The 230,686-nt window shown below is 33.5% G+C and carries 202 protein-coding genes, 2 tRNA genes and 1 pseudogene (1 of these 205 cut by a window edge); 107 read left to right on the top strand and 98 right to left on the bottom strand.

Annotated features, from left to right (window positions below; all coding sequences use genetic code 11):
• Positions 1-536 precede the first annotated feature (536 nt).
• Positions 537-899, top strand: coding sequence for a CoA-binding protein (locus F0460_RS07630; protein WP_150011890.1), 363 nt, complete (start codon positions 537-539; stop codon positions 897-899).
• An 11-nt stretch (positions 900-910) separates the two neighbouring features.
• Here the strand turns inward: F0460_RS07630 and F0460_RS07635 are convergent, their stop codons facing one another.
• Positions 911-2,416 (bottom strand): sodium:solute symporter, encoded by a 1,506-nt coding sequence (locus tag F0460_RS07635; RefSeq protein WP_150011892.1) that lies wholly within the window; start codon positions 2,414-2,416, stop codon positions 911-913.
• A 91-nt stretch (positions 2,417-2,507) separates the two neighbouring features.
• Between F0460_RS07635 and recR the strand changes: the two genes are divergently transcribed.
• Positions 2,508-3,125 (top strand): recombination mediator RecR, encoded by a 618-nt coding sequence (gene recR, locus F0460_RS07640; RefSeq protein ID WP_150011894.1) that lies wholly within the window; start codon positions 2,508-2,510, stop codon positions 3,123-3,125.
• Between the two features lie 23 nt (positions 3,126-3,148).
• Here the strand turns inward: recR and F0460_RS07645 are convergent, their stop codons facing one another.
• Complete coding sequence (locus tag F0460_RS07645; protein WP_150011896.1) at positions 3,149-3,568, bottom strand: CHY zinc finger protein; 420 nt, start codon at positions 3,566-3,568, stop codon at positions 3,149-3,151.
• An 83-nt stretch (positions 3,569-3,651) separates the two neighbouring features.
• Here F0460_RS07645 and F0460_RS07650 point away from each other — a divergent pair, with 83 nt between their 5' ends.
• Together F0460_RS07650 and F0460_RS07655 are read left to right on the top strand one after the other, a co-directional pair.
• Positions 3,652-4,467 (top strand): DUF4349 domain-containing protein, encoded by an 816-nt coding sequence (locus tag F0460_RS07650; protein WP_150011898.1) that lies wholly within the window; start codon positions 3,652-3,654, stop codon positions 4,465-4,467.
• A gap of 6 nt (positions 4,468-4,473) precedes the next feature.
• Positions 4,474-4,935, top strand: coding sequence for a hypothetical protein (locus F0460_RS07655; protein ID WP_150011900.1), 462 nt, complete (start codon positions 4,474-4,476; stop codon positions 4,933-4,935).
• A gap of 100 nt (positions 4,936-5,035) precedes the next feature.
• Here F0460_RS07655 and F0460_RS07660 read toward each other — a convergent pair whose 3' ends face one another.
• A complete protein-coding gene (locus F0460_RS07660; protein ID WP_150011902.1) occupies positions 5,036-6,628 on the bottom strand; it encodes a peptide chain release factor 3 in 1,593 nt (530 codons plus the stop codon).
• 109 nt (positions 6,629-6,737) lie between these two features.
• On the opposite strand from F0460_RS07660, the gene F0460_RS07665 reads away from it, so the two are divergent.
• From F0460_RS07665 to F0460_RS07715, 11 genes are all read left to right on the top strand, one after another.
• Positions 6,738-8,705 (top strand): peptidylprolyl isomerase, encoded by a 1,968-nt coding sequence (locus tag F0460_RS07665; protein WP_150011904.1) that lies wholly within the window; start codon positions 6,738-6,740, stop codon positions 8,703-8,705.
• Between the two features lie 71 nt (positions 8,706-8,776).
• Positions 8,777-10,138: a peptidylprolyl isomerase gene (locus F0460_RS07670; RefSeq protein ID WP_150011906.1), complete on the top strand. Its 1,362-nt coding sequence runs from the start codon at positions 8,777-8,779 to the stop codon at positions 10,136-10,138.
• 323 nt (positions 10,139-10,461) lie between these two features.
• Positions 10,462-13,227, top strand: coding sequence for a bifunctional aconitate hydratase 2/2-methylisocitrate dehydratase (locus tag F0460_RS07675; RefSeq protein WP_150011908.1), 2,766 nt, complete (start codon positions 10,462-10,464; stop codon positions 13,225-13,227).
• A gap of 357 nt (positions 13,228-13,584) precedes the next feature.
• Positions 13,585-15,846, top strand: coding sequence for an aconitate hydratase (locus tag F0460_RS07680; protein WP_150011910.1), 2,262 nt, complete (start codon positions 13,585-13,587; stop codon positions 15,844-15,846).
• 94 nt (positions 15,847-15,940) lie between these two features.
• Positions 15,941-16,279, top strand: coding sequence for a hypothetical protein (locus tag F0460_RS07685; RefSeq protein ID WP_150011912.1), 339 nt, complete (start codon positions 15,941-15,943; stop codon positions 16,277-16,279).
• Positions 16,280-16,363: 84 nt separating this feature from the next.
• The gene (gene kynU, locus F0460_RS07690; RefSeq protein WP_150011914.1) at positions 16,364-17,641 is read left to right on the top strand and encodes a kynureninase; all 1,278 of its coding nucleotides are present in this window, start codon (positions 16,364-16,366) and stop codon (positions 17,639-17,641) included.
• A 65-nt stretch (positions 17,642-17,706) separates the two neighbouring features.
• Positions 17,707-18,783, top strand: a complete 1,077-nt coding sequence (locus F0460_RS07695) for an agmatinase family protein (protein ID WP_150012328.1) — start codon at positions 17,707-17,709, stop codon at positions 18,781-18,783.
• A gap of 23 nt (positions 18,784-18,806) precedes the next feature.
• Positions 18,807-19,376, top strand: coding sequence for an L-threonylcarbamoyladenylate synthase (locus F0460_RS07700; RefSeq protein WP_150011916.1), 570 nt, complete (start codon positions 18,807-18,809; stop codon positions 19,374-19,376).
• The gene (locus F0460_RS07705) at positions 19,376-20,815 is read left to right on the top strand and encodes a CCA tRNA nucleotidyltransferase (protein ID WP_150011918.1); all 1,440 of its coding nucleotides are present in this window, start codon (positions 19,376-19,378) and stop codon (positions 20,813-20,815) included. The genes F0460_RS07700 and F0460_RS07705 overlap by 1 nt, the downstream gene beginning before the upstream one ends.
• Positions 20,816-20,817: 2 nt before the next feature.
• Entirely contained in the window at positions 20,818-21,864 is a 1,047-nt protein-coding gene (locus F0460_RS07710; RefSeq protein WP_150011920.1) for a COX15/CtaA family protein, read from the top strand.
• Between the two features lie 32 nt (positions 21,865-21,896).
• Entirely contained in the window at positions 21,897-22,586 is a 690-nt protein-coding gene (locus tag F0460_RS07715) for a DUF2490 domain-containing protein (protein ID WP_150011922.1), read from the top strand.
• A gap of 17 nt (positions 22,587-22,603) precedes the next feature.
• Here F0460_RS07715 and F0460_RS07720 read toward each other — a convergent pair whose 3' ends face one another.
• A complete protein-coding gene (locus F0460_RS07720) occupies positions 22,604-23,260 on the bottom strand; it encodes a DedA family protein (protein WP_150011924.1) in 657 nt (218 codons plus the stop codon).
• A gap of 45 nt (positions 23,261-23,305) precedes the next feature.
• Positions 23,306-23,611: a rhodanese-like domain-containing protein gene (locus tag F0460_RS07725; RefSeq protein WP_150011926.1), complete on the bottom strand. Its 306-nt coding sequence runs from the start codon at positions 23,609-23,611 to the stop codon at positions 23,306-23,308.
• A gap of 91 nt (positions 23,612-23,702) precedes the next feature.
• Between F0460_RS07725 and F0460_RS07730 the strand changes: the two genes are divergently transcribed.
• Positions 23,703-24,365, top strand: a complete 663-nt coding sequence (locus F0460_RS07730) for a thiamine diphosphokinase (protein ID WP_150011928.1) — start codon at positions 23,703-23,705, stop codon at positions 24,363-24,365.
• On the opposite strand, the gene aroC is transcribed toward F0460_RS07730, so the two are convergent.
• Positions 24,362-25,405, bottom strand: a complete 1,044-nt coding sequence (gene aroC / locus F0460_RS07735; protein ID WP_150011930.1) for a chorismate synthase — start codon at positions 25,403-25,405, stop codon at positions 24,362-24,364. The genes F0460_RS07730 and aroC overlap by 4 nt on opposite strands.
• 201 nt (positions 25,406-25,606) lie before the next feature.
• Positions 25,607-26,269 carry a uracil-DNA glycosylase gene (gene ung / locus F0460_RS07740; protein ID WP_150011932.1) on the bottom strand — a complete coding sequence of 221 codons (663 nt, stop codon included), beginning with the start codon at positions 26,267-26,269 and terminating at the stop codon, positions 25,607-25,609.
• A gap of 87 nt (positions 26,270-26,356) precedes the next feature.
• Between ung and F0460_RS07745 the strand changes: the two genes are divergently transcribed.
• The 4 genes from F0460_RS07745 (at position 26,357) to pheT (ending at position 32,343) form a co-directional block, all read left to right on the top strand.
• Positions 26,357-27,154 carry a hypothetical protein gene (locus tag F0460_RS07745; protein ID WP_150011934.1) on the top strand — a complete coding sequence of 266 codons (798 nt, stop codon included), beginning with the start codon at positions 26,357-26,359 and terminating at the stop codon, positions 27,152-27,154.
• Positions 27,155-27,241: 87 nt separating this feature from the next.
• Positions 27,242-29,416, top strand: a complete 2,175-nt coding sequence (locus tag F0460_RS07750; protein WP_150011936.1) for an endonuclease MutS2 — start codon at positions 27,242-27,244, stop codon at positions 29,414-29,416.
• A gap of 10 nt (positions 29,417-29,426) precedes the next feature.
• Entirely contained in the window at positions 29,427-29,843 is a 417-nt protein-coding gene (locus tag F0460_RS07755; protein WP_150012330.1) for a thiol-disulfide oxidoreductase DCC family protein, read from the top strand.
• A 64-nt stretch (positions 29,844-29,907) separates the two neighbouring features.
• Positions 29,908-32,343 (top strand): phenylalanine--tRNA ligase subunit beta, encoded by a 2,436-nt coding sequence (pheT, locus tag F0460_RS07760; RefSeq protein ID WP_150011938.1) that lies wholly within the window; start codon positions 29,908-29,910, stop codon positions 32,341-32,343.
• A gap of 35 nt (positions 32,344-32,378) precedes the next feature.
• Here pheT and F0460_RS07765 read toward each other — a convergent pair whose 3' ends face one another.
• The 3 genes from F0460_RS07765 to F0460_RS07775 form a co-directional block, all read right to left on the bottom strand.
• Positions 32,379-33,206 (bottom strand): hypothetical protein, encoded by an 828-nt coding sequence (locus tag F0460_RS07765; protein WP_150011940.1) that lies wholly within the window; start codon positions 33,204-33,206, stop codon positions 32,379-32,381.
• A 93-nt stretch (positions 33,207-33,299) separates the two neighbouring features.
• Positions 33,300-33,662: a KTSC domain-containing protein gene (locus F0460_RS07770; RefSeq protein ID WP_150011942.1), complete on the bottom strand. Its 363-nt coding sequence runs from the start codon at positions 33,660-33,662 to the stop codon at positions 33,300-33,302.
• A gap of 67 nt (positions 33,663-33,729) precedes the next feature.
• Complete coding sequence (locus tag F0460_RS07775) at positions 33,730-34,557, bottom strand: CvfB family protein (RefSeq protein WP_150011944.1); 828 nt, start codon at positions 34,555-34,557, stop codon at positions 33,730-33,732.
• A 109-nt stretch (positions 34,558-34,666) separates the two neighbouring features.
• On the opposite strand from F0460_RS07775, the gene F0460_RS07780 reads away from it, so the two are divergent.
• Positions 34,667-34,978, top strand: a complete 312-nt coding sequence (locus F0460_RS07780; RefSeq protein ID WP_150011946.1) for a hypothetical protein — start codon at positions 34,667-34,669, stop codon at positions 34,976-34,978.
• Positions 34,979-34,989: 11 nt separating this feature from the next.
• Here F0460_RS07780 and F0460_RS07785 read toward each other — a convergent pair whose 3' ends face one another.
• The 3 genes from F0460_RS07785 to F0460_RS07795 are packed head-to-tail and all read right to left on the bottom strand — an operon-like array spanning position 34,990 to position 37,442.
• Positions 34,990-35,577, bottom strand: a complete 588-nt coding sequence (locus F0460_RS07785) for a hypothetical protein (protein WP_150011948.1) — start codon at positions 35,575-35,577, stop codon at positions 34,990-34,992.
• A 50-nt stretch (positions 35,578-35,627) separates the two neighbouring features.
• A complete protein-coding gene (gene dnaX / locus F0460_RS07790) occupies positions 35,628-36,710 on the bottom strand; it encodes a DNA polymerase III subunit gamma/tau (RefSeq protein ID WP_150011950.1) in 1,083 nt (360 codons plus the stop codon).
• A 39-nt stretch (positions 36,711-36,749) separates the two neighbouring features.
• Entirely contained in the window at positions 36,750-37,442 is a 693-nt protein-coding gene (locus F0460_RS07795) for a DUF4294 domain-containing protein (RefSeq protein ID WP_150011952.1), read from the bottom strand.
• A 74-nt stretch (positions 37,443-37,516) separates the two neighbouring features.
• Between F0460_RS07795 and F0460_RS07800 the strand changes: the two genes are divergently transcribed.
• On the top strand, positions 37,517-38,611 hold the full coding sequence (locus F0460_RS07800) for a M42 family metallopeptidase (protein ID WP_150011954.1): 1,095 nt from the start codon (positions 37,517-37,519) through the stop codon (positions 38,609-38,611).
• 118 nt (positions 38,612-38,729) lie between these two features.
• On the opposite strand, the gene F0460_RS07805 is transcribed toward F0460_RS07800, so the two are convergent.
• The 4 genes from F0460_RS07805 to F0460_RS07820 form a co-directional block, all read right to left on the bottom strand.
• Complete coding sequence (locus tag F0460_RS07805; RefSeq protein WP_150011956.1) at positions 38,730-39,443, bottom strand: response regulator transcription factor; 714 nt, start codon at positions 39,441-39,443, stop codon at positions 38,730-38,732.
• Between the two features lie 30 nt (positions 39,444-39,473).
• Positions 39,474-41,093 carry a sensor histidine kinase gene (locus F0460_RS07810; RefSeq protein ID WP_150011958.1) on the bottom strand — a complete coding sequence of 540 codons (1,620 nt, stop codon included), beginning with the start codon at positions 41,091-41,093 and terminating at the stop codon, positions 39,474-39,476.
• Between the two features lie 77 nt (positions 41,094-41,170).
• A complete protein-coding gene (gene coaE, locus F0460_RS07815; RefSeq protein ID WP_150011960.1) occupies positions 41,171-41,758 on the bottom strand; it encodes a dephospho-CoA kinase in 588 nt (195 codons plus the stop codon).
• Positions 41,758-42,753 carry a glycosyltransferase gene (locus tag F0460_RS07820; RefSeq protein WP_150011962.1) on the bottom strand — a complete coding sequence of 332 codons (996 nt, stop codon included), beginning with the start codon at positions 42,751-42,753 and terminating at the stop codon, positions 41,758-41,760. The genes coaE and F0460_RS07820 overlap by 1 nt, the downstream gene beginning before the upstream one ends.
• A 208-nt stretch (positions 42,754-42,961) precedes the next feature.
• Between F0460_RS07820 and porX the strand changes: the two genes are divergently transcribed.
• The 7 genes from porX to pepT all read left to right on the top strand — a co-directional run bounded on the left by porX (position 42,962) and on the right by pepT (position 48,232).
• Positions 42,962-44,515: a T9SS response regulator signal transducer PorX gene (porX, locus tag F0460_RS07825; protein WP_150011964.1), complete on the top strand. Its 1,554-nt coding sequence runs from the start codon at positions 42,962-42,964 to the stop codon at positions 44,513-44,515.
• A gap of 1 nt (position 44,516) precedes the next feature.
• Complete coding sequence (gene tsaE, locus F0460_RS07830; protein ID WP_150011966.1) at positions 44,517-44,921, top strand: tRNA (adenosine(37)-N6)-threonylcarbamoyltransferase complex ATPase subunit type 1 TsaE; 405 nt, start codon at positions 44,517-44,519, stop codon at positions 44,919-44,921.
• A gap of 2 nt (positions 44,922-44,923) precedes the next feature.
• Entirely contained in the window at positions 44,924-46,120 is a 1,197-nt protein-coding gene (locus F0460_RS07835) for an alanine dehydrogenase (protein ID WP_150011968.1), read from the top strand.
• Positions 46,121-46,157: 37 nt separating this feature from the next.
• Positions 46,158-46,538: a DUF4258 domain-containing protein gene (locus tag F0460_RS07840; protein ID WP_150011970.1), complete on the top strand. Its 381-nt coding sequence runs from the start codon at positions 46,158-46,160 to the stop codon at positions 46,536-46,538.
• A 138-nt stretch (positions 46,539-46,676) separates the two neighbouring features.
• Positions 46,677-46,761 (top strand) — tRNA-Ser (locus F0460_RS07845).
• 12 nt (positions 46,762-46,773) lie between these two features.
• A tRNA-Tyr gene (locus F0460_RS07850) sits at positions 46,774-46,854 on the top strand.
• A 124-nt stretch (positions 46,855-46,978) separates the two neighbouring features.
• Positions 46,979-48,232, top strand: a complete 1,254-nt coding sequence (gene pepT / locus F0460_RS07855) for a peptidase T (RefSeq protein ID WP_150011972.1) — start codon at positions 46,979-46,981, stop codon at positions 48,230-48,232.
• A 35-nt stretch (positions 48,233-48,267) separates the two neighbouring features.
• Here pepT and F0460_RS07860 read toward each other — a convergent pair whose 3' ends face one another.
• The 4 genes from F0460_RS07860 to F0460_RS07875 are packed head-to-tail and all read right to left on the bottom strand — an operon-like array spanning position 48,268 to position 51,605.
• Positions 48,268-48,921 carry a DUF2461 domain-containing protein gene (locus F0460_RS07860; RefSeq protein ID WP_150011974.1) on the bottom strand — a complete coding sequence of 218 codons (654 nt, stop codon included), beginning with the start codon at positions 48,919-48,921 and terminating at the stop codon, positions 48,268-48,270.
• Between the two features lie 21 nt (positions 48,922-48,942).
• Entirely contained in the window at positions 48,943-49,833 is an 891-nt protein-coding gene (locus tag F0460_RS07865; protein WP_150011976.1) for a bestrophin family protein, read from the bottom strand.
• Positions 49,834-49,836: 3 nt separating this feature from the next.
• Positions 49,837-50,331: a metallophosphoesterase family protein gene (locus tag F0460_RS07870; RefSeq protein ID WP_150011978.1), complete on the bottom strand. Its 495-nt coding sequence runs from the start codon at positions 50,329-50,331 to the stop codon at positions 49,837-49,839.
• Positions 50,331-51,605, bottom strand: a complete 1,275-nt coding sequence (locus tag F0460_RS07875; protein WP_150011980.1) for a M64 family metallopeptidase — start codon at positions 51,603-51,605, stop codon at positions 50,331-50,333. The genes F0460_RS07870 and F0460_RS07875 overlap by 1 nt, the downstream gene beginning before the upstream one ends.
• 293 nt (positions 51,606-51,898) lie before the next feature.
• Between F0460_RS07875 and truA the strand changes: the two genes are divergently transcribed.
• From truA to F0460_RS07900, 5 genes are all read left to right on the top strand, one after another.
• Positions 51,899-52,645: a tRNA pseudouridine(38-40) synthase TruA gene (gene truA / locus F0460_RS07880; protein WP_150011982.1), complete on the top strand. Its 747-nt coding sequence runs from the start codon at positions 51,899-51,901 to the stop codon at positions 52,643-52,645.
• Positions 52,632-54,386 carry an ABC transporter ATP-binding protein gene (locus F0460_RS07885; RefSeq protein ID WP_150011984.1) on the top strand — a complete coding sequence of 585 codons (1,755 nt, stop codon included), beginning with the start codon at positions 52,632-52,634 and terminating at the stop codon, positions 54,384-54,386. Before truA ends, F0460_RS07885 begins: the two co-directional genes overlap by 14 nt.
• 209 nt (positions 54,387-54,595) lie before the next feature.
• On the top strand, positions 54,596-55,987 hold the full coding sequence (lpdA, locus tag F0460_RS07890) for a dihydrolipoyl dehydrogenase (protein WP_150011986.1): 1,392 nt from the start codon (positions 54,596-54,598) through the stop codon (positions 55,985-55,987).
• A gap of 85 nt (positions 55,988-56,072) precedes the next feature.
• Complete coding sequence (locus F0460_RS07895) at positions 56,073-56,690, top strand: hypothetical protein (protein WP_150011988.1); 618 nt, start codon at positions 56,073-56,075, stop codon at positions 56,688-56,690.
• 26 nt (positions 56,691-56,716) lie between these two features.
• A complete protein-coding gene (locus tag F0460_RS07900; protein ID WP_150011990.1) occupies positions 56,717-57,325 on the top strand; it encodes a hypothetical protein in 609 nt (202 codons plus the stop codon).
• A gap of 36 nt (positions 57,326-57,361) precedes the next feature.
• Here F0460_RS07900 and F0460_RS07905 read toward each other — a convergent pair whose 3' ends face one another.
• The 3 genes from F0460_RS07905 to F0460_RS07915 are packed head-to-tail and all read right to left on the bottom strand — an operon-like array spanning position 57,362 to position 60,592.
• Positions 57,362-58,783 (bottom strand): RtcB family protein, encoded by a 1,422-nt coding sequence (locus F0460_RS07905; protein ID WP_150011992.1) that lies wholly within the window; start codon positions 58,781-58,783, stop codon positions 57,362-57,364.
• A gap of 2 nt (positions 58,784-58,785) precedes the next feature.
• Positions 58,786-59,841 carry a DNA polymerase beta superfamily protein gene (locus F0460_RS07910; RefSeq protein WP_150012332.1) on the bottom strand — a complete coding sequence of 352 codons (1,056 nt, stop codon included), beginning with the start codon at positions 59,839-59,841 and terminating at the stop codon, positions 58,786-58,788.
• A complete protein-coding gene (locus tag F0460_RS07915; protein ID WP_190304122.1) occupies positions 59,813-60,592 on the bottom strand; it encodes a nucleotidyltransferase domain-containing protein in 780 nt (259 codons plus the stop codon). Before F0460_RS07915 ends, F0460_RS07910 begins: the two co-directional genes overlap by 29 nt.
• 225 nt (positions 60,593-60,817) lie before the next feature.
• On the opposite strand from F0460_RS07915, the gene F0460_RS07920 reads away from it, so the two are divergent.
• On the top strand, positions 60,818-61,843 hold the full coding sequence (locus F0460_RS07920) for a helix-turn-helix transcriptional regulator (protein ID WP_150011996.1): 1,026 nt from the start codon (positions 60,818-60,820) through the stop codon (positions 61,841-61,843).
• A gap of 35 nt (positions 61,844-61,878) precedes the next feature.
• Here the strand turns inward: F0460_RS07920 and dnaB are convergent, their stop codons facing one another.
• The 8 genes from dnaB to fahA all read right to left on the bottom strand — a co-directional run bounded on the left by dnaB (position 61,879) and on the right by fahA (position 70,687).
• Positions 61,879-63,405 (bottom strand): replicative DNA helicase, encoded by a 1,527-nt coding sequence (gene dnaB / locus F0460_RS07925; RefSeq protein ID WP_150011998.1) that lies wholly within the window; start codon positions 63,403-63,405, stop codon positions 61,879-61,881.
• Positions 63,406-63,556: 151 nt separating this feature from the next.
• Positions 63,557-64,510, bottom strand: a complete 954-nt coding sequence (locus F0460_RS07930; protein ID WP_150012000.1) for an acetyl-CoA carboxylase carboxyltransferase subunit alpha — start codon at positions 64,508-64,510, stop codon at positions 63,557-63,559.
• A gap of 53 nt (positions 64,511-64,563) precedes the next feature.
• On the bottom strand, positions 64,564-65,448 hold the full coding sequence (locus F0460_RS07935) for a DMT family transporter (protein WP_150012002.1): 885 nt from the start codon (positions 65,446-65,448) through the stop codon (positions 64,564-64,566).
• Positions 65,435-66,508, bottom strand: a complete 1,074-nt coding sequence (locus F0460_RS07940) for an LptF/LptG family permease (RefSeq protein WP_150012004.1) — start codon at positions 66,506-66,508, stop codon at positions 65,435-65,437. Before F0460_RS07940 ends, F0460_RS07935 begins: the two co-directional genes overlap by 14 nt.
• 9 nt (positions 66,509-66,517) lie before the next feature.
• Positions 66,518-67,648 carry a tRNA guanosine(34) transglycosylase Tgt gene (gene tgt / locus F0460_RS07945; RefSeq protein ID WP_150012006.1) on the bottom strand — a complete coding sequence of 377 codons (1,131 nt, stop codon included), beginning with the start codon at positions 67,646-67,648 and terminating at the stop codon, positions 66,518-66,520.
• A gap of 297 nt (positions 67,649-67,945) precedes the next feature.
• Positions 67,946-68,512 (bottom strand): hypothetical protein, encoded by a 567-nt coding sequence (locus F0460_RS07950; protein ID WP_150012008.1) that lies wholly within the window; start codon positions 68,510-68,512, stop codon positions 67,946-67,948.
• Between the two features lie 77 nt (positions 68,513-68,589).
• Entirely contained in the window at positions 68,590-69,150 is a 561-nt protein-coding gene (locus F0460_RS07955) for a DUF6646 family protein (RefSeq protein ID WP_150012010.1), read from the bottom strand.
• Between the two features lie 247 nt (positions 69,151-69,397).
• Positions 69,398-70,687: a fumarylacetoacetase gene (gene fahA, locus F0460_RS07960; RefSeq protein WP_150012012.1), complete on the bottom strand. Its 1,290-nt coding sequence runs from the start codon at positions 70,685-70,687 to the stop codon at positions 69,398-69,400.
• 93 nt (positions 70,688-70,780) lie between these two features.
• Here fahA and glyA point away from each other — a divergent pair, with 93 nt between their 5' ends.
• Positions 70,781-72,055: a serine hydroxymethyltransferase gene (glyA, locus tag F0460_RS07965; RefSeq protein WP_150012014.1), complete on the top strand. Its 1,275-nt coding sequence runs from the start codon at positions 70,781-70,783 to the stop codon at positions 72,053-72,055.
• A gap of 104 nt (positions 72,056-72,159) precedes the next feature.
• A complete protein-coding gene (locus F0460_RS07970) occupies positions 72,160-73,329 on the top strand; it encodes a carboxypeptidase-like regulatory domain-containing protein (protein ID WP_150012016.1) in 1,170 nt (389 codons plus the stop codon).
• Positions 73,330-73,344: 15 nt separating this feature from the next.
• Here the strand turns inward: F0460_RS07970 and F0460_RS07975 are convergent, their stop codons facing one another.
• The gene (locus F0460_RS07975; protein WP_150012018.1) at positions 73,345-74,802 is read right to left on the bottom strand and encodes a TonB-dependent receptor; all 1,458 of its coding nucleotides are present in this window, start codon (positions 74,800-74,802) and stop codon (positions 73,345-73,347) included.
• Between the two features lie 74 nt (positions 74,803-74,876).
• Between F0460_RS07975 and F0460_RS07980 the strand changes: the two genes are divergently transcribed.
• Positions 74,877-75,644, top strand: coding sequence for an MBL fold metallo-hydrolase (locus tag F0460_RS07980; protein ID WP_150012020.1), 768 nt, complete (start codon positions 74,877-74,879; stop codon positions 75,642-75,644).
• Positions 75,645-75,830: 186 nt separating this feature from the next.
• On the top strand, positions 75,831-76,277 hold the full coding sequence (locus tag F0460_RS07985) for a hydrolase (protein WP_150012022.1): 447 nt from the start codon (positions 75,831-75,833) through the stop codon (positions 76,275-76,277).
• 25 nt (positions 76,278-76,302) lie between these two features.
• Here the strand turns inward: F0460_RS07985 and F0460_RS07990 are convergent, their stop codons facing one another.
• From F0460_RS07990 to F0460_RS08000, 3 genes are read right to left on the bottom strand one after another with little or no spacing between them, the layout of a single operon-like run.
• The gene (locus F0460_RS07990) at positions 76,303-76,950 is read right to left on the bottom strand and encodes an alpha/beta hydrolase (RefSeq protein ID WP_150012024.1); all 648 of its coding nucleotides are present in this window, start codon (positions 76,948-76,950) and stop codon (positions 76,303-76,305) included.
• 2 nt (positions 76,951-76,952) lie between these two features.
• A complete protein-coding gene (locus F0460_RS07995; RefSeq protein WP_150012026.1) occupies positions 76,953-77,294 on the bottom strand; it encodes a hypothetical protein in 342 nt (113 codons plus the stop codon).
• A complete protein-coding gene (locus F0460_RS08000; RefSeq protein WP_150012028.1) occupies positions 77,294-78,544 on the bottom strand; it encodes a dihydroorotase in 1,251 nt (416 codons plus the stop codon). Before F0460_RS08000 ends, F0460_RS07995 begins: the two co-directional genes overlap by 1 nt.
• Before the next feature lie 235 nt (positions 78,545-78,779).
• Here F0460_RS08000 and gyrA point away from each other — a divergent pair, with 235 nt between their 5' ends.
• Together gyrA and F0460_RS08010 are read left to right on the top strand one after the other, a co-directional pair.
• The gene (gene gyrA, locus F0460_RS08005) at positions 78,780-81,365 is read left to right on the top strand and encodes a DNA gyrase subunit A (RefSeq protein ID WP_150012334.1); all 2,586 of its coding nucleotides are present in this window, start codon (positions 78,780-78,782) and stop codon (positions 81,363-81,365) included.
• Positions 81,355-82,596 carry a tetratricopeptide repeat protein gene (locus tag F0460_RS08010; protein ID WP_150012030.1) on the top strand — a complete coding sequence of 414 codons (1,242 nt, stop codon included), beginning with the start codon at positions 81,355-81,357 and terminating at the stop codon, positions 82,594-82,596. Before gyrA ends, F0460_RS08010 begins: the two co-directional genes overlap by 11 nt.
• A gap of 30 nt (positions 82,597-82,626) precedes the next feature.
• On the opposite strand, the gene serC is transcribed toward F0460_RS08010, so the two are convergent.
• Genes serC through holA form a run of 3 tightly spaced genes read right to left on the bottom strand, consistent with a single transcriptional unit; the run spans position 82,627 to position 84,961 of the window.
• The gene (gene serC / locus F0460_RS08015) at positions 82,627-83,700 is read right to left on the bottom strand and encodes a 3-phosphoserine/phosphohydroxythreonine transaminase (RefSeq protein ID WP_150012032.1); all 1,074 of its coding nucleotides are present in this window, start codon (positions 83,698-83,700) and stop codon (positions 82,627-82,629) included.
• 42 nt (positions 83,701-83,742) lie between these two features.
• On the bottom strand, positions 83,743-83,925 hold the full coding sequence (locus tag F0460_RS08020; RefSeq protein ID WP_150012034.1) for a CAL67264 family membrane protein: 183 nt from the start codon (positions 83,923-83,925) through the stop codon (positions 83,743-83,745).
• Between the two features lie 16 nt (positions 83,926-83,941).
• Positions 83,942-84,961, bottom strand: a complete 1,020-nt coding sequence (gene holA / locus F0460_RS08025) for a DNA polymerase III subunit delta (protein ID WP_150012036.1) — start codon at positions 84,959-84,961, stop codon at positions 83,942-83,944.
• A gap of 53 nt (positions 84,962-85,014) precedes the next feature.
• On the opposite strand from holA, the gene F0460_RS08030 reads away from it, so the two are divergent.
• Genes F0460_RS08030 through F0460_RS08040 form a run of 3 tightly spaced genes read left to right on the top strand, consistent with a single transcriptional unit; the run spans position 85,015 to position 87,359 of the window.
• Positions 85,015-85,449 carry a type I restriction enzyme HsdR N-terminal domain-containing protein gene (locus tag F0460_RS08030; RefSeq protein WP_150012038.1) on the top strand — a complete coding sequence of 145 codons (435 nt, stop codon included), beginning with the start codon at positions 85,015-85,017 and terminating at the stop codon, positions 85,447-85,449.
• Positions 85,450-85,458: 9 nt separating this feature from the next.
• Positions 85,459-86,367 carry a hypothetical protein gene (locus F0460_RS08035; protein WP_150012040.1) on the top strand — a complete coding sequence of 303 codons (909 nt, stop codon included), beginning with the start codon at positions 85,459-85,461 and terminating at the stop codon, positions 86,365-86,367.
• Complete coding sequence (locus F0460_RS08040; RefSeq protein WP_150012042.1) at positions 86,367-87,359, top strand: glycosyltransferase family 2 protein; 993 nt, start codon at positions 86,367-86,369, stop codon at positions 87,357-87,359. Before F0460_RS08035 ends, F0460_RS08040 begins: the two co-directional genes overlap by 1 nt.
• A 2-nt stretch (positions 87,360-87,361) precedes the next feature.
• On the opposite strand, the gene F0460_RS08045 is transcribed toward F0460_RS08040, so the two are convergent.
• From F0460_RS08045 to F0460_RS08060, 4 genes are read right to left on the bottom strand one after another with little or no spacing between them, the layout of a single operon-like run.
• Complete coding sequence (locus tag F0460_RS08045) at positions 87,362-88,126, bottom strand: TIGR02757 family protein (RefSeq protein WP_150012044.1); 765 nt, start codon at positions 88,124-88,126, stop codon at positions 87,362-87,364.
• Between the two features lie 54 nt (positions 88,127-88,180).
• On the bottom strand, positions 88,181-89,095 hold the full coding sequence (locus F0460_RS08050; RefSeq protein ID WP_150012046.1) for a Ppx/GppA phosphatase family protein: 915 nt from the start codon (positions 89,093-89,095) through the stop codon (positions 88,181-88,183).
• The gene (ppk1, locus tag F0460_RS08055) at positions 89,095-91,185 is read right to left on the bottom strand and encodes a polyphosphate kinase 1 (RefSeq protein WP_150012048.1); all 2,091 of its coding nucleotides are present in this window, start codon (positions 91,183-91,185) and stop codon (positions 89,095-89,097) included. Before ppk1 ends, F0460_RS08050 begins: the two co-directional genes overlap by 1 nt.
• Positions 91,175-91,669, bottom strand: coding sequence for a SixA phosphatase family protein (locus F0460_RS08060; protein ID WP_150012050.1), 495 nt, complete (start codon positions 91,667-91,669; stop codon positions 91,175-91,177). Before F0460_RS08060 ends, ppk1 begins: the two co-directional genes overlap by 11 nt.
• Before the next feature lie 131 nt (positions 91,670-91,800).
• On the opposite strand from F0460_RS08060, the gene F0460_RS08065 reads away from it, so the two are divergent.
• The 4 genes from F0460_RS08065 to F0460_RS08080 all read left to right on the top strand — a co-directional run bounded on the left by F0460_RS08065 (position 91,801) and on the right by F0460_RS08080 (position 94,951).
• Complete coding sequence (locus F0460_RS08065) at positions 91,801-92,322, top strand: DUF4199 domain-containing protein (RefSeq protein ID WP_150012052.1); 522 nt, start codon at positions 91,801-91,803, stop codon at positions 92,320-92,322.
• A gap of 1 nt (position 92,323) precedes the next feature.
• Positions 92,324-93,142 (top strand): 3-deoxy-8-phosphooctulonate synthase, encoded by an 819-nt coding sequence (kdsA, locus tag F0460_RS08070; RefSeq protein WP_150012054.1) that lies wholly within the window; start codon positions 92,324-92,326, stop codon positions 93,140-93,142.
• A 12-nt stretch (positions 93,143-93,154) separates the two neighbouring features.
• Positions 93,155-93,961 carry an NAD(P)H-binding protein gene (locus F0460_RS08075; protein ID WP_150012056.1) on the top strand — a complete coding sequence of 269 codons (807 nt, stop codon included), beginning with the start codon at positions 93,155-93,157 and terminating at the stop codon, positions 93,959-93,961.
• Positions 93,962-94,177: 216 nt separating this feature from the next.
• Positions 94,178-94,951, top strand: a complete 774-nt coding sequence (locus tag F0460_RS08080) for a hypothetical protein (protein ID WP_150012058.1) — start codon at positions 94,178-94,180, stop codon at positions 94,949-94,951.
• Positions 94,952-95,004: 53 nt separating this feature from the next.
• Here F0460_RS08080 and F0460_RS08085 read toward each other — a convergent pair whose 3' ends face one another.
• From F0460_RS08085 to F0460_RS08100, 4 genes are read right to left on the bottom strand one after another with little or no spacing between them, the layout of a single operon-like run.
• On the bottom strand, positions 95,005-95,322 hold the full coding sequence (locus F0460_RS08085; protein ID WP_150012060.1) for a hypothetical protein: 318 nt from the start codon (positions 95,320-95,322) through the stop codon (positions 95,005-95,007).
• A 3-nt stretch (positions 95,323-95,325) separates the two neighbouring features.
• Positions 95,326-95,682 carry an MmcQ/YjbR family DNA-binding protein gene (locus tag F0460_RS08090; RefSeq protein WP_150012062.1) on the bottom strand — a complete coding sequence of 119 codons (357 nt, stop codon included), beginning with the start codon at positions 95,680-95,682 and terminating at the stop codon, positions 95,326-95,328.
• Positions 95,679-96,407: a DUF3307 domain-containing protein gene (locus F0460_RS08095; protein WP_150012064.1), complete on the bottom strand. Its 729-nt coding sequence runs from the start codon at positions 96,405-96,407 to the stop codon at positions 95,679-95,681. The genes F0460_RS08090 and F0460_RS08095 overlap by 4 nt, the downstream gene beginning before the upstream one ends.
• Positions 96,388-97,002, bottom strand: a complete 615-nt coding sequence (locus F0460_RS08100; RefSeq protein WP_223810790.1) for a helix-turn-helix domain-containing protein — start codon at positions 97,000-97,002, stop codon at positions 96,388-96,390. Before F0460_RS08100 ends, F0460_RS08095 begins: the two co-directional genes overlap by 20 nt.
• Before the next feature lie 410 nt (positions 97,003-97,412).
• Between F0460_RS08100 and F0460_RS08105 the strand changes: the two genes are divergently transcribed.
• The 11 genes from F0460_RS08105 (at position 97,413) to F0460_RS16170 (ending at position 108,998) form a co-directional block, all read left to right on the top strand.
• Complete coding sequence (locus F0460_RS08105) at positions 97,413-97,838, top strand: NUDIX domain-containing protein (protein ID WP_150012068.1); 426 nt, start codon at positions 97,413-97,415, stop codon at positions 97,836-97,838.
• Between the two features lie 39 nt (positions 97,839-97,877).
• On the top strand, positions 97,878-98,267 hold the full coding sequence (locus tag F0460_RS08110) for a hypothetical protein (protein WP_150012070.1): 390 nt from the start codon (positions 97,878-97,880) through the stop codon (positions 98,265-98,267).
• A gap of 19 nt (positions 98,268-98,286) precedes the next feature.
• Complete coding sequence (locus tag F0460_RS08115; protein WP_150012072.1) at positions 98,287-99,351, top strand: glycosyltransferase family 9 protein; 1,065 nt, start codon at positions 98,287-98,289, stop codon at positions 99,349-99,351.
• Positions 99,352-99,407: 56 nt separating this feature from the next.
• Entirely contained in the window at positions 99,408-100,799 is a 1,392-nt protein-coding gene (locus F0460_RS08120) for an AAA family ATPase (RefSeq protein ID WP_150012074.1), read from the top strand.
• Between the two features lie 127 nt (positions 100,800-100,926).
• Positions 100,927-102,120, top strand: coding sequence for an ADP-forming succinate--CoA ligase subunit beta (sucC, locus tag F0460_RS08125; RefSeq protein WP_150012076.1), 1,194 nt, complete (start codon positions 100,927-100,929; stop codon positions 102,118-102,120).
• 133 nt (positions 102,121-102,253) lie between these two features.
• A complete protein-coding gene (locus tag F0460_RS08130; RefSeq protein ID WP_150012078.1) occupies positions 102,254-103,024 on the top strand; it encodes a hypothetical protein in 771 nt (256 codons plus the stop codon).
• 136 nt (positions 103,025-103,160) lie between these two features.
• Positions 103,161-105,704, top strand: a complete 2,544-nt coding sequence (locus F0460_RS08135; RefSeq protein WP_150012080.1) for an ATP-dependent Clp protease ATP-binding subunit — start codon at positions 103,161-103,163, stop codon at positions 105,702-105,704.
• 172 nt (positions 105,705-105,876) lie between these two features.
• Complete coding sequence (locus tag F0460_RS08140; RefSeq protein ID WP_150012082.1) at positions 105,877-107,532, top strand: ABC1 kinase family protein; 1,656 nt, start codon at positions 105,877-105,879, stop codon at positions 107,530-107,532.
• 35 nt (positions 107,533-107,567) lie between these two features.
• Positions 107,568-108,020, top strand: coding sequence for an SsrA-binding protein SmpB (gene smpB / locus F0460_RS08145; RefSeq protein ID WP_091519086.1), 453 nt, complete (start codon positions 107,568-107,570; stop codon positions 108,018-108,020).
• 31 nt (positions 108,021-108,051) lie between these two features.
• Positions 108,052-108,612 (top strand): leucine-rich repeat domain-containing protein, encoded by a 561-nt coding sequence (locus F0460_RS08150; protein ID WP_150012084.1) that lies wholly within the window; start codon positions 108,052-108,054, stop codon positions 108,610-108,612.
• A gap of 236 nt (positions 108,613-108,848) precedes the next feature.
• Positions 108,849-108,998, top strand: coding sequence for a hypothetical protein (locus F0460_RS16170; RefSeq protein ID WP_190304123.1), 150 nt, complete (start codon positions 108,849-108,851; stop codon positions 108,996-108,998).
• Between the two features lie 5 nt (positions 108,999-109,003).
• Here F0460_RS16170 and F0460_RS08155 read toward each other — a convergent pair whose 3' ends face one another.
• A complete protein-coding gene (locus F0460_RS08155) occupies positions 109,004-109,648 on the bottom strand; it encodes a protein-L-isoaspartate(D-aspartate) O-methyltransferase (protein ID WP_150012086.1) in 645 nt (214 codons plus the stop codon).
• A 153-nt stretch (positions 109,649-109,801) separates the two neighbouring features.
• Between F0460_RS08155 and F0460_RS08160 the strand changes: the two genes are divergently transcribed.
• From F0460_RS08160 to F0460_RS08235, 16 genes are all read left to right on the top strand, one after another.
• Positions 109,802-110,767, top strand: a complete 966-nt coding sequence (locus F0460_RS08160) for a Gfo/Idh/MocA family protein (protein ID WP_150012088.1) — start codon at positions 109,802-109,804, stop codon at positions 110,765-110,767.
• A 44-nt stretch (positions 110,768-110,811) separates the two neighbouring features.
• Positions 110,812-111,699, top strand: coding sequence for a 3-hydroxyacyl-CoA dehydrogenase family protein (locus F0460_RS08165; protein ID WP_150012090.1), 888 nt, complete (start codon positions 110,812-110,814; stop codon positions 111,697-111,699).
• A gap of 206 nt (positions 111,700-111,905) precedes the next feature.
• A complete protein-coding gene (locus F0460_RS08170) occupies positions 111,906-113,123 on the top strand; it encodes a DUF1015 domain-containing protein (RefSeq protein WP_150012092.1) in 1,218 nt (405 codons plus the stop codon).
• Positions 113,124-113,129: 6 nt separating this feature from the next.
• Positions 113,130-113,789 carry a YggS family pyridoxal phosphate-dependent enzyme gene (locus F0460_RS08175; protein ID WP_150012094.1) on the top strand — a complete coding sequence of 220 codons (660 nt, stop codon included), beginning with the start codon at positions 113,130-113,132 and terminating at the stop codon, positions 113,787-113,789.
• 58 nt (positions 113,790-113,847) lie between these two features.
• Positions 113,848-114,081 carry a hypothetical protein gene (locus F0460_RS08180; RefSeq protein ID WP_150012096.1) on the top strand — a complete coding sequence of 78 codons (234 nt, stop codon included), beginning with the start codon at positions 113,848-113,850 and terminating at the stop codon, positions 114,079-114,081.
• Complete coding sequence (locus F0460_RS08185) at positions 114,066-114,350, top strand: type II toxin-antitoxin system RelE/ParE family toxin (protein ID WP_150012098.1); 285 nt, start codon at positions 114,066-114,068, stop codon at positions 114,348-114,350. Before F0460_RS08180 ends, F0460_RS08185 begins: the two co-directional genes overlap by 16 nt.
• Positions 114,351-114,455: 105 nt before the next feature.
• Complete coding sequence (locus F0460_RS08190) at positions 114,456-115,775, top strand: exonuclease domain-containing protein (RefSeq protein WP_150012100.1); 1,320 nt, start codon at positions 114,456-114,458, stop codon at positions 115,773-115,775.
• Positions 115,776-115,777: 2 nt separating this feature from the next.
• Entirely contained in the window at positions 115,778-116,626 is an 849-nt protein-coding gene (locus F0460_RS08195) for an ion transporter (protein ID WP_150012102.1), read from the top strand.
• Complete coding sequence (gene miaA / locus F0460_RS08200) at positions 116,601-117,542, top strand: tRNA (adenosine(37)-N6)-dimethylallyltransferase MiaA (RefSeq protein WP_150012104.1); 942 nt, start codon at positions 116,601-116,603, stop codon at positions 117,540-117,542. The genes F0460_RS08195 and miaA overlap by 26 nt, the downstream gene beginning before the upstream one ends.
• On the top strand, positions 117,526-118,275 hold the full coding sequence (locus F0460_RS08205) for an acyl-[acyl-carrier-protein] thioesterase (RefSeq protein WP_150012106.1): 750 nt from the start codon (positions 117,526-117,528) through the stop codon (positions 118,273-118,275). The genes miaA and F0460_RS08205 overlap by 17 nt, the downstream gene beginning before the upstream one ends.
• Positions 118,272-118,685 (top strand): DUF4198 domain-containing protein, encoded by a 414-nt coding sequence (locus F0460_RS08210; RefSeq protein WP_150012108.1) that lies wholly within the window; start codon positions 118,272-118,274, stop codon positions 118,683-118,685. The genes F0460_RS08205 and F0460_RS08210 overlap by 4 nt, the downstream gene beginning before the upstream one ends.
• A 2-nt stretch (positions 118,686-118,687) precedes the next feature.
• On the top strand, positions 118,688-119,299 hold the full coding sequence (locus tag F0460_RS08215; protein WP_150012110.1) for a hypothetical protein: 612 nt from the start codon (positions 118,688-118,690) through the stop codon (positions 119,297-119,299).
• Between the two features lie 76 nt (positions 119,300-119,375).
• Positions 119,376-120,059, top strand: coding sequence for a cell division ATP-binding protein FtsE (locus F0460_RS08220; RefSeq protein WP_150012112.1), 684 nt, complete (start codon positions 119,376-119,378; stop codon positions 120,057-120,059).
• Position 120,060: 1 nt separating this feature from the next.
• Positions 120,061-121,038 (top strand): class I SAM-dependent methyltransferase, encoded by a 978-nt coding sequence (locus F0460_RS08225; protein ID WP_150012114.1) that lies wholly within the window; start codon positions 120,061-120,063, stop codon positions 121,036-121,038.
• Between the two features lies 1 nt (position 121,039).
• Complete coding sequence (locus F0460_RS08230) at positions 121,040-121,924, top strand: glycosyltransferase family 2 protein (RefSeq protein ID WP_150012116.1); 885 nt, start codon at positions 121,040-121,042, stop codon at positions 121,922-121,924.
• Entirely contained in the window at positions 121,925-122,866 is a 942-nt protein-coding gene (locus F0460_RS08235) for a glycosyltransferase family 2 protein (protein ID WP_150012118.1), read from the top strand.
• Here F0460_RS08235 and F0460_RS08240 read toward each other — a convergent pair.
• Positions 122,850-123,923, bottom strand: coding sequence for a glycosyltransferase (locus F0460_RS08240; protein WP_150012120.1), 1,074 nt, complete (start codon positions 123,921-123,923; stop codon positions 122,850-122,852). The genes F0460_RS08235 and F0460_RS08240 overlap by 17 nt on opposite strands.
• Positions 123,924-123,946: 23 nt before the next feature.
• Between F0460_RS08240 and F0460_RS08245 the strand changes: the two genes are divergently transcribed.
• Positions 123,947-124,831: a glycosyltransferase family 2 protein gene (locus tag F0460_RS08245; protein WP_150012122.1), complete on the top strand. Its 885-nt coding sequence runs from the start codon at positions 123,947-123,949 to the stop codon at positions 124,829-124,831.
• Here F0460_RS08245 and F0460_RS08250 read toward each other — a convergent pair.
• The 7 genes from F0460_RS08250 to F0460_RS08280 all read right to left on the bottom strand — a co-directional run bounded on the left by F0460_RS08250 (position 124,823) and on the right by F0460_RS08280 (position 132,589).
• Positions 124,823-125,212, bottom strand: a complete 390-nt coding sequence (locus tag F0460_RS08250; RefSeq protein WP_150012124.1) for a sugar 3,4-ketoisomerase — start codon at positions 125,210-125,212, stop codon at positions 124,823-124,825. The genes F0460_RS08245 and F0460_RS08250 overlap by 9 nt on opposite strands.
• A gap of 11 nt (positions 125,213-125,223) precedes the next feature.
• Positions 125,224-126,702 (bottom strand): oligosaccharide flippase family protein, encoded by a 1,479-nt coding sequence (locus F0460_RS08255; protein ID WP_150012126.1) that lies wholly within the window; start codon positions 126,700-126,702, stop codon positions 125,224-125,226.
• Complete coding sequence (locus F0460_RS08260; protein WP_150012128.1) at positions 126,702-127,697, bottom strand: hypothetical protein; 996 nt, start codon at positions 127,695-127,697, stop codon at positions 126,702-126,704. The genes F0460_RS08255 and F0460_RS08260 overlap by 1 nt, the downstream gene beginning before the upstream one ends.
• A gap of 116 nt (positions 127,698-127,813) precedes the next feature.
• A complete protein-coding gene (locus tag F0460_RS08265; protein ID WP_150012130.1) occupies positions 127,814-129,559 on the bottom strand; it encodes a T9SS type A sorting domain-containing protein in 1,746 nt (581 codons plus the stop codon).
• 9 nt (positions 129,560-129,568) lie between these two features.
• Entirely contained in the window at positions 129,569-130,459 is an 891-nt protein-coding gene (locus F0460_RS08270) for a hypothetical protein (protein WP_150012132.1), read from the bottom strand.
• A 55-nt stretch (positions 130,460-130,514) separates the two neighbouring features.
• On the bottom strand, positions 130,515-131,612 hold the full coding sequence (locus F0460_RS08275) for a DegT/DnrJ/EryC1/StrS family aminotransferase (RefSeq protein WP_150012134.1): 1,098 nt from the start codon (positions 131,610-131,612) through the stop codon (positions 130,515-130,517).
• The gene (locus F0460_RS08280) at positions 131,609-132,589 is read right to left on the bottom strand and encodes a GNAT family N-acetyltransferase (protein WP_190304124.1); all 981 of its coding nucleotides are present in this window, start codon (positions 132,587-132,589) and stop codon (positions 131,609-131,611) included. Before F0460_RS08280 ends, F0460_RS08275 begins: the two co-directional genes overlap by 4 nt.
• Before the next feature lie 91 nt (positions 132,590-132,680).
• On the opposite strand from F0460_RS08280, the gene thrS reads away from it, so the two are divergent.
• The 6 genes from thrS (at position 132,681) to F0460_RS08310 (ending at position 137,568) form a co-directional block, all read left to right on the top strand.
• Positions 132,681-134,621: a threonine--tRNA ligase gene (thrS, locus tag F0460_RS08285; RefSeq protein WP_150012138.1), complete on the top strand. Its 1,941-nt coding sequence runs from the start codon at positions 132,681-132,683 to the stop codon at positions 134,619-134,621.
• Positions 134,622-134,656: 35 nt separating this feature from the next.
• Complete coding sequence (gene infC / locus F0460_RS08290) at positions 134,657-135,211, top strand: translation initiation factor IF-3 (protein WP_150012140.1); 555 nt, start codon at positions 134,657-134,659, stop codon at positions 135,209-135,211.
• Between the two features lie 50 nt (positions 135,212-135,261).
• Complete coding sequence (rpmI, locus tag F0460_RS08295) at positions 135,262-135,459, top strand: 50S ribosomal protein L35 (RefSeq protein WP_091518998.1); 198 nt, start codon at positions 135,262-135,264, stop codon at positions 135,457-135,459.
• Positions 135,460-135,572: 113 nt separating this feature from the next.
• Positions 135,573-135,917: a 50S ribosomal protein L20 gene (rplT, locus tag F0460_RS08300; RefSeq protein WP_150012142.1), complete on the top strand. Its 345-nt coding sequence runs from the start codon at positions 135,573-135,575 to the stop codon at positions 135,915-135,917.
• A gap of 136 nt (positions 135,918-136,053) precedes the next feature.
• A complete protein-coding gene (locus F0460_RS08305) occupies positions 136,054-136,869 on the top strand; it encodes a 2,3,4,5-tetrahydropyridine-2,6-dicarboxylate N-succinyltransferase (RefSeq protein WP_150012144.1) in 816 nt (271 codons plus the stop codon).
• A 192-nt stretch (positions 136,870-137,061) separates the two neighbouring features.
• Positions 137,062-137,568: a hypothetical protein gene (locus tag F0460_RS08310; protein ID WP_150012146.1), complete on the top strand. Its 507-nt coding sequence runs from the start codon at positions 137,062-137,064 to the stop codon at positions 137,566-137,568.
• A gap of 76 nt (positions 137,569-137,644) precedes the next feature.
• Here the strand turns inward: F0460_RS08310 and acs are convergent, their stop codons facing one another.
• The 5 genes from acs to F0460_RS08335 form a co-directional block, all read right to left on the bottom strand.
• Positions 137,645-139,552 (bottom strand): acetate--CoA ligase, encoded by a 1,908-nt coding sequence (gene acs / locus F0460_RS08315; RefSeq protein WP_150012148.1) that lies wholly within the window; start codon positions 139,550-139,552, stop codon positions 137,645-137,647.
• 88 nt (positions 139,553-139,640) lie between these two features.
• On the bottom strand, positions 139,641-140,579 hold the full coding sequence (locus F0460_RS08320) for an NAD(P)H-dependent flavin oxidoreductase (RefSeq protein WP_150012150.1): 939 nt from the start codon (positions 140,577-140,579) through the stop codon (positions 139,641-139,643).
• A gap of 7 nt (positions 140,580-140,586) precedes the next feature.
• Positions 140,587-141,012 carry a hypothetical protein gene (locus F0460_RS08325; protein WP_150012152.1) on the bottom strand — a complete coding sequence of 142 codons (426 nt, stop codon included), beginning with the start codon at positions 141,010-141,012 and terminating at the stop codon, positions 140,587-140,589.
• Positions 141,013-141,077: 65 nt separating this feature from the next.
• A complete protein-coding gene (gene mnmA / locus F0460_RS08330; RefSeq protein ID WP_150012154.1) occupies positions 141,078-142,274 on the bottom strand; it encodes a tRNA 2-thiouridine(34) synthase MnmA in 1,197 nt (398 codons plus the stop codon).
• Between the two features lie 48 nt (positions 142,275-142,322).
• Positions 142,323-142,955 carry a toxin-antitoxin system YwqK family antitoxin gene (locus tag F0460_RS08335; RefSeq protein WP_150012156.1) on the bottom strand — a complete coding sequence of 211 codons (633 nt, stop codon included), beginning with the start codon at positions 142,953-142,955 and terminating at the stop codon, positions 142,323-142,325.
• A 193-nt stretch (positions 142,956-143,148) separates the two neighbouring features.
• Here F0460_RS08335 and F0460_RS08340 point away from each other — a divergent pair.
• Together F0460_RS08340 and F0460_RS16380 are read left to right on the top strand one after the other, a co-directional pair.
• Positions 143,149-144,099 (top strand): annotated as a pseudogene (locus F0460_RS08340) (NAD(P)/FAD-dependent oxidoreductase).
• A gap of 36 nt (positions 144,100-144,135) precedes the next feature.
• Positions 144,136-144,264, top strand: a complete 129-nt coding sequence (locus F0460_RS16380) for a hypothetical protein (protein WP_317132141.1) — start codon at positions 144,136-144,138, stop codon at positions 144,262-144,264.
• Between the two features lie 72 nt (positions 144,265-144,336).
• On the opposite strand, the gene F0460_RS08345 is transcribed toward F0460_RS16380, so the two are convergent.
• From F0460_RS08345 to F0460_RS08370, 6 genes are all read right to left on the bottom strand, one after another.
• Positions 144,337-145,044, bottom strand: a complete 708-nt coding sequence (locus F0460_RS08345) for a Cthe_2314 family HEPN domain-containing protein (RefSeq protein ID WP_150012158.1) — start codon at positions 145,042-145,044, stop codon at positions 144,337-144,339.
• Between the two features lie 120 nt (positions 145,045-145,164).
• A complete protein-coding gene (yidC, locus tag F0460_RS08350; RefSeq protein ID WP_150012160.1) occupies positions 145,165-147,045 on the bottom strand; it encodes a membrane protein insertase YidC in 1,881 nt (626 codons plus the stop codon).
• An 86-nt stretch (positions 147,046-147,131) separates the two neighbouring features.
• Complete coding sequence (locus F0460_RS08355; RefSeq protein ID WP_150012162.1) at positions 147,132-148,751, bottom strand: CTP synthase; 1,620 nt, start codon at positions 148,749-148,751, stop codon at positions 147,132-147,134.
• A gap of 101 nt (positions 148,752-148,852) precedes the next feature.
• A complete protein-coding gene (locus F0460_RS08360) occupies positions 148,853-149,086 on the bottom strand; it encodes a DUF3820 family protein (RefSeq protein WP_397361845.1) in 234 nt (77 codons plus the stop codon).
• A complete protein-coding gene (locus F0460_RS08365) occupies positions 149,086-149,490 on the bottom strand; it encodes an OsmC family protein (protein WP_150012164.1) in 405 nt (134 codons plus the stop codon). The genes F0460_RS08360 and F0460_RS08365 overlap by 1 nt, the downstream gene beginning before the upstream one ends.
• Entirely contained in the window at positions 149,490-151,394 is a 1,905-nt protein-coding gene (locus F0460_RS08370; RefSeq protein WP_150012166.1) for a LysM peptidoglycan-binding domain-containing protein, read from the bottom strand. The genes F0460_RS08365 and F0460_RS08370 overlap by 1 nt, the downstream gene beginning before the upstream one ends.
• Before the next feature lie 156 nt (positions 151,395-151,550).
• Between F0460_RS08370 and F0460_RS08375 the strand changes: the two genes are divergently transcribed.
• Entirely contained in the window at positions 151,551-152,132 is a 582-nt protein-coding gene (locus F0460_RS08375) for a pentapeptide repeat-containing protein (RefSeq protein WP_150012168.1), read from the top strand.
• Here the strand turns inward: F0460_RS08375 and rlmF are convergent.
• The 3 genes from rlmF to guaA are packed head-to-tail and all read right to left on the bottom strand — an operon-like array spanning position 152,129 to position 155,019.
• Positions 152,129-153,007: a 23S rRNA (adenine(1618)-N(6))-methyltransferase RlmF gene (gene rlmF, locus F0460_RS08380; protein WP_150012170.1), complete on the bottom strand. Its 879-nt coding sequence runs from the start codon at positions 153,005-153,007 to the stop codon at positions 152,129-152,131. The two genes, F0460_RS08375 and rlmF, sit on opposite strands and share 4 nt — an antisense overlap.
• 11 nt (positions 153,008-153,018) lie before the next feature.
• Positions 153,019-153,426, bottom strand: coding sequence for a hypothetical protein (locus F0460_RS08385; protein WP_150012172.1), 408 nt, complete (start codon positions 153,424-153,426; stop codon positions 153,019-153,021).
• Positions 153,427-153,486: 60 nt separating this feature from the next.
• Positions 153,487-155,019 carry a glutamine-hydrolyzing GMP synthase gene (gene guaA / locus F0460_RS08390; RefSeq protein WP_150012174.1) on the bottom strand — a complete coding sequence of 511 codons (1,533 nt, stop codon included), beginning with the start codon at positions 155,017-155,019 and terminating at the stop codon, positions 153,487-153,489.
• Between the two features lie 148 nt (positions 155,020-155,167).
• Between guaA and F0460_RS08395 the strand changes: the two genes are divergently transcribed.
• Entirely contained in the window at positions 155,168-155,935 is a 768-nt protein-coding gene (locus tag F0460_RS08395) for a copper resistance protein NlpE N-terminal domain-containing protein (protein WP_150012176.1), read from the top strand.
• Positions 155,936-155,967: 32 nt separating this feature from the next.
• Here the strand turns inward: F0460_RS08395 and F0460_RS08400 are convergent, their stop codons facing one another.
• Positions 155,968-161,040 carry a DUF4011 domain-containing protein gene (locus tag F0460_RS08400; RefSeq protein WP_150012178.1) on the bottom strand — a complete coding sequence of 1,691 codons (5,073 nt, stop codon included), beginning with the start codon at positions 161,038-161,040 and terminating at the stop codon, positions 155,968-155,970.
• A gap of 213 nt (positions 161,041-161,253) precedes the next feature.
• Between F0460_RS08400 and F0460_RS08405 the strand changes: the two genes are divergently transcribed.
• Positions 161,254-161,904 (top strand): hypothetical protein, encoded by a 651-nt coding sequence (locus F0460_RS08405; RefSeq protein ID WP_150012180.1) that lies wholly within the window; start codon positions 161,254-161,256, stop codon positions 161,902-161,904.
• A 48-nt stretch (positions 161,905-161,952) separates the two neighbouring features.
• Here F0460_RS08405 and F0460_RS08410 read toward each other — a convergent pair whose 3' ends face one another.
• The 9 genes from F0460_RS08410 to def all read right to left on the bottom strand — a co-directional run bounded on the left by F0460_RS08410 (position 161,953) and on the right by def (position 174,711).
• On the bottom strand, positions 161,953-163,218 hold the full coding sequence (locus tag F0460_RS08410) for an aminotransferase class I/II-fold pyridoxal phosphate-dependent enzyme (protein ID WP_150012182.1): 1,266 nt from the start codon (positions 163,216-163,218) through the stop codon (positions 161,953-161,955).
• A gap of 77 nt (positions 163,219-163,295) precedes the next feature.
• Positions 163,296-164,093, bottom strand: a complete 798-nt coding sequence (locus tag F0460_RS08415) for a hypothetical protein (protein WP_150012184.1) — start codon at positions 164,091-164,093, stop codon at positions 163,296-163,298.
• A 138-nt stretch (positions 164,094-164,231) separates the two neighbouring features.
• Complete coding sequence (locus F0460_RS08420; protein ID WP_150012186.1) at positions 164,232-166,637, bottom strand: alpha-ketoacid dehydrogenase subunit alpha/beta; 2,406 nt, start codon at positions 166,635-166,637, stop codon at positions 164,232-164,234.
• Positions 166,638-166,814: 177 nt separating this feature from the next.
• Entirely contained in the window at positions 166,815-169,799 is a 2,985-nt protein-coding gene (secDF, locus tag F0460_RS08425; RefSeq protein ID WP_150012188.1) for a protein translocase subunit SecDF, read from the bottom strand.
• A gap of 205 nt (positions 169,800-170,004) precedes the next feature.
• Positions 170,005-171,945 (bottom strand): DNA topoisomerase (ATP-hydrolyzing) subunit B, encoded by a 1,941-nt coding sequence (gene gyrB, locus F0460_RS08430; RefSeq protein WP_150012190.1) that lies wholly within the window; start codon positions 171,943-171,945, stop codon positions 170,005-170,007.
• Between the two features lie 116 nt (positions 171,946-172,061).
• Entirely contained in the window at positions 172,062-172,508 is a 447-nt protein-coding gene (locus F0460_RS08435) for a hypothetical protein (RefSeq protein WP_150012192.1), read from the bottom strand.
• A gap of 209 nt (positions 172,509-172,717) precedes the next feature.
• The gene (gene mazG, locus F0460_RS08445) at positions 172,718-173,500 is read right to left on the bottom strand and encodes a nucleoside triphosphate pyrophosphohydrolase (RefSeq protein ID WP_150012194.1); all 783 of its coding nucleotides are present in this window, start codon (positions 173,498-173,500) and stop codon (positions 172,718-172,720) included.
• Positions 173,501-173,544: 44 nt separating this feature from the next.
• Complete coding sequence (locus tag F0460_RS08450; RefSeq protein ID WP_150012196.1) at positions 173,545-174,069, bottom strand: DUF5606 family protein; 525 nt, start codon at positions 174,067-174,069, stop codon at positions 173,545-173,547.
• 54 nt (positions 174,070-174,123) lie between these two features.
• On the bottom strand, positions 174,124-174,711 hold the full coding sequence (gene def, locus F0460_RS08455) for a peptide deformylase (protein ID WP_150012198.1): 588 nt from the start codon (positions 174,709-174,711) through the stop codon (positions 174,124-174,126).
• Positions 174,712-174,824: 113 nt separating this feature from the next.
• Between def and F0460_RS08460 the strand changes: the two genes are divergently transcribed.
• Positions 174,825-177,023, top strand: coding sequence for an FUSC family protein (locus F0460_RS08460; RefSeq protein ID WP_150012200.1), 2,199 nt, complete (start codon positions 174,825-174,827; stop codon positions 177,021-177,023).
• An 18-nt stretch (positions 177,024-177,041) separates the two neighbouring features.
• Here the strand turns inward: F0460_RS08460 and F0460_RS16300 are convergent, their stop codons facing one another.
• The 3 genes from F0460_RS16300 to F0460_RS08475 all read right to left on the bottom strand — a co-directional run bounded on the left by F0460_RS16300 (position 177,042) and on the right by F0460_RS08475 (position 179,175).
• Entirely contained in the window at positions 177,042-177,206 is a 165-nt protein-coding gene (locus F0460_RS16300) for a CDGSH iron-sulfur domain-containing protein (RefSeq protein WP_223810791.1), read from the bottom strand.
• A gap of 33 nt (positions 177,207-177,239) precedes the next feature.
• A complete protein-coding gene (locus F0460_RS16385; protein ID WP_317132143.1) occupies positions 177,240-177,374 on the bottom strand; it encodes a (4Fe-4S)-binding protein in 135 nt (44 codons plus the stop codon).
• Between the two features lie 184 nt (positions 177,375-177,558).
• Positions 177,559-179,175 carry an ABC-F family ATP-binding cassette domain-containing protein gene (locus tag F0460_RS08475; RefSeq protein WP_150012204.1) on the bottom strand — a complete coding sequence of 539 codons (1,617 nt, stop codon included), beginning with the start codon at positions 179,173-179,175 and terminating at the stop codon, positions 177,559-177,561.
• A gap of 199 nt (positions 179,176-179,374) precedes the next feature.
• On the opposite strand from F0460_RS08475, the gene F0460_RS08480 reads away from it, so the two are divergent.
• The 7 genes from F0460_RS08480 (at position 179,375) to F0460_RS08510 (ending at position 186,993) form a co-directional block, all read left to right on the top strand.
• Positions 179,375-180,127: a Rossmann-like and DUF2520 domain-containing protein gene (locus F0460_RS08480; RefSeq protein ID WP_150012206.1), complete on the top strand. Its 753-nt coding sequence runs from the start codon at positions 179,375-179,377 to the stop codon at positions 180,125-180,127.
• The gene (locus F0460_RS08485) at positions 180,120-180,647 is read left to right on the top strand and encodes a KdsC family phosphatase (protein ID WP_150012208.1); all 528 of its coding nucleotides are present in this window, start codon (positions 180,120-180,122) and stop codon (positions 180,645-180,647) included. The genes F0460_RS08480 and F0460_RS08485 overlap by 8 nt, the downstream gene beginning before the upstream one ends.
• A 19-nt stretch (positions 180,648-180,666) precedes the next feature.
• The gene (locus F0460_RS08490) at positions 180,667-181,560 is read left to right on the top strand and encodes a UbiA prenyltransferase family protein (protein ID WP_150012210.1); all 894 of its coding nucleotides are present in this window, start codon (positions 180,667-180,669) and stop codon (positions 181,558-181,560) included.
• 1 nt (position 181,561) lies between these two features.
• Positions 181,562-182,143: a Maf-like protein gene (locus F0460_RS08495; protein ID WP_150012212.1), complete on the top strand. Its 582-nt coding sequence runs from the start codon at positions 181,562-181,564 to the stop codon at positions 182,141-182,143.
• Positions 182,143-182,649 (top strand): mechanosensitive ion channel domain-containing protein, encoded by a 507-nt coding sequence (locus F0460_RS08500; RefSeq protein ID WP_150012214.1) that lies wholly within the window; start codon positions 182,143-182,145, stop codon positions 182,647-182,649. The genes F0460_RS08495 and F0460_RS08500 overlap by 1 nt, the downstream gene beginning before the upstream one ends.
• Positions 182,650-182,755: 106 nt before the next feature.
• Positions 182,756-185,191 (top strand): PIG-L family deacetylase, encoded by a 2,436-nt coding sequence (locus F0460_RS08505; protein ID WP_150012216.1) that lies wholly within the window; start codon positions 182,756-182,758, stop codon positions 185,189-185,191.
• A 101-nt stretch (positions 185,192-185,292) separates the two neighbouring features.
• Positions 185,293-186,993, top strand: a complete 1,701-nt coding sequence (locus F0460_RS08510; protein ID WP_150012218.1) for a sodium:solute symporter — start codon at positions 185,293-185,295, stop codon at positions 186,991-186,993.
• A gap of 30 nt (positions 186,994-187,023) precedes the next feature.
• Here F0460_RS08510 and F0460_RS08515 read toward each other — a convergent pair whose 3' ends face one another.
• The gene (locus F0460_RS08515) at positions 187,024-188,247 is read right to left on the bottom strand and encodes a porin (RefSeq protein ID WP_150012220.1); all 1,224 of its coding nucleotides are present in this window, start codon (positions 188,245-188,247) and stop codon (positions 187,024-187,026) included.
• A gap of 86 nt (positions 188,248-188,333) precedes the next feature.
• Here F0460_RS08515 and prmA point away from each other — a divergent pair, with 86 nt between their 5' ends.
• Together prmA and F0460_RS08525 are read left to right on the top strand one after the other, a co-directional pair.
• A complete protein-coding gene (gene prmA, locus F0460_RS08520; RefSeq protein ID WP_150012222.1) occupies positions 188,334-189,176 on the top strand; it encodes a 50S ribosomal protein L11 methyltransferase in 843 nt (280 codons plus the stop codon).
• 3 nt (positions 189,177-189,179) lie between these two features.
• Positions 189,180-189,455, top strand: coding sequence for an ATP-dependent Clp protease adaptor ClpS (locus F0460_RS08525; RefSeq protein WP_150012224.1), 276 nt, complete (start codon positions 189,180-189,182; stop codon positions 189,453-189,455).
• A 31-nt stretch (positions 189,456-189,486) separates the two neighbouring features.
• Here F0460_RS08525 and F0460_RS08530 read toward each other — a convergent pair whose 3' ends face one another.
• On the bottom strand, positions 189,487-189,768 hold the full coding sequence (locus F0460_RS08530; RefSeq protein WP_150012226.1) for a GNAT family N-acetyltransferase: 282 nt from the start codon (positions 189,766-189,768) through the stop codon (positions 189,487-189,489).
• A gap of 177 nt (positions 189,769-189,945) precedes the next feature.
• Between F0460_RS08530 and F0460_RS08535 the strand changes: the two genes are divergently transcribed.
• Both F0460_RS08535 and F0460_RS08540 read left to right on the top strand, forming a co-directional pair.
• Positions 189,946-190,599 carry an alpha/beta hydrolase gene (locus tag F0460_RS08535; RefSeq protein WP_150012228.1) on the top strand — a complete coding sequence of 218 codons (654 nt, stop codon included), beginning with the start codon at positions 189,946-189,948 and terminating at the stop codon, positions 190,597-190,599.
• Between the two features lie 2 nt (positions 190,600-190,601).
• On the top strand, positions 190,602-191,492 hold the full coding sequence (locus F0460_RS08540) for a lytic transglycosylase domain-containing protein (protein WP_150012230.1): 891 nt from the start codon (positions 190,602-190,604) through the stop codon (positions 191,490-191,492).
• A 41-nt stretch (positions 191,493-191,533) separates the two neighbouring features.
• Here the strand turns inward: F0460_RS08540 and F0460_RS08545 are convergent, their stop codons facing one another.
• Both F0460_RS08545 and F0460_RS08550 read right to left on the bottom strand, forming a co-directional pair.
• Positions 191,534-192,967, bottom strand: a complete 1,434-nt coding sequence (locus F0460_RS08545) for a WG repeat-containing protein (RefSeq protein ID WP_150012232.1) — start codon at positions 192,965-192,967, stop codon at positions 191,534-191,536.
• A gap of 75 nt (positions 192,968-193,042) precedes the next feature.
• The gene (locus F0460_RS08550) at positions 193,043-193,606 is read right to left on the bottom strand and encodes a DUF2892 domain-containing protein (protein ID WP_150012234.1); all 564 of its coding nucleotides are present in this window, start codon (positions 193,604-193,606) and stop codon (positions 193,043-193,045) included.
• Positions 193,607-193,822: 216 nt separating this feature from the next.
• On the opposite strand from F0460_RS08550, the gene rpmH reads away from it, so the two are divergent.
• Complete coding sequence (gene rpmH / locus F0460_RS08555) at positions 193,823-193,984, top strand: 50S ribosomal protein L34 (RefSeq protein WP_008464848.1); 162 nt, start codon at positions 193,823-193,825, stop codon at positions 193,982-193,984.
• 137 nt (positions 193,985-194,121) lie between these two features.
• The gene (carB, locus tag F0460_RS08560) at positions 194,122-196,971 is read left to right on the top strand and encodes a carbamoyl-phosphate synthase large subunit (protein ID WP_150012236.1); all 2,850 of its coding nucleotides are present in this window, start codon (positions 194,122-194,124) and stop codon (positions 196,969-196,971) included.
• 70 nt (positions 196,972-197,041) lie between these two features.
• Here carB and F0460_RS08565 read toward each other — a convergent pair whose 3' ends face one another.
• Positions 197,042-201,850, bottom strand: a complete 4,809-nt coding sequence (locus F0460_RS08565) for an Ig-like domain-containing protein (protein ID WP_150012238.1) — start codon at positions 201,848-201,850, stop codon at positions 197,042-197,044.
• 288 nt (positions 201,851-202,138) lie between these two features.
• Complete coding sequence (locus tag F0460_RS08570) at positions 202,139-204,691, bottom strand: T9SS type B sorting domain-containing protein (RefSeq protein WP_150012240.1); 2,553 nt, start codon at positions 204,689-204,691, stop codon at positions 202,139-202,141.
• Positions 204,692-205,295: 604 nt separating this feature from the next.
• Between F0460_RS08570 and F0460_RS08575 the strand changes: the two genes are divergently transcribed.
• Complete coding sequence (locus tag F0460_RS08575; protein ID WP_150012242.1) at positions 205,296-212,177, top strand: fibronectin type III domain-containing protein; 6,882 nt, start codon at positions 205,296-205,298, stop codon at positions 212,175-212,177.
• A gap of 718 nt (positions 212,178-212,895) precedes the next feature.
• Positions 212,896-213,114, top strand: a complete 219-nt coding sequence (locus F0460_RS08580; protein WP_150012244.1) for a hypothetical protein — start codon at positions 212,896-212,898, stop codon at positions 213,112-213,114.
• A 695-nt stretch (positions 213,115-213,809) separates the two neighbouring features.
• On the opposite strand, the gene F0460_RS08585 is transcribed toward F0460_RS08580, so the two are convergent.
• From F0460_RS08585 to F0460_RS08610, 6 genes are all read right to left on the bottom strand, one after another.
• Positions 213,810-216,605: a hypothetical protein gene (locus tag F0460_RS08585; RefSeq protein ID WP_150012246.1), complete on the bottom strand. Its 2,796-nt coding sequence runs from the start codon at positions 216,603-216,605 to the stop codon at positions 213,810-213,812.
• Positions 216,606-216,618: 13 nt separating this feature from the next.
• On the bottom strand, positions 216,619-217,608 hold the full coding sequence (locus F0460_RS08590) for a hypothetical protein (RefSeq protein WP_190304125.1): 990 nt from the start codon (positions 217,606-217,608) through the stop codon (positions 216,619-216,621).
• Positions 217,609-217,633: 25 nt separating this feature from the next.
• Entirely contained in the window at positions 217,634-218,431 is a 798-nt protein-coding gene (locus F0460_RS08595; RefSeq protein ID WP_150012250.1) for a fimbrial biogenesis chaperone, read from the bottom strand.
• Positions 218,432-218,506: 75 nt separating this feature from the next.
• Complete coding sequence (locus F0460_RS08600) at positions 218,507-219,052, bottom strand: hypothetical protein (RefSeq protein WP_150012252.1); 546 nt, start codon at positions 219,050-219,052, stop codon at positions 218,507-218,509.
• Between the two features lie 433 nt (positions 219,053-219,485).
• Positions 219,486-219,986 carry a hypothetical protein gene (locus tag F0460_RS08605; protein ID WP_150012254.1) on the bottom strand — a complete coding sequence of 167 codons (501 nt, stop codon included), beginning with the start codon at positions 219,984-219,986 and terminating at the stop codon, positions 219,486-219,488.
• A 164-nt stretch (positions 219,987-220,150) separates the two neighbouring features.
• On the bottom strand, positions 220,151-221,011 hold the full coding sequence (locus F0460_RS08610) for a helix-turn-helix domain-containing protein (RefSeq protein ID WP_150012256.1): 861 nt from the start codon (positions 221,009-221,011) through the stop codon (positions 220,151-220,153).
• Positions 221,012-221,535: 524 nt separating this feature from the next.
• On the opposite strand from F0460_RS08610, the gene F0460_RS08615 reads away from it, so the two are divergent.
• The 4 genes from F0460_RS08615 to F0460_RS08630 all read left to right on the top strand — a co-directional run bounded on the left by F0460_RS08615 (position 221,536) and on the right by F0460_RS08630 (position 226,557).
• The gene (locus F0460_RS08615) at positions 221,536-223,206 is read left to right on the top strand and encodes a peptidase domain-containing ABC transporter (protein ID WP_150012258.1); all 1,671 of its coding nucleotides are present in this window, start codon (positions 221,536-221,538) and stop codon (positions 223,204-223,206) included.
• Between the two features lie 18 nt (positions 223,207-223,224).
• Positions 223,225-224,529, top strand: coding sequence for an HlyD family secretion protein (locus tag F0460_RS08620; protein WP_150012260.1), 1,305 nt, complete (start codon positions 223,225-223,227; stop codon positions 224,527-224,529).
• Positions 224,526-225,932 carry a TolC family protein gene (locus tag F0460_RS08625; RefSeq protein WP_150012262.1) on the top strand — a complete coding sequence of 469 codons (1,407 nt, stop codon included), beginning with the start codon at positions 224,526-224,528 and terminating at the stop codon, positions 225,930-225,932. The genes F0460_RS08620 and F0460_RS08625 overlap by 4 nt, the downstream gene beginning before the upstream one ends.
• Before the next feature lie 316 nt (positions 225,933-226,248).
• Positions 226,249-226,557, top strand: coding sequence for a hypothetical protein (locus F0460_RS08630; protein ID WP_150012264.1), 309 nt, complete (start codon positions 226,249-226,251; stop codon positions 226,555-226,557).
• Positions 226,558-227,466: 909 nt separating this feature from the next.
• On the opposite strand, the gene F0460_RS08635 is transcribed toward F0460_RS08630, so the two are convergent.
• The 3 genes from F0460_RS08635 to F0460_RS08645 all read right to left on the bottom strand — a co-directional run.
• The gene (locus F0460_RS08635) at positions 227,467-228,564 is read right to left on the bottom strand and encodes an IS200/IS605 family element transposase accessory protein TnpB (RefSeq protein ID WP_150012266.1); all 1,098 of its coding nucleotides are present in this window, start codon (positions 228,562-228,564) and stop codon (positions 227,467-227,469) included.
• A gap of 10 nt (positions 228,565-228,574) precedes the next feature.
• Positions 228,575-229,342, bottom strand: a complete 768-nt coding sequence (locus F0460_RS08640) for an RNA polymerase sigma factor (RefSeq protein ID WP_150012268.1) — start codon at positions 229,340-229,342, stop codon at positions 228,575-228,577.
• Between the two features lie 1,229 nt (positions 229,343-230,571).
• Positions 230,572-230,686 carry the final stretch of an IS110 family RNA-guided transposase gene (locus F0460_RS08645; protein ID WP_150012270.1) on the bottom strand. The gene runs 863 nt beyond the window's last position, so 115 of the gene's 978 nt are visible here — the last part of the coding sequence; its start codon lies beyond the right edge, outside the window — the gene reads right to left on this strand; it ends in the stop codon at positions 230,572-230,574.

Consider the following 230,686-nt stretch of genomic DNA (forward strand, 5'->3'; position numbering starts at 1 on the left):
TGTTTTTTATATTTTTGATGTTGCGTTTAAGACCTTTTAGTTTCCTAAAAGCTCTTACTCTTTATTTTTCTGTTAATCCAATATGTCTATGAACTTGTCTTCTTTTCTTCACTTGTATCTCAATGCGGTTGCAAAAGTAAAACTTCTTTTTAATTCTCACAAATTTATTATTTATAAATTTAAACCTGATTTTTAAAGAACTTTCGCCGCCTGTTTCGTTTCTGAAACGGATTGCAAAGCTACAACCTTTTTTATATCAATTCCAAATTTATTTTTTATAAATTTATCTGTGTTTTCAAATCTTTTTAAGAACGTTTCTGTTTTTCAACGGTGCAAATATACCACCCCTTTTTTATGCTATCCTAATTATTCCTAACCTTTTTTTTAAGTTATTTTTTAGTTACTTTATTGTTAAGTGGTTATAAAATAATTTTAACAGTTAAAAACAGTTGTATCACTTGAAATATATCATTTATCGTAGAAAACACATTGCGAATTCATTTTAAAAATCGTAACTTGTAAAGAAAAAAAAGAAGATGGAAGATTATACATTAGTTATGGGAGCATCGGAAAATGTGCAACGTTATTCTAACATGGCTGTAAGAAAATTATTAAATTACAATCATAAAGTTAAGGCTTTTGGAAACCGTGAGGGTGAAATTAACGGCATACCTATTACAAAAGATCTAAAACCTTATACGGATATTGACACAATTACACTTTATTTGAATCCGACAAACCAAAAGCCTTTTTACGATTATATTTTGGGTCTGAATCCAAGACGTGTAATTTTTAATCCCGGAACCGAAAACAGAGAACTTCAAGAAAAACTTAAAAATGCAGGTATTGAATATGAAGAGGCCTGCACTTTGGTACTTTTAAGTATTAATAAATATTAAAAAAACCGAACTTAATTAAGTTCGGTTTTTTGTTTAAAGCTTATAGACAGTAGTAATATCACAGTAATTAATCCATTTACGATTATTAATTCGTTATCGAAAACGTATCCGCTGAATAAAGTTTTAGAATTGTTACTTATATATAATGTTATAAATGGCGAAACTAAACAGATAAAAGGCACTAATTTATCGTGAACTTTTCGAGATTTAAAAAACATTCCGAAAGTGAATAATCCCAATAGTGGTCCGTAAGTATATGAAGCTATTTTGAAAATCATACTTACTACAGATGCATCGTTTATTATATTAAAGATTACAATAACCGCGAACATAATCAGACAGAAAATTAAATGGACTATTTTTCGAACCATTACATTTTTAGGTTTGTGAACATTCTCGGGTTTATCCATCCCTAAAAAATCAATACAAAAAGAAGTTGTCAAAGCCGTTAAAGCAGAATCGGTTGTAGCAAAAGTAGCAGCGATCAAACCTAATAAAAAGACAATTGCAGGGACTAATGCCAAATGATGAAACGCAATTTCAGGAAAAAGTAAATCGGTTCTGGGCTTTCCGGTAATTAAATCTGTAGGAACTGAAACTCCGTTTGCATCGGCATAAATATAAAGTAACGCACCAACACCCAAGAAAAAGATATTAATCAAAACAAAAATCCCTGTAAAAGTGAACATGTTTTTCTGCGCATCTTTAATATTTGCACAACTTAAATTTTTCTGCATTAAATCTTGATCCAACCCCGTCATTGCAATAGTTACAAACATTCCGCCTAAAAACTGCTTAATAAAATGGAAACGACTATCAACAAAATCTTCCCAAAAGAAAATTTTACTGTAACTGCTGTTTTTCACGGTTTCAAAAGCTTCAATTGCATTTAGATCTAAACTGTAACAAATAAAAATAATAGTCAGAATAACCGAGCTTATCAAGAAAAAGGTCTGCAAGGTATCGGTAATAATAATCGCTTTTAATCCTGATTTATAGGTATATGCGTAAATTAATGCGAGTGAAATTAATCCGGTGACTGCAAATGGAATTCCGAAAGTATCGAACACAAATCGCTGAAAAACAATGACTACCAAATACAATCGAAAAGCCGAACCAATGGTTCTACTGATTAAAAATATGGCGGCGGCGGTTTTATAGCTGTAAAATCCCAATCGTTTTTCGAAATATTCGTAGATCGAAACCAAATTCAATCGATAATATAAAGGTAGCAAAACGGTTGCCGTGACAATGAACCCAACTGCATTTCCCAAAACAAACTGAAAATACTTAAATTGTTCACCACTTGGCGCACCGACTTCGCCCGGAACAGAAATGAACGTTACGCCCGAAAGTGCCGTACCAATCATTCCGAATGCTACCAAATACCATTTTGAGTTTTTATTTGCCGAGAAAAAAGCTGCATTACTACTGTCTTTACGGCTTACAAAATGCGAAATACCAATTAAGATTCCGAAATAAATGATTAATATGGTTAAAATTACAATGGGAGTCATTTCTTAAAATTTTCTCAAAAATAAATATTTTATTGTAGCTGTATTAAAAAGCAGCATTTAATTTTCAACTAAAATGTATTAATTTTGCAGAATGGATTTTCCTTCGAAATTATTAGAAAACGCAGTGAACGAAATGGCGCAGTTGCCCGGAATTGGTAAACGTACGGCATTACGCCTGGTTTTGCATTTACTACGCCAACCAATTGAGCAAACTACCGGATTAACGACTGCGTTGGATTTGTTGCGAAACGAAATTAAATACTGCAGGAGCTGTTACGCGATATCGGACACTAATTTGTGCGAAATCTGCGAGAAACCGTCGCGCGATCATTCGATAATTTGTGTGGTGGAAGATGTTCGCGATGTTATGGCATTAGAAAACACGCAGCTTTACAAAGGAATTTATCATGTTTTAGGTGGAAAGATTTCTCCGATTGATGGCGTTGGTCCTAGTCAGTTGAATATTTTACCTTTGATTGATAAAGTAAAAAATGGTGGAGTTACCGAAATTATTTTTGCGTTGAGTTCTACTATGGAAGGTGATACGACTAATTTTTATATTTACAAACAGATTAAAGATTACGAAATTATTACATCGACCATTGCGCGTGGAATTGCCGTTGGTGACGAACTGCAATATGCCGACGAAGTTACTTTAGGTAGAAGTTTGATTCACCGTGTTCCGTTTGAAAGTAGTTTGAAGGTATAAAAAATCAACCTAATAGGTTGATTTTATTCTTTTTCAAAATACAAATGATAGTGTAAACTACAACCTGGATTAAAATTAGATTTACAAGAAGTACATTTATTACCGCTGTTTAAATATTCTTTTATAGTTAATTCGTGTTTACAAACACCACAAAGAATTACTTTTTGATCTTGCTCGGCTACACTCCAAACTTGTGGTTTGTGTATTTCGGCTTCTTGATGACATTCGTAACAAGGATAATATTTTTTACAACACTTAAATTTTATAGCAATAATATCTAATTGCGAATGATAATGTATACAACGTGTTTCATTGTCAACGGTTTGTCCGTAAACTTTTATACTATCTTTAGACTTGTTAGTATCAACGGCTGTTTCTTGCTTTGACTTATTACAAGATAGTAGTGAAAATAGTATACAAATGGCAAATATAATTTTATACATTGTTTTTTATCATCAAAGATAATTGAAATTTTAAGTGTTAATAATTAAGAAAAATAATATATTTAAAATCTAAAATTCTACTTATGAAAAAATATATTTTATTTGCTTGTTTAGCGTTTACATTGACTTCTTGCAAAAAAGCAGAAAAATCAGAGGCTAATGTGTCAGTAACTGAAGTTGAGTTACCCGCAACAGAATCAGACAAAGCCGTTTCTTCTGCCAATTCATCAGAATCATCAACTACTTCGGAACAAAAAATAGTTAAAAATGCTAAGCTTAGATTTGAAACTACTGATTTTGAAAAAACTGCCGATAAAATTTACACTGCTGTAAAGAAATACAAAGCACAGATTCAGACTGATAATGAAGGAAAAGATTATAATTCCATAACCCGAAATATTGTTGTTCGAGTTTCAAATGAAAATTTCGAAAATATTTTAAAAGAGATAACTACCGGAGTGCCGTATTTCGATCAAAAAGAAATTTCTTCTGAAGATGTAACGGAACAGTATATTGATTTGGAAGCGCGATTAAAAGCGAAAAAGGAATTAGAAAGTCGTTATTTGGAACTATTGAAAAAGGCTAATAAAATTTCTGAAATTTTAGAAATTGAAAAAGAATTAGTTCTTATCAGAGAAGAAATAGAATCGAAACAAGGTCAGCTGAATTACTTACAAAACAGAGTGTCTATGAGTACACTTGAAATAACTTTTTACAAACAGACAACCGAAACTGGCGTAACAGTATCCTATGGCTCTAAAATGTGGAATTCGGTAAAAGGTGGTGTAAGCTGGATGCCTGGTTTCTTTTTAGGATTGCTATATATTTGGCCATTATTGCTGATTGCAGCTTTAGTGTTTTACTATCTTCGTAAAAGAAAAAAGAATTTGAAAAACTAAATTCTTATGAAAGAAAAATCGGGGCTAAAATATATATTAGTCTTACCATTTATATTAATAATTGGAATATTTATTTATTGGTATTTAAATCCATCAATTGATAATGAAGATTTTCATCTGCAATATTTATTATCTGATCCTAATACGAATTTTTATCAAATTAGAAATCAGAACATAAGTACGAGAAAGTTTACATATAATAATGAGATATATAGTAATAATACTGAAGGGTATAAACTAACTATACATTCGATAGATTTTACAAAACTTGGAGAAAAAATATTGATAGTTACTGATTATTTTGATAAGAAAACAAAAATTACGAATTTAACATATAAAAGTAAAAACAGAACATATAAACCTGTTGAAATATTTAGGAGTAATGACTCTATATTTATTTATCAATTATCCGAAGATCCCAAGATTGACAAACATTTAATGTTTAAGGGGAACAGAATTAAGAAATAGCACATTAGTTTTTGATAATTTTTAAACCTACAAAGTACAACTTGTAAGATTAAATTAGAAATAAAAAAGCGAATGATTCTAAACTCATTCGCTTTTGCTATTATAAAATTCGTTCTGAAACGTAGTCTAATTTTACGGTAGGATATTTACTTTGCGTCATTTGAATTGAAAAATCAGAATCTGCCAAGAAAACCAATTGTCCCGATTTATCCTTTGCTAAAAAGCGTTGTTTTACTCGTTTAAATTCTGCAAATTCTTCGTTTTTAGAATCTTCAGGTCGCACCCAACATGCTTTAAAGGCTGCAAAAGGTTCGTAAGTACATTTTGCTCCGTATTCGTGTTCTAAACGGTACTGAATAACTTCGTACTGTAATGCACCAACCGTTCCAATAACTTTTCTTCCGTTTAATTCTAAGGTAAATAACTGCGCAACACCTTCGTCCATTAACTGATCAATTCCTTTTTCCAATTGTTTCGATTTCATTGGATCGGCATTGTTAATGTAACGGAAATGTTCTGGAGAAAACGATGGTATCCCACGGAAATTCATCAATTCACCTTCTGTTAGCGTATCGCCAATTTTAAAATTTCCGGTATCGTGCAAACCAACAATATCACCTGCATACGAAATATCAACAATTTCTTTCTTTTCTGCAAAAAACGCATTCGGACTAGAAAATTTCAAATTCTTACCTAAACGTACATGCGTATAAGGTTTGTTTCGTTCAAAAGTTCCCGAAACTATCTTAATAAACGCCAAACGATCACGATGTTTAGGATCCATATTTGCGTGGATTTTAAACACGAAACCTGCAAATTTATTTTCATCGGGCTGTACTGTTCTGGTGTCAGAATCTTTTGCACGTGGCGAAGGAGCAATTTCAATAAAACAATCTAACAATTCGCGAACTCCAAAATTATTTAATGCTGATCCAAAGAAAACCGGCTGTAAATCGCCATTAATATAATCTTCACGGTTAAATTCAGGATACACTTCTGCAACCAGTTCCAATTCTTCACGTAATTTATTGGCAGGTTTATCGCCAACCAATTTATCCAATGCCTCGTCTTCTAAATTATCAATCGTAATTACATCGTCGATATTTTTACGGCTGTCTTCAGAAAACAGGTTTATATTCTTTTCCCAAATATTGTAAATCCCCTGAAAATCATACCCCATACCAATTGGGAACGACAAAGGCGTAACTTTTAACCCTAATTTTTGTTCAACTTCATCTAACAAATCGAAAGCATCTTTACCTTCACGGTCTAACTTGTTTATAAACACAATCATAGGTATGTTGCGCATTCTACAAACTTCAACCAGCTTTTCGGTTTGCTCCTCTACCCCTTTTGCAACGTCGATTACCACAATAACAGAATCAACCGCAGTAAGTGTTCTAAAGGTATCTTCGGCAAAATCTTTATGTCCGGGTGTATCTAAAATATTAACTTTTTTCTCTTTATAATTAAAAGCCAGAACCGAAGTTGCCACCGAAATTCCACGCTGACGTTCAATTTCCATAAAATCGGATGTTGCTCCTTTCTTAATTTTATTGCTTTTTACAGCACCGGCTTCCTGAATTGCACCACCAAATAAAAGCAGTTTTTCTGTTAAGGTTGTTTTACCGGCATCGGGATGCGCAATAACCGCAAAGGTTCTTCTTTTTAATATTTCGTCTTTAAAACTCATTACTCTGTAATTAGGTTTGCAAAAATAGTATATTAAAGTGTATTTTAAAACAAATAGGGCGGTGGTTTTTCTAATCGTTTTATGATCTCTCGCAAAAAAGTTTAACTTTGTGAAATCAACCAAAATTGTAATGAAACTTATAAAAGTAACTTTAAATTTTTTACTGCTTAATTTATCAATCACAGCTTTTGCGCAAAAACCAACCGATGTTCTGGTTACCATAAACGACAGTATTTATAATGTTGCCGATTTTGAGCGATTGTACAATAAGAATATTGATATCATTGCCGACGAATCGCAGAAAGATATTGATACTTATTTTAAACTTTACAAGATATACAAGCTTAAATTGCAGAATGCGTATGCTTTAGGCATTGATAAATCGCCGAAAATTGAACAGGAATTTAAGGTTTATAGAAGTGAATTGGCTGAAAAATACTTTATAAACGAAAAAGAATTAGATCGTTTGGTGAACGAGGCGTTGAATCGTGCAGATTACGAAGTAAAAGCATCGCATATTTTAATTAATGTTGATGAATTTGCACAGCCTGTCGATACCTTGAAAGCCTACAACAAAGCGATTGATGTTAGAAATGAAATTTTAAAAGGATTAGCATTTGAAAATGCTGCCGTTAAATATTCTGACGATTTAAGTGCCAAAACCAACAACGGAAATTTAGGATATTTCAGCGTTTTTAAAATGGTTTATCCGTTTGAAAGTGGTGCTTACAATACAAATATTGGAGAAATATCTATGCCGGTTCGATCTAATTTCGGATATCATTTGATAAAGGTGTATCATAAAAGACCAACATCGAAAATTAAAAACATTGCCCACATTTTAGTTGAAACCAAAGATAAAAACGATGCGGAAGCCAAAAAGAAAATCAGCGATATTTACAAACGTTTAGAAGTTGGCGATACTTTTTACGATGTTGCTTTTCATTTTTCCCAAGATATTCATACGCGTGATAAAGGCGGCGATTTGGGAATTTATAATGAAGGTTCGTTAAACATAAACGGTGCATCTGATGTTTTGTACGATCTTAATTTTAAAGACGCTTACTCAAAACCCTTTTTAAGTCAGTACGGATGGCACATTTTGGCGGTAACAAATATTAAAGACAAGCCTACAAAAGAGGAATTGAAAGATAATTTTCTTCGTAGAATAAAATCAGACAGCCGTTCAAAAATTTTAGAGAAAGATCTGATAGTTCATTTAAAAGAAATGTATCATTTTAAAACCAACGAAAAGAATATTGCAGAAACCGTTGCGTTGCTAAACCGTGAGGAATTAATGAATCAGCCGGCTGTTGAAAGCAATCCTAAAACCGAAATGGTTCTGGCAGAATATTCCGACAAAAAAATAACTGCAAAAAATGTTTTAGATCATGTTTATTCGTTTCCAAAACAATATGCTGCGGTAAAAACCGACGAACTTTTAATTAAAAAGGCTTTTGATTTTTATTCGTTAAGAAAATTAAAGGAAGCTTACAACAATGAATTGGAAACCAATTTTCCTGAATTTGCTCATAATTTACATGAATACAAAGAAGGTTTGATTTTGTTTGATTTATTGGAGCAAAACATTTGGAACGAAAGCGCAAAAGACACCATTGCACAACAAAATTATTACGAAAACAATAAGGCTAAATACCTGCAACATGCTAATTTTATTGGTGAAGTGTATGTTTTCAATAATAAATCTGATGCTAAAACGTATCATAAACTACTAAAAAACAATCACAAAGTAAAAGAATCCGATTTTCCGATGGTTTATAAATACCAAGGTCGATTTTATATGAATGATAAGCGTTTGCCTGAAAATTTAGATTTTAATTCGCTTGGTAAAAACGTGGTTAAGTACAACAACAATTATTACGTTTTTTACATTCGCGATAAAAAAGACGAGCATCAGCCAACTTATGATGAAGTTAAAAGTCAGGTTTTATCAGATTATCAAAATCAATTCGAAAATCAATACAATGAAGAACTGATCAACAAAGCCGAAATAAAGGTAAATCAACAGGTATTAGATCAGCTAAAAACCAAATACAACAAAAAAAGTCTTAATTAAAATTAAAAAAATATAAAAGTTTGCCGTAGCTATGTATCTTTGTTGCGATTTGTAAAATTTAATAAACAAATATGAAATTATTTCTTAAAAATACCTTGCTAACAGTTTTAGCTGTTATTGGTTTTGTGAACGTACACGCACAAGAATCAACAAAAAAACGTATCGACGGTATTGTTGGCGTTGTTGGTAATTATGTGGTGTTAGATTCTGATATCGATAATGCCTTTATTCAGGCTAAAGCAACCGGTTATGATACTTCTAAATATACTCGTTGCGAAATTTTAGGTACTTTATTGGAAAACAGATTATTCTCGCACCAGGCGATACAAGACAGTATCGTTATTTTAGACGAAGAAATAAATTCGAGAATGGATTCGCAAATCGACCGTATGGTTGAACAAGCAGGATCTGTTGATAATGTGGTGAAATACTACAACAAAAAAAGCTACGAAGAGTTCAGAGAATATTTCTTTGATATTATGAAAGAAAATGAACTGGCTTCGCGTATGCAGGAAAAATTGATTAAAGAAGTAAGTATTACACCAGAAGAAATTCGTCAGTTTTATAACAAAATTCCAAAAGATTCACTTCCAATAGTTGGCGATGAATTGGAGTTGGCAGAAATTGTAATGAAACCTCTTATTACAAAAGAAGAACGCCAGGCGGTTATTGACAAATTGAACGAAATTCGACAAGATGTTTTAGACGGATCTTCATTTGCAGGTAAAGTATATATGTATTCAGAAGACAAAGCATCTTTGCAAACCGGTGGTTTTTACAATGTAGATAAAAAAACACAGTTTGTAAAAGAGTTTAAAGATGTGGCGTTTTCATTAAAGGAAGGAGAAATTTCGAAACCTTTCGAAACCGAATATGGATACCACATTATACAGTTAGAAAAAATTGTAGGTAAAAATCTGGAACTCCGACATATTGTAATGTCGCCAAAACCATCGCAGGAAGCATTAGATAAAGCCAAAAAAGATTTAGACGATTTGCGAATCCGTATTTTAAATAAAGAAATTACTTTTAGCGATGCTGCTCGTCAATACTCACAACAAAAAGATACCAAACAAAGTGGTGGTATTTTAACAGACCGTACTGGAGAAACACGCTTTGAGTTAAATAAGATGGAAGACAGAGTTTTGTATTCAATGATATCAAACTTAAAAGTGGGCGAAATTTCTGCTACAACATTGGTTAACGATGCTTCAAACAAACAGCAATACCAAATTGTACAGGTTACAAATAAAATTCCACAACATGCTGCCGATTTTTCTAACGATTACATGAAAATACGTGGTGTAGCATTAAAATCTAAACAAAACGAAGTAATAGGAAAGTGGATTTCAGAAACAGTAGATGATACTTATATATACATCAACGAAGATTATCAGAAATGTACTTTTAAAAGCAATTGGTTAAAAAATTAAAACATAAAAAGCTCTTCAATTGAAGAGCTTTTTGCTTATTTATCAGTTTTATGGATATAAACATATCTAAATAATAAAAAAAAGATTATTTTTTCAACTATTCACAATACACTTTCATAATTTATTGAATTATAAAAGCCAAAATAGAATAATTATAAATAATAATTCCTTTAATTCATCATTTTATTAAAAATTTTTAAATATGAATTCCTTTTTGTAATTTTGCACCAATACTTTAAAGAAAGTTAAAATAACTAAACACAATTAAGCAAAACGGCAGTATTGATTTTTCAGTATTTGCCTGAAATATTCAAAATAATATTATGAACCTATATCAGGATTACCTAAACGAAATCGAAGAAAGAAAAAGTCAGGGGCTTCATCCAAAACCTATTGACGGCGCTGATTTATTAAGCGAAATCATCACACAAATTAAAGATGTAAACAACATTGAAAGAGAAAATTCTTTAAAAATGTTTATTTATAACACATTGCCTGGAACAACAAGTGCTGCCGGCGTTAAGTCTGAATTTTTAAAGGAAATTATTCTTGGCGAATCAGTAGTTGCAGAAATTACTCCTACGTATGCGTTTGAATTGTTATCGCACATGAAAGGCGGACCATCAATTAAAGTACTTCTTGATTTAGCTTTGGGTAACGATATTACAATCGCTAAAAATGCTGCCGAAGTTCTTAAAACGCAGGTTTATTTGTACGATGCAGATACAAAACGTTTAAAAGATGCTTATGACAGCGGTAACAACGTTGCAAAAGATATTTTGGAAAGTTATGCAAAAGCAGAATTTTTTACAAAATTACCAGAAGCACCAGAAGAAATTAAAATTGTAACATTTATTGCCGGCGAAGGTGATATTTCTACCGATTTACTTTCTCCGGGTAATCAGGCACACTCACGTTCAGACCGTGAATTGCATGGTAAATGTATGATTACTCCTGAAGCACAGGCAGAAATTCAGGCATTACAAGCACAGCACCCAGATAAAAGTGTGATGCTTATTGCAGAAAAAGGTACAATGGGTGTTGGTTCTTCTCGTATGTCAGGTGTAAACAACGTGGCATTATGGACAGGAAAACAAGCCAGCCCTTACATTCCTTTTGTAAACATTGCTCCAATTGTTGGTGGAACTAACGGCATCTCTCCTATCTTCTTAACTACGGTTGATGTTACTGGTGGAATTGGTATCGATTTACAAAACTGGAAGAAAAAAGTAGATGCGAACGGAAATGTTGTTCGTAACGAAAAAGACGAACCAATTTTAGAAGAAGTTTACTCTGTTGCAACAGGTACGGTTCTTACAATCAATACAAAAGAAAAGAAATTATATAACGGAGATCAACAGTTAATTGATATTTCTAAAGCTTTAACTCCACAAAAAATGGAATTTATTAAAGCGGGTGGATCTTACGCAATTGTTTTTGGTAAAAAAATCCAAACATTTGCTGCTCAAACTTTAGGAATTCAAGCTCCAACAGTATTTGCTCCGGCAAAAGAAATCACTAAAGAAGGACAAGGTTTAACTGCTGTTGAAAAAATCTTCAACAAAAATGCGGTTGGCGTTACTCCGGGCAAAGTTTTACACGCAGGATCAGACGTTCGTGTTAAAGTAAACATTGTTGGTTCGCAAGATACAACAGGTTTAATGACGGCTCAAGAGTTGGAAGCAATGGCTGCTACAGTTATTTCTCCAACGGTTGATGGTGCTTACCAATCGGGCTGTCACACGGCTTCTGTTTGGGATAAAAAAGCGCAGGCAAATATCCCGAAATTAATGAAATTCATGAACGATTTCGGATTAATTACTGCTCGTGATCCTAAAGGAGAATATCATTCAATGACCGATGTAATTCACAAAGTGTTAAATGATATTACAATCGACGAATGGGCGATTATTATTGGTGGTGACTCACACACACGTATGTCTAAAGGTGTTGCTTTCGGTGCCGATTCTGGTACGGTAGCATTGGCTTTGGCAACTGGTGAAGCTTCTATGCCAATTCCAGAATCTGTAAAAGTTACATTTAAAGGAAGTATGAAAGAACACATGGATTTCCGTGATGTGGTTCATGCAACACAATCGCAAATGTTACAGCAGTTTGGTGGCGAAAACGTTTTCCAAGGTAGAATTATCGAGGTTCATATCGGAACTTTATTAGCTGATCAAGCGTTTACATTTACCGATTGGACTGCAGAAATGAAAGCGAAAGCATCTATCTGTATTTCTCAAGACGAAACGTTGATTCAATCGTTAGAAATCGCTAAAAACCGTATCCAAATCATGATTGATAAGGGTATGGAAAACAAAAATCAGGTGCTTCAAGGATTAATCGATAAGGCTAACAAACGTATCGAAGAAATCAGATCAGGCGAAAAACCTGCTTTAACTCCGGATGCGACTGCTAAATACTATGCTGAAGTGGTTATTGATTTGGATATTATCGACGAACCAATGATTGCCGATCCAGATGTAAATAACGACGACGTTTCTAAACGATATACTCACGATACCATTAGAGAACTTTCTTTCTATGGTGGCGATAAAAAAGTAGATCTTGGTTTCGTAGGATCTTGTATGGTGCATAAAGACGATTTAAAAATTGTTTCGCAAATGTTGAAAAACATCGAAAAACAAAACGGAGAAGTAAAATTCAACGCGCCATTGGTTGTTGCTGCACCAACTTACAACATTATCGACGAGTTAAAAACCGAAGGCGATTGGGAACATTTACAAAAATACTCTGGTTTCGAATTTTCAGATGCTTTACCTAAAGCAAACGCACGTACAGAATACGAAAACATTATGTATTTAGAGCGTCCGGGCTGTAACTTGTGTATGGGTAACCAGGAAAAAGCAGAAAAAGGAGATACCGTTATGGCAACTTCAACGCGTTTATTCCAAGGTCGTGTGGTAGAAGACCGCGATGGCAAAAAAGGAGAATCTTTATTAGCTTCTACTCCGGTTGTGGTACTTTCTGCAATTTTAGGTCGCATTCCAAACATCGAAGAATACAAAATGGCGGTACAAGGCATAAACTTAACAAAGTTTGCGCCTGTATCAACTAAATTATAAGATAATTTTATAATAAAATTAAAACGAGGTAACCTTTAAAGATTACCTCGTTTTTTGTTTTATAATTTGGGCGGCTGCTAAAGCACCGTGCTGTTCGCTAATAGTCCTCGTTCGCCTTAAATTTCGTAAACCGTCAAAGGCTCACTGCGGGCTAACCGCTACCATCACTGCCGCAAACCGGTTTAAAAGTCAATTCTACGTTTCATTATAAATGATTTTCCAATCAGAAAATCCCCTTTGTTAGAATCATTTTAAATTAGGTGTTCTTAACATTTACTAAAAACAATTCAGTAAAAAAATCAGTAAATTGTATAATGTTTTTTGTTGAATTAAAAATGAAATAAATAAAACAGTATTATGGCTTTTGATATTGATATGATTAGAAAAGTGTACGATACCATGCCGGCTCGTGTTGATAAAGCACGTGAATTGGTTGGACGTCCGCTAACACTTTCAGAAAAAATTTTATATGCACATTTATGGGAAGGTACTCCTACCACTAAATTTCAACGTGCAAAAGATTATGTAGATTTTGCTCCAGACCGCGTGGCTTGCCAAGATGCAACTGCACAAATGGCATTATTACAGTTTATGCATGCCGGTAAAGAAAGCGTAGCCGTACCTACAACGGTACATTGCGATCACTTGATTCTTGCAAAAGTAGGTGCCGAAAAAGATTTGGCAGTTGCAAACACACAATCTAAAGAAGTTTTCGATTTCCTTTCATCTGTTTCTAACAGATATGGTATCGGATTTTGGAAACCGGGTTCAGGAATCATTCATCAAATTGTATTGGAAAATTATGCTTTTCCAGGAGGATTGATGATTGGTACCGATTCACACACCGTAAACGCAGGTGGGTTGGGTATGTTGGCAATTGGTGTTGGTGGTGCCGATGCGGTTGATGTAATGTCGGGAATGTCTTGGGAATTGAAGTTTCCAAAATTAATCGGAGTTAAATTAACAGGAAAATTAAACGGTTGGACAGCTCCAAAAGATGTTATTTTAAGAGTTGCAGATATTTTAACTGTTAAAGGCGGAACCGGCGCTATTGTTGAATATTTTGGCGAAGGTGCAACTTCAATTTCTTGTACAGGTAAAGGAACTATTTGTAACATGGGTGCCGAAATTGGTGCAACAACTTCAACTTTTGGGTACGATGATTCCATGAGAAGATATTTAACCGCTACCGGTCGTGCAGATGTGGTTGAAGCAGCCGATAAAGTTGCCGATTATTTAACTGCCGATGCTGAAGTTTACGCAAATCCTGAACAATATTTTGATGAATTGATCGAAATTAATTTAACGGAATTAGAACCATACATCAACGGTCCTTTTACGCCAGACAGAGGAACGCCGGTTTCTAAAATGAAAGAAGAAGTTGCTAAAAACGATTGGCCAATTAAAGTAGAATGGGGATTAATCGGATCTTGTACCAACTCTTCTTACGAAGATATGTCAAGAGCGGTATCAATCGTTAATCAGGCAGTAGAATTAGGTATCACACCAAAAGCAGAATTCGGAATCAATCCTGGTTCAGAACAAATTCGATACACTATTGAACGAGACGGAATTATTGCTGTTTTCGAAAAAATGGGAACAAAAGTATTCACAAATGCGTGCGGACCTTGTATTGGTCAATGGGATCGTGAAGGAGCAGATAAAGGTGAGAAAAATACCATTGTTCACTCATTCAACCGAAATTTCTCTAAACGTGCCGATGGAAATCCAAATACACATGCCTTTGTAACTTCACCGGAAATGGTAGCTGCATTGGCAATTTCAGGTCGATTGGACTTCAACCCCATCACCGATAAATTATTGAACGATAATGGCGAAGAAGTCATGTTCAAACCTCCGTTTGGAGATGAATTACCAACAAAAGGTTTCGAAGTTGAAGATCCTGGTTTCCAAGCTCCGGCTGAAAACGGATCAAGCGTACAGGTAATCGTATCGCCAGATTCTTCTCGTTTACAGTTGTTAGAACCTTTCCAACCTTGGGATGGTCAAAATATTACGGGTGCAAAATTGTTAATTAAAGCATTCGGTAAATGTACTACCGACCATATTTCTATGGCGGGACCATGGTTGCGTTTCCGCGGACATTTAGATAATATTTCAAACAATATGCTAATTGGTGCCGAAAATGCTTTTAACAATAAAACAAACAGCGTTAAAAACCAACTGACAGGAGAATATGCCGAAGTTCCAGCGGTTCAGCGTGCATATAAAGCAGCGAATATTCCTTCTATTGTAGTAGGTGATCAAAATTACGGTGAGGGATCTTCTCGTGAGCACGCTGCAATGGAACCACGTCATTTAGGTGTGAAAGCGGTATTGGTAAAATCGTTTGCCCGTATTCACGAAACAAACCTTAAAAAACAAGGTATGTTAGGATTGACTTTTGCCAACGAAGCAGATTACGATAAAATTCAAGAAGATGATACCATCAACTTTTTAGATTTAACCGAATTTGCTCCGGGTAAACAGTTAACATTGGAGTTTGTTCATAAAGATGGATCTAAAGATATCATTATGGCAAATCATACCTATAATGATAGCCAGATAGAATGGTTTAAAGCAGGTTCTGCATTAAATTTAATCGCTGCAGGAAAATAAATAACATATATTTTAAAACAAAATCCGACCAAATTTGGTCGGATTTTTGCTTTAGTTCTACAAAAATACCGATATTTACATTAGAATTTTTAATATGACATTTTTACAAGGAATATTAGTCGTTATTGCAATCTCTATGCTGTGTTTTTTGGTTACAATCATTGTGTTGTCTAACCGAAAAAAGTTTTTTCGTGTTATTACATTAAACACCCTGATTTTTGTAGGATATTGTTTTATTGCTTATCATTACGAAGCCATTTTTAACAACGATATTTTTGGTAAAGGACGAATTATTTTCCTGCTGACGTGTATTTTTCTGCATGCCGTTCTCTCTATGATTATTGTTATAAAAAGCGAACGAATTTATGTTCCTTTTCTAAATGAAGATATCGATAAAGACGGTCCCAAACCGGAAGATGACGATGAAGAATAATTTCCATAATCTATATTTTCTATCTAAAACTCTTTGTTCAACACATATTTTATAATTAAATTTAGCCTTCAAAAATAAAACTAAATGAACTTTCAAAATACAAGAGAATTTGCACAGTCACTAGATGCGCAAGATCAATTAAAAAAATACCAGTCAGAATTTGAATTTCCTAAAGTAAACGGTAAAAAAACAATCTATTTCACAGGAAATTCGTTGGGATTAATGCCAAAACGAGCTAAAAAGTATGTAGATGATGTAATGAACGATTGGGCAAATTTGGCAGTTGAAGGTCATTTTTACGCTGAAAAACCTTGGTGGGATTATCACGAACGTTTTTCAAATCCTTTGTCAAAAATTGTCGGTGCAAAACCAAGCGAAGTTTCGGTAATGAATACGTTAACCGTTAATTTGCACATGATGATGGTTTCTTTTTACAACCCTACTTCTAGCCGATTTAAAATTATCTGCGAAGAAAAAGCCTTTCCTAGTGATCAATATATGTTTCAAACGCAGGTTAAATTTCATGGTTTAGATCCAAAAGATGTAATTGTGGAAGTGAAACGCAGAGAAGGCGAACACAATTTACGTAACGAAGATATTATTGCAAAGATTAATGAAGTTGGCGATGAATTAGCGTTGGTTTTAATTGGCGGAATTAACTATTACACCGGTCAGGTTTTAGATATGGAAAATATCACAAAAGCCGGACACGCCGTTGGTGCACAAGTTGGTTGGGATTTGGCGCATGCTGCGGGAAATATCGAACTAAAATTACACGAGTGGAATGTTGATTTTGCATGTTGGTGCAGTTATAAATACATGAATGCTGGTCCGGGAAGTGTTGCCGGATATTTCGTTCATGAAAAACATCATACCAATAAAGATTTAAATCGTTTTGGCGGATGGTACGGTCACAATAAAGAGCGTCGCTTTTTAATGGAACCAGAATACACTCCAAACGAGGGTGCTTTAGGCTGGCAAAGTTCATGCACAGGCGTATTGGCAATGGCTCCGTATTTGGCTTCGGTTGAAATGTTCGATGAAATTGGTATGGAAGCTTTAATAAAAAAGCGCGATTTAATTACAGCGTATTTAGAGTTTATTGTTGAAGAAACTGCTAAAGAAACCGGTACAAATTTAGAAATCATTACTCCTAAAAATCAAGCAGAACGCGGATCGCAATTATCGGTTGTTTTACATGGCGAAGGCAAAGAATTGTTTCACTATTTAATGAAACAAGGTGTTGTTACCGATTGGCGCGAACCGGCGGTTATTCGTTTGGCTCCGGTGCCTTTGTACACCACTTTTGAAGAAATGTACGATTTTGGTCAGATTTTAAAAACAGGTATCCAAACAACTTAAGATATTTAGCCGGCTTTACGCTGGCTTTTTTTATATTTGCATTTTAAAAATCAGTGGAATTAAGTATGTTATCAAAACAACAAAAAATAGAGAATTTCGATCCATCGCAACCAGGTTTGGCAGATGCCACCATTTATGGATTACCTTTTAACGCAGAAGAAAGTGAAATCATTATTTTACCTGCTCCATGGGAAGTTACTGTAAGCTACGGAAGTGGTGCCAGCGAAGGTCCGGAAGCTATTTTCAACGCATCTTTTCAGGTAGATTTACTACATCAGGAATTTCCTGATTTATGGAAACTGGGAATTTATATGGACGAAGCTCCGGAACAATGGATCGCAAATAGCGAAAAATATAAAAATTTAGCGCAACCTATTATTGAAGCTTTAGAAAACGGAGAGAATATTGAAACATTTCCTCAACTTCAATCAGATTTAGATAAAATTAATAAAGCATCTGCTCAATTCAATCAAGAAGTTAAAGAGCGTACACTTTATTGGATGAATCAAGGCAAAAAAGTAATTCTTTTGGGAGGCGATCATTCAACACCAATGGGTTATTACGAAGCATTGGCAACTAAAAATGATAATTTTGGTATTTTACATTTTGATGCCCACATGGATCTGCGTGAAGTTTACGAAGGTTTTACTTATTCGCACGCATCAATCATGTACAATGCCATAAAATTACCACAGATCGAAAAAATTGTTCAGGTTGGTATTCGCGATTTCAGTGAAGGCGAAGTAAATGTAATCAAAGCTTCGAACAAAGTAAAAGTTTATACCGATACCGATTTAAAAGCGAACCAATTCAGCGGAAAAACATGGAAAGATCAATGTGATGAAATTCTAAATCAATTACCTGAAAATGTAGCTGTAAGTTTTGATATTGATGCGTTGTATCGTTGGTATTGTCCAAACACGGGAACTCCGGTTCCGGGCGGTTTATCATACGAACAAGCAACTTATTTATTAAGCAGATTGTCAAATTCTGACAAAAAAATTATTGGAATTGATTTAGTCGAAGTTGCTCCGGGATCCGATGATTGGGACGGAAATGTTGGTGCACGCTTATTATTCCATTTATGTGGTGTTTTCGCTAAAAATTCTGGTATGAATGTAGGCGAGAAAATTCAGTTTTAATCAAACTAATCAAATTCCTTTTTATGGAAGATATTAATAAAGAAGTTCACGAAGCTTTTGAAGTAATTAAAAATGGCGGAATTATTCTGTATCCTACCGATACCGTTTGGGGATTGGGTTGCGATGCTACAAATGAAGAAGCTGTTAAAAAAATATATGATCTAAAAAAACGTGCAGAAAGCAAAAGCATGATTGTTTTGGTAAATGGCGACCGTTTGCTTTACAATGTATTTAAAAATATACCTTCTGTTGCTTTTGATATTTTAGATTGTGCCGAAAAGCCAACAACATTAGTTTTAGATCAACCTACAAATGTGGCAAAAAACCTGATTGCCGAAGACAATTCATTGGGAATCCGTATTGTAAATGCTCCGTTTGTATATAAGTTGGTAGAACGAATGAAACGTCCGTTGGTATCAACATCAGCAAACATAAGCGGCGAGCCTACTCCTACCCAATTTTCTGAAATCTCACAGGAAATCATAAACGGCGTGGATTATGTTGTAAAATTAGATCAAACAAAAATCTGTAAAAAATCATCAACCGTAATTAAACTTACAAACGATGCACAAGTAAAAATTTTAAGAAAATAATGATTCAATCATCCAATTATAACGAAGCGCTACAAGATCCTATTTTTAAAATTATAACGCAGGCTGCAAAAGCATTAAAGGTTGAAGCTTACGTGATTGGTGGTTTTGTTCGCGATTTTATTTTAGAACGCGGTTCAAAAAAAGATATTGATATTGTTGCTGTTGGCAGCGGTATTGATCTGGCTTTGAAGGTTTCTGAACTAATTCCGCACCACCCAAAAGTACAGGTTTTTAAAAATTATGGCACTGCCATGTTGCGTTTTAACGATATTGATATTGAGTTTGTTGGGGCACGAAAAGAATCGTATCGAAATGAAAGCAGAAATCCTTTGGTTGAAAACGGAACGTTGCAAGACGATCAAAACCGACGTGATTTTACTATAAATGCCATGGCTTTTTCTTTGAACGAAGAAAATTTTGGTGATTTGGTTGATCCTTTTAACGGAATGACCGCTTTAACCGATAAAATTATAAAAACGCCTTTGGATCCTGATGTTACGTATTCTGATGATCCTTTGCGCATGATGCGTGCCATTCGTTTTGCAACTCAATTAAATTTTACAATTGAAGAGGATTCGTTAAATGCAATTACTAAAAACGCCGATCGCATAAAGATTATTTCGGGCGAACGAATTGTTGAAGAATTGAATAAGATTTTATTGACCGAAAAACCATCTGTTGGCTTTTTGCTTTTATACAAAACCGGTTTGTTAGATTTGATTCTGCCTGAATTAACGGCATTGAACAACGTGGAAGAAGTTGAAGGGCACACGCACAAAAACAATTTTTACCATACGTTAGAAGTTGTTGATAATATTTGTCCGAAAACCGATGATCTTTGGTTGCGTTGGTCTGCGTTATTGCACGATATTGGAAAAGCACCTACAAAAAAATTCAATAAAAAGAACGGTTGGACGTTTCATGGACATGAGTTTTTAGGAAGCAAAATGGTAAAACGAATTTTTGAACGTTTGCATATGCCGTTAAATCAAAAAATGCGTTTTGTTCAAAAAATGGTTGCAATGAGTTCGCGACCAATTGTAATTTCTGAAGATTTGGTAACCGATTCTGCTGTTCGTAGATTGGTTTTTGATGCGGGTGAAGATGTTGAAAATTTACTGACATTATGCGAAGCGGATATCACTACTAAAAATCAAAAGAAGTTTAAAAAGTATCATAACAATTTTAAAATTGTACGCCAAAAAATTGTCGAAGTAGAAGAACGCGATCATGTACGCAATTTTCAACCACCAATTACAGGTGAAGAAATTATGGAGATTTTCGATCTAAAACCTTCAAGAGAAATCGGGCAAATTAAAGATGCCATTAAAGAAGCAATTTTAGAAGGCGAAATCGCGAATGATTACACAGAAGCGTATCATTTTATGATGCAAAAAGCAGATCGTTTAGGTTTAAAACCGGTAAATCCAAAATTATAATCATGGAAAACAAATCATTTATCCGTTGGGCAAAAATTTCACTTGTTTTAATTTATTTGGTAATTATTGCCGGTGCCACGGTTCGTATGACAGGTTCTGGCATGGGTTGTCCCGACTGGCCTAAATGTTTTGGTTACTACATACCGCCTACCCAGGTGGAAGAATTGCTTTGGAAACCCAATCACGAATACAACAAAGGGCAGGTTATCATTAAAAATAATTCGCTTTGGGTGGCAAACAGCAGTTTTACTACAAAAGATGTTTACAATCCGAGTGATTGGAATGAATACACCAAACACGATTATGCCGAATTTAACCCTTATCACACTTGGGTTGAGTACATTAACCGATTGTGTGGTGCTTTAGCAGGAGTTGCTTGCTTAATTTTATTTGTTTTTTCTATTGTATCTTATATCTTTTTTAAAACAAAAGCTAACTTAATTTTATGGTCTGGAATTGTTTTAGTTTTATTAGTTTTTAACGCGTGGTTAGGTGCAACAGTGGTTTTTTCAGTATTAAATCCGGTAAAAATTACCACACACATGATTGCCGCACTGTTGAATGTTGCCGCATTAATTTATCTGATTCATTTGGCAAGAATCAACAAAAAATATGTAGGCAAGTACGACGCCGTTTTTCATATTTTTACTTGGGTAGCGATGCTTTTTTCGTTGATACAAATTGGATTGGGAACACAGGTTCGTCAGTTTATTGATGTTCAAACAAGAAGCGGAATTACCGATGTTTCGGTTTGGTTGGCAAATCCCGATGTTACTTTTTACATTCACAGAACCTTTTCTTTTGTGATATTTTTTGTAAACCTTTACCTGTTTTTAAGAAATAAACGCCTTAATTTAGGCAACACTAAAATGAACTGGATCATGCTTTTACTGATTTTAGAAATCATTACAGGAATATTGATGTACTACATTCACTTTCCGTTTGGTACACAGGCTGCACATTTGGTTTTAGCAGCAGTAATGTATGGTTTACAATTTGCAATTATCTTGGAAACCAGTAAAAGTAATTTAAAAACACATTCTCAATAAATAAATCAATAATCATTGTAAATCCTCCACTTATGAAAAAAGCAGTTTTATTTTTAGCAGTTATTCTCTTTAATTTTAAAGGCTTTTCTAACAATCCCAAAAAGGGAGATCCAAAATTAGGTGGTTGGTATATGTATTTCGGAAATGCGAAAATTGAAGATACTAAATGGAATATCAATTACGATGTTCAATATCGAAATTACGAATTACTTTCAGATTTAAACCAGTTGTTGATTCGTAGTTCTATCCAATATATGTTGTTTGATAATTTAACTTTGGGTACAGGTTATGCTTTTGTTGACACAGAGCAATATTTAAAACCCGATGTGCCTTTTATTGAAAACAGAATTTTTCAGGATGTACTTACAAACCAAAAAATTGCAACCGCTACTGTAAAACATCGTTTCAGATTCGAACAACGCTTTATAGAAAATCAGGATTTTAAGTCAAGGTTCAGATATCAGTTAGGATTGGATGTTCCGATTTATCAGAATACCGAAAAAAATCAGAGTTTGTATGCAAGTTTTTATAACGAACTTTTTATAAACACCGATGAAACTTCAAGAAAAACAAACGTGTTTGATAGAGATAGATTGTATTTAGGTGCAGGATTTAAAATCAATCAAAAATTAGGAATTCAAGTTGGTTGGATGAATCAGATGCTTCAAAAAACATCACATCAACAATTGATGTTTTCACTGCATCATAATTTAAAGATATAAAACAAAAAACGCTTTCATTACGAAAGCGTTTTGTTTTTATTACTAAATTTTTCTTTAATAACCGAATAGATAATCGGAAGAACCGATACCAAAATAATCAGCAACACTACTTTTGAAAAGTTGTCTTTTATCAATGGAATATTTCCTAAACGATAACCTATAAAAGTAATACCGAACACCCAGATAAATCCGCCAATAAAATTATAAGTTAAAAAGGTGCTATAATTCATTCTGCCGATACCAGCGACAAACGGAGCCAAGGTTCTTACAATTGGTACAAACCGAGCAATAACAATCGTTTTACTGCCGTACTTCTCGTAAAAAGAATGTGTTTTATTAATGTGTTCAATAGTAACCGGCTGTTTACCCAATATTTTAAAGTTGATGATTCGCATACCAATTTGTTTACCAATAGAGTAATTAACGGTATCGCCTAAAACTGCTGCTATAAAAAGTAAAATCATTACCAACCAAACATTTAAGCTTTCAGGAAATTGTGCTGCCAACATTCCGGTTGCAAATAATAGCGAATCGCCCGGTAAAAAAGGCATTACCACCAAACCTGTTTCAACAAAAATGATTAAAAACAATATGGCATAAACCCAAACGCCATAATCTTGCAAGAAAACCTCTAAATATTGGTCAATATGTAATATAAAATCGATTAATTCCATTTTAAAATCTTAAAAAAATACATAAAAAAAAGGCTTTCGCCTTAATTATTCTGTTGGTCCTTCCCATTCGTTCATTCCGCCAACCAAGTTAAAAGTGTTTTCAAAACCCAATTGGTTCATCAATAAACACGTTTGTCCGCTGCGGTTTCCTGAACGGCAATAAACATAGTAATTTTTCGATTTATCTAAATTTTCTAAAGCACTTAAAAAATCCTGTCCCTGATAAAAATCATGATGAACTGCTCCTGGAATTGCACCTTCGCTTACTTCATCTTCTGTACGAACATCTAATAAAATAGCGTTTTCATCGTTCTGAAAATCGCTCCACCATTGTTCTTGTTGTAAATCCATTGTATAAGAATTTAAATTTTCTTCAAATATAATTAAATCCTTTTAAAATAAAGAAAACATCTTAATTTAGTGGTTTTAAAACTTCAAATAAATGTCATCACACCATATTGTACGCGACGATCAGGAACCTGCATTAATAATTGCCAATGGCGAAGCATGTTCTATGGAATTACTCAACCAATTATTGGAGTGGAACCCATTGGTTATTGTGTTAGATAGTGCCATTACGCGCGTTTTGGAATTAGGAATTAAAGTTGATGTTTTAATTGGTGATTTTGACCGAAATTTTGATTACGAATACTACAAGAATTTACAGTATCCCATTGAAATTGTGAAGTTAGAAGAGCAGGATTCGTACGATATTGACAAAGCAATTAATTATTTGATTGACCGAAAAATACCTGCGGCAAATATTGTTTGGGCAACCGGCAGAAGAATGGATCATACCTTTACAAACATCACAAATCTTATTAAATATCAGGAAATTATAAAATTAGTAATGATCGACGATTATTCTAGAATTTTCCCTTTACAGAAGAATTTTATTAAATGGTATCCAAAAGAAACTATTTTATCCTTGATTCCTGTTGGAACTGTTGATGGAATTTCGACAAAAAACTTGAAATACGAACTACAAAACGATTCATTAATTCTAGGATTTAAACCCGGAAGCAGTAATGAAGTTTTAACGGATGGTTTGGTTGAAATAACTTACGAAAATGGGCATTTAATTTTGATGGAATGTAATGATTAAACCATAAAATCGGCAATTACTAAAGCAGCCATAGCTTCTACAATGGGCACGGCACGCGGTAGCACACAAGCATCGTGTCTGCCTTTACCTTTAATAACTTCCAAAGTTCCATTAGTGGTTAACATTTCTTGCGGTTGTAGCAGCGTAGCGACTGGTTTAAAAGCAACATCGAAATATATATCCATTCCATTGCTTATTCCACCTTGAATTCCACCTGAAAAATTGGTTTTAGTCGATCCGTATTCATTAAAATAATCGTTGTGTTGAGATCCAAACATTTTTGTGCCTTCAAAACCACTGCCAAAACTAAAGCCTTTACACGCATTGATAGACAACATTGCTTTTGCCAGATTGGCCTCTAATCGATCGAAAACAGGTTCGCCCAAACCAATCGGAACATTTTTTATCACACAGGTCACAACACCGCCAACGGTATCGCCTTTTTTCTTGGTTTCTAAAATAAGTTGTTCCATTTTCTGAGCAATTTCAACATCGGGACAGCGAACATCATTGGTTTCGGTAAGAGATAAATTAAGTTCAGTATATTTTTTATTGACAGAAATAGATCCAACAGAAGAAACATACGCGATAATTTCTACAGGCTTAATGATTTGCTTTGCAATTGCACCGCCTACAACTCTGGCTGCGGTTTCTCGGGCAGAACTCCTTCCTCCTCCTCTATAATCGCGATGCTTGTATTTTTGCTGATACACAAAATCTGCATGGCTTGGGCGAAAGGCATCTTTCAGCAAATCGTAATCATCTGATTTTGAATTGGTATTATTTATTTGAAAAGCAATTGGAGTTCCCAAGGTTTTTCCTTCAAAAATTCCCGAAAGAAAAACAACTTCATCAGCCTCTTTTCTTTGAGTAACTAATTTCGACTGTCCGGGTTTTCTTCGATCTAATTCTAATTGAACAGCATCTAAATCTAACACCACATTAGACGGGCATCCATCGATTATTCCACCAATTGCCGCTCCGTGCGATTCACCAAACGTAGTTAGTTTAAATTTATTTCCAATTGAATTACCAGACATATTAATTGTATTTTATGTAAAAATAACAAAAGCTACCCGAATTAACAGGTAGCTTTTAAATTTAAGTAAACAACAAACAAATTTTTGTTTTTTATAACAAAAACAAATTTTATTCATTAAATATACTTTTATTATAAAAGGCTACCAAGTTAAATTTGCTTTTTAACATTATTGTTTGCGTTTTAACTAATTTAGAAATCATTAAAAGCTTAATTGCCAATTGATAGGCGTTTTTCCATGCTGAATCAAATAATTATTAGCTTGCGAAAAATGTTTGTTACCAAACCATTTTCCCTGATTAGCACTCATTGGTGACGGATGTCCACTTGTTAAAACCAAATGTTTCAATCTGTCGATATTTTTTCCTTTTTTAAACGCGTGATTTCCCCACAGCATAAAAACCAAACCATCCTTCTCATTAGATAAAAAACTAATTACATTTTCTGTAAACTGTTCCCAACCCAATTTTTGATGGCTTGCTGCTTGCCCTGCTTTAACAGTTAAAACATCATTCAACAATAAAACACCTTGTTTTGCCCATTCGGTTAAATCGCCATGACCTGGATTAGAGAAATTGATATCGGTTTGCAGTTCACCATAAATATTACGTAACGATGGCGGCAAACCAATTCCTTTATTCACAGAAAAACTTAAACCATGCGCCTGACCTTGTCCGTGATAAGGATCCTGCCCCAGAATTATAACCTTAACTTTATCTAACGGACAATATTTAAATGCATTGAAAATATATTCTTTTGGCGGATAAATAGTTTCCTTTTCATAATCACTATCAACGATTTGTTTTAGTTTTTGATAATAATCTTTTGATGATTCCAAAGCGATAAATTCTTTCCAGCTATTCATTCTATTCTTTTTTAAAATTCAAATTTAACACATATTCTCTTAAATGATAAATTGTTTGTAACTTTGATATTATTAGCTATCATAAAGATGAGTAATCAAAAAAAACACTTTAGATTAATTTTTATATTTTCGATATTCATTCTATTGCTGAATGATCATTTTCTGAAGGATCTTTATGGTAATTATTTTACAGGAAAATTATCAGATTTTGCTGGTCTTTTTTCTTTTCCATATTTTCTATGTCTGCTATTTCCTAACAAAATAAAGTTCAATTATATTTTTAGTGGATTATTCTTTATTTTTTGGAAATCTGAACTAATAGAACCTTTACTTAACTATTTTCAATCGATAGGTATTGGTTTTAATAGGACCATTGATTATTCTGATTTAATTGCTTTAACAATTTTACCAATTTCATATATTTATTGGCATTCAAATTTCAATGATTTCATTAACTTAAATAATACTTTAAAACCTATTTTAATTGTTGTTTGTATTTTTTCTTTTGTTGCTACATCTTTGCCTAAAGAACAAGGAAGTTTTAATATGAAATCTGACTTAGAAGTAAGACTAAAGACCGATAAAAAATCTGTTATTTCAAATCTTAATCTTTCCAAAAACAAAAAAATCTATGATTATAAATTTAAGTTTCCAAAATATAACGCTACAATAAACGCAACAGTTAAACTTGATAGCTTAGAAAATGGTTTAGTTAGTATTAAATTGGATAGCATTCTAGATTTTGAAGTTGTTAGTGGTTTTTTTGCGGGTATTGATAAGGATGATGTTGAATATATTAGAAAACTTAAAAGTAAAGATTTTGAAAAAGTATTCTTGGAAAAAGAACTACCTAAATTATACCTAAACACCAATAATCTAAAATAAATTAATGGTTTGACTACATACTATTAATCATTAATATTTTTAGTAACTTTGACTATTAAAAGCAAAAGCTTGATAGAGAATTTACAAATGAAATTGATTGCAAATAAAACCTTACAAGATTTAGAATTCAGCACCATATTAGAACAGATAAGCGATTTATGTACTACCGAAATTGGTAAGGAACATGCATTGCTTATAGAACCAATCGACAATAAAGAACAGTTGTTAGAAGAACTAAAACAAACGTCAGAATACGTTTCTTCTTTCAGCAACCAAAACGCTATACCGTCGCACTATTTTGATCCGATTAATTACGAATTAAAAATGCTGCGTATCGAAGACAGTTTTTTAGAAGCATCTGGCTTTAAAAAAATTGCCTCTTTGGTTTCAACCACCAATGAATTAATTACTTTTTTAAAGAAATTTCAAGAATACTACACCGCTTTATACAATGCCACAACAATTACGCAGCCTAATAAGATAATACTACAGAATATTGAGCAGGTTTTAGATAAATACGGCGAAATTAAAGACACTGCTTCGGTTGATTTAAAAGCGATCAGACAAAACATTCAGATTGTTCGTGGAAAAATAAACCAGAGTTTTGGTTTTGCGTTACAACAGTATAATTCGGCAGGATATTTAGACGATATTAAAGAATCTATTGTAGAAAATCGCAGAGTTTTGGCGGTTTTGGCAATGCATCGTAAAAAAGTAAAAGGTTCGGTTTTGGGTCAATCTAAAACGGGAAGTATTGTTTACATGGAACCCGAAAATACGTTTAAATTTTCTAGAGAATTAAGTAATTTGGAATACGAAGAACGCGAGGAAATCATGCGAATTTTACGTGTTTTAACCGATAGTATTCGTCCGTTTCATGAAGAATTGATTATTTTTCAGAACCTTTTAGCTCATATTGATATTGTTGCTGCAAAAGCAAAACATGCCGAAAAAATAAACGGAATTCTGCCAAGTATTTCAACAGAAAAAAGATTATTTTTTCGAGATGCGTTCCACCCAATTTTACTTTTAAACAATAAGATAAAAGGCAAGCAAACGTATCCACAAACCATAGAATTAACTAATAATGAGCGTATTATTGTAATTTCGGGACCAAATGCCGGCGGAAAATCAATTACCTTAAAAACAATTGGGTTGTTGCAGTTAATGTTGCAAAGTGGTATGTTAATTCCTGTGCACGAACGCAGTGAAACGTTCTTGTTCGATAGAATTTTAACAGACATTGGAGATAATCAATCTATTGAAAATCAATTAAGTACTTATAGCTATCGATTAAAAAACATGAATTACTTTTTGAAGAAATGTAACGATAAAACCTTGTTTTTAATTGATGAATTTGGTACAGGATCCGATCCGGAATTAGGTGGAGCTTTGGCTGAAGTTTTTCTGGAAGAATTTTACGATCGTGAAGCTTTCGGTATCATCACTACGCATTACACCAACCTGAAAATTCTGGCGAATGAACTGCCACACGCAACAAATGCTAACATGATGTTCGATGAAAAATCGTTAGAACCAATGTATAAATTGAGTTTAGGACAGGCAGGAAGTTCGTTTACGTTTGAAGTTGCACAGAAAAACGGAATTCCGTATGGATTGATCAATAGGGCAAAAAAGAAGATCGAAACAGATAAAGTTCGTTTTGATAAAACCATTGCGAATCTTCAGAAAGAGCGTTCACGATTAGAGAAAACATCGGAAAATTTAAAAGAAGAAGAAAAACGCGCGCGTGAAGAAAGCAACAAAATGTCTAACATCAACACAAAAATTCAGGATAAGTTAGAACGTTATCAGGAATTGTACGATGCAAACCAGCGATTGATCTATTTAGGACAACGATTTGATGATCTTTCTGAAAAATATTTCAACAATAAAGACAAAAAAACGCTTATTGGAGAATTACTGAAAACGGTCGAAATTGAAAATTCCAAGCGAAAGAAAATTACCATAAAAGAAAAAAAGGTAAAAGAACAAGAAGTTTTACAGTTAAAAGTTGATGTGGAACAAAAGCTGGAAAAAATTCGAGAAGAAAAGAAAGAGAAAAAAGTTAAAGAGCAACAACAACAGCAAGCAAATAAAACAAATTTTGAATTAAAAGTCGGCGATCGCGTTCGTATGATCGATGGAAAATCGGTTGGAACAATTGATACAATCGAGAAAAATAAAGCAACAGTAAACTACGGTTTTTTTACATCGAAAGTTGCTTTGGATCAATTAGAAATGGTCGAAAGAAAAAAATAAACGTATGAGTATAATTGATAAAATACCACCAAATAAACAGTTGATTCTTTTTGACGGCGTTTGTAATTTTTGCGATGAAACCATTCAAAAAGTAATCAAGGCAGATAAAAACAATGTGTTTGTATTTGCATCATTACAGTCCGATTTTGGTAAGGAAATCATTAAATACATCGGCGTAAATCCGTTGGTAGATTCTATTATTCTGTACAATCCGGGTGTGGCTTATTATACCGAAAGCGATGCTGCTTTAGAAATTTCCAAACAGTTAGGCGGTTTCTATCCGTTACTGCAAATTGGTAAAATAGCTCCTAAAAGTTTGCGTAATTCGCTGTATCGCTACGTAGCCAAAAATCGTTACAAATGGTACGGTAAAAAAGACGAATGTATGATTCCGTCTGCCGAAGTCCGCTCAAAATTTTTATCATAAATAAAACAAATAATTTCATCAAACGTACAGCAATCTGTATATTTGTGCTTTAAAAAACAAATCAATGCAAATATCATATAACTGGTTAAAACAGTTTATCAAATTAGATATCGCTCCGGAAGAAACAGCCGAAATTTTAACGAATTTAGGATTAGAAGTAGAAGGTATCAACGCTTACGAAAGTTTAAAAGGCGGATTAAAAGACGTTGTTGTTGGTCATGTAATTTCGTGCGAACAACATCCGAATGCAGACAAACTTCGTATCACAAAAGTTGATTTAGGCAATGGCGAACCTCCTGTACAAATTGTTTGTGGCGCACCAAACGTGGCTGCCGGACAAAAAGTACCTGTTGCAACTATTGGCACCGTTTTAACCGATAAAGAAGGTAATGATTTTGTTATTAAAAAAGGAAAAATTCGTGGCGAAGAGAGTTTCGGAATGATTTGTGCCGAAGACGAATTAGGTTTAGGCGAAGGTCATGACGGAATTATGGTTTTAGATGATAAATTTAAACCAGGAACTTTGGCTGCTGAAGTTTTTGAAGTGTATAACGATACCGTTTTTGAAATTGGTTTAACGCCAAACCGTGCCGATGCTATGAGTCATTGGGGCGTTGCGCGTGACTTGCGTGCAGGTTTAATTCAAAACAAACCGCAAAGCAGTTTTTCAGAATTAATTACACCGAGTATAAGCAAATTTAAGGTTGAAAAACGTACCTTGAAGTACGATATTATTGTTGAAGACAGCAAACTGGCGCCACATTATGCCGGAGTAACTATTTCGGGAATTGAAGTTAAACCTTCGCCGACTTGGTTGCAAAATGCATTAAAAGCAATTGGTATTACACCAAAAAACAATATTGTTGATGCTACTAATTACGTGTTGCACGAATTGGGTCAGCCGTTGCACGCTTTTGATGCATCGCGTATTAAAGGAAACAAGATCATTGTAAAAAATGCGGTGAAAGGCAGTAAATTATTGACTTTAGATGGTATTGAACGTACTTTGAATGAAGAAGATATTGTAATTTGCGATGAAAACCAACCGCTTTGTTTAGCTGGTGTTTTAGGCGGATTAAACTCCGGAGTTACCGAATATACAACGGCAATCTTTTTAGAAAGTGCGTATTTTAATCCAGTAAGCATTCGTAAAACAGCTAAAGCACATGGTATTTCTACCGATGCATCTTTCCGTTTTGAAAGAGGTATCGACCCAAGTATTACAACTTATGCTTTAAAACATGCTGCTATATTGATTGCTGAAATTTCGGGTGGTGAAATTACTTCTGACATTACCGATCTGTATCCAAAAAAGATAGAAGATTTTTCAGTTTTCTTGAATTACAGCAATGTCAACAAGATTTTAGGAGAGAATATTCCAAACGAAACAATCAAGAAAATTTTGGTTTCGTTAGATATTAAAGTTACAAATATTACCGATAAAGGTTTAGGATTATCTATTCCACCTTATCGTGTTGATGTGCAGCGTGAAATCGATGTTATCGAGGAAATTCTTCGTGTGTACGGTTTCAACAACATAAAAGTTGGATCTAAAATTAACGCAACAATTGCTTACGGATCTAAAACCGACGATCATAAAGTGCAGAACATCGCAGCAGATCAGTTGGTAAGTCAAGGTTTTTACGAAACAATGTCGAATTCGTTAACAACCACAGCTTATTCAGATTTAATTGCCGATATAAACACAAACCAACAAGTTGCCATTTTAAATCCGTTAAGTCAGGATTTATCAATTATGCGTCAAACCTTGCTTTTTGGTGGATTAGAATCAATCGCTTACAACATCAACCGTAAAAAAGCCGATTTAAAATATTTTGAATTCGGTAAAACCTATGCAAAAACGTTGTCAGGTTACGAAGAATATAAACATTTGGCTTTATTTGCAACAGGGAACAGCAACGGTATCAACTGGAATACGCCTGCAACATCTGTTGATTTCTTTTTGTTTAAAGGATATATCGATGCGTTGTTGCTTCGTTTAGGACTTAAAAATATTGAAACCCAACCAAACGAAAACGATATTTTCTCTGAAGGAATTTCTTACTATTTAGGCGACAGAAAAGTCGTTTCTTTTGGTAACGTAAAAAAATCTATTTTGAAACATTTCGATATTAAACAAGATGTTTTTTATGCCGATTTCAACTGGAATACGATTTTAAACGTAGTTTCGAGCAAAATTAAGTTTGCAGAAATTTCAAAATATCCGGTTGTAAAACGCGATTTAGCTTTATTGATAAAGAATGAAGTATCGTTTGCCGATGTTTACAAAATTGTAAAACAAGTTGATAAAAACTTGATTTCTGATGTTTCTTTGTTCGATGTTTATCAAGGCGATAAATTACCTGAAGGAACCAAATCTTACGCAATAAGCATGAAGTTACAAGACAAAGACAAAACGCTAACCGATGCGCAGATTGACAAAATAATGAGTAAAATTCAAAACCAGTTACAGACAGAAGTTGGTGCGGAATTAAGATAAACAAAAAAATCCCGAAGCTTAAACTTCGGGATTTTTTACATCTTTTTGAAAATTAAATTCGATTTAAAATCCAAATCTATATCTTTTATTACTACTCCACCGTTTGAATCGAATCTTGTGAAGTTATAATCCTGTATTTCTTCTGAAGCTTTTAATTCACTTACATAATTTTTGCCTTCGTTATTTGTATTGAAAGTGATCGAAACTTTTTCTTGTTTGTAGATCCAGTTTTTTTCGAACATAAACTTTCCGTTTCTCGACTGGCTGTGATCAATTACATAAGGTTTCAAAAGAACAAACTCCATTTTTTTTAGGTTGAAGTTTTTATCGTACTGAAAATATCCTTCATAAAACTGTTCCGAATAAAATTCAATTACATATTGTCCGTCATTCGTTCTTTTTCTTTCAAACGTATAATCTTTAAAGTTGTTAAAGAAATCCAGTTCGGGTACGTTTACATATTTTCTTATAACCACCTCGGTAAGCCAGTACATTGGAGAATCGTTACCTGAATAACGGTTAAAAAACAAGGTGTCCATTGACATTTTGTTTCTTGGATCTTTAACTATGCTTTTATTTATTTTTTTGCTTTTAAGATTAATGTTCACATCAAACACCGTTTCAGAATTCAGCAATTGAGCCGTATCGTTAATCATTGCCTGATGTGTTACCAAATAATTGTAATTGTTATCGGCATAATTATTATACATTTGGTTGCGTACCTTTTTTATGATATCAATCATGCTACTGCGCGACAATTTATCAATCACCAATTCTTCCAAATCGGTATCGTCAATCTGCGCCTGTGCATTCCATGAATTCAAAAAAAGTAATCCAAAAAGTATAAAAAGGTATTTTTTCATCTGTATATTTTTGTTTTGCAAATTTAATGCAATATTAATCTAAACGAATAATATTGCATTATAATATACAACTAACATACCATTTTTTAAGTTTTACTTTAAATTGAAAGCGTAACGGTTTACAATATTGGTGTTATAGTACGATCCTTTTGATTTTGCTGTAGAAAATTCTTCCCAAATTGCCAAAGGTACATGTGCGTGTATGTATTCTTCTGCACGGGTTGTATAGATGATTAGGTAACCTTCTTTTTCGTTGCAACTGTAAAATTCAATACGTTTAATCCAAGAGCTTTCGGGCGTTGACTGAATTTTCTTAATGGGATAGTTAGCCTTTGTAATTTCTTTTCTGGCTTCAACAAAAGTACTGTAGGTTCCTGAAAGTTCCTGACAGTCTGTTTTACCTTTGCACGCCAGTAAAGAAGCGGTTCCGAAAATTATAAGTAAAGTTTTTTTCATAACACATAATAATTTATAATTTTAAATAAATATAATGATTTTATTTTGTATTATGATTACTTTAACATTAAACCAAATGAATTCCGTCGTCTTTAATTAAAATCTTCTTTTCTTTATATAAAACACCAACCGTTTGTTTAAAAGTCTTTTTGCTCATACCCAAAACGGTTTTAATTTCATCGGGATGGCTTTTATCGTTCAAACCTAAAAAACCGTTGTTCATTTCTAATTCTGTTAGAATTTTAGAAACGCTGTCTGATACTTTTTCAAAACCAAGTTTATTTCTAGAAACATCGATTTTTCCGTCGGGTCTTATGTTTTTGATGTAGCCAATGATACGGTCGCCAGTTCTGAAATCTTCAAAAGTTTCGTTCTGATACATCAATCCTTTGTGTTTTTCGTTGATGATCACGTTAATTCCTGCATCGGTAATGTGCGAAACAATTAAATCAACCTCTTCCCCTACTTCAACCGTAAGATCTGTATTATCTAAAAACTGATTTAATTTCGATGATCCAACCAAACGATTCGTTTTATCATCTAAAGTCATGTAAATCATGTAATAGTTGCCTTCGGTCATTGGTCGAGCCTGCTCTCTGAACGGAACAAACAAATCTTTTTCTAAACCCCAATCCATAAAAGCACCATATTCATTGATGTAATTAACTTTTAAAAGAGCAAATTCGTTTAAAAAAATGTACGGTTCTAAAGTCGTTGCAACCGGTCGTTCTTCATGATCCAAATAAACAAAAACTTCTATATCGTCACCAATTTCAAAATTTTCGGGCAGATACTTTTTAGGCAAAAGCACATCTTCGTTTCCATCGGTCAAATACAGCCCAACATTGGTTCTTCTTGCAATTTTTAACATGTTGAAGTTTCCTATTGATATCATAATTACATTTTTTACAAAAGTACAAACAAAAAAGTTGTTATTAGATTTTATGATAATTTTTAAAGCCGTTAAATCAAAAATTCTTAACTTACAGATAAAATTACAAACTATGAAAAAAATGTATCACTACGCAACGGTTGAAAAAGCGCTGGAAGAGTTAAAGGAAAAAGGATTTTCTATTGATTTTAATATTGAAGAAGGACAGATTTTAGCATCGCCATCGAGTTTTGGAATTGTAGAGATTTACAGATATGAAGGCATGAGCGACCCTGATGATGAAGCTACGGTTTATGGAATTGAAAATTTTACCAATGGAGAACGTGGTGTTTTTGTTGCCGGAAATTTATCTTTTGCTGAAAGCGATGTAGCAAAAATTCTGTTGAAATTAGAAATTGAAGATAGAAAAAATGAAGATTTTTAGTCTTCATTTTTTTATGGTTTTATTTCTAAATCAAAGGTTTTAATCAAGACATCTAAAGCCGGATTCAATTCTTTTAAATAATCTAACTTATCGTGAATGGTATATGCCTTCTTAACTTGTGCTTGTTCGTTTACTTTAACATCGATCTTTAAATGGTAATTGTTCAGTTTTTTATGAATGAACGAAACCAGATCGTACAGATTTTCTTCAAAACTTAATTTACTGCCCGTGTTTGGAAATTCAACAGTTAAAACATTTTCATTTAAGGTTAAATTTGCCATGTTCATGGTAGACGACATAAGCATTCTGCCGGTTGTATAGTATTGATTCGAACAAAAATCCCAATGTTTTTTAAGTTCTTCAAACGTAAAATGATCATTAGGTAAGTCTTCGTGATTGATCTGAACAGGGTTTATAGAAGCTTCTAACTCTCTTTTTTTCTTGATGCTTTTTAGTGAAAGTGCAGAAATTTGATGTTCACCCGTTTCTTTTGATAAGATAACCTTCTGCGTATTTAAATCTTCTGTATTTGAATTTACAGCAACATCTTCTACATCGGTTTTTTCTTTAGAAATGACAGCTTTCGGCTCTTCAACCACAATTGAATGACTACTGTTTTTACTTACATTTATAAAAAATGCTGCCGGAATCAGTTCTGATTTAAATTTTTTTTTTCAGGGTGAGTCAACGTTGCCAACTGCATTAAACACAATTCTACCAACAAACGCTGGTTTACGGAAGTTTTATATTTTAAATCGCACGTGTTTGCAATATTTATTGCTTCGATTAATATTTCCTGCGTACATTTTTGTGCCTGCTGATAAAACAGATTCTTGTTTTCATCGCTAACATCTAACAAAATAAGCGTTTGCGGATTTCTACAAACCAGCAAATTTCTAAAATGCGATGCCAATCCTGTCACAAAATGATTTCCATCGAAACCCTTTGCTAAAATTCCATCGAAAGTCAGCAATAAGTTCGGGATATCGTTTGAAATAATTAAATCGGTAACCTTTAAATAGTAATCGTAATCTAAAACATTCAGGTTTTCTGCAACTGCCTGGCGTGTTAAATTGGTTCCACAGAAAGATACTACTCTATCAAAGATTGAAAGTGCATCACGCATAGCTCCGTCTGCTTTTTGGGCAATAATCTGTAATGCATCTTCTTCAAAAGTAATATTCTGACTAACAGCAACTTCTTTTAAGTATTCCTTTGCATCATTAACGGTAATTCGTTTAAAATCAAATATCTGACAACGAGATAATATCGTAGGAATAATCTTATGCTTTTCTGTTGTTGCCAAAATAAAAATGGCATGTTTTGGTGGTTCTTCTAACGTTTTAAGGAACGCATTAAAAGCTGCCGATGACAACATGTGTACCTCGTCAATAATATAAACTTTATAAATTCCCGTTTGTGGTGGTATGCGAACCTGATCAATTAAATTACGGATATCTTCGACCGAGTTGTTCGAAGCCGCATCTAATTCAAACACGTTAAAAGCAAAATCTTCATTAGGATCATCGTACCCGATCTGGTTAATTTTTCGAGCCAAAATACGGGCACAAGTAGTTTTACCAACTCCACGCGGACCAGTAAATAATAATGCTTGAGCCAAATGATTGTTCTCTATAGCATTAACTAAAGTGCTTGTAATTGTTTGCTGACCAACAACGTCTTTAAAAGTTTGCGGACGGTATTTTCGTGCCGATACAATGAATTGTTCCATGAATGTATTGCTTATTGCAAATATACCAAAAATGTTTGATTAATTTTCTTCGGGATAATAACCAGAATCGCCTAATTTATTTTTCCACTTGGTTTTTACCTGATCCATTTTAAGATTGCGGGCTGCTGGACGGTAATCAATTCTGCCTTCGGCTGCCAGTTCCTGTATTAACATTTCTATGTAAAAATCCTCTAGAACATCAGCAGGTTCATACTTTGTTTTTAAATTTATATCGAACAATTTAGCTGCTTGCTGATTCCAAAATGCAGACCATCCGCTTTTTAAATCTTTAACCAGTTCAAAAGTACTTTTATTTGTTTGGCGATTTATCAACTTAACAAGAATCTGTCCGTCTTTACGTGAAAGTTTTTTCAAAGGCTCTTCAAACTGTTCTTTAAGATATTTCTCTGTTTGTCTTAAATACTTTCTTTTTTGCGAATTTGATTCCATCTTCGCCATATTCTCGTTTAAAGACGTTAAATTATCGCTGGTTTTAACGGCATATCCGTAAACCCTTATTATTCTGCGTTTTAAAACATTCTGTATTTTAATGCGTTCTAATTCTTCTTTCGAAAAATTAATATGTAATTCCGGCAGCATAAATTCCTTTTCAATTTCACCGTCGTCTAAAACATTTGTACGCAAAGAATCGGCATATTTTTCCCAATCGTTAACCTGCGCATTGATTTGGAATGCCAAAAAAGAAAAAAATATTATAAAAAATTTTCTCATTGTTATTCGTGTAATTTTAAAGTAAATATAAAACAAAATTATTAGTAAATTCGTTTAAAATTTTTACAAAAATTATGACTGCAAAAACCATACTAGACAACGATTCAATGACCTTTTTGGAAGGATACTTAAACAACGCTTCACCTACAGGTTTTGAAAAAGAAGGACAAAAATTATGGATGGATTACATAAAACCTTATGTTGATACGGTTTTTACAGATACTTACGGAACCTGCGTTGGTGTGATAAATCCTGACGCTGAATTTAAAGTGGTTATTGAAGGGCATGCAGACGAAATTTCGTGGTATGTGAACTATATTGCCGAAGATGGTATGATTTACGTAATTAGAAATGGAGGAAGCGACCAAATGATTGCTCCATCAAAACGTGTAAATATTCACACAAAAAACGGAATTGTAAAAGGTGTTTTTGGCTGGCCGGCAATTCATACAAGATTACGCGCAGGGAAAGATGAACCTACACCAAAAATTGAAAATATTTTTATTGATTGCGGATGCGAATCAAAAGCCGAAGTAGAAGCTTTGGGAATTCATGTTGGTTGTGTAATTACGTATCCGGATAGTTTTGAGATTTTGAACGATAATAAGTTTGTTTGTCGTGCTTTGGATAACCGTATGGGCGGATTTATGATAGCAGAAGTTGCTCGTTTATTAAAAGAAAACAACAAAAAATTACCTTTTGGATTGTACATTACCAATTCGGTACAAGAAGAAGTTGGTTTACGTGGTGCCGAAATGATCACTCAAAGTATTAAACCGAATATTGCAATTGTAACCGATGTTTGTCATGACAGTACTACACCAATGATCGACAAAAAGATTGAAGGTGAAACCAAAATTGGATCTGGGCCAGTAATTACTTATGCACCTGCAGTTCAAAATAATTTACGCGATTTAATTATTGATACAGCTGAAAAGAACAGTATTCCTTTTCAACGTTTGGCATCATCACGAGTTACAGGAACAGATACCGATGCGTTTGCTTACAGTAACGGCGGTGTTGCATCTGCATTAATTTCGTTACCTTTAAGATACATGCACACAACAGTTGAAATGGTTCATAAAAATGATGTTGAAAATGTAATTAAGTTAATTTATGAAACCTTGTTAAACATAGAAAACAACCACGATTTTAATTATTTTAAGTAGTTTTTAAAAGTTCTCGACAAGCTCGAACTGACGAAAACGTTATTGATTCTGTCAGTTCAACTTCATAAAAATAATTAACGGCACAAAAAAAGCTTGAGAAATTTCTCAAGCTTTTTTATTATTTATCTTTATTTTTAATTACCAATCTAAAACCTTCACCGTGAATGTTTAAAATTTCTACATTCTCATCAGACTTCAGGTATTTTCTTAATTTGGCAATATAAACGTCCATACTTCTAGATGTAAAATAATTATCATCTCTCCATATTTTTGTCAATGCAACTTCACGTGGCATTAAATCGTTTTCATAAAGTGCCAACATTTTTAATAATTCGTTTTCTTTTGGCGATAATTTAATCGGTTCATCATCTTCAAAAGTTAAGAAACGAAGTTTTGAATTTAAATTAAATTTACCAATCTGGAATTCGAATTTTGTGTTCTCTGCCTTAACTTCAGACGATTTACGCTGCATAATTGCTTTAATCTTCATTAACAGCACTTCAGAATCAAACGGTTTGTTTAAATAATCGTCTGCACCTACTTTATATCCTTTTAAAACATCTTCTTTCATTGTTTTAGCAGTTAAGAAGATAATAGGAATTTCTTTATTTTTATCTCTGATTTCGCGTGCTAATGTAAATCCGTCTTTATAAGGCATCATTACGTCTAGAATACATAAATCAAATGTATCTTTTTTGAATTTTTCGAATCCTTCCATACCATTTTTGGCAAGAGTTACATCGAAATCATTCATCATTAAATAATCTTTTAAGATTGATCCGAAGTTAGGATCATCTTCTACCAATAAAATCTTTTTGTTGCTTACTTCCATTGTTTTATCTATTTGTTGTTTGTTTAACTATTAGTTTATTAACGGTATTTTTATTATAAAGGTACTACCCTTACCTTTTTCGCTTTCTACATAGACCTGTGCGTTGTGGTCGTCTACAATCTGTTTTACATAAGCCAGACCTAAACCGTGACCTTTTACATTGTGCAAATCGCCGGTATGTTCGCGATAAAATTTATCAAATATTTTCTTTGTGGCAGTTTTACTCATACCACTTCCCTGATCTTTAATTTTAACTACAATTGTATCTTTTATATTTTCTGTATAAATATCAATTACAGGTGCGTTGTGCGAATATTTAATGGCATTGTCCAAGATATTTACAAAAACGCTTGTAAAGTGCGTTGGGTTAATTAAAACACTGTCTCTTGTTGTATTAAAATGAGTGTTTAATGTTCCTTCGCGATCTTCAATTAACAGTGAAACGTGATCTATTGCTAGTTCTAGCACTTCGGTTAATTCCACTTTTTCTTTCGGAATATCTAATTCTTTTTTCTCTAGTTTCGATATTCTTAAGATATTTTCAATTTGCGCGTGCATTCGTTTGTTTTCGTCACGAATCATTTGAATGTATCTTAAAACCTTTTCTTCATCGTTTATGATTTTCGGGTTTTTAATGGCATCTAAAGCAAGATTAATAGTTGCAATAGGCGTTTTAAACTCGTGTGTCATATTATTAATAAAATCGTTTTTGATTTCAGAAATCTGTCGTTGCGTAATTAACTGACGGATTGCGCTATAATATGCTGCAATAATTACCACCGTGAATAATAACGATATTAGTATGAATGGCAGTAAATCTGAAAATAAGAACTTCGATTTCTGTGGAAAACTGATATAAAGCTGATATTTTGAATGATTCTCAACATCGGTTAAAATTGGCACCGAATAGGTATTCTTTTCATTAAAAACAAAATTAGCCGACTTAATTGATGTTCCCAAACCGTTGTTAAAAACAGCGTATTCAAAATTAGTTGGAAGTTTATTATTCGCTAACTCCTGCTTAATCAACGTGTTTAAAACATTGTTATTTAAACGATCTTCTATTGGATATGCTGAAACAACATCATAATAAGTTGTATTGATTACTATTTTATCTAAATCATCAACATTTCCGGTTTTTTCAATTACTTCATCTGGCTGATTTTGTGTATTTAGCGAACGATGAACACCTGATGACACTCCATCAATATATGTTGGTTTACCATGGTAAATTTCTGTTTTACGGCTACTGATGTAGTTTTTATAATCTTTTTTAGATCCGCTTGCACTGTCAATGAACGTTTTGCCAAAATTAATATCCTTAAAATTTTCAACTGAAATAATATTTGTGTAAACAATTTCTTCGTTTGTTTCTACATTCTTTTCAGTATAAAAAATCTTTCTAACTTCTGTTTGATCCGGAGTTTTTCCCGTTTTGTTTTTATAATCTATCAGCTTTTTTTGAAAATCGTAACGTTCTTTTTCTTGAACCCTGTCAACAACTTTACCTATTGTAAGATTAACCATGTGCTGAAACTGATCATCTTTATTTTCGTAAGTTGTACTAATCCAGTAAAGCTGTATTAAAGTTATTCCTAACAGCGCCAAACTCATTAAAACAACTAAAAACTGAAATCTGTATTTATTCATTCTGCAATTAAAATATGTTCAAATTTAACATTTTAACATTTAAAAATAATCGTTTTAACCTAAAGTTAACATCAAACCTAATTATTTAAAATTTTTATTATAATATCGTCAATACTCTTAAAAGCGTGTTTTAAATCTATATTTTCAACAATATAAGTTGCCAATGCGGCTTTTTGATCGTCTGACAGTTGGTTTTTAATCCTGCTTTCCACCTGCTCTTTCGTAATATTATCACGTTGCATTACCCTTTTTATTCTAATTTCTAACGGTGCGGTAATTAAAATTGTGGCGTCGCACTCTTTGTACGAACCCGATTCAAACAAAACTGCTGTCTCTTTAAAAATCACTTTTTCTGAAGCATTTTCCTTTTTGAATTCTTCAAAATCTAACGCTACGGCTGGATGCACAACATTGTTCAATTTCTGCAACAGATAGTTATTATTAAAAACGAGCGATGCTATTTTAGATCGATCCAAAAAACCATCAGGCAAAAGAACTTCGTCATTAAAAAGTTGATTTATCTGCTGAATAATTTCACGCTTCTGCATAACTTTCCTTCCCGCACCATCAGCAATATAAACCGCAAAACCCTTCGATTTTATATAATTGATAATGGTTGTTTTGCCACTGCCAATTCCTCCGGTTACTCCTATTATTTTCATCATTATTTAAAAAACATTTCGGGCATTGCTACTTCTGGATCTTGCTTCTTAATATTTAACAAAAAATAGCTGTACAAAAACCCTGCCCCATATCCAAAAAACTGAATAAAAGTTGCAATTATTGTTAAAAATCCAATTTTAAGGTTCTTTGTTTTAGCTAAAGTTTCTATAAAAACAGCTAGGAAATACAAGGCATAGCAGTAAAAAAACACGTTAATGCCAACAATTAAAAATAAAAGCGAAACATAAAAGCCAACTGAAAAAATTGCAGGAAACCAAAAGGTAATTTTACTATATTCTGGATAGCGCTGGTTTAAAATTGGTCTAGCTTTGCCAAATTTATTCACTTGTTTGTAGAATTTTTCCCAATCGATCCTGCGTTTGTGGAAAACATGTGCATTTGGAATTAAAGCCGTTTTAAAATTCATTTTCCATAAACGAATCGATAAATCAGGATCTTCTCCCGGATGAATCTTCCCAAAACCACCCGATGCTTCAAAAGCTTCCTTCGAAATTCCCATGTTAAAACTTCTTGGCTGAAACTTTCCTAATTTCTCGCTTGCACCACGAATTCCACCTGTTGTTAAAACCGATGTCATCGTTTGATTAATTGCTTTCTGCACATCAGAAAAAGAATCGTGCGCCGCATCAGGTCCGCCAAAACAATCCACATAATTATTAGTAAGAAATTGATCAACTTCAACCAAATAATTTTCAGGAATAATACAATCTGAATCTAAAATGATAAAATAATCGCCTTTTGCAACCGTCATTCCATAATTTCGAGAATCGCCCGGTCCTGAATTTTTCTTAAAGTAATATGAAACATTAAGCTGGTTAATATACTTATTTACAATATCTTGGCAGTTAACTGTAGAACCATCTTCTACCACAACAATCTCAAAATCATTAGTATAAGTTTGATGTACCAGACTTTGAAGTAATTCATCAATTTCATCAGGTCGGTTGTAAACAGGTATTATAAAAGAAAAATACATTTAAAAACGTAGTTAATATAACAACTTAATTGTTGTTATTTTAATTGATAAAACATACAAAAGTATCTAAAAAACAAAATATTTATATCATTTTTGTAATAAATAAGGTTTTAAATTTTCTTATTAATATTTTAAGAAAATTGTATTTACTTTTTACTAAATTTAAAATTCTAATACCTGTTTTTATAACAGGTAAAATATTATTGCTATGAATGAAATAAAAATATTGTGGGTTGATGATGAAATTGACTTGTTAAAACCACATGTGCTTTTTTTAGAAAAGAAAGGCTATAAAGTAACTACTGCTACCAACGGACAGGATGCGATTGATTTATTTGACGAAGAAAATTTTGATGCTGTTTTTTTAGATGAGAATATGCCGGGAATTACCGGGTTGGAAACTTTGGCAGAATTGAAAGAAAAAAAATCGACCATACCTATTATAATGATCACCAAAAGTGAGGAAGAATTTATAATGGATGAAGCGATTGGATCTAAAATTGCCGATTATTTGATTAAACCTGTAAATCCAAACCAGATCTTGTTGAGTTTGAAGAAGAATTTAGATCATTCAAGGTTGATTTCAGAAAAAACGTCGTTGGATTATCAGAAGGAATTCAGAAAAATTGCAATGGAAATGATGCAGGCAAATTCGCATCAGGAATGGGCAGATTTATACAAAAGATTGATTTTCTGGGAATTGCAATTGGAAACGATCGAAGATCAAAATGTAGCTGAAATTCTTGAAAAACAAAAGGAAGAAGCTAATATTCAATTCGGAAAATTTGTAGAAAAAAATTACGAAGACTGGATTAATAACGATGACGAAGCACCGCTTTTCTCTCACAAACTGTTTGTAAGAAAGGTTGTTCCCGAATTACGTGGCGAAGAAAATGTGCTTTTTGTAGTGATTGATAATTTGCGATACGATCAATGGAAAGCTTTTGAAGGTATCGTCAACCAACATTATAAAGTAGATAAAGAAGAGCATTATTATTCTATACTTCCAACAGCAACGCAATACGCCAGAAACGCTATTTTTTCAGGCTTGACTCCGTTACAAATGGAAAAACAACTGCCACAATATTGGAAAAATGATGTAGATGATGGTGGAAAAAATCTTTTTGAAGCCGAATTTTTAGAAGATCAATTAAAACGTTTGCGTTTAAACATTAAATATGAATATCATAAAATAACCAATTTAAAAGACGGTAAAAAGCTCGCAGAGAATTTTAAATCAAGCAAAAACAATAAGTTAATTGCATTGGTTTATAATTTTGTTGATATGATTTCGCATGCAAAAACCGAAATGGAAGTTATTAAAGAACTGGCATCAACCGATAAAGCATACCGATCGTTAACGCAAAGCTGGTTTAAAAATTCGCCACTTTTAGAAATCATCCAACAAGCACAAACAGCAGGTTTCAAATTAATTATTACAACAGATCACGGAACTATAAACTGTAAAAATCCGTCGCAGGTAATTGGTGATAAAAACACCAGCTTGAACCTTCGATACAAAACCGGAAAATCGTTAACTTACGAACCAAAAGATGTTTATGTGGTTAAAGATCCTAAAAAGGTACAATTGCCGGCAATTAATATGAGTAGTTCGTACATTTTTGCAAAAAGCGATTACTTTTTAGCGTATATTAACAATTACAATTATTACGTAAGTTATTTTAAAAACACGTATCAGCACGGCGGTATTTCGTTAGAAGAAATGATTGTGCCGCTTATAACTTTAACGCCTAAAAAATAAAATGACGATTACTTATTCTATTGATGATTTAGCCGATGTTGCCCGTAAACTAATACAAAACAGTACACACAAAACCTGGCTTTTTAATGCACAAATGGGTGCGGGCAAAACCACTTTAATAAAAGAACTGGCTAAAGAATTAGGCGTAAACGAAATGGCAAGCAGTCCTACTTTTTCAATTGTGAACGAATATTTAGGAACGAACGATAAAGTGTATCATTTTGATCTGTATCGATTAAAAAATAAAGAAGAAGCATACGATATGGGTTTAGACGAATATTTTGATGAAAATGCGTGGTGTTTTGTAGAATGGCCCGATTTGGCACAGAATATTTTACCAAAAAACGTACATACCGTATCTATTACCATTGTTGACGAACATACACGTGAATTAAATTTTGTTTAATTATGGATATAACAAGTCCTTTTTCAAAATCGCAATTAATTCCGCAAGAGGAAAAATTAGAAATCCGTAAAAAACGCGGACAACTTTTTATTGGCATTCCAAAAGAAGATTTTAAAATCGAAAAAAGAATCTGTCTTACACCCGAATCGGTAAATATGCTGGTAAAAGCCGGTCATAAAGTATTGATTGAAGCCGGTGCGGGTACAGAAGCCAGTTACGATGATAAAAAGTACAGCGAAGCCGGTGCAACTATTACGCATGATAAAGAAAAAGTTTTTGGGTGCCCTATTATTTTAAAGGTTGAACCACCTACAATTGATGAAATCAGGTTAATGAAACCAAAGACTTATCTTTTTTCGGCATTACAGCTTAAAACACAGAAAAAGGAATATTTTGAAGCATTAGAAAAGAAAAAAATAACGGCACTTTGTTACGAATTCATAAAAGATCGTTACGGCGCATATCCTTTTCTGCATGCTATAAGCGAGATTGCGGGTATTGCATCAATACAGATTGCAAGCGATTATATGTGCCGCATGAATGGTGGTAAAGGATTACTTTTTGGAAACATTACAGGCGTTCCACCAACGGAAGTAGTCATAATCGGAGCAGGTTTGGTAGGCGAAGCGGCAGTAAAAACAGCGCTGGCATTGGGCGTAAACGTAAAAGTTTTCGATAATAATATCCATAAATTAAAACGTCTGCAAAAATCCTTACCTACACAAATATTCACATCAACCATACAAGAACGCGTGCTAACAAAGGCTTTAATGCGTTGCGATGTTGCCATTGGTGCCATAAAAGGCTGTAACCGCTCTCCTATTGTTATTTCGGAAGAAATGGTTCAGCGCATGAAACCGGGGTCGGTAATTATTGATGTTTGTATTGATAATGGCGGTTGTTTTGAAACATCTGAAGTAACTACACACGAAAATCCTGTAATTACCAAATACGGCGTTATTCATTACGGCGTTCCAAATATTACTGCAAAATACTCAAAAACAGCGTCGCTGGCAATAAGTAACATCATATCGCCCTATTTGTTAGATTTAACCGAAAACGGTTCTATAGACGATGCCATCAGCTACGACAATACCATTAGATCGGGAATTTACATGTACAAAGGCAGTCTGGTTAACGAAGCTATTGCAAAATGGTTCAATCTACCGTTTAAAGACCTTAATTTAATATTTCTATAACTAATAATAGTTGTATTTTTGCCCAAAATTATTTTTCATGAAGTTTCCACAGCGTTTTGCTTACTATTTATTAGGATTATTGATCGGAGGAATTATTGTATATTATTTTTTCGATGCTAAAGATGCCGATTTTTGTTACCTGCCAAACTGCAGAGTTTTAAAAGATTTACGATCAAAACCATTAACCATTTCAGATAAAGCACAGATTAGTTTTGACGACGCTTTGATTAATATGAACGATGTTAAGATGTGCCTTACTCATGGCGATGTAAATTTTGACAAAAGCAATGTTTTTGAACAAGGTGGCAAATTATACATAATTGAAGGACAAAATACTAAAAAAGAAGCTATTACGGTAGAAATGATCAATTACTCGGAAAAAGTCATGATTAAAGACGTATATCCTACCAAAAAATAATTTCACTTTTTTATTTCTGATTATGAAACAGTTATAAAAAAAATAAAAAAAAAGTTACAAAAGCCCTTGCAAAATAGGAAATTCGCTCTATATTTGCATCACAATTAAGGAACGAAAGAACATTAATTGTAAGACCAAGGAGAAATGGCAGAGTGGTCGAATGCGGCAGTCTTGAAAACTGTTGACTGTAACAGGTCCGGGGGTTCGAATCCCTCTTTCTCCGCAAAAATGGCCAGGGGAGATACTCAAGCGGCCAACGAGGACGGACTGTAAATCCGTTGGGAAACCTTCGCAGGTTCGAATCCTGCTCTCCCCACAAAAAAAGCTACCTATTTAGGTAGCTTTTTTTATATTTATTTCTTATCCAAATAAAAACACCTAACCCTTTATAAAGTAATCTGTTTTTAATAAATTTGTAAGATATTAAGCTTTAATTTAAAATGGAAAACAAACAACATATTATTGATCGATTTATAAGTTACGTAACAGTTGATACAGAATCGGATCCAAATTCAGAAACTACTCCATCAACTAAAAAACAGTGGGATTTAGCAAATAAATTAGTCGAAGAATTAAAACAAATTGGTTTAGAAGAAGTAACGATTGACGAAAACGCTTACATAATGGCTACTTTACCAAGCAATGTTTCGCACGAAGTTCCTACAATTGGATTTGTTTCGCATTTTGATACGTCGCCAGATTTTACAGGTGCGAACGTAAAGCCACAGATTGTTGAAAATTATGATGGAGGTGATATCCTTTTAAATAAAGAGCAAAATATTGTATTATCGCCTAATTATTTTGACGATTTATTGCAATATAAAGGTCAAACGATCATTACCACAGACGGAACAACTTTGTTGGGAGCTGATGATAAAGCAGGAATCTGTGAAATTGTTTCAGCAATGGAATATTTAGTTCAGCACCCAGAAATCAAACATGGAAAAATAAGAATTGGCTTTACTCCTGATGAAGAAATTGGTCGTGGTGCACATAAATTCGATGTTGAAAAATTCGGAGCAGAGTGGGCTTATACAATGGACGGAAGTCAGATCGGAGAATTAGAATATGAAAATTTCAATGCTGCCGGAGTTAAATTAATTTTCAAAGGAAAAAGCGTTCACCCTGGTTATGCAAAAGGTAAAATGATCAATTCTATGCTTTTGGCAAACAAATTTATATCAAAACTTCCATTGAAAGAAGTTCCTGAAAAAACTACTGGTTATGAAGGATTTTTCCATGTGAACGATATTCACGGTTCTATAGAAGAAACTGAAGTTCACATGATTATTCGCGATCACAGTATGAAGAAATTCAAAAAACGTAAAAAACTGATCCGTGAAATGGTGAATAAATTCAACAAAAAATATGCTGAAAAATTTGGCGATAAAATTGTTGATTGCGAAATAAAAGATCAATATTATAACATGAAGGAAAAAGTAGAACCTGTAATGTATGTTGTTGATATTGCAGAAGAAGCAATGAAAGAATTAAATATAAAACCAATTATCAAACCTATTCGTGGCGGAACCGACGGTTCTCAACTTTCGTACATGGGATTACCTTGTCCGAATATTTTTGCTGGCGGACATAATTTTCATGGAAAATATGAATACGTTCCAGTTGAAAGCATCTTAAAAGCCACTGAAGTTATTGTTAAAATAGCAGAAATTACTGCGAAGAGAAAATTTTAATATAAAAAAAACAAAAGCTGCTAAATTTAGCAGCTTTATTTTTTCTCTCCATTTAAATTGGTCAGTAAAACATCGGTCATGTAATCTACAAATGGTCTTGATTTTTTGAAAACGTTTGCGGCTTCTTTATAAAAATCAGGACTTAAAACTTCTTTGTCTGTGAATTTATGAATCAGTAAGAACTGTTTTTTCTTTAGTAAAGCAATTCGCCCGTGGGTTTTATCGAAACCTTTTGGAGCCGTTTTAACTTCATCGCCTTCCAAGTTTCCAAATGTAGCTTTAATATCTTTAGAATTCAATATGATCTCTAATTCATCATCTAATTCTATTTCTTTTCGAATTCGCAATAAATCTTCTTTGTTCGGATCGAAAAAACCAATACCAATAAAAGATTTCCCTGGTTCAATATGAAGGTAATATCCACCACGATAATCGGGCTGTAATCTGCCTATGTACATAGAAAAATGATTTTTGTAAGGAGTTTTATCGGCAGAAAATCGAACATCACGATAAATTCTATATATCTTTAAAGGTTCTAAATGATCTGCTGGTTTTAATTCGTTATAAACCGCATTAAACAAACCTGCTGCGACTTCTTTAGCTTCTTCAAAACTCTTCTTATTTTCAACAAACCATTCGCGGTTGTTATTTTTTTCTAACTTCTTTATAAAATCTAAAACCTGTTGCATTTTTTTAATTTAAAGATACTATTAATTATTCCCCTGTAAAACGTTTGAAACATATTTTCCTATGTTTTCGGCAATTTTTGCGGTTGGTAAATCATCGGTTCCTCCATTAAACGGATCTTCAATTTCTTCAGCAATTAACTCAATACTCAACAAAACATAGAAAACAATCATTACCAGCGGAACAATAAAATAACCTGTGGTAAAAACGTACCCCATTGGCAAAGTAAGCACATAAACAAAGATAAATTTTTTTATAAAAACAGCATAAGCAATGGGAATTGGTGTATTTTTAATACGTTCGCACGCACCGGCAACATCTAACAAACCGTTTAAATTCTGATCTATAATTATTTTATCGTGCGGAGTGATTACTTTTTCTTCTTCCAATTTCTGCAAAGCAATGTACATTCTGCTGACTACTTTTGTTGGCGGATGCTGTGCTTTTAAAGACTCTTCGTATTCCGGATGTTCTTCTTCATCAAGCATATATTTTGTTGATTCACTTGTAAGGTGCGTGTGCAATACCTTTGCAAACAACTTTATTTTGTTGGTAAAATAAATGCGTGAAACTTTATCATCTTCTGGCAGCAGAGCGTTCAATTTAATAGCAAGATTACGAGAATCGTTTACGAGTTTTCCCCACATTTTACGACCTTCCCACCAACGATCGTAAGCTGTATTTGTTCGAAAAACCAATAGTAACGATAATACAAAACCAATCACGGTATGCAATATCGATGTGTTTTTTAAGGTAGAATTTTGTTTAAGATCAAAATAATCAAGTTCCAGATATGCAACCAGCCATGATAATATCCCCATGAGGATAATGGATGGCCACAGCTGCCGAATGGTATCCGATTTGTGTACCTTAAAAATAAAACCCAACCAATCTTTTGCGTTGTATACTTGCATATTTTATCTTTTACCTAATTCTATAACTTCTAAATTTTCAATCTTATCTTTATCAATTTCAAATCGAAGCATTGTTCGCATCTGATGAAATCCGTAAATACCTGCTGCACCAGGATTTAAATCCAAACAATTAAACTGTTTATCGAACTGAACTTTTAATATATGTGAATGTCCGCAAATGAAAATATCGGGTTTATATAACGCAAATCCTTCTTTAATTCTTGCAGGATATTTCCCAGGATAACCACCAATATGCGTAATCCAAACCTTTTTATTTTCGCACATAAAAACAGCATCCAACGGAAATTCTTTTCGTGCTTCCGCATCATCAATATTCCCGTAAACAGCTTTTAACGGTTTTATTTTTTTAAGGGCATCGGTAACTTTTAAATCGCCAATATCGCCTGCATGCCAAACTTCATCTGCCTGTTCTGCATAATGCAAAATTCGATCGTCGATGTAACTATGAGTGTCAGACAATAACAAAATTTTCTTCATTACTTTTTTTGCTTGGTTGTATAAAATAAAATCATTTCTTCGATTGCATTGCTACAAACCGGACAAAAATCTTCGGTATTGTTGATTTTCATTCTGCAGGTTAATGTTGGAATATACAGTCCGTTCCCTTTCAATCCTTCAAAAGCTCCGATTTCGATTTCTTTCTGCGTGGATACATCTGTTGGAACAGGCGTTTCAGTTTTTAACAAATTCTTCCATTTAGATGAAAAATCAACCAGCGAAGTAATATTTTTCTCCCAAGGTTCGATACTTAACGTGGCTTTATTTTCAAAAACATCTTCCGCATAAAAATACTCGTCTGCCAAACCTGCAAAACTATGTCCGAATTCGTGAACAACAACCGGCGCAAATTCTTTGTTTTTTGTCGTGGTTAAACTGTACGAATTTAAAATACCGCCACCACCGTAAAAATCGGTATTTGCCAAAATAATAATGTGCTGATACGGAATGTTTTCTAAGTGATTATGAAGCAATTTGGTATGCAATGTGGTTAAGTATCGATTAGAATAAAAAGTATCGAAGTTTGATTTAACTGCCGTATTCAACCACATATCTTTCGATGGTATGCTTATCCCCGATTGTTTTGAAACCGTTTTAACTGCAACTATTTCAAAATAATCCTGATATTTTTTAAAAACCTTATGCTTAAACAGATTTTCAACGGTTTTATGCGCATATTCCATAAAAAGATCCAATTCATTTTCAGCATATCCTTCGGCAACCAATGCAATTTTAATAGGATTTTTAACTTTAGAATGATGAACAACTTCATACGGATTTTGAACATCTGTAGATTTTCGAATTAAAATATCTTTTGGATCGATAAACTGCTGCGATAATATTCTTTCTTGTCTATCAGACGTAAAAAATGAAACATCAACTCGAACCGGTTCTTTCGGAAAAGGAATCAAAAAAGAATTCTCAAAACTCTTAAACTGCTTTTTAGCATCTTCTAACGTTAACCATTCCTGAAACAGACTTCCAAACGGTAAAACGTAAATAAGTTTATCATTTGCAGTACTGTAAACTTTAATTTGTCCGTTACCTTGAATGGACGTAACCGAAAGATTATCAACACGTCCGTGCCATTTACTTAACTGAATCATTTCACTTAAATAAATATTCTGCTGGTTGGCGTTTCCAGCAAAAATATAATCCAAACGTAAGGTTTTATCGGTAAAGTAATCATTGAAATTCTGAGCGCTTGCAATAAAGCTAATCAGTATAAAAATAAGGGATAGAAATTTTTTCATGAAATATTGTTTCTACAAAAATATTAGTTTTTTGTTAATTAAATAATCTAAACTTAAATAGATAATAATCCAAATAAACAATATAGATACATAGATGTTCAAACTATATTAATTTGAGTTTTAAATAGATTTTATCTACTATAAAACATAGCTCAACTATGCGGTGTATTAATCTATGAAATCTTTATAAAATATTGATAATATGAACCTATGTGGTTTTAAAAAGTTTACATGGGTTTAATACAAGCATTCCGCTAAATTAAAGTATATTTGTACGTTTAAATTTTTAATAATTGAGGTACTTTATTCAGTTTGCATATAACGGTACAAATTATCACGGTTGGCAGCTGCAACCCAAGGCAATTAGCGTACAGGAAGTTTTAACAAAAGCTGTAAATGTATTGTTTAGAGATGATTTTGAACTGGTTGCTGCAGGCAGAACCGATGCCGGTGTACATGCCAAATTAATGTATGCGCATTTTGATACCGATATGGTGTTTGATAAGCAGTTGATGGTTCAAAAATTAAATTCGTTTTTACCTGAAGATATTACTGTTTTTAATTTTTTTGAAGTTGCTAATGATGCACATGCGCGTTTTGATGCTGTTTCAAGATCATACGAATATCATATCAACACGTTTAAAAACAGCTTTTTAAAGAATTTAAGTTATTATCAGTTTAGAAATTTAGACATTGATAAAATGAACGAAGCTGCCAAAATTTTGTTGCAATACGAGGATTTTGAATGTTTCAGTAAAACACATACCGATGTTTTCACCTTTAACTGCAGCATAACTACAGCTTATTGGGAAAAGAACGGTTCGCAATTGATTTTTCATATTTCGGCAAATCGTTTTTTACGCAATATGGTTCGGGCAATTGTCGGTACCATGCTGAATGTTGGGATGGGAAAAATTTCGATAAGCGATGTTCATGAAATCATAAAAAGCAAAAATCGCGGTAAGGCAGGTTTTTCTGTTCCGGCACACGGTTTATATTTAACACAAGTAGTATATCCATACATAAATGAAACAAAATAAAACTTCTACATTAAAAAAAGTAATGCATTACGCGCAACCCTACAAAGACAAAATGTTTTGGGTGGTGCTTACCGTGATTACGCTTGCTGTTTTTGGAGCAATTCGCCCTTACATGGTTAAAAATGTAGTTGATGTTTATATTGCAAAAGCCGATTTAAACGGATTAGCTATATACGTGGGTTTAATGGCTTTGGTACTTATTTTAGAAGTTTCGTCGCAGTTTTTCTTTACCTACATTGCAAGCTGGTTGGGACAAAACATTATTAAAGACATACGTACCAATTTGTTTGATAAGATGCTTAAATTTAGATTGAGTTATTTTGATAACGAGCCTGTTGGTAAATTAATTACCCGAAATGTATCTGATATCGAGAATATTGCAAGTATTTTTAGTCAAGGATTATTTATGATTGTGGGCGATGTTTTAAAAATGGTGGTTGTATTGGGAATTATGACGTGGATGAACTGGAAACTGACCATTATTGTAATTGTTGCCATGCCGGTTCTACTATATGCCACTCGAATTTTTCAGAAACACATGAAAGTAGCTTTTGAGGAAGTTCGCTTGCAGGTTGCCAATTTAAACACTTTTATACAAGAACGATTAACAGGAATGAAAATCGTACAATTATTTAATCGTGAGCAGATCGAATACGAAAACTTTAAAAAAATCAACCAGAAACATAACGATGCGTGGCAGAAAAACATTCTGTACAACTCCATCTTCTTCCCTATTGCCGATATTGTTTCGGCGGTAACATTGGGTTGCGTAATTATTTATGGTGGATTTACCATTGTTCAAGGCGATAATTTAACTACAACAGGAGATTTGTTTGGATATACCATGATGATTTCGATGTTGTTTAACCCGTTGCGACAAATTGCCGATAAATTTAATGTAATGCAAATGGGAATTGTGGCTGCAGACCGAGTTTTTGAAATTTTAAATCGTGATGATTTAATTCAGGAGGAAGGAAAAGTTACAGCTCCTGCTTTTAAAGGTGCGATTGATCTTAAGAATGTCGATTTTAGTTACAGCAATGGAAAAAAAGTTATAAACAGTATTAATCTGAATATTAAAGCAGGACAAACAGTTGCGTTTGTTGGAGCTTCGGGTGCAGGAAAATCAACCATTGCCAATCTTTTAAGTCGGTTTTACGATATTGAATCAGGCGAAATTTTGATTGACGGAATGAACATCAACGATTTCACTTTAAACAGTTTACGCGATCAAATTGCAGTTGTTTTACAAGATGTTTTCTTGTTTTCAGATTCTATTTTAAACAACATTATTTTAGATAATTCCAAAATCACTAAAGAACAGGTAATCGCTGCAGCAAAAGAAATTGGTATTAACGATTTTATAGAGAAACTTCCAGGCGGATACGATTACAACGTAAAAGAACGCGGAGTAATGCTTTCATCGGGTCAGCGCCAATTGATTGCCTTTTTGCGTGCGTACATGAGCAATCCGAGTATTTTAATTTTAGATGAAGCTACTTCTTCTATCGATACGTATTCAGAAGAATTATTGCAAAAGGCTGTCGAAATCATTACAAAAGATCGTACGTCAATCATTATTGCACACCGTTTGGCAACCATTGTAAATGCCGATTTAATTGTGGTTATGGATCAGGGCAGAATTGTTGAAACCGGTACACACGCGCAATTGTTAACCAAAGAAAACGGAGCATACAAAAATCTGTACGAATCACAGTACGCAAGTGTATCAGCCAATTGATAATTTTAAATGTATTAGGTTATTAGTTGTAAGTTTTAGGTTGTACAGTTAAACAATTAAATGTTCTGATCTTTTGACCTTACGACTTTTCGACTTTTGACTTAAATAGTTTTTAAAAAAATTCTTAAATTCGCAACGCATATCGTGCACTTAAAAAATAAAACAATCAACGCTTAAGCTTAATGCTTTAAGTTTAAAACAAATAAAAAATGAAATACGATATTATCATCTTAGGTAGCGGTCCGGGCGGATACGTAACAGCCATCAGAGCATCGCAATTAGGTTTTAAAGTTGCAGTTGTAGAGAAAGAAAATTTAGGCGGAATCTGCTTAAACTGGGGATGTATTCCTACAAAAGCTTTATTGAAATCTGCGCAGGTTTTTGATTATTTAAAACACGCTGCTGATTATGGTTTAACGATCAATGGCGAAGTTGATAAAGATTTTGATGCTGTAATTGCACGTTCACGCGGTGTTGCAGACGGAATGAGCAAAGGTGTTCAGTTCTTAATGAAGAAAAATAAAATCGAAGTTATCGATGGTTTCGGAAAAGTAAAACCAGGCAAAAAAGTTGATGTTACAGATAAAGACGGTAAAGTAACCGAAATTTCTGCAGATCATATTATTATTGCAACAGGTGCACGTTCTCGTGAATTGCCAAACTTACCGCAAGATGGTAAAAAAGTAATTGGTTACCGCCAGGCAATGACGTTGGAAACACAACCAAAGAAAATGATCGTTGTAGGTTCGGGAGCAATTGGTGTTGAGTTTGCGCATTTCTATAATTCAATGGGAACAGAAGTTACTATTGTTGAATTTATGCCGAATATTGTTCCGGTTGAAGACGAAGATGTATCTAAACAAATGGAGCGTTCTTTGAAAAAATCAGGAATTACCATTATGACGAATTCATCTGTTGAAAAAGTTGATACATCGGGCGAAGGTGTTAAAGCTACTGTGAAAACAGCTAAAGGAGAAGAAATTTTAGAAGCTGATATTTTACTTTCTGCAGTTGGTATCAAATCAAACATAGAAAATATCGGATTAGAAGAAACAGGAATTGCTACAGACCGTGATAAGATCTTGGTAAACGATTTCTACCAGACAAATATTCCGGGTTATTATGCAATTGGCGATGTAGTTCCAGGTCAGGCTTTGGCACACGTTGCTTCGGCTGAAGGTATTTTATGTGTAGAGAAAATCGCAGGTTTACATGTTGATCCGTTAGATTACGGAAACATTCCTGGTTGTACTTATGCAACCCCAGAAATTGCATCTGTTGGTATGACAGAGAAAAAAGCAAAAGAAGCGGGTTACGAAATTAAAGTTGGTAAATTTCCGTTCTCTGCATCAGGAAAAGCAAAAGCTGCCGGAACTCCAGACGGTTTCGTAAAAGTAATTTTCGATGCTAAATACGGTGAATGGTTGGGTTGCCACATGATTGGTGCCGGCGTTACCGATATGATTGCAGAAGCTGTTGTTGCCCGTAAATTAGAAACTACAGGTCACGAAATTTTAAAAGCAGTGCACCCTCACCCTACTATGAGTGAAGCGGTTATGGAAGCTGTTGCCGCTGCTTACGATGAAGTGATTCACTTGTAATAAGTTAGTTATATTATATAATAAACCTCAAAGGAATTAATCTTTTGAGGTTTTTTTGTATGTTTACTTTTTTAAAATTATACTTATGATTTTCCGAATTTTAGTTACTCTTTGTTTATTGATAGCATCTTTTTCTACTTTTGCACAAGATGAAGAACCACAATGTGTAAGAATCAAGAATTTTTCTGTTGAAGAACGAAATCAAGATTATCCATTTAATAAAGCTAAAAGAGTTGTATTTGCATCCTTTAAAGAAAATCACAGGAAACTTTTAAAGAATAAAGATAGAGTCTATGAAAAGGGTGAAATAAGTAGTTACGTCGAAGGAGAAATTATGCAGGAATATTTTGACTCTCTTAAGGTAGATTTAACAAGATACAATCCTAATGATTTTGAAGAAAAAGTTGATTTAAATGATGAGCAAAGAAATGAATTAACTGATTTGATTTTTAACTTTGGAACTAAAAAAAAGAATTTAACTGTTGAAGGAGCTAAATGCTATACGCCACGAAATGCTATTTTATTTTTTAATGAAAATGATGAACTATTTGGCTTTTTAGAAATTTGTTTTCAATGTAATGGATTTAGAAAAAGTACTAAAGAAATTGATTTGTATAATAGATGTGGGGAAAAATTATACTTGCTAAAAGAACAATTTGCTAAAGCAGGTATTGAGTACGGGATTAAAAAAAGCTCAAATTAAATATCATTTTCCAATTAAAACAATAAATGAAATTAGCTCCAATAATAATATTCTTTTTCTTAAAAATAAATTCAGGTTTTTCTCAAACATATGATGCTCCTTGTAGTAGAGTTAACGAATTTTCAATTGAGCGACGCAATCAGAATTATCCATTTAATCAATCAAAGAAAATTTTATTTGTTTCGTATAAAGAAAGTATTGAAAAATTAGAAAGTTTTCAAAAGAAGAAATCAAATATTAAAACAGAAGAATTCATTCATGGAGAAATTATGTCTAAATATTTCAAATATCTTAAGTACGATTATTCAAGATATGATCCCGATTGTTTTGAAGAGAAAATTGAACTAAATGAAGATCAAAAAAATGAACTAACCGATATCATTTACAACATAGGAAAAAACATTGAAACAAATGGTATGAGAGGAAGCGGATGTTACGCTCCAAGAAATGCCATTTTATTTTTTAATGAAAATGATAAACTATTTGAGTACTTTATAATCTGCTTTAGTTGCAATATAATTTCTCCAAGCGTTACATCGTTTAGTTTTAATGATGATTGTACAGAGAAAATCTCACTTCTTGAAGATTTATTTGAAAAAGTAGGAATTGACTTTGGCGTAAAAAAAGCGTTGTAAAGCTAAAGTTCACAACGCTTTCTAACAAACTTAATATTAATCCTCTCTACTTCCGTCATCAGCCATACGAACCATTTTAGGGGTAAACGTAGCAACAACATCAATCAGGCTCTTTTGAGCTTCCATAACCTGATGAATATCTTTATAAGCCATAGGTGCTTCATCTAAACCGGCACCAATCAAGGTTACATTATGATCTTTTAAAATAGCTTTAAAATCGATTTTTGAAATTTCTTTCTTTGCCTGTGTTCTACTCATTTGTCGTCCGGCACCGTGCGATGCAGATTGAATAGCTTCGGGTTCGCCTTTTCCACGTACTAAAAACCCAGGTGCTGTCATAGATCCCGGAATAATTCCCATAACATCTTTACTTGCAGGCGTTGCACCTTTTCGGTGAACAATAACCTCTTCCCCATTCCACTGCTCTTTCCAAGCAAAATTATGATGATTTTCAACCTTTGCTAAAACTTCTACACCTAACGCTTTCTGCATTTTATGATGGATCACTTCATGACAAGCCGATGCATAATCACCCGCCAAATTCATTGTCAACCAATATTCCTGTCCTTCGGTTGAATTCAAATCGAAATAAGCCAGATTTTTAGCTTCCTGTGGCAACTTACAAACCTTTTTAGCCAACTGCGTATAATGTCCGGCAATGGTGGCACCAAAACCACGAGAACCTGAATGCGTCAATAAAGCCACATATTTACCTTTTTCTATATTCAGCATTTCGTCACGTTCTGCAAATTCAATAATACCAAACTCCACAAAATGGTTTCCACCGCCAGAACTTCCCAATTGCGTCCATGCTTTATCTTTTAAATTCTGTAAAAGCGGATTTTCATTAAACAACTGATTTTCTAAAACTTCATGATCAAATCTGTACTGACCTCGAAAACCGTTTCCTGCACCAAAATTTGATTGCGCAATTAATTCCCGTTTAAACTTCGATTGATTTTCCTCGAAAAACGATTCTTCCATATCATAAATAGAAAGTGCCATTCTACAACCAATATCAACACCCACACCATAGGGAATAATGGCGTTTCTAGTTGCCAAAACTCCACCAATCGGTAATCCGTAACCCTGATGTGCATCGGGCATTAAAGCACCTGCAACCGAAACAGGCAGTTTCATAGCAGTATCCATTTGCTTTCTGGCTCCTTCTTCAATATGATCGTTCCCAAAAACAGCATACTGTCTCGGATTTGTTTCTAACGGAATGGTATCGCTATCCATTTCATTTTGCAACGTAATGATTTGTTGCGCTAAAGGATAAAACTCCGATGTTTCAAATGTTTTTTCGGGTTGTGAAATAACGTTTTTCAAAGTGTTTAACACCTCGCCTTTATTTAAAGATCCTTGGTAGTTTTCACAAAAATCTAATGTTTTTCCTAAAATGATATTTTCTTCAAAACCTATACGCAGTAGGTCTTTTCCTATTACTTTTTTCATGATTAATTGTATAATTTTAAACGAAGTTTAACCAATAAATTTTCAATTTTATTTAAATCTGGACTTGTTATTAATGTCGATTTTTTATAATATTCTTCTATTTCAACTATTAAATCATCAGCCATATTAACAACTTCTTCATAAGAGTATATTCCTGATTTAATTTCTAACAATTCCGTTCTATTGTCAACTTCTATTATTAATTGTTTATTCTTAAAAATTTTCAAAGCCATTTGCAGTAAACGGATCGTATGCATCATGTTTTTAGCATCGTACCCCTTTCCGTGCATTTTATTGGATTGAAATCTATCAATATTTCTTTTTGAAACCCATTCCCAATATTCACTATATTTCTTACAGTAAGTAGAATAAGCATCTTTGTTAAAATACAGTATTATTGCGGAAGAACTGCTTTGTGGAATGCTACTTAACGTAACTTCGTTTGACTCATCACTATTACATATTCCATTATAAACATCCACTTTCAAATCATAAAAAAGATTATAAGTATCTTTTAAATGGTTTAATTTACTTAGACCGCAATTTTGCTGCTTTAAGTTGTTAGCAACTAACCAATCTTGTAAGTCAAGAGTAATTCCATTTTCAACAACATAACAGAAATCTAAAACTGTTTTTCGTTCTTTATCCATAGGATGAAACATTTTCTTGTTTAATCCTTTTGCTTTTTTTATTTGTGATAAAGCGTAACCAACGAAAGTATCTTTAGTTAAAAGTGACAGAAAATCGGCTATCTTTATTTCGTTCATCAATTCGTTTTTGTATAATATACAATGTTCAGGTGTCGCCAACATTTCTAAAATATTTGGGTTGTTTTTAGAAAGAAGTTCGATGAATCTACCTAATTCGTAGTAAACAATATCGTTGGTTTCGTTACTGATTTGTGGAACATAATTAAGTCCGTAAAAATGATTTTTGGGCATATAGAAAACACCTCGAATATCAGTATCCGATTTTTCTGTATTTAAACCATAAGCTTTACTTCCCGAAATACATTCGAAAAGGATCAGGTTATTTTTCTTCAAAAAATCTATTGTCAGCATCTGTTATTATTTTATAAAAAGTTTCATTTAATGATTCAATATCAAATGTTCCTTTACGTTTAACTTTTTCAGAATCCGAAAGTTCTTTATAAATTACCTTTAAGTAATCAATCAGTTCTGAATTTATCTTCTCGGTATATTTTTCACCGGCATCTTTCTTTACAGCCAGCAATCGATTTGTTTCTTCAATAAGTGATTTATCATCTACCAGAATCATTAATTTTGAAAATTCCATTGGCGGAAATTGATTGTTTTCCATTGCAAATCGAGCTGCTAATAACGATCTGTAGATATAAAAGAAATCTTTCAACCGTATATTTTCTTCGTTAAGCACATCCATTTTTTTATGAACTAAACCTAAATAATGGTGAACTAAAGTTTGCTGACAAAAATAATTTGGAAGCAATTCTTCGATCATTTCAAAGAAAATGTCTTCTTTCTGATAAATTACAGGTGACTGCATCCATTCAAATGGTGTTGCATTTGACGCATACAATAATTTTAGAAATTTCTTTAAATCCCAACCGTTGATATCAAGATCATTATTAATTGGAAAATCGAAAAAATCAGCTTGTTCATTAATATACAAATAATGCTTTTTAGGTTTTACATAAACAAATCGCACATCAAAATCACTATCTATAGATGAAAATCCCCAACCTCTACTACCCGATTCTATGGCAAAAAGTATTTTTATTCCTTTTTCCTTTTCTATTACGTTAAGTTTTTCTTTTATTATATCCTTCATAATATTTCTTTTAAGTAATTTAATAGCTTTTAACATTACAAAGATGACCTTGATACTACGCAATTTAAATGCGTAACTAAAAAAATATAAAAATTATTTTATAAACAACTATATTTAAACAACTTACAATTTAATATCTTTTATTTCGGAAGATTTTATTTAAAACTACGCAAATACATTGCGTATTAAATTGTATTTTTGATTGATTTTCAATACCAAATAACTATGGCAACGAACAAATCTGCTTTAATTCGATATAAAACCATTGATAAATGTTTACAAAACCGTTACAGAAAATGGACGTTGGAAGATTTAATTGAAAAAGTTTCGGATGCTTTGTATGAATTTGAAGGCATTACAACCGGAGTTAGCAAACGTACCATTCAGGCTGATATTCAGTTTATGCGTAGTGATAAGTTGGGATATAATGCACCAATTGTTGTAACCGACCGCAAGTTTTATAGCTATGATGATCCTGATTATTCCATCACAAAATCGCCTATTAAAGAAGAAGATGTTGATAAAATGAAGGAAATTGTTTCGCTTTTAAAACAGTTTAATGGTTTTCAGTATTTTGATGAAATGAGCGAATTGATTGCCAAATTGGAGAACAACATTTATAAATCTGCAAAGAAAACGCCGAACTACATTCAATTTGAAGACAATAAACAGTTAAAAGGAATTGATCATTTAAGCAGGCTGTACCAGGCAATTTTACAGAAAAAACCGTTGTTGATTGAATATAAATCGTTCAAATCTAAACAGGCAATTAAAGAAATTTATCATCCGTATTTGTTGAAAGAGTATCGAAACCGCTGGTTTTTAATTACCCGAAACAACAAAGGAAAACTTTTGGTAACCCTTGCTTTAGACAGAATTGAAGCTTTTTACGAATTAGACTCCAATCTTTTTCAACCTTACGAAGGCATCGATTTTGAAACCTATTTCAATGAATGTATTGGTGTAACACGAAGTGTAAAAGACCGACCGCAAAAGGTTATTTTAAAGTTTAATGTTAAAAATGCTCCGTATGTAAAAACAAAACCGCTTCATTATTCGCAACAAATTCTACAGGAAGATGAAAATGGTATGATTGTCCGTATTGATGTTATTCCAAACTTTGAACTAGAGCGTGAAATTTTAGGATTTGGAGAATGCGTTAAAGTATTGGGACCAAGAAATTTAAAAAGATTGATACAATATAGAGTTGCAAAGAATAATAGGATTTATAACACAGAAAATGATTCATAAAAAAGTCCGAAGGAATTCTTCGGACTTTTTATATATTAAAAAGGAACATCGCTGTCATCACTGAAACTGCTTCCAAAAATCTGATCGCTTGGTGGTAGATCATTTGTTAAATTTCGATCGTTCATGCTAGACGGAAATTCATCAAAAGGCATAAAAGCATCATCTAAATTATCAAACTTACCAAATTTACCAAGGAATTTCAATCGAATATTATCTAAACCACCATTACGGTGCTTTGCCACAATAAATTCAGCCTGACCTTCGGTTGGACTTTGTTCATCATCGTCCCAAACATCAATTTTATAATATTCTGGTCGGTAAATAAACGATACAATATCGGCATCCTGCTCAATTGCTCCCGATTCACGTAAATCTGAAAGCAATGGTCGTTTTGATGATCCACGGGTTTCAACCGCACGCGATAACTGTGAAAGTGCAATAACAGGAATATTTAACTCTTTTGCCAAACCTTTTAAGTTACGCGAAATGGTAGAAATTTCCTGCTCACGGTTTCCGCCACCTTTACCGTTTCCACCGGCTGTCATTAACTGCAAATAATCAATAACAATAAGCTGAATATCGTATTGTGATTTTAAACGTCGAGCTTTTGCACGTAAATCGAATATGGATAACGAAGGGGAATCATCAATAAACAAAGGTGCTTTTTCTAAATCTTTCACCTTTACATTCAGCTGTTCCCACTCGTGCTGTTCTAACTTACCGGTTCTTAATTTTTCTGAAGACAAACCTGTTTCCGACGAAATTAAACGGGTAATTAACTGCACACTAGACATCTCTAACGAAAAGAAAGCTACACCTCTGTTCGCATCAATGGCGATATTTCGAGCCATAGAAAGTACAAACGCCGTTTTACCCATACCGGGACGTGCCGCGATGATGATTAAATCCGATGGTTGCCAACCAGATGTTAATCCGTCTAATTTATGAAAACCTGTTGGCAAGCCCGATAAACCTTCACGCTTACCGATTTCTTCGATACGTTTTTTTGCCTGTGCAACTAAAGATTGAGCAGTTTCGGTACTTTTCTTAATGTTTCCTTGGGTAACATCGTATAATTTTGATTCTGCTTGATCTAACAGTTCAAAAATATCCGAAGATTCATCGTAGGCATCTTCAATAATTTCTGACGAAATTTTAATCAGACTGCGTTGAATGAATTTCTGTAAAATAATACGTGAATGGAACTCGATATGCGCCGATGAGGCAATCTTTTGTGTAAGATTAATCAGATAGAAATCGCCACCTACTAATTCTAATTTACCATTTTTTCTTAACTGTGTAGAAACCGTTAAAATATCAATTGGCTGACTGGCTTTAAAAAGCATTTCAATAGCATCATAAATATGTTTATGCGCGTCTTTGTAAAATGCATCGGGTTTTAAAATATCAATAGCTTCGTCAACTCCCTTTTTATCAATCATCATTGCACCCAGCACAGCTTCCTCTAAATCAACTGCTTGCGGCGGAATTTTTCCTTTTTCTAAGGAAATTATATTCTGACTGTTTTTATAATTAGGATTTAATACTTTCTCTGGTTCCATAAAGCGAATTTAGTTTTTTTAAAGGTATTTTACTAACTAAACTTATTAACTATTTGGTAAAATTGAAAATATTTTAGTGTTGATAAATTAATTTAAATAAAACAAAAAGCTGAACAAAATGTTCAGCTTTTTAAATATTTTATAGTTTGAATTACTCTGAAAATTCACCCATATTAGCGTATTTATCCATACGTTCGTTAATTAGGGTATCTATTTTCTTTTTAGATAATTCGTTGTATGTTTTAACAATGGTTTTCTTCACTGTTTCAAAAGTAGCTTCACGATCATAGTGTGCACCACCTAACGGTTCAGGAATAATATCGTCAATAAGTTTGTTTTTCTTCATGTCAACCGATGTTAGTTTTAAAGCATCAGCAGCAATCTCTTTATATTCCCAGCTACGGAATAAGATCGATGAACAAGATTCAGGAGAAATTACCGAATACCAAGTGTTTTCTAACATGAAAACCTTATCACCTACTCCAATTCCTAATGCTCCACCAGAAGCTCCTTCTCCAACAATAATTACAATAATTGGCACTTTAATACGGAACATTTCAAAAATATTTCGTGCAATTGCTTCACCTTGTCCACGCTCTTCGGCTTCCAACCCTGGATAAGCTCCCGGAGTATCAACAAAAGTTACAACAGGCACGTTGAATTTTTCTGCCATACGCATTAAACGCAACGCCTTACGGTAACCTTCTGGGTTTGCCATACCAAAATTACGGTACTGACGTGTTTTTGTATTGGTTCCTTTTTGCTGACCAATGAACATGAACGACTGATCGCCAATTTTTCCTAATCCGCCAATCATTGCCTTATCGTCTTTAACACCTCTGTCGCCAAAAAGTTCTAAAAACGAATCGCCGCAAATTGCCTTGATATAGTCTAATGTATAAGGACGGTTTGGATGACGTGATAATTGTACTCGCTGCCAAGCATTTAAGTTACCGTATATTTCTTTTTTGGTTTCTTCTAATTTCTTTTCGATATTTTTACAAGTTTCTGTAACATCCACATCAGATTCTTCACCAATAATCTGGCATTTATCCAATTGTTCATTTAACTCTTTAATAGGTAATTCGAAATCTAAATACTCCATAAACCCTTTAATATTTTATGTGTTTTGCAGCTACAAATATAGCGTTTTTATAATTATACCGATGCTTTTTTACGATTTTTAAAATAGGCATTTAACAGCACCGTAAGCAGAATGATTAATGCGCCAAAGTAAAAAGCAGGTGTCATTTTTTCTTGATCCTTAAATAGAAAAACCGCCAGTAAAATACCGTAAATTGGTTCTAAATTTATCGTCAGCATAATGGTGTAAGGCGATAAATACTTCATGATATCAATAGTAGCAATAAACGGATAAGCCGTACAGATTGATCCCAATATACCTAACCAGATATAATCGTTTGGTTGAAAGTTGAAGTTTGCAACGGTAAATCCACCTTGAAAAAATAGGAAACATGCCAAAATAAACAAACCACCTACCAATTCGTAAAAACTTATAACAACACTATCATGCGAGTTTGCCAATTTTCCGTTGATGATTGAAAACGATGCTGATAAAAATGCTGATGTCAATGCTACCAGAATTCCCATTTTGTATTGGGTTTCAAACTGAAAAATCAGTAATAATCCCACAACAACCAAACATCCCAACAAAACTTCGTACAAAATAAATTTACGTTTGTAGAAAATAGGTTCTAATATCGAAGTAAAAAAAGCTCCGGTTGAAATACAAGCTAATGTTATGGATATGTTCGAAATTTTAATGGCATAGAAAAACGTAAGCCAGTGCAAGGCTATGACAAATCCGAAGATAAAAAATCGAAAAATATCTTTTGGTGCAATTGCCAGGTTCTTCTTCTTTATCAGCAAGTAAAACAAAATTACGCTGATACCTATTGCAATTCTGGTAAAAACCAACGGTAAAGCCTGTAAGGTAATCAGTTGACCCAGAATGGCAGTAAATCCCCAAATAAAAACGATTAAATGAAGATGTAACTGATTTTTTAAATTAACGTTTGGCATTATTTAAGAGATAAACAGCCAGGATTCCGAAAATTACGTTTGGAAACCATACTGCAAATAAGGGATTGATACTTGAGGCTTCTGCCAACGTACCGAAAATTTTATCGAAAAATATATAAGTAAACGCCAAACCAATGCCCATGGCAAGGTTCACCCCCATTCCGCCACGACGTTTCATTGACGAAACTGCCACTGCAATAATTGTTAGAATAAAAGCTGAAACCGGAACACTGTATTTTTTGTATTTTACGACCATGTACGCGTTGATGTTTGATGATCCGCGCATTTTTTCTTTTTCTATGAACTGATTCAATTGAGAAAGTGTCATGGTTTCGGCAGCATAAATTGCCGGCGTTAAATCATCAACTTCAAAACTAAATTTCATGCGTTTTTCAGATTCTTTTTCGATCTGATCATCTTGCTTACCAACCGTTCTTTTTTGATAGTTATATAAGGTATAATCTTTTGTGCTGTCGTTATAAACAATTCGTCCGGCTTCGATTTTTGAAACCAAATTCAATCCGTTGAACTTTTCTAACGTAAAATTATATCCTGTTTTAGAACTGTAACTAAAATTACTTACAAAGATGAATTCGTTTTTATTGAGCTGTTTAAATACGTTTTGTGTTTCGCGAATTTCTTTCCGCTTTAAATATTTGTATCTAAAATCGTTATAACCCAAACTTGCTTTAGGGACAATAAAAAAGCCCATTAACAAAGCAAAAATCGATATAAATGTTGCACCAATAATGTACGGACGCAGAAAGCGCATATACGAAATTCCGGAACTTAAAATAGCCACAATTTCGGTATTAGATGCTAATTTTGACGTAAACCAAATAATGGAAATAAACAAAAATATCGGGAAAAGCATGTTGGCAAAATAGATGGTAAAATTGCCGTAGTACTCCAAAACATCAACCAGCGGAATGTTGTTTTCAAGAATTTTATTAATTCTGTCGGCAACGTCAACCGCAATTCCAATAGGAATAAAAAGCAAGATCATTACAAAGAATGTTCCCAGATATCTTTTTAATATGTACCAGTCAATGATTTTCATTATGCCTAATTATAAACGGGTAGCCATTTGTTTTACCATTTTTTCTTTCCATGCGTAAAACGTTCCGGCAATAATCTGTCTGCGGGCTTCACGCACCAACCACATGTAAAAACCAAGGTTGTGAATAGTTGCAATTTGTTTCCCCAAATATTCATCAGACACAAATAAATGACGCAAATATGCTTTAGAATAATCGGTATCAACCCAAGTGTTCCCCATTGGATCGATCGGACTGTAATCATCAGCCCATTTTTTATTTTTTATATTGATGAAACCTTCGCTGGTAAACAACATTCCGTTACGTGCATTACGTGTAGGCATAACGCAATCGAACATATCAATACCCAACGCAATATTTTCTAATATATTAATCGGCGTACCAACACCCATTAAATAACGTGGTTTGTCTTTAGGAAGGATATTTGTAACGATTTCGCACATTTCGTACATTTCATCGGCAGGTTCACCAACCGATAATCCGCCAATGGCATTCCCAACCGCGCCTGCATTTGCAATATATTCTGCCGATTGCGCACGTAAATCTTTAAAGGTTGATCCTTGAACAATAGGAAAAAATGCTTGATTGTAACCGTATTTTGTAGGAACTTTTTCTAAATGATTAATACAACGATCTAACCAGCGATGCGTCATGTGCATTGAACGCTGTGCATAACGGTAATCGCAAGGATAAGGTGTACATTCATCGAACGCCATAATGATATCGGCACCAATCGTACGCTGAATTTCCATTACATTTTCAGGAGAGAAAAAGTGGTAAGATCCATCGATATGCGATTTAAACTTAACACCTTCTTCTTTAATTTTTCTTCTGCCTGATAACGAATAAACCTGAAAACCACCAGAATCGGTCAAAATATTACGATCCCAATTCATGAATTTATGTAATCCGCCGGCTTTTTCTAAAATTTCGGTTTTCGGACGCAAATACAAATGGTAGGTGTTTCCTAAAATAATATCGGGATTAATATCTTCTTTTAATTCGCGCTGATGCACTCCTTTAACAGTTCCTGCCGTTCCAACGGGCATAAATATTGGGGTTTCAATAACGCCGTGATCAGTTGTAATAACTCCTGCCCTAGCTTTTGAGTTTATATCGGTGTGCAATAAATCGAATTTCATACTTGTTGTTTACAAGCTGCAAATATACGCTTTTTGGTATTTAGTTTTTTGGTTATGTTTTATAGATTTTTGTATGAATATAAATAAAAAAATCGCAAAGAATTAATTATTAATAATATTCATATTGACTATAGAAATCAACAACCGGATATTTTAAATGTTCTTTAACTTTATAATTGTCGCTATCATATGTAATGAAATATTCAGCATACGAAGTTCCATTATCAGCAGTTCTTTCTATTAAGATTCTATCGTTTTTATCTATACTTTTTATCGCTCTGTAGGCTTTTGTATATATTATAAAACGGGATTTGTTTTATCATTATAACTATAAGTATAAACTTCACTATAACTTTTTTCAACAATTAAATTGCCATTTAAATAATATTTGTTATTGCTTTTTACACTGCCATCATTATTATATTCGTATTTAATAGTTTGTGATGAGCCACTAGCTTTTATATATTGATGTTCTTCAATAATCTGATTTGATTTATTATAAGTAAAATAATCTTCACTCTCATATTCATTTACAGTATTTTCGATACTACCTTCTGCACTTAAATTGACTATAGAAATAAGTTTATTAGTTTTATCATAGCTGAATTTTTGTATTGAATAACGGTCAAAACCAGAAATATTTTGTCCTCTATATCTACTAAATATAGAATCTATGAATCCTGAAGAGTTATAATAATATTGATGCTCCCCAACTCTATCAACCATTTTTTTGATTTTCTTTCCAAGTGGAGGTATTTCTGCGGTTTGATCATTACGTTGTCTTTCAAAATCATTTCTTAAAAAGTCATCATCTGCACATGCTATTAAACTAAAAATTGACAATAAAAATATTAATTTTTTCATAAGTACTTATGTTTATATGTTAAAGATAATAAAAAAGACCATTCTTACGAATGGTCTTTAATAATTAATCTTATAAATTATTGATAATCAAAGTTAATTGTTACACCGAATGATAACGCTGCTTTTTTAGCAAAAAAACTGGGAATTGGCTCACCGCTAGAATCTTCAGAAAGAGTAATACCTCCTTTGATTAATGGTGCAAAACTTTGTTTATACATTGCGTAAAAACCAAATGTCTTGCTTAAATTATATTTTATACCTGTATGTGCTCCTAATGACTTAATTGTTAAATCACCACCCAAATACAGGTCAAGATTTTCAGGCAATTTCAGCGCCTCTAAAAAGTGAAATCGTATAAATATCCCTGCATCAAAACTATCTAAAAATTTAAAGCCTTTTTCATATCCTAACCCTTCATTATCAACTTTTGTATCAAACAAATAAACTGCTTGTCCACCCCATGAATATAAATCATTCACACCTTTATCGGTTTGATACTCTATTCCAGAATTACCAGCAATATTTGTATATCCTAGGAACATTTTTATATCGTTGTATCCATCATAAGCCTGCGCCTGCGCGTGTGATGTAAAATGCAAACCTATTATTGCAATTGTTAGAGTAATTATTTTTTTCATTATGATTTTAGGTTAGAGTATATTGTATTATTTATTTAATATTGATTCTACATTCAGGGAAATAAATAGCAGAAGTAAGAACAATTGTTCCTAAATAAGAATAGTTTGAAATTCATAAATGTGTTTTTTGTAAATAAAATGAATATTTATGTTAAAATTAAAATTTTATTTAACAAATTATTTAGATTTTTAAATAAAAAAAGTCCATTCTTTCGAATGGACTTTTAACATATTAAGTATCAATATTTTAATTATCTAAAGGAACCGCAGGTAATAATTGAGATGAAACATCACCAAAACCGATACGCACACCATCTTTTTCACAGTAACCTTTCATAATTACAGTATCGTAATCTTCTATAAAAGTACGTGTAGATCCATCGGGCATTTCAATTGGATTTTGTCCGCCCCAAGATAATTCCAACATTGAGCCAAAACTGTCTTTTGTAGGTCCTGAAATAGTTCCCGATCCCATTAAATCACCAGAACTAACCAAACAACCATTCACCGTATGGTGTGCCAATTGCTGTGCCATGGTCCAGTACATATATTTAAAGTTCGATTTACAAACTGTTTTTCCTTCTTTATCTTCTGGCTGAATAATCACTTCTAAATTAATATCAAAAGAATGATCGCCTTTTTGCTGTAAATACGGTAATGGTTTTGGGTCTTCTTGCGATGGGCTTGCACAACGGAAAGGTTCTAAAGCATCCATTGTAACTACCCAGCACGAAATTGACGAACCAAAGTTTTTTGCCAAAAATGGTCCAAGCGGAACATATTCCCAAGCCTGAATATCGCGTGCAGACCAATCATTCAATAAAACCATACCAAACATGTGGCTTTCTGCATCGTCAACAGAAACTCTGTCTCCCATAACGTTAGCATCAGCTGTAATAAACGCCGTTTCCAATTCAAAATCTACTCTTTTAGATGGTCCGAAAACAGGTTGTGTTTCTCCTTTTGGCAACGATTGTCCTAACGGACGATTAACTGGAACGCCTGATGGAACAATAGTAGAACTTCTACCATGATAACCTACAGGTAAGTGTAACCAGTTTGGTAATAGTGCATTTGCCGGATCGCGGAACATCATACCAACATTGGTTGCGTGCTCGCGGCTTGAATAAAAATCGGTATAATCGCCAATAAAAACAGGCAACTCTACATTTACTTCGTTTACATTAAAAATAGTCAGTTCGCGCGATTTTGCATCGTCACGTAACTTTGGATTATTTGCTTCAAAAATTTCAGAAATTCTGTTACGAATTGCTCTCCAAACTTCTTTTCCTTCACTAATAAAAGCGTTCAAAGTTTCATCGTACAATACATTGTCGTCAAAATCTATATCCTTAAAAAAGCCTAAATCGTTTAAAGCCGTTAAACTAATGGCAAAATCGCCAATTCTGGTTCCAATCACTAAATCGTCTTCTTCAACAGAAAAAACGCCAAAAGGTATATTTTGTATAGGGAAATCACTTGCCGGAGCAACTTCTAACCACGATTTTAAGCTAGGATTGTTAGCAGGTATATTCATAGTTTTAATTATTTTTTGTTCTAATTAGATTACTTATGCGAATATAACAATGATTTTTTATAAATTTGAGTTCAATTTAAAGAATTAATAGAAATGCAACGCGACGAACAAATCTTTGATTTAATATTAGACGAGCAAGAAAGACAAGTTAATGGTTTGGAATTAATTGCTTCGGAAAATTTTGTAAGCGACCCCGTAATGGAAGCTGCAGGATCGGTTTTAACCAATAAATACGCAGAAGGATATCCCGGAAAAAGATATTACGGCGGCTGTGAAGTTGTTGATATTGTTGAACAAATTGCTATAGACAGAGCCAAAAATTTGTTTAATGCAGAATATGTTAACGTACAGCCACACTCGGGTTCGCAAGCTAATACGGCGGTTTATGCAGCGGTTTTAAAACCAGGAGACAAAATTTTAGGTTTCGATTTATCGCACGGTGGACATTTAACACATGGTTCTCCGGTTAACTTTTCGGGTAAATTGTACAACCCTGTTTTTTATGGTGTTGATGAGGCTACCGGATTGATTAATTACGATAAAATTGAGGAAGTTGCAAAACGCGAAAAACCACAATTGATTATTGCAGGTGCATCGGCTTACTCTCGTGATATGGATTTTAAACGTTTCCGCGAAATTGCAGATTCAGTAGGTGCTTTGTTAATGGCTGATATTTCTCACCCGGCTGGTTTAATTGCAAAAGGATTGTTGTCTGATCCACTTCCGCATTGTCATATCGTTACTACAACAACGCACAAAACTTTGCGTGGTCCTCGTGGTGGAATGATTATGATGGGTAAAGATTTTGAAAATCCATTCGGATTAAAAACACCTAAAGGTGAAACACGTATGATGTCTGCTTTGTTAGATTCTGCTGTTTTTCCAGGAAATCAAGGTGGTCCGTTAATGCACATTATTGCAGCTAAAGCAGTTGCTTTTGGTGAAGCTTTACAAGACGAATTTATGCATTATGCATTACAGGTTCAGAAAAATGCACAAGCTATGGCAAGCGCATTTGTAAAACGCGGTTATAACATTATTTCTGGCGGAACTGATAACCACATGATGTTGATTGATTTACGCAACAAAAACATTTCGGGTAAAGAAGCTGAAAATGCTTTGGTTAAAGCCGAAATTACCGTTAATAAAAATATGGTTCCTTTTGATGATAAATCTCCGTTTGTAACATCGGGAATTCGTGTGGGAACTGCAGCTATTACAACGCGTGGTTTGGTTGAAAGTGACATGGAAACTATTGTTGATTTAATTGATCGTGTTATAATGAATCATACAAATGAAGAAATAATTGAACAGATTGCCGAAGAAGTTAACGAAATGATGAGCCAACGCGCAATGTTTGTTTTTTAACAAATTATTTTTATAAAAAGTTAAAGAGTCACTAAATGTGGCTCTTTTTTTGTTAGTTGTGTAACAAAATTATACTTTTCACAACAAACACTTAAAATCCTTTTATGAAAAACATTCTACTAGCACTCCTACTCTTTTTAAACATCTCGGTTCAGGCACAGCAATTGGTCCAGGGAATTATTAAAGACACCGAAACCAACAAACCCATTCAATACGTAATGATTATTGGAAATGTATCCGGAAAAAGCACGGTTACAAACAGCGAAGGTCGATTTCAATTCAATCTGCCTGCACAAGATTCAAAATTAATCATTAAACATTTAGATTATTTTACACAGGAATTATCAGCAAAAAACAAAAAATCCTTCAATGTTCAAATGCAGTCTTCTACCGAATCGTTAGAGGAAATCGTTATCTTAAAAACATCGATAAAAGAGGAAATTGAAAAAGCAATTAAAACATCGCAGGAAAAATTCGCAAAGAATTTAAAATTGAATACTTTTTACCGCGAACTGCTTTACATAAACGAAACAATGTATAAATATGAAGATGCTGAAATTGATTATTATTTACAATCTATCAATAAAAGCAATGTAATTGTAAAAGAAAGCCGAAGTGTAAAATTTTCTAATAAAGAAGTTAAAAAATTTGATTCGTTAGCAACTGTTTCTTATTATTGGGGCGATTTTAAAGAACGCGTTTCTAATGAATTTGACTTTAAGCTGATAAAAAGTATCATTTCAGATAAAGAATACGATTTATATATCACCGCTAAAACCGCTGCAGATGGGACAGAATTGTATGTTTTAAATTTCAACCCGATTGATAACGCTAAAAAAGCAACTCTTTCTGGAAAAATGATTTATGGAGCACACGACTATCTAATTCGAGAAATAAAAGTCGATTTAGATACAAAATTCATTACGAATAGTGAATATTTACCAAATAATAATGGACATTGGCGCCAAAGAACATTCTATAATCGCACTACTCTTTTTAATCTGTACAATAACAAATATTCTCTAACTTATGTTTCATACAGGGTGTACGGAGATTCAGAGGTTCGCAACCAATTAAATCAAATCGGAGGCTTTGTAGAGCTTTTGGTAGATTCGGTTGATGAAAACCCATCAAAACCAAATAGTGAGAATTTTTATACAGACATTAAATTAACCCCATTAGGTAAAAACTATAAAACAAAATATTGGAAAAAATTCAATGTGGTACCTTTGACTTTTAAAGAAGAACAAATGCTTAAAGAGATTAATAAATAAACAAAAAGAGAGTTTTTACAAACTCTCTTTTTTTCTAAATAACTGATTTTCTTTAAGAAGCGTTGCAACCGTTTCTGGTACGTCGCTTTCCCAACTGTCATCATTCTCTTGGATTTTTTTAAGTACTTTGTGCGAGAATATTTTTAAGTTTTTCAGTTCGAAATTTTCAATATCAATAATCTGATCACGTTGTTTGAAATAATTGTAAATAGGTTTCATCGTTTCATCGTGTAATTCTATATTTTCGGCAGTAATAACATCTTCTTTTTCGTTTAAAAACGGATATACATAAATTTCCAATCCGTGTTTAAATAATCTACCTAAACCTTCAAATAATCCGCCTGGTAAATTTGTGTAATGTTTGGCATCAAAAATTTCAATTAAACTCGGTATTCCAATGGTAAGCGCAATTTTTTCTTGCGAATAATTCCAAATATAATCTACTGCCTTAAAATATTCTTTAAAGTTCGATATCATAACAGTATGCCCCAACGCACAAAGCAATTCTGCACGATCAAGAAAATCCTGTTCATCCACTTCGCCCAAAGCTAAAAGGTTGTTCAAGGTAATTTCAAAAATAACTGCCGTTTTATCAATAGATAACTGATTTTTACTTAAAAACTGATTCAGTGATTTTTGATACATATTAATGTTTACAATAGTCACCGGACGAAAACTACCGCGTAACAACAACACGTTTTTTCTGAACAAAGTATTTGCAGGTAGAATATTTTGTCCGTTTGGTCCAAACATAACAGCGTCTGCCATTCCGTTTTTCACCAAAAACAAACTCATCAAACGGTTGTCGACATTTTTAAACGCCGGGCCCGAAAAGTTAATAGTATCAATTTCTAACTGATCTTTATCTAAATGATCGTATAAATTATAAATCAGTTTTTTAGGATCATGATATTGGTAAAACGCGCCGTAAATTAAATTCACACCAAGTGTTCCTAATGTTCGCTGCTGTTGTAGAACATCGTTTTCTTTGAACTGAATATGAATAATAATCTCGTTAAATTCACCGCCGGCTTCGTTCTGAAAACGAATACCAACCCAACCGTGACCTTTAAATTTCTTTGCAAAATCTATCGTTGCAACCGTATTGGCATAACTAAAGTAAATTCTTTTCGGATTTTCGGTGTGATCCAAACGTTCTTCCAATAGCTTAACTTCATGATCAAGCATTTTGTGCAAACGGTTTTCGGTAACGTAACGCCCATCTGGTTCTGTAGTGTAAATAGCATCGCTAAACTGTTTGTCGTATGCCGACATTGCTTTTGCAATGGTTCTTGAAGCCGCACCAGCTCTGAAAAAATGACGAGCCGTTTCTTGACCGGCACCAATTTCAGAGAAAGATCCGTATATATTTTTGTTTAAATTAATCTTTAAAGTTTTATCAGATAAAGCTTGTTTTTGATCTGTAACTCGATCGCCCTGTAATACTAAATCGTCTGCAAAAATATTGCTCATATTTCTATTATTGTTTGACTATAAAATTACTAAATTCATTTTTAATGTGCTATTTTTGTAAAAAAGAATCTTAAGTGATAATACATTTTTTAGGTACAGGTACATCGCAGGGCATTCCGGTTATAGGAATTAAACATCCTGTTTGCTTAAGTACCAATCTAAAAGATAAACGTTTGCGGTCATCAATTTTAATCGATTGGAACAATACAAAAATCTTAATTGATTGCGGTCCTGATTTCAGACAACAAATGTTGCGGATTGATAACGACGCTTTAGATGCTATTTTATTTACCCATGAACATGCCGATCACACTGCGGGTTTAGACGATATTCGTCCGTATTGTTTTATGGAAAGTAAAGCTATGCCGGTTTACGCACAAAAGCGTGTTGTTGAAAGTTTAATTCGCAGATTCGATTATATTTTTGAAACAACAAACAGATATCCTGGAGCACCATCTATCGAAATTCATGAAATTGAAGCATACAAAGATTTTTCTGTTAACAATAAAGTAATAAAACCTTTGTTGGTAAATCATGGCTCATTGCCTATTTTAGGCTATCGCTTTGAAAATTTCGCCTATTTAACTGATGTTAAAACGCTTGATGAAGCCACTTACAAACAGTTAGAAAATTTAGATGTTTTGGTAATCAATGCCTTGCGCATACAAGAACATCCTACACATAATAATTTAACCGAAGCTTTAGAACATATCAGTAAAATAAAACCTAAAAAAGCCTATTTAACGCATATTGGGTTTCAGTTAGGTTTTCATGATGAAATAGAAAATATTTTACCTGAGAATGTTTTTTTAGCTTACGATCAACTAATTTTAGATATTTAATGAAACGTATTTATTTATATTTGTTTATATTTTCTCTTATAATTAATATCTTTTTAATTGTAAATGATTCGAAAATATTGAAGGCAAAAGACCAACATATTGAAAGTTTAGAAAAAAGACTGAAACGTTCACAAGATTCATTAAAAGTAATCGAGAAAAGAATAGTAACCAATCAATCTTAAGAATATGAAACGAAACATATTAGGTATTTTAGTAGTAGGATTTCTTACTTTTTCGTGTACTAAAGAGAAAGATAAAACAGATGCTCTTAACACGGTAATGGTAAAAGATTCTTTGGAAATGTATAAGAAATTATATGACGAAGCTGCCTATTTTTCTATTGATAAAAACGAAAATGCACAAAAACAGTTTGCTCCGCAAGAAGTTGAAACCGTTATGGCAAAAGTAGTTCAAGATTTTAGTATATTGAATCAGCAAGAAAACGGCAACCCGTTATTACCGATTGATTCTACAGGAAAACCAACCAAAGTAAACAAAATGTCGGTTATTAATCATAAATGGTTGATTATCGATTTCTTTGGAGAAGGTGTTGTGGGCGAATTAATCATAAAATACGATTACAGTCCCGATAAAACAACTGAATTTACTGTTTTAGATACCGTATTATATTAAAAAAGTTTCCAAATTTGGAAACTTTTTATTTTTCTAGAAATGCTTTTAAATCGTAAAAGTTTTGTGGCGCTACACCATGGCCCACCGGATATTCTTTATATTCAAAAGAAATTTGTAAAGGTTTTAAAAATGCTACTGATTTTCTTGCCCATTCCACAGGAATTACCTGGTCTACCGTTCCGTGCGATCCAAAGATCTTTAAATGATTGTATGCAGAAACATCGGTTTTTGGAGTCATAATTTCCGGGTTAAAATAACCGCTTAAAGCAGCAACTTTATTAATTTTTTCAGGATAAGTAACCGCAATGGCATAACTTAAAATAGCACCCTGACTAAAACCAACCAAGTTTACATTATTAGCATCAATAGGATATTTTGCAGCCAATTCATCAATAAATTTAACCAATAAATCTCGTGATTCAATTGCTTGGTCGTTATCGCTGAATTTATTCATATCGGCATCAAAAGTAATCGCATACCAAGCAAAACCATACGGCGGAACTTGGTAAGGAGCCTGAACCGAAACCACATAATAATTGTCTGGCAATTCTGGTGCAAACGAAAACAAATCTTCTTCGTTACTGCCGTATCCGTGAATTAAAATAATCAGTGGATTTTGTTCTTTAACAACCTTTGGTTCTTTTATTAAATAATTAAAAATTCCTGTCTGCATAGTTAAGTTTTCTTTGTAAATATTTTCTGAATAAAACCGCCAATAAAAGGAATTAGCTTGTATTCGTTAGAAACTGCTCCGGAAAAACTGTAAATCCATAAAATAAAGATAAACACGTAAAAGCCAATCAATGTAGGCATAAACATAACCTCTGGAACAATTGGTAAAATAGCACTAATTAGCAAGAAAAGTAGAAATATTCCAACAGATTGTTTTATGTAAAAACTACCATATTTATCTTTTTCTTCTTGATTTATAAACCACGCAATAACAGGGCCTAAAAAGGTTAAGTGAGCAATTATCGCAGCCAGTTTGCCGTCTTTTGAAATATTGTTTGCTTCCATTACTTAATAATCAATTTATCATTATTGTAAATTCCGTAAACAAAACCTTTCATTTTATGATTTAAAAATGCCGAGTTTTTAGATTTTGACAGAATATCATTTTTGGTGAACATCCATTCTTTTGAAGGATCAAACAACGTTAAATCTGCTTTCGCTCCAACATTAATTCCGTTTGAATCATTCAAGAAAATTGATTTTGCCGCCTGAAGTTTTCCAACAACAACATCTAAAGGAAGAATTTCCAACAACGCACCAAAAGCCGATTCCAAACCAATGGTTCCGTTTTTCGCCATATCAAATTCCATTTTTTTATGTTCGATATCCATCGCGCAATGATCTGATGTAATTACATCTATCGTTCCATCTAAAACTCCATTAATCAAAGCTTTTTGATGTGCAGCATCACGAATTGGTGGATTAACTTTAAATCGGGTATCAAAATCGGTTAAAACAGCATCAGTCAAAACCAAATTATGAACCGCTACACTACAAGTAACATTCAAGCCTTTTGCTTTGGCTTCTTTAATCATTTCTACCGATTTTGCTGTAGAAATTGTTGGTACGTGCATTTTACCACCCGTGTATTCCAACAAAAATAAGTTGCGCGCCAATACAATTTCTTCTGCCAATGGTGGAATTCCTTTTAAACCTAATTGCGTTGATGTTATCCCTTCGTGCACAACTCCTTTTCCTTTAATTAAAGAATCGTTACAAAAAGCTATCACCGTAGCATTAAAATCTTGCGTATATTGTAAACCAATTTTTAACAAATTAGCGTTAGTGGTACTTTTTTTATAGTCGCCAAAAGCAATGGCTCCGGCATTCTGCATATCGTACATTTCAGCTAAATCGGTACCTTCTTCGTTTTTGGTAAAAGCTCCAATCGGGTGTAAATTTGTCGCAAAATTTGCCGCTTTTGTTTTTACAAAACTAACTATTGACTGATTATCTATAACCGGTGAAGTATTTGGCTGGTATGCAATATGTGTAAATCCGCTTTTTGCTGCAACTGTTAAGCCGTTAGCAATTGTTTCGCGGTCTTCAAATCCAGGTTCACCAAACGAAACTGATGAATCCATCCATCCGCTTGAAACGTGTAAGTTTTCTAAAGAAAGAATTTCGAAATTTGTTGAGTTGATTCCTGATGCAATTTCAGCAATCACACCATTTTCGATTTTTATATCGACTTTTTTCTGATTAAATTCACCTGAAGAATCTACAATTGTAGCATTTTTTATAACGATATTCATTGTATGAACTGTTCTGTTGTTTAAAATTGTACAAAATTAAGCATATTATTATACAAATATTATAATTTATAGATGTTTTGTATCAATAAAAAATAAATCTTAAAAAACACTTAAATAACTAACTTTCAATCACTAGCAAAACACTCCTGCTCATTTCACCACTTTCATTAGTTTAAACCATAAAAAAACAGTATATTAGCACGTTAAAATTAGAAATAAAAAAGTATAAAATATGATCTCTGAAGGGGAAAAATTAATTCCTATTAACATCGAGGATGAAATGAAATCGGCTTACATTGATTATTCAATGTCCGTTATTGTTTCAAGAGCATTACCAGATGTTCGTGATGGATTAAAACCGGTTCACCGCCGCGTATTATTCGGAATGTATGAACTAGGTGTTACAGCAAGTAAAGCACATAAAAAATCGGCTCGTATTGTAGGGGAAGTTTTAGGTAAGTACCACCCACACGGCGATTCATCTGTTTACGATGCCATGGTACGTATGGCGCAAGAATGGAGCTTACGTTATTTATTGGTAGACGGACAAGGTAACTTTGGTTCGGTAGATGGCGACAGCCCAGCGGCTATGCGTTATACCGAAGCTAGAATGAAAAAGATTTCTGAAGAAATTTTAGCCGATATCGACAAAGAAACGGTTGACTTTCAGTTGAACTTCGATGATACTTTAGAAGAACCTAAAGTAATGCCTACAAAAATACCAACCTTACTGATAAACGGAGCATCGGGTATCGCAGTTGGTATGGCTACTAATATGGCGCCACACAACCTAACTGAAGTAATTAACGGTACGCTGGCATATATTGAAAATACGGAAATCGAAATTGACGAATTACTGCAACATATCAAAGCACCCGATTTTCCAACAGGCGGAATCATTTATGGTTACGAAGGTGTAAAAGAAGCTTACAAAACCGGTCGTGGACGTGTAGTTATGCGTGCAAAGGCAAATTTCGAAGAGATCGATGGTAAAGAATGTATCATTGTTTCAGAAATTCCTTACCAGGTGAACAAAGCCGAAATGATCAAAAAAACGGCTGAACTTGTTAACGACAAAAAAATAGAAGGAATATCAACAATACGTGACGAATCAGACCGTAAAGGTATGCGTATCGTTTATGTATTAAAGCGTGAAGCTGTACCAAACATTGTGTTAAACATGTTGTACAAGTTTACGCAGTTGCAGTCGTCTTTCAGTATCAACAATATTGCGTTGGTAAACGGTCGTCCACAGTTATTAAATTTAAAAGAATTAATTCATTATTTCGTAGAACACCGTCATGAAGTGGTAACACGTCGTGCCGAATACGAATTAAGAAAAGCACAAGAACGTGCACATATTTTAGAAGGATTGATTATTGCTTCCGATAATATCGATGAAGTAATCCAAATCATCCGTAGCTCTAAAAATGCCGATCAGGCTCGTGAACGATTAATCGAACGTTTCTCGTTGTCAGAAATTCAGGCTCGTGCCATTGTTGAAATGCGTTTACGCCAGTTAACAGGTCTTGAGCAGGAAAAATTACGTGCAGAGTTTGATGAAATCATGAAGTTAATTACTCATTTACAAGAATTATTAGCAAGCAAAGAAATGCGAATGGATCTTATTAAAGAGGAATTAAACGAAATTCGCGATAAATACGGCGATGCCCGCAGATCTCATATCGAATATGCTGGTGGCGAAATGAATATCGAAGATTTAATTGCCGATGAGCAGGTTGTAATCACAATTTCTCATGCAGGTTACATTAAACGTACGCCGTTAAGCGAATACAAAACTCAAAATCGTGGTGGTGTTGGTCAAAAATCAGCAGGAACCCGCGATCAGGATTTCTTGGAACACATGTATGTGGCAACAAACCACCAGTATATGTTGTTCTTAACGCAAAAAGGAAAATGTTTCTGGCTACGCGTTTACGAAATTCCTGAAGGTAGCAAACAAGCAAAAGGTCGTGCAATTCAGAACTTAATCAACATAGAAAACGACGATAAAGTAAAAGCATTTATCTGTACACAAGATTTACGTGACCCAGAATACACAAGCAATAACTACATTGTAATGTGTACCAAACTAGGTCAGGTTAAGAAAACGTCGTTAGAGCAGTATTCACGTCCGCGCCAAAACGGTATCAACGCCATTACAATTAAAGATGGTGATGAGTTGTTAGAAGCAAAATTAACCGACGGAAATTCTAAAGTATTGATTGCTGCCAAAAATGGTAAAATGGTTCGTTTCGATGAATCTAAAACTCGTCCAATGGGTAGAACCGCATCTGGAGTTCGCGGTATTAAATTAGCCGATGAAAAAGATGAAGTAATTGGTTTAGTAACGGTATCAGATCTTGAATCAGAAATTTTAGTGGTTTCAGAAAACGGTTACGGAAAACGTTCGTCTTTAGAAGCTTACCGTGAAACAAACCGTGGTGGTAAAGGTGTTAAGGCAATGAACATTACCGATAAAACCGGAGCTTTAATTTCGATTAATTCGGTTACAGATAACGATGATTTAATGATCATTAACAAATCCGGATTAACCATTCGTTTACGCGTTTCGGATCTGCGTGTAATGGGTCGAAATACGCAAGGTGTTCGTTTAATCAACATCAAAGGAAGCGATTCTATTGCAGCAGTTGCAAAGGTTATGCGTGATGAAGACGAAGAAATTGAAATGGACGAAGAATTGAAAAAAGATCTTTTAGCAGTTGATGAAAACGATGTTTTAGAAGACGTGGTTGACGAAATTGACGAAGAAGATGACCATATTGATTTAGAAGACGAAGAAGATACAAATGAAGAATAATTTAATGATGATGAGCATGTTTTTAATAACATGCTCTTCTTCTTTTGCTCAAAAAAATGAGTTGAAAGAATTAGAAAAACTGGTAAAAAGAAACAATACAACAGAAACTTCGGCATTGCTCTCAACAGTTGAAAAAATGCTTCCACAGGCAACCGATGATCAAAAGGCAGCCTATTATTTCTTTAGAACCAAGAATTTTATCAATCTGGCAAACAGCGGAGTTGATTTTAATGAAAATCGATCAAAAGCTATTGAATCGATCAATCATTTGATTAAGTTTGAAAACGATACAAAAAGTAAAAAATATACTACGGAAGTTACCGAACTTAAAAATACACTTTTAGCCGAATTGGTTGATGATGCCATTGATACCAACCGTAATAAAGATTACAAAAAATCGAGCCGCTTGTTTGAACAGGCTTATAATTTAAGCAATCTTGATACTGTTTATCTGTATCACGCGGCAAACGATGCCGTGAATGCAAAAGATTACGATTTTGCAGAAAGCAAGTTTAAAGATTTAATTAAGTTGAAATACGACGGAAAATCGCAAACTTATGTAGCAACTTCACAAGCTACCGGAAAAGTAGAATCGTTTGGTTTTGACAGAAAAGCCCGTGATTTGGCAGTTAAAAACGGATCGCACACGCAACCTGAAACTATCTTTAATAAAAGTGCTAAAACAAGTATCTACAACAACTTAACGCATATTCTACTTAATAAGGAAAATTATTCTGAAGCCGAAAATTATGCTTTAACGGCTTACGATTTAGATAAAGACAATGTGAACAATTTGTTAAATGTTTTGTTTTTATATTACAATACCAATCGTTTAGACAGATACGAAGAGTATGCTAAAAAGGGAGTTGAGCGTTTTCCACAGAATGAAGTATTGCTGTATAATTTGGCAGTAATCAACATGAAAAATAATCAAAACGAACAAGCAACAGATTATTTGAACAAGATTTTATTGTTGAATAAAAACAATTTTGATGCGTTAAAAGCCTTGGGAAATTTAGAGCTACAGAAAGATGCTGATATAACCAACAAGATAAATGCGTTACCGAATACAACAACATCAAGCAAAAAGCGTAACGATTTAATGCAGGAAAAAAGATTGGTTTATACTACTACATTAGATTATTATAAAAAAGCGCAAGCAGTTAATCCTAAAGACGAAAGTTTAAACGAATTGATTACTCAAATTCAAGATTTTTTAAAGAATAATTAAAAAAATGGCTTCCAAATTGGAAGCCATTTTTTATATAACTTTAGTTTCAAAATACTGCATTACTTCAACTAATTTTTGAACACTTGTCATTGGTAAGGCGCTATACATTGATGCTCTATACCCACCTGCTGTTCTATGTCCTTTTACGCCGTAGATTCCTTCGCTCGAACATAATTCATCAAAAGCCATAGTCAGACTTTCATCTTTAAGGAAAAAAGTAGCATTCATTACAGAGCGATCTTCAACTGCTGCGGTTCCATAAAACAGACTATTTCTATCTATTTCAGAATACATTAAATTAGCTTTGGCAAGATTTCTACGTTCTGCGGCAGCAATTCCGCCTAAATCTTTAAGCCATTTCATTGTGAGATAACTTACATAAACCGAAAAAACCGAAGGTGTATTGTACATACTTTCTCTTTCGATATGCTTTTTGTAGTTCATGATATTCGGAATACTTCTGTTAGTTTTATCCAGCAATTCATCTTTTACAACTATTAAATTAACTCCAGATGTTCCTACATTTTTCTGGGCACAAGCATAGATCAAATCAAACTTTGAAAAATCTAAATTTCGAGAGAAAATATCCGAACTCATATCACAAACCAACGGAACATTATTTTCAGGAAAATCTTTAAACTGCGTACCGTAAATGGTATTGTTCGATGTAATGTGCAAGTAATCTAAATCATTAGGAACTACAATATTCTTGGGAATATAACTGTAATTTTTATCTTTTGATGATGCTACTTCAATAACTTCACCAAAATAAGCAGCTTCGTTTTTTGCATTATTTGCCCAATTCCCGGTATTAATGTAACCTGCTTTACCGTCAACTTTCATTAAATTATTTGCAACTCGGACAAATTCTAAACTAGCTCCACCTTGCAGAAGCAAAGCAGAATATCCCTTATCTTGCAAATTCAATAATTCCAAAGCTAAATTTCGAGCCGAATTCATAATTTCAACAAAAGAAGCATCTCTGTGAGAAATCTCAATTAAAGACAATCCCGAATTACTAAAGTTCAAGACCGCTTCTGAAGCTTTTTGTAAAACTTCTGGTGGCAAAATACTTGGTCCGGAACTAAAATTATGAATTTTCATATAGACAGTTTTAGAAAATTAATTTTTATCGAAAATAGAAGCTTACACCCTACCTTTTAAAGCGTTAAAAACCCATGCAATCGCAAAGAAGCCCACGCCAACTGCACCAAATCCCCAACCGGCAACATCGGCATATCGGTAAATAGCCAAACCAACTAAAATGCATCCCATAAGAATCATGATAAATGTTGCCCAGCCTAATATTTTATTTTTATTTAATGACATAGTTTTAGTTTTAAAATTAACGAAGTACTTTAATTAAAAGTTCTTTTAATAAATCGTCATGCGTTAAGCTGCCGTTTACACCTTTTCCTTTTAAATCGATTTCGCGGATTACGGCGATTGTCTGACTTACTTTTTTCATTGGATAAATCTTGCCTGCTGCCTGATAATCTTTTAAACCATATTGATTAATTCCCAATTGCTTTGCAATATCCGCGGGATTTGCACTTGCGTTTTTATAAATCATTCCGTGATATTGCAACAGTTTAGAAAAGAAATTATAAAGCAAAGACGTTGTCACTACAAACGGATTATTTTTTGTATTCAATGCAAAATATTTAGCAATTCCGAATGCTTTTGCTTCATTTTTATAGGCAACCGCATTAATCAGCTCAAAATTATTGTACTCTTTACTAATCCCGATATTTTCCTCAACCAAATCGGCAGTAATCAGTTTATCGTTTTTTAAAATGATTTTTAACTTATCAATTTCGTTAGAAATCTTACTTAAATCGTTCCCTAAAAATTCGACCAGCATAGCAACTGCTTTTGGTTCAATTTCTAATTTTTCATCGCTGATTAAAGTTTTTATCCAACCTTCAACCTGATAATCTTTTAATTTATTACTTTCTAAAATTTCAGCAAATTCAGATTTTGAAAGTGTTTTATAAAGTTCTTTACGTTTATCCAGCGTTTTGTATTTGTAACAAAAAACCAAAATGGTTGATGGCTGAACACTTTTAAAGTACGACGAAAATTGATCAATAGTTTTAACCAATTCTTGTGCTTCTTTAATCACAACCAGCATTTTATCGCCCATAAAAGGATATTGCCGAGCTTGTGACATAATATCGTTCACAGAAACATCTTTGCCGTATAAAATAACCTGATTGAACGATTTTTCCTCTTCAGAAATTACATTATTGGTAAAATGATCACTTAAAAAATCAATAAAATAAGGTTCTTCGCCCATTAAAAAATAAACCGGTTTGTAACCGTCTTTCTTAAACGAAGTAATCATTTTTTTTAACTCACTCATAAACTTTCACAGATTTATAAAGATTTTTTAAAGAGAATGAATAAATTTGCAATATGCGTGATTTAAATTTTCCCGATTTTCAATTTCGTTTCAAAAATAATGAAAATAAACGGTTCATTTTCGATGACATCAGGAAAAAATACGTTTTGTTAACGCCCGAAGAATGGGTGCGGCAACATGTGGTTCAGTTTTTGATTAAAGTAAAAATGTATCCGCAATCGCATATAAATGTAGAGAAAGTTGTTAAAATCAACGACATGAACAAACGTTACGATGTAGTTGTTTTTACGCCGAAAGGATCTATTTTTTTGCTGGTTGAATGTAAAGAACCATCGGTAAAGATAACCCAATCGGTTTTTGATCAAATTGCGCGTTACAATATGAGTTTAAATGCACAGTTTTTAATGGTTACCAACGGTTTAAATCATTATTATTGTAAATTAGATTATGTAAATAAAAAATATCAGTTTTTAACTGATTTACCTTAAAAGTTAAATATGAGTAAAAATTTCATATATATAGGATTGTTGGTAGCATCTGTTTTTGTTTCTTGCAACAAAGAAAAAACATCGGTACCAAACGATTCAAACTCCGATACTATTACAGAAATTCTTTATTCCAGCGATCCAGATTATGTTTTATCGAACAAAAATGCACAAGAATTGGTTGAGCATTTAGAGAGCGAACAAAAGGATTTAAAACGCAAATTAAAAAAAGCCAACAAAAAGGAAGCCGAAGCACTGTTTATTGATTATTACAAGCGTTTAACCGTGATTGTAGATTCTATAAACATGGCAGAAACCAATACTTTAAAGACCTATCACAAATTGGGTAACGAAAAGCACGATACCATTTTGCGTAAGGAAAATACGTATGATAAAGTTGGTTTGTATTTTAGAAAGATCGATTCTACTACCTACGATTTTAAAATTAAACCCGGATATTTCTACAATTTATTCCATAAAAAAATTACTAGAGAGTACGAAGAATATTTAAAATTACGATTCGCAGAGCATAAACTTTTGTACGATTCGCAATTCAACAACGAAAAAGTTTCATTAGAACAACAACGAAATTTGATTATTAGTTGGGAGAAATTCATCGTTAAAAACAAAGACTTCAAGTTTATTGATTACGCTAAAAAATCGTACACAGATGCGTTGATGATGTATTTATTTGGAACATCGAGCAAGCCAGCGTTCGAGGTTTCGAACAAGAAACTTTATGTTGAAAATGAGCAGGAATACATTACGTTTGTAAAGAAAAATCCTAAATTGATTTCGGCTGAAATTACCAAATCGTTCCTGAAACATTTTTATGCGAACGATAAAAACTTCACTGCTGAAGTATTTTATTTAGATTTGAAAGATTTCACCAAAAAAGAAATTTCTGAACGCCTGAAATAATGAAAAACATTGCTGTTGTTTTATTAAATTGGAACGGATTAGAGCTTTTAAAGCAGTTTTTGCCTATTGTTGAAAAATTTTCTACTGAAGCTGTAATTTATGTTGCGGATAATAATTCTACAGATGGATCTAAACAGTTTGTAAAAGATCATTTTCCGTCGGTTAAATGGATACAGCTTGCTGATAATTTCGGCTACGCCAAAGGATACAACGAAGCTTTACAACAGATAAACGAAGAATATATTTGTTTGTTGAATACCGATATTGAAGTTACAGAAAATTGGTTACAGCCGGTTTTAGATTTGTTCAAAAAAGATTATTCTATTGGAATAATCCAACCAAAAATATTAGATTTTAAGAACAAAGAATATTTTGAATACGCTGGTGCAGCAGGCGGATTTATTGATAAATATGGTTTTCCATTTTGTAGAGGACGAATTTTTGATACTTTAGAAAAAGACGAAAACCAATACCAAACGCAGGAGATTTTCTGGGCATCGGGAGCTGTTTTTTTTATTCGAAACAGTATTTTTAAACAGCTAAACGGTTTTGATGACCATTTTTTTGCGCATCAAGAAGAGATTGATTTATGTTGGCGCGCTTTCAACCAAAACATAAAAGTGTATTATTGCAACGAAAGTACCGTTTACCATATTGGTGGTGCTACTTTAAAAAAATCAAACCCGCAGAAAACCTTTTTAAACTTTAGGAATTCGTTGTTTATGCTGTATAAAAACCTTCCAAAAGAAGATCGATTTCCTATCATCTTCAAACGATTGTGTTTAGACGGTTTAGCAGGTGTAAAATTATTTTTGAGTTTACAGCCACTGCACACTTTTGCAATTATTAAAGCACATTTTGCGTATTATGGCAATCTTTCAAAACTAAAAAATAAGCATGTTCAAAATCCTAAATCCAATTATTTTTATACCGATAATATTGTTTTTGATTACTTTTTAAAGGGGAGGAAAAAGTTTAATCAACTAAAATAAACTTACTTTATTCCTTCAAAAACACCCAAACCAAATAAGGCAAAATCATATTTTACGGGATCTGTCGGATCGAATTTTCTTAATGCTTCATCTAATTCCATCAATGCTTTTTGATCGTTTTGTTTTCGGCTTAAAATACCTAACGCTCGTGCTACATTTCCCGAATGAACATCCAACGGGCAAGATAATTCACTTGGAGAAACAGCGTTCCAAATACCAAAATCGACCCCTTTTCCGTCGTTTCTCGTAACCCAACGCAAAAACATATTTATCCTCTTTGACGAAGATCCTTTCAACGGATCTGAAATATGTTTTGTAGTTCGCAGCGGATGATCTATTTCAAAAAAGATTTGTTTAAATTTAGATATTCTGTTTTGCAGATTTATGGAATTGTTGGCAGAAAAAACGTTTTCTAGTCCACCGTGATGCTCGTAAATATTCCGAAGCGATTTAATAAAATAACGAAAATCATCTGAATTAAACGTTCTGTGAACAATATTATCAATGGCATCAATCTGATTATTTGTAGCATTCATAACAAAATCATACGGATTATTTCCCATGGCATCCATCATTTTGGTTGCGCTGTTAATAATCATTTTTCTATTTCCCCAAGCAATTGTAGCTGCTAAAAAACCACTGATTTCAATATCTTCTTTTATTTTATATCTATGTGGAATCTGTATGGGATCGCTTTTAATAAAATTTGGATTGTTATATTGATCTGCTTTAAAATCAAGATAATCTTTTAGTTCTTCGAAATTCATTTTGTAAAAATAAGGAAGATTTTTTAAGGCTAAAAAAATAAATCCTTTAAAAGCTTAAAGGATTTTGTTTATCGTAATTTTTGTATTCTTATAGTACATTGCTTTGACAATACCGTCTGAAAGTCCGATTTTTGGTACGTAAATATGTTTAGCATTACTCCATTTCATTGCGTTAACGTAAATTTTAATGGCTGGAATAATAACGTCGGCACGATCGGTGTTCAATCCTAAAGTATAAATACGTTCTTCGTACGACAAAGAATTCAGATATTTAAAACGTTGCACTAAATATGTTTGTGTTAACGGTTTATCGTTTGTCTTACCCGACATTTTAAATATTTTGTTGATGTTTCCGCCAGATCCTATTATTTCAACATTTGATAAATCTGCAGTATGAGTTTTAATCCATTTTTCAATTTCTTGCCAAACACTTTCGGTAACCATATTGTTCAACAAACGAACGGTTCCATTTTTAAATGATTTTGAAACGATTTGTTTTCCGTTTGAAAACAGCGTAAACTCGGTACTTCCTCCACCAACATCAACATACAGATAATGTCCGTCGTTCTTTATAAAAGATTCTAAATCGGAATTTGCTATAATGGCTGCTTCAGTTTTTCCTTCAATAATATCAATATTAATTCCGGTTTTTTTAGCAATTTCTTCAACCAAATCTTTACCGTTATATGCTTCGCGCATTGCAGATGTTGCACAAGCAGAATATTGTTCAACCTGATAAACATCCATTAACAATTTAAACGCTTTCATGGCTTTTACCATACGTTCGGCACTTTCCTCGGAAATTTCACCCACCGTAAAAGCATCCTGCCCCAAACGAATAGGCACGCGGATTAAATGACTTTTGTTAAACTGCGTAGGCTTGTTTTCTTCTTCGATAACATTGGCTATAAGCAACCGCATGGCGTTTGAACCAATATCAATTGCGGCGTATTTTTTTATTTTTATCATTAATCTAAAACCACTTCTATTTTATTTCTGTAATAATTGTAAAGCTCTTCTTGTGCTTTAAAACGCTCTTCACCTAATCGGCGGTAACGGTTTTCTAATCTTTCAGAATGCAAACGCACTTTCACGTTTCCTTTCCAGTAAATTTTAAAGGTATCAATCAGTTCGGTTTTAATGGCATCGTCGTAAATCGGGCAGGTTACTTCTACCCTTTCATCGATATTTCGGGTCATAAAATCGGCTGATGAAATATAAACTTTCGCTTCTTCATCGGTTCCGAATATATAAATTCTCGAATGTTCCAATAAATTGTCAACAATACTTACCGCTTCGATATTATCGCTTAAACCGGGAACGCCAGGAATTAAACAGCAAATTCCGCGAACGATTAACTGAACTTTTACTCCGGCACGACTTGCGTCGTACAATTTATCAATCATTTTATAATCAGATAAACTGTTCATTTTCAAGCGAATCATTGCTGGCTTATCATTCAAGGCTTTTTCAATCTCGTCTTCAATCAGTTTGGTGAATTTTGATCGAGTATAATGTGGCGAAACAATCAAATCTTTATAACGATAGATTTTGTAGTTTACTTCGAAAAATTCAAACACCTTATTAACCTCTTTCATTATTCGGTTATCTGACGTTAGAACGGTTACATCTGTATAAATATTCGACGTACTTTCGTTGAAATTTCCTGTTGAAAGAAAACCGTAACGCTTAATTTTCTTGCCTTCGATACGTTCTACAACACAAATTTTACTGTGAACTTTTAATCCTTTAACACCAAAAATAAGTTTTATCCCTTCCGATTGCATTGTTTCGGCATAATTGATATTACTTGTTTCATCGAACCTTGCTTGTAATTCTATCTGTACCGTAACCTGTTTACCGTTTTTCGCCGCATTAATCAATGAAGATATAATTTGCGAATTTTTTGCCAAACGATACAAAGTAATTTTTATGCTGGTAACTTTTGGATCTAAAGCGGCTTCACGCAAGAATTTCACTACATAATTAAACGATTGAAATGGTGTGTGAACCAAAAAATCTTTATGTTTTATCTGCTGAATAATGCTTCCTTCAATACTTAAACCGCTAACCGGTAACGGATTTAATTTACCGATTGTAAGATCTTTTCTTCCTAAATTAGGGAAACTCATATAATCGCGGCGGTTGTGGTAACGCCCGCCCGGAATGATACTATCAACAGCCTCGATATCAATTTTATCAAGGAAAAAATCAAGCGTATCTTTATCGATTTTACTGTCGTACACAAAACGTACAACTTCGCCTACTCTGCGTTCGCGAACAGAATTCGATATTTTTTCAAGGAAAGATTTATGTAAATCAGAATCAAAATCTAATTCGGCATCACGCGTAATTTTTATCATGTGTGCCGAAATATTTTCATAATCGAAGATAGAAAAAATGTTGTCTAAATTCATTCTGATCACATCGTCAAGCATAATAATGTATTGCTTGCCGTCTATCGCCGGTAATTCTACAAAACGATTGATTTGCGCAGGAATTTCGATCAACGCATAACGGGTGCGTTTTTTTATTGATTTTATAGGATCTTCTGCAGATTTTTTAACCATTTTAACGGCTAAATATCCGTATGAATCTCTTACCAACGGAAATTCAGCCAAATCGTTCAAGATGATCGTTACTAAAACCGGACTTACTTTATGTATGAAAAATTCGTGAATAAAGTTCTTTTGTTCTTCATTAACCTGCGTTTCATCAACAATAAAAATACCTACATTTTCAAGTTCTGTTTCTATTTCCTGCAAAATAGCCAAACTTTTTGCCTGCTGTTTAATTACAATTTCGGTAATTTCCTGCAACAAAGTTTTTGCCTGAACACCGTTTATTAATTTCTTGTTATTGTCTTTTGACATGGAAATTCTTCGAACAGTGGCGTATCGCACTCTAAAGAATTCATCTAAATTATTCGAGAAAATTCCTAAAAACCGCAAACGGTCTAATAACGGAACGGTATGGTCTGCAGCTTCTTGTAAAACACGTTCGTTAAAAGCCAGCCAGCTTTTTTCTCTGTCAATATATTTTGGTTGGTTAATTTGCATTTATTAAATCTTTTGGAAACAAGGTGTCAATAACTTTACCATTTTTGATAACGTCCCAGCTTTCTCCCTCGAATTCCAATATAACAACTCCGGAAGTAGGAACATTTTCAATGTATTTGTTGCCAAATGTATTAACAAAATCGGTAATTGCATTGTTGTGACCAAAAATAATAAGGCTTGGAACAGTATCTTTACAATTTCTTATTGATTTGGTTAAACCACCCGAATCAAAAGTGTATAAATCGTTTTTTAAAACGGTTAGTTCCTGCGGAATATTCAAAACCTCGTTAAAAATTTTTGCGGTGTCGTGTGCTCTTTTTGCGGTACTTGACCATATTAAAAAGCGCTCGGGCAAATTCTTCTTTATCTCTTCAAAAATGAAGTTAGAATTTTTAATCCCCTTATTTGTCAATGGTCTTTCGTGATCTTCTAAAGGCATTTCCCAAGACGATTTTCCGTGCCGAATCAATATCAACTTTTTCATAACATTCAATTTTTTTAGATAATGATATTTATTTTACTAAATATAAAAAAAATCATTAAGTATTATTTAAGATCAATCATTTTTTTTGTGGTAAAAGTTTGATTATTTTTGTTAAAACTTAATTAACAGTAATGAATAAAATAGGTATCGAACTAAAATGGGCTGCAATAATTACTGCTTTTTCCTGTTTGTGGGCTGCTTTTGAAAATGCTTTGGGTTACCATAAAGATTTTAGTAATATCATTGGAATTGCCTTTGTGTACTACATTATTTTGACTTTTTTATGGGCAATTGCATTTATCGATAAGAAAAAATCGTTGGGTAAAAATGCCGTTTGGGAATTTAAAAATGCTTTTAAATTCGGTTTGTTTATCACCGGTTTAACCACACTTTTAAGCCCAATTGCACAATACATTATTTACGAAACCATTTCGCCCGATTACTTTACCAATATTATAGAATATCAATTATCAAAAGGCAGACAAACACGCGAAAGTTTAGAGTTAATTCACAACATGAATTTTACTATTCGCCAAGGTGTAATGAATGCTTTATCGTTAGGTGTAATTTATTCTGCACTTTATGCGTGGGTTTTTAAAACCAAGAAAACTATTGTAGTTGCACCTGTTACTAACACAAAAAAGAAGAAATAAGATGAATTTACAGAACATACCAAATATTAAACATTTAGAAAGCGATAATTTCTTTTTACTTGCCGGACCTTGTGCTATTGAAAACGAAGAAATGGCTTTTAGAATTGCCGAACGATTGGTTACGATTACAGATCGTTTACAGATCCCGTTGGTTTTTAAAGGATCTTTTAAAAAAGCAAACCGTTCAAGAATTGATTCTTTTACAGGAATTGGCGATGAAAAGGCTTTAAAAATATTGCAAAAGGTTTCTAAAGAATTTAATGTGCCTACGGTTACCGATATTCACGAAAGTTCTGATGCTGATTTGGCTGCGGCTTATGTTGATGTTTTACAGATTCCTGCATTTTTGGTTCGTCAGACCGATTTGGTTGTGGCTGCTGCAAAAACCGGCAAAACGGTCAATTTAAAGAAAGGACAGTTTATGAGTCCTGAAAGTATGAAACATGCCGTGCAAAAAGTATTGGATTGTCAAAATGAAAACATTATGGTTACCGATCGCGGAACCATGTTTGGTTATCAGGATATGATTGTTGATTACCGCGGAATTCCTACCATGCAGAATTATGCTACTACAGTTTTAGATATTACACATTCGTTGCAACAGCCAAATCAGGCAAGCGGAGTAACCGGCGGAAGACCCGATTTAATTGAAACGGTTGCTAAAGCTGGAATTGCAGTTGGTGTGGACGGAATTTTTATTGAAACACATTTTGATCCGGCAAATGCTAAAAGTGATGGAGCAAATATGCTACATTTAGATCATTTTGAACCTTTAATGGAAAAACTGGTTGCAATTCGCCAAACGATTAATAAGTTTTAAGGCTAATTTTCGATGAAAAAAATCAGCATACTTGGTGCAGGTTGGTTGGGAAATCCGTTGGCATTACAATTAAAATCAAACGGACAAGAATTAAAAGTTTCTACCACAACTCCTGAAAAAATTTCTTCTTTTAATGAAAATGGAATAGAGAGTTTTATTGTGAATGTAGGATCAAATTCTGATACTGAAAATCTTGATAACTTATTAACTGATACCGATATTCTGATTATCACTATTCCACCAGGAAGATCAAAACCATCAGAAAGTACGTATGTTGATAGAATAAAATCGATAATTCCGTTTATAGAAAAACACGATATTAAAAATGTTCTCTACACAAGTTCTACCACGGTTTATCTTTCTCTGAAAGGAAATGTGAATGAAGAAACGCCAATTGTTCCTGTTTCGGAAATGGATCAGCAAATCTTCGAAATTGAAAATCTGCTATTAAACAACCAAAATTTTAATGCTACCATTCTTCGTTTGGGTGGATTAATCGGTGAAGATCGTCACCCGGTTAAATTTATCGTAAAGAGGGAAAACGTTGACGACGCTAACAATCCGGTGAACATGATCCACAGAACTGATATTATCCGATTTTTAGAAAAGATCATTGAAAACGAAATTCCAAATGATGTTTTTAATATTGTAGCTCCCATCAATTTAAATCGCAGAGATTTTTATACGCAGGAAGCTGCTAAACTAGGACTTTCTCCACTACCAAAATTTACTGACAATCCCAATGCGGATATGCGAAATGTAAGTGGTCAAAAAATCAGCAAAAAATATGGATTAGATTATTTGTATCTACTAGATTAATTACATTTAACTAATATTCAGATATTTTCCCACAGATTCATAGGTATATACTTTTAGTTAACAATTTTATAACAGTTTGATTTTCAGAGATATTCAGATCACTAAATTCATTTACTTCACAAATAATCGAAAAAAATCCGTGCATCTGTGGTTATTTAATAATTTATTGATACCATTTAATTTATTATTACTATTTTAACCAAAATTTTTAATCTTATGAAAAAAATATTATTTTTTGGCTTAATTGCTGCAACATCATTAGGAACAATTCAAGCAAATGCTCAAGACAAAGTAAAATTTACAAAAGAGCAGCTTAAAATGATGGATGATGATTTGTTTATTGAAATGTTTACGGGTGTTTCTTCAAAGAAAACTTCGACCGTTATTTTAAAAGATGGTAGAAAAGTTGAAGGATCGGCAACTGACATCAACAGAAAAAAGGGGCAAATTTATTCTATTGATATTAAAGATGGATCCGGCAAAAAAACCGAATACAAAGCAGAAGAAATTGCCGAAATGTACCTTCCAATTTCAGGTATGGCAAAGGCTTCTAAAGTAAACAGCTATTTTGGAAATTCTAAAAACTGGGGACGTAAAAGTTTAAATAAAACTACAAATCCTGATGAAGTTTATGTGAAAAACGTAAAAGCTTCGTTGAAAAACAAAAAAGAAGAAAAAGAATTTTTAATGCAGTTGATAAACCCTGATTTCAGTAGTTTAATTGAAGTTTATGCAGATCCAAATGCATCTGAAACATCTTCGTTCAGTGTTGGTGGAAGTCCGTCTTTTGGTGGTGGCGTAACAAAATCGTACTACATAAAAAAAGGCGATGAAGTTATCTGGCTTAAAAAAGGAGAATTTGAAGATCATTACGCTTTTCTTTTTAGCGATAATGAAGAGTTTATGAAAAATTTTCCTTATAAATCAATTAAATGGGAACATTTAAGCTATTTAGTTGCAGAATATACCAACATAGTTTCTGGTCAATAAAAACTTTTTAAATGATATAAAAACTACTCAAATTGAGTAGTTTTTTTGTTTATTTAATCATTGATTATTTTAAGTTTAGAAAAAGAAGCTGGATAATTACGCTCTTTTAACCAAACAGAATCATTTGCTTTTGATGTATAATTCCAAATTAATTCTCTACTAATAGATCTATCTATCATAATTCTATCATTTTCAATTTCATAATTTACTTTATAGTGATTTAATACATTTAAAATACGTTCTTTAAAATAAGAATCCATTAGCATCTGTTTTTCAACCAGTCTTTCATTTTCACGAACAATTGGAATAAATTCAACTTTACTTGAACACGAACAAAGTATCATCAAAATAAAAAAGTACAGTAACTTCATAACCTACATATCCCTTAAAATAACCTGATCTTTCTTTGTCAATCCTTTAACAACTAAATCGTAAGAATTTACAATTAATTCTTTAAGTAGTTTGGTAGAAACATTGCTGTTAAAGTACACGCTGTTCCAATGTTTTTTGCTCATGTGGTAACCCGGTTTTATGCCGTTGTATTGGGCACGTAATTCTTCAGCTTCATCGGGGTCGCACTTTAAATTGCAATACTCAAATTCCTCAATATCAACCAAACAGAACATTTTGTTCATTACATAAAATACCAGTGTTGTTTTATCGAACGGAAATTTCTCTGTAGCTCCTTTAAACGATAAACAGTAATCGCGAAAATCTTCTATATTGTTCATATTAAATGGTGTAAAACGTAATTAAAAATCAAACCAACCACAATAGCGCATCCAAAACTTAAAAAAGTTCCAATTAAAACGTATTCGGTTAAATGGCGTTCTTTTGCATTGTTTAAATCGCCAAACCTGAAAATAGATTTTGCCGCCAGTAAAAAGCCTATTCCTTCCCAAAAATTAGCTACAACAAAACCAAAAATAAACAATCGTTCTAAAATTCCAATATATTTTCCGGCATTAAACATCACTTTTTCAGCCGTAATTTGTACCGAATGTTCCTGTACTTTTTTGTATTGCTGATAAGGTGATAATAAAATTCTGATTAAAACGGCAGTTACCTGCGTAACCAAAATAACTGCGACCAAAACAAGCCAGATAAGAGGTTTGTTTATAAAATCGATAGAGATTTCTAATGATGAAAACATCATTAAAACCACAATAATTGTCGCAATATGTACAATTTGGTCGGCGATAAAAATAACAGGAGCTTTTATTTTTGATGATAATTTCAGTTTGATCCAATCGAACAACGCATGAAAAACAGTTACCAAAATAATAGCCCACCACATAGCATCGTTCCATAAAAACAGACACATTAAAACGCCGTGAATAACAATATGACTTGAAAAATAAACTGGTTTGTGTTTGTTCTGAACCATTTTTTTGGTCTGAAAAACAAAATCGCCCAGAAAATGAGCCGCTAAAAATTTAAGAAGAAGTAGCCACATACTGTTTCATTGTTTGGTTGTAATAATTTATAAACTGATCAATCTCGTCAAATCCGCCGCGTTTTAAGGCTTCGCTTATAGTACTTTGTTTTTTGTTCAATTTTTCGGCAATCTGTGTTTGATTCAATTCCGGGTTTTTCAACTTTAAAAAGATAATTTCAGCCGATTTATCTGTCCATTTATCCATAATCAACAAAGCTAAATCGGTCATAACCCTAAATGTGTCGTTTAACGATTTATTTGCCGTATTTATGGTTAAATTTTTCTTATCTAAAGCATCAAAACCTTCGCCGGAAAGTTCAAAAGCAGTGCCGTTGCCTTCGGTAATTTTTGTTCCTTCAAAAGTTTGTTCTCCAATACCAATGCTTAAACGAACATCGATTTCCTTTAATTGCTTAATCCATGTTTTTAATAAAACAGCGTGTAATAAAGCATCTTCTGCAGTTGTTTTTAATTGAAAACTGTCGCCACGGTATAATTCCCAGTTTAATGGAGAATTTCCAAACATCTGCAAACCTTCTTTAAGATGTTTTAACCAAACTGCAGGTTTTAAAGTGCGCGATGATACAATATCGCCTGTTATAATTGCAACCATTTTATTGATTATATAATTTATCTACCACAGATTCACAGATATATATTTTACAATATAAAGTTTTCAAACATAATTTCACAGATTATTGAATGTACGGTATTCAAATTATTTTTTATAGATATTTTATGATAGTTCAACAAGTAATTTTAAAAAATCTGTGAATCTTTGGTTATTTATAATTATTTAAAGATACAAAAAATATCGTTTAATTAACCGATAATTAAAAATATCGCCTATTTAACCTATAATTCACAATATCGTTCATTTAGCCTATAATTTAGAATATCTGCTTTTTAACCGATAATTAGAATAATCTGATTAAAAACTGATATTGATTTTTATTATATAATCTGTCTAAATTAAAAGTAAAATCTTAAAAATAATTGATTAAATATGAATATTTTTGAAGAATGGAAACACAAAACTTTAAAGGTTTCAATATTCGAGTTTATGCTTTGTGCATTATGAACAACGAACTTTTAACTTTAAAAGAACCTTTTGCTGGAAATATGGTAGTGAAACTGCCCGGTGGCGGATTGGAGTTTGGCGAAGGAACTGCCGATTGTTTAAAGCGGGAATTTAAGGAAGAACTGAATCTGGAAATTACCATTGGCGATGCTTTTTACATTCAGGAAGATTTTGTGCAATCGTTAGCAAAAGACGGCAAACAGCTGTTAACGCTGTATTTTCTCGCCACTATTATAAATTTACACAATTTAGAAATCATTGATAAAAATATTCAGGAAGTAAATTGGATTCCGTTAACAGCGAATAATCCGTTTACATTGCCGGTAGATAAAATAGTTTTCAATAAATTGCAGTCAAAATTAAGTTAGCAAGCCTTGTAAAAGCTATCTTTATTAAAAATGATGTTTATGTTTAAAGACATTCCTATAATATACGTTATTGCCTCATTGTTTTTAATGTACCTTATCGCCTATTTTGTAAGGTTTAGAAACAAAAATGTTGATGCTTTTGATAAAATGAAACTATCGCTTGTTCTTTTCGGAATTTATGCAATAGTTTTATGGCTTTGTTTACCAACAACACCTGCATTAGAAACTTTTGGATATCCTGAAACAGCTAGCGACATAAAAACCGACGGTCAAATTTTAAGGCTTTTACAAGATTATAACAAGGCAATTGTACGAACTGCAAATGTTCTACATTGGTTTTTATTCGGATTTATATTCTTTTTCATGACCAATATTTATCTGTACACCACGCATCGCGAAAACCAGTTCAATTCTAAAAACAAACAATAATAATTTACGTAACGTAATAATGAGCTTAAAATCTAAAGCAAATATTGTTCGCAGAAAGCTAATGCATTCTTTAACCCACAATATTGGGAAAAAATCTGTTGGCGACATGCAGAAAAAAGCACATAACTTTAAAGTAAACCGCGTATTAATAAGCCGTCCCAACCATCGTTTGGGAAACATGCTTTTAATAACGCCGCTGGTTCAGGAAATAGCAAACACGTTTCCAAACTGCACCATAGATCTTTTTGTAAAAGGAAAAATAACGCCGATTATCTTTCAGAATTATCCGCAGGTTAAAAACATTATCGAACTTCCTAAAAAACCATTGAAAGATTTCTCGGAATATCTAAAAGTGTGGTTTTCGTTAAAACGTAAAAAATACGATTTGGTAATTAATGTAGAAAAAGGCTCGTCTTCGGGCAGAATATCAACAATAATTCCATCGGCAGATTTTAAGTTTTATGGCGATGATTTCGAAGAATTAAAAGATAAATACAACGATATTGAACATATTGCGAAATATCCGGTTTATAATTTCCGTCGATTTTTAGAAGTTTTAAATCAAAAACCTTTAGAAGGAGATGTTCCTATTTTAGATTTAAAATTATCAGAAGCAGAATTAAATCAAGGCAAACAAGACTTATTAAAGGTTACGAAAAACGATACACGAAAAACCATTGCATTTTTTACGTTTGCTACGGGCGCTAAATGTTATTCGGTGGAATGGTGGAACGATTTTTACGAAAAATTCTATCCAAAATACGCTGAAGAATATAATTTAATTGAAATTTTACCGGTTGAAGATATTTCGCAGTTAGAACGAAAACTGCCAACTTATTACAGCAAAGACGTTCGCGAAATAGCATCGTTAATGGCAAATTGCGAATTGATTGTTGCGGCAGATTCCGGAATGATGCATTTAAGCAGTGCAGCACTAACGCCAACAATTGGGTTATTTTCGGTAACACGCACCGAAGTTTATGCGCCTTACGGTAATGGCAGTACGTTTATAGATACCAACAAACAGTCACAAACCGATATCATCGAGGAAATAGACCAGATTCTATCAACCAAAAAAAGTTAAAACAAATACAACGTTGTAATTTAATTTAACGCAATTAGTATCTTTAAAAACAAAAAATGAAATTAAAAGATTTATCCGATCAGTTAGGAATATCGTTAGAAAGCTTACAAAACTTTATTTACGACTTTAACATCGATTTAGGTTTTTGTATAGACGACAACTTCAACGTAAAAGAAGAATTTAAAAATTTTGCAGAAAAAAACATTGCATTTTTAAAGAAGTATAGCAAGGATCATGCGAAAGAAAAAACACTTTCAGATATTGCAAAAGTCATAAAAGTAAGCGAAGAAAAGGTGTTGGAATTTTTTGTATCGAACGGAATTCCTGAAGAAGCCGCCAAAAATATAAAAACGAACCTTTCTAGTTACTTGATACATTTATATATTGGGGGTAAGTATGATTTTATAGATAAAGCTTTCCCGGAACCCGACAACTACAACAACAAAAGTTTGGTGGGTTATACCGATTTGTTTTTCTATTTGAACGATATGCTGGATCCTTTTATAAACAAAGAACAGCTGCAAACGTGGGGAATATCAAAACCCGCAGGAATTGTATTGTACGGACCACCGGGAAGCGGAAAAATATTCTGGGCACGTAAAATGGCGCAGATGATCGGTTACGAGTTTGTTCATGTTTATAAAGATTATCTGGCTGGAAACCTGAAAACCAGCAAGAATTCGTTTACTAACTTTTTAAACACCAAAATGCAGCATCCTAAAACCATGCTGTTTATAGATTCGTTAGATGAGCTGGTAAGCAGAAACGAAAACCAAACGTTCTTCTCTGAAAATATAGAATTGATAAATACCATTTTGCGTCATTCAAAAAAAGACATTCATCAGGAATTGCTTGTGGTAGGATCGGCAGAAATATTGAGCTTATTTGATGATGAAATATTATCGCCCGGAAATTTTGATATGCAGATACCTGTTTTTCCACCCAATTCAGACGAACGTGCACAACTGATTATTTACCATCTGGTTCAAAATCTGGTAGAAGATTCACCGCTTTTAAATATTTTAAAAACACACAAAGCATTGTGCAAATCGTTCTGGGAGCCTATTGCAAACGAAATGAGATTGTTTTCAAACACAATGATTATCGATTTTACACAATCGTTGAAAAAACGTTTGTATGCACTGCACCGAAAAGACGAAACCAAAAACATAGAATTGAACGATAAAATTTTATCAGCATCATTCAATGAGGCGAAAGCAAAACTTACAGCAGAATATATTAAAAGATGTGCGGTATTTTTATTGGAGGCAAAGCAAAACGTTGGACAAGACTTTTCTCACAGAATTTTAGAACTGGAAGCCGATCTGGAATCATATCAGGCAAAAAAACCGCCAATCAATAAAATAGGCTTTAAACAGGTGAACGAAGAAAGTGCCGTTATTGTTGAAACACCATCTCCTTCAGCACCAACAGATTTAATAATATAGTACAAAAACAATTAATTAATCACAGAAATATAAAACACCTGCATTACTAAAACAACAATATTTCATTTTTTTTAGGCAATGTAAAACAAGTTTCCTATTTTTGTACATCTAAAAAACATATAATTCAATGAATTTACACGAATTTCAAGGTAAACAGATACTTTCTAGTTATGGTGTACGTGTACAACGCGGTCATGTAGCTAATACGGCAGAAGAAGCAGTAACAGTAGCAAAACAATTAACAGAAGAAACCGGTACAGGTTGGCATGTAATCAAAGCTCAAATTCATGCTGGTGGTCGTGGTAAAGGCGGCGGTGTTAAATTAGCAAAGAATTTAGACCAGGTTAAAGAAATAGCAGGCCAAATTATTGGTATGGATTTAATTACTCCACAAACTCCTCCAGAAGGTAAAAAAGTAAACAAAGTATTAATTGCTGAAGACGTTTACTATCCTGGCGACGGTGAAATTTCAGAATTTTATATGTCTGTATTATTAAACAGAGCCACTGGAAGAAACATGATTATGTATTCTACCGAAGGTGGAATGGATATCGAGGAAGTTGCAGAACATACACCTCATTTAATCTTTACAGAAGAAATTGATCCATCTGTTGGTTTACAAGGTTTCCAAGCACGTAAAATTGCTTTTAACCTAGGTTTATCAGGTGGTGCATTCAAAGAAATGGTTAAGTTTGTTGATTCATTATACAACGCTTACATTGGTTGCGATGCTTCAATGTTCGAAATCAACCCGGTTTTAAAAACATCTGACGATAAAATTATTGCTGTTGATGCTAAAGTAACTTTAGACGACAACGCATTATACCGCCATGCAGATTATGCTGAAATGCGCGATGAATCAGAAGAACGTCCAATCGAAGTTGAAGCTAAAGCAGCAGGTTTAAACTATGTTGATTTAGATGGAACTGTAGGTTGTATGGTTAACGGTGCAGGTTTGGCAATGGCTACTATGGATTTAATTAAGTATGCAGGTTTTGAACCAGCTAACTTCTTAGACGTAGGTGGAACTGCTGATGCAAAACGTGTTGAAATCGCTTTCCGTATCATCTTAAAAGATCCAAACGTAAAAGCAATTTTAATCAACATTTTTGGTGGAATTGTTCGTTGCGACCGTGTAGCTCAAGGTATTGTTGATGCGTACAAAAACATGGGTGACGAAATTAAAGTGCCAATTATTGTACGTTTACAAGGAACAAACGCAGATTTAGCTAAACAAATTATCGACGAATCTGGTATGCCAATTTTATCGGCTATCGAATTCCAAGAAGCATCAGATCGCGTAAAAGAAGCATTATCATAATCAGATAATATTCTAACCAAATATATAGATAAGTCCGATAATTGTATCGGGCTTATTTTTTTGTGCTTTATTTTTAAAAACGATTGTTAAAATAAAAGGTTTTTTTACATTTGATAAAAATTCAGAAAAAGACATGGAAACAAATAACGAACATTTTCAAGAAAGCAAAACAGAAATCAAACCAAAGAAATCTAAAACAGGTTTGATTATTTTACTAGTAATACTTGGTTTTATATTAATTGGCGCTGGTGGATATTTCTTTTTAGATTACAAGCACCGTATGGCAACTATCGAAAATGAAAAAGAATATTCTCAAGAACGTTTAGATGCCATAAACGGAATTTTTTCTGTAGCAGAATACGATAACATTCCGGAAAACTACCGTGAACACATCTATGATTTTTTAGCACACAACAGTTATTTAGACGGAACGTACTTTTTAACCAAAATTGCAGACCGTGCAAAATCGGTTTATGCATTTGGCGATTTTACGGATGATGACAATGATGAAGACGATTTAGCGGTTTTGTTTGAAAATAACGATTACACAAGCAGTATGCTGGTAATCTTTAATCATAAAGGCGAAGGTTTGTACATTAAAAATTTCGAAAATGAATTGCCTACCATAAATGCTTTTAAAGTTGGTGCAAAAATCTACGAAAACGAAGCAAAACTAACACCTGCTTCTTGTGGTGGTTTAATGATTAAGACCGACTACCGAAAAGAAGCTTTGGTTTACAACAAAAAAACAAAAAAATTCAATTCACATTATCAGTACACTGAAGACGATATCAAATCAATGAACGAGCCAGAAGAATATTATGACGAAGGTTATGAGGAAGAAAGTACCGAGGAAGTGCCAGAAGCATCAATCATTAACTCAATAAATCAAGATAGCCATTAAGCTATCTTTTTTCTTTTAACATAGTAGGAAAATAGAAATTAGTTTGTTAAATTAGATAATATCAAAACCAACTGACAAAAAAATTTAAGGTACAGATTTTGATATGTTAATTAAAAAAAACCCTAAATATTATAAAATGGACGACAATTTTTCACCAAGAGTAAAGGAAGTAATTACCTTTAGTAGAGATGAAGCTTTACGTTTAGGGCACGATTATATTGGTACAGAGCATATCATGCTTGGTATTTTGCGCGAAAGCCAAGGCGAAGCAATCACGATATTACAAAACTTATCAATTGATTTGGAATTTCTTAGAAATCGATTTGAAGCATTGATTCCAGAGAACCCTAATAAAATTATTAACACTGAGAAGAAGAACATTCATCTTACAAAACAGGCAGAAAACGCTTTAAAAAGAGCTTTTCTGGAAAAAAAATTATATAAAACCGATGTAATTAACACCGGACACATTTTAATGTCGATACTTAGAAACACAGAAGATCCAACAACTATTCTTTTGAATCGATGCAAAGTTGATTACGACAATTCGAAAGAAGAATTTGTGAGTTTGTTATCAAATTCAGAATCTTTAAGCGAGCAACCTCGTAACAGTGCGTTTGACGATGAGGAAAGAGGTGACAGTATGTCAGATAACTTCAATAATCCGTCAGCACAAAATAAAGCAGGCAAAAAATCTAAAACTCCGGTATTAGATAATTTTGGTCGCGATTTAACCGAACTGGCAGAACAAGGAAAACTGGATCCTGTTGTAGGTCGTGAAAAAGAAATCGAACGTGTTTCGCAAATCTTATCGCGCCGTAAAAAGAACAATCCGTTGTTAATTGGTGAACCAGGTGTGGGTAAATCTGCTATTGCAGAAGGCTTGGCATTGAGAATCATTCAAAAGAAAGTATCGCGCATTTTGTTCAACAAACGTGTGGTAACTTTAGATTTGGCTAGTTTGGTTGCTGGTACAAAATACCGCGGTCAGTTCGAAGAGCGTATGAAAGCCGTAATGAACGAATTGGAAAAGAACGATGATATCATTCTTTTTATCGATGAAATTCATACCATTGTTGGTGCCGGCGGTGCAACAGGTTCATTAGATGCTTCGAACATGTTCAAGCCTGCATTGGCTCGTGGAGAAATTCAATGTGTTGGTGCAACAACGTTGGATGAATACCGTCAGTATATTGAGAAAGACGGAGCTTTGGAACGTCGTTTTCAAAAAGTAATTGTAGAACCTACTACGGAAGAAGAAACAATTACCATTTTGAACAACATTAAAGCAAAATACGAAGATCATCATAACGTAATTTATACGCCGGAAGCTATTGAAGCCTGCGTGAAATTGACAAGCAGATATATGAGTGAGCGTTTCTTACCAGACAAAGCTATTGATGCGTTGGATGAAGCAGGATCTCGTGTACATATTACAAACATTGAAGTTCCGGACGATATTTTAAATCTTGAAAAAGAATTAGAAGAAGTTCGCGAAAAGAAATCAGATGCTGTTAAACGTCAGAAATACGAAGAAGCTGCGGCTTTACGTGATGATGAAAAACGTATTGAAAAAGATTTAGCGGTTGCACAAGAACGTTGGGAAGAAGATTCTAAAAACAATAAAATTACTGTTACTGAAGAGCATGTTGCCGATGTAGTTTCAATGATGACAGGCATTCCGGTAAATAAAATTGCACAAGCCGAAAGTAAAAAACTGGCAAAATTACCAGATGCCATTAAAGGCAAAGTTATCGGTCAGGACGAAGCTGTGGTTAAAATTGCAAAATCGATCCAAAGAAACCGTGCAGGCTTAAAAGATCCTAACAAACCAATTGGTTCGTTTATCTTCTTGGGTCAAACCGGTGTTGGTAAAACGCAGTTGGCTAAAGTTATCGCAAAAGAAATTTTCGATTCTGAAGATGCTTTGATCCGTATTGACATGAGTGAATACATGGAAAAATTTGCCATTTCACGTTTAGTTGGTGCACCTCCGGGATACGTTGGATACGAAGAAGGCGGCCAGTTAACTGAAAAAGTCCGCAGAAAACCTTATTCGGTAATTTTGTTAGACGAGGTTGAAAAAGCGCATCCGGATGTTTTCAATATGTTATTGCAGGTTTTAGACGACGGACATTTAACAGACAGTTTAGGTAGAAAGATCGATTTTAGAAATACGATTATTGTAATGACATCGAATGTTGGTGCACGTCAGCTGAAAGATTTCGGTACAGGTGTTGGTTTCGGAACCAAATCTAAACAAGACCAGCAGGAAGATCTAACCAAATCGGTTATTGAAAACGCTCTTAAAAAAGCTTTTGCACCTGAATTTTTAAACAGAATAGATGATGTGGTTGTGTTCAATGCTTTAGAAAAAGAGCATATTCACAAAATCATCAATATTGAAATTGAAAAACTATACGAACGTGTAAACGCTTTAGGTTATCAGTTAGAATTAACAACCGAAGCTTTAGATTTCATTGCAGATAAAGGTTTTGACAAACAATATGGAGCGCGTCCGTTAAAACGTGCCATCCAAAAGTATGTGGAAGATTTATTGGCAGAAGAAATCATCAACGGAAACATTCATGAAAATGATGTACTGTTAATGGATAAAATTAAAGACGAAGAAGCTTTAAAGGTGACTATTAAAAACACCAATTCTTCTTTAAAGAAATAAAGTAAATTATTTTAAAAGCTGTTTAAATAGCAATTATTAGTCAAGCTGAACTTGATTCAGCTTCTCATAATTTTGTAAATCAGAATAATGAGATTCCGGATCAAGTCCGGAATGACAGAATATAATGTTTTTTAAACAGTTTTTTTATACCTTTTAATCAGGAAAAAAGGCTATGAATCAGATCAGAAAAATTAAACGTATCGGCAACGTAATCAGCATCTTATCCAAATACGGATTCGATGATATCATTGCACGAACAAGTGCAGAAAAGTTTCTGCCAAAGGGTTTCTTAAAATCAAAACGGGGCGAAGAAATTTTTAAGCTTGGCGTTTACAAGCGTGTGCGTTTGGTTTTGGAAGAATTAGGACCAACATACGTTAAATTAGGACAGATGTTCAGCAATCGAGAAGACATTCTGCCTGCCGAAATGATTGCCGAATTAGCCGAACTACAAGACAATGTTCCGCCAGAAGAATTGGATATTTACAAAAAAATAGCCGATGAACTGCTGATAAATCCCGATGAACATTTTGAATACATCAACCCTACTCCCATTGCTTCAGCCTCTATTTCACAGGTTTATGTAGCACGGTTGGTTAATGGCGAAAAAGTGGTTATCAAGGTTAAAAGATCAACTATTGACGAAATCATAAGATCGGATATCATGATCATGAAGGATCTGGCAAAAATTCTTGAAAAGAATTACGATGCTGCCAGAAAAATGAGTTTAACACAGCTGATTAATTCGTTCGAAAACAATATGTATCGCGAATTATCGCTTACAAACGAATTTCATAATATAGAAAAGTTCCGCAAAAACTTTGAAAATCGTTCTGAAGTTTACGTTCCAAAAACTTTTAAAGAACTATCTAACAACAACATTTTAATTATGGAGTTTATCGATGGTTTTAAGGTAAACAACAAAGAAAAAATCATTGAAAACGGCATGTTGCCTAAAGATGTTGCGCAAACCGGTATTGTGCTGTTTATGAAAATGGTGTTAGAAGACGGTTTTTTTCATGCCGATCCGCATCCGGGCAACGTTTTTATAATGAACGATCAAAAGTTCTGTTTTATCGATTTTGGATCTATGGGTCAGATCATGAAAGGCGATATGGAACTTTTAGAGGGAATTATTGAAAGTTTCTTGATTCAGGATGCCAAGAAAATTATTAGATTAATGAAACGTTTGGCAATTGAATATCATATTGAAGACGAAAAAACGCTGGAACGTGAAATTTATGATATTTTCCACATGCTGGAACATACTGCTTTGAACGAAATCAACGTGAACGATATTGTAGCAAAAGTAAAATCGATTATGGCGAAAAATCATGTATTGATGTCCGAATTTATTTATTTGCTGTTACGCGGAATATCGATTATTGAAGGAATTGGTAAGCAGTTAGATCCCGAATTAAATGTTATGGAAAGCATGCGTCCGTATGCAAACGAATTGGCTTTAAAAAAATACGGACCAAAACAAATCGCTCAAAAATCGTTAAAACATTTAAAGATACTTGCTGCAAACCTGCAAAATTTACCCGACGATTTAACTGTTTTATTAGAAAAGATAAAAGACGACAAATTAAAAGTGAACTTTGAAGTAGAAGGTTTAGAAGATATGCGAAAAACCCTTCAAAATGCATCTAACAGATTGACGTATGCCATAATTATTGCGGCTTTATCCATAGGATCATCAATTTTAATGATGGCACATATTCCGCCGCTTTTCTTCGGAAATTCACTTTTAGGCTTGCTTGGATTCATCATTTCGGGTATTTTAGGCATCACCATTATTTATTCTATCTGGAAAAAAGACAAATAGTTTTACAAAACACCAACTTTTAGTACATTTGCACCATGCAGAAAAGTATAAACATATTAAACAAACGTGCCAAATTTGAATTTGAGTTTATTGAAAAATATACGGCAGGAATTGTTTTGGCGGGAACCGAAATAAAATCGATACGTTTGGGGAAGGCATCTATTGCAGACAGTTTTTGCGAGTTTCAAAATGGTGAATTATTCATGATTAATTCGCATGTGGAAGAATATTCGTTCGGAACGCATTACAACCACAAGGCAAAAAGCGAACGCAAACTGCTTTTAAATAAAAAAGAATTAAAATCGTTAAATAAAAGTGTCCAGAATAAGGGTTTAACCATTGTACCACTGCGCTTGTTTACCAACGAAAAAGGCTTAGCTAAAGTTGAAATTGCTTTGGCAAAAGGTAAAAAACTATACGATAAACGCGAAACCATTAAAGACCGCGACAACAAAATTGATTTAGCCCGTTTAAAGAAAGCTTATTAGGAAACTAATAAGTTTTTATTTTTGATAAAAAATGCAACTTATAAATAAACAACTAAATAAAATAATTTTATTGTTATCAATTGTAACTTTATCCGTTTCATGTAAATCGCACAGAAATGAATTGAAGATAGATTTAAAGGATAAAAAATTAACCGAAATTCCGAATAGTGTATTTGAAAATAAAAATTTGACAGACTTAGATCTTGGTGCAAATGAAATCGTTATCTACCCACCATTATCTGTGCAAGTAGATGAAAATCAAAATCAAATTTCAGAATTACCCGAAAGAATATCTGAATTAACTCAATTAAAAAAGTTAATTTTAAACTCAAACAAACTTACGACGCTCCCTTATTCAATTATAAAACTTGAAAATTTAGAAGTTTTAGATTTAGCGTTAAACAAAGATCTAAATATAATAAACGAAATCCCAAAACTTAATAAGTTACCTAAACTTAGAGTCTTAATAATTGCGGATACTAAACTTAATTCAAGTGATCTAAATTTAATTCAAGAAACATTAAATAAGAATATTAAATTAATTTACACAGTTGAAGAGTATTTTGATTATTTGGAAAATGATACAAACTAATAAGTTTTTTTATTTTTGATTAAATTATAACTTATGAATGATTAATAAATCAATTCGATACAGAAAAATTAAAGGAAAATGCATATTTTGGATTTTTTGATGATGATGGATATGATTACATTAAAGCCAATAAAGAAGGCTTAATGTTATATGCGATAATTTAATTATTGCTTCTGAAAAAATTGAAAAAATATCTAATTCTAATGCTATCCGAGAGACTATACCATTTGGGATAAATGAAAAATGGAGAACGTCCAAATGTTATAGAACCCACAAAATCTAACTTTTTTGAAAAGCTCATTCCAATTGGTTGTTTTTTACTTTTTATAATTTTTGGAGTATCATTTTTTGTTGGCTTGGCAGAAATAATTAGTTGGTTTGAGTAAACGCACTACCTATTCTTATCTTCTAACATAGGTACAAACTTAAAATCTCCAAATTCGTGTTGTTCAAAATGCGTTTGCGATGTTCTTACTAACAACGTCATTACCTGAACATCATCTCCCACCGGAATAACCAACCTACCTCCTATTTTTAATTGAGCCAATAAAGGTTGTGGAACAAACGGCGCGCCGGCTGTAACAATTATACCATCAAACGGAGCATCTTTAGGTAAACCTTTGTATCCGTCACCAAATGAAACCACTCGTGGGCGATAGCCTAATTTTGGTAATAAAACCGATGTTTTTCTGTATAATTCATTTTGGCGTTCAATAGTAAAAACCTTTGCGCCCATTTTGCACAAAACCGCCGTTTGATAGCCCGATCCTGTGCCAATTTCCAACACTTTATCATCAGCTTTAACCTGCAACAACTGTGACTGAAAAGCAACAGTGTAAGGTTGCGAAATTGTTTGTCCGGCACCAATAGGAAAAGCAGTGTCTTGGTATGCAAAATCCTGAAAACCCGATTCTAAAAACAAATGGCGCGGCACAGCATTCATAGCGTTTAAAACATTGGTGTCGTAAATGCCTTTTTCTGCCAATAATTTTACCAACTGGTTTCGTAAACCTTGATGTTTTGCGGTGTCTTTCACGTTTTAAAGAAGTTTTTCAGTGCATCAAAATTACATATATTTTCAAAGTTAACACAACGTTTTCGGTAGAATATTTTTAACATCTGCGTAACTTTCAGCTAATAAAACACTTCGGTTTTCAAATATATTCTAACTTTGCAAAAAACATTCATTATGTTAAAAATTGGCGTATTAGGCGCAGGTCATTTAGGAAAAATCCATTTACGGTTGTTAAATCAATCATCAAAATACGAATTGGTCGGTTTTTACGATCCATCTAAAGAAAATGCCGAAAAAGTTTCTGCAGAATTCGGTTATAAATCATTTGATACTATTAGCGATTTAATTGCAGCAGTTGATGTGGTTGATATTGTAACGCCTACCCTTTCGCATTACCATTGTGCGGTTGAAGCTGTAAAAGCGGGCAAGCATATCTTTCTGGAAAAACCAATTTCGAATACGATTGAAGAAGCCGAACATATTATTGAACTTGCAAAAGAATATAGTGTAAAAGGACAAGTTGGTCATGTGGAACGATTTAATCCTGCATTTAAAGCGGTGAAAGATAAAATTCACAATCCAATGTTTATAGAAACGCACCGTTTGGCTGAATTTAATCCTCGCGGCACCGATGTTCCTGTGGTTTTAGATTTAATGATTCACGATATCGATGCCATTTTAAGCGTTGTAAAATCGCCGGTTAAAAATATTCATGCAACGGGAACTGCTGTAATTAGTGATTCACCCGATATTGCCAATGCACGTATTGAGTTTGAAAACGGTTGTGTTGCCAATGTAACATCGAGCCGAATTTCAATGAAGAACATGCGTAAAGCTCGATTTTTTCAAAAAGATGCCTATATTTCTGTCGATTACCTTGATAAAATCTGTGAAGTAGTAAAAATGAAAGATGCACCTGAAGTTCCGGGCGATTTCGATTTGATCCTTCAAAATGCAGAGGGAATTAAAAAACAGATTTATTTCGATAATCCTTCGGTAGAAACCAACAATGCCATTTTAGATGAGTTGGAAACTTTTGCAGATGCCATCAACAACAACACAACACCAATTGTAACGTTAGAAGACGGCACAGAAGCGTTAAGAATTGCGTATCGCATCATTAATTGTTTCGGTAAATAAATTAAAAAAAGTATATTCGCATAAATTCGTATTAAAACATAAAAATGAAAAATATAGCTGTAATTGGTGCAGGAACAATGGGTAACGGAATTGCTCATACGTTTGCACAAAAAGGATTTAAAGTTTGTTTAATTGATATTTCGGACAAAGCAATAGAACGCGGAATGAACACGATTGTGTCTAATTTAGACCGTATGATTGCGAAAGGATCAATTACCGAAGCAGAGAAAAAAGCTACTATTGAGAATATTATTACTTATACCGATGTTAAAGACGGCGTTGTAAATGTAGATTTGGTTGTTGAAGCTGCTACAGAAAACATCAACCTAAAACTGAACATCTTTAAAGAATTAAGCGAGGTTTGCAGAGAAGATGTTATTTTGGCATCGAACACCTCTTCTATTTCTATCACGCAGATCGCTGCGGTTGTTAAAAACCCGGAACGCGTAATTGGTATGCACTTTATGAATCCGGTGCCTATCATGAAATTGGTAGAAATTATCCGTGGGTATAACACTACAGATGAAGTTACCAAAAAAATCATGGATTTATCTTTAGCTTTAGGAAAAACACCAACCGAAGTTAACGATTATCCAGGTTTCGTTGCAAACCGTATTTTAATGCCAATGATTAACGAATCTATCGAAACATTATACAACGGTGTTGCGGGTGTTAGTGAGATTGATACAGTAATGAAATTAGGAATGGCACACCCAATGGGACCATTACAGTTAGCTGATTTTATTGGTTTAGATGTTTGTTTATCGATCTTAAACGTAATGTACGACGGATTTAAAAACCCTAAATACGCTCCTTGTCCGTTATTGGTAAACATGGTTATGGCAGGAAAATTAGGAGTAAAATCAGGCGAAGGTTTCTACGATTATTCTGAAAGTAAAAAAGCAGAAAAAGTTGCAAAAATGTTTTCGTAAAAAAATAGAAAATAAAGTTTTAAAGACGATTGAACACTGTTCAATTGTCTTTTCTGTTTTTTTAATTTATCTTGTAATGATTTCAAAACCTTGTCAAGCTGAACTTGATTCAGCTTCTCATTATTTATATTTGTTATGAGATTCCGAATCAAGTTCGGAATGACAAAAAATAGTACCTATTTATATTAAGTTTTTATTTTAAATAAATGGCAGATATAATTCCTTTTAAAGCAGTTCGCCCGGCGGCAGATAAAGTTTCGTTGGTAACTACGCGTCCGTATGATGATTATTCGGCAGCCGAACTGGCTTCGTGGCTCGATTTTAACCCGTTTTCATTTCTTCATATTGTTAATTTGGCGTTTATCAATCAGGAAAAGATCGATCCATTGCGTCGTTACAAAATGGTTGCAACAAAATATCAGGATTTTAAACGTGACGGAATTTTAATTAAGGAAGAAAATCCGGCAATGTATCTGTATCAGATCAAATCGAAAAAAAATAATTTCGTCGGAATTTTAGCAGGAACTTCGTTGAAAGATTACGAAACCAATGTGATTAAAAAACACGAAAATACCTTACAATACCGCGTTGAAAACTTAAAGGATTATTTTAACGAAACTCGGTTTAATACCGAGCCGGTTTTAATGATGTATCCAAATTGCGACGAATTGGAACTTTGGATTGCTCAAAAAATAAATCAAACGCCTTTGTATGATTTTTCAACAACCAATCGCGAAAGACACGTACTTTGGAAAATTGATTCTGATGAAGAATTGAATTTTATTCAACAGACTTTTAAGGAAATTCCAAATTTATATATTGCCGACGGACATCATCGTTCTGCTACTTCAGATTTACTTTTAAAAGAAAACAGCAAGAATGCCAGCAATAATATGAATTATTTTATGAGCTTTTTAATTTGCGAAAAGCTGATACAGATTAACGAATACAACCGATTAATTCATGATTTAAACGGTATGGAAACCCATGAATTTCTGAATATTTTAAATGAAAAATTCTCGGTTGAAAAAGTGCACGAATATTGGAAGCCCACAAAAAAATATACGTTTGGTATGTATTTAGAAGGATCGTTTTATTCGTTGACATTAAAAAACATTCCGAATAAAGAGCAGATAATCGACAATTTAGATGCGCAAATTCTGTACGACTTAATATTAAACCCTTTATTGAACATAAAAGACTTAAGAACCGATAACAGAATTAGTTATATTCCGGGAAATAAAAATATTATGGAACTGGTAAATAAAGTTGACAACGGTGAATTTAAAATCGGATTTATATTGTATCCATCATCGGTAAACGAAATTAAAACCCTTGCTGATAACGATTTAACCATGCCGCCAAAAAGTACATATATAGAACCAAAACTGCGCAACGGTTTAATTATCTATGAATTTCAATAAACGATTATGTCAATAGCTGAAAACTTACAAAATATAAAAAACACTTTACCTGAAAATGTTCATTTGGTTGCGGTTTCTAAAACAAAACCAGTTGCCGATTTGTTGGAAGCCTATAATGCCGGACAACGAATTTTTGGAGAAAACAAAATTCAGGAAATGACCGAGAAATGGGAACAAATGCCAAAAGACATTCAATGGCACATGATTGGTCACGTACAAACCAACAAGGTAAAATACATGGCACCTTATGTAAGTTTAATTCACGGAGTTGACAGTTTAAAATTATTGGTTGAAATTAACCGACAAGCAAAAAAATGGCGACGTGTAATTCCTTGTTTGTTACAGGTCTACATTGCAACCGAAGAATCGAAATTTGGTTTGGCGCACGATGAATTATTACAATTGATTCATTCAGAAGAATTTAAATCGTTAGAAAACATAAAAATAATCGGATTAATGGGAATGGCTTCTTTTACAGAAGATGCAGACGTAATTCGTAAGGAATTTCAATCATTAAAAGATATTTTCGATTATTTACAACCTTATCAATTGCCAAACTGTCATTTTCAACAACTTTCTATGGGAATGAGCGGCGATTATAAAATTGCGATTGAATGCGGAAGTACTATTGTACGTATTGGAAGTTCGATTTTTGGAGGAAGTTAATATAATTTGAAATTATTTTTTTTGTAAATTTACTATTGAAATTAAATACACTAGTATTATGAATTCAGCAGAATTAAAACTCAATCTAATCAATAAAATCACTCAAATTACTGATGTAGTTCAATTAAAAGAATTGCTACAGTTACTTAAATTTCAGAGTGATGATACTGTTTATCATACAACCGAAGCAGAAAAAAAAGCTATTTTAGAAGGTAGAAATCAGATTAAAAAAGGTGAAATTCTATCACACACCGATGTTGAAAATGAAATTGACGAATGGTTGAGCAAATAGTTTGGACAGTTAAAGCAAAAGATGATTTAGCAGCAATTCTTAAATATTGGAACAATCGAAATAAATCAAAATCTTTCAGTATTAAACTAACTTCTTTGATATTTGAACAGCTAAATCTTTTAAAGGAATTTCCGCTAATTGGCAGAAAAACAGACATTAAAAATGTTTCTGTAAAGGTAATTCATAATTATCTGCTTTATTATGAAATTTTAGAAAACACACTTTATATTCTTACAATTCAACATCAAAAACAAGATCAAAAAAAATAAATACTTCTCTAAAAACAGATTAAACATAATTACTTGCTTCATTAACATTTTTCGTATTTTAGCCTTTAAGAAACCAGCCGTATTTTGGGCTGACAAACCAACAGAGTGTACGCAGTAATAGATATAGAAACCACCGGCGGGCAATTTAATAAAGAAGGAATTACCGAAATTGCTATTTATAAGTTTGACGGTGTTGAAATTGTAGATCAGTTTATAAGTCTGGTTAACCCCGAAATTCCCATTCAGCCGTTTGTTGTTAAACTTACCGGTATAAACAATGCTATGTTGCGCCAGGCACCAAAGTTTTTTGAGGTTGCCAAACGCATCATTGAAATTACCGAAGGTTGCATTATTGTTGCACACAACGCTCCGTTTGATTACCGAATTTTGAAATTGGAATTTGACCGTTTAGGCTACAAATTTCAAAAACCAACGCTGTGTACGGTTGAAATGTCTAAAGTTTTATTGCCCGATGCGCAAGCGTACAGTTTGGGTAAATTGGTTCGATCTTTAGGAATTCCAATCGCTGATCGTCACAGAGCAAGCGGCGACGCCATGGCTACGCTTAAACTTTTTAAACTGTTGTTAGATAAAGACATTGACAAACAAATTGTTAAGCAGCAAATTAAAAACGAAGTTCATCAGGGAATATCGCCTAAATTGTTCGATATTTTAGAGAATATCCCTGCAAGTATTGGTATTTTCTACGTTCATAACGATAAAGGAAACATCATTTTTATAGGAAAAAGCAGTAATATCCGTAAAAAATTAAATCAGATTTTTACTGCAGATACCAAAATTGCCAAACGTATTCAAAAAGAAGTTTATACGGTAACTTTTGAAGAAACAGGTAACGAATTAATCGCATTGTTGAAAGAGCGTGAAGAATTGCTGCACAACAAACCGGTTTTAAATCCAACACAACGAAAATCGCCTTTTTTATGGTCGGTTTATCAGGAAAAACTGGAAAACGGTTACGAAACCTTAAAGATTCATAAAAGCGATGGTCGTAAAAATGCCGTTCAATCTTTTAAAAATCAAAAAGGTGCATTGCAGTTTATCAATGATCTGTATAAGGAAAACGAAATTGTAGAAGAAGTTCAAAACGCACTTTCATCTGCAGAAAACATCAATTACCCAACCGTTTTGCACAACGAACTTTTCAGTTCATTATTAACATCAAACAAATTAAAACACAACAACATAATTATTGTTTTAAAAGGAAGAAACTTAAACGAAAAAAGTGCGGTTGTTATTGAGAACGGAATTTTTAAAGGATTTTGCTTTTTCGATCTGAATTATCAAATTCTAAATGCGCAGGTTTTAAGTAAAATCTTAATTCCGCTTATTTATACAAAAGATGTGTTAAATACGGTTAAGCATTATCTTTACACAAAAAAAGACTATAAAATTATATCGTTTTAGGAATGAAACATATAAAATCGAAATACGAAATACTTCGTCAGAAAATTTACATCGTAATTTACGGATCGGGCACCATTGCAGGAAAAACGTTCGATTTGCTGTTGCTTGCCGTAATTTTGTTGAGTGTACTTTTAATTATGATGCAAAGTGTGGTGCGGTATGACAAGCTCCATCACGATTTTTTTGTTGTAAGTGAATGGATAATTACCGTATTTTTTACGCTGGAATATATCTTACGAATCATAAGTAACAAAAAACCGCTGAATTATATTTTCAGTTTTTATGGTTTTGTAGATTTACTGTCGCTTTTACCCATGTATTTAAGTTTTTTCTTCCCGGGATCAGAAGCTTTGGGTGTTATACGATCTTTACGTTTACTGCGATTATTTGCTATTTTAGATTTAATTCCGGTATTAAATCAATCATCGCACATAAAAGAATCATTACGTGCAAGTGCTAACAAAATTGTTGTATTTGTCTATTTTATCTTGGTTATGTCGGTTATTTTAGGTACCATTATGTTTGTAATAGAAGGTCGCCACAACGGGTTTACCAACATTCCAAATAGTATTTATTGGTGCATTGTAACCATGACAACCGTTGGTTATGGCGATATTGCCCCAATTACACCAATTGGCAAAGCAATAGCATCGTTCATTATGATTATGGGGTACGGAATTATCGCCGTACCTACCGGAATTGTTACAGCCGAATTATCAAGAAATCGCAGAACTAAAAACGTAAAGAATAATTGCCCGCGCTGTAAAACTTTTATTTACAACGAATTTGCAAATTACTGCTACAATTGTGGCGAAAAATTTATTGATGGAGAAGTTAAAATCGACGAATAATTACCTAATTGTAATCGTAGGACCAACAGCTATTGGAAAAACCGCATTATCAATTCAATTAGCCAAACATTTTAATTGCGATATTGTTTCGTGCGATAGTCGACAGTTTTATAAAGAAATGACGATTGGTACCGCAGTTCCATCAACCGATGAATTAAAACAAGCAACGCATCATTTTATTCAGAATAAATCGATCACCGAAAACTACAGTGTTGGCGATTACGAAAAAGAGGTTTTACCTTTGTTAGATGAATTGTTTTTAAAAAATAATATTCAGATTGTTGTTGGCGGATCAGGATTATATGTTGATGCCATTTTAAAAGGATTTGATGATTTTCCGGAAGTTTCGACTGAAATTAAATCCGAAATCGATAAAAATTACGAAGAGAACGGTTTTGAGTATCTTCAACAAAAATTACAGCAATTAGATCCTTTCTATTTTGATTTTCTGAAGACAACTAATCCGCAAACTTTGGTAAATCAACAGCGAATGAAGCGTTTTATTGGAGTTTCAATGGCGGCAAATGCTCCATATTCTTCGTTTTTAAATCAAGATAAAAATAAACGTAACTTCACTCCTCTCGTTATTGGTTTGGAAGCTCCGCGGGAAGTTATGTACAACAGAATCAATCAACGTGTTGATATAATGATGAATAACGGTTTGTTGCTTGAAGTTGCTAATTTAAAAGAGCATCAACAATTAAATGCCTTGCAAACAGTTGGTTACCGAGAATTGTTCGATTTTATCGATGGAAAGATTTCTTTAGATGAAGCTGTTGAGGAAATCAAGAAAAACACTCGCCGATTTGCCAAACGACAGATTACTTGGTTTAAGCGCAATGAAGCTACCGAATGGTTTTCGTATCAAATCCCAATAAAAAATATTTTAAGCTACATAAATGAATTTACCCGATAAGTTTTCATCAAAATACAAAGGTTCGTGCCAAGTAACAATAGATAAATGCTCTGTAAATTCTAAAATTCGCATTACCGATTTATTGAATTTACTACAGGCGGTTGCCGGGAAACATTCAGATTTAGGTGGAATGAGTTATTTTGATATGCAGCAAAAAAATCAGGCTTGGGTTCTAAGCAGCATGCGTATCGAAATTGAAAATTTACCGCAATGGCACGAAACTATTGAAATTGAAACTTGGATTGAAACACTTGCGGGCATAAAAACGATTCGTGATTTTGATGTTTTCTTAAATGATGAAAAAATAATCGGTGGAAACAGTCTTTGGGTAGTTTTAAATACCGAAAAACGCAGACCCGAAGCTATTGCAATTTCTCACGATCATTTAGAAAAATATCCTGAAAAGAAAGCTACATTAAAAAAATTCAATAAGATTGATTTATCGCAAAACGCAGAATTAGTGAGTCATCATAAAGTCGTATTTTCCGATTTAGATGCACTGAATCATGTAAACAACGTGAAGTACATTGAATGGTGTTTAGATTGTTTACCGATTGATATTCTTGAGAAAAATCGAATCAATGTAATCGATATTAATTACTTAAAAGAATTAACTTTTAAACAAAAAACTGCGATTTATTCTTCAATTAATGAAAAAGAAATCTATTTTTATATTAAATTAGACGAAATTGTTTGTTTTGCAATGAAACTTGAATTAACCGATATCTTATGAAAAAAATACTTTTTTTAGCTTTTACGCCTTTACTTTTCTCAAGTTGTACAAACGACTTTTACGATGGTGATACCCGAACAATAATAGAAGGAAAAGTTGTATACAATAATGTTCCTTTAAGTAATGCTGAAGTTAATTTTTATCCAGTTTACAACAAACCTAAAAATGGAACAATAACAGAATTATCGTCTAATGAAATAGTTTATGACCAGTATCAAGATGAGCCTATAAGTATTTCTAAAACAACAACTGATGCATCAGGTAAAATAAGTATTTCTATCCCCAGAAATGAAGACACAAGTGTATATGTTGTAAAAGTAACACGTGGTAAAAATAGTAAATATTACGGTTACATATCTCACTATAACACAAATAACTATTACATTAATTTAGGCACTTTAAACTATTAATTATGAGAAAGATAATCATTTTAATGTGCGTATTACTTTCGTTATCAAGTTATTCACAAGATGAAAAAAAATCAAAAGTTGATTTTGTTGATACTTTTCAATTTACTTTTGGATTTTCAAATTTAGCTCCTAATAAAAGTATGGTGGGCGATGCTCATTCCGAAGCATTTCCATTGATTTCGGCACGTTTAGGAATTTTTAGTTATAGTCGATTTACTGCTGGTATTCATGCATCTTTACACAGAATGGAAACTAAAAACAATAACTATTTTGGTTTTTTTCATAGAACAACAGCCTTTACACCTGGGCTTTATTTAAGTTATTATCAGCCAATAACAACAGAAAGTTTAATTGAACCTTATGTCTCATATGATTATACAAAGTATACATCAACAGGCTATGGTAGCAAAGAATTAGATTTTGAAAGTGACGGATTAGGTTTAGGTATCGATTATCAGCATAAAATTGGTAGCAGAGCTTATGTAACTTTTGGATTAAAATATTCGTTTAATAAAATGAGAACAGAAACACATCCAAATTGGGAAAAATATATAAACAATTACAACTTTATGTCTGCAAAAATTGGTTTTACTTTTTCTAAAAACCGACTTTAATCAAATTTAAACTCCCTTTTTTTGAGATTGAATTTTTATTAACGCATAACTTTTGATATTTTTACAAAAAAAATCCATGTCAGCATCTATCTTAAAACTACATAATGTAACCATTTTTCAAGAAACCGAGCCTATTTTAGCCGATGTTAATATTGATATTCATAAAGGTGAATTCATTTATTTAATTGGAAAAACCGGTTCAGGTAAAAGTAGTTTAATGAAAACGCTTTACGCCGATTTAGATTTAAAACAAGGCGAAGGTGTTATTGTTGATTATGACTTACGCACTTTGAAACAAAACGACATTCCTTTTTTAAGACGTAAATTAGGAATTGTTTTTCAGGATTTTAAGTTACTTCCAGACAGAAATATTTTCGAAAATTTACTATTTGTTTTAAAAGCAACCGGCTGGACAAACGAAGTTGATATGAATACACGTATCGAAGATGTTTTAGATCGTGTTGGTATGTTACAGCATATTCGTAAAATGCCACATCAAATTTCGGGTGGCGAGCAACAACGTGTGGCAATTGCACGTGCTTTGTTAAACGACCCCGAGTTAATTTTAGCCGATGAACCAACAGGAAACCTGGATCCACAAACAAGTGTTGAAGTTATGGAGGTTTTACAGCAAATCAATCAAAACGGACGTACAATTTTAATGGCAACACATGATTATGCTTTGTTGTTGAAATATCCTGCTAAAACGTTGAAATGTGACGAAGGAAAAGTTTTTGAAGTAGTTCAGAAAACGGTTTAAAATGATTCGATTACTTACAAGAGAAGATTTTATCGATGTTTATACCAAGCTAAACCAAAGAGGTTTTGGTTTTATTGCATCAAAATTTTCTTTTAAAAAAGAATCAAGAATAAGTAGTGCCTTTAATACTTTCAGATTAGAAAACACCAATTGGTGGGATATTCCTGCAGTACAAACCCGTTGGAACAAAATGATTTCACGCGATGACAATACTGATTTCAGAGATTACTTAATCAACCACCATTTAAAAGATAAAAAAAATTTAAAAGTTCTTTCGTTAGGTTCAGGTACTTGTCAGCATGAAATTTATTATGCAAGCTTCAACAATACTTTCAGTGAAATTTTATGTGTCGATCTGGGTTTAAACAACATAGAGAAAGCTCAAAAAATCGCACAAGAAAAGCAATTAAACAATATTCATTTTAAGTGCGAAGATATTTACAAAACCACTTTTAAAGAAAATTATTACGATTTAGTAGTTTTTCATGCATCGTTACATCATTTTTCGAATTTAGACCAATTATTCAAAGACAAAATAATTCCTGCTTTAAAAAATAATGGTTGTTTGTTTATCAACGAATATGTTGGTGCAAACAGGTTTCAGTTTCCAAAGAAGCAAATTCAGACTATCAATAGTGCTTTAGATATAATTCCCAAAGAACATAAAATTAGAGGAGCTACTAATCTGGTAAAAAACAAATTTTACGGCAACGGATTATTTCGAGTTTACCTTGCAGATCCTTCAGAAAGTGTTTCGTCAGCAAATATTTTAGACACCGTTTACAAGTATTTTAATGTGGTTGAAGAAAGATCTTTCGGCGGAAATATTTTAATGAGTGTCTTTAAAGATATCGCTTATCATTTTGTTGATTTAAATGCTGAAAAACAGACTATTTTAAATAAGTTGTTTAAGATTGAAGATGATTATTTAAAAGAAAACAAACCCGATTTTTTAGTCGGATTTTATCAAAAAAAATAAAATGCTTTCTATATTAATTCCTACATATAATTACAATGTTTTTCCTCTTGTTAAAGAAGTCAGAGAACAATGTATTGCTGAAAAATTAAGTTTTGAAATAATTGTTTTAGATGATGCTTCTCAAAATTTTTATACTGAAAACAATGAAATTAATAGTTTAGATAACTGTTCGTATTCTGTTTTAAATCAAAATATTGGAAGAAGCAGTATTAGAAATTTATTATCAACAAAAGCATCGTTTGATAATTTACTTTTTTTGGATGCTGATGTTCGAATAATCAGTAATCAGTTTATCAAAAACTATGTGAATTTTATTAAAAGTAATTCTAATTACGGTGTTGTTTATGGTGGAATTATTTATCAGGAAAGTAAACCTAACAACGATCAATTACTGCGTTGGATTTATGGAAACAAACGAGAAGCATTATCTGCCGAAAAGCGAAATGAAAATGTTTATGTTTCCTTTTTAACGCTTAATTTTTTAATTAAAAAAGAAATTTTCAGGAGTGTTCGTTTTAATGAAGACATTCCAAATTTACGTTACGAAGATTTGTTGTTTTCGTTCGATTTAATGAAAAATAAAATATCCTTACAACATATAAACAATCAGGTAGTGCATAATGGAATTGAAACCAGCGAAGTGTTTATGCAAAAAACAAATGATTCGCTAAAAGGCTTAAAGTTTCTTTTGTCGAAAAACTATCTAACAACCGATTATGCAAAAATAAGCGCTGTATTTAATTTGTTAAATCAAACAAAATTATTGTTTTTAATAAAATTTATCTACAAAATGCAAAAAAATAGTTTTGAAAAAAACTTGTTAAGCAGCAAACCTTCCCTATTTATTTATGATATTTACCGTTTAGGATATTTCAGCCAATTATAAATGACACCTTTCTTTTCAGTAATAATCCCGCTTTACAACAAAGAAAAATACATTCAAAATACGTTGAATTGTGTTTTCAATCAGTCATTCTACAATTTTGAAGTTATCGTTGTTAACGATGGATCAACTGACAGAAGTTTAGAAATTTTAGAGGAATTTAATGACATCAGATTAAAAATTATCTATCAGAAAAACCAAGGAGTTTCTGTCGCTCGAAATACTGGAATGGAAAATGCTAAAGCTGATTATATTTGTTTTTTAGATGCAGACGACTCTTGGAAAACAAATCATCTGCAGGCATTTCATGATACAATCACTAAATTTCCCGATGCCAAAATGTATTGTAACAGATACGTTACTCAAATATCAAAAAATACCTTTATTAAGAATAATTTTATTGATATTGAAGAAAATTATGAAGGCTATGTAACTGATTTTTTTAAAAGTAGTTTAATAAACAGAGTTGCATTAACATCGGCAGTTTGCATACATAATGATATTTTTAATGAGATTGGCGGATTTGATAAAACAATTTCAAGTGGTCAAGATTTAGAATATTGGATTAAAATAGCAATTAAATATAAAACAGCCATAACAAAAAACAACACATTGATTTATAACTTTTTAGACGAAAACATAAGTCTATCGAAAACTCATATAAACAATAAAACCATTCCAAAATTTAGTCAATTTTTAAGTGAGGAAAAAATAAATAAAAGCTTAAAAAAGTTCTTGGATCTTTACAGAATTGAGTATGCATTAAAATATCATATTGCAGGAAACAGCGAAAGAACTAAAGAATTGTTACAAAATGTTGCTTCAGAAAACTTAAAGTCTAAAACAAAAATACTCTTTTATTTTCCGTCGATAATTTTAAGACCATTATTAAACTTAAAACACTATTTAAAAAGTAATGGTATTGATTTTACTGTTTATCATTAATAACTTTTCTCCATTGCTTTTTAATAGCTTCAATTTGAAATTTCTCAACAGATTTGTAAGCATTTTTCTGTAGAAATTGATAAAGTTCATCTTTATTAATCAACTCATTCATTCCTTGAATCATTTTATCTTTATTTTGATTTTCAATCAACAATCCATTATATCGATTTACAATAATTTCGTTAGGACCCGTTTCGCAATCAAAAGAAATCACAGGCGTTTCCATTAATAATGATTCAACTAAAATGGTTGGTAAACCTTCGTATTTGCTTGTTAAAACAGAAAATAAAGCGTTTTTTAAGTAGCTTTCAGGATTTGGTTCAAATCCTTTGAAATCTACAAAAGCTGAAATATTTAATTCATCTGCTAAAGATTTCATTTCTTCTAATCGAACGCCATCACCCAAAATAACTAATCGGATTTCTTTTGCTGGAAGCATACTTTTTGCATAACACTCTAACAACAAATCAACCTGTTTTACATTTTCATAATCCATTCTGGCAATAGATAAAATGTACTTGTCAGATTGCTGTTCAGATTCTACTTTCTTTTTAAAATCGACAAAATTATAAATGGTTTGTGTATTGAAAAAAGGAAATTGTCTTTTTACTTTTTTTTCAATACCTAACGAAACACAAATAAATAGTCTGTTTTTAAACAAGAATTGATTCAATTTATCAGAACTAAACAAATAACTACTAATATTAGAACTGTGAATGTAATTAAAAACCTTTTGTTTGCTGTAAATAAGTTTTTGCCAAAGAATTTCGGTTATAAAGTTTAAGCGGTATCTGTGGTCGATTACCAATGTAAAATTATTTCGCTTAATTGATTTTTTAATATTTAAGTAAGTTTTGATTTTGGATAAAAATCCTAAATGATCAATATTATAATGATGTAATTCTCCTGTGAACGGATAATCAATTTTCGATTCTAAAACATACAAATGTACATCGTAGCCCATTTCTTCGAACAAAAAAGTACTGTTTGCCACTACCCGCTCCAAACCACCAGACGATAAAGAGTATGTAACCAATGCTATTTTATTTTTTTTCAATATATTTGCTGTAAATTAAAAAAATGTCTTTACCTGTTGTTTCTGTAATTTGTATTTGTTTTAACCACGAAGATTTTGTGCAACAAGCTATAAATTCGGTATTAAATCAAACCTATAAAAATATAGAATTAATCGTTATTAACAATGGAAGTTCAGACAATTCTCATGATGTTATTACAAAAATAGCAAATAAAAATCCATCGATAAAATATATCCAGTTTACCGAACTTGTTAGTTCTACAAAAGCTTTTAATTATGGATTTAAACAATGTAAAGGAACTTATTTAATTGATCTTTCTGCAGATGATATTTTGCTGGAAAATTGTATTGAAAAACAGGTGAATTTCTTTACAAAGCAGACTGATAATGTAGGATTGATTTTTGGAAATGCTTTCAATATTAACGAATATGGCATGCGAACAAAACCGTATTTTGAAGTTGATAAACAAAATAAAGTAACCGATTTATTATTGCACAAAACCAATTATTTAAGATTACTTTCAGGCGGAATAATAATGTGCTCAGTTGCTTCTATGATTACACGAAATCATTTTGAATTGTTGAAAGGATACAACGAAGAATTATTTTTTGAAGACTTAGATTACTGGTTGCGACTTTCAAGATTGTATGAAATTAAATTTCTTGACGATTTTTTGGTCGAAAAAAGGTTTTTAGAGAACTCATTGGGAAATCAGTTTCATAAAAACGATGAGTTTTCAAGAAAAATAAATAAATCAATTCGACAAATTTATAGCGAATCAATCTTAAGAAATAGATCAAACATAGAAAACCAAGCATTACTTAAAAGGATTCATTACAGCATGCAACAATGTTTAAAAAATAAACAGTGGGTAGAGTTTCTTAAATTTTCTTTAGTTGAATTAAAATGTAGAATTCGATTATTTTAGATAATTCTTGAAATCATTAAAATCACGTATGTAATCACTTTCATCAAATTCATCAGAAGAAACTACCAAACAAACCGATCCTGATGAAAAATTTCGCAACTCTCGCCAAGTGTTAATAGGAACATACAGACCTTCATTGGGTTTAAACAGATGATATACTTTTTCTTCGGTTAAATTATGTAAAACCACTTCAAAACTACCTGAAACAGCAATTATAAATTCCTGCTGATTTTTATGTGCATGTCCGCCACGTTCTGCTCCGCTTGGTACATCGTACAAAAAATAAACACGGTTAATTTTAAAAGGAATGGTATTTCCTTGAATTACAGATAAATTTCCTCGAGGATCTTCAATTTTTGGTAGTGTAATTATTTTGCTCATACTATTTTTGGTTATTTATTTAGTACAGATTTTATTTTTCGTATTAATAATTCATTTAATAAATATTTATCTAGTTTGAAACCGCTATAAATGATTGATAATATAAAAAACAGGACAGTAGATACACGGTAGGCTAATTCATTAAAATAAAAATAGCATAAAATAATTATTAAACATGAAATAATAGTAAAAAGTAAAAGTTTTTTGGATTGTTTATCTAAATTAAAACTATAATTAATCTTCGCAAAATAATAAGTATATATAGCAGATAAAATATAGTTTATTGTTATAGCCAAACCTATTCCGTAGAGTCCAATGTATTTATAAAATACAATCGTGAATAATATGTTAAATATATCGCTTATTGAATTGATGTAAAAATATTGTTTAAAATTATTATGCGACAAAATGATATATCCTACAATATAATTAAAACCTCTAAAAAAAATTGAAACAAGACCAAAGATTAAAATCTCATATACTGGTAAAAAATTCACTGAAAACAATAATTTAATAAAAATATCACCTAAAAAATATAAAAGAAATATTGCAGGCATCAAAATTATTAAACACAATTCAAGCTGATTATTTATTAATTTATTGATTTCAAATTTATTATCAGTTTTTAAAGACTGTGTCAATTTTGGAAAATAAAATTTATTAATCCCAATGAATAAAATCCCTACGTACGAAACCATTAAAATATTACCTACATGATAATAACCTAAAACTACTCCTTCATCAATAGGTTTTAAATAATAACGGATTAATAAATAACCTGACAATCCAATACAAGTATTTAATGCCAATAAACTACCAGATTTTGTAAATCGTTTAAAGTTATTTTTTAATTCCTCTTTAGGAATTTTAACTGAACTTATATTGTATTTTTTTGTACCTCGCCAAAAAAACATCATATTTATCACCGAAGTTAAAATCATTGATAAAATAATACCTTGAATATTGTACAAATAATAACAACTTATTATAATAACAACATTTATAACGTTGGTAATAATATTCAATACAAGTAGCTTTTTAATTTCCTGTAAACCTTCTAAAATGATAGTTCTACTCTGAACAAAGCTTGTGCACACAAAATAAACTGCCAAACATACAAACCAAATAGAGTATTTATCTGTCCCAAAAGTTCCTCTACTTAAATAAGTGGAAAATAAAATTGAAATAATTGCAGCTAAAAAACCTGTTGCAAGTGAAAATAGATTTATAAATTTAATAGAAGATTGTAATTCATTTGATAATTTATTAGAAGCAATCTCTCTAATACCAGTAAAATTTAAACCAAAACTAGTCAAAGAGATTATTAATTGTGTAGTGTTTTCAACAAATCCAATTAAACCTACCCCAACAGGTCCTAAAAATTTACTCGCGAACATGTTCACAATTACACGAAGTAGAATTCTAATAAGCTCTACAATGCCAAATAGTCCAGTTGCTTTAAATAAAGATTTATAATTAGAATCACTCATTATATTTCACTTCCAATTTTTTTATATGATAACCTAAATGCTTCATACCATGTTTCCCAGGTAGAATATAAACTTTTATTTTTAGTAATCTTTAAAAGACTCTTACTAATCCAATCAGTAGAAATATCTGAATTAAAATCATCTATTTTGTAGGTATTCCCATTTAACCATTCCTCATTTAATATTTCATTAATTTTGAAAATATCAATAGTTATTCCTAAATTTTCTTTTGATATTAATGTAGCAGTGGTTTTCAACGTGGTTTTTAAAATTTCTTTTTTAAAATTTCCAATATTAGTATCAATTTTACTTTTTAAAAGTTGGCTGATTTGTTTTAATTCATCAACATTATCTTGGCTAGATTTCCAACAAGTTTCATAATATCTTTTTGAAAAAACGCCCCCAGCAACCATGTATAAACGGTAATATTTTAAAAGTTCTAATTTATGATTGAACAATTTAATAACTAAACTACCTAATTTAAATTTGTTTGTTCTAAAAATGGCATCAAACAAAAAAGGGTTTTTAGTCAGAACTTTTGGTTGAACAATATTAAAAAATGCTGTTTTTTGAATGATATTATCAGAAATCAGCTTTGTATTTTTTAACCATAAAAATTTAATCATGTCCATTTTTAAATCATAAATCTCTTTTGTGAAATCTTTATAATTTACTGGTTGAGTAAACCACATATCGTCTTCTAAAAGAATAAAATATTCTGATCCTTTTAAAACTTCATCGCGCCAAAAATCGGCAGGAATAACTTTTTTAGGTACTTTAATTAAAGAAATATCTTTACTTTTCTGTTCGTAATAAGGTGATTTTATAATTTGAATATCAGGAAATAATTCAACAATTTTATCTAAATATTTTTGCGGAGTACCATCGTCTAAAACAATAATTCTTCCATCAAAACCATTTAAATAATAATAGATACTTGCTATTGTTCTGTGCAATAAATAGGCACGATTAAACGATTTTATATAAATGTCCATTTAATGTGAATTTTTCTTGATTTCAAACCTAATTTTTTTAGTTATAAAATATTGATGTTCAAAATTACTAAAAAAAAAAGAGTGGTATTACCACTCTTTTTTCATTTCTAAATTATTTATTTTTTTATTAATTTGAAACTTTTTTCAAGTCCTTGATTAGAAGAGACTTTAAGAACATATATACCCGAAGATAATTCGTTTAATCTTAATTGTTCAGTATTTCCTCCATTAAATCTATAATCTTTTACTTTTTTACCATGTATATCATAAACAACTAAAGTAAAATTAGTATCCTTGTTATAGTTACTTAAATCTAAATTAACAAATTCTGAAAATGGATTAGGATAAACTTTAATATCATCAGTCATTTTAATTATTAGCTCATCTTTACTAGTGCTTTCATTGTTAGATGTTTTATTAAAAGGTTTTGGTAAAGGTGAAGTACAATCATCTATTTTAAAAACAACGTTTGACCCTGATTTTATGCTAAAACCTTTTGAGAGTACAATACTGTTTCCTGCTTGGTAGTAACCTTTAGATGATGAATTCATTGTATGATTTAATACAATACCATTAATTGCTGATTTATTAACTTCACTATTAATTATTGATATATTAGATGAATATATATCTTCAACACAATTATAATCTGGAACAAGTTCAGGAATTGTTCCTAATTTTTTATGCAAAAGATAACTTTGATCCCTTGTGTAAACTATATTATTTAATAATGAAGTATAATTTGAGTTTATATTCATCCCTAATAAATCATTTGAATTATCAATTTTATATATTTTATCAGAACTATAAGTATTTCCACTTACCGACAAATTTGTAAAATAGATATTTCCATCCGTGGCACGTTGCAAATTATCCTTTTCTATTGCAGATGGGTCATATAATGTGGTTTCAGGATATGCTATATTTGCAAGATTCCTAACAACAATATTTCCACCTATTAGATTGTTGCTTTGTTTACCCATCAGTATATATAACAATGCTGAATTTGACGAAAATTCAAAATCTTTAATACGTGTTGATGAAGTTTTAATTAAATTAATATTTGTCACTTTCCCAGTAATATTATCAAAATCAGCAATATACAAATTCCATATATTACTATCATTTCCATACAACACCCCTAAAGTAGAACCGTCTGGACTTATTTTCAACATTGAATGTGAGAAAATAGACTGTGGCATATTACTAATAGATGTATTACTTACAATGTTAAATTGAGGATAACCTTGAATATATCCATTAAATTTAAAGGTTTCTATAATTCCATTACTAGTACTTACCACTTGAAAAAATTCATTACTATTAGCTTTTTTTAATGTAGCCAGACCAGAAAAACCTATATTATTTTGTAAACCTCCTAAGCTTGTACTGCTTGCTTTAATATTTCCTAATGGAAAAGCTGGGTCATTAAAATCTAATACCCAAACTGAATAAATATGAAATTCAGGAATATCACCTAAAAGTACTTGCGATCCCATAGTAGTAACAAAATACTCACCCGGAATCCCTGGATTAGGTGTAATTATTGCATTCTGTAAAGCAGAATAAGTATTCTTTAACTCAAGGCTGCCATAATAATTATAATTTGGGGAAATTATTCCTCCATTTTTATCATAAAATTTATCATCATTACCTAGGTAAAAAAGTAAATCACCATTTTCGTCACTAACAATAGTGCGAGAACCTGCAGGTGTTATTCCATTTGGAGGCAATGATACACTTAAACTACCATTATTAAATTTTACTAAATTATTACCAAGAATCCAATTATCATTTATAGACTGGGCATTACAATAATAGTTAGAGGCTATAATTGTAAAATACAAAATTATTTTTTTCATAAAGTTGAATTATTTATTATTTTGTAATTCCTCAAATCTTTTTTTCAAGTTTTCGATCTCTTTGTTTTGCTGTATTAAATACAAAGTTAACTCTTCAATTTTCTCTTGCTGAATTTTAGTAATTTCGCCTAATGGCAATCCTTTTTCTTCAATTTCTTTAGCTGAAGGAAAATTTTGCAAACGGTTATTTTCTTGAATAAATTTTTCAACTTCATTTAAAGGAGTTAAAACATAATCATCTGCAAATACATAATCAGCCCAAGTATTGTAAACTTTAATTTCTTCTGCTCTTACTTTACCTTTTACAGCCAATCTGTAAATATCTGAACCATCAACAAAATTACTTGTTCCAATACCTAAATAAGAATCAGCTTTAGGCAGAGTTAAATAAGCACTATTTCCATCTTCGTTGAAATGTAGCATTGCTTCCTGCTGCTTACTAAAAAGTTGAAATCTACCGTTACCACCTGTAATAGCATCATAATTAAATCTTGCCATATTATTTCTATCTTCAATAGCAAAATAGGCCCAAGCAGTAGTTCTTAAATTTGATGTAGGATAATCAATAAACCTTAAACTACCATAACCATCTGCAAGCACAGGTCCAGCAGATAAAACCATACTTTTTGCTGAATTATCAGCTCCATTAATAAAAGTTTGATTGTTAGAAAGTCCTCCTACAACTATTTGGTTTGTATTTGTTTTACCTTCTACTCTTAGATTTCCATTCTTAACATGAAGTTTTTCAGAGGGTGCATTTGTTCCTATTCCAATATTTGTATTAAGTGTGAAAGAATTTGGTTGGATTTGACTAGCTCCTCCAGAGCCTGAATAAATTTGTGCAGTTGAATTAATAGAAATTCCTAACAAGATAAGTAATGGTAATTTTTGTGTTTTCATGTGTTAATTTATTTTAAATTTCATGCAATTTAGTAAAAATTAACATAATTAAAAATTAAAACCCATTTATTTTTTCAATGATAAAATCTTGTTCATCTACAGTTAACGACGGATTTAATGGAATACTTACAATTTGCTGATGAATTAATTCGGATATAGGAAATTGCAATCCATTAAATTCCTGCATAGCTTCCTGTTTGTGCGGCGGAATTGGATAATGAATTAACGTTTGAATGTCGTGCTGCAACAAATAATTTTGAAAATCTGCCCTATTTTCAACCCTTACCGGAAAAATATGAAAAACATGTGCTTCAAAATCGGCTACAAAAGGCATAGCAATTAGCGGATTTGTAATTTCTGAAAGATATCTTTTTGCTATTCCTTGCCGTGTTTTATTGTCGAAATCCAAATCAGGCAATTTCAAACGCAGAAAAGCCGCCTGTAATTCATCTAATCTTGAATTAATTCCTTTGTAAATATTGTGGTATTTTAATTCAGAACCATAATTACGTAAACTGCGAATACAGTTTGCTAACTTGGTATTATTCGTTGTAACAGCGCCGCCATCGCCAATACATCCTAGATTTTTTCCCGGATAAAAACTAAATCCAGCAGAATCGCCAATTGATCCCGCTTTCATATTATCAGCTGTTGCTCCGTGTGCCTGCGCAGCATCTTCAATAAACAATAAACCGAAATCTTTACAAAAAGTCTTAATTTTCAACGCATCGTTCACTTGTCCGTACAAATGCACCATTAAAACCGCTTTTGTGTGTTGTGTAACTTGCTGCTGTAAAACATCTAACGTTAAATTGTAGTTCAGTAAATTTGTGTCGACTAACTTTGGAGTTAAACCTGCATTAATAATTGATAAAATACTGGCTATATAAGTGTTTGCAGGCACAATAACTTCATCACCTTCCTTTAAAATACCTAATTCTAAATACGCTTTAAAAATTAAAACCAACGCATCCAGTCCATTTCCAACGCCTATACAATGCGAAACATTGCAGTAATCGGCAAATTCTTCCTCGAACTTCAACACTTCGTCACCTAAAATGTAATGTCCCTTATTAAAAAACAGTTTCGTTTTCTCAAGAAAAGCATCTTGATAAGGCTCATTCAATTTTTTTAAATTTAAATACGGAATCATATTTTTGGTTGGTTAATTTTAAACGTGTAAGTTGGAAATACAATTGTTCGCGCACCAAACTGCTCTTTCCATGCCAACAGATTAGAATTTTCGGCAGTTGATAAATCTTCAGACGATGTTCCGAAATCAAAATAATTGGTCTTTAAATTTTTAATGATTTCATAATGAAGCAAATCTAAACCGCCTAATTTATTATAGCTTGATTTACTTGCGATGTATTGCGATTTTACAAAATTTTTATTGTTGAATAAAATGGTTCCTGCAATCATTTCGTCATTTAAAAAAGACGCGTATAATTCAATTTCATCAGGAAAACGCTCTTTTAAGTAAATTATTTCATCTAACGAATGAATTGGTTTTTTACTAAAGCGTTCTTCTAATCTTGGTAGTAACAAATCATTCCAAAAAGTTTTAAAATCGTTTGATTTTCTTATTTCGATTCCTTTCTTCTGCGCATTTTTTGCATTTCGAACAACAGATTTAGAAAAAACAATTTCTTTTCTGTTGTAAATAACCGATCCTATATTCATTTCTACAGAACCACCGTAAAACTGATGTAAAAACGTCAATTCGTCATTTCCTGCTTCACAATAGATTGATGGTATTGTTTTAATGATCAATTCTGTAAAATTTTGATCCCTTAAAAAATCAATCAATGCAGTAAAAATATCTTTATATAAAGCAAATTTACATTCCTTTTTAACAATCAAACCACCATACGTCAATCCTTTATGACTGTAACAAATAGTATCGATCTTACAAGCCGGCAGCAAAGCAACCAATTCGTTATCTGAAAAGAACATAAGTGAAAAATCATCAAATCGGTCGCTGTGATATTCCATAAAATCACGCTGAAACAAAAAAGTGCCATTTTTTGCTTCGCTTACAAAACTATCCCAGTTGTTTTTTAACTGATTTTCGTACCTGATAACTTTAATAGAATGCTTCTTAACCATTACAACAACGAAATAAAACAAAAACTATAACATTTCATAATGAAAGCGTACTATTTTTTGTTAACGTAAAATAATTCTTTAGTATATTTGCGTGATAAATTTCAATAGTAAGATGATTAAAATAACATTACCAGATGGTTCGGTGCGCGAATACGCTTCAGGCGTAACTCCGCACGATGTCGCTTTAAGTATAAGCGAAGGTTTAGCACGTAACGTAATTTCAGCAAACTTTAACGGTACAACCGTTGAAACGACTACGACTTTAACCACCGATGGTAGCTTAACGTTATATATTTGGAACGATGCCGAAGGTAAAAAAGCATTCTGGCACTCAACTTCTCACGTAATGGCGCAGGCTTTGCAAGAAATGTATCCGGGTATTAAATTAACTATTGGACCAGCAATTGAAAATGGTTTTTATTACGATGTTGATTTTGGAGAGAACAAAATATCAGAAAACGATTTCAAGGCGATTGAAGATAGAATTTTAGCAATTTCTAAAGAAAAGCACGAATTTAAAATGCGATCTGCAACAAAAGCAGAAGCTTTGGAATTATATAAGGATAACGAATACAAAACCGAATTAATTCAGAATTTAGAAGACGGAACTATTAGTTTCTGCGACCACGCTACGTTTACAGATTTATGTCGTGGTGGGCACATTCCAAATACCGGAATTATAAAAGCTGCAAAAATTCTTTCTGTTGCGGGCGCTTACTGGCGTGGCGACGAAAAAAACAAGCAGTTAACACGCGTGTACGGTATATCGTTCCCTAAACAAAAAGATCTTACCGAATATTTAGAAATGATCGAAGAAGCAAAACGCCGCGATCACCGTAAATTAGGTAAAGAATTAGAATTGTTTACTTTCTCTCAAAAAGTAGGTCAAGGTTTACCGTTATGGTTGCCAAAAGGTGCCGCTTTACGTGACAGATTAGAACAATTTTTAAAGAAAGCACAGAAAAAAGCAGGTTACGAGCAAGTTGTAACGCCACATATAGGTCATAAAGAATTGTATGTAACATCAGGTCACTATGCAAAGTATGGTGCAGATAGTTTCCAGCCAATTCATACACCTGTTGAAGGAGAAGAATATTTATTAAAACCAATGAACTGTCCGCACCACTGCGAAATTTACAACGCAAAGCCTTGGTCGTACAAAGATTTGCCAAAACGTTATGCAGAATTTGGAACGGTTTATCGTTACGAACAATCGGGCGAATTACACGGATTAACGCGTGTTCGTTGTTTTACTCAAGACGATGCGCATATTTTCTGTACACCGGATCAGTTAGATGAAGAATTCAAAAAAGTAATCGATTTGGTACTTTATGTATTCGGATCATTAGGTTTTGATAATTTCACAGCACAAGTTTCTGTTCGCGATTTAGACAAACCAGAAAAATATATCGGATCGGTTGAAAACTGGGAAAAAGCAGAAAATGCCATTATTAGTGCAGCAAAAGATAAAGGATTGAACTATGTAGTAGAATCTGGTGAAGCGGCATTTTACGGTCCTAAATTAGATTTCATGGTGAAAGATGCTTTAGGTCGCCGCTGGCAGTTAGGAACCATTCAGGTAGATTACAATTTACCGGAACGTTTTGAATTGACTTATAAAGGATCTGACGATAAAATGCACCGCCCTGTTATGATTCACCGTGCACCTTTTGGTTCAATGGAACGTTTCATAGCTATTTTATTAGAAAATACAGGTGGTCATTTCCCGTTATGGTTAATGCCCGAACAAGTTATTATCCTGTCTTTGAGCGAGAAATACGAAAAATATGCTAAAAAAGTTTTAGATTTGTTAGAAAATCACGAAATTCGCGCCAAGCTTGATGATCGAAACGAAACAATAGGCAAAAAAATTCGTGAAGCAGAATTGCAAAAGTATCCGTTTATGCTGATTATTGGTGAGGATGAAGAGAACAATGCAACCGTTTCTGTACGTAAACAAGGAGAATCAGGAAAATCGAACACTTCTATGAAAATTGAAGAATTTGTATCTTTAATAGAAGAAGAAGTTAGTAAAACAATAAAACAATTTTAGTTAAACCGCTTTAATAAGCATAAAATCATATTACCATAGCAGTACATAACAGAAGAGGCTTTAGACCTCTTGAGAAAAAAGAAGATGCACACAGAATAAACGATAAAATCCGTGTGCCGGAAGTTCGTTTAGTAGGCGATAATGTTGAACCAGGTGTTTTTAAAACAACCGAAGCAATGGCTATGGCCGATGCTCAAGGATTAGATTTGGTAGAGATTTCTCCAAACGCTACGCCGCCGGTTTGTAAAATCATCGATTACAAGAAATTCATCTACGAGCAAAAAAAGCGCGACAAAATGTTGAAAGCTAAAACTGCTCAAGTTTCTGTTAAGGAGATTCGTTTTGGTCCACAGACAGACGAACATGATTACGAGTTTAAAAAGAAAAATGCTATGAAATTTCTAAAAGAAGGTTCAAAATTAAAAGCATTCGTATTCTTTAAAGGTCGTTCAATCATTTATAAAGAACAAGGTCAGATTTTATTGTTGCGTTTAGCACAAGATCTTGAAGAATTTGGTAAAGTAGAAGCTATGCCAATTCTTGAAGGTAAAAGAATGACAATGTATATTGCACCTAAAAAGAAAAATTAGTATTTTTGCAAAATATTGTTAAGTAAGATAACATAAATACCTAGGAACAAATGCCTAAAATGAAAACTAAATCTAGTGCCAAAAAACGTTTTACCGTTACTGGTTCTGGAAAGATCAAAAGAAAACACGCTTTTAAAAGCCACATCTTAACAAAGAAGTCTAAAAAGCGTAAATTAGCTTTAACTCACTCTGGTTTAGTACATAAAGCAGACGAAAGAAGCATCAAAGAACAATTAAGAATAATGTAATCGTTCTTTCGGTTAAAACAATTTAATAACCCTGGAGTGGGCTGATCATTAAAAATTTCGATCAAAAGCGATGTGTTTTGCATCCGCCCTACTACAAAAAAAATTTAAGAATTATGCCAAGAGCAAACAATGCAGTAGCATCAAGAGCAAGAAGAAAAAGAATTTTGAAGCAAGCCAAAGGTTTCTTCGGAAGACGTAAAAACGTTTGGACAGTAGCTAAAAACGCGGTAGAGAAAGCAATGTCTTACGCTTACCGTGACAGAAAACAAAAGAAAAGAAATTTCCGTGCGTTATGGATTATGCGTATTAACGCTGGTGCGCGTTTACACGGAATGTCTTATTCTCAATTCATGGGAAAAATCAAAGCTAACAACATCGAATTAAACCGTAAGGTTTTAGCAGATTTAGCAATGAATCACCAAGAAGCTTTCACAGCTATCGTTAATAAAATTAAATAAACGTTTGTAAAACCCCGTTTATCTTACTTACATATAGAAAAAACCTGCTTTACGGCAGGTTTTTTTGTTTATATCTCAACATTGAATTTATATCAAACAGAAAGATTTAATATATTTGTAAAAATAAAAAATCAGCATGCAAGAATTAAAAAAAATTATAGAGCAAGCTTGGGAAAACAGAGAATTGTTACAACAAGAAGCTACACAAAATACCATTAGAAAAGTTATCGATTTAATTGATAACGGACAATTACGAACTGCAGAACCTGTTGATGGCGGTTGGCAAATTAACGAATGGGTTAAAAAAGCAGTGGTTATGTACTTCCCTATTCAAAAAATGGAAACATTAGAAGCAGGAATTTTTGAATACCACGATAAAATGCCATTAAAACGTAATTATGCCGAAAAAGGGATTCGCGTAGTTCCTAATGCAGTTGCGCGTCATGGTGCTTATATTTCTGCAGGTGTTATTTTAATGCCATCGTATGTAAATATTGGTGCGTATGTTGATGAAGGTACTATGGTTGATACTTGGGCTACTGTTGGATCTTGTGCACAAATTGGCAAAAACGTACATTTATCAGGTGGTGTTGGTATTGGTGGTGTTTTAGAACCTTTACAGGCTGCTCCAGTTATTATTGAAGATAATGCTTTTATAGGATCGCGTTGTATTGTTGTAGAAGGCGTTCGCGTGGGTAAAGAAGCTGTTTTGGGTGCAAATGTATGCTTGACTGCTTCAACCAAAATTATTGATGTTACAGGCGAAACTCCTGTAGAAATTAAAGGATATGTTCCAGAGCGTTCTGTTGTAATTCCAGGATCTTACACTAAAAAGTTTCCTGCAGGAGAATTTCAGGTTCCTTGCGCATTAATCATTGGAAAACGTAAAGAAAGTACCGATAAAAAAACTTCTTTAAACGATGCGCTACGTGAGCATAATGTAGCCGTTTAATTAAAAATCAAATATAGCATCAAAGCAGTAATTATTTAGTTACTGCTTTTTTAATGATCTAACGAAGTCTGATTTATAGTTTCTCTTTTATTGTGTAAATATTTCATACATTTGCAAATAATTACAACTTAAACAAAGAACTACAGAAAGAACTTTCGTTATAAGTGAGTTAAAACACGAAAAATTCAATATATGACATTTCAAATTTGTTCTTGCAAAGGTTTAGATTCTAACTGTAAAATGTGCTTTGGAAGCGGTTATGTAAAATCCCTAACCGCAGATAAATCTTCGAATCAAAAAGATAAGAAATCGGTTGAAAAAAAGAAATTGAAAAGCGTTTCTGAACTGCCTTTAAATATTGATTCTTTAGGTAAACCAGAACTTATAAGTATTACAACAGAAGTAATTGCACTTTTAGATTTTAAATCTAAAAAACAAATGCAAATACTAAATTCAATTCCATTCAGCTCAAACACCTTCAGAAGAGATTTTAAAGAAAAATTTGCTAATTTAAAAGATCTTGAAGACGAAAAAATACTTTTAAGAGACAAACTTACAGCTATTGAAAAAGAATTGGTTGCACAAAAAATATCAGGAAATTTTAGGTTTAAACACTACTTGTCTGATATAGAAATTGATGTAGATTCTAACAGACAGCTTAAAGAATTAATTAAAGAATACAAAAGATTGAAAAATTAAAATTGGCTTTTAAGCAATTTTTTTAAATAAGAAAAATCCCTTTAAAATATTTTAAAGGGATTTTTGTTTTTTTAGGTTACAATCTATTTTCTATAATTGATGAAACCACTTCGGGATTTATCATTGTTGATGTATCGCCAAAATTATCTAACTGATTTAATGCAATGGATCTTAAAACGCGACGTAATATTTTACCCGAACGTGTTTTAGGCAAATCGTCTACAAACTGAATTTTATCTAGTTTACCGATTGGTCCGTAATGATCTGCGATCAACTGGTTTATTTCTTTCTTTAAATTATCACGGTCACGCGTGCTTCCTTCTTTCTTTAATGAAATAAAACCGTACAACGCATTTCCTTTAATATCGTGTGGAAAACCTACCACTGCAGATTCTGCCACAGCCGGATGGTGGTTAATGGCATCTTCAATAGGTGCTGTTCCAAGATTATGACCTGAAACAATTACCACATCATCTGCACGACCTGTAATTCTATAATAGCCAACTTCATCACGTAAAGCATTATCGCCTGTGAAATAAGTTCCCGGAAAATCAGAGAAATAGGTTTTTACAAAACGTTCATGATCGCCCCAAATAGTTCGTGCAATTGACGGCCACGGAAATTTAACGCATAAACTTCCCATAACTTGGTTTCCTAAAATTTCGTTGTTTTTTTCATCCATTAAAACCGTTTGTATTCCCGGTAATGGTAAAGTTGCGTAAGTTGGTTTTGTCGGTGTAATGCATGCCAACGGAGAAATCATGATCGATCCTGTTTCTGTCTGCCACCAAGTATCCACGATCGGGCAACGTTTTTTTCCAATAAAATCATTAAACCAATGCCAAGCTTCTTCATTAATCGGCTCGCCTACCGAACCTAAAACTCGTAACGAAGTTAGATTGTGCGATGCCACGTACGAATAATCGTTTGTCATTAAAGATCGAATGGCTGTTGGTGCGGTGTAAAAATGCGTAACCTGATATTTATCGATAATATCCCAATAACGTGATGGGTTTGGATACGTTGGAATTCCTTCAAAAATCACAGTTGTTGCACCGTTTAGTAATGCGCCGTATAAGATGTACGAATGTCCGGTAATCCAACCTAAATCGGCAGTACACCAGAAAATATCTCCTTCTTTATAATCGAATACATTTTGAAAAGTATATGCCGTTTGAATCATGTAACCTGCAGTTGAATGCACCATTCCTTTAGGTTTTCCTGTTGATCCTGAAGTATATAAAATAAACAACGGTTCTTCGGAATCCATGATTTCAGCGATGTTCGATGCTTCAGCAGCTTCATACAATTCATCAAACCAAACATCTATTTTATTATTAAAAGACACCGGTTCGTTTGTGCGTTTTACAACCAAAACTTTTTCAACCGATGTTAACCCTTCAATCGCTTTATCTACAACTTCTTTGGTTTTGATTGTTTTTTCGCCACGGAAACCTCCGTCTGAAGTTACAATAACTTTTGCACCGCAATCTTCTACACGAGAACGAATAGCAGCATCGGAAAATCCAGCAAAAATAACCGAATGTATCGCTCCTATTCTTGCACAAGCCAGCATTGTTACAGCTAATTCAGGAATCATTGGCAGATAAATGCACACACGATCTCCTTTTTTAACTCCTAACGATTTTAATACATTTGCTGTTTTTGAAACTCTGGTGTACAGTTCGTTATAGCTGATATGCTGTGGTTCTTCGGAAGGATTGTTCGGTTCAAAAATAATTGCCGTTTTTTCGCCACGTTTGGATAAATGTCTGTCGATACAATTTTTAGTTATATTCAATTTTCCGTTTAAAAACCATTTAATATCGCCTTTACCCATATCAAACTCAAAAACTTTATCCCAAGCCTGATACCAGATAAAATTTTCTTCAGCAATTTTGCCCCAGAATTTACGTGGTTCGCGAACTGATTTTTTATAATGTTTAAAGTACTGCTCTAAATCGGCAATTTTATAGTAACTCATGCTAGTATTCTTATATAGGGTACTAAATTTAATAAAAAAAGGAATATCTAAAAAAATATTCCTTGCTTTTTATGGGTTTATTGTGATTTTAGAACGAAAAAGTTGTGGCTACCGATTTTTCAAAATCAGCAATTATTTCCTTCATAACTTCACTTACCGGTTTAATTTCGTTAATCAAACCTACAATCTGACCAATTTCTAATTCACCGTCTTCCAAATCGCCTTCAAACATACCGCGCTTTGCTCTTGCTCTACCCAATAATGTTTTTAGATCATCTGTAGTTGCACATTTCCCATAAGCTTCTTGAACTTCGTTAAAAAATTTGTTGCGAATTAAACGTACCGGCGCCAGTTCTTTTAAGGTAAGATAAGTATCACCTTCTTGTGCATTTACACAGGTATCTTTGAAATTTTGATGAGACGAACTTTCGGTTGTCATTGCAAAACGAGTTCCCATTTGAACTCCGTCTGCACCCAGAATCATTGCTGCGTGCATAGATTTTCCCGTTGCAATTCCACCAGCAGCAATCAAAGGAATCTGCAAATGCTGTTTAACCATTGGGATTAAAGTAAGTGTTGTGGTTTCTTCGCGACCATTATGTCCACCGGCTTCAAAACCTTCGGCAACAACGGCATCAACTCCTGCTTCCTGCGCTTTTAACGCAAATTTTGACGAACTAACCACATGAACCACAGTAATACCTTTTTCTTTTAACCAAGTTGTCCAAGTTTTTGGATTTCCTGCCGATGTAAAAACGATTTTAACACCTTCATCTACAATAATATTCATTATTTCTTCGACATTTGGATACAGCATGGGAACATTTACACCAAAAGATTTATCGGTTGCTTTTTGGCATTTTTGAATATGTTCACGCAAAACTTCAGGATACATGGATCCTGCACCGATTAAACCCAAACCACCTGAATTACTAACCGCTGCTGCCAATTTGTAACCGCTGTTCCAAATCATACCGCCTTGAATAATTGGATATTTTATATTGAATAATTGTGTTATTCTGTTCATAATATTTTTAATTAGTGTATTTAAAATCTTTTTGTCCATCTTGAACAAAAACTTTCGATATTGTACTAAATGGAACTTTGTGTTTAATACCTGAAATAAATCTTGATCTGCTTCCTGTTAATGTGTCATTTATAATAACCACCGTATCAAAGTACATCGTGAACTTTTCGCCTTCATTATTTATTAAACGCATTTCTATTGAAGGGGAATTTTGCAGATAAAATACTGTTCCTTTTTTATCAAAAACCTCCAATGAATCAAGACTCACAGCCATATAAGTTGAATTAAAAAAAATGGAAGCATTATTTAATTTAACACCTCTTTCTTCTACAGAACTATTCTCTAACTGCGTTTTTAAACTTAAGGGTGTTAGTTCGTAAGTTTTGCAGGAAACAAAAAGTGTTAAAATGTAGAGAGTTACTATTTTTTTCAAGATATAAAAATTAAAAACCAAACTAAAAAAATTAGTTTGGTTTTGCAATTATAATTTCAATTTTATTAAATCTTCGATATTACTCCGGATCCTATTAATTCTTCATCGAGATGCCATGAAACAAATTGACCTTCTGTAATGGCTGATTGTGGCTCATTAAATCGTACAAACAATCCTTTTTCGGTTTGATACAGAGTTGCTTTCTGTAGTGGCTGACGGTAACGAATACGAGCCATGACTTCCATAGATTCTCCATTTTTCAAGCGCAAATCTTCGCGTATCCAATGAATTTCATGTGGTTGAACTAACAACGTTTTACGGAATAAACCGGGATGAAATTGTCCTTGACCTGTGTAAATGGCATTTTCGGTAACATTGGTATCAATAATAAACAAAGCTTCTTGAGTTCCGCCTACATTCAACCCTTTACGCTGACCAATTGTAAAATAATGCGCACCATTATGCTCACCAACTTTTTTAGCCATTTCGGGAGTATATTTTACCGAAGTTGCTTCCCAAGTTAATTCATCAATCAAAGAATCAAAATTCGGTTTTTGATCAGTATATATACCATGATCTTTAGAAACTTCGTAAATAATTCCTTTTTTAGGTTTTAATTGTTGCTGTAAAAATTCAGGTAAACGAACTTTGCCGATAAAACACAAACCTTGCGAATCTTTTTTGTCAGCAGTAATCAAATCGTTTTTCGCTGCAATCTCACGAACTTCAGGCTTTAAATATTCGCCAATCGGGAACAAAGCTTTCGCTAATTGTTCCTGTGATAACTGACATAAAAAATACGATTGATCTTTATTTGGATCTTTACCAGCCAATAATTTATAAACCGTTTTTCCGTTTACAACCGTTTCTTCTTTTCGACAATAATGACCAGTTGCAACAAAATCGGCACCCAATTCAAGGGCAATTTTCATGAAAACGTCAAACTTAATTTCGCGATTGCACAAAACATCCGGATTTGGTGTACGCCCGTTTTCGTATTCATTGAACATATAATCTACAATACGTTCTTTATATTCTTCACTTAAATCGACTGTTTGAAAAGGAATTCCCAATTTATCGGCAACAAGCAAAGCATCATTACTATCTTCTAACCAAGGACATTCGTCGGAAATAGTTACGGTGTCATCGTGCCAGTTTTTCATAAACAAGCCAATAACCTCATAACCCAGATCCAAAAGCAATTGCGCTGCAACGCTTGAATCTACACCGCCTGAAAGACCTACTACTACTCTTTTTTTCATTTTTTAAAAATCGAACTGCAAAGTTACGACAATTGGTTGAGTTGTATTTTATTTGGTTGTTTTTTTAGATACAATTAGCTTTCCGTTAACATATTTTGCTTCGTCGGTAATTTTTCCGTTTTCGTCGCGAATAATGATTTTACCGTCCAGATTTCCTTTAACGTACTGCGTTTCTTTAATTTTTACACCGTTTTCAGCATATTGATTAGAAATTCCGTCTTCAATTCCGTTTTTATATTCTAGTTCTTCCGATAATTTGCCTGATATGTAATACCCTTTTTTAATGCCGTGGATTTTATCGTTTTTATAAGGTTCTTCAGACATTACATGTTGTCCATCAATATGATAAACCTTCCAAAGTCCTTCTCGTAATTTATTTACATACAAACCTTCGGACATTTTCTTTTTTCCGTTGAAGAATATTGCATAAACACTACCATCAGCCTTAAACTCTTTGGTTGCAATTAGTTTTTTTTCGGGTTCATCGGCATAAAACTTAAAAGTTCCGGTTTCTTTTCCGTCTTTAAAAGTTCCTTCATATTTCACGTAATTGGTTTTCGGGTAATAACCAACCGAAACACCTTCACGTTTGCCCTGTGCATTGGTTTTGTTTACGTCTTGCGCATAAAAAGCCGTTGATACTGCTAAAACTGCCAATGACGTTATAATATACTGTTTCATTTTTGCTTGCTTGATTAAATTGTTTCAAAAATACATTTTCTAGTTATGTATTTGCAATTATTTTGCCAGAAATTGTAGTTTCATTTTTTCAAATTTAATTTTGTAGTTCATTTATAAACTAAAAATCAAAAATTTATAGTTTGAAGTTGAAAATTATTCAAAACAGCTTATTTTTGAAACAAATAACTTCAAAATGAATTTAAGTTTTTGGGAACTCGAAACCTATTTTAGAAATGTTGACTTTACCATCATCGGAAGCGGAATTGTTGGCTTGAGTACTGCATATCACTTACGCAAAAAACATCCTGAAGCAAAAATCGTAATCATTGAAAAAGGAATGTTGCCCGAGGGCGCAAGTACCAAAAACGCTGGTTTTGCTTGTTTTGGGACTTTGTCAGAAATTCTTTGGTATTTGGAATCGAATTCTGAAGAAGAAGTTTACAAATTAGTAGAAAGAAGATTCATAGGTTTGCAAAAGTTACGATCATTAATTCCTGATGAAAAAATGGATTATCATCAACTCGGCGGGCATGAAATTTTTCGTGAATCTGATAAATAATTGATGGAAAGTAGTTTAGCCAATTTAGATAAAATTAATTCTTGGCTCAAACCTATTTTCAACCAGAATGTTTACAGAAAATCTGATAAATATTTTGGTTTTAAAAACACAATCGGAATGATTGAAACTGATTTTGAAGGTCATATTCATACAGGGAAAATGATGAGATCTTTTGTGGAATTAGTGATTTCAAATCAAATTTCAATTTTGAACAATGTAGAAGTTAAATCCATAGGCGATTTGAATTCAGAAGTGGAAATTGAATTGGAAAATGGATTTCATTTCAATTCAAAAAAAGTTTTTTTGTGTACCAATGCCTTTACAAAAAAATTATACGATTTGGACGTCGTTCCTGCTCGCGCGCAAGTTTTGGTTACCAAACCGATTGAAAATCCACCTTTCAAAGGTTGTTTTCACATGGACGAAGGATTTTATTATTTCAGAAATGTTGGAAATAGAGTTTTGTTTGGCGGTGGTAGAAATCTGGATTTGGAAGGAGAAACCACAACTGAATTTGGTACAACAGATTTAATCCAAAATCAATTGGAAACTTATTTAAAAGAAGTAATTCTGCCGAATCATTAATTTGAAATCGATCATCGCTGGAGCGGAATTATGGACATGGGCGCGCAACGAGATCCGATTGTGAAACAACTTTCTGACAATGTTTATTGTGGCGTTCGTTTAACAGGAACGGGAATTGCAATTGGCTCGTTGGTAGGCGAAGAGTTAGCAAATTTGGTGGATTAGATACTTTAAGCTATAAACCTAATGTACATTAACCTTGCTTTAATATCATAAGATATTAATATGCAATAAGATTTAAACTAATTTTTGAAAGTTATATAAGAAAGGAATTGCTACTGTATTTAAAAAGTGTATGTAACCGATAAAGTTTAAAATTGTTGACTCTGTATTGTTTTTATATTGAAATGAATCATAGTGTACACCATCTTCATTTATTTTATGATACTTTTCAAATACTAGTTCTCTGTGAATGAAAGTATTTCTTATTTTAGAGATGTTTTGATAATAAGAATTATCAACTAATGCATAGAATGAATTTGATAAAGATTCATCTTTATACTGTTCGCATATAGCATTTTTTATATTACGTATTGTTATGTCCCTTTGATTTATGTTCAGACTATAATATATATTTACTAGATGTAAAAATCTATCAAAGGAACTTGATAATTTTGAATATATTATTTCGTAATAAGTTTCATAAGATATGCTGTTAGCGGTGCGAGAGCCTCCTTTAAACCTATTTGGTTTTTGCGTTGAATGAAACCATAAATTCGTTAAATACATTTTACTAATTCCTACACATTGTATAATTTCACTAATGTATTTTTGTTCTTTTAACAAACCATACTTCATTTTATCTAAATCATACAATTGAATTTCATGAATTTTTTTTATAGGTTCTAAAAAACATTTACTTAATGCCGGATATTCTGAATTAAACTTCTTTGCATCAGATAAATTTGGATTAACAAAATTTTCCCATTTAATTTCTATTTTCATTTTAGAAAGTTTGAATAATATATTAAAATTGTAAAATTTACAAGTATTACAATATTTACATTACAAGATAAAAAAGCACCCTTTTTCAAGGATGCTTTAAATGTAATTTATTTTATTGAATTACTTTTTATTTTGATTCGCTTTTTGCTGTTGTGCCTGTTCCATTAATTCGTCCATTTTGCGTTGGAATTTAGATTTAGGCTTGTCTTTTGATTTGTTAGTTTCGATAATCACTTTCACTTTGTCTTCTGTAACAATCTTGTTTTTAATCACATACATAATTCCTATGGTAATTAAATTCGATATAAAATAGTACAACGATAAACCTGATGCGTAATTGTTAAAGAAGAACAACATCATGATTGGCGAAATGTAAATCATTACTTTCATGATTTTACCCATATCCGGCATACCTTCTTGTTGCGGAGTCATTGCAGCCTGATCGCCTGTTGTCATTTTCATGTAAAAGAACGTTGCTAAAGCAGCTAAAATTGGGAATAAAGCTACATGGTTTCCATAAAAAGGAATACTAAATGGCAATGTATAGATGCTATCATATGACGATAAATCGTCTGCCCAAAGGAATGCTTTTTGTCTTAAATCGAACGCTGATGGAAAGAAACTGAACAATGCATAGAAAATTGGCAACTGAATCAACATTGGAATACAACCTGCCATTGGATTTACACCGGCTTTGTTGTACAGCTTCATTGTTTCCTGCTGTTTTTTCATTGGATCTTTCGCATACTTTTCATTCAATTCGTTTACTTCCGGACGAATTAATTTCATTTTTGCTTGCGATACATACGATTTGTATTGAACCGGAGACATAATTAAACGTATTACAACTGTGAACAATATAATGGCAATTCCGTGTGGTATAACTTTTATAAGTAATGTAAAAATTGGGATCACAAGCAATTTATTCAACCAACCAAAAATTCCCCAACCTAATGGTACAATCTCGTCTAAATTTTTTTCGTAATCGTTTAAAATGTTATAATCTGTAGGTCCCATATAAAGGTTCATGTTGTACGAAAGTTCGCCACCTTTATATTCTAACGGCATTACTGCCTTGAAATCTTTTAAGAAACCTGCATTCTCATCTTCCTTATCTACCAAATTTTCCTGACTTAAGTTTGCTGTCTTTATAGGAGTTTCGGTTAATAAAACCGATGTGAATAAGTGCTGTTTGAAAGCTACATACGTTAAATCTTTAGCGTCTTCGGTAGTTGTTTTTGCCGGATTTAAATAATCGTCTTTACCGTCTTCGTATTCATAAATAATTTCTGCGTAACGATTTTCGTAAGTGATCGATTTTTCGTTACGTGTAGCTTTTAACTGCCATGTTAATTCTGCAGGTGTTGCCGTGTTAAGAACAGAACTTAAACCAACCGATTTTATGCTTAAATCTAACATATATTTGTTAGGTTTTAATACATAGCGATATTCCAAATAAGTAGTTTCCGATGTTTTCAACTTCATAGAAACCACCGTATTTTCACCTTCTTTTGATTGAGTAGGTTCAAACGACAAATCTTTTGTATTTAACAAACGGTTGTCTTTGGTAGTAAATCTAAGATCTAATTTAGAGTTATTGTTGGCGATGATTTTTACCAAATCTTCGTTTTTGCTCGAAATTCTTTTTTGATCGTTAACGGTAACTTCTTTGATGTATCCGCCTTTATTAGAAAAAACAACAGTAAGCACACCATTGTTTACCGTAATATCTTTAGCACCTGTAACACTTGGTAAAGCCGCGCCGTAAGCAAACGATCCCAACTGATTTCTTAACTGCGCATTTGCAACGGTATCGTTTTGTGCATTTGCAGCCAACTGATCAATCGGAGTTTTAGCAGCCGTTTCGGTTTTAGCTGTTTCTTTTGTTTTATCGTCTTTTTTATCATCAGAAAACATTGTTCCTGACAACATCCAAAACAATAAAACGGTAATTATAGCCATACCTATAAGGCTACTTTTGTCTAATTTTTTTTCTTCCATTCTTGAAAATATTTTTCTTCTTTTAAAACTGAAAAAAAACAAAAAAAGTTCGGTCATTTTTAAAAACAACCAAACATTTTAAAGTTTTACAGGGTATTTATCTTTTTATCTACTGCCGCTTTTACAAACGCAGAAAATAACGGATGCGGATTTGCTACTGTACTTTTATACTCCGGGTGATATTGTGCTGCAACGAAAAACGGATGATTTGGTAATTCAATAATCTCTACCAATTTTGTTTCAGGATTCACGCCCGAAAGCACCATACCTGCATTTTCAAACGCTTCGGTATAATAGTTATTAAACTCATAACGGTGGCGGTGACGTTCGTTAATCAACGTATTTTGGTAAATATCAAACGCTTTTGTACCTTCTTTAATTTCACAGTCCCAACCACCTAAACGCATGGTTCCACCTTTATCGGTAATTGTTTTTTGCTCTTCCATAAACGTAATTACCGGATGCGGTGTGTTATCGTTCATTTCGGTTGAATTCGCGTTTTCGTAACCTAAAACATTACGGGCAAATTCTATAACAGCCATTTGCATTCCCAAACAAATTCCCATAAACGGAATGTTATTTTCACGTGCATAGCGAACCGTTTCTATCTTTCCTTCTATACCTCTTGATCCAAAGCCTGGAGCAACCAAAATACCGTCTAAATTCTTCATTTTATCGGCAACATTTTTAGTTGTCAAATATTCTGAATGAATACTTACCACATTGACTTTAGTGTAGTTAGATGCACCTGCATGAACAAATGATTCAAGTATCGATTTGTATGAATCCTGCAATTCAACATACTTTCCAACCAAACCAATATTGATGGTGTGTTTAGGATTTTTTAATCGGTGTAAGAAATCGTTCCATTTGGTTAAATCCGGTAATCCTTTTTCAGGAAGATCCAATTTTTTCAATGCGACAATATCCAAACCTTCATCTAACATATTGTTTGGAACTTCGTAAATTGTTGAAGCATCGATTGACTGAATAACCGATTCTTCTGAAACATTACAGAAAGCTGCCAGTTTACGTTTAATGTCTGATGATATTTCGTGCTCTGTTCTGCAAACCAAAATATCAGCCTTAATACCGCTTTCCATCAACGTTTTAACAGAGTGCTGTGTCGGTTTTGTTTTTAATTCACCGGCAGCTGCCAAGTAAGGCACCAATGTTAAGTGAACCACAATGGCATTTTTATCGCCTAAATCCCACACCAACTGACGTACAGATTCAATATAAGGTAACGATTCGATATCGCCCACAGTTCCGCCAATTTCGGTAATTACGATATCGTAATCGCCCGATTTGCCCAACAACTGCATGCGTTCTTTAATTTCGTTTGTGATGTGCGGAACAACCTGAACCGTTTTACCTAAAAACTCGCCACGACGTTCTTTTTCGATAACCGATAAATAAACGCGACCAGTTGTTACGTTGTTCGCCTGCGAAGTAGGAACATTCAAAAAACGCTCGTAATGACCCAAGTCCAAATCGGTTTCGGCACCATCGTTTGTCACGAAACATTCGCCATGTTCGTACGGATTTAAAGTTCCAGGATCCACATTAATATACGGATCGAACTTTTGAATAGTTGTTCTGTAACCTCTAGCCTGTAATAATTTTGCTAAAGATGCTGCTATAATTCCTTTTCCAAGTGATGATGTTACACCGCCCGTAACGAAAATATATTTACATTGTTTCATTTGTAAGGTATGTTGTGTGTTGTGTTGTTCTATATTAAACTTGGCAAAATTACAACTATAATTCGGGTTTTGAAAGTTTTACTATTAACAATTATTCTTGCTTACGGCTTTGGATATTTGTTCTTGATATTTCGTATTAAAACTTCTAAACCATTCAGCTTTATTTCGTACATCATTGCCAGTTGTTTACCCAATTTACCTGACGGAAAACCTTTGTTTCTATACCAAACGTAATAAGGTTCGGGTATATCAACCAAAAAACGCCCCTGGTATTTACCAAAGGGCATTTTTGTATGTGCTAATTCTAATAATTCTTTGTTTTGATCTTCCAATATTATCTCCAATTAAAACTAACAGTTTTCTTGACATCAGGATGAAGACTTAAAAACACCGGACAAGTCATAGCAGATCGTTCTAAAATGATTCGTGATTTTTCATCATCAACACCCTGCATATCCAATACTACAACAATTTCACTGATCATTCTTGGTTCAGTCTGCATAATTTTGGTAACATCAGCGGTAGATCCATCAATATTAACGTTCATTGCGTTTGCTTTGATTCCCATAATACTCAACATACAGGTTGCTAGTGAATTTGCAACCATATCGGTTGGTGAAAATGCTTCTCCTTTACCGTGATTATCAGTTGGTCCGTCGGTTAAAATCACGGTTCCCGACTGTAAATGTGTCGATTCTGTTCTTATATCGCCTTTATAAACTACTTTGCTTGTGCTCATTATTTTGCTTCTTTAATGGTTAAATCTTTATCGTAATACAAAATGTAAACCGCGTTGTTGTAAACGCCTCCATTTTCATTTATGTAGGCAAATTTATTTTCTACCTGTTGCGAACCATAATCGAAAATATTAGAATCTTCGTCAGATTCAAACATTCTGGTAATAATATCGTGTGTAACATCGTAACCACGCGTTGCAAATCTGCTTGGATTTTTGCCGTAAACAGCTTTATATTCTTTTACAAATTTTTCCTTTTTATTGCCTGATGCATCATTTGTTACAGATGGAAACGTATATTTCAATGCAATTAGATCGTTCATTTCTACATCAGACGATTCTAAAACATCTAATTTTTCCAACGATACCAACTGAATTTTAAATTCTTTCTGTAACGATTTCAAGGTATTGATTAATTCTACCGTTGTTGTCAGCGAAGTGGCATCGTAAACTATGTAATTGGTTTCGGTTTCTGATAACAAATTCTTTAAAACCGTCGGACTTACTTTTTCGTCTGTTGTAACACTCAACGTTGTTATTGCAGGATAATTGGCGCTGAAATATTGACTTGATGTTTTCTTGCCATCGGTAATCGCAACCACTCGTTCTTGTTTTGAAATAACGTATTCTAACATTTCCTTCTTAACAATTTCGGTATTCGGCATGGTATGAACCTGACGTGGAAACGGTTTCCCTTTTTCGGTTGATAATGGTGATACGATAATGGTTTGCTGATTTTTAAAAGCTTCGGAAACCGCATCTACGTTCTTCTGAAAAAACGGTCCAATAATCACATCGGCTGCAGAAAAATCGAAATCGCCTTTTAACGTATTTACATCTAAAGCACGGTTTGTTTCTTTAGAATCTACAAATTTTATGTTTAAATTGTAGTTTTTCTCCTTTAACACATCAATTGCCATTTTGGCTCCCGAATAAAAATCCAACGTCATATTTAAAAAGACATCTTCTTTTATACTTTGATTGATCGATGGATTATTAAAATTATTATTCGAAACATTAAACGGTAGTAATAGTACCAAATCTCTCGTAGATCCATCGTTTGGCAATGACAAATCAATTCCTTTTTTAACTGGAGTTGATGTATTTTCAACCGGTTTTGGAGTAGAATTATCGTTAAACGGAACTTTCTCGTAAGAATATCCTACAATTAACGTCGATCCATCTTTTAAACCATTTTTTAAATCCGGATTCCATTCCATTAACTGTTCCTGCGAAATATTGTTTGTTTTTGCAATATTGTAAATGGTCTGCTTTGGTTGAACAACAATTGTTTTGGCTTTTGTTTTTTTAGATGTATCAGCAATATCCTTCTTAATTTCTCCACTCACAGGAATATTGATCGGCTGCCCTACCTTCAAACCGTTTTCTAACAAGCCCATATTCAATTCATATAAAACAGAAACTGTAGTATTATTTTTAACCGCAATACCATAAATTGTTTCGCCTTTTTCAACAATAACCGTAGTACTTGCAAGATTTTTTGCTGGTTGATTATTGTTTGGAACCGTTGTGGTATTTTTTGATGTAGTCTCTGCTAAATTTAAAAACTGACCAATTTTTAAACCATTTTCTTTTAATCCCGGATTTAAATCGTATAGCTTTTCAATGGCAATATTGTACTGCTTTGAAATTCCGTAAACCGTTTCTTTTGCCTGAACCTGATGTTGCACAGACGATGTGGTTGGTATCTTAATAATCTGGTTTTCACTAACACCGTCAACAGCTTCAGGGTTCAGTAAAAACAACACATTATTTGTAGTGTTATATTTTTTTGCAATCTGCGTAATGGTTTCGCCTTTTGCTACGGTATGTGTTTTTGTAGCAGTTTGCGCAAACGAAACAGTTGCACAAAATAAAGTCGATAGTGTAAAAAATAATCTTTTCATAGTAACAAATATAAAAACAAAATCGTTGCATTTTTATGTCGTTTTGATTTTATTATGATATACTTTTTAAATTGAAATATGCTTGTGAATTGTGGTTTTATTTCGGATATTTAAAGATTGAAATTTTAGCTCTAACAAACAAATCATCCTTTAACAATGGAAAACAAAACGATCTATCACGAAAATAAAGAGTTTAAAAGTATTGATTATTCCGAGAAAACTTTGCGCGATAGAGAGTTTGCAAAATGTACGTTTATAAGCTGTAATTTTACCAACAGCGATTTACGCGACAATAATTTTGATGATTGTGTGTTTGAAAACTGCAATTTTTCCATGACTTTGATTGGGAATGTAGGTTTAAGCAACGTTGTTTTCAGTAACTGTAAAATTTTGGGTGTCGATTTTTCTAAATGCAGCAAATTTATGTTTTCGTTTAATTTTGATAACTGCATGCTTGATTACAGCATTTTCTTTGGATCGAAATTAAAAGGAACATCTTTTGTAAAATGTTCTTTGAGGGAAGTCGATTTTTCTGAAAGCAATTTAACTTCTGCTAATTTTCAGGATGCCGATTTAACTGGAACACGATTTTCGAACACTGTTTTAGAAAAAACCGATTTTAGAAATGCTAGAAACTTCTCGATTGATCCCGAATTCAACAAAATGAAAAATGCTAAATTTTCTGCACATCAGTTAGACGGCTTGTTACATAAATATAAGTTGGATATTGAGAATTAAAACCTCCAAGCCAAAATTCGACTCTTTTTGTTGCCTTGCGCCATATCAATAACTTTGATTTCTTTAGCTGATTTTTTTAATTCGATCTGTAATGGTTTCAGATTATCTTCGTTCGATATTAAACTTGTAAACCAACCAACTTGCGTTTTAAACAGAACACTTTCTTTAATGTAGTTCAACACAAACGATAATTCGCCACCATTGAACCACAATTCATTGCTTTCGCCTGAAAAATTATTAATTAGTTTTGGAGTTTTCCGTTTATCCAACCCTTTTAACTTGCGAATGGTTTGTGCTTCGGCTTCTTTCTTCGATTTAAAAAACGGCGGATTACACATCACTGCATCAAAATAATCATCCTTAATAATAATGCCCGAAAGTATCTGTTTTTTATCAGGTTGAAGTCGTAACGTGATTTTTGAAGATAAATGCGGATTTTTATCAATAATTTCCTGCGCAATTTCTATTGATTTTGGTTCGATATCGGTTGCAGCAAAGTTCCAATTATAAACCGAACTTCCAATTAACGGATATACCAAACTTGCGCCCGTTCCAATATCTAAAACAGTATTTTTATCAGAATCATCAACCTTTAATAAATCGGCTAGATAATGAACATAATCCGCACGACCCGGAATTGGGGGAATAAGATTTTGATTGGGAATATCCCAAAAATCCAAACTATAAAAATGCAATAACAAAGCTTTGTTCAACAGATACACCGCCTTTGGATCAGCAAACTGAACCGTATCAACTCCCTCACGATTTTTTACAATAAACTGCTTTAATTCGGGAACTTTTAAAATCAATTCCTGAAAATTATACGGTTTGTTGTGAAAACTACGAGGGTGTAATTTATCTTTTGAATTATTCATTTAATTGAGAATTATATCTTTCTATTTAAAACAGAGAATATCAAGTTAATCGTCGGAATTAAAATACAACCTAAAAAAGCAATAAAAATACCGATATTAAACCACTTTAAATTATCATAATTACTTTCAAAATTCAGAAGAAATATTAAAATCGAAAGAAAAATAACTACGAACAAAAAATGCAGTTTTATTAATAATGAATAAAGTTTCAATTTCATCTTCTCAATGATCAAATACAATATTCCTTGACAAAAAATAAATATTGAAGCTATTAATGTTAGATTTAAATTTGCTGTGATAATAAAACTATCACCAGAGTTAATATCAAAAGATGAATAATATTCACTTTTAAAAATCACAGAAATTAAAAAGTAAACAATTGCAGTTATTATAAAAATATAAGATGCTTTAATTGACATTTGAACTAATTTTAAATACAAATAAAAAACAAAACCGTTGCTTTCACAACGGTTTTAATATTATTCCCACTCAATTGTTGCTGGTGGTTTAGAGCTGATATCGTAAGCAACGCGGTTAATTCCTTTTACCTCGTTTATGATTCGGTTCGAAACCAATTCCAAAAACTCGTAAGGTAATTTACTCCAAGTTGCCGTCATAAAATCAATAGTATTTGCAGAACGCACAACCGCCGTATATTCGTACGTACGCTCATCGCCCATTACACCTACCGATTTTACCGGTAACAATACTACGAACGCCTGTGAAACTTCGTCGTACAAATTATGATTGTAAAGCTCATCGATAAAAATCTGATCAGCTTCTTGTAAAATTCTAACTTTTTCTTCGTCAACTTCACCTAAAACACGAATTCCTAATCCTGGTCCCGGGAACGGATGACGGTAAACCAACTCGCGAGGAATTCCTAACTCCACACCCACTTTACGAACTTCGTCTTTAAACAATTCACGTAACGGTTCCAACAACTGCAATTTCATGTGTTCTGGTAATCCGCCCACATTGTGATGCGATTTTATAGTTGCCGATGGTCCTTTTACCGACTGTGATTCAATAACATCAGGGTAAATTGTTCCTTGAGCCAAGAACGAAGCATCTCCGAATTTTTGAGATTCTTCATCGAAAACAGCTACGAAATCACGACCAATTGCCTTACGTTTAGCTTCAGGCTCATCAATTCCTTTCAAACTGTTCAAAAAGCGTTCAGAAGCATCGACCATTTTAATATTCATGTGGAAGTGCTTGCCGTAATTATCCATTACTTTTTTGCCTTCGTCTTTACGCAATAAACCTGTATCAACAAAAATACACGTTAACTGATCGCCAATGGCACGGTGGATTAAAACCGCAGCAACCGAAGAATCAACGCCGCCAGAAAGTCCTAAAATAACTTTTTTGTCGCCAACAACTTCTTTAATTCTTTGTATCTCGGTTTCGATAAAATCTTTTAAAACCCAGTTTTTCTCTGCCCTACAAATATCAAAAACAAAGTTTTCCAACATTTTAGATCCAAATTCAGAATGTGTTACTTCCGGGTGAAACTGAACTGCAAAAATATTTCTGCTCTCGTTTGCCATTGCAGCAATATCGATGTTCGATTTTCCTGAAACAACAAAACCTTCCGGCGCTTTCATTACTTCATCAAAATGGCTCATCCAAACAGTAGATTTTTCTGGAACGCCGTTAAACAAACTGTTTTGAGCCAAAACGGTTAAATCAGATTTTCCGTATTCGCCTTTCACTCCTTTTTTAACTTCACCACCTAAAAGATGTGAAATTAACTGCATACCGTAACAAATTCCTAAAACAGGCACGCCCATTTCAAACAGTTCTTTATCAACCAAGGCAGCTTCATCTCCAAAAACCGAAGAAGGTCCGCCCGATAAAATAATTCCTGTAGGATTGTGTTTTTTAATTTTGGCAATTGGAGTATTGAAGGGAATAATTTCGGTGTAAACTCCAAATTCTCGAATTCGGCGAGCAATTAACTGATTGTATTGCGAGCCAAAATCTAAAATAATAATACCTTGTGTCATTGTGTTGTGTATCTTTATGCAAAAATAAGCTAAATCTTGCATTTTTAAAATATATCCTCGGTTTTTTAGACTATTTTTTTTTTGATTTGCTAATAATTGGAACTATTTTTGTTAAGTACATGATAAATTCAATTAAAAACAAACAGCTATGAGATGGGTTATTAAAACGTTACAAGTGCTAATTATTATGCTTTTTTTTACAGCTTGTAAAAAAGATAATAATGCAGTTGTTGTGATAGAACAACCACTTTTAGACACTATTTTCTGCAATACTTTTGAAGGAATTATTCCTTGTCCCGATTGTCCCGGTATTGAAAGTTCGATTAGAATTTATAAGGACAGTACCATTTCTCGAACCGTTTATTATCAGGATAAAAACGAACTTCCAACAACGAAAGTTGGAACATGGAAGTTGAAAGACAGTGTTTTTACAGCTACTTTTGACCGTGAAAAATTATTTTTCAGAATAAAAGATTACAATAAAATTTTGCGTGTAGGCAGTGATTTAAAAGAAGTTAAAGGCGAATTTGCAGATGATTATATTTTGCATAAGAAAACCAAATTTAAACACCAGACAATTGAAGGAACTTACACTGTTGGCGACACGATTAATTTATACAATAAATTAAAAATCAAATATTTAAAAAACGAGAAGTATAATTTAGAATTCACTTTTTACAACAAGTTAGATTCTTTAACAAACTGTAAAACAAACTTAAACGCTAATTTAGATAAAGGAAATCAGCTGAATGCACCTTTAAACAATGATGGAAATTTAAGAATTATTTTCACCAAAAAAGAAGCGCATGTGTTGTATGAAAACATTCAGAAAGATTCGGTAAAGTTTAAATGTAACGATAGTTTGCGATCTATTCCTTTTCAAGGATCGTATAAAAAGACAAAAAGTGCTTTGTAATAAAGTGCTTTTTTATTTGGAAAATTAAGTAACTAATCTGCTTTTTTAGTTTTGATTTTCTGTTTAATTTCCGCTACAATTTTATCCTTATTCTTAATCCAGTCTAAAGTCCAAATTCGGTGGATATTCCAACCTAAACCATTTAAAACACTCGGGATTAACAATTCGCGGTCGTTGGTAGTTTGTGTTTGTACATAATTTTCGCCATCGACCAAAATACCCAAAACGTACTGATCTTTATTTTGCGGATCAACAATTCCAATATCTAATCGGTAAGCCGATGTACCAATATTTGTTTTTACTTCTAATCCATTTTCATTCAAATATTTGGAAATACTTTCAATTAAATTCTGCTTTTGAACATTGTTTGCTGAATTGAAATTGGTTGGTAACAAACCTTTTTGTGCAAAATTTAAAAAGCCTTTTAATCCTTTTACACCTTCGGCCTGTGTTCGATTCAAGTCGATCTGATCAGCTTTTAAAGACGAAAAAACTTTCATTTCATAACGCGCACGTGTAACGGCAACATTCAATCTTCGCCAGCCTCCTTCCCTATTCAAAGGACCAAAATTCATTGATAATTTACCATCTTCATCTGCTCCATATCCAATAGAAAATAAAATAATGTCACGTTCGTCACCCTGAACATTCTCAAGGTTCTTAATAAAAATAGGTTCTTCTGCCTGCAATGCTTTTTCTTCTAAAGACGTATTTTCCTGATAAAGTTTCTGAAGTAGATCTTCAATTAAAACCTGCTGTGTCTGACTAAAAGTAACCACACCAACCGATTCTTTTTTACCCGATTGCAAATGATTTTTTATACACAAAACAATCGCCTCAGCTTCTTGCTTGTTGGTTCGCGTGTTGCCTTTATCGTAATGTCCGGCAATGTATTCAAACGTAACTTTTTTGTCTAAATCGTCGGCAGACGGAAAAGTAAGCAGTTTATTCTCGTAGAAATTGGCATTGCTAAAAGCAATTAAACTTTCGTGTTTACTGCGGTAATGACGCAACAAATATTTAGATGGAATGGAAATTGCCAAAGTATCGTCTAAAATACTTTCCAAATCTTCTAATTCCATGTTATCCTCATCAATTTTAGTCGATGCAAAAAAACTTGTCGGTGGCATCTGTTTCGGATCTCCAACAATAATTGCCTGTTTTGCACGCGCTAATGCACTAATGGCTTCTGATGTTGGCAATTGCGAAGCTTCATCGAAAATAACTAGATCAAAATGGTTGGTATCTACATCAAAATACTGAGCCACGGAAATCGGACTCATTAACATACACGGTTTTAAACGCGGAAGCAACGTTGGAATCTGGTCGAAAAGTTTACGGATGGATACACCGCGCGATTTATTGCGGATTGCCTTTTGTAAAATTCCAATTTCTGAACTTGAAACCGCTTCCTGTGTTAAATTCGGAATATTATTGCTTAATTGAAACTGCAACTGATTCTTTGTAATTTCGGTAAATTCCTGATACGTTTTTTTGTATTGATCAATCAACGCTTCGTAAACATTCGCGTCAAACGTGTTTAAAATCGCAGAAGAATTTAAAGTTTGCACAAACAAATTCAAATGAATCAAATCTTCGAACTGTTTTGACAAACGGTCTTTTTGGATCTTGTTTTGCTCTAATAAATCAATAAACCACTTCAAATTTAAATCGACCGCTTTTTGTTTGTAATGGTTGTACGTGATCCAATCTTCCAGCAAATGCAGATTATTTTTCACAGTTGATACCATGGTACTGTCTGCATTTTCATTCAAGTAAAACTGAATATCTTTATGAGTTTTTTGGTACGATTTTAATTGTTGAACAGCATCATTAATTCCTGCTTTTAAGAACGAATTATCAAAATAATGCTTCAACCACGATTGAAAATCTGTTAGATTTAAACTTTCTGCGGTTTGCTTTAAATGACCTAACTGCTTAATGTGTTGCTGTAATAAACTAACATCAAAGCGTTGATTTTTAAGATATTGATTTATTGTACTGTAAACACTTTGATATTGCAGTTCGTTCAGATTTCGTTTTAATGAACTACAAGAAGATAAATCACTAAAGATGTTATCAATCTGAAAAGCATCACTTATTTTTTGTTTTGAAAATCCGTTTAAAAACTGTTTTACTTTTCGCTGTTTTAACCACTTCGGCAAAAACCAGGTGTGTTTTGACTGATTCCAGATTTGTTCGAATTCTGAAGTATTTACAGTTAAAATATTTGGATTGAAGTTTAAAACAATTTGATCTTCTTTTGCCTGAAATTGCGTTTGCAGTTCCAACCAATTATTCAGAACATTTAATTGCGAAGCATTAAAAAACACATCAACAACAGATTGATCTGTATTGAAATTCTGTAAATTATCCAACAATTCAATAATGCCTGCAACCTGATGATTGTAAGGTTCTTTAAACGGAAAATTATAATCGGAATTTAATTTATCAACTTCCTGCGTACTTTTTTCAAATTCTGAAATAGCATCTTGAATGTTATTTTTATGAGAAAAGTTCTGTTCTTGCAAGGAGATAAATCGCAACGGATGTTTTGAAGGATGATCGCTCATTTTAGCAGTTAAACCTTCCATCTGAATACTCCAATCTTTCCAATTGTTCCAGGTAGAAGCATCAATCAGCAATAAATTTTCTTTTAAAATTAATTCCTGATTAACTACAACTTCATTAATATCCAAATACGAAATGGTATCGTACAAAGTCCAACCAATTGTTAACGGTTTATGCAGCAGATTAATGTATTGACTTAATTCGGTTTTTCGCTGATCGATTCTGTTAGCTTCTTCGTTAAAATTAATCTGATTGGTATCTTTCGGCACTGCTAAAGATTGCGCCAACTGTACCAAAACATCGCTTTTTTTAGATTTGTTAGAATGCAGTTCCAAACAAAAAGCACCTAAACCAATTTTATCTAAACGCGTGTGCACCACATCTAACGCCGCTTTTTTTGCAGCAACAAAGAGTACTTTTTTATTATTTGCCAATGCATCGGCAATAATGTTTGTTATGGTTTGCGATTTTCCTGTTCCCGGCGGTCCGTGCAGCACAAAACTTTTATTAGCATTGGCATTTAAAACGGCTTCTAACTGTGAATGATCTGTAGCAATGGGCAATGTTAACCAGTTTGCCGGCAGCGTTTCCAGATCGATATTTAATGTATCTGTATTTAAACTTTCGTGTAATTTTCCATCGATCAAACTCTTAACAATCGGACTTTTTTGAATTTCTTCTGAAAACTTAGAAATATCCTGCCATAAAATAAGTTTATTGAATGAAAAAGTGCCTAAAACAGTTTGCTCTAAAATATCCCAACCTTTTAAATTTAAAATTTCTTTTCTAAAAAGCGTCAGAACTTTTTTAACATCAACACCGGCATCGTCCATCGGTAAATTTTCCAATCCCGACAAATCCAACTGATATTCCTGTCTTAAATATTCCAGCAACGTAATGTTAATCATGGTTTCTTCTTCACGACTTCGCAAAGTAAAAGCAGCATTGACCGATTTTCGGCTTAATTCAACCGGAATCAGCAGCAGCGGAGCCAAACGTGGAATGTCTTTGTTTTTTGGTTCGATCCATTTTAACAGACCAACACCCAAATAAAGCGTACTTTTTCCGTTTTCTTCTTCGGCAAGTTTGGCGTTTCTAAACAAATGCGTTAAAACAGCATCGAGTTCTATTTGGTGGTAATGTGTATATAAACGGTTGTATTTGAATTCTGAATCGGCGAATTGGTACAACGGGTCGCTTTCGTGCAACGGTTCTGCATAAAAATTGTATTTACCTGCAATTGGTTGACTGTTGTTGGGTTGAAGCGTAAACGATTTGCCGTTTGCCAAGTGATCTTCCAGCAGATTTATGTTTAAATCTACCAGTTGTAACATGCTTTTTGTAAAGCGAATGTTTAGCAAATTATTGCGCAACGACAAATCTAAAAGCTTGCGTTCCCAAATTTTTTGTTTGGTCAGATTTTGTGATTCGCCTAAATCGAGATCGTCGTAAATTGCACCGATTTCGAATTTTTTATCAATTTTATGAGAGGTTATGTTCGATTTTATATCATCGTTCGATACTTCTTCTGCCACATAAACAGGCAACGGACGAATAACTTTTGAGCGTGCATTCTTGATATCGATTGCCATTGAGAAATTGTGAATCTGCAACATTTGTGCTTCGGCTGAAACCATCGCATCTTTAAATTTCAACTGATTTCCCTTGCACAAACTGGTAGCTTCAATAAGGGCAATTTCCTTGATTCCAAGGGCAATACGTTTGGTTAACGCAGTAGCATCGTAAGTAACCGTATCGTTAAAACGCTGATCGTCTAACCAAACACCAACGAATGCGTGCCCGCGCGTAATTACCAGAATCGGGTTTAAACTAACAGCTTCTAAACACGCCGCAAAAAGCAGGGAAATATCAATACAGTTCCCAAATTTTGTATCTAAAACCTGATCACTCAACCGAATTCGTTGTCCTTCTGTTTCAAAACTTGCCGGCATGGCGCTGTAAACCAACTGTAAATTCACAATTGCCTGATACAAAGCCGAAACCATTTGTAACACGCGTTCTTTATTTTGTGACTGATATCCTTCAAAAGAAGCCGTCAATTTATTTTTTTCGAGAATTGTAACCGCATCTGATTTTATCTGATAGATCAACGGATGATTCGCTAAAACATAGCTTGCCAAAAGTTCGGGATGTGTGTTCAATCCACCAAAATAATCGACAGGAAGAACAGGTAAATCGAATGTTGTTTGAAAAACCAATTCATTATTACTGAATATTTTAAACGAAATAACATCGATATCGCGCTCAACCAACTGTTTTAAAAACGATAAATTATAGTTGAATTTTATATTTTGTAAGGAATGATTTTCAACGGTCATTAGGTCTTGATGCTCTTCAAACTGATCGAACAAACCTAATTGCGAAGCTATTTCAATTCGAACGTTTTCTAAAGATTTCCCCTCTAACTGCCAAACAACACTTTCTAAAAACGAATAGTTGTTTACGCAAAAGCTATAATTAAAATACGGTTGTTTATTTATATTGATAAGTTTGATTGCTGATAATTCGCCCATGTTTTTTTGGAATATTAATAGCTATAAATATAAAAAAAGTTTTTAACAATTGTTGCAGACATTTTTTGTGGTTTGATCTGTAAAATACAGTTGTTATTTAGTAACTTACAAATAAAAATGAAAATTAAATTCCTTTTCATCTCAACTTTGATTTTCACAACAATAAGTTGCAATAAAAGCGATACAAAGTCCGCCAGTAAAAAGACGCAAGATGTGAGTGATACTATTGATACCACACTAGTACATGAAGAAAAAGTTGTTGATAATGGTAAACCAAAGAAAGATTTTATTCCAAAAGGATTTGTAGTTTACAGTGAATATTTTGGTGATTTGAATAAAGATGGAATCGACGATTGTGTACTGATTATTAAAGATACCAAACCCGAAAACATTGTTACCAACCGATTTGAATCAGAAGTAGACCGCAATCGTAGAGGAATTGTTGTGCTTTTTAAGAAAGGTAACGGTTATGAATTGGCTGTTAAGAATTACGATTGTTTTTCGTCTGAAAATGAAGATGGTGGCGTTTATTTCGCTCCCGATTTAGATATTCGTCTTGAAAAAGGAAACCTTATTTTACATTATGCACATGGCAGATACGGATATTGGGCATATACTTTCAGACATCAGAACCACGATTTTGAATTGATTGGTTATGATGCAAGTGATAATTTTGGTCCTATTACAGAACGGTTGATAAGTATCAATTTTCTGACCAATAGAAAACTGATAAAAACCAATTTAAATCCACAAGAAGGTGTTGATGAAGAAGTTTTTGAGAGTAAATGGTCTAAAATAGAAGCTGATAAATTGATTAAATTATCAGAGATTGAAGATTTTGATGAGCTTAATATATCCGAATAAAAAACGCCCGATTTGATCGGGCGTTTTTTTATATAATAACTTCAAAAATTATTGAGCTTCCATGTCAACAGTAGTTTCTGCAGCAATCTTTTTGTAAGTTCCATCTAATAATTTTCCGCGAATTGCTTCGAATGCAGATAATGTTTGATCGATATCTTCAAAAGTATGTGACGATGTAGGAATTACACGCAACAAAATGATTCCTTTCGGGATTACCGGATAAACTACAATCGATAAAAAGATTCCGTAGTTTTCACGTAAATCATTCACCATAATCATAGCTTCAGGAATAGATCCTTCTAAATAAACCGGAGTTACACACGTGTTTGTATCGCCAATATTAAACCCACGATCTTTTAAACCATTCTGCAAACGGTTAACATTTTCCCACAACTTGTCTTTTAATTCCGGGTGGTTTCTTAACAATTCCAAACGTTTTAAAGCACCTTTCACCAAAATCATTGGCAACGCTTTTGCAAACATTTGAGAACGTAAGTTGTATTTTAAATAATCGATAATGTCTTTATCGGCAGCAATAAATGCCCCAATTGAAGCCATTGATTTTGCAAATGTAGAAAAGTACACATCGATACCATCCTGACATTCCTGCTCCTCACCTGCTCCTGCTCCTGTTTTTCCTAATGTTCCAAAACCGTGTGCATCATCAACCAACAAACGGAAATTGTATTTTTCTTTTAAAGCAACAATTTCTTTTAATTTACCTTGCTGACCTCGCATACCAAAAACACCTTCGGTAATAACTAAAATACCTCCGTTTTGTTCTGCTGCCATTTTAGTAGCACGCTGTAAATTCTTTTCTAAAGATTCTACATCGTTATGTTTGTAGGTAAAACGTTTACCCATGTGCAAACGAACACCGTCGATAATACATGCATGCGAATCAACATCGTAAACAATTACGTCGTTTTTAGTAACCAAAGCATCAATGGTAGAAACCATTCCCTGGTAACCAAAATTCAACAAATAAGCAGCTTCTTTTTGAACAAAAACAGCTAATTCGTCTTGTAATTTTTCGTGCCAATCTGTATGTCCAGACATCATACGTGCGCCCATAGGATAGGCTGCACCAAATTCTGCCGCTGCATCAGCATCTGCTTTCATTACTTCAGGATGCGTAGCCAAACCTAAATAGTCGTTTATAGACCAGTTTAAAACTTCTTTTCCTTGAAACTGCATTCTTGGTCCTAATTTCCCTTCTAATTTAGGAAATACAAAGTAACCTTCTGCCTGTGAAGCCCATTTACCTAACGGACCTTTATTATCGTGAATTCTTTCAAATAAATCTTTAACCATTTTATTTGTTTTTTAAAACCGTGCAAAGTTAGTGAATTTTTTAATGTAATGTATTTAATTTAATCTGGTTGCAACAATTAAAATTTTAAATAATGTACCACCGTAATACCAACCACCAAATAACTGTAAAGTAAAATAAGTAAAATAATATAGGCTGATTTTTGTTCTTTTATATTTGATGATTTTACTGCTGCTGCCAATTGTTTAAATCGATAAATACAATAAACCGTAAACGATACAAACAGAATGTACGTTATTAACAACGTAATTTGAAAACCTATGGAATGACGCAGTGCAAAGGCATCGTTCCCTTTAAAGACCTTCATTTTATCTTTTGACGGATGCTGATACACATTAATCGCTTTTTTATTGATCAATTTATTTAAACTGCGACTGTGGATGTAATCCAGCTCATTTTCGATTGTTTTTTTACTGAACAACGGCTCAAATCCTAAAATAGCGTAATGCTTGATTTCTTCGCCTTTAATTTGAATTTTTCCATACTCATCAATATAATTTACAGATATAGAAGTATATTCTTTCTCTAAAAAATTAAATGGTGTGGATACTTTTTGAGTTACCGATTTTTCTACTGAAACAATCTCTAGTTTTTGCCAGCGCGGATGCGAAATTTTAAACTCGATCGATCTGAAAAAAGGCGAAAAAGTATAAAATAAAGTAAAAATCGACGTAAAAGTTAAGAATAGATTTAAAAATTGTGTGTCGGATCTTTTGCGTGTTCCAAAAAAAGCACGATCGATAATCACAATCATAAAACTGATTACAAAACCGTAAATAAATAAGCGTACGCTGTTTAGCAATACAAAAACTAAAAACAGCACCCAGATTATAATTTTAAACGGATTGTATTTCATTATAGATTAATAATTTATCAAATATAAAAAAAAGCACCTAAATAAGGTGCTTAATGTAATAGAAACTATTCATGATAAAGTGAAAAATAAACGATTAACAAGTTAGTCTATCATCTTTCGCCTTTTTATCTTATATGTTTAGTATAAACTTGGATATTTTTTTGGATTAGCTTCACCCATAATTGCATACACTTTTTCGAAAACATCTTCTACAGATGGCTTAGAGAAATAATCACCATCAGTTCCATAAGACGGTCTGTGTGGTTTTGCAGCCAATGTTTCTGGTTTGCTGTCTAAAAATTTGTATCCTTCTTGAACATCTACAATCTGTTGTAAGATATAAGCCGACGCACCACCAGGAACATCTTCATCTACCACCAACAGACGATTTGTTTTTTGAAGCGATTTTACACAATCGTGGTTTTTATCGAATGGTAATAAAGATTGGGCGTCGATAATTTCAACATCAATACCGATTTCCATCAATTCTTTTGCAGCTTGCTCAACAATTCTTAAGGTAGATCCGTAAGAAACAATTGTTAAATCAGTTCCTTGCTTTACGGTTTCAATCACACCAATCGGCGTAGTAAATTCACCAATATTATTAGGCATTTTCTCTTTTAAACGGTATCCGTTCAAACATTCAATAACCAACGCAGGTTCATCGCCTTTTAACAATGTATTGTAAAAACCAGCAGCTTTTGTCATACTTCTTGGAACTAAAACGTGCATACCGCGAATGGCATTAATGATCATTCCCATTGGCGAACCCGAATGCCAGATACCTTCTAATCGGTGACCACGCGTACGAACAATAAGCGGTGCTTTTTGTTTACCGGCAGTTCTGTATTGAACCGTTGCCAAATCGTCGCTCATAATCTGCAAAGCGTACAATAAATAATCTAAATACTGGATTTCTGCAATTGGACGTAAACCGCGCATTGCCATACCAATTCCCTGACCTAAAATACTTGCTTCGCGAATTCCCGCATCGGAAACTCTAGCTTCACCGTATTTTTCCTGTAAACCTTCTAAACCTTGATTCACATCACCAATATTTCCAGAATCTTCTCCGAAAATTAATGTTTCAGGATAGGTTTCGAATATCTTATCGAAATTATTACGGATGATTAAACGTGCATCAACTATTTCTGAATTTTCATCGTAAACAGGTAAAATTTCTTCTACATTTTCTGCCTTTCCTGCTGATTGCGACATTAAATGCGAACTGAATTTTGGTTGAATTTCGTTGGTATAATTCTTAACCCACGTTGCTAAAGCACTCTGACCAGCTTCGCCAATAACCATACGTAAAATTTTACGTGCAGTTGTTAAATTATCTTTGCGGATTGGTTCTTTGATACTGCTTAAATCGGCAATCATTTTTTCGATAAACACTTTGTTTGCCGATGATGATGCTACTTGATTTAAAACTTCAACTAACGCTGTTCTTTCTTCTTTTATAGGATTCAAATATGCTTCCCAAGCTGCTTTTTTACCTGCTAAAACCTCTTTTTTCAATTCGGCATCTAACGTATCTAATTCTTCGCTTGTAGCAATATTATTGTCGATCATCCAAGAACGCATTTTAACCACACAGTCAAAATCGCCTTCCCACTGTAAACGGTCTGCAGATTTGTAACGTTCGTGCGAGCCAGAAGTTGAGTGACCTTGCGGTTGCGTTAATTCCTTAACGTGAATTAAAACCGGAATATGGTTTGTACGAGCAATTTGCGCTGCTTTTGCGTACGTATCAACCAAGGCAGGATAATCCCAACCAAGAACGGTTAAAACTTCGTATCCGTTGGTATCTTCTTCTTTCTGGAATCCTTTTAAAATTTCAGAAATACTTTCTTTTGTTGTTTGATGGCGTGCATGAACCGAAATTCCGTACATATCGTCCCAAACACTCATTACCATTGGCACCTGCAATACACCTGCTGCGTTGATTGTTTCGAAAAACAATCCTTCAGAAGTTGATGCGTTACCAATTGTTCCCCAAGCAACTTCGTTACCGTCTACAGAGAATTTTTGATTTTTATCTGCATTTGGGAATTCACGATAAATTTTTGATGCTTGAGCCAAACCTAATAAACGAGGCATTTGACCCGCTGTTGGAGAAATATCTGAACTTGAATTTTTTTGTTGTGTAAGATTTTTCCACTCGCCGTTTTCGTCTAAACTGTGTGTAGCAAAATGCCCACCCATTTGACGACCACCAGACATTGGATCTTGGGTAATATCGGCATGGCCGTATAATCCTGCAAAAAACTGCTGGATGTTTAACGCGCCAATAGCCATCATAAAGGTTTGATCGCGGTAGTAACCCGAACGGAAATCTCCGTTTTTAAAAGCCTTTGCCATTGCCAGCTGTGGAACTTCTTTTCCGTCGCCAAAAATACCAAACTTTGCCTTTCCGGTTAAAACCTCTTTTCGACCTAACAAACTACATTCACGTGATGTGCGTGCTGTTGTATAATCGTTTAAAACCTCTTTTTTAAAGTCTTCAAAAGTTAAAGCTTCCTTTGTAGTTGCCTGATTCATATTATATAGAAACTGTTTGAAACAAAATGTAATTATTTACGAAATTACACAATCAATCGCTAAAAAACTAATTTTTTTTAAATTTATCTCTGTCGAATTATAATTTCACTACCATTTCAATAAAAACAAAAGTCGCTCAAATTGAGCGACTTTTTATTGTATGAATACTAAAAAAGCTTATTCTGCTTCTTGAGTATTTTCTTGTTTGTTCTGTAATGCAGCCGCACGTTCACGTTCTGCAGAACCTTTAATAGTATCAACCAAAATTGGAGTTGAAATAAATAACGATGAGTACGTACCTACACCAATACCTAATAACATTGCAAATACAAATCCACGGATTGATTCACCACCAAAAATAAACATGATTAATAATACCACGATTACAGTTGCAGATGTATTGAATGTTCTTGATAAAGTAGTGTTGATCGATTTATTTACTACTTCTTCAAAAGATCCTTCTGTATCACCTTTAATGTACTCACGTACACGGTCAAATACAATTACGGTATCGTTCAAAGAGTAACCAATTACGGTAAGCAATGCTGCTACTAATGATTGATCAACCTCCATATTAAACGGTGCAAATTTGTAGAAGAACGAATAAACTCCTAAAACAAACAACGCATCGTGTGCTACTGCTGCAACCGCACCTAATGAATACTGCCATCTGCGGAATGATATTGCCAAGTAAACAAATACAATTAACAATGCACCACCAACTGCCCAGTAAGCATCAGTCTTAACGTCTTTTGCAACGGTTGGACCAACTTTTGAAGCTTGTACAATACCCAAACCACTAGCTTCAGGATGTGTAAACTGCTCATAAGTTAACGGAGTTTTAAAGAAAGGCTTTAAATTGTTGTACAATACCTGATTTACCTCTAGGTCAACTTTAGTACCTTCTTCTTCTACTCTATATTTTGTAGTGATTTTTAATTTGTCACGATCTCCAAAAACTTTAGCCTCAACATTACTGTCGAATTCTTGAGATAATTTGTTTGAAACCGCTGAAGCATCCACTTCATTATCAAATTGAACCTGGAATGTTCTACCACCGGTAAAATCGGTTCCGTAATTCAATCCGTTAAAGAATAATGTAGCAATACACAATAACATAGTAATTGATGTAAAAATATAGGCGATTTTCTTTTTTCCAATGAAATCGAAATTCATATTTGTAAACCAGTTACGCGTAATTTTTGTACTGAAAGCTAATTTAGAATCTCTTGCTGCCGCTGTATCAACCAAAATTCTGGTAATAACAATTGCAGTAAATAATGATGTTACGATACCAATTAATAAGGTAACCGCAAATCCTTTAATAGGTCCTGAACCAAAAATAACCAACACGATACCTGTTAAAGCGGTTGTAACGTTTGCATCTACGATAGCAGACATTGCACCACTCCAAGAGAATGAATGTTTGATAGCTTCTTTAGCCGAATGACCTTCACGAAGCGATTCTTTAGCCCTTTCGTAAATAAGAATATTAGTATCTACAGCTGTACCAATTGTTAAAACGATACCTGCAATACCTGGTAATGTTAACACAAAACCAAATGCAGTAAATACAGCAAATAAGAACAATAAGTTAACTGCCAAGGCAATGTTTGCGAACCAACCTGCTTTACCGTAGAAGAAAACCATCCACGCTGCAATGATGAACAAACCTACTAATGACGACATAATACCAGCATCGATAGCTGCTTGACCTAATGATGGTCCAACAATTTCAGATGAAACGATATCTGCAGAAGCTGGTAATTTACCTGCTTTTAAGATGTTTGCTAAATCTTTTGTTTCTTGAACAGTGAAATCACCAGATATACTTGAACTACCACCTGCAATTGGCCCTGTAGTTACACCCGGAGCCGAGTACACGATATCATCCAATACAATAGCAATGTTTGATTGCTGGCTGTGTGCTTTACCTGTTAATGCTTCCCAGATTTTAGCTCCGTTTGCATCCATCTGCATAGAAACAACCGGTTTACCTGTAACCTGATCGTAATCGTCACGAGCTTCGGTAACAACAGATCCTGATAATGGCGGAATGTTTTGTGCGTTACCTTTTAAAGCATATAGTTCAACAATGTTTGAATTCTTTTTAGCTTTTCCCCAAGCAAATTTCACATGACGTAATTCGCCACTTAACAAACCTCTAACCTGTTGATCTTTTAAATAGGTGTTGATTTGTGCCGTATCTTTAGTTGCAAAAAATGCAATGATAGGCGAACCTTGATAACCCGGAGCTTGGATTAAAGAGATAATTGGTCCTAAATCTTGTGTTTTATTCGCAGTTGTATCTTTAGAAACACCTGTTAATAATTTATCAACATCGCTTTTTGGTGCTGCCGTTGCAGTAGTATCTGTTGCAACTGCTGCCGGTTTTGCTGCCTTATCTTTTAAAACATTGTTGGCAGCCATTAAAAACTGTCCAACTTCGTCACCTTTATACGTTTCCCAGAACTCTAACTGTGCTGTTGACTGTAATAAGTTTTTGATACGATCGATATCTTTCGCACCCGGTAATTCAACCAAAATTCTGCCCGATTCACCAACCATTTGAATTGTTGGAGAAACCACACCAAATTTATCGATACGCTCACCAATAACTTTGTAGGCACTTTCTACTGATTCTTTTACCTTTTTGCTTAAAATTGTTTTTACCTGAGCATCGCTCATAGAAGTGTTGATTTCCTGTAAATTTCTGTTTGCAAAAATTTCCGAAGAAGCCAATTTCACTTTTCCGCCAGATATTTTATCGAAAGATTCATAGAACGATTCTAAAAATGTTTGATTTCCTTCACGATTTTTCTCCGCTTCCGCGATCGCCTGATTGAAAACTGCATTTTTTGAATCGTTAGACAATCCTTTTAAAATGTCTTTTACAGAAATTTGAAGCATCACATTGACACCACCTTCTAAATCCAAACCTTTTTGAATTTGCTTTGAACGCACTTCAGCAAAAGTTTGACCTAAATAAACCTTTTCGTTTGCAATTGAATCTAAATAACGAGATTCTTTGGTTAAATCACCATTGGCAAATTCTTTTGCCTTACTCTCGTAATGATTCGTAACAAACGTAAAGGACAATTGGTAAATACTTACCAACGCAAAAACAATCGCAATAAACTTAACGAGTCCCTTATTCTGCATTTTTAAAAAATTAATAGTTTTTAAATGATTTTGTTCTATGGATTTTTAAGTAGAAAAACGAAAAAATTATATAAAACGGACAAATATATAACTTCACAAAAGATTTAACAATAAAAAAAGGTGTTTATTTGAACACCTTTTTAGATTTTATTAACAATTTTATAGAAATAAAAAAACCAGCTAATAGCTGGTTTTTGATATATTATTAAGCATCAATTTTTGCATAAACTGCATTTTTCTCGATAAATTCTCTTCGTGGTGGAACTTCATCGCCCATCAACATAGAAAAAACTCGGTCTGCTTCACCTAAATTATCAACGGTAATCTGGCGTAAAGTTCTAAATTCAGGATTCATTGTAGTTTCCCACAACTGTTCTGCATTCATCTCTCCTAAACCTTTATATCGCTGAACCGATGAACCCTGACCTAATTGCTCCATGAATCCCAAACGTTCTTCATCGTTCCATGCATAGTGCTTTTTGGTACCTTTTTTTACCATGTACAATGGCGGCGTTGCAATATAAACACAACCTTTTTCAATTAATTCACGCATGTAGCGGAACAAGAACGTTAAAATTAAAGTAGCAATGTGGCTACCGTCAACATCGGCATCACACATAATAACTACTTTATGGTAACGCAATTTAGAAAGGTTTAACGCTTTGCTGTCTTCTTCGGTTCCTATGGTAACACCTAAAGCTGTATAAATATTTCGGATCTCTTCGTTTTCGAACACTTTGTGCCCCATTGCTTTTTCAACATTCAAGATTTTACCACGTAACGGCATAATTGCCTGAAAATTACGGTCACGACCTTGTTTTGCAGTTCCACCTGCGGAATCTCCCTCGACAAAGAAAATCTCACATTTTTCAGGATTTTGCTCTGAACAGTCAGAAAGTTTACCAGGTAAACCACCACCGCTCATAACCGTTTTACGCTGCACCATTTCGCGGGCTTTTTTAGCTGCATGGCGTGCCTGTGCTGCTAAAATAACTTTTTGAACGATGATTTTTGCGTCTTGCGGATTTTCTTCCAAATAAGCTTCCAACATATCGGCAACACCTTGCGATACCGGAGAAACCACTTCACGGTTTCCTAGTTTTGCTTTGGTTTGTCCTTCAAACTGAGGTTCCATTACCTTAACAGAGATAATTGCCGTTAAACCTTCACGGAAATCGTCACCCGAAATTTCGAATTTCAATTTTTCCAGTAATCCTGAAGCATCGGCATATTTTTTCAAAGTACGGGTTAATCCCATACGGAAACCTTGTAAGTGGGTTCCACCTTCGTGCGTATTGATGTTGTTTACGTACGAATAAATATTTTCTGAATAACTATCGTTATAAATCAAGGCAACTTCTACAGGAATTTCGCCTTTTTCACTTTCCATATTAATTACATGGCTAATGATCGGAGTACGGTTTCCATCTAAAAAGCGAACATATTCACTTAATCCTTCGGTTGAATGAAAAATTTCGTGTTTTGCTTTTCCTTCTTCATCAACATCGCGCAAATCTGTAAGTGTAATGGTAATTCCTTTATTAAGGAACGACAATTCACGTAAACGTGCCGCCAATGTATCGTATGAATATTCTAAAGTATGCGTAAAAATAGAAGCATCGGGCTTAAAAGTAACTTTTGTTCCTGTAATGTTTGTTTCGCCAATTGGGCGTGCAGGATAGATTGCCTTACCACGCTCATATTCTTGCTCCCAAACTTTACCATCGCGGTGTACTTCGGCACGTAAATGATCAGATAAAGCGTTTACACACGATACACCTACCCCGTGTAATCCACCAGAAACTTTGTAAGAATCTTTATCGAATTTACCACCTGCACCAATTTTTGTCATTACAACTTCCAACGCAGATACGCCTTCTTTTTTGTGCATATCTACCGGAATTCCACGACCGTTATCTTGAACCGAAACAGAATTATCTTGATTAATAATTACCTGAATAGAATCACAGTGACCCGCCAAAGCTTCGTCAATAGAGTTATCTACAACTTCGTAAACCAAATGGTGCAAACCGCGAACGCCCACATCGCCAATGTACATTGACGGACGCATACGTACATGCTCCATTCCTTCTAATGCCTGAATACTATCGGCAGAATACGAATTTTTCTTTATTTCTTCACTCATAATAATATGTGTACTAAATAATAAACTTAACTACAAATATACGAAATTTTAGCGAATTTCTTATATCTAATAGCATTTATTCTTTGTGTAGTTATGAACACTTAAAATACACTAAACTAGAAAATTTCAACTATTTTGTGCGAAATATTATTAAAGGTGACCTCTATCCCAACTTCCTTATTCAATAAATGTTGAATTAAAGGTGCATGTATCGACACGCAAAAAACCTTTATATCTTTATAGGTAACTGGCTGAATTGGAACACTTAAATAAAAAACAGCTTTATTTGTTTTAACGATTGATCCCAACACCACTTTTTCAATTGTTTTGTTTTCTGATAATTTTAAAGTAATTTGCTGCATATCTAAAAACTCCATTAACTTGGTGTTTAATTTTTCTTGCTCTAGATGCATCATTGCCAAACCTGTTTCGTGTTTATCGCCGGCAGAACTTTTGGCGTCGTTCTGTGCATCTTCTGATAAAGACGAAATTTGATTTTGTATGACTTCAATCTGCTTGTTTAAAGTATCTAAAATCAGTTGTTTTAATTCTTTTCTATGCATAAAAAATAAAAAGCCCTTTTCAGAGCTTTTTGGTTTGTTATTATTTATACTTTTTTTATTACATAAACTTCCCTAATATCCAGTATAAAATAATAAATACAATAATGGTTCCAAAGCAGCCAAAACCGGCTTTCTTTGCGCCCCAACCAGCTAACAGCGCTCTTAATAAATCTTTCATAGCTTAAATTTTATTTAAATATATGAAATTTTTATTGCGATTCAAACTTTTTTACTTCGTTCCAATAAACATCTAATTCTTTTAAAGGTAGGTCGCCAATTGTTTTAGAATCCTGCTTTATTAATTCTTCCATTCTGGTAAATCGGCGAATAAATTTCTGATTGGTTTTATTCAACGCCTCTTCCGGATTGATATTACAAAAACGAGCGTAATTAATCAGTGCAAATAATACATCGCCAAATTCCTGTTCCTGTCTTTCGAAATCGTTATTAGCAACTTCAACCTTGAACTCATTCAGTTCTTCTTCAACCTTTGCCCAAACATCTTCTTTATTATCCCAATCGAAACCTACACCTTTTACTTTATCCTGTATACGGAATGCTTTAATTATTGCCGGAAGCGATTTTGGAACGCCACTTAAAACAGATTTGTTGCCTTCTTTCAACTTTAATTTTTCCCAATTCTCCAGAACAGCTTTTTCATCTTCGGCAACGGCATCTCCATAAATATGGGGATGTCTGCTGATTAATTTTTCGCTGATTCCCTTACACACCGCTTCAATATCAAACGAATTTGTTTCACTGCCAATTTTAGAATAAAAAACAATGTGAAGTAAAAGATCGCCTAATTCCTTTTTAATTTCGGTTGTATCGTTATCGGTAATAGCATCGTTCAATTCATAAACTTCTTCAATAGTCAAATGCTTTAACGATTGAAAGGTCTGTTTTTGATCCCACGGACATTTTTCACGCAAATCGTCCATTATATCTAACAATTCTTCGAATGCTTTTAATTGTGCTGCTCTGTTGTTCATAATAAAACGGTGTAAAAAAACCGGCAAAATAGCCGGTTTAAATATTATTCTTTATCTTCTGTTTTCTTTTTTGTTGCGCGCTTTGCTTTTGGCTTTTCTTCAACAACTTCAGCTTCTACAGTTTCCTGCTCTTCTGTATTGTTATTGATTGTAACTGTACCAGTTGTTGTAACTGACGGTGCTGTTAAAGCTGCAATGTAATTAGCTTGCTGTAAAATGTTGTACCAGTTTAATACTTTTTTAATGTCTGATACATAAACGCGGTCACGATCGAAATCTGGAACTACTTCACCGAAATAAGCCATTAAATCGTTGTTTGTTGCTTTATGATCTAAAGCTGGTCCGTTGTTTTCTTTGGTTGCAATTTTTGCAAAAACTTCGAATAATTTTAATTCTCCTGTTTCTGTATAGATCGAAATTTCTGATAACAAGCTTACATTGCTGCGTAAACCAACTGTTAATCTTTTTCCGTCAATTAATGATTCTGCAATAAATCCTGATCTTGTTTGGATTTTCAATTCGTATAATCCTGGTTTTCCAGATATAGCTAAAACTTTCTCTACGCTCATTATTTTATTTTTTTCAAGGTCACAAATATCCTAATTTGAATTTAATATCCAAAATTATCTACCTTTTTTGTTTATAAATTTCATTTTGTAATCGGGATAAACTTTCCCTTCCATAATATTCTGTAATCGTTTGCTGTTTAATTTCTTCTTTAATGTAGAAATTTTATCGGTAAACAACACACCTTCTATATGGTCGTACTCATGCTGAATTACACGCGCTGCGTATCCTGAAAAATCTTTAACGTGTTTTTCAAAATTCTCGTCGTAATATTCAACGGTGATATTCGGTTTGCGGTACACATCTTCACGAACACCTGGAATACTTAAACATCCTTCGTTAAAAGACCATTCTTCGCCTTCTTCCTTCAAAATTTTTGCATTAATAAAGGTACAGCTGAAATTCGATAGAAAATCGCGCTCGCTTTCAGGCAAATCTTCATCTTCGCCAAAAGGTTTGGTATCTACAACAAATAAACGAACGGGTAAACCTATCTGCGGGGCTGCCAAACCTACGCCATAAGCATTATCCATAGTATCGTACATATTGTTAATAAGCTCTTTTAACTGCGGATAATCTTTAGAAATTTCTTCGCATTCTTTACGTAAAACCGGATCGCCGTAACCTACAATAGGTAAAATCATTGTTTCGTATTTTAAATATTGATGCAAATTTACAAAATATACTAAAGTTTGCAGCTAATTAATTAACTTTAATGTTTGTATAAGCCCACTTTTTATTAAATGATCTTTTTATAATGTTCGATAAATTATTCTTGAAATTTGGTGATAATCAGTTTTATAACGCAATTAAGATTACGTTTACTGCCATTGTTGCCTTTTTTATTTTTTACAGTTCTGCCGATTTTACCGCAGCTTTTACTGTTACTTTAGGCGCTTTGCTGTGTGCTCCTATTGATATATCGAGCAATTTTAAGCATAAAATTATAGGTTTGCTGCTGGTTTCGTTCTTAATTCCCATTATTTCATTTTCGTTAACCTACACCTATCCGTACTTTTATATTTTCGCGCCGCTTTTTTGCGTGCTTGTATTTTTATCGGCATTTATATCGCTTTTTGGTCACAGAGCCAATTTGTTGTCATTTACATTGTTGTTAACGATCAGTTTATCATTTATTCATCATGATGAACCTGAAATTTTACTTCAAAACTGTCTGTATTTATTATTAGGTGGATTGTTTTACACATTGATATCGATTGTTTTCTATTTTATCAAACCAAACCGATACATAAATCTTGAAGTTGCCGAATGTATTGAAATTACCGGTGAATATTTAGAATTACGTTCGAAATTATGGGTTTTGAATGCCGATAGAGAAAAAATCAACAGACAAATGTTGGAGAAGCAAGTCAGGATTAACGAACTGCACGAACATATTCGCGAATACTTGGTTTATAATAAAGCACGCACATTAAACTCTAACAACAACAGAAAACTATTGGTTGCATTGTCGTCATTGGTTGATATTTTAGAATTAGCGATGGCAAATACGTTCAATCATAAAGAATTTATCGAGTTTTTTAAAGAAGATGGTTCTATTTTAGCCGAATATAAAACGTTGGCAAATAGTTTTTCGATCACTTTAAAAAGTTTGGCTTTTCATATCAAAACAAATAAAAAGCACCATTCAACCGGAAGTTTGGCTAACGATTTTAAAAAGCTGAAACTGCGAATAAACGATTACGTTAAAAATCAGAATATATCAATTTACGATGAAAATGCGGTTAATGTAAACAATTTGCTTTTTTATGCCGATAAACAGATCGAAAAGATAAAAGGCTTGGAACGTGTGTATAAAGAACGTGTAAACGCCGATGAATTAAGAGGAAAGTATCGTGATTTAGAAAAATTTTTTACACCAGAACATTATCGTTTAAAAACGTTTTTAGATCATTTAAACTTTAAATCGTCCACTTTTAGATATGCTTTGCGCATTACCCTAACCATGTTTCTAGGATTGATTGTTGGCAATATTTTTAATTTCGAAAATGCCTATTGGATTTTACTGACCATTGTGGTAATTATGCGCCCCGGTTATGGTTTAACAAAACAACGATCTACACATAGGGTTATTGGAACGATTATCGGCGGAATTTTAGGAATTTCGGCGCTGATTTTAATCGACAGTAATATTGCATTGAGCGTGCTGGCAATTATTTCGATGCTTTTGGGATATTGGTTTTCGGGTATCGATTATAAAGTCGGTGTAACTTTTGTAACCTTTTACGTGATTTTAATTTACGGATTGCTTACAGATAATGCAGAAACACAACTGGTTTATCGAATTTTAGATACGGTCGTCGGCGCACTTCTAGCCTTTCTAGCTACCAGATTCGTGTGGCCAACATGGGAACTGAATTCTATGAATATTCATTTGGAAAATTCTTTGAAAGCCATAAAATTGTATATTATTGAAGTAAAGTATTATTATATAAAGAAAGGCGAACCCACTACATCTTACAAAATAGCTCGAAAAAATGCGTTTATTGAAGTTGGAAATTTAATGGCAAGTTTTCAACGAATGATACAGGAACCTAAAGGTAAACAAGTAAACCGAGCAGAATTATACGAATTAACCGTTTTAAATCAAACCTTGGTTTCATCGGCAGCAAGTATTGGAACGTATATTCAGTTTCACAAAACTACCGAAGCTTCAAAAGCGTTTAAACTGGTTATGGATTACATTAATAATAATTTAAGTCAGTCGTTACATAATTTGGATTTTGATGCCGAAATAACGTCTGATATCGAAGAAGATTTTAAAATCAGCATTACCGAATTAAAAGCCATTCGCAGACAAGAAGTTGAAAAGTTGGATATTAACGAAGCTTCTAAAATTCAAAAATTAGAAGAATCTCAATTAATCATCGACCAATTAATATGGATGAGCAACTTATCAGAAAAAATAGAGAAAACTACGTTGAAAATGAAGTAACTATTTAACGGTCTTTAATCAGCCTTTAAAACCAATCTTGTTGTGGTTTCCATCACAAAACGGCTTATTTGCTGATGCCCCACAACGACACAAAGCCGTATTGTTTTGTTTTTCTTCAATCCGTCCGTCCGGGTAAACAATTGTAATTTTACCACTACAAAGCAACGGGCCATTTTCCAGCACCGTAACATTAATTACTTGGTTTTCAACACTAAACTACTCTTTTCCATCAACTAAACTATATGATAAAGCGCCACTTGGGCATTGTTTGATATGTGCAATAATGGTTTCGATAGATTCATTTTCAGGTTTAATCCATGGTTTTTCTTTAGGATTAAATACGGTTGGCAACCCTGTAGCTCCTCGCCAACACTTTGGCAGAGTGTATGCATTTTTCAGGTTCCCAATTAATTGTTAGTGCTTCTTTTTTATAATGTTTCATGGTTTTGTATTTTCTAAATTTAACACCCTTAAATATAATAAAAAAACAGCTCCGTTTTATGGAACTGTTTTTAAATAATATTATAAAATGTAATTAAGAATACATTTTTGTACGTAATTCTTTAATTTTTGGATCATCTAAATATTCGTCGAATGTCATGTAACGATCGATAACTCCGTTTGGTGTTAATTCTAGAATACGGTTACCAACAGTTTGTGCAAACTCATGATCGTGTGTTGTAAACAATACCGAACCTTTAAAGTTTTTTAATGAGTTGTTAAATGCCGTGATTGATTCCAAATCCAAGTGGTTTGTAGGTTCGTCTAACATCAATACATTGGCTCTAATCATCATCATACGTGAAAGCATGCAACGCACTTTTTCTCCACCCGATAATACCGAACCTTTTTTCAATGCTTCTTCACCAGAAAAAATCATTTTACCCAAGAATCCACGGATAAAAACTTCATCACGTTCTTCTTCTGTTTTTGCCCATTGGCGTAACCAATCTACCAACGTTAAATCTTCGGTAAAAAAGTGGTGGTTATCTGCCGGTAAGTAAGACTGTATCGTTGTAATTCCCCAATCAAACGTACCTGCATCTGGTTTTACATTATTGTTTAAAATTTCATAAAACGCAGTTGTTGCACGAGAATCTTTCGAAAAAACAACAATCTTATCGCCTTTTGCCATGTTAAAGTCAACATCTTTAAATAAGATCTCTCCCTCTGATGAAGCTTCCAAACCTTTAATATTTAAAATTTGATCTCCGGCTTCACGTTCCTGATCAAAAATAATGGCAGGGTAACGTCGAGACGATGGTTTAATATCGTTAACATTTAACTTCTCGATCATTTTTTTACGTGAAGTTGCCTGTTTAGATTTTGCTACGTTAGCAGAAAATCTACGGATAAATTCTTCTAATTCGGCTTTTTTCTCTTCGGCTTTCTTGTTTTGTTGTGCACGTTGTTTTGCAGCTAACTGCGATGATTCGTACCAAAATGTATAGTTACCAGAAAAATGATTGATTTTTCCGAAATCGATATCAGAAATATGTGTACAAACTGCATCTAAAAAGTGACGGTCATGCGATACAACCAAAACAGTATTTTCATAGTTTGCCAAGAAATTCTCTAACCAACCAATTGTTTCAAAATCAAGGTCGTTGGTAGGCTCATCCATTACCAAAACATCAGGATTTCCAAATAAAGCCTGTGCCAATAACACACGAACTTTTAATTTTGGCTCTACCTCACCCATCAATGTGTAATGCAAATCTTCTGAAATTCCTAAATTCGATAACATTGAAGCGGCATCAGAATCAGCATTCCATCCGTTCATTTCATCAAACTTTAACTGTAACTCACCAATTCTGTCTGCATTTTCGTCAGAATAATCGGCATATAACTCGTCCATTTCCTTTTTAATAGCAAACAGCACTTTATTTCCCATTAAAACAGTTTCTAAAACGGTGTGCTCGTCAAACATATTATGGTTCTGGTTTAAAACCGACATACGTTTGCCTGGTTCTAAAATTACGTGACCAGAAGTTGGATCGATATCGCCTGCAATAATCTTTAAAAACGTAGATTTTCCGGCACCGTTTGCACCAATGATTCCGTAGCAGTTACCTTGGGTAAATGTTGCGTTTACCTCATCAAACAATATACGTTTTCCAAATTGAACAGATAAATTTGAAACTGTTAACATATTTATATTTTTTTATAAGCTGCAAATTTACGAAAATATATCCAATTAAAGGATCGAATTAAAATTAGTTGGAACAAGCCGCGTGAGTATTTTACTCAACTTTTCATAATTTTTAACTATAAATTCGTTTTTTCTTAAAATTATATTAAATTTAACTTAATTTGAAATTACAAAATGGTGTTGCCTTAATTTTGATGTTATGAAAACAATAAACATAATAGGTTCTGGTAATGTGGTTCATCATTTGGTGAGGGCTTTAGCCGAATTATCAAATTATAAGATTCAAAATGTTGCGGTTCGTTCTATAGATAAGGTTGGAGATTTTTTTCCGAAGGATTTAATTGTAACTGCTGTTGAAGATTTAAAAGCGGCTGACATCACTTTGATTTCGGTTACTGATAGTGCCATTGCAGAGGTTTCAGAGAGAATTTCGTACAAAGATTCATTAGTGGTTCATACATCGGGTACAACAGCATTAGAAGTTTTGAATGATAAAAACCGAAAAGGTGTTTTTTACCCTTTACAAACATTTTCAAAAAACAAGGAAATCAATTTTAAGGAAGTTCCATTGTGTTTGGAAGCAGAAAATACGGACGATTTAATCAAATTAAAACTATTAGCAGCGGAATTATCAGAAAAGGTGTTCGAAATATCGTCTGAACAACGAAAAAGTCTGCATGTAGCAGCAGTTTTTGTCAGTAATTTTATCAATCATCTGTATTCAATAGGAAATGAAATCTGTCAGGAAAACAACATTCCTTTCGATATTTTAAAACCATTGATTAAGGAAACCGCTGATAAGATCAATTATTTAAATCCGAAAGATGCACAAACGGGTCCGGCGGTGAGGTTCGATCAAAAAACAATAAAAGCACATCAGGATTTTTTAAAAAATCAAAACTATAAATCAATCTATAATTTAATTACACAAAGCATACAAGAAAATGTCTAAAAGTTACAAAGAATACCTGAACAACATTAACACGTTTATTTTTGATGTTGACGGCGTATTAACAAACGGAACAATACAAGTTACACAAGCAGGAGAATTATTAAGAACCATGAACATTCGCGACGGTTACGCAATGAAAGCAGCAATAGAAAAAGGATACAATGTTTGTGTTATTTCGGGCGGATCAAGCGAAGGTGTTAGAGTACGATTAAGAAATTTAGGCATTTACGACATACATTTAGGGGTTATTGATAAAGTAGAAATTTATCAGGAATATATTGATGTTAACAACATTAAACCCGAAAACGTTTTATACATGGGCGACGATTTGCCCGATTATTGGGTAATGCAAAAGGTAGGTTTACCCACTTGTCCGCAAGATGCTGCGCCCGAAATTAAAAAGTTGAGCAAATATATTTCGCACATTAAAGGCGGTGAAGGTGCCGTGCGCGATGTAATTGAGCAAGTTATGAAGGTTCAAGGGAATTGGCTTGAGCACTTCGAAGCAAAATTCGATTAACAGTTAAATACATAATCTTATGAATGTTCTAAAGAAAGATCAAGCACAAATGATGTTACAAGTTATTGTAGCCGTTTTACTTTTTAGGTTTGTTTTATTTGAATCTTTGATTGATGATTTAGGACTTTCTTTGGTTCATTATTTTGCCTTTTTAATTGCCATTGGCTTTATTTTATATGGAGGCGTTTTACTGTACAAAATTGTTTTACAGGAAGAGTTTCCCGATAAAAGTATCGAAAAAAGTGTTGAAAAAGCTTATTACAAATACTTGGGGTTTAATGCCGTTGGTATTGGTATTTCGTTTTTTGCAGCAAGCGATATTGACCGCACCTATTATTTCGGATTTTTTCTGGGTTTGGCAGCCATTCTATACTTGTATATTACCCAATGGCGCAAAATTTTAGTGTTCGATAATATTGTGTATTCACTAATAATCTCATTTCCGTTTTTTATATTAATTATTATGGATTTAATGCCGTCGTTACAAACAAACGAGGCTTTAGATCCTATGAAAGATCAGCTTTTAAACATCTCATTACAAATATGTATGTTGCTGTGGCTGCTATATTTCATAAAAACAATTTTGATCGATCTAAAATTTATGGAATTGGATATTAAGCACAAACGCAAATCGCTTGCAACCATTCATGGCAGAGAAATCGGAGCAAAACGAACAACCGTTTTATCGCTGATTCCTTTAGTGTTAATCATTCTGTTTTGTGTAATTCATTTAAACCTTACCATTTTAATAGGATATATTGGTGCATTGGTGGTACTTCCCTATCTGTTTTACCTTGCAAAACTGTGGAATGCCAAAACTACCGAAGATTTTAACCGCATAAACAATATTTTAAACATAATCATTTGGTTAACTATATTTTCTATTGTAGTTTTATTTTTCAATTTAAAATGAAATGATATTACAAGAAAAATATAACGATTATCAAATAATATTAGCATCAAATTCTCCCAGAAGAAAACAGTTTTTAACAGATTTAGGTTTAGCTTTTACCATTAAACCTGCTAACGTAAACGAAGAATATCCTTCCCACTTAAAGGGCAAGGATATTGCTTTATATATAGCACAGCAAAAAGCATCTGTTTTTAATAATTTAGATACGAATGAGCTTATTATTACCTGTGATACCATTGTTTGGATTGACGATGTAGCTTTAGGAAAACCCGAAAACAGCGACGATGCAAAACAAATGCTGCAGCAATTATCTGGTAAAACGCATGAGGTTATTAGTGCGGTTTGCATAAAATCGAACCAAAAAGAACATTTGTTTTACGATGTAACCCAAGTAACATTCAATACATTGAATTCTTTAGATATTGATTATTATGTGGATACTTTTAAACCTTTTGATAAAGCAGGATCATATGGAATTCAGGAATGGATTGGTTTAATCGGTATTGAAAAAATCAACGGATCGTACACCAATGTGGTGGGAATGCCCATGGAAAAACTGTATAACGAATTAATGAAATGGTAATGTTTAAAGATTTTCATTTACACGATTATTACGGAAAAATAATAGCGACACTGATTTTAATCATCGTTATTTATGGTTTAAGGCTGATTATTCGAAAAGTAGTTTTAAAATTCTCTGAATATTCTTCAAAATCTGACAATCGAAGCAAACTAATCATTAAGTATTTTAATTCGCTACTTAATATTTTGTTCGTGATTTTTATCATTTTAATGTGGGGAGTTGATACAACACAGCTTTTTGGTTTTGTGGGTGCAGCAATTACTTTTATTGGTGTAGCATTTTTTGCACAATGGTCGGTTTTAAGCAACTTTACCGCTGGTGTTATTATGTTTTTTGCCTTTCCTTTTAAAATTGGTGACCGTATAAGAATCCAAGATAAAGATTTCCCCATTGAAGCCGAAATTGATGATATTAAAGCATTTCACACCATTTTAATTACAGCCGAAGGCGAACGAATTTCGTATCCAAATAATCTATTTTTACAAAAAGCTGTCGTGGTTTTGTAGGATTTTATTTACCACAGATTAAGAGAATTCTATTGAAAATCTTTAAAATCCTTTAATCTGTGGTTTTAAAATTAATGGCTAGTTACTATCAATATTTATCACAAAAATGAAAAACAACATTATATATATTTTTTGTGCGTTATTTATGCAAAACATCATTGCACAAAAACCACAAACTCCTACTCCGTCTGAAATTTATTTTAAGATCGAAAAACTAAATGTTTTGGCAAGTGCCATGTACATAGCTGCGCACCCCGATGATGAAAACACTCGACTAATTACGTATTTAACGCATCACGATAAAGCATATACAAACTATTTATCGTTAACGCGTGGTAATGGCGGTCAAAATTTAATTAGTAATGAATTAGGAACCGATTTAGGTATCATTAGAACCAACGAATTGTGGAACGCAAGAAATATCGATGGCGGAAAACAGTTTTTTTCTACTGCCGATGATTTTGGTTTTTCAAAACATCCGAAAGAAGCTTTTGAAAAATGGGATAAAGATTTGCTGTTGAAACAAATGGTTTACATGATTCGAAAAGAACAGCCCGATGTGATTGTAAATCGTTTTGATCACAGAACCGAAGGAACCACTCACGGACATCACACTGCATCGGCGCAATTATCTAAATTGGCATTTAATTTAGCAAACGATAAAAACTATAAAGATTTATCACAAGAAAATGCTGAAATCTGGCAACCAAAACGATTGTTTTTTAATGTTTCTTGGTTCTTTTTTGGCAGCAAACAAGCATTTGATAAAGCTGATAAATCAAAATACATTCCTTTGAATATTGGCGTATTTTACAATCAATTAGGAAAAAACAATCAGGAAATTGCTTCGTTAAGTCGCAGCCAGCATCAGTCGCAAGGGTTTGGAGATATGTCATCTCGTGGTGAAGAAATTGATTATGTAGAATTGCTAGATGGCGATGCGTTGAAATCGAGCAAGTTGTTTGAAGGTGTTGATACAAGTTGGAATCGTATAAAAGGTGGTAGCAACATTCAACCTTTGGTTACACAATTGATAAAAGAATACGATTTTAAAGATCCATCGAAATCTATCACTTTACTAACAAAAATTTATTCTGAAATTGATAAATTACCTGATACCATTTGGAAAGCCCGCAAGCAAAGCGAGGTTAAAGAATTGATTAAAAACTGCGCCGGTTTATTTTTAGATATTACTACAAACGAACCTTACACTACTCCAAACCAAAGTGTTGATGTAAAGGTTGAAGTTGCCAACAGATCAAACCAAAACATTGTGATAAAAGATGTTACAATCAATAATAACAGAACAATTGTAGATAAATCTTTAACAAATCAGGAAGTTTACTACGATTATTTTCAAACAAAATTCACCAATCAAGATTATACGAATTTTAAATTCATAGACACTTTTAATGATTTTAAAAATCAATTTAATGCAACCAAAAAAAATGAGATTGGTTTAGAAGTTAACGGTGTATATTTATCTTACAATTTACCTATTCAGTATCATTACAAAGATGTGGTAAAAGGCGAAATTTATAAACCTTTTCATATTGTTCCGGCTGTTTCTGTTCGTTTCAATCAATCAACTTACATTACTAATAATAAGCAGGATCAAAAGGTAGAAATTGTTACAGATAATTATTCTGATGAAAATCTAAAAGGCATTTTGTCTGTTACAAATTCTAAAAATGAAGAGGTTTATCAGAAAGAAATCATTCTGAATCAAAATGAAAAAAACAATAGTCTCATTATCAATAAAAACTTTTTAAACGATACATATAAGGCGCATTTCAAACAAAATGTGAACAATTATGATAACGAAACAAAATGGGTTGATTACAATCATATTCCTGTAAATTATTATACAAAACCTTCTGAAACAAAAATTGTATCATTCAATAAAAGTGTTTTAAAGAAATCAAAAATCGGATATATTGTTGGGGCAGGCGATGAAATTCCACAAGTTCTAAAAGATGTTGGCTACAACGTAGATTTTATTAATTTAGAAACTGTAAAGGCTGATGAATTATCAAAATACGAAACTATTATTGTGGGTATTCGTGCATTCAACACCGAAAGTTCGTTAAAAACTAAAAACAAATTATTGTTTGATTATGTAAAAAATGGCGGAACCGTTATTATGCAATATCAGACCAATGGCAATTTACAAACCGATGAAATTGCTCCGTACAAATTAACCATTGGCAGAACAAGAATTACCGATGAAAACGCGGTGGTAAAATTCATTAATGCGAACGAACCTGTTTTAAACAAACCATTTAAAATTACACAGGAAAACTTTAAAAACTGGGTTCAGGAACAAGGTTTGTATTATGCCGATGACTTTGCAGGCGAATTTCAGCCTGTTTTTACATCGCACGATTTTGACGAAAAAGAAACAAACGGCGCACTGCTTATTGCAAAACACGGAAAAGGACATTATATTTATACGGGTTTAAGCTTTTTTAGACAGTTACCCGCAGGAAATACTGGCGCTTTAGAATTATTTATTAACCTAATTGAATTAAAAAATGAGTGATTTTAAATGGATTAAATGGCGAAGAAGCTACAGCATTGTGCTTTTAATTAATGTTTTTTACATTATTCTTTTTTATTTTATAATGCATTTTAGCAATTAATATGGAATTATTAGACTGGATTATACTTTTAAGCACCTTGTTGTTTATTGTTTTATACGGAACCTTTAAAACCCGCGGAAGCAAAAACATTCAGGAATATATTTTGGCAAACCAAAGTACCAATTGGTTTACGGTAGGTTTGTCGGTCATGGCAACGCAGGCAAGTGCAATTACTTTTTTATCGACACCCGGACAGGCGTATCACGATGGAATGGGTTTTGTGCAGTTTTATTTCGGATTGCCGTTGGCAATGGTAGTAATCTGTATGGTTTTTATTCCGGTTTTCCATCGACTGAAAGTTTACACGGCTTACGAATTTCTGGAAGAACGCTTCGACTTAAAAACTCGGACACTTGCTTCGGTTATTTTCCTAATTCAGCGAAGCATCGGTACAGGAATCACCATTTATGCTCCGGCAATTATTTTATCTTCAATCTTAAATTGGGATCTAACGTTTATCATTGTATCAATTGGTATCGTAATTATATTTTACACGTATTTTGGTGGAACAAAAGCATTGAACATCACACAAAAGCAGCAGGCTTTCGTGATAATGGCAGGAATGTTTTTAACGTTCTTTATTATTTTGTTCCGATTGCCCGAAGAAGTAAATTTTGTGAACGTTTTTAATGTGGCAAAGATTGAAGGAAAGTTAGAACTGCTGAATTTCTCGACCGATTTTACTGAAACATATACGCTTTGGAATGGTTTAACGGCAGGTTTCTTTTTAATGTTGGCTTATTTTGGAACCGATCAGTCGCAGGTTGGTAGATATCTTTCCGGAAAAAGTATCAAAGAAACACAGATGGGCTTGTTAATGAATGGAATTTTGAAAGTTCCAATGCAGTTTTTTATTCTGTTGGTTGGAGTCATGGTTTTTATCTTTTTCCATTTTTATCAGGCGCCATTGCATTTTAACCCGGTAAATACATCGAAGGTTTTAAACTCTGAATATCAAGCCGAATACCGCAATTTAGAAATTGAACTGAAAGATTTATTGAACGAAAAGAAAGAAGTTACACAGATTTATACCGGTCAGTTAAACCAAGGTTTCGAAAACGAAATGTTAGAAGAAAAATTGGTTACTTTAAATGAAAACGAAGTTCAGTTGCGACAAAATGCCCGTGATATCATCACTAAAGTTGATAGTAAAGCCGAAACAAACGATAAAGATTATGTTTTCATTTATTTTATATTGAACTACCTGCCTCATGGAATTATCGGATTTTTATTAGCGATGATTTTTTCAGCAGCCATGTCAAGTTCCGCTTCGGGATTATATGCAGTAGCATCAAGCTCTGCTATCGATATTTACAAAACCTACAAACCCAATCAAACCGAACAACATTATTTAAAAGCTACAAAATATCTGGTTATTTTCTGGGGAATCATTTGTATCTTGGCAGCATGTGTAATTAATCTATTTGAGAATTTAATTCAATTAGTAAACATCATAGGATCTATTTTCTACGGAACCGTTCTTGGAATCTTCTTAATAGCTTTCTTTATAAAATACATAAAAGCAAAAGCAATTTTTTGGAGTGCCTTAATTACTCAAATTCTTATTATTATTGTATACTTTAAATATATTCATGAGGAAAAATTAATTAGTTATATGTGGATGAACCCAATTGGTGTATTCGCTGTAATAATTCTCGCATTTATTTTACAAATAGTATTCAGCAAAAAAAATCGAACGTAATGTTCGATTTTTTTTGCTTTTATGTTGTAATTATATCCCTATCTCAATCTGGAAACGTACATACCAGTTGTTCTTTTGATCGCCTGTATGATACTTTAAATCATCATAAGTAACTTCTGCCTGAACTTTAAAGGCATGTTCCCAAATGTATTTTGTTACACCAAAACTGTATTGTTTTTGGTTTGGTACATTCAATTTATAAATAGCATCATTTACGTTTTGAGTTGAAAATCGACCAATAATTTCATAATGTGTAACCGGAAAAGTATAACTTAACTGATAATCCATACCTTCACCCGCAAAAACATATCTGGTTTCTGGTAGCCCTTCGCTGTTTTCTCCAATTGTTAACGGATTGTCTGTTGTACGGTTCATGTATGAAAACATACCTGCCCAACCGTTATATTTACCAATTGCATCAATAAAAACCGACTGTAAATTTCTGGTTTGATACAATTCTTCTCCTTGCTGACCGCGTGCTGCATTGGCATCAAAGTTTTTATGTAAAACACCCGAAACCATTACTTTTGGCGTTTCTTCGCGCTGAATATCTCCTTCAAAATAATCTCCACCTTTCTTAAAAGTTCCAAAAGGCAGTAATTCTAATTTTCCGGTTAAAGCAACGTTGGTATCTTTTCCGCTCCAATTTCGTCCGTTACCAGACGATGCTGCTGTTTTAACGTTGTATGAAAATTTATCTTTACTTTGTTCGTAATAATTCACCTGAAATCCAAAATCACGATCAATATTAAACTGTGCATTATTTATAGATCGATCTGTTAACTGTAATGATCCCGATGAATTTACACGTTGACGGTTTCCAGGTAATTTGGTTTGTCCGAAAAGAAAACTCCAATGTTTGTTTGGGTTATAACTTACAACCGCATCACGAATAATGTTCAAGTTTTTTCCTTCTTCAATTTCACCAACATCTCCCGGTGCAAATGAAAGTTGTAAGGCATACTGAAATTTAGGATTTCCTACATATCCGTCTAAACGTAAACGCAACCTTCTAATCTGTGCATCGTAATTTGATTCCTTGTCCTCATAATCATAATAAGTAACGCGGTTTTGCATTCTAAAACGAATATTCAGCTGAAACAAACTGTCTGCCGAAGTCATTCCCAATCCCTTACCATAATTGTAGTAAGGTAAAGCAGACATCTTGATTTCCTGAATCTCTTTTTTAGTATCGGTTTGACCAATCGCAGAACCAAAACTTAAGATACTTAATAGAAAAATAATCTTTTTCATACGTTTTATTAAACTTTTCTGCAAAAGTATGAGTAATTTTGTAGCGTAATCAAAAGTAATATTAAATAATCGTTAAGGAATTGTAAATGGAATCTAAATACATAGCATATCATTTTAAAATAGAACCAAAAGAGCCGGGTGCAGAGATATTATTAGCCGAATTAGGAGAATTAGCGTTCGATAGTTTTGTTGAAACCGAAGAAGGATTGTCGGCATACATTCAAGAACACGACAATACAACAGATTTATTAAACGATGTTTATATTTTGAATAATCCAGAGTTTAAAGTTTCGTATGAAACCGAAGAGATTGAACAGGTTAACTGGAACGAAGAATGGGAAAAAAACTTTGAACCTATTAATGTTGATGATTTGTGTTATGTACGTGCGCCTTTTCACGAAGAGAAGAATGTACAATATGAAATTGTGATCGAGCCTAAAATGAGTTTTGGAACAGGGCACCACGAAACTACCTTTATGATGATGAAACATCTGTTGAATATAGATGTTATCGATATGGAAGTATTGGATATGGGTTGTGGAACTGCAATTTTAGCAATTTTAGCATTGATGAAAGGAGCCAAACATGCTGATGCTATTGATATTGACAATTGGTGTTATTTGAATTCTATTGAAAATGCGGAACGCAATAATATTACCAATATTGACGTTTATGAAGGCGATGCAGCATTATTGGCAGATAAAACAAACAAATACGACTTGGTTATTGCCAACATTAACCGTAATATTTTACTGAATGATATGGAAGCTTACGCCAAAACATTAAAAATAGGTGGTATCATTTTATTCAGCGGTTTTTATACAGAAGATATTGATGCGATTGAAGAAGCTGCAAACCAACAAAATATGTTTTTAGATAATCAGTTAGAAAGAAATAACTGGGCGTCGTTAAAATTTATAAAAAAGTAAAAAATGAGTACAAAGGAACAAATTCTAGAAGAAGTAAAAATTGAAGAACTTTTAGGTAACCAAAACACAATTGTTCTTTTTAATGATGATGTAAATACTTTTGACCACGTTATTGAAACATTGGTTAAAGTGTGCAATCATGAAGCTTTACAGGCAGAGCAATGTGCAATGCTGGTTCATTACAAAGGCAAATGCGATGTTAAATCTGGCGAAATTAACGATTTAGTACCAATGTGTTCTGCTTTGTTAGATGCCGGTTTAAGTGCCGAAATACAATAAAAAAATCCCGAAGTTTAAGCTTCGGGATTTTTCATATTTTTATACCTGCAGCTAACAATTCGCGATAGCTTGGATTTTTCTTAAAAAATGCAACAATACCAGAATTTACCGGAACAATTCGTAAACGTTTTTCTTCTGCCTGATCTAAAATTCCTTTAATAAAATCATTGATTAAAACCTCGTCCTCGCACCCATTAGGATTTAGCTTTGTTAAAAACAATTTTCGTTCTTGTATAGAATATTCAATAATAATCAGTCTTTCACCACATCTGCACTCAAACTGTCGTAACAGTTCATTGTTTTTAAATTCCATATAACATTTTTTTCTAATTTTATATATTTCAAAGGTTCTTTCGGTAAGAAATGAATTTTAATGAAAATAAAGCATTATTAAAAATTAAAATATAATTTCTTATTTATTTTGATTGCAAATTAATGAAATAGTTTTTAATAATGCAAAACAGTTATTGTAATTACAAATTTATTTTAGATGAAAAACATCTACTTTATGCCCGGAATGGCTGCCAATTGTGACATTTTTGAAAATATTAAACTCGATGATTCAAAATACAAGCTTCATTTTATTGAATGGTTTGAGCCAGAGAAAGAAGAATCACTGCAAAAATACAGCGAGCGCATTGCCCTGCAAATTACTTTAGAGAATCCTATTTTAATCGGTGTTTCGTTCGGCGGAATCATTGTGCAGGAAATCGCTAAAATTATAGCTGTAGAAAAAGTGATTATCATATCAAGTGTAAAAGATCCATCGGAATTTCCGGTTAGGATACAATGGGCTAAAAAATGGAAACTGTATCGATTTTTTCCAACATCATATATCAATTTAATTGAAAATGTTACAAAAAAAATAGTATCTTCAAAAAAAATCCATCAGCGTATCGATATGTACAATAGATATTTGTCTATTCGTTCGGTGAATTACCTGGATTGGGCATTTAAATCTGTTATTTCTTGGGAAAACATAAATCCGATTGAAAACGTATATCATTTACACGGAACAAAAGATCATATTTTTCCACATAAACGAATTAAAAATGCCGAGTTTCTTGAGAACGGAACGCATGTTATGGTACTTGTAAACGCTAAATGGATCAATAAAAAGCTATTGGAAATTTTAGAAAAATAAATATGAAAAAGACGTATAAAAAAATTGCTTTAATTGTTGGTGTAGTTGCATTGTCGGCTGGTTTTTATCAGTTTACAACTGTCGATAAAAATGCATCTGAAACAAACTTCTACATAAAAAATGCCGATTTCTGTGGTGAACGTGTGCCTTTGGAAATCATCGATGTAAGAGAGCGTTTAGATCGTGAAATGATGGTAAACATTAATCTGCATTCAGCAACAAGTCTGATTATTAAAAGGGCAAACAGACATTTTGTTGATATAGAACCTATTTTAAAACGCAACGGTATTCCGAACGATTTTAAATATCTGTGTGTGATTGAAAGTGCGTTAACCAACGCCACATCTACTGCGGGTGCAAAAGGTTTTTGGCAGTTTATGCCCGAAACGGCTAAAGAATATAATTTGGAAGTAAGCAGCACGGTTGATGAACGTTACGATGTGATTAAAGCTACCGAAGCGGCCTGTGTTTATTTAAAAAGAGCGTATGCCAAATTTGGAAGTTGGACATTGGTTGCAGCAGCTTACAACAGAGGAATTGCAGGTGTTGAACGCCAGCAGATTGCACAAGGTGTTACCGATTATTACGATTTGTATTTAACGGAAGAAACATCGCGCTACGTTTTCAGAATTTTGGCTTTAAAGGAAATTATGACCAATGCAGATAAGTACGGTTATGTTTTTGGTAAAGATGAATTGTATCAGCCTGTAAAAACTAAAACCGTTGCTGTAAATTCGAATATAGATGATCTGCAAAAATGGGCATTGGATCAAGGTATTAACTATAAACTTTTAAAGTTGTACAATCCGTGGTTAATTGATACTTCGTTAATTGTTCCGCAGAATAAAACATACAATATACAGATCCCTACAGAAGGGTTTAAAAGAAAATAAATAAAAACATCCCAAATTCATATAGAGTTTGGGATGTTTTTTTATTCTTGATAATCAAATTCAGCAGCGTAACTATCGGTAAGCTTTCCTTTTTGATAAAAGAAAACAGCTTCTTTAACCAGTTGTGCGCGATCGAACTTAAATTCTTTAATAATTTCGTTTTTACTAGAAATGAACCCATATTTGTTGTTCTTTTTAGCAATAAATTTATTCGATGCATAAATAGGTTCTAAATAATCGTATTCAAACGGAATAACAATTTCTCCTTGGTAATTTACAACACCATATTTATCACCTTCTTGCAATACAAAATAATTTCGTTTAGTAATCCAAAAATGATTTTTATCGCGGAATTTGTAGTTTGAATTAATTTTTAAAGTTAATTTATCATCAATATTAAAAATCATTAATTGATTGTTCTGTTCAACTAAATAAAACGATTTGTAATATTCGTAAATTTTATATTCTTCGGGTATTATAACATTTAGTTCAGAATCATACAAGCCGCTTAAATCATTATCGTTTACAACATATAGATAATCACTCAAAAAATTCGTCATATGCTTATATTTCAAAGGCAAAATCAATTTACTTAATTTATAAAGACCACTTATCTTATTATTTTCTACCATAAAGTAATCATTCTTAAACTGATAAATGCTTAAGAAATCTAAAGGAATAATAATCTCGTTTTTGTATGTTACAATTCCTATCTTATTGTTATTTGATACTTTTAGAAAAGTACTTATAAATTCAATCTGGTTATAATCTGATTCAAAAAGATTCATGTTTTTTAAATCACGCAGAAACATTTTATTCGATTTTTTATTTAAAACAATTAATAAAGAATCTTTCATGTCTTTAATCTCTTCATCTTTATTAACACTATAACTAATAGCACCTTGTTTATTCATAAGAAAATCGCCTTGACTATTTTTTAGTAAAATATAACCTGGAAAGATATCAACCAAATCGTCATAAATAAATTCAGAAATAAACTTGTGGTCTTGAGAAAAAACGGCAATTTTATTATTCTTTTGAACTAATGTAAACTCGTCATAATTTCTAATTAAATCGTAATCTAAAGATAAAATGTAGTTTCCTATTTTATCTAACATACCATATTTCTTATCTTTTTCTACAATTAAATAATCACCAGATTGGTAAACATAATCGTAAATAAATGGTGTTATTTGTTCCCCTTTATAATTTATAAACCCTCGTAAGAACTTCTTTCCCTTTTTTACACCAGCTTCAGCTATTTCATTGCTATTTTTAATAATTGCAATATACTGAAATATAGGTTCGGTAATAAAAACACTATCTTTACTTATAAGACCACTGTTTCCGCTTTTAGTTCGATACCAAGTAACATCAGAATCCGAAAAATCAGCCATATATTCAATGTCTTTAAAAGTAACTTGCCCAAAAGATTCTAAAGTAAAAATTAAGAATAGAATGCTTATATATTTCATGTAAAACAACTTTTTATAAAAGTAACAAAAAAAGCTGCTCAAAATTTGAACAGCTTTTTTTATATTTTAAAGAAATTAAAAACCTCTTTTCTTGCTATGATTGTACCACATTGGTACTTTTTGTCCGCGTGCTTGCTTCATTTGCCCTTCAATCATTGAAATCTGCTCTTTCAACATGCCTTTGGTATCGTGTTGTTTTGCTTCGGCAATTAATTTTTGTGCTTCAGCCGGACGGTTTTTACTCATTACAATACCAGCTAACTGTAATTTAGATACAGCCAAATCTTCTTTCTGGTTCAAACCTAAATCAATTGCTTTACGAAAATCTTTTTCTGCCTGATTTAAATTGTTTTGTGCGTTGATAATTCCATTTAAATAATGATAATATCCCTGCTGACTTTTAATCAGTGCCGTTTCCGGATTAATTTTATCTAAAATCTTTTTAGCACCGTCCATATCTTGTTTTCTAAATTTAAACAAGGTCATAATAAGCATTTCGTTCTTAAAATAAATCAGTGCAATTAACAGCACCAAAATAATCAGGAATATACCGTTACCAATATTATTTTCTGTAAACTGCCAAATTGCTGTTGCCAATAAAGCGGCTACAACTATAATTTTTATATTTTTGTTAATCATATCAATTTTACGTTTAATTTTGCAAATGTAGTAAAATACTGCAAGCCACAAAACCTGTTGGCAATAATAACTGCAATTGATAACCAAAAAATAAAATAAATTTTAAAAAGAATTTGCAGTTATTAAAAGGATTTGTATATTTGCACTCGGTTTTGAAGCTACTTGCTTTCAAAGCTGAACATTCGTAAAATTTTATAGATTTAAAGATAAGAAGCAATGAGTAAGAGAACGTTTCAACCATCAAAAAGAAAAAGAAGAAACAAGCACGGTTTCATGGACAGAATGGCTAGCGCTAACGGTAGAAAAGTATTAGCACGTAGAAGAGCTAAAGGAAGACATAAGTTAACGGTTTCTAGCGAACCAAGACATAAAAAATAATGATGTTTCATCATAAATAAAGGCGTTACTTTAAGTGTATCGCCTTTTTTTATACCTTTTCGTTTTTCTCTTTTTTTAAGATGAATTTCAACTAATTATCAATAAATTTACCTAAATAACAACACCAATTATTTACAATGCCTAAAGATAATTCAATTAAAACAGTTTTAATCATTGGCTCTGGTCCAATCATCATTGGTCAGGCTTGTGAGTTTGACTATTCAGGGTCGCAATCGGCACGTTCTTTACGTGAAGAAGGAATCAAAGTAATCTTGATCAATTCAAATCCCGCAACCATCATGACGGATCCGTCAATGGCAGATCACGTTTATTTAAAGCCTTTAAACACCAAATCTATTGTTGAAATTTTAAAAGCACATCCGGAAATCGATGCGGTTTTACCAACAATGGGCGGACAAACAGCTTTAAATTTATGTTTGGAAGCTGATGAAAAAGGTATCTGGCAAGATTTTGACGTGAAATTAATCGGTGTTGATATCAATGCCATTAATGTAACCGAAGACCGCGAGCAGTTTAAACAATTGTTATCAAGAATAGATATACCATTTGCGCCTGCTAAAACAGCAACATCGTTTTTAGAAGGAAAAGAAATTGCACAGGAATTCGGATTTCCACTAGTAATTCGTCCGTCGTTTACTTTAGGTGGAACCGGTGCGGCTTTTGTACACAGAGAAGAAGATTTTGATGGTTTATTAACCTACGGTTTAGAAGCATCGCCAATTCACGAAGTTTTGATTGACAAAGCTTTATTGGGTTGGAAAGAATACGAATTAGAATTATTGCGCGATAAAAACGACAACGTTGTTATTATCTGTACCATTGAAAATATGGATGCAATGGGAATTCACACTGGTGATTCTATTACTGTTGCACCCGCAATGACTTTATCAGACCGTACGTTTCAGCGTATGCGCGATATGGCAATAAAAATGATGCGTTCTATTGGTAACTTTGCCGGCGGATGTAACGTTCAGTTTGCTGTATCACCAGACGAAAAAGAAGACATCGTAGCAATTGAAATCAATCCGCGTGTATCTCGTTCATCTGCATTAGCATCAAAAGCAACGGGATATCCAATTGCTAAAATCGCTACAAAATTAGCTTTAGGTTACACATTAGACGAATTACAAAATCAAATTACAAAATCGACTTCGGCTTTATTCGAACCAACTTTAGATTACGTTATTGTAAAAATTCCTCGTTGGAACTTTGATAAATTCGAAGGTGCAGATCGTACGTTAGGTTTACAAATGAAATCGGTTGGTGAAGTAATGGGAATTGGTCGATCTTTCCAAGAAGCCTTACAAAAAGCTACGCAGTCGTTAGAAATAAAGCGTAACGGAATTGGTGCAGATGGTAAAGGATACACTAATTACGACCAGATTTTAGATAAATTAGAGCATGCTTCATGGGATCGCGTTTTCGTGATTTACGATGCCATTGCATTGGGAATTCCGTTAAGCACCATCCATCAGATTACAAAAATCGATATGTGGTTCTTAAAGCAGTACGAAGAAATGTATGCTTTAGAACAAGAAGTTTCTAAACACACGTTAGCTTCATTGCCTAAAGATTTGTTATTAGAAGCGAAGCAAAAAGGTTTTGCAGACCGTCAAATTGCTCACATGTTACGTTGTTTGGAAAGCGAAATTCATGCATTACGTGAGCAAATGAACATCAACCGCGTTTATAAATTGGTTGATACGTGTGCGGCAGAATTCGTGGCTCAAACACCTTATTATTACTCAACTTTCGAAGCTGATATCGAAAAAGCAGACGGAACAACTTATTCTGCAAACGAATCTGTTCGTACAGATAAAAAGAAGATCGTTGTTTTAGGATCGGGACCAAACCGAATTGGACAAGGAATTGAATTTGATTATTCTTGTGTGCACGGTGTTTTGGCAGCATCGGAATGTGGTTACGAAACTATCATGATTAACTGTAACCCTGAAACGGTTTCTACTGATTTTGATACGGCAGACAAATTGTACTTTGAGCCTGTTTATTGGGAACATATTTACGATATTATCCGTCACGAAAAACCAGAAGGAGTTATTGTACAATTAGGTGGACAAACCGCTTTGAAATTAGCTGAAAAGTTAGACAAATACGGAATCAATATTATTGGAACGAGCTACGAAGCTTTAGATTTAGCTGAAGATCGCGGACGTTTCTCTGAATTGTTAACCGAATTAAATATACCGTTCCCTAAATTTGGTGTGGCTACAACTGCAGACGAAGCATCGAAGTTAGCAGACGAATTAGATTTCCCTCTTTTAGTACGTCCGTCTTATGTATTGGGTGGTCAGGGAATGAAAATTGTAATCAACAAAAAAGAATTAGAAGAGCATGTAATTGATTTATTGAAATCGATTCCTGGTAACAAATTATTGTTAGATTACTATTTGTCTGGTGCTGTTGAAGCAGAAGCTGATGCAATTTGTGACGGTGAAAATGTTTACATCATCGGAATCATGGAGCACATTGAACCATGTGGAGTTCACTCTGGGGATTCAAATGCAACTTTACCTCCGTTCAATTTAGGTGAATTTGTTTTACAACAGATTAAAGATCATACTAAAAAGATCGCAGTTGCTTTAAAAACTAAAGGTTTAATCAACATTCAGTTTGCAATTAAAGACGATACGGTTTATATTATCGAAGCAAATCCACGTGCATCTCGTACGGTTCCATTCATTGCAAAAGCATACGGCGAGCCTTATGTAAACTACGCAACAAAAGTAATGTTAGGTGCAAAAGTGACCGATTTTACTTTTAATCCACATTTAAAAGGATATGCTATAAAACAACCTGTTTTCTCTTTCAACAAGTTCCCAGGTGTAAACAAAGCATTAGGACCCGAAATGAAATCAACCGGAGAAAGTATTTTGTTTATAGATAGTTTAAAAGACGATGCTTTCTACGATTTATACGCTCGCAGAAAAATGTATTTAAGTAAATAATCTTACTTATTAGTTATAAAAAAATCCGTTTCTTAATTGAAACGGATTTTTTGTTTTTATATATTTCCTATTATTTTTTAATGATTTTGATAAATTGAGATCCTTTTGCAGTCATAACCTTAACCATGTAAGTACCAGAACTAAATCTAGAAAAATCAATAATGATAGATTTACTTTCATACTTCTGTTTGAAAACACGTTTACCGGTAACATCATAAATCTCTACATTTTCTAAAGGATCAATATAACTTATTACCAATTCGCTATCTACTGGATTTGGATAATATTTCAATTGTTCCAAATCAAGATCGTTCGTACCTAAAGTAACTCCTACTTTAACAGCCGTAGGGTAACTGTTACAAGAATTTGCATCGACAATAACTCCGTAATAAGTAGTTCCATCAACCAATAAATCCGACGCATCTAAAGCATTCATTTTATTTACAGCATCGTTATAACTTAAATACCAAACAATATTCGGCTGATTCATTACCAAATTAACAACTTTTGCCTGATAGTTAAAATTCTGAACTAAACTTCCTGTAGGAGAAGATGGTCGCGTATTTACCTGTACCTGAACGCTTGTTCTGTTAGAAATACATCCGTACGATTCTGTTGCCACATAATAATAACCGCTCGTTAAAACATAGGTATCAGGTAGCTTTGTAGTTGTTGTTCCGTTTAAATACCATACATACTTTGTTGTTGTTGATCCTGCCAAATATAAATCGGCAACAGTAGCACCTTCACATAATTTAAAATCGGTCATAGTTGGAGCGGTTGAAGAAACCACACGAACTGCAACTGCTATTCTTGGAGATTTACAAGGCATCATTTCCTGCTCTACATAATATGTACCGTTGAACAATTGTGTAGATGTTGTTAATGGTGTTGTGCTTTGTGCTGAATTATACCATTTTATTGATGCTCCGTTAATACCTGTTGCAACCAAATCGCCAACTGTAGCTGTACTACAAAATGCCTGCAATGTACTTGTCACCGGAATAGGTACATTGTTAGACACTACTATTTGAACTGCTTTGCGAGCTGATTCGCATAAATTATAGTTGAATGTACTTATGTAATAAGTTCCGCTTGTTAAAACCTGAGATTGGCTTAATGGCGTTGCTGCAGTTAAACTGCTGTACCATTTTAATTGTGAACTGGTGTAACCTTCAATAGAAATATCATTAATTGTTGCAACATCACAAATTGCTAAATGACCTGTAACAAGTTGCTGATTTGGATAAACATTTACTTTTACCGCAAATCTTGTAGTGCTTTCACATCCGTTTAATGTTTGTGACGCGTAATAAGACGATCCGTTAACCAACGTACTTGCATTTGTTAAAAGCGTGCCGCCTACAGCTGCTGTGTACCATTTTATATTGGTTCCTGTAATTTGTAAATCGGATATTTTTGGTACAAAAGGTTCACAAAATTCCTGAACACTATAGCCTGATGGAATTGGCGTACTATTAATCACCACATTAATTCCTGTTCTTGCAAAACTTTCACAGCCATTAATAGTTTGTGATGCAAAATAATCTCCTGCTACTAATAAATCATTAGCATTTAAAGGTGTACCGGCAATAGCCGATCTATACCATTTAACATTTGTTCCACTAACAACCAAATTACTTACGGTTGCATTATTATTAAAACAGAAAACCTGATTAACTGCTGTTGGCGTAGGAACATCGATCGGTTGAGTAATGGTTACCGTGTGAGCCAATGCACAGTTATTACTATCGGTTACAACTACTGTATAAGTACCTGCTGGAATCTGATTTAACGAAGCCGTTTTAAATCCGTTTGACCATTGATAGATATATGGAGCTGTTCCGCCTGAAACCGTTAGAGAGATACTTCCGTCTGATAATCCGTAACAATTAACGTTTGTTTGCTGATGAGTAGCTGTTAAAATATCAGGTTGAGTTATATCAACGGTTTCCGTAACAGTACATCCATAATCATCTGTAACTGTTAAAGTATAAGTTCCTACTCCTAAATTATTTATAGACGGATTGATCGATCCTGTTGACCAATTGTAAGTAAACGGAGCTTTACCACCAGTAACAACTGCTGTTGCACTACCATTTGATAATCCATTACAACTGATATTTTTCTTACTAAAACTTAAAGCTAAATTTGCAGTTGCAACCACAGAAACTGTTTCGTTCACTTTACATCCATTCGCATCGGTAACTGTCAAATTATAAGTTCCCGGTAACAAATTATCAGCGTTAGCAGTCGTGAAACCATTAGACCATAAATAAGTATATGGTTGTGTTCCGCCTGTAACTGTTGCTATAACCGAATTTGTTGTGGCACCATTACAACCTGTTTTTGTCTGTTTGGTTGAAACAGTTAATACAGTTGGTTCTGTAATAGTAACAGAGCTGTTTACTGTACATCCTTTTGCATCGGTTACCGTCACAGAAAAAATTCCTGGTCGTAAACCCGTATTTGTAGCAGTAGTAATGCCGTTATTCCAACTGTATGTGTAAGGCGCAGTTCCTCCTATTACGTTCACGGTAGCTTCACCTGTATAGGTTCCGTTACAACTAACATTTTTTGAAGTAATTGTGGCTGTTAATATATTTGGTTGCGTTATTATAATTTGCTCGGTTTTTATACAGTTGTTAGCATCCTTAACTTGAACATTATAAGTACCTGCTACTAATCCCGTAATTGTTGCAGTTGTAGCATTGTTGTGTGACCACAAGTAAGTGAACGGAGCCGTTCCACCAGTAGAAGTTACTTCAATATTAGCATCATTCCCTCCATTACAGCTAACATTTTTAACTTTTAAAGTGTTTGAAATTACTGCAGGTTCGGTAATGACTACGCTTTTGTTTGCTGTACATCCGTTTGCATCGGTTATAACAACATTGTAAGTTCCGGGTGCTAAATTGCTAATAGCTGCAGTTGTAGATCCGTTTGACCATAAATAAGTGTAAGGTGTGGTATCTCCTGAAACAACCACTGTTGCAGATCCGTTTGCCAGTCCGAAACAAGATGCTTTTACGGATGTGATCGTTGCATTAACTTCGGGCACAGACAAAATAACTGTATTAGAATCTAAATGAGGCAAACAATTACTTTTTACTATAAGCTTATAACTGTAACCGTTTAAACTTCTCGTTGCATTTGTTATGGTTAATGTATTCGTAGTGACACCAGAATAAGTAGCATCATTTACTAAATCGATAAAGCCACTACCTGAATTAACCTGCCATTGATAACCAATTGCATTTATTGCGGTTGCACTGAATGATGTTGTACCACCGATACATACCAACTTGCTTATTGGCTGAGTTGTAATAGTTGGTGTTAAAGTAACTGTAAGATTAATTGTCGCAATTTTTGAACAATCGCCAGAAACAACTAGAACATAAACCACTCCACTACCCGACAAAAATGCTGCTGGGTTTGTAATTGTATTTGTATTTTGTGCAACAGCATCAGCTTGATTTTGATAGTATTTAAAAATAATACTTGAAACAGAACTTATTTGAGATTGAACCGAAGTAAGATCAAAAGTAGTAGTAGCCGAAGTTGAACAGATATTTATAGAAGGATTTTGAACAGAAGCTAAAGGGTTTTGATTTACAACTACTGTTTTAGAAAAAGTACAATTGTTACTATTGGTAACATTAACGGTATAACTTCCTGATGTTGTAACTGTAATATTTGGCGTTGTAGCACCTGTTGACCATACATAAGAAAGTCCGCTACCTGTACCTGACGCTGTCAATATGGTTGATCCACCATCACAAAAAGTAAGGTTACCAGCTATCTGAACATTTGGATCAACGCTTGAATTAATTGTAACACTTGCAATACTTGTACAAATTCCATTCGTATTTGTCAAAGAGTATGCTCCACCACTAACAACGGTAATTGATTGTGTAGTAGCACCGTTTGACCAAGTGTTTCCTGTTGGTATATTAGAAGTAAGTGTTGCAACATGGCCAGGACATAGGTTTGTAGAACTGGCAGTTATAGCTAAAGATATAGATTTGTCTACAAACTTAAAAGCCCCAATTTGCCTACACGAAACCGTACTACCATTTGGATCCTGATAACTAATACTATAATAATAGGTTGTTGTTGTATTAACTGTAACAGGCGAAGTTATTGGACTTGTTCCTGACAATGCATTGTTTGATGTTGTATGATAACTAACAGCAAAATTTTGATTGTTATTTAAGATCGAAGCAGACAACGTACTAAAATCAAACAACAAGGAGTTACTACATAAATTGATTTCTCTAGGCGCAGATGTGTTGGCTCCTGCATTTCCAGGAGGTAAAAAGGGATTTGGAGCAGTTGTACTATTCAAAAAAGGATCATGCAATGTTGCGGTACCACCCCAAATTAAACTAAATGGTGCTACTCCGTTAAATCCTAACCCAACCCAGTTATCAATAAACAAATAATAGGTTTCGCCCGCAATAACATCCATATACTTACAGAAAGGAACATTAGACCCCGGTGCACCAACTGTATTGGTATTCGTCATATTTAAGCCGGTGTTACCATAAGTCCCTGCAGCATTACAGCGTATTGGCGTTCCAATATTAGCGCAACTTACATTAGGTCCAAAAACAGCCCAATCATAATCTACAGCAGCAGTAGGCGAAATTACAAATGTTAAAGTTCCGCTTGTGGCAACTTGAAATTTATACCAAACAGAATTATTCTCACCACCTACAGACAAACACCCACCTAATGATTCGTAAGTATTACCAAACCCAATTGGTGAATAATTTATATTTGAATTACCACAAATACTTAGTGCAGAACTACAATCTTGTTGTGCATAAATTAAATGTGACAGTAAAATAAATAATAAGAATGTAATTTTTTTCATATCAGTTTACTATAAAGTACAAAATCATTTTTTTCTATTGAATTAATATTTCAACTTAATTTCTTATACTCATTGAAAATTTACCCAATTAATGATATAACGTTACAAGAATAACTTAAGTATTAGAATATTAAATATTTTTGCTAATTTTTTTTCAAATATATAATTAAAAGAAATATGGTATAACATATTATTATTTTTTAATAAAAAATGAGGTGTATAGATTGTAAAATGAGGTATATAAAAAAAGAGAAAACTTAGTTTTCTCTTTTTTTATTTTAAATATTTTTATTTTACTTCTCTAATTAGTTGTATATATCCCGTTTTATAAGGATTATTCAACATAAACACAGAATAAAAATAAGTACCCGATGGTAATATTTTACCATTGTTATCCTGTCCGTGCCATTCGTTCCTATAATTAGCTTTTGTGTAAACTGCATTACCGTATCTATTATAAATAGTAAGCTTACTTGCAAAATATTCAGACAGATCCAAATAATCGTTCTCACCGTCGCTGTTTGGAGAAATACCTTTTGGAATTTCAAAATGCGGAAGGTTAGTATCTGAACATCCAGTACATTTTTCAACAGGATCTACAATATAAATAGAACTTATATCCACATTATTTGTAAACATTCCTTTATGATCTTTTGGAACTTTTAATTTAACCGTATAAATAACCTCTTGTTTTACATCTAACGAATTAATTATATCTACTAAATCGCCAGTTCCAGATTTTCCGTTTCCTTCCCAAGTCATTTCGGTTGTTTGATGCGGCATTGGGTCATTGACCTCAACATTCAATGCTTTTTGTGGACCGTTATTAACAACTTTTATGGTATAGTTTAAATATTCGTCTATAAAAAACAATTCTTTACCATCTGTTTTAAAAGCATCAATATCGGCAACAAATGCATCAACAGTAGCAGAGCTTTTGTTATTTTTCAGGTCAGTATCTTCCAAAACCCCCTTAGTTGTTGCAGTATTTACATAGTCGCCAGAATTTCCAATTCTACATTCTACAACCAAGGTTTCGCTTTGATAAGGAGCTAAAGATCCGATGTTCCACAGACCTGTTACATTATTATAAGTTCCTTTTGAAACAGTAGAATTAACATAAATTAATCCTGTTGGAAGTAATTCTGTAACAGTAGCGTTAGGTTCTGCAAAATGTGGATTTAAGTTGGTTACTGTAATTGTAAAAGTAATATCTAAATCGTCTTGGAAAGTGCGTTCTTTTATAACTTCCAAGTCAGAACAAGGTATAACCTCCACATCTAAAGCTATAGATTTACCTGATAAACCACAATCTCTTCTCACTTGAACAGTATAGGATCCTGATTCTGTTACCTGTAATGAATTTCTTGTTGTAGTTTCGTATTCAATACCATCTTTGTGCCAAACATATTCACTATAACCTGATTCTGCTTCTAAAGTTACACTACAATCACTGTTCCTTTTTGCAAACACAGGAGGGTCTGCTGCTTCACCAAACGAAGAGAAAAATGCCGACATAGAAAAACCACCTCCTTGCTGCACCAAACTAGTTGTTAACGGCATAGCTGATGTTATTATTAAATTCGCTGGATTATTAATCTGTATATTATCAAAAGTAATCAAATAGAAACCTGTAGCCCCAATAGGCACTCTTAAATTACCGGTTACAACTTCAATATTCTGTCCGTTTACAAAAACCGGGACCGTGTTACTTTCAATTACGCAAAATCCAAAATAAGGAAGATTACCATTGTTATAATCTATAAATTTTTTTGTCTGGATATTTAAAGACCCTGCGCAACCGCCAATTGGTAATACAGTAGATATATCAGTTTCACAATCAACAGCAGTACCAGAATAAACAATAACTGGATTTTCGGCAGTGATTAATGACGATGAAAACAAATCTATACCATTTCCGTGATAAAATGTATAAGAATCACCAGCTAACCCCATATTTATATTGATAGGCGCACCAGCAACAGTTCCATTTGTATTAAAGTTTTGTATTGTAATAATGGTATCGTCTTTTGTTGTTACAATTGTAGTTTGCTCTGATCCATACCCTAATTGAGTTTGTTGTAGGGTTGGTACAGTTCCTTCTCCCCTCACTACCAGATATCTGATACCCAATGACTGTACTGGAGCTATTTGATCAAACGTCCCATCTTCTCCATTTCCACCACATGTTTGGGGTATATCGCCGTAACTACCTGTATTCATTACTACACGTTTATCAGCAGTAACTAAAGAGCCTATTGGTGCATTAAACAAATAACTCTGACCTGTGTTTAATATAATAGTAGTAGCCGGTAAGTTAACAGTTGTATTATCTTCAGTTGCCATAACCGAATACACAGGCGCGCCTGTATCTAAACCTAAAACAGAATTTCTGTAATAGCCTACCCGGAATTCCAATCCTAAACCTTCCCGACCAAAACTTACCAATGAAGCATTTCCCTTAATATTTGCAACCGAACTCCCTGCCGTATCCGACGCAATATTCCGCAAATTTACAATAACAGGATGACTAGCTTCTATTATCAAACCTTTATCATTTTCAATCAAGTTTATTGCGTTCTTTGGAGAGGTTGCAATAGCACCTGCAAAACGGTAAGACACCGGATTGTTTTCTGTAAGGGTTAAAGTGGTAATAAAAGTTCCATCACTTTTACTGATATCAACAGTAACAGTTGTATTTGGTTCAACAGTACCAATAACAATTTCATTTGCGTTGTTCCAATATTGCCAAGGTGCTGGTGCAATATAATGTTGAGTATAGTATTGAGCAAAACTATTACTGGTGCAAAACAGTATAATAAGAAAATAAAAATATTTCATAAATGAACTAAATTTTAACAAATATAATATTAGTTTTAAAAAAAGTATCAATTATACATATTTTTTTACTGGTAAGAATATGATGTTTAGAGACATTGTGTAATTAAGATTTTAACTATTTCATATTAAAATCTATCAAAATTAAATAATAAAGAATTATTTCAGTACTGTAAATAAGTATGAGGTATCTTATATTTTTTCTATTAAATAGTAATTTATGTAATTATTTAGTTAAAATAATAAACAATAAACTTGTAAAAAAGTATACAAGTAACAGTATGGTAGATGAATTATGTATGGGAGTAGAAAAAAACTATTCTAATTTCTATAAGCATTATTATATTCTACACATTTGCAGCATCTACTGATAGAACTTACTGGAATAAAAAGACAAATTTCAAACACAAGTGAAGTAAAACATTATAAATGAAATAGAATTAATTATTTCTTCTTTAAACAGATTGACTCAATTGTGATTTTTAGCATTTTTATCAACAAAAATCACCTTTTAGATGTTAAAATTCAAAACAAGAGAGCTTTAACAGAATTTTATTAAATATAATGTTGTATTTTTATGGATTATGAACAACATATAATCTAAAAAATGAAAGAGAAAATCAACCTTTTTCAACGTCAAATTAGTTGGCTTCTGCCCAAAGCTTTCTTAATTTTGATGTTACTTGCGTTTAATGAAACGCATTCACAGCCCCCCTGTACAGCAATTGCAACAAATTTCAGTGAAAATTTTGACACAACACCTACTGGTGGCACAACCAACCCTTCTGTACCAACTTGTTGGAGCTACATTGACAATATGTCTACAACAGGTTACGGATACACTGCTACTTCCGCAACAACCGTAACATCATCTCCAAATTTTTTCAGGTTTTACAGAATGTGCTCTACAGCAAATGTAAACGAAGATTTAACACTTGTATCACCCGAAACAGTTAATCTTGGTAATGGAACAAAACAATTACGCTTTTACGCCACAGGAAATTCGGCAACTGTAACAAGTATTTTAGAAGTTGTAAGCTTAAACGGAAATACATCGGCTGCAACTGCAACTGTTTTAGCCACTTTTAATATTACAGGAACATCTTATAATGAATATATTGTTCCGTTACCTGCAACAACAGACGATTATTTTGGTTTTAGAGTACCTCACAACGGATCTGCTACAACAAACTATCCCTACGCTTTTATTGATGATGTTTTTTATGAGGATTTAGAAACTTGTTTTTTTCCTACAAATGTTACTGTTTCTGCAATTACCCAAAATACAGCTACAATATCGTGGACTGCTTCGATAGATCCAAATGTAACAACCTATGATTACGAAGTACGCTCAAGCGGTACTCCTGGTTCTGGAACAACCGGCTTAGCAGCGTCTGGTAACACCACTGGGGTTACAGCAAACATTACAGGCTTATCTCCGTCTGCAAATTATACAGTTTATGTACGCAGTGTTTGCGGGTCTGCTTCAACAGGCAGGTGGAATCCTGTTTCCGTTTCATTTTTTACCTTGTGCGGTGTGGTTACAGGTAATTTTTATGAAGGATTTGATACCACTGCAACCGGAACTACATCAAACAACAATTTCCCAAATTGCTGGAGTTACGTTGATGATGTAACTACCACAGGTTACGGTTATGTAAATGCAGCAAACGCACAATCGGGCAGTAATTCGTATCGTTTATATAAAACCAATACTACAGCAAATCAAGGACAGAATTTAATTTTAATTTCGCCCGAAACATCAAATTTAGGCAGCGGTACCAAACAATTGCGTTTTTCTGTTCGTGCCGGCACAGCTACGAATGTGAACAATTTAGAGATAGTAACTGCAAACGGCGACGATGCAAACGCTACATTTACCGTGATACGAACCATAAATGTTGACTATGTAACTTATCAAGAATATATTATTCCGTTACCTGCGACTACCGACGATTACTTTGGTTTTAGATTGGCGCATAACGGAACAACAACGCTATCTACCATTCATCTAGATGATATTTATTACGAAGATTTGTCAGACTGTTTTTTCCCTACTGCTTTAACGGTAGGTAATATAACACAGACAGGTGCCGATTTGTCTTGGACAACATCTGTTTCAACAAGCGTAACCAGTTATGAATACGAAGTTCGATCTTCTGGCGCACCAGGATCAGGAACTGTTGGATTAGATGCTACGGGTATAGTTACGGGTACTTCAACAACAGTAACCGGCTTATCACCTTCGCTAGAATATACAGTCTACATTCGCAGTATTTGTGGAACTACAGAAGGAATTTGGAATCCCGTTTCGCAGACTTTTAATACCTTATGTGGAGTAGTTACCGGAAATTTATATGAAAATTTCGATACAACAGCTGCAGGATCAACATCTAATGCTACGTATCCTAATTGTTGGAGTTATATAGATGATGTTACTTCAACAGGATACGGATATGTTTTGAATAGCACTACTTATGCACAATCACCAACCCAATCGTTCAGATTGTACAGAACAAATTCTACTACAAATGCCGCAGAAGATCTTGTTTTAATTTCGCCTGAAACAGATAATCTTGGAAACGGCACTAAACAGTTACGTTTTTCGGTTAGATCTTACTTAACAAGCTACACAAACAAATTAGAAATAATATCGATATCGGATAATACCACAACTTTAAATGCAACAGTATTAGCAACGATATATAAAGACGACACTTCTTACCAAGAATACATTGTTCCGTTACCTGCAACAACCGATGATTATTTTGCTTTTAGAATGGCATACAACGGTGTTACCGCTGCATCATCGGTAGTAATAGACGATGTTTACTACGAAGATTTATCGCCTTGTATTTTCCCAATGAACATAAAAACAAGCGCTATTACCGGAAACACAGCAACCATATCGTGGGATGCTTCTTTAGCAACAGGTGTAACCGGTTACGAATACGAAATACGTACTTCTGGCGATGCCGGTTCCGGAGCTGTAGGTTTAAAAACAAGCGGTACCGTTACAGGAACATCTGTAAATATTATTGGTCTAGATCCTGCTACACAATATTTTGTTTATGTTCGAAGTATTTGTGGATCAACCAATGGCATCTGGACAACATTTCCTGTTAACTTTTACACTTTATGCGGAATAGTTACCGGAAATTTCTATGAAGGTTTTGATACTACCGAAACAGGCACTACAACAAACAATAATTTCCCTTATTGTTGGAGTTATGTTGACGAAGTAGTTTCAACAGGATATGGCTATGTAAATGCTGTAAATGCACAATCACCAAGCAATTCTTACAGAATGTATCGTACCAATACCGTTGCTAATCAAGGTCAGAACTTAAGGTTAATTTCACCTGAAACAGATAATTTAGGAAACGGTAATTGGGTAAAACAAGTACGTTTTTCGGTAAGAGGAACTAGTACTTCTCCTCAAATCTTAGAGGTATTCACGGCGAATGGCACTACATCGGCAGCTAATTTCACTGTATTAGATACTATTATTATAAACAGTACAACTTATCAAGAATATACTGTGTATCTTCCACAAACAACAGATGATTTCTTTGGCTTTAACTTACCACATAACGGTACAACTATAGCAGGAACTGTTCATATTGATGATGTTTATTATGAAAACACCCCATCATGCAAACCTGTTTTATCTAAAGATATCATCTTAAATAACGTATCTAAAAATGGAGCAGCGATTAGTTGGATAGATAACATGAACCTTAGCAGTGTTTCTTATATGGTTGAAGTACGTGAAATTGGTAATCCGGGCGATCCTGGCGCATCATTCATTGGCACAACTGCTCCTGGTGTAACAACTATAAATGCTACAGCATTAAACCCTAATACCAAATACAGCGTGTATGTAAAAGTACTATGTTCTGCTACCGATGAAAGTATCTGGACTTATGGAGAAGATTTGCAAACATTATGTGACTATCCAGATTTTGTATCTTACACTACTTCGTTGGATCTATGTGGTTCTCAAAAAGCAGTTTTAGATGCAGTATTAACAGATCAAACAGCAGAAGCAGCTTGGTACGATACCGAAAATGACATCCTTCCATTATATATAGGTCAAAATTTTGTTTCAGACAACGATGTAACTCAAGATAGGAGTTTTTGGTTAAGAAGCAGAAAGTTAGTAACAGATTCTGATGTACAAATTGGAGACGGAACATTAACTGCAAGTGGTAACCAAACTTTTCTTTATCATTTATGGGGAGGCTATAAACATCAATATATTTTTACTGCTGCAGAGTTAAGCGCAACAGGTTTAACAGCAGGACCTATTACAGCTCTAAAATTTGATGTAGTAACTGTTGGAACACCTAACAGAAACGACTTCAGTATTTCATTAGGAACAACCACACAAACTGCAGCTACAACAACTCATATTGATAATAACAATTTATCACAAGTTTATAGTAATGTTTCAGAAACTTTTGCTGTAGGTATTAAAACATTTACTTTCACAACTCCATACCTATGGGACGGCGTAAGTAATATAGTAGTACAAATTGTTTGGAGTAACCAAAACACTGGCGGTGGTAGCACCGGTGGTAGTGGTGCCTTAAGGTATCATACAACAGATATAAACATGAATACCTACACTTGGGCTGACAATAGAACTGCTGCTGAATTTATAAGCACACTTACTGGGAACGTTAACGGCAGTGGAGGAACATCTACCAATAGCGGTAGACCAAATACAGTATTTGTTGGAGTTGCCGGCTGTATTTCTCCAGCTATAGAAATTCCTATTACAGTGGCACCTAAACCGGCTTTTGAACTATCTACAGATAAAGTTATTTCTTGTGATGGTGATATTTCGTCTCCTGTAACTATTACGACTAATCTTGGAGGATACGATACTTTTGTATGGACACCAAGTACAGGAGTTAGTGGAGATGAAGTAAATGGCTGGACATTTAACACCAATCAAGAGCAGGAATATACTTTAACAGCAAGCCAATCAAACGGAATTTGCGAGCAGATAAAAACAGTTTTGGTTATTTCAGGCGTCAAACCAGAGCCAAACCCTAATTTAGCAACTGTTCATGATGTGTGTAAAAACACCGTTACCGAACTTAATGTATTAGAAAGTTTACCCAATAGTGCTACAATTGGTAACTTAACAACAACTACAGCTCCAACGAGCGAAGTATCGGCTTTTGTACAAAGTTCAGCGTATTCTAAGCAGCAATACATTTACAGGGCCGCTGAATTACAAACACAAGGCTTAACAACAGCTGGATATATTACAGAGTTGGCTTTTGAAACGATAAATTCAGGATCAAGCATGACCAATGACAATTATGCTGTCAAAATGATGTTAAGCCCAAACACAACTTTTCCTGACAATAATTTTGTTGACGGAAACTTCCATACGGTATATTCAGCTACTACACATACACATACTTTTCAGGGCGCACAAAACATTGTGTTAGATCATCCTTTTTATTGGGACGGTCAATCGAATATCATTGTACAGATTACGCAACAAGGTACAGGTGGCGGTAACAATGCAGAATCGTACTTTACTTCGGCAACAGGTAATGTAGGTATTTATAATTCAGGCGCTACTGATGCAGATCCTGTAAGCGGAACTACAACTACCAATCGCCTTGATTTAAAATTTAGTTTTGAACAGTCAACCGCTACATGGTCGCCAGTATCAAACTTGTACTTAGATGCAGCTACAACAATTCCATACACCAGCGGAACAAATGCTTTAACGGTTTATAGCATATCAAGCTTAGGTGGAACAAATGTTTATACGGCATTACTTACGGCTCCGAGTGGTTGTTCAACAAGTGTAGATTATACTATTAATGTTGCAGATGTTGGAACACCAGTTGTTCAAGGTCAAACATTTTGTGAGGCGACACCTGTAACCAATGTAGTTGTAACGGGACATCAAGGAGCAACATTAGTTTTTTATAATGATGCTACAGCAACTACCCCAATCACGACTATTTCACAGACAGGTACTTATTACGTAGAAGCAGTTTTAGGGTCATGTAAATCGGCACGTATTCCGTTTACAGCCACCATTACACCATTAGGCTTACCTACAGCAACATTTACTCAGGTAATTTGTGGTACAGGTACAATTGCTGATTTAACAGCAACAGGTATAAACGGATCGCAAATAAACTGGTATGATTCTGCGACTTCTACAACTGTTCTGCCAAGTACGCAACCTTTAGTGGATAATACTACCTATTATGCAGCACAACAATTAGGAAATTGCGAATCGGGAAGAATCGCTATATTGGTAAGTATCAACACAACAGCACTTCCAACATTAACACCGCAAACAATTACCGTATGCGGAGATTTAACTTATGGAAGTGTCGATCTAAATCAAATAAGTGGTTCAGATCTGTTATGGTATCCATCAGCAACATCGCAAACACCAATACCAAATACCGATGCTATTGTCAGCGGAACTTACTATGTTTCACAGAAATTAAACAATTGTGAATCGGGTCGTGCTCAAATAACCGTAACAAGCGCTCAAAGTAATGTTCCTGCTCCAACTGCGGGTGTTCAAAACATTTGTGGTAGTGGTACGGTAGCACAATTATCGGCAAACATTCTACCTAATGCTATCGCACTTTGGTACAGCGACGCTACATCAACCACACCATTACAACTTACAGATGTATTGGTAAACGGAACTTATTATTTGGCTCAGCAAGAAGATAACTGTATATCACCAAAAATACCGGTTGCAGTAAGAGTAATAAGTACTGTAGCTCCAGCGGTGTCTCCATTCGTATTGTGTGAAGGTTCAACTGTGGCAGATTTAGATCTTCCCGTAACATCTGGTACATCGTACAAATGGTATATCAACAGCACATCGACTACCGAATTGCCATTAACAGATATTTTAAACAGCGGATATTATTTTGTTGTTCGCGTTGAAAACGGTTGTGAATCTGGCAAAACACAAGTACAAGTTACCATTAACAGCAGACCCGAAGGTCCAGTAGGTGCATCGCCACAGACCTTTACAGATTATGCAGAAATAAGTAATCTGATTATGGATGAACCTAATGTGATCTGGTATATAACTTATGACGATGCAATAAACGGCATAAATCCGTTAAACCAAGATATGCCTTTGGTGGATGGAACAACCTATTATGCAGTAATTATCGGTGCAAACGGATGCCCGAGTTTACCAACACCGATTGAAACAATTATTGTTTTAGGTGTAAACGATTTTGATTTAAGCAAGTTGAAATATTACCCTAACCCAGTAAACGATTTGTTAACAATTACTTATACTGATGCAATTACAAATGTAGAAGTGTTTGATTTAAACGGACGTTTAGTAATAACCCGTAATTTTGACAATCAAACTGTTCAGTTAGATTTTAGCAACTTAAGTTCTGGAACTTATATGCTGAATATTAAAACAAAAGAAAATAGTCAATTTGTGAAAATTGTAAGAAAATAATTTAAAATTCAGTCAAATATACAGCCGTTCTTTTGAACGGCTTTATATTTTAATTTAGTGCATTTCGTTTAGGAAGAGTTGAATTCATGAATTGGCAGCAAAGTACCACTTCATTTCGTACTACAGTTTATTACCTACAACAGCAGGCGAAGTAATCATGATAACAAAAGTAAAATATAAACCATCGAATAAAAATCTTTTGTTTTTGATCTTGCTTCAGTTCAAAAATGGTTAAGCTATTCTTCTAAAGCTACCTGATCGAATATTATTCATTCGTTATCATTTTTTATAATTATTTATTCATAAAATTTTCTATTTCACTCTGCTCACCAATCATCTTAGGCTTTATTTATCAGCTCAACCTCATTTTTCTCACTAATGAAACCTTTATCCATTTTAGTAATTCATTCTATTCTCAATCAGAATATAATAAAGCTTAAAAATGGACTTTTCCGCATAGCCGAAAACAGCTTTAAGTTTGTGTTTTTTTTTACTTTTAATAATCATTATATTCTCTTTTACTTTAAATTATTTGACTTTTCAGAAGCTAATCTCAATCTACAGCTAGTAGATTCGATTCTTGTTGTTAATCTTACAGTTTTCAATCAAAAATAATATACTATTACCATCATCTAAATCAAGGTAACTCCTGATATATTAGCAACGTTATATTTTAAACAACCACAAATTATTCGTATTCACAAATTAGAAAAATATTATGATTAAAATACTACTCTTATTGATAGGATACCCCTATCAGTATGTTGATAGCTTTGTTTGGAAAAGTAATAAAATGTACCGATCATTAGTACTTAACAGAATACTTAAACAGCAGAAAGAAATAGGTTTCAATAAAGAAGAACTGGAGAACAAATATGGACCGGCAAATAAAATATACAGTTCAGGTGCGTGTAGCTATGATGTACCCAAATTGTGACTACGTAAAAAGAAATGTGTACTTAACTTCTATTTTGACCTGGAAGATAAGGTTTTTTAAATCAGGCGAAAATACACCGTACTTTATTAATTCGATGATCTGCCGTTAACATGTCAACTTATGGATGACATGGAATACTACAATCCTTAAGAATAATCCGGTACAACTACTAAAAAATGAAGTTTCCTCAGCATGCTTTTCACATTCAGTAAGTGTCAATGAACAACCTCGCCTTAAAGGTGTATAGGCACCCTAAAAATATTTTTTCTAAACGTTTCACGATTCCCTAACGAACAGCTTTTACACCGTAAATTGATAAAAATTCCCGATCTTTAAGTTGTATATGCTTACGCATTCAGTGAGTACAAACCACAACAGCACCTCACGCGTGTCTAGACACCCACAATATATTGTTTCTAAATAGTAATAGTTAAGCAATTATTGATTTAAGTCTGATACTGTACTTTAAAAAAAAACTGACAGGGTTTTAAAAGCACCTTTTAAATAATTTTGCTATATATCAAATGGTATAAGCTTACTACCTAACAAACAGCTTTTATATCTTTTAGTAAAAATATTTCCGAACTTTTACAGTTGGTCTGTCTATCCACATCTTTTTTATCTGATGCTGTTAGTACGTGAATATAGAATACTCTTGTTTTTATTTATTTAACTTCTATTCAATCTGTACGTCACTATGAACCGAACTTTTTAACTTTTACCTGTTTCTGCTGTACTTCAATAATAAAATCGGCAGCGTTGGTTATTTTTCCGGATTGGATTAGCAATTGCTGTTTTGGGTTAGAACAAAATGTATTTTCAGAAAGGGAGTTGGTGTCCAACATGATTTCATAAGTTCCTGTAGGTAAGAATGCTACAAAATTACCGTCATCATCTGTACCAATTCGTTGTACCAAACTGCCATTTTTTGTAATAGTAAATACAATGCCGCCCGCTTTTACATCGAAATTTTTCACTGTTTTTTGGTCGTAACGATATTGTATTTTTCCTTTCAACGAACCATTCTGATGTAGCGCAATATTAACATTCTGATCATAGCCGTTCATAAGGAACTCTGTTCCCTCTGCAAACCAACCATTTTGTTGAACAGACTGTATTCTATAACTGTTGAAAGGCAGGCTTCTGTATTTAATCTTTCCATCTGTATCCGATTTAAATGTTGTTCTATCAATTGTAATAAAAAAGTCAGGAGCCGGTTCATCATCTCCATCAAACACATTGTTACCGTTTTTATCATAAAAAACGAATGCAGACAAAGTGCCTTTTTTCCCCGGAGATGCTGCCTTACTGCCTAAATTCATGCTCATTCCGACTTCAATAACATACATTCCGGCATTTTGAAAAATGGTTGCCTTACTGTAATGAAACCAGGAAGAATTCAGATAAACGCGGTATTTATCTGTTGGCAGATACTGCACATTCACAAAAGCCGAAGGCGTTTCCCCCGAGATAAAATCGTTAAGATACGCTGCCCCGCCCCTTACAAGCAATTTATTCGACATAAACTTATGATCACTTGCAAGTGATAGCGTCAATCGGTTAAAATCACTCTGTTTTTTCTCCATTAACAACAGTGAAGAATATTCTGACAGAAAGTAACTACCGTGCTGATATGTTGCTGTGGCATTAAAACCTTTATAACTGTAGATGGAATTCACCTTTAGTTGCGGAAAAAGCTTTGCAGCATCAGACATTTTTACCAAACCTTCTTCAATTCCCAACATCACAGAATGCTTTTGATTGCTGCTTAACCAGTTAAAATTTTGGGTTACACGAAAAGCCTCCATCGACAAAAAACCATTGGGAACAATCCATGAGAAAGCATTCCCCGTCTCTTTATAATACTGCATCCCAAAAGCACTCCCCACCGATTTCAGCCTAGGAAGCGATATGCCCGTATCTATCCTAAAACCAGTAGTTTTCATATTAAGACTGTAGGTGTACGATTCCGGTGCAAAATCAGAATAAAAAATATTTGCATATACCATACGATCCCTTTTCAGGGTTTTCATAAAATTCTGCTGTAACTGAATCACTCCTCTGCGGTTTCCCGGAAAGTAGCTGCTGCTTACATAATAATTTCCAGACAAGCGTACATCTTTAACCAAACCGTTATACTGTGTTTCCAAAGCGTAAGAAGGCTGGTTTTTATTTACTATTACATAATTACTGAATGCCCCATGCGCCTTTAACCTTATGTTCCAGTCATTATTTATCTGCTTAACATTCTCGACACCTACTACATGATGCGATGCCTTTTCTAATTTATCTTCTTTAAAAACATAGTTGAAACTTTTCTGATTAGAAGGATTATTTGCTCCAAAAGTTCCCAATGCATACATACCGTATCCCCTTTTAAGAAAAGCATCTTTTTGAGTAAGGTTAAAATTTTCATCAATAAATCCCAGTTGAATGCGGTTATTCTGTGTTTTATCTGCAGTATCAAACTGAACACCGCGACCAAACAACGGAACTTCCAACTGCTGACTGATGTTTCCTATCTTAACCTGATGGGTATCCAAACGATAGGCAAGATAGGTGTTGCTTACCAGCGGTTCATTCTGACTGTTTGGCATATAGATATTTCCGCTAACCGACAAGTATCCCGCAGGCAAATCTATATCGCCCGATCCCATCAACTGATACACACCCGAATCTTTTCCGCTGTTACGGTAGCTTGCCGTTACATTGTTTTTCTGATAGTATTGATTATACGCCAAACTGTTGATGTCTTCGTAACGCTTTACGGAAGATACATTCTGTACATTTATGGATAGACTTCCGAATAATATTTTCTCTGTCCCCCTCATTGCCGCTACGTTCACTGAAAACTGTGATTTGTCCAGCAGCGATTTAGGTACCCAGAACTTAAAATTGAATATTGAATCTTTACGAACGTCAATAACTGCAGTTTGTTCAAAAAAACTTTCTTCACCGGTAAGATCCGGAATATTGAATACCACAAAAACCTGTTGGGATCTGTTGCCCAGATTGGTTACGTTTACTTTTATAGAAAGAGAGTCGTTTGTATTGGTTAGGAAGACCGTAGGAGCAACTGCCTGCAGGAGCATTGCGTCATCCACTTCTACCTGCTGCGTAATACTTTTTTTTAGTATCGATTCTTTTTTATTATTCAAAAGATCTATTAAAATATCTGTAGTTCCGGCCGTAGCACCTTTCCCTCTAATAACTTTTAAGGGTACAAATTTATGTTCACCCGGTTTTAATTCCACCAGAATTTCCGAACCCGAAATACTTTTGAAACCCTCAGGAGTTGTTATCTGCAATATTCCGTTAAAACTGCTTTCCAAAGTGTTTTTTAATTCTACCGTAAGATCCAATAAATTCTGATGGCCTGTTGTAGCATTTGTTTCCACATTCATTTCCATGCCAGCCTGTGCCTGTACCTCATAGCAAGTTACAGTACAGCAAAAAACAAGCAGCAATTTTAAGAAAAACGAACGAAACATTTAATTGTAGTGGTTACTGTGGAACAATCTCGTACTGCAATGTAGTAGTGTACTGTTCCGGTTTTGCATTTATAAGATTTGCATCATTTACTTTAGTAGCATAAACTATATCAAAATAAACCTGTGCACTCTGAGTTGATGGTCCCGATGCTATCTTCTGCGCATTTGCAGACAATGCTACCGGAAATACTGAAGCCTGATTTGTAGAAACAGGTATAAGTGAAAGATTTACAGTATTTAAAGGCAGAGTATTACCCGTTGCAGATGTAAAATTCGGCTGCAATGCCGTTACCTTCAACTGATAATTTGTATTAGCCGATACCATTAATCCGTTGGAATATTTCACGTTGACACCTTGCAGGTAATCCTGTTTAGTTTTAAGTTCTAATAAACCATTCACTGCATTTGAAGCTACCTTAATAGCCAACTGGTTAGCAGGTGTTTGCGGACTTCCACTTAATGTTGCAATCTGCAGCGTGTAGTAACGCTCCTGCAGACCCCGTAGCTGGTTTTTATTATCGTAAAATCTAAATTCAAGAATCATTGTGAATTGCGACCAGGTTGTGAATTGTGAAAGATAGGCTCCTCCTTCAACTTTTAGATCGAACGGGATATGAAAATTGTAATACGGGTTTCCACCCCCCGCAATGTTGAACAAGCCAGCCTGCGACTGCGGCACCAAAAAAACCTCCTGCCCTTGCTGCAGAAAACTCTGTAATGGCATCCCTATCTGGGTGATCGTTGGTATGGCAGAACCGTTTAACTGACCGTATGTTGTGGTTGGTAACAGACTTATTTTATCGGCAGGAAAGATTTGATTTCCGTTGGAAATAGCTTGTTTCACACGTACCGATACTCGCCACGTAGGCAGGTTCAGGTTACCGTTTCCATCTAACCAAACTTTATAGGCATTACTTTTTACAATACCATTGTAAGAATCAATACTCGCATAATTGTTGCTGTCAACATTTAAATTCTGCGCTTTCGCAGTATTAACCAGCAAAACGAAACAAATAAAAAGAAAACACTTAGTCATTGGTAAAAGATAATTCTCCCATTTCTATGGTATTTTCGTCGCCGTAATCAATAAGAATATTTGCCGTGTATTTTCCTTTTTCCAAATTTTCAGGCAAAGAAATCAGCATTTTACGTTTGTCTGCCGGCATGGTGTAGAACACAATATGATCTAATACCGTTTTTTTTCCAGTAGCTGTGTTTAACAATTCGGGATATACGATACCGTCTGCCCAAATATTTCCGTTATTAGAAAAATAAAGTACTACGTGATTCGATTTTTTATCGAACAGAATATTTTCAATTTCCAGCTTGCGGTTTTGTATTTCGCTTGTACGGTGAAACAGTTTTATACCAGAGCGTATGCTTACTTTTATATTAGCTCCTTTACTATCCACATCATCTACAGGATTCATCTGCGTAACATACAGCATAGCGGTATGTGCAGAAAGATTACCTTGAAATGTGTTGGGTACCGTTATGTTTACCTCCACCTCTTTGTTTTCACCGGGTTTCAATGAAAAATAGCTATCTTCTTTACTAATATTTACCCAACCGGCACATGATGTTTCCAAACTGTCTGCAGGATACATCATGTTTTCACCCATTTCACTGTACTGCCAGTCGCCCGTACTTAACGCCAGATTCATTACGTGGGTTGCGCTTACATTTGTAACCGTGACCTTTTGTCGGCTGCTTTTACCGGCATCCGATTCAAAATAAAGACGCGGAGGCGATACCGAAACACCGGTTTGTGCCAACATACTGGAGCCCCAACATAAAGCAATTAAAAATACCGCAAATCCTTTCATCACTACAAAGTTTATATTTAAAAAAAGTGCTACAGATGATTGCAGCACTTTGATAAAATAATTATTTTAATACTGTTATTTAGCGTATATTGTATAAGTTACAGTAGTAGTAAATGTTGTAGCTGTACTGCTTGCCACATATTTGTCAAGATATGCGTCATTACCTGCTGCTTTATATTCAATATCAATATTTTTATCTCTAGCCCCTTTTGTAGAAGAAACAATGATACCGTCTGTAGCCGACAATTCAACATTTTGCTTATAATCAGCATCTGTTAAAGCATCCTGAGTTCCCTGAGTTGCAATAATTTTTATGGTTGACGCAGCAATATTTCCATTGCTTCCAGCAGTACCCTGATTGATTAATTCGGATCCGCCTGATTTTACTTTAACCTCAAATCCACCAGTACTGAATATATTCAAGTGGTTTGCCTGTTTAGAAGACACACCGTCTTTATAATGATCTTTCGTTGTATAATCAATATTAACTGTTTTTTGTTGTGAATTAACCACTAAAGTCTGGATAGGATTTAATCGTACATTTAAAGTTGCGTTGTCTGTTTGTGCTTCTGCTGCGATTCCAATTAGCATCATTAAAGATGCAATTACTACTTTTTTCATTTTTTTGTTAGTTTTTCCTTTGTTGCTTATGAACTTTTTAGTATATTTGATTTTACAACTTTTACCCCCCCTGTTGTAAATCGGATACAAAAGTACCTTATAGCATGTTTATGCTACTTATCAAAATATACTTAAAACTTGTAGTTTTTTACAAAGCAGCTTTTATACAAAAAAATTAATCGACTTTCATATCATTACTCAAAACCTGCTCAATGTTAAAGGGATAAAGTTTATAATGAATCAAATATATTTTAGAGTTGCATTCTTGAAGTAAAATCGTATTGTGCACCTTTGGATTGAAATTTTCATACAAGCTTGAACGGAAGAAAATTTTGAGAAATTATTTTTGGTGTAAAATTTCTAACCGGTTTTAAAATTATTCCAATTTAAAATGTATAATACTAGTTGTATATACTTATGTGTGTTATAGACTTTATTGAGAAACGATGGTATACAATACCGTATAAGTATGGTTTGCAGGTGTATTGTTTTTAGTAAGTCCAACAAGGGCATCATTCCCTGCACCTTTATAACTGATGTTTACATTTTTATCAATAGCACCTTTAGTTGCAGAAATTATAGGCTGTTCTATTTCCGAGATATTTTTACCTGTGTACATAACATGTGACTGCTCCAAGGGTTTAGATCCTGACGATGGCATTATGATGATATTACTTAACATGTCCTTATCAATTGCAGCAGTTACTGCACTTACTTTCACCTGAAATCCGCCGGTACTGTATATTATTAAATGGTCTTGCTGTTCAGATACTACTCCATTGCGGTAGTCTTCACGGGTATTGTATTCAAGATTCACTTCTTTTTGTGCCGTATTAACCAATAATGTCTGGATCGGATATAAATTCACATTCAAAGTAACACTGTTCTGTGCGTATAGTTCAAATGATAAAAATCCAAATAAAAATGCAGTCATTATAATTCTTAAAAACATACGCCCGTAATTTAGCAGGTTTTATATTCACTGATCTAAATATACAAAATTGTTTTGGAAAAAAATATAACTATTCCTATTTCTTTACATCAAAATAACGTGTAAGTGCATGTTTTTAATATTGTTTATGCAGTGCTAACAGAAATTTAACCTGCATGCCTAATCATCCGCGGATTTTTAGCGGTATGTTTTTTTATGAATGTACTAAAGTTTGCCTCGTCATTAAAACCAAGCTGATAGGCGACTTCAGAAACGGTAAAATTGGAATGCTTCAGCATACGGATACCTTCGCTAACCACTTTATCTATGATTACCTGCTTGGCAGTGCGGCCAAGAACAGACTCTGTCATTTCACTTAACCTGCGGGGGGTAACAAACAGCAGTTGTGCATAAAAGCTCACATGTTTTTCAATCTGGTAATGTTTTTGCAAAAGTACTCTGAATCTGTTTACAATATCAATAAAAGTAAATTTTCGAACATCATTCTGCTCTTCGTACGCTTTTTCATCCACACAAAAGAGACCATCCAACAGCAGTGCTTCCACACAATTGTGCGCCACCGAAATATACAATCCATTATTCTGTTTGGTTTTGTATAGATTAAGTCGGTTAATTATCAATTTCACTACTTCATCAATAGGAATTGAAGCTTGAGTAACGACAACTTGAGAAGATTTATCAAAAAAAAGATCGGAATTAAGGACTAATGAATCTTTAGCAGATTTTTCAAAAAAAGACGCCGAAAAGGTCAATGCATAAATACTACCTTTTTGAGAAGCCTCTTCACAAAAGACCATATTTTTGGAAGGTCCTATAAAAACAAGACTACCTCTTTTAATTTCGCACCCAATTCCATCAATTGTGACAGCTGTATTCTGTATAACAATCAATATACAATAATAATCCATTGTACTAAATGACCTACTACCGTTATTCCTCTGGATAAAATAATCCATTGAATTTGCACTGAACCCATTAATACTAAGTTCATCAGTTATCTTATACATATACAATTACAAATTTGCATAAAAAGTTAATTCTTTAAATATCTTCACAACAATTATGGGTTTAAATATAGTGTAATTCCTGTACTACTGCAACATTTTAATTTTTTTTACCAAATCTTAACAATAAAATAATTTTTTAAGAATCACCTCAGGTACTGCTGCCAAAATTTTAACAATTTGGTTTTAAAACCTTTCTTTTTATTAGGTTACACCAATACTATTTTACATAGTTACTTCTAAATTTTTATCAGATTAAAAAAGTCTGGAATTGCTTGCAAACTAAAGCTAAATAAAATAACTCATCAAAACATTCAATATCTTCAAAAACGCTCACAATAACATCGTCTAAAATTAAAATTCGATTAGAAATTAAAATAATTTCTATCTCATCTTAAAACTACAATCAACACTAAAAAAACCTACAACCGTGTAGCATCATGCGATAATATTTTTTTATTTTTACAATAATCAAATAGTTCAAGTAGCTATTAAGATTAGTGAAACCCCGTAAGGAAAAGCTTTATATGGCAAAAAATACACAGACAGAATTTAACAGCAGAAAACTGTTTACCTATATAACAAAAGAGAAAAAAGATGTAGCTAGTATTTATATCTATGCTATTTTAAGCGGTTTGGTACAATTAAGCATACCTTTGGGCATACAGGCAATTGTAAGTTATGTAATGGGTGCCACTATGGTAACCTCTCTTTATATTTTAATTGGTTTTGTTGTGTTCGGAACTTTTTTGGCGGGATTTTTCCGTATTCGTGTGATGCAGATCATCGAAAAAATTCAACAGAAACTATTTGTTGAATATTCTTTGGCATTTGCCGAGAAACTGCCAAAGACCAATCTGGCAACAACCAAAAAATACTATCTGCCCGAATTGGTCAATCGTTTTTTTGATGTACCGAACCTGCAAAAAGGTATTTCTAAAATATTGCTCGAAATTCCTACTGCCTTAATACAAATCGTATTCGGAATTATATTATTATCGTTCTATCACCCGTGGTTTCTGGTTTTCGGAGCGTTGGTATTTATCCTTGTCATCGCTATTTTCAAATTTACCTCTAATTCGGGTATCGAATCAAGCTTGAAAGAAAGCGATAAAAAATACGAAGTGGCATCTTGGTTAGAAGACATTGCCGGATCGGTAAAAACATTCAAGATCAATTCTAAAAGCGATACGCATCTAAAAGGAACAGACAACCGGGTGTTAGCATACCTTACACATCGTACCAGCCACTTCAAAGTACTGCTATTGCAATATTGGACCATTGTGCTTTTTAAGGTACTTATTACACTGCTAATGCTTTCTATTGGCACCTACCTGCTTATCAATCAAGAGCTGAATATTGGAGCTTTCGTTGCAGCAGAAATTGTTGTGTTAACAATACTTACCGCCGTTGAAAAACTGATTAAAAGTTTGGAAAGTTATTATGATGTCATTACATCACTAACCAAGTTGAGTAAAGTAACCGAATTGCATGAAGAGAACGATTCCAACATTGAAATTCCTGACAGTAAAGATGGTATGGAAATTATTTTTAAAGATGTAAGCATTCATTTTAAAGATCAGAAACCTATTATCAACAACATTAATTTTGAAATACCCAAAAACAGCCTAACCGTTATAAAAGGTTATCTGGGATCGGGCAAATCGTTACTTTTGAACATGATGGCTGGTTTTTACGAACCTACCAGCGGAACTATTTTATTTGATAAAGTGCCGTTAAGCAACATAAACAAAGCTACTTTCAGGGAACAAACCGGTATTTATCTGGAAGACATGCACATTATTAAAGGCACACTTTTAGGCAATATTACGCTTGATAAAGAAAATTATCAAACACAAGATGTATTGAATTTAGCCGAAGAATGGGGTATCGAAGATTTTTCGAGTCAGTTTACCCAAGGATTATTAACCCAGTTAAGCGATACCGATACCGAACTTTCTTTCAGCTCCCGAAAAAAAATACTACTGTTACGTGCTATGTTAGGTAAAAAACGACTGTTGTTACTGGAAGATCCTGTTGACGGTATGGATCAAGATTTTGCAGAGAAAATGACTGCTTATCTAAAAAAGATCAAATCGCAAACAACCATTGTAATTGTTTCAGAAAAGGAAGAATTAGTAAATGCGGCAGACCATATTTTTTCTGTACAAAACGGCAGCGTCATCCATATTAAATAAATTAAAGAAACAACATCGATGAAACCAAAATCGTTTGAAAATATATACCATGTTCACAGAAATTCACGAGTAAAAAGGTGGTTCTATATTATTATGGCACTCGCTATTATTACCCTTTTTCTGCCGTGGACTCAAAATATAAAAACTACGGGCACAGTAACCACGCTTTATCAGGAACAACGTCCGCAACTGCTTAATTCGCCAATTCCCGGTAGAATTACCAAATGGCATGTAAAAAACGGAGACTTCGTTAAAAAAGGCGATACCATACTGCAATTATCCGAAATTAAGGAAGATTATATGGATCCCTTACTTATTTCTCGAACATCGGATCAGGTTGAGGCAAAAAAAGGCGTGCGTGATTTTTACGAAGCCAAAATCGGAACTACCGATGCCCAGCTTGATGCACTGAACAGTTCCCGTGAACTGAAACTGCAGCAGTTAAAAGTAAAAATACAGCAGCTGAACAACAAACTGGCTGCCGAAGAAGCCGAATTAAAAGCAGCAAACAACGAAATGAACCTTTCGGCAGACCAATACGAACGCCAGCAAAAAATGTACGATGAAGGCTTGGTATCACTTACGCAATTCCAACAACGCAGTGTATCGTATCAAAATGCGCTAGCCAAGAAAACCGCTGCCGAAAACAAACTGGCACAAACGCGTCAGGAAGTTATCACCGTAAACATTGAACAAAATGCCACCGTGCAGGATTATACCGAAAAACTGAGTAAAATTCAAGGCGAGCGTTTTACAAGCATGGGGCAGATTGAAAGCAGTTCGGGGGAAATTGCCAAACTAGAAAATCAAATGTCGAACTATAAAATTCGTCAGGGATTGTATTTTGTTTTGGCATCGCAAGACGGTCAGATCGTTCAACTAACCAAATCGGGTATCGGCGAAATACTGAAAGACGGCGAAAGCATCGGATCAATCGTTCCGTTGAATGTTGATTATGCCGTTGAAATTTACATAAAACCGGTAGATCTACCTTTAGTAAAACCCGGGCAACGTGTGATGTGTATTTTTGACGGTTTTCCTGCAATCGTATTTTCGGGATGGCCCAACACAAGTTACGGAGTCTTTGCAGGTAAAGTAATTGCCGTTGAAAGCAACATAACCACTAACGGACTTTTCAAGGCACTGGTTGTTGAAGAGAAAGGTAAAAAACCATGGCCGCCTCAAATAAAAATGGGTGCCGGTGTTCAGGGAATCGCTATTTTAAACGATGTGCCGATCTGGTACGAACTGTGGCGAAACATCAATGGTTTCCCTGCTGATTATTATACCGTGAAAACCGATAAATCTACCCAGAAGAAATGATAAAGTTCAGCAATATCGTTTTTACCTTACTAATGTTTGTTAGCATTGCCGGTTTTGGGCAGGATACATTGCGCATGAGCCACAAAGAATTTATTTCTATTGTTAAGAGTTATCATCCGCTGGCTTACAACTACCGTTTGCAGAATCAGATTGCCGAAGCTGAAATTCAAAAAGCCCGCGGAAATTTTGATCCGTTGGTTGATGCCAAAAACGGTTCTAAAACAATAGACGGAACAGAATATTACAAGCAGACCAATGTGGGTTTGGAAATTCCTACCTGGTACGGTATCGAACTAAACGGAAGTTACAACTACATTAACGGACAAAAACTAAACAATAGCGATACCAGAGGCGGTCTGTATCAGTTTGGTGTAACGGTTCCATTGGCAAAAAACCTTTTATACGATACACGTCGGGCATTGTTAGATCAGGCAAAATCTGCTTTGCAAATGACACAGGCAGAACAGAAATTGCTCACGAATGAACTATTGCTTAATGCTGATAATGCCTATTGGAACTGGGTGCGATTATACGAAAATTATCTATTACAAAGTCGCACCGTTTCTATAAACGAAGAACGTCTGATTCTTACCAAAAAAACCTACGAATATGGCGAACGTGCAGCCATTGACACTACCGAAGTGGTTTCGCAACTGCAGAGTTACGAAGTAGAAAAGCAGGATGCTTACCTTAAATTTGTAAAGGCAACACAAGAACTTTCGCTTTATTTATGGACAGAAAACCAGCAACCTTATGACGTGGAACAACTGATAATTCCATCGCAAAAAATAACACAGGCAGAATCGTATGAAAATTACGGTATGTTGCTTGCATTAATCGATCAACGGGATATTAACCGCCATGCTGCATTGCAATATTATCAACAGAAATTCAATATTCTGGAAAGTCAGCGCAGGCTGAAGCGACAGAGTTTGCTGCCAAAATTAGATTTTACCTATAACTTTTTCAACAAAGAAAGTTACGAAACCGAACTGCTGCCCCTTTTTGAAAACAATTACCAGTACGGTTTAAAGCTCGAAATTCCTATATTTTTAAGACAGGCACGCGCCGATTATCAGATTGCCAAATATAAAATTGAACAAAACCAGTTTGATGCCGAATACAAACAGCAGGAACTGAATGCAAAAATCACGGCATATAAAAATGAGGTTATAAGTTATCAGTTGCAAATAAGCCTGATGCAAAACAACATTGAAAACTATAAACGCTTGTTAAGTGCTGAAGAAATAAGGTTCAGCAACGGTGAAAGTTCTCTTTTTTTAATAAATACCCGTGAAAATAAATTATTAGAAGCAGAACAAAAGCTGTTAGACCTTCGGTTGAAATTCATTAACAGCTACAACCAGTTAAAATGGTTTAACGAAAATTTTGAAGGTAAATAATAAGGATTGTACTTTTTAAAATAAATATTATTAGTTATTGATTGATATTAGGTTTGGCATAGGTTTAAAATACAAAAAAGTAAAATAGTACATTAGAGATTTCCCGGCAGATCAAATTGACGAATCGCGTCATTTTTAATGGGTATGATATTTATATATGGCTACAAGTGTAAATGGGTACGTATAAAAATGGATGTAAACCATAGTGAGATTTACTTTTTTAATATTTTTATAAAAAAATCACTAATTTTAAATATAAAATAAAAAATTATTAGAATTTAACTTAAATTTACAATATAATTTTTAGATATTTTTTATGATTAAAATACTACTTTTATTGATAGGCTACCCCTATAAGGATGTTGATAGCTTTGTCTGGCAAAATAATAAAATGTACCGGTCTTTAGTACTTAACAAAATACTTAAACAGAAGAAAGAAATAGGTTTTAGTAAAAAAGAACTTGAGAACAAATACGGACCTGCAAATACCATATACAATTCAGGTGCATGGAGCTATGATGTGCCCAAATTGTGGCTAAGAAAAAAGAAATGCGTACTTAACTTCTATTTTGACTTGGAAGATAAGGTTTTTCAAATAAGGCGAAAATACCGCGTGCGTTATTAATTCTATGATCTACGCTTACCATTTCGACAACTTAGCTGAATAACCAATCCACCTTTTGATACAAATAACTATCTTAAAGTTGTATATGCCTACTACATTCCGCGAATGTTAACCAACAACCGTACCTTACGGGTGTACAGGCACCCTCAATATATTTTATTAAAAACATCACTTAAACAATTCTTGAACAATTTTTTTTATTTTACTTTTACAAAACGGCGTCAAGATCTTAAAGCACAATTAAAATTATTTAGCTACATATCAAATTGTAATATGCTTAGTACCTGAAAAACATCTTTTATATCTTAGTAAAAAATTTTTCGGTTCAGCTATATATGCTTGCACATTCAGTGAGTGTTAACCAACAACCTCACCATACGGGTGTATAGGCACCCTCAATATATTGTATTAAAAACATCACTTATACAATTCTTGAACAATTTTTTATAATTTACTTTTACAAAATGGTCAGTAGATCTTAAAGTACAATTAAAATTATTTAGCTACATATCAAATGGTAATATGCTTAGTACCCGACAAACATCTTTTATATCTTAGTAGAAAAATTTTCGGTTTCGCTATATATGCTTGCACATTCAGTGAGTGTTAACCAACAACCTCGCCTTACGGGTGTATAGGCACCCTCAATATATTTTATTAAAAACATCATTTAAGCAATTCTTGAACAATTTTTTGTATATTACTTTTACAAAAACGGCCAGAAGATCTTTAAGCACAAGTAAAATTATTTAGCTACATATCAAATTGTAATATGCTTAGTACCTGAAAAACATCTTTTATATCTTAGTAAAAAATCTTTCGGTTTTGCTATATATGCTTTCGCATTCAGTGAGTGTTAACCAACAACCTCACCTTACGGGTGTATAGGCACCCTCAATATTTTGTTTATCAGGCAGTAATCAATTCAATACCCGCCTTTTCAGCTTTATATTTTATCTTGCTCATCAGGTCGTAATAACTCCAGTTACGCAACACGAACTGTTCTTCTTTAGCTATTTCCGAATTTTGCTGCATATCCATCAATACCAGCGTCGCTGCCTGGTGTTTTACACAAAAATCAACCAGCCTCCGGCTGTACTCATGCAACCGGCTGGCTATATAATTACTTTCCAAACTTTTAAACCTATCAAGTGCCTTTAATTTTCGTTCCTTTCCTTTACCACCCCTACAATAGGTAACTGCTGCCTTGGTTCGGCTGTGTGCTGCCTGTATTGCCAGCCTTCGGTGTAAAAACTCTTCCTTATTACCAATCATCAAACTGTTCCTGCCTATGCGTACAAAAATGGGATGTTCTAATGACAATGAAGCTTCTGCTACTACAGCGGGTTTCAGGCGGTGCTTTTCTTTAGGTATTTCAAAAACCGGCATCCAGAAGATTTTCCCTTTTTCAAGCTTCATTCTTGAGGAGCAAAGTTTAACCTTCCCGTCAACCACCTGTTGTAATAATGCGTGCTTGTCTGTAAAATCCCTACCCAGATAAGTTTTAAACGGAAGCGAGAACAAAAGGAAACAAAATGCCTTTTTCTCCTCGTTATACTGCAGCCGTTTAATGCCTGGCACGCCGAAAAGGAACCCCTTGTCGGGTTTGAAATTATCTAAAGATCGCTTACCTGTAACATATTCTATATAGTATCTATTGAACTTTTTGATCAGCTCATTATTAAGTGAATTAAATATATTGGTAGGTATTTCCCCTTTAAAACGGTTACTAAGCATTCTGTAGGTACTACTGATGTGTGAACATTTAAGCATGCCGTTTGGATCTTTCTTTTCATCTGCCAACTTATACTTAACACCTTCAGACAGGTATAAAAAATCTTTAATCATCGACTGCACATACAGGTGGCTCATGATAAGGTTTGCTGAACGCATGCACCTGTCCTGCCAAGTATATAATTTGTGCCAAACTTCTTTTTTTTCCTCAGCTGTTGGCAGATCAATGGTTATCTGTATTTTCCGGGCTAGTTTCATGGTTTCCTTACTCATAATAACAAATTTAAAGTGATTGTATTTTATGCTGCTGCGCAAACTTATATGCTGCCATAAATTCTTCGTGCACCTGCGTTTGGGAAAGGTTGAGTTGTTCGGCGATGGCTGCAAATGAAAATTTCTTTTCACAGCGCAGCTTTAAAACCTGTGACTGCCTTTCGCTCACAGCGTTCTGCTCCAATTCTGGGTTAAACTTCTTTTCGTTCCTGTTTCTTACAGCAACTATTTTTTTTATATCTTCAATTGCCCTATTTACCTCGTCTACCGTTTGTCTGGTATTTTTTCCCATCACCTGCGCAATTTGTTTATATCTGAAACCATATTTCAGGCAAAGATTGATAAGTTGCCTTCGTTCCGGCTTAATGAGCGGCAGTACGTTGGTTATCAAATCGAACAATTTTTGTTGCGATTCCTGATACTTCAGGTTTTCAATTCCATCCGCGGGATCGTAACCTGCAAGATAGTTCTGAAAATTTTCATAGCTTTCCAAGGAATTTACCGTTCTAAAAAATTTATTTCTTGGTTTGTAATAATGCGACAAACAGGATCTTTTCATAACATATTGCAAGAAAAACAGTATATGCATTGGGTCTTGTATTTTTTCGCGACAATCCCATAACCTTAAAAAAGTATCCTGTACCAGGTTTTCCACCTCATACTCATCATCTATTATTCTTTTACCCAACCAAAAGATTCTTCTGCTGTATTGGGCATGAATTTTTTCTAATGCAGCAGGGTCGCCTTTTTTTAATAATTCAAAGTTTTGTTGTGGCATAATAGTGGGGTTTTATATTATACAAGTTGTGTTTCCTCTCCTGCAAGGTTTTATAAACCTTGTAGGTTTATTTTTTTAGATTTCTACTTTTACTGCACTCCTTTTTTAAATCAAAAATCCAATAGATCTATCCGCACTGTCATGCTGCACTCCGATGCAGCATCGCGTCCAATTTTTAATTTCTATTGTTCATTTTATCTTGATTATTCATGCTATCACATTTTAAGTATAGGAATTCATGAACCTAAAGGTTTCAAAACGAACCAAAAATTACTCAGTGATATTATTATGCTTTAGTGTTCGTGAATCTGCGAGCAAAGTCATTTAGACTATAATAACAAATTCATGTGCTCTTGATTTCAAGACTCTATAAAAAAGTCTACTCTTCATATTTTTCCACTAAACAAAATAATACTCGTTTCACTTCAAATGCAAACGACAGTGCAGCATTCATGAGAACAAAAACAAAATAGAAACGCTCGAATAAAAGTCTTTTTTTTTAATCTTGCCTCATCCTTAAAACGGTCAATTTAAATTTTGAATACTATAGAATCGAAACGTCAATTTGTTCCCCGATTCTTTTACGCATTCCTCAATTAATTGACACTCGTTTTACTGATAATGGCGCTTTAATTCTCGAAACTAAACCATTTCATTGGTAATCAAAATCCAATAGATCTATCCGCACTGTCATGCTGAACTAGTTTCAGCATCACATCCTATCTTTATATCACTTTCAGCTTCGGAATATAATAAAGCCAAAGCTTAAATGAGGCTTCTCCACATAGCCCAAAAAAAGCTTTGGGTTTATGTGTTTTATTCTCTTTTTTCAGAGCTTCGGCACACAACGCTCCCGGTTTTTAACTACTTCAATCAACTAACTATATTAATATTTATCTATTATGGTTTGGAAGCTGTTATGTGCTTTGCTCTACTTACAGGGCTAACTTTTTGTATATTGTAATTGTTTTTTAGCTGTAAGATTTATCTTCTTATATTTTGCTTTTTTATATTGCTTCATATCATTATAATTTTCTGTTTAGGTTGTCATTTTGAACTAAGTGAAAGATCTCTTCTGATTTCAATCCCTATTGATCGTAATTCATAGAACTATTTTCCAGTCAAAAATCGAATAAAGCTATACATCCGGTCATGCTGCACTTCCACTAAAGCGAGACAAGCCATGCAGCATCGCATCCTAACATATCTCCACCTTGTCATCTTGATTTCTATGACAAAAGCAAGCTATTTTTATATATAGTTTGATTTTTAATTAGTGCATAAATACGATGAATAATCTTGTTCCTAACATCGTTTAAAACTGACATTTTATTTTTTCCTTCT

Source organism: Paenimyroides baculatum, from assembly GCF_008629655.1.
GTDB lineage: Bacteria > Bacteroidota > Bacteroidia > Flavobacteriales > Flavobacteriaceae > Flavobacterium > Flavobacterium baculatum.

Coding starts and splice junctions, on each gene's coding strand:
- F0460_RS07630 (WP_150011890.1), top strand. CDS start 537: ATGGAAGATTATACATTAGTTATGGGAGCATCGGAAAATGTGCAACGT.
- F0460_RS07635 (WP_150011892.1), bottom strand. CDS start 2,416: ATGACTCCCATTGTAATTTTAACCATATTAATCATTTATTTCGGAATC.
- recR (WP_150011894.1), top strand. CDS start 2,508: ATGGATTTTCCTTCGAAATTATTAGAAAACGCAGTGAACGAAATGGCG.
- F0460_RS07645 (WP_150011896.1), bottom strand. CDS start 3,568: ATGTATAAAATTATATTTGCCATTTGTATACTATTTTCACTACTATCT.
- F0460_RS07650 (WP_150011898.1), top strand. CDS start 3,652: ATGAAAAAATATATTTTATTTGCTTGTTTAGCGTTTACATTGACTTCT.
- F0460_RS07655 (WP_150011900.1), top strand. CDS start 4,474: ATGAAAGAAAAATCGGGGCTAAAATATATATTAGTCTTACCATTTATA.
- F0460_RS07660 (WP_150011902.1), bottom strand. CDS start 6,628: ATGAGTTTTAAAGACGAAATATTAAAAAGAAGAACCTTTGCGGTTATT.
- F0460_RS07670 (WP_150011906.1), top strand. CDS start 8,777: ATGAAATTATTTCTTAAAAATACCTTGCTAACAGTTTTAGCTGTTATT.
- F0460_RS07675 (WP_150011908.1), top strand. CDS start 10,462: ATGAACCTATATCAGGATTACCTAAACGAAATCGAAGAAAGAAAAAGT.
- F0460_RS07680 (WP_150011910.1), top strand. CDS start 13,585: ATGGCTTTTGATATTGATATGATTAGAAAAGTGTACGATACCATGCCG.
- F0460_RS07685 (WP_150011912.1), top strand. CDS start 15,941: ATGACATTTTTACAAGGAATATTAGTCGTTATTGCAATCTCTATGCTG.
- kynU (WP_150011914.1), top strand. CDS start 16,364: ATGAACTTTCAAAATACAAGAGAATTTGCACAGTCACTAGATGCGCAA.
- F0460_RS07695 (WP_150012328.1), top strand. CDS start 17,707: ATGTTATCAAAACAACAAAAAATAGAGAATTTCGATCCATCGCAACCA.
- F0460_RS07700 (WP_150011916.1), top strand. CDS start 18,807: ATGGAAGATATTAATAAAGAAGTTCACGAAGCTTTTGAAGTAATTAAA.
- F0460_RS07705 (WP_150011918.1), top strand. CDS start 19,376: ATGATTCAATCATCCAATTATAACGAAGCGCTACAAGATCCTATTTTT.
- F0460_RS07710 (WP_150011920.1), top strand. CDS start 20,818: ATGGAAAACAAATCATTTATCCGTTGGGCAAAAATTTCACTTGTTTTA.
- F0460_RS07715 (WP_150011922.1), top strand. CDS start 21,897: ATGAAAAAAGCAGTTTTATTTTTAGCAGTTATTCTCTTTAATTTTAAA.
- F0460_RS07720 (WP_150011924.1), bottom strand. CDS start 23,260: ATGGAATTAATCGATTTTATATTACATATTGACCAATATTTAGAGGTT.
- F0460_RS07725 (WP_150011926.1), bottom strand. CDS start 23,611: ATGGATTTACAACAAGAACAATGGTGGAGCGATTTTCAGAACGATGAA.
- F0460_RS07730 (WP_150011928.1), top strand. CDS start 23,703: ATGTCATCACACCATATTGTACGCGACGATCAGGAACCTGCATTAATA.
- aroC (WP_150011930.1), bottom strand. CDS start 25,405: ATGTCTGGTAATTCAATTGGAAATAAATTTAAACTAACTACGTTTGGT.
- ung (WP_150011932.1), bottom strand. CDS start 26,269: ATGAATAGCTGGAAAGAATTTATCGCTTTGGAATCATCAAAAGATTAT.
- F0460_RS07745 (WP_150011934.1), top strand. CDS start 26,357: ATGAGTAATCAAAAAAAACACTTTAGATTAATTTTTATATTTTCGATA.
- F0460_RS07750 (WP_150011936.1), top strand. CDS start 27,242: ATGAAATTGATTGCAAATAAAACCTTACAAGATTTAGAATTCAGCACC.
- pheT (WP_150011938.1), top strand. CDS start 29,908: ATGCAAATATCATATAACTGGTTAAAACAGTTTATCAAATTAGATATC.
- F0460_RS07765 (WP_150011940.1), bottom strand. CDS start 33,206: ATGAAAAAATACCTTTTTATACTTTTTGGATTACTTTTTTTGAATTCA.
- F0460_RS07770 (WP_150011942.1), bottom strand. CDS start 33,662: ATGAAAAAAACTTTACTTATAATTTTCGGAACCGCTTCTTTACTGGCG.
- F0460_RS07775 (WP_150011944.1), bottom strand. CDS start 34,557: ATGATATCAATAGGAAACTTCAACATGTTAAAAATTGCAAGAAGAACC.
- F0460_RS07780 (WP_150011946.1), top strand. CDS start 34,667: ATGAAAAAAATGTATCACTACGCAACGGTTGAAAAAGCGCTGGAAGAG.
- dnaX (WP_150011950.1), bottom strand. CDS start 36,710: ATGGAACAATTCATTGTATCGGCACGAAAATACCGTCCGCAAACTTTT.
- F0460_RS07795 (WP_150011952.1), bottom strand. CDS start 37,442: ATGAGAAAATTTTTTATAATATTTTTTTCTTTTTTGGCATTCCAAATC.
- F0460_RS07800 (WP_150011954.1), top strand. CDS start 37,517: ATGACTGCAAAAACCATACTAGACAACGATTCAATGACCTTTTTGGAA.
- F0460_RS07805 (WP_150011956.1), bottom strand. CDS start 39,443: ATGGAAGTAAGCAACAAAAAGATTTTATTGGTAGAAGATGATCCTAAC.
- F0460_RS07810 (WP_150011958.1), bottom strand. CDS start 41,093: ATGAATAAATACAGATTTCAGTTTTTAGTTGTTTTAATGAGTTTGGCG.
- coaE (WP_150011960.1), bottom strand. CDS start 41,758: ATGATGAAAATAATAGGAGTAACCGGAGGAATTGGCAGTGGCAAAACA.
- F0460_RS07820 (WP_150011962.1), bottom strand. CDS start 42,753: ATGTATTTTTCTTTTATAATACCTGTTTACAACCGACCTGATGAAATT.
- porX (WP_150011964.1), top strand. CDS start 42,962: ATGAATGAAATAAAAATATTGTGGGTTGATGATGAAATTGACTTGTTA.
- tsaE (WP_150011966.1), top strand. CDS start 44,517: ATGACGATTACTTATTCTATTGATGATTTAGCCGATGTTGCCCGTAAA.
- F0460_RS07835 (WP_150011968.1), top strand. CDS start 44,924: ATGGATATAACAAGTCCTTTTTCAAAATCGCAATTAATTCCGCAAGAG.
- F0460_RS07840 (WP_150011970.1), top strand. CDS start 46,158: ATGAAGTTTCCACAGCGTTTTGCTTACTATTTATTAGGATTATTGATC.
- pepT (WP_150011972.1), top strand. CDS start 46,979: ATGGAAAACAAACAACATATTATTGATCGATTTATAAGTTACGTAACA.
- F0460_RS07860 (WP_150011974.1), bottom strand. CDS start 48,921: ATGCAACAGGTTTTAGATTTTATAAAGAAGTTAGAAAAAAATAACAAC.
- F0460_RS07865 (WP_150011976.1), bottom strand. CDS start 49,833: ATGCAAGTATACAACGCAAAAGATTGGTTGGGTTTTATTTTTAAGGTA.
- F0460_RS07870 (WP_150011978.1), bottom strand. CDS start 50,331: ATGAAGAAAATTTTGTTATTGTCTGACACTCATAGTTACATCGACGAT.
- F0460_RS07875 (WP_150011980.1), bottom strand. CDS start 51,605: ATGAAAAAATTTCTATCCCTTATTTTTATACTGATTAGCTTTATTGCA.
- F0460_RS07885 (WP_150011984.1), top strand. CDS start 52,632: ATGAAACAAAATAAAACTTCTACATTAAAAAAAGTAATGCATTACGCG.
- lpdA (WP_150011986.1), top strand. CDS start 54,596: ATGAAATACGATATTATCATCTTAGGTAGCGGTCCGGGCGGATACGTA.
- F0460_RS07895 (WP_150011988.1), top strand. CDS start 56,073: ATGATTTTCCGAATTTTAGTTACTCTTTGTTTATTGATAGCATCTTTT.
- F0460_RS07900 (WP_150011990.1), top strand. CDS start 56,717: ATGAAATTAGCTCCAATAATAATATTCTTTTTCTTAAAAATAAATTCA.
- F0460_RS07905 (WP_150011992.1), bottom strand. CDS start 58,783: ATGAAAAAAGTAATAGGAAAAGACCTACTGCGTATAGGTTTTGAAGAA.
- F0460_RS07915 (WP_190304122.1), bottom strand. CDS start 60,592: ATGAAGGATATAATAAAAGAAAAACTTAACGTAATAGAAAAGGAAAAA.
- F0460_RS07920 (WP_150011996.1), top strand. CDS start 60,818: ATGGCAACGAACAAATCTGCTTTAATTCGATATAAAACCATTGATAAA.
- dnaB (WP_150011998.1), bottom strand. CDS start 63,405: ATGGAACCAGAGAAAGTATTAAATCCTAATTATAAAAACAGTCAGAAT.
- F0460_RS07930 (WP_150012000.1), bottom strand. CDS start 64,510: ATGGAGTATTTAGATTTCGAATTACCTATTAAAGAGTTAAATGAACAA.
- F0460_RS07935 (WP_150012002.1), bottom strand. CDS start 65,448: ATGCCAAACGTTAATTTAAAAAATCAGTTACATCTTCATTTAATCGTT.
- F0460_RS07940 (WP_150012004.1), bottom strand. CDS start 66,508: ATGAAAATCATTGACTGGTACATATTAAAAAGATATCTGGGAACATTC.
- tgt (WP_150012006.1), bottom strand. CDS start 67,648: ATGAAATTCGATTTATTGCACACCGATATAAACTCAAAAGCTAGGGCA.
- F0460_RS07950 (WP_150012008.1), bottom strand. CDS start 68,512: ATGAAAAAATTAATATTTTTATTGTCAATTTTTAGTTTAATAGCATGT.
- F0460_RS07955 (WP_150012010.1), bottom strand. CDS start 69,150: ATGAAAAAAATAATTACTCTAACAATTGCAATAATAGGTTTGCATTTT.
- fahA (WP_150012012.1), bottom strand. CDS start 70,687: ATGAATATACCTGCTAACAATCCTAGCTTAAAATCGTGGTTAGAAGTT.
- glyA (WP_150012014.1), top strand. CDS start 70,781: ATGCAACGCGACGAACAAATCTTTGATTTAATATTAGACGAGCAAGAA.
- F0460_RS07970 (WP_150012016.1), top strand. CDS start 72,160: ATGAAAAACATTCTACTAGCACTCCTACTCTTTTTAAACATCTCGGTT.
- F0460_RS07975 (WP_150012018.1), bottom strand. CDS start 74,802: ATGAGCAATATTTTTGCAGACGATTTAGTATTACAGGGCGATCGAGTT.
- F0460_RS07985 (WP_150012022.1), top strand. CDS start 75,831: ATGAAACGAAACATATTAGGTATTTTAGTAGTAGGATTTCTTACTTTT.
- F0460_RS07990 (WP_150012024.1), bottom strand. CDS start 76,950: ATGCAGACAGGAATTTTTAATTATTTAATAAAAGAACCAAAGGTTGTT.
- F0460_RS07995 (WP_150012026.1), bottom strand. CDS start 77,294: ATGGAAGCAAACAATATTTCAAAAGACGGCAAACTGGCTGCGATAATT.
- F0460_RS08000 (WP_150012028.1), bottom strand. CDS start 78,544: ATGAATATCGTTATAAAAAATGCTACAATTGTAGATTCTTCAGGTGAA.
- F0460_RS08010 (WP_150012030.1), top strand. CDS start 81,355: ATGAAGAATAATTTAATGATGATGAGCATGTTTTTAATAACATGCTCT.
- serC (WP_150012032.1), bottom strand. CDS start 83,700: ATGAAAATTCATAATTTTAGTTCCGGACCAAGTATTTTGCCACCAGAA.
- F0460_RS08020 (WP_150012034.1), bottom strand. CDS start 83,925: ATGTCATTAAATAAAAATAAAATATTAGGCTGGGCAACATTTATCATG.
- holA (WP_150012036.1), bottom strand. CDS start 84,961: ATGAGTGAGTTAAAAAAAATGATTACTTCGTTTAAGAAAGACGGTTAC.
- F0460_RS08030 (WP_150012038.1), top strand. CDS start 85,015: ATGCGTGATTTAAATTTTCCCGATTTTCAATTTCGTTTCAAAAATAAT.
- F0460_RS08035 (WP_150012040.1), top strand. CDS start 85,459: ATGAGTAAAAATTTCATATATATAGGATTGTTGGTAGCATCTGTTTTT.
- F0460_RS08040 (WP_150012042.1), top strand. CDS start 86,367: ATGAAAAACATTGCTGTTGTTTTATTAAATTGGAACGGATTAGAGCTT.
- F0460_RS08045 (WP_150012044.1), bottom strand. CDS start 88,126: ATGAATTTCGAAGAACTAAAAGATTATCTTGATTTTAAAGCAGATCAA.
- F0460_RS08050 (WP_150012046.1), bottom strand. CDS start 89,095: ATGATAAAAATAAAAAAATACGCCGCAATTGATATTGGTTCAAACGCC.
- ppk1 (WP_150012048.1), bottom strand. CDS start 91,185: ATGCAAATTAACCAACCAAAATATATTGACAGAGAAAAAAGCTGGCTG.
- F0460_RS08060 (WP_150012050.1), bottom strand. CDS start 91,669: ATGAAAAAGTTGATATTGATTCGGCACGGAAAATCGTCTTGGGAAATG.
- F0460_RS08065 (WP_150012052.1), top strand. CDS start 91,801: ATGAATAAAATAGGTATCGAACTAAAATGGGCTGCAATAATTACTGCT.
- kdsA (WP_150012054.1), top strand. CDS start 92,324: ATGAATTTACAGAACATACCAAATATTAAACATTTAGAAAGCGATAAT.
- F0460_RS08075 (WP_150012056.1), top strand. CDS start 93,155: ATGAAAAAAATCAGCATACTTGGTGCAGGTTGGTTGGGAAATCCGTTG.
- F0460_RS08080 (WP_150012058.1), top strand. CDS start 94,178: ATGAAAAAAATATTATTTTTTGGCTTAATTGCTGCAACATCATTAGGA.
- F0460_RS08085 (WP_150012060.1), bottom strand. CDS start 95,322: ATGAAGTTACTGTACTTTTTTATTTTGATGATACTTTGTTCGTGTTCA.
- F0460_RS08090 (WP_150012062.1), bottom strand. CDS start 95,682: ATGAACAATATAGAAGATTTTCGCGATTACTGTTTATCGTTTAAAGGA.
- F0460_RS08095 (WP_150012064.1), bottom strand. CDS start 96,407: ATGTGGCTACTTCTTCTTAAATTTTTAGCGGCTCATTTTCTGGGCGAT.
- F0460_RS08100 (WP_223810790.1), bottom strand. CDS start 97,002: ATGGTTGCAATTATAACAGGCGATATTGTATCATCGCGCACTTTAAAA.
- F0460_RS08105 (WP_150012068.1), top strand. CDS start 97,413: ATGGAAACACAAAACTTTAAAGGTTTCAATATTCGAGTTTATGCTTTG.
- F0460_RS08110 (WP_150012070.1), top strand. CDS start 97,878: ATGTTTAAAGACATTCCTATAATATACGTTATTGCCTCATTGTTTTTA.
- F0460_RS08115 (WP_150012072.1), top strand. CDS start 98,287: ATGAGCTTAAAATCTAAAGCAAATATTGTTCGCAGAAAGCTAATGCAT.
- F0460_RS08120 (WP_150012074.1), top strand. CDS start 99,408: ATGAAATTAAAAGATTTATCCGATCAGTTAGGAATATCGTTAGAAAGC.
- sucC (WP_150012076.1), top strand. CDS start 100,927: ATGAATTTACACGAATTTCAAGGTAAACAGATACTTTCTAGTTATGGT.
- F0460_RS08130 (WP_150012078.1), top strand. CDS start 102,254: ATGGAAACAAATAACGAACATTTTCAAGAAAGCAAAACAGAAATCAAA.
- F0460_RS08135 (WP_150012080.1), top strand. CDS start 103,161: ATGGACGACAATTTTTCACCAAGAGTAAAGGAAGTAATTACCTTTAGT.
- F0460_RS08140 (WP_150012082.1), top strand. CDS start 105,877: ATGAATCAGATCAGAAAAATTAAACGTATCGGCAACGTAATCAGCATC.
- smpB (WP_091519086.1), top strand. CDS start 107,568: ATGCAGAAAAGTATAAACATATTAAACAAACGTGCCAAATTTGAATTT.
- F0460_RS08150 (WP_150012084.1), top strand. CDS start 108,052: ATGCAACTTATAAATAAACAACTAAATAAAATAATTTTATTGTTATCA.
- F0460_RS16170 (WP_190304123.1), top strand. CDS start 108,849: ATGAAAAATGGAGAACGTCCAAATGTTATAGAACCCACAAAATCTAAC.
- F0460_RS08160 (WP_150012088.1), top strand. CDS start 109,802: ATGTTAAAAATTGGCGTATTAGGCGCAGGTCATTTAGGAAAAATCCAT.
- F0460_RS08165 (WP_150012090.1), top strand. CDS start 110,812: ATGAAAAATATAGCTGTAATTGGTGCAGGAACAATGGGTAACGGAATT.
- F0460_RS08170 (WP_150012092.1), top strand. CDS start 111,906: ATGGCAGATATAATTCCTTTTAAAGCAGTTCGCCCGGCGGCAGATAAA.
- F0460_RS08175 (WP_150012094.1), top strand. CDS start 113,130: ATGTCAATAGCTGAAAACTTACAAAATATAAAAAACACTTTACCTGAA.
- F0460_RS08180 (WP_150012096.1), top strand. CDS start 113,848: ATGAATTCAGCAGAATTAAAACTCAATCTAATCAATAAAATCACTCAA.
- F0460_RS08185 (WP_150012098.1), top strand. CDS start 114,066: ATGGTTGAGCAAATAGTTTGGACAGTTAAAGCAAAAGATGATTTAGCA.
- F0460_RS08195 (WP_150012102.1), top strand. CDS start 115,778: ATGAAACATATAAAATCGAAATACGAAATACTTCGTCAGAAAATTTAC.
- miaA (WP_150012104.1), top strand. CDS start 116,601: ATGGAGAAGTTAAAATCGACGAATAATTACCTAATTGTAATCGTAGGA.
- F0460_RS08205 (WP_150012106.1), top strand. CDS start 117,526: ATGAATTTACCCGATAAGTTTTCATCAAAATACAAAGGTTCGTGCCAA.
- F0460_RS08210 (WP_150012108.1), top strand. CDS start 118,272: ATGAAAAAAATACTTTTTTTAGCTTTTACGCCTTTACTTTTCTCAAGT.
- F0460_RS08215 (WP_150012110.1), top strand. CDS start 118,688: ATGAGAAAGATAATCATTTTAATGTGCGTATTACTTTCGTTATCAAGT.
- F0460_RS08220 (WP_150012112.1), top strand. CDS start 119,376: ATGTCAGCATCTATCTTAAAACTACATAATGTAACCATTTTTCAAGAA.
- F0460_RS08225 (WP_150012114.1), top strand. CDS start 120,061: ATGATTCGATTACTTACAAGAGAAGATTTTATCGATGTTTATACCAAG.
- F0460_RS08230 (WP_150012116.1), top strand. CDS start 121,040: ATGCTTTCTATATTAATTCCTACATATAATTACAATGTTTTTCCTCTT.
- F0460_RS08235 (WP_150012118.1), top strand. CDS start 121,925: ATGACACCTTTCTTTTCAGTAATAATCCCGCTTTACAACAAAGAAAAA.
- F0460_RS08245 (WP_150012122.1), top strand. CDS start 123,947: ATGTCTTTACCTGTTGTTTCTGTAATTTGTATTTGTTTTAACCACGAA.
- F0460_RS08250 (WP_150012124.1), bottom strand. CDS start 125,212: ATGAGCAAAATAATTACACTACCAAAAATTGAAGATCCTCGAGGAAAT.
- F0460_RS08255 (WP_150012126.1), bottom strand. CDS start 126,702: ATGAGTGATTCTAATTATAAATCTTTATTTAAAGCAACTGGACTATTT.
- F0460_RS08260 (WP_150012128.1), bottom strand. CDS start 127,697: ATGGACATTTATATAAAATCGTTTAATCGTGCCTATTTATTGCACAGA.
- F0460_RS08265 (WP_150012130.1), bottom strand. CDS start 129,559: ATGAAAAAAATAATTTTGTATTTTACAATTATAGCCTCTAACTATTAT.
- F0460_RS08270 (WP_150012132.1), bottom strand. CDS start 130,459: ATGAAAACACAAAAATTACCATTACTTATCTTGTTAGGAATTTCTATT.
- F0460_RS08275 (WP_150012134.1), bottom strand. CDS start 131,612: ATGATTCCGTATTTAAATTTAAAAAAATTGAATGAGCCTTATCAAGAT.
- thrS (WP_150012138.1), top strand. CDS start 132,681: ATGATTAAAATAACATTACCAGATGGTTCGGTGCGCGAATACGCTTCA.
- rpmI (WP_091518998.1), top strand. CDS start 135,262: ATGCCTAAAATGAAAACTAAATCTAGTGCCAAAAAACGTTTTACCGTT.
- rplT (WP_150012142.1), top strand. CDS start 135,573: ATGCCAAGAGCAAACAATGCAGTAGCATCAAGAGCAAGAAGAAAAAGA.
- F0460_RS08305 (WP_150012144.1), top strand. CDS start 136,054: ATGCAAGAATTAAAAAAAATTATAGAGCAAGCTTGGGAAAACAGAGAA.
- F0460_RS08310 (WP_150012146.1), top strand. CDS start 137,062: ATGACATTTCAAATTTGTTCTTGCAAAGGTTTAGATTCTAACTGTAAA.
- acs (WP_150012148.1), bottom strand. CDS start 139,552: ATGAGTTACTATAAAATTGCCGATTTAGAGCAGTACTTTAAACATTAT.
- F0460_RS08320 (WP_150012150.1), bottom strand. CDS start 140,579: ATGAACAGAATAACACAATTATTCAATATAAAATATCCAATTATTCAA.
- mnmA (WP_150012154.1), bottom strand. CDS start 142,274: ATGAAAAAAAGAGTAGTAGTAGGTCTTTCAGGCGGTGTAGATTCAAGC.
- F0460_RS08335 (WP_150012156.1), bottom strand. CDS start 142,955: ATGAAACAGTATATTATAACGTCATTGGCAGTTTTAGCAGTATCAACG.
- F0460_RS16380 (WP_317132141.1), top strand. CDS start 144,136: ATGGGCGCGCAACGAGATCCGATTGTGAAACAACTTTCTGACAATGTT.
- F0460_RS08345 (WP_150012158.1), bottom strand. CDS start 145,044: ATGAAAATAGAAATTAAATGGGAAAATTTTGTTAATCCAAATTTATCT.
- yidC (WP_150012160.1), bottom strand. CDS start 147,045: ATGGAAGAAAAAAAATTAGACAAAAGTAGCCTTATAGGTATGGCTATA.
- F0460_RS08355 (WP_150012162.1), bottom strand. CDS start 148,751: ATGAAACAATGTAAATATATTTTCGTTACGGGCGGTGTAACATCATCA.
- F0460_RS08365 (WP_150012164.1), bottom strand. CDS start 149,490: ATGAGCACAAGCAAAGTAGTTTATAAAGGCGATATAAGAACAGAATCG.
- F0460_RS08370 (WP_150012166.1), bottom strand. CDS start 151,394: ATGAAAAGATTATTTTTTACACTATCGACTTTATTTTGTGCAACTGTT.
- F0460_RS08375 (WP_150012168.1), top strand. CDS start 151,551: ATGGAAAACAAAACGATCTATCACGAAAATAAAGAGTTTAAAAGTATT.
- rlmF (WP_150012170.1), bottom strand. CDS start 153,007: ATGAATAATTCAAAAGATAAATTACACCCTCGTAGTTTTCACAACAAA.
- F0460_RS08385 (WP_150012172.1), bottom strand. CDS start 153,426: ATGTCAATTAAAGCATCTTATATTTTTATAATAACTGCAATTGTTTAC.
- guaA (WP_150012174.1), bottom strand. CDS start 155,019: ATGACACAAGGTATTATTATTTTAGATTTTGGCTCGCAATACAATCAG.
- F0460_RS08395 (WP_150012176.1), top strand. CDS start 155,168: ATGAGATGGGTTATTAAAACGTTACAAGTGCTAATTATTATGCTTTTT.
- F0460_RS08400 (WP_150012178.1), bottom strand. CDS start 161,040: ATGGGCGAATTATCAGCAATCAAACTTATCAATATAAATAAACAACCG.
- F0460_RS08410 (WP_150012182.1), bottom strand. CDS start 163,218: ATGGTTAAAGATTTATTTGAAAGAATTCACGATAATAAAGGTCCGTTA.
- F0460_RS08415 (WP_150012184.1), bottom strand. CDS start 164,093: ATGAAATACAATCCGTTTAAAATTATAATCTGGGTGCTGTTTTTAGTT.
- F0460_RS08420 (WP_150012186.1), bottom strand. CDS start 166,637: ATGAATCAGGCAACTACAAAGGAAGCTTTAACTTTTGAAGACTTTAAA.
- secDF (WP_150012188.1), bottom strand. CDS start 169,799: ATGCAGAATAAGGGACTCGTTAAGTTTATTGCGATTGTTTTTGCGTTG.
- gyrB (WP_150012190.1), bottom strand. CDS start 171,945: ATGAGTGAAGAAATAAAGAAAAATTCGTATTCTGCCGATAGTATTCAG.
- F0460_RS08435 (WP_150012192.1), bottom strand. CDS start 172,508: ATGCATAGAAAAGAATTAAAACAACTGATTTTAGATACTTTAAACAAG.
- mazG (WP_150012194.1), bottom strand. CDS start 173,500: ATGAACAACAGAGCAGCACAATTAAAAGCATTCGAAGAATTGTTAGAT.
- F0460_RS08450 (WP_150012196.1), bottom strand. CDS start 174,069: ATGAGCGTAGAGAAAGTTTTAGCTATATCTGGAAAACCAGGATTATAC.
- def (WP_150012198.1), bottom strand. CDS start 174,711: ATGATTTTACCTATTGTAGGTTACGGCGATCCGGTTTTACGTAAAGAA.
- F0460_RS08460 (WP_150012200.1), top strand. CDS start 174,825: ATGTTCGATAAATTATTCTTGAAATTTGGTGATAATCAGTTTTATAAC.
- F0460_RS08475 (WP_150012204.1), bottom strand. CDS start 179,175: ATGTTAACAGTTTCAAATTTATCTGTTCAATTTGGAAAACGTATATTG.
- F0460_RS08480 (WP_150012206.1), top strand. CDS start 179,375: ATGAAAACAATAAACATAATAGGTTCTGGTAATGTGGTTCATCATTTG.
- F0460_RS08485 (WP_150012208.1), top strand. CDS start 180,120: ATGTCTAAAAGTTACAAAGAATACCTGAACAACATTAACACGTTTATT.
- F0460_RS08490 (WP_150012210.1), top strand. CDS start 180,667: ATGAATGTTCTAAAGAAAGATCAAGCACAAATGATGTTACAAGTTATT.
- F0460_RS08495 (WP_150012212.1), top strand. CDS start 181,562: ATGATATTACAAGAAAAATATAACGATTATCAAATAATATTAGCATCA.
- F0460_RS08500 (WP_150012214.1), top strand. CDS start 182,143: ATGTTTAAAGATTTTCATTTACACGATTATTACGGAAAAATAATAGCG.
- F0460_RS08505 (WP_150012216.1), top strand. CDS start 182,756: ATGAAAAACAACATTATATATATTTTTTGTGCGTTATTTATGCAAAAC.
- F0460_RS08510 (WP_150012218.1), top strand. CDS start 185,293: ATGGAATTATTAGACTGGATTATACTTTTAAGCACCTTGTTGTTTATT.
- F0460_RS08515 (WP_150012220.1), bottom strand. CDS start 188,247: ATGAAAAAGATTATTTTTCTATTAAGTATCTTAAGTTTTGGTTCTGCG.
- prmA (WP_150012222.1), top strand. CDS start 188,334: ATGGAATCTAAATACATAGCATATCATTTTAAAATAGAACCAAAAGAG.
- F0460_RS08525 (WP_150012224.1), top strand. CDS start 189,180: ATGAGTACAAAGGAACAAATTCTAGAAGAAGTAAAAATTGAAGAACTT.
- F0460_RS08530 (WP_150012226.1), bottom strand. CDS start 189,768: ATGGAATTTAAAAACAATGAACTGTTACGACAGTTTGAGTGCAGATGT.
- F0460_RS08535 (WP_150012228.1), top strand. CDS start 189,946: ATGAAAAACATCTACTTTATGCCCGGAATGGCTGCCAATTGTGACATT.
- F0460_RS08540 (WP_150012230.1), top strand. CDS start 190,602: ATGAAAAAGACGTATAAAAAAATTGCTTTAATTGTTGGTGTAGTTGCA.
- F0460_RS08545 (WP_150012232.1), bottom strand. CDS start 192,967: ATGAAATATATAAGCATTCTATTCTTAATTTTTACTTTAGAATCTTTT.
- F0460_RS08550 (WP_150012234.1), bottom strand. CDS start 193,606: ATGATTAACAAAAATATAAAAATTATAGTTGTAGCCGCTTTATTGGCA.
- rpmH (WP_008464848.1), top strand. CDS start 193,823: ATGAGTAAGAGAACGTTTCAACCATCAAAAAGAAAAAGAAGAAACAAG.
- carB (WP_150012236.1), top strand. CDS start 194,122: ATGCCTAAAGATAATTCAATTAAAACAGTTTTAATCATTGGCTCTGGT.
- F0460_RS08565 (WP_150012238.1), bottom strand. CDS start 201,850: ATGAAAAAAATTACATTCTTATTATTTATTTTACTGTCACATTTAATT.
- F0460_RS08570 (WP_150012240.1), bottom strand. CDS start 204,691: ATGAAATATTTTTATTTTCTTATTATACTGTTTTGCACCAGTAATAGT.
- F0460_RS08575 (WP_150012242.1), top strand. CDS start 205,296: ATGAAAGAGAAAATCAACCTTTTTCAACGTCAAATTAGTTGGCTTCTG.
- F0460_RS08580 (WP_150012244.1), top strand. CDS start 212,896: ATGATTAAAATACTACTCTTATTGATAGGATACCCCTATCAGTATGTT.
- F0460_RS08585 (WP_150012246.1), bottom strand. CDS start 216,605: ATGTTTCGTTCGTTTTTCTTAAAATTGCTGCTTGTTTTTTGCTGTACT.
- F0460_RS08595 (WP_150012250.1), bottom strand. CDS start 218,431: ATGAAAGGATTTGCGGTATTTTTAATTGCTTTATGTTGGGGCTCCAGT.
- F0460_RS08600 (WP_150012252.1), bottom strand. CDS start 219,052: ATGAAAAAAGTAGTAATTGCATCTTTAATGATGCTAATTGGAATCGCA.
- F0460_RS08605 (WP_150012254.1), bottom strand. CDS start 219,986: ATGACTGCATTTTTATTTGGATTTTTATCATTTGAACTATACGCACAG.
- F0460_RS08610 (WP_150012256.1), bottom strand. CDS start 221,011: ATGTATAAGATAACTGATGAACTTAGTATTAATGGGTTCAGTGCAAAT.
- F0460_RS08615 (WP_150012258.1), top strand. CDS start 221,536: ATGGCAAAAAATACACAGACAGAATTTAACAGCAGAAAACTGTTTACC.
- F0460_RS08620 (WP_150012260.1), top strand. CDS start 223,225: ATGAAACCAAAATCGTTTGAAAATATATACCATGTTCACAGAAATTCA.
- F0460_RS08625 (WP_150012262.1), top strand. CDS start 224,526: ATGATAAAGTTCAGCAATATCGTTTTTACCTTACTAATGTTTGTTAGC.
- F0460_RS08630 (WP_150012264.1), top strand. CDS start 226,249: ATGATTAAAATACTACTTTTATTGATAGGCTACCCCTATAAGGATGTT.
- F0460_RS08635 (WP_150012266.1), bottom strand. CDS start 228,564: ATGAGTAAGGAAACCATGAAACTAGCCCGGAAAATACAGATAACCATT.
- F0460_RS08640 (WP_150012268.1), bottom strand. CDS start 229,342: ATGCCACAACAAAACTTTGAATTATTAAAAAAAGGCGACCCTGCTGCA.